Source organism: Clostridium sp. 'deep sea' (assembly GCF_014931565.1).
GTDB lineage: Bacteria > Bacillota > UBA994 > PWPR01 > PWPR01.
The window spans coordinates 1,960,828-2,191,513 of record NZ_CP063353.1 but is presented as its reverse complement, the minus strand read 5'-3'; the positions used below and the strand labels follow the sequence as shown (position 1 = coordinate 2,191,513).

Genomic DNA, 230,686 nt, shown 5'->3' with positions numbered 1-230,686 from the left:
GTTTATTAGACTATAACGAAGAGTGGCAGCAAGACCTTTGGGCTTCTATCGGTGGTACATTAACTGAAAAGGAATATAAAGCTAAATATAGTCCTAAAGAATTAAACTTTGTATTAAGCCTAGAGAAAGATGAATAATATAAAGAGCAGTAGATAATTTGGTTATTCTTATTTCATTGGGTAAAATTTAAGAATTAAACAAGAGTTATTTATAATATGAAAGTAATTATATAAAAGTAAAAAATATATGACTAGAGATATTAATATCCCTAGTCATATTAAACAAAGTTTAATCTTTAAGTATAAAAAGCTCTCTCTCCGCGGAATAAAATAATGGCAAACCTAAAATATCAAGTTCATTAATTTGATAATCTTCAGTTAAGCTAAATATTGTATCACTTCTCTTTTCATCAAAGCGTAGAGTATTATCATTAAAATAGAGAGAGTTATTGTTTGCCCATACAATGTTTTTAGGTTTTATATTACTTTTAAACTTGTATATTGTTTCTTTTGTAGTGGTGTCAATTATGATTGTTTCATTTTCATTCTCTATAATGATATTTTTCTTATTGGGTGATATACAATTATTTGCTCTTTTATCCTCGCTAATAAAAGAGCCTTTAATGAAATTCTTAATTTCTTTAGTACTTAAATCTAATATTTTTAGTTCTTTTTGTTTTGTTTCAAACAAAATTGTACTAGAATTAACAAAAACAAAGTCCACTGTAGCTAAATCATATTGATCTGTAGTTATATCAAATGGATAGCTTTCAAGTTCATAGCTGTTTAAAATGTCCATGTTATTGAGATCAAAAATATCAATGTTAGTTGTGTTTATTTTATCTTCTGGAAATTGCTTGACATATGAAATTGCTATACTATTTTCATTTGGTGAAAAATTGACGTTTCGAATATCGTGATTAAACGAGTAAAGCAAATTTCCATTGGAACTATATATTGAATTATTGTAAAAGAAATGAGTATTGCCACATAAAGCATACTTAGGTGAATTTATATCACAACTTTTTAATTCCTCTATATGTGTATATTTATCATTCTCAAGCGAGAATATATTTAAGAATGAATCAAAAGAAGAGTTATTTGGCACATCACCGTTATCTATTATTCTTCTCACATAGTCTGTGTAGACCAAATAATTACAATTACCTGATAAAGCTGCAGTATCGATTACTTTAGGTAAAAATATACTTTCTTCTTTTTTTTGAGTAGGATTATATTTTACTAAACACTTTTTATTTTTTAATAAAAAGTTATACCCATCATTATCATCTATATAACACCCATGTTTATCTTTTGCATTAATCAATGTAAAAACTACAATTGAGTTTTTTATATTTTCTTTATTTTTAAATTTTATTAGCAATGTTTTATCATTTATAAAGCTACAATATACAATAAACTCTTTATCATTAGAAAATTGTTTGGCTAACTCAGATATTACTGATTCCTTATCAACATTATTACTGAAAGTTATTTTAAAATTAGAGTTTGATGGTACATAAATATTCTCACTAGGCATTTGACAATAGTTAATAGACTCTCTATAAGAGGGTTCGGAAACTGTCGTCTCTAAAATTCTTGTTTGTTCTACTTTTTGTATGCTAAATCTTATATTATCTTCCTTAGTCTTTAGCTGAATATTGCATTTATCCCCAACATTCCAGTTTATTGGTTTGAGATGCCAAGTAAATGCATCTTGCTTTATAATATCAAAATTCAAATTAGGGCTTAAGATTATATTTGCTTTCAAAACATCTTTTTCATACTCTTTGTTAAAATTTATACAAATATAAAATTCATTATTAGTAAAATATATGTTTTCATTATCGCTAATTTTCTCAGTATTAATTTTATTGAATGTAAGACCAAACTCACAGATTGTGAAATTGGGACTTATAACTTTTACTGTTTTTATATCTTTCATGTCAATTTTATTAAAAGAAGTATCACAGGATAATAAAAATGTACACAGTAATACTAAAACTATAATTAATAAGGATTTTTTCATATTATAATCTGTAGCCCCTCTGTTATTATGGTATTGGAACTAAATACTGTAGCTTATATATATTATCATAGCCATTATAGAAATAATAGGTAAATGACCTTGAAAACTCAACGTTATCTCCAAGAGATGATTCGTTTTTGGTATATGGATCACATACTAAAAATTCTGAGCCAATCATTGTTTTAACACTATTTTTTTCTGGAATACTAAAGTTTGAAAAATCAGGTGCTTCTCCTTGAATTCCTACCTCATGAGGTTGAATAAACCTTTCTTGTAAGTTGTACTTTTCAACTACATTATCATTTTTGCTATTTGTTATAAACGGACCTTGTATTAACGACTTTGCAAAAACTAGCGTATGACGGTAATTGTTTTTCTTAGTTCTAATCATAACCCCTTCTGGGTGATCCCTAAGGTATGAATCAATAACATCAATTTTTTCTGCATTAGTCAAGTTTTCTAAATCAACTTCCTTTACTCTATAACCGAAATTTTTTGCTAAATGATCATGATATATGGATGTTGGTGCATACTTTCCTTTAAATCCTTTAACCTTTACAATATTATTTTCATGTACAATTGCTGGACTATAATTTGCATGCATATTAACCCAAACTACACTAAATGGATCTGGTTCCATGTAGTCTTCTATAACGTAATTCTTTCTTAAGTCAACATATTTTTTGACAGTCTGTGCTCCAAGATTTTTAAATAGCATTGCATATGAAGTAGTCCAGCAACCTGATCTATCAATGAAGCCTTTCACATTATCATTAACATTTGAATCATAAAACTTTGTGTTTTCTTGACCAGGTAGTTCTGTGCAATATGTTTTATCTAATTTATTTGAATTCCATGATATAGCAGAATCACTGTAAGTCGAGACACGCTGACTCCAGAACTGTGACGGGTGATTTAATGCAAATGTAGGGATAATTACCAAGCATAAAATAACAATTAAAACAATAAGTTTTCGCATTTTCTATATCTCCTTCTTATTAAATTGTATTCATATTCATATAAAATTAAGTTATTCATAGGTGTATATTACTGGTTTATGTAATTTTGTAAGGCAGACATTTAAGCATGCATTTTTAAATTATATATTTAAAATCAATGTATAATATTTGCATCATAAATATTACCAGAATGCTAATACAATAATAACATAAAATCCAGTATTATGTATATTATTTTTAAATTGTATATTTTAATATTATTTATCCACAATCTGTATGTAGCAAAAAAAAGAGACCTAAAGAGGTCTCAAATTAAGGAAAAAGGAGAAATGAAAAAAAGTGTAGTATGTAGTCAATTGCTTAGTATAATTTCAATATTAAAAAAATTATATCATAATTTGGTGTAAATTGTTTAATTATTTCATAATTGGTCAATTTGAAAGGCTATGTGGTAGTGGCATTGCTAAATAAACGCAGATTGGGGGTGGTATTATGCAATAGTTGTAAAAAAAGATACAAAAATAGGGCTATAATAGCCCTATGTGTTTAGCAATCATTTTATCTACTTCGCTCATATTAGTGCCCTTACTAAACTCGATCTCGAAGATTCCACCACATGTAAACAGATCTAGTTCAGCGTTTAACACACCAAATTCTTCAATTGTATAAGCAACAATAGACTTGTAAGGTATGCTAACTCGTTTTTTAGTTATTAGATTATTATCGTAGTATATTATTCTTTTATTTGTAAAGCATAGTTTATTGAGTACAGTTTTATAGGTTTTTTCTATTTGCTCATCTTGTGTAAGATACTTGCTAAAATTTTGAATATTTTCATATTGATTATTATCCTGTGTTCTGTTAAATAGCACCAGTCACCTCTCCTTAATATAATTTTAGTATTTCAATATCAATCTCTTAAGTAATCACATTTTATCATAATTGGATTTATTTTGCTTAAATTATTTTGGGTTTTACAAAGCACTAAAGACTAATCTGCTAATGCTAATAATTTTATGTTACATTATTTTACCTAAGTGTATATTCAATTTTATAGATTGGAAAGCTAAAAAGTGGGTAGAAAAAGTTAGCTATTAGCTTTTTGCTACTCATCTTATTGTAAGGAGAAATATATATGGCAAGTATTTATCATTATTGTAGATTAGAGACTTTCGATAAAATTATTCGTAATAAATGTATTCGTTTATCTGATTTAAATAAAACAAATGATTATATGGAAAAAAGATGGATATTTAATGTATTAGAGCAAGCTATGAATGAGGAACTAGCAGCTCAAGGGCTAAGTGATAATTTACTAAAAAGCTTTTTTAGTAACAAGAAAAAAACAAGCCACTTTAGCTATTTGCTTGATCTTTTAGAAGATTATTTAAACACTTCAACAATAACGCTTATTTCTTGCTTTTCTCAGTCAGGTGATTTACTAAGTCAATGGAGGGCCTATGCTGAAGATGGTTATGGGGTATCTATAGGTTTTAATTATGATTTAATTAAAAAGCTTAAGAATAAAAAAAAGAATGTTGATGTAGGTAAAGTAATTTATAATAAATTAAAACAAGTAGACAAACTTAGGGAGATAATTAAAAATTCTTTAGATTTTTTAAGAGCCTTAAAGCAAAAAAATGAGGGCATTGATAATAAGCCTTTTCATATGTATTTTATTAACAATTTTGATGTTTTCTGCGAACATTTTGCCAAAGGAATTGAGTATGCCAGCTGTTACATAAAAAACCCAGCCTTTAAAGAAGAAAAAGAGGTACGTATTGTATTTGAAGATGCATATGATTTAGATAAGTTACCAGATAAAGATAAACACCCTTTTAATGTTAATCAGGACATAGGGCAGTTTTGCATGGAAAAAATACAATACTATTTTAGAAATAATATGCTGGTTGCATATGCAGATATACATTTTGAAAAGTTAGTAGATTACAATATAATTCAAGAGATAGTACTAGGCCCTAAGTCTAAACTAACAAAGAGTGGTGTTAAGGCTTACCTGTTATCTAATGGATATGATATTAATCAAATCAATGTTAGAGAGTCAAGCGCTACCTTACAATAGCTATAAAGATAATGTTTTTTTTACTGAATTTGTATGTAGAAAAACTAATATTGTTATGAATGTTTTAGTAAAATCGTCTTGAGACTTAAACCATGTTTATAGACGATTTTTTATTAGTAATATTTTAATGAAAGTAATCTTTTATTTATATTTCAGTTTTTAATTTAAGGCGTTTTACTCATTGTTACCCCATATGAGTTTCATTAAAAATAATCTTCAACCACGTTTTAAAAACTCTGATAAAATTACTCTACCATAATCTAGTTATTTTCTTAATTATAACTTCTTTAAAGGCAGGATTTGGAATTGCAGTGTGTAATAGAGTGTAGAATAAATAAAGGTAGAGGAGATTTTAAGAAAATTAGCATTAAATACAAAAAATTACATGGAGATAAATTAATGAAAAAATTACTACTGTTATTAATAGGCCTTATTCCGTTACCGCTTGGTTATTATATGAATCATTTAATAATGACTGTTTATTTTGATAAAGCTCTTCCGTATGGCTTAATTGGGATTATTTATTTGCTTGTTTGGTTTGGCTTAGGATATCTTACATACTATTTTACAAACTCAGACAAAGAGGCCATGATTATAGTTCATTTTTTTGGATTTATAGATATAGTTTTAATTTTATTTCAAGTGGTTGTTATGAAGCATTATTGGTCTAATATAATAGGTATATCTACTCAGTTTTTCTTTTTGCCTTTACTAAATATTGCAGGTAAACTTACTTTCTTTGGTCACCGTTTTTATTGGGTCTATATTGTAGCGTTTGCACTTTTGTGTGCAGCGTTTTATTTAGGACGTTTGGCGCGAAAAAAACAAACAAACAGTATACAATTTTAATGTACAACAGCTTTAAAGTGTTTATAGCTGTGCTTTATGTTTTTTATTGTATATAACATTATATTTATTTTCTAAGATAATAGTTTATTACTATTAAAATTACAAAACATAAATAAAAAGCTCTAGTCGTTACACTGCATAAACTAGAGCTTTTTTCTATTGAAAAGTTAGGTAATAATAATACATATGAACAACGATGCATTATTTAAAACTGTTATAAGAAATTGTTATAGTGAATTTCATACAAATATACTACTGTACTATCTGTGTTCTTGTGTTTACAATCTTTGCTCTGATATTATAAACATGTAAATTTGTTCAGGTATGATTAAATACTGGTGTAAAATAATTGGCCTTATTATAGCTTATAATTTAAAAAGCTCGTTAAATTAAAGCTTTTTCATAGTTTTATTTTCTACCAGCTAGTAATGTTTGATAATTAAGAAATATAGTAGAGGTAAAATAATGAAATTTAGAAAGTTTAAAAAAGAAGATGTATTTCAAGCTGCAGAATTATTGGCAAAGAGGCATAAAAAGGAAAGAATTATTTTTCCATCATTAAAAAAGAAATTCGAAGATGCTAAGTGTACAGAAAAGATACTTAAGGAAAGAATAGAAAGAAATTATACTAAAGGAATATGTGCTTATAAAGATAATAAAATTTTAGGTTTTTTATTATCAAATATTAAGATAGATAATAGGTTTGGCAGATGTGCATGGATAGATTATGAGGGATTAGCAATAGCTGATTCAGAATCGCCAGAATTATATAGAAAACTCTATGCTCAATTAGTTAAAGTATGGGTTGAGAATGGAGTTTTATCTCATTATATAATAATCCCTGCTGGCGATAAGCAAGTAGTAGATTCATGGTTGAACTTAAGCTTTGCCTTTCAACAGGTTTATGGAATAACTAGCTTATCAAAATATGATGTTAAAATTCCAGATAATTTAACTATTAAACTAGCAGATGAAAACGATTCAGAGAATTTAAGAAATATATCTAATCTTATTTTTACTTATCAAGCTGGAGCACCAACTTACGCTGCTGGGTTACCCGAAGATATGGAAATAATAAGAGAGCGTTACGGAGAATTGCCTAATGATGACGAGTCAATTATATTACTTGCATATGCTGGTAGTGAATTATTAGGATTTCAGGGTGGTTATATCGAAGAAGATAACTCTCATATGATGATTCCAGAAAAAGCCATAGGAATGGAAATTGCCGGAACCGTAAAGAAAAGTAGAGGATCTGGTATTGGTAATATACTAACGAAGTTAATGTTTAACAAAGCTATAGAAGATGGATTAGAAAATGCCTATACAGACTGGCGAATTGCTAATTTATGTTCATCTAATTTTTGGCCAAAGAAAGGCTTTAAGCCAGTTGCATATCGCATGTATAGACGTATTGATGAAAGAATTTATTGGTCGGATGGTATTAAAGTATTAAATAAACACAGCATGAAATAGCATAAAAAGCTATGTTGTACTAGTTAAGTCGTTTCACATAAAGAGTAGTACGGATTCATTAGTAGGATATTGCTAATGAATCCTTTTTTATTAAAAAAGCTTATTTCTTACTTTTATTAGCTGATTCCACAGCCTTTAATATCATTCTAATATCCTCAGGACTAAAATCTCCTTCTTGTAACTCTCTTGCTAGTTTTAAATACTCTAAGTTGATTCCTTTAAATTCCACAGAAAGTTGAGATGTAGCAAATTCGTTTGAATTTCCTAAGAGATAGTCTATTGAAACTTTAAAATACTCTGATATTAACAACAGAGTCTTGAAGTCAGGTTCTCGTTAACCATTCTCCCATTGGCTTATAGTGCTTTGTCCTACCTGCATTATCTTTGCAAACTCTCTAATAAAGGTAGTTCTTTTATTTATTAACTGACTTAATTGCTTCAATCATTTTTCGTATTGTATTTGGTTTAATTTTAGCTTCTTGTATTTCCTGAGCTAACTTTATGTACTTTATGTCTAAGTTAAATTTATCAATTGGTTTTGGAGTATTAGTAGCTCCAAGTATATAGTCTGTAGATACATTAAAGTATCTGGATATTTTTAATAAAATGTCATAAGGCAATTTCCGTAATTCATTTTCATATCTTACGTAAGTTGGTCTTTCAAGCTTAAGTATATCTGCAAGCTGTTGTTGAGTTAATCCACTTGACTTCCTCAATTCTTTTAGTCTTTTTCCTATCATGTTATCACCTAAAATTATTGTACCAATCTGACACTTGCTTCTATACATCCAAAACGGTGTTATTTTGCATCAATTGTATTGACAATGTACCAATATGGTACTAGAATAAAAGTGGCAATGTGGAACTTAAGAAATAACGTAATGGGAGATTATTAAATGCACACAAAACTAAGATATCTACGTAAACAAAAAAGAGTAAGTACAGAGACTTTAGCTGAGTTATTAAGTTTAAAATCTATTGGAGCTTATTATAAAAAAGAAGTAGGAGATAGAAACTTAACATTGCAGGAGGCTAAGATATTATCAGATTATTTTGGTAGTAGTATAGAGCAGTTGTTTTTTGATAAACAAAGCTTTAAGGTAGCAGATTAGTATACATAAATTTATATAAGGAGAGTAACATATGCTACAACCAATGATAGTGGTAAGACCAACAGCAGAACAAGAACTTAGTTTTACCACAGGAATAATATCTGTTGAAAATAATAAGGATAGTAAGTGTTTTGTTTGTGGTTGGAAGAGTGCAACTCTACATATTTTAACAATTACCTGTTTAGATTCTATGGCTAGCACCAGAATACCCCTATGTAAAAGCTGTGCTTTAGAGATAGCAGAGGAGCTATTAACCGCAGTTAATGAAGATAACTAAAACGAAATATGAAAAATTAGGTAACATTTAAACTACTAAGAAAAACTTAGTGTTTATTTTGCTTAGTAGTTCAATTAAAACTTTTTGGCTGGCACAAGACCAGCCACTACGAAGTTGGTGTGAAAGTATGATTTATAAAGCAATAATTAAAGCAAAAGCATAATCCCTTTGTGTTCTTCGAGTTCTTTGTGGTAATACAAAAGAAGTAAGTTAATTAGTTTGAGTGACATTTTTTAAGCTCAACTTAAGTTCTAATCATAACATTCTTTTCAATCTACTCACTCTTTGTGGTTACAAAAAATTTCATTTTTAACCTACAAGTACATTATTTTACCTAGTTAGGAAACCCTAAAACTATAAGTTAGATAGAAAGGATAATGTACTATGCATACCATGTGGAAGGGTTCAATTAGCTTTGGACTTGTTAATATACCAGTTAAAATGTTTACTGCAACTGAAAACAAAGATATTAGGTTTAGAAGTTTACATAAAGAATGTAATTCACCTATTAAATACAAAAAATACTGCGAGAATTGTGGGCGTGAGGTTAAAGAAGATGAAATAGTTAAGGCCTTTGAGTATGAGAATGGTCATTTTGTAATTATGAAAGAAGAAGACTTTAAGACAGCTAAAGCAGAAGTTTTAGATAAATCTATAGAAATTATTGATTTTGTAAATTTAACAGAAATTGACCCTATTTACTTTGGTAAATCATATTATTTATCACCTTTTCAGGGTGGTAAAGCCTATAATTTGTTACGTACAGCAATGGGTGATACTAAAAAAATAGCCTTAGCTAAAATAACTATTCGTAACAAACAATCGTTGGCAGCTCTTAGAGTATATGAGGATACCCTATTACTCGAAACCTTGTTTTATCCCGATGAAATACGTGAGGTTAATCAAGTGCCCGATTTACCCCAAAACACCCAGGCCAACCCTAAAGAGTTGGAGATAGCTAAACAGCTAATAGATCAGTTAACAACTACCTTTGATCCTCAAAAATACCATGATGATTACCGTAACGCCCTGCAAGAAATTATAGAGAATAAAATACAAGGCAAATCTGTTGATGAGCATGTTAAGGTGCAGCCTAAAAATAATAATGTTGTAGACTTAATGTCGGCACTACAGGCCAGCCTAAAGAGTAGCAAACCAACTACTAAAAATACTCGCAAAACACGCAAAAAGAAGGGCGTTAGTTAGTGATTATTAAGCCTATGGAGCCTATAAGAACTACAAAAATACCTGAGGGAGAAAATTGGGCTCATGAAATTAAGTTTGATGGCATTAGGGGTTTGCTGTTTTATGAAAATGATTTATTTAAACTTTACACTAAAAGAGGTAAACAAATATTACACCAATTTCCCGAGATAAAAGGCTTCAAAAGTATTTTTAAGGGTAATAAGGCCACTATTGATGGGGAGCTCACTGTATGGTCAGAAAATAAACACTCATTTCATGACGTACTTGTTAAGTTTAAAAGTAGTCAGCAGTATAAAATAAAAGCTAATATAAACAGGCTACCATTAACCTATGTCATGTTTGATATTTTGCAGTTTAATGGAGATGATCTTACTAGTAAACCGTATATAGAGCGCAAAAAAATATTAAAGCAAAATACAACTCAAAATAATACGTTTATTTATAGTGATTATTTTGTAGATGGACATGTATTATATAACAAGGTAAAAGAGCTTGGTTATGAGGGTATTGTTTCTAAAGAAAAACATAGTACTTATATGGTAGGTAAAAAACATAGTGATTGGTACAAGATTAAGGTTAAAAAAAAGCTATTGGCTGTAATTGGTGGTCTGCATATAGAGGCTAATAAGATTAAGTCTTTATTATTAGGGTTTTACAGAAATAATATATTTTTATATATAGGTAAAGCCTCAATTGGTTTATCTCAAAAAGATTTAAGTTTATTAAAGCAAAACCTAAGTCAACTTAAAAGCGATAATAACCCTTTTATTAATTTAAGTGATAGTAAAAATATTCAATTTACCAAGCCTCTATTAACTTGTTGGGTAGAGTATTTAGAGTGGACCAATAGCGGGAGCCTAAGGCACCCCCAAATTATTGGTTTTAGTGATTTAGCTGCAATAAATGCAAATGGGGTGGAGTATACTCTATGAATAATTTTAAAATAAGTAACCCTAATAAGCTGTTATGGCCTAAGTTAGGTATTAAAAAAATAGATTATCTTAATTTAATGTATGAGCTGTCTCCTTATATTTTAAAATACGCTCAAAATCGCAAATTAACAGTTATACGGTATCCCGATGGAGTAGCTAAAAAGAGTTTTTATCAAAAAAATTTGCCAGATTATGCCCCTAGTTGGGTAGAGCAAAGTTTAAATAGTGCAGATATTTTATTATGGATGGCAAACCAAGCCGCTTTAGAGTTTCATACTTGTTTTAATACCTTAAATAATGCTAATAACCCCACTAGTTTAGTGTTTGATTTAGACCCTTCTAAAAATCAAACTTTTGAGCAGGTTATGGAGGTTGCTTTATTAATTTATGAAACCCTAACAAAATTAAACATAAAAAGTTATGTTAAAACCTCTGGCTCAACAGGTTTACAAATTTATATACCAGTTGGTTGTAAATATAGCTATGAAAATGCTCGTAAAATAAATGAGTTTTTTGCTAAGTATTTTGCGCAAAGTTATCCTACTAAAATATCTATAGAGCGATTAATAAAAAACAGGGGTAATAAGCTCTATTTTGATTATTTGCAAATGTGGAAAGGTAAAACCATTATCACCCCTTACTCTACTAGAGCAGTTGAAAATGCCCGTATTGCTACCCCTATTACATGGCAGGAGTTAAAGCAGGGCATAGATATTAATGATTTTAATTTTTTTAGCATAAAAGAAAGGCTTGCAAAAAAAGGAGATTTATTTAGCAATATGGAGAATGATGTTCAAGACTTAGACTTTATATTAAAAAAGCTTTAGTATAATTACTGCCAATGTTACAAGGTGCAATCAATCCCCTTTTAAAATAGCTTTACAGATATATTTAATTGCTTTATATTTAACAATATAATTATTAAATATAAAAACATTATAGCTAGGGGGAAAAGTAATGATAACACCAGAAGTTAGTAACTCCATTATTTATGTTGACCTTAAAAAGGTAAAAAGCAATATTGATAAAATTAGGGCACATATTGGGCCAAATGTAGAGTTAATGGTTACCTCAAAATCATTTGGTTATGGTCATGGTTTGGTTGAACCTTGTGTTTATATGTATAAAGAGTGTGGTGTTAAAAAGTTTGCTACAGCGGCACTTTCTGAGGCCTTAGAGTTACGGGCAGCTGGCATAAACTGTTTTATTATGACATTCGGAGGGGTTCGTAATACTGCTGTAAAAGCTTTAGTTGAAAATGATATTGTTGCCACTATTTATGATAAAAAACTTACATCTTTAATAGCTAATGAATCTGTTAGGCAAAACAAAGTTACAAAATGCCATATAAAAGTAGATACAGGAATGCGACGCATTGGAGTACATGTTGGAGAAGAGTTACAAGAGTTTATTGATTATGTAAAAACCTTGCCAGGTATTGAAATAGAAGGTGCCTTAACTCAGCTAGCTTCTCCCGATGAAGCAAGTAATGAGTTTAATTATAAGCAGGTTAAAGAGTTTAACTTAGCTGTTGAGCAAATGCGGGCAAATGGTTTAACTCTTAAGTATTTACATATGGCTAATTCGGGTGCAACAGTGAGAGTTCCGGAAACCCATTATAACCTTGTAAGACCTGCCGCTCTCATTTGGGGTTATGATACTTCTCCTGGTGAATATAATCGCCTTGCTTTAGAGCCGGCTGTTTCCTGGAAGGCCTTTGTTACAAACGTAAGAGATGTTGAAAAGGGTGGCTCAGCAAGTTATTCTAAGTTCTTTCAGCCTAAAAAACGTTCAAAGGTAGCTGTAATGAGTTTTGGTTTAGGATGTGGTTATCTTAAGCAAATAATTACTAAAAATGCTGAGAAAAATCCCTGTGTTATTATTAATGGAAAGAAGTGCCCCATTGTGGCCATAAATATGGATCAATCTTTTGCTGATATAACAAATGTTGAAAATGTTAATATTGGTGATGAGGTTTGGTTAATGGGTAAGCAAGGTGAGCAAGAGATTACTGTAATGGATATAGCTCAAAAATGTGGTGTATCAGTGAGTCATATTTTAGGAACAATGACCTCTACTAGACCTTGTCGAGTTTACTTAAAATAAATTAATAAAAAAGACTGATTGTTGTTACATCACATTAAGTGAAAATGTTTGTTAGTAGGCAATCACCTCTGTGTGATTCCGTTGTGGATATTTAAAAAAGTTTTTTACAAGTAGATAAAAAATTAATTTAAATTGCAATTTATGAGTTACCTAAAAAGTGTATAAAACAAAAAACCACAAACTTTAAGTTTTTGGTTTTTTTTAAATACTTTGTAACAATTTTTCCTTGTAAATCGTTTAATTTAAATAAAAGTTAATTAATAGTATTTTACTCGACTATTTTGTATTATGTTGGTAAGAATATAAAAGAGATACGCTTTATTATGCTCATTTAGTATTTACAGATAATTGAGTTTATATTTTATTAGTGATATTAAATGATAATATGATTTGCTATGCAAAAATATATTTTTTTATACTAAATATAAGAATATGCTTCATAGGAGTTAGATATTATCTGTTAAATGTTATTTTAGAGTATTAAATGGGAATAGTTACATGTTGTAGTATGAAAATACCTGGTCTATACTTGAGGCGTAGAAAATCTTTAAAAGGAGAATTATATCATGGCTAAAAATCCAAGAACAATGTTGAATGATTTTGTTGGAGGTTTACAAGAAGTAGGTAATACCAATGGTGAACAGGTAAATGCCTTTATGAATTTATTGGGTGCAGCATATGCCCCAGGCGCCATGGATGTTAAAACTAAAGAGCTTATAAGCGTAGCTATAGGAGCTTTTAGTCGTTGCGAATACTGCATAGTTTATCATGTATTTAAGGCTTTAGAGGCAGGAGCAACACCTGAAGAAATTATGGAAGCAGCAATGGTAGCTGTTGCATTTGGTGGTGGCCCTTCTATGGCATACACTGTAACATTACTTAAAGATTCTATTGCTGAATTTGCCCCTGATTTTCAGTAAGTATCAACAAAAAAGGCAGAGGAAACTCTGCCTTTTATATATATATAAAGGAGAAAAGCAAAAATGGTTGACATTAAACTAAATAAGTTACCCAATAATGTTAATGAAGCAAAGGTTATTAGGGTACACAAACATAAAGGTGATACTGTTAAGAAAGGCGACTTGCTTTTTGAATTAGAAGGAAAAAAAGCAAATACACCAATTAAGTCTGATTTTAATGGTAAAGTTGAAAAAGTGATGGTTAGTGAAGGGGATGTTGCTAAAGTTAATGCTGTTTTAGCAGTTATCTCTAAAGACCAAAATAAAAGTGATACTAATGAAAATAAAATAGTTGATATTAAGCTTAATAATATACCTAACAATGCCCCAGATGCTAAAATTGTTAGGGTTCGTAAAAAAGCTGGAGATACTGTTAAAGCAGGCGATGTACTATTTGATATAGAAGGAAAAAAAGGTAGCTCTCCTATCAAGGCACAATTTAGTGGTGTTTTGCAAGAGATATTAATTGAAGAAGCAGTGACTGCTAAAAAAGGTGAAAAACTAGCTACTTTAAGGGTTAGCAATAATCAGCCAGAGAAAAGTGCCCCAAAAATAAATATAGGTGGATATAACATATTAATTAAACCTAAGAAACAGCAAGATATTGAAAGCGATATCGCTATTATTGGTGGAGGCCCTGGAGGTTATGTGGCAGCCCTTCATGCTGCTAAATTAGGTGCCAAAGTAGTTTTGGTAGAAATGGATAAGGTTGGTGGAACATGTTTAAACAGAGGCTGTATTCCAACCAAAGCTTTAGTTCGTTCTGCGGAAGTATTAAATAACTTAAAAGAGGCAGAAGAGTTTGGCTGTTTTGCAGAAAATATTAACTTTGATATGAAAAAAGTCCTAACAAGAAAAAATAATATTGTAAATAAATTGGTGACTGGTATTCATTATTTATTACAGAAGAAAAAGGTAACTTTAGTAACTGGTGTGGGTACTATTAAGGATGCTAAAACTATAATCGTTAAAAATGGTAATTCCGAAACTATTATTAAAGCTAAACATATTATCATTTCCACTGGATCTAAAACAGCTGAACTTCCTGTGCCTTGTGCCAAAAGAGGTAATTTAATATTTAGTGAACAGGCATTAGAGCTAACAGACTTACCTCAAAAAATGACAATAATTGGTGGCGGCGTAATTGGCATGGAGTTTGCCTTTATCTTTAAGAGTTTTGGGGTAGATGTTACTGTTATTGAATATATGGACAATGTATTGTCTGTATTAGATGATGATATTTGCAAAGAAATAACTACTAGTGCCAAAGAAAAAGGTATTAATATTTTTACGGGTTCTAAAGTTGAGGAAATTATTAAAAGTGAAGATACTGGGTGTATTGTAAAGTTTGTTAAAGACGATGAATATAAATTTATTTCAGCCGATAAAGTGTTGATCTCTGTTGGCAGAAAGCCTTATATAGATGGTTTAGGCATAAATAAATTAGGAATAGAATTAAATGATAAAAAGCGTGGCATTAAGGTAAATGAAAAAATGCAAACTAATGTTGATAATATTTATGCTATTGGAGATGTAACCAATAAGCTTCAGCTAGCACATGTTGCCTCACATCAAGGAATTGTAGCAGTAAATAATATTATGGGTGTTAGCTCAACTATGGATTATGGCAGTGTACCTAGTGCAATCTTTACAATGCCTGAAATTGCTGTAGTTGGGGTAAGTGAAAAAACAGCAGCAGCAAGTAAAATAGAAATAGAAGTAGGAAAGTTTCCTTTTAATGCAAACGGTAAGGCCTTAACTTTAGGTGAAGCTAGAGGTTTTGTGAAAATAATTAAAGAAAAGTCTACAGGTAAAATTATTGGTAGCGCAATAATAGGTCCACATGCCACAGATTTAATTGCAGAGTTAACATTAGCTATAAAAAATGGATTAACAGCTAAACAAATTACAGAAACCATTCATGCGCACCCTACCACAGCCGAGGCAGTACATGAAGCCGCATTAGCTGTAGAGGGTGGTGCTCTACACTTTGCACAATAGTTTAATAAACTCTATGATAATTCGGTCACAGTCGTTTGACCCCTGGTATAACTTAGCATTAGAAGAGTTTTTATTAAAGCAGGTTAAGCATAATCAAATAATTCTATATTTATGGCAAAATGATAATACAATAGTAATCGGTAGAAATCAAAATCCCTGGAAAGAATGTAGCTGTAAACAATTTGAAAAAGAAGGCGGAAAACTGGCACGTAGATTATCTGGTGGCGGGGCTGTTTATCATGATAAAGGTAATTTAAACTTTACCTTTATTATGGATAAAAAATTATACAACCTTACAAAACAGCTGCAAGTTATTTTAGATGCAGTGCAAAGCTTAGCAGTAAAAGCAGAATTTTCGGGGAGAAATGATCTTATTGCTAATGGCAAAAAGTTTTCTGGCAATGCTTTTTATTTTGATGACAATGCAGCATATCATCATGGAACTCTTTTAATTAATACTAACTTTAGTAAAATGGTAAAGTATTTACAGGTGTCTAAAGAAAAAATAGCATCTAAGGGTATTGATTCAGTGAAGTCTAGGGTTGTAAACTTGGTAAGCTTAAATAATCAAATTAATATTGAAAATATGGCAGAGAGTTTGCTTAAGAGTTTTACTACAACCTATGGAGAAAGTGATGAGTACATTGCAGTGCAAACCTTTACTGATGATATGGATAAGCTTTATCAAAAATATTCATCTTGGCAATGGCGTTATGGTGAGAGTCCTAATTTTGATATAAGTTATTATAATAAGTTCCCTTGGGGTGAACTAAGTATTGGTTTTACCTTAGTAAATGGATATATAACAGAGTGTAAAGTGTATTCGGATGCTATGGATAGCAATTTAATTTTAACTATAGCTAATTCTTTTAAAACTGTGCTGTTTAAGAAAGAACAGCTAATTAAAACTTTAGAACAGATTAATGTTAATCAACAAGGCAGAGCTGTTATAGAGGATTTAAAGCAGTGGATAGGTTTAAAAGATATTTAAAGCTTAGTTAAAAATATTTGCTTAGGCTTAATTAAAAATGTATAATATTTTTAAACTAAAGGAGAATTATTATGTACACATTTTTTAGTAGTTTTTATCATTGCCATATCTAGAGACTTGTTCTGCTATGCAGGTACAGGTCTATTTCACAGGCTTGTATCTCTAGGTAAAATAAATGTGTGAAAACATAATTTATTAAACCATGTGGGGTATATGCCTACATGGTTTTTTGCATAAAAAATAGGTAAGGAGTGAATTACATGAGTAAAATTATTAAGCCTAGTATTTTAGCGGGTTTTATGGAGTTAATGCCTAATGAACAAGTTAAGTTTAATGATATTGTCAGTAAAATAGTTAATGTATATGAGAGTAATGGCTGTTTAGCTATTGATACCCCCATATTAGAGAAGTCAGAGGTTATATTGGCTAAAGAGGGCGGAGAAACCGAAAAACAGGTGTATAGGTTTACTAAAGGCAAAAACGACCTGTTAATGAGATTTGATTTAACGGTACCTTTTGCTAGATATGTAGCCCAATATATTGATAAACTCACTTTTCCTTTTAAGCGTTATCAAATAGGTAAGGTATATAGGGGGGAGCGGAATCAGCGTGGTCGGTATAGAGAGTTTTATCAGCTTGATGTTGATGTTATTGCTAAAAATAAATTAAATATCAATAATGATGCTTGGGTAATAAGTTTAGTGTCTAAGGCATTTAAGGCAATTGGCTTGCAAAACTATTGTTTTTTAGTTAGTAACAGAAAAATACTTAAAGGTTTATTTAAAGAGCTTAATATTACTAATATTGTCGAGGTAATGAGTTTAATAGATAAATACGATAAAATGGATAAAGCCAGTTTTAATGAGAAACTAATACAACTAATTGGCGTAGATAAAGTTAGTTTTATTAATAAAGTGTTAGAGATAAAGGGTTCTGCTATAGAGGTAATAACTAGTTTGCAGAATTTAGAGGTTAATAACGAAGAGTTTAAGACAGGAGTTAATGAGCTTAAACAAGTTGTTGTGGCTTTAGAATTATTTGCTGTAGATAATAGTGAGTATGAAATAAACCTAAAAATTATTAGGGGCTTAAACTACTATACTGGTACTGTTTTTGAAACCTCTCTTATAGGTAATGAACAATATGGCTCAGTTTGCTCAGGTGGCAGGTACGATAATTTAGCCCAAAATTACACAAAAAATGTGCTGCCAGGGGTGGGTATTTCCATTGGTTTAACACGCTTATTTTATGTATTAAAAGAAATAGGATTTATAGATAATTATTGTGTAGATAACAAAACTGAGTATTTAATTGTACCAATAGGAGATACATTTAAATATTCATGTCAAGTAATGTGCTTTTTGCAAAGTAAAGGTATTGCTACAACTATGTATTTTGAAGATGCCTCGCTAAAAAAGAAACTAAACTATGCAAATAAACTTAATATAGATAAGGTTTTGTTAATAGGAGAAGAAGAACAAAAAAATAACAGTGTGAAACTTAAAAACATGAAGTTAGGAAAAGAAACTGTGCTTAATTATAAGGAGCTTACCACAAATAGCTAATAACAGGCTGCTAAAAAGCAGCCTGTTATTATTTACTGGGAAATAAAAATACAATACTAAAGAAGTCCTAGCCAATCTCCAAGCAAAAACTTAATTCTACCCAATAAAAATGTCATTCGGCTAATGATTACATTGCTAAATAAACAGCCAAAAGCAAGCATTAAAATAATTTGACTAATTTTATTTGTTGTTTTTAAGGCTATAGGTGTTTTTCCTGTTTTGTCTCTTACAAAAAAGAAAAAAAGCAAAATACAGATTACGCCTATAAAAATTATAAAGCCAGAAACAGTATTTATATTTCTGTAGGTACTTTGTACCTGTTTTACTAATAAAGACGAAACTACTCCTTTTAGTGATAAGCCTAATCCTACACCAATAGTTATTGATATAGGAAATCTCATTAGCCACTGTTTACCTTTTAGATAACGTGCATATATTAATAATCCCACTAACATTGGTATTATTATATTGAATTTACCATTTTTTAGGGGGGTGATAATAACTGGGTTTATACGCGAAATTGCTAAAACAAAGGAGTAGGCTGTTGCTACTGCTAAAAAGGTGTATTCACAAAGCTTATGAAAGGGGTTTTCTTTAATAATAAAAGACATTAGTCCTATTGTTAAAACTGCTGCTACAGAATTTTCTACCATATTATTTCATATCCTTTGTTTTATTATTAATAAAGTATGATATATTACCAATAAATATTAAAACTATAATTAATATACTAGAAGTTGATAGTGGGTTCATGAATATATTTGCTGGACCCCAGCTATTAAGCAGGCTCTCATAACCTGCAGCACCTAAAATTCCATTTAATAATCCATCTATTTGTCCTGAGGCATAATATGGTAGCTGTTGTATGGTCCTAATTGATTGCATGCCACAAGCAAAATCAACGTTATAAACATCTGTTAAGTAAAAAATTAAGGCATCTGATCCAGCAAAGCCAAAGTTAATTACTAAATCAAAATCTGCACCACTTTTAATGTTGCTCATTATACTTAGGTTTTCTATAGGTGTTCCATAGTGATCTGTAGGAGCTGCTTTATGTATATTCTTTGAAAAATTAGCTATGGCATTGTCGTTTCCATATAAGTAACCCAAATTAGCAAAATCTTTTCCACTAACTTTTTGATACTCTGATTGGTATAAGTTCATATACTCTTCTAAGTAGATTAAGCCAGTTGGATCAATTGAAAATGTAACCATTTTTATGTCTTTCTTACTAAATAAATGTTTCATTACTGCATTAAATTGGCTTTTCATTTCTACCTCATCAGATGCTGAAAAGCTAACAACTACTAACACCCTGCTTTGAGGTTGCAAATTTTCTATTTTTTCATAAAAATCTTTAGTTTCATTAGTGGCATGAGCGGGTAGTTTAAACGGAAAAAGCAAGGGTATAGCTAATGATAAAATAACGAGTAAATAAATAGTTTTACGTTTAAGATTAAAGATTTTTTTCATTTTAAAAGTCTCCTTTCATTAATCTTGTTTTGTTGAAAAGGGTGATTCTATGCCTAGTAAAATTCTAAGTCCTAGAGCTATAGTTCCTATGGCAGTACTAATTAATATTGCTCTAGTTGCTATTGTTGTTGGTATAATACGTATATAGGTAGCTATTATAGAAAAAACAGGTGAGATAGCTGCTCCAAAGGTAGTGCTGCCTAGCAAAACAATTACCCCCGAAAGTAAAAGTACTAATGAATTAAACGACCTTAATCTAAATGCTTTATATGCTGCTGTAGCCATCCATAACCCCAATAAAGAGTAAATTGTGGTGGCTAATGGTGTGTAGATATTTTTAATAATAAAAGAAAAGGTAGCGCCATTGGGGTATTCAATAATTCCAATAAAGGTTACTACTAAAAACACAATTACAAAATAAGCCGAATAAAACCAGTTTTTTTTGCGCTGGATAATTCTTTTAGTGTGTATTTGCATTAAATTTATGACAGCTGTTGCTAAAGCCATTAATCCTATTACTACAACCCAGTTTACTAAATTGGCAGAGAGCATGGGGAATAGGGGTAGATCAAAAAAGCCATCTATTAATACAATAGCAGTACAAACAATTGTAATAAGTAAGAAAATAGTTTTTAATTTCATAAGTTATTCTCCTCATTTTAGTAGTTGTAAAAGTCCGCCTACTAATAAAAAAGCAATAATCACAATCTTGCTAAAATCTTGACCCACAATGCAGCCTTTTTTCAGTCGGTCGTTAGATACAATTGCACCTGCCGCAAATATTTCTTCACCTATAAGTACATAATCACAACTAGCAATAAAAAAAGGTATTTGGGTTAAATTATCGGTGCCAGCAATTTGAATAGTTCCAGCATAGTTTCCTGCCTCAGCAATCATGAGGGCTTCAGCATAAAAAGACCCAATCATTATATTAGCGGCTATCTCTCCGCTATCGAGAAGTGAGCGTATTGCTGTTGCATACGCAAATTGGTTATTAGATATAAACTGAACAGAATTATTACTATAACTTTTTTCTTTGTTAACGGCCTTATACGCAATTCTAATAGTTTCTTGGCTTATCTGAAGCATTAAAGCACTATTAACGCTAACTAGAATTTTGGATCCATAGTTAGCTACTTTTTTAGCTGTGTAGGTTAGTAATTGTAAACTAGATAATGTTGATGCTGATGAGCGGCCAACAATTCCACCTATGCCTGGTACGAAATGAACCTTTTTGCCCATTTCTGTTGCCCTGCCAATGGCCTCTTCTATGGCATTTAAGCCACTTATTTCACGTAAGTAAAAGTTTTTTTTCGTACCAATAAAAGTGAAAATTGTTGTAATAGTAGCTATAACTAGTAGAGTACAAAAATCAAAAAACAAGCCTGGTTTCATATAAATCACACCCCTAGTAGAATATTTATAAGGTTAGTAATATATATTTATAAGATTAATATGTATAAAAATATAAAATTACCTTATTTTACTTAATAATAGCATATATTCTATGTAAGTAGAAATATTTATTCGAAATAAATAAGATTATAGTACATAAAAAAGCTGATCTTAAAGATCAGCTTAGTGCTACAAATGTTATTTTAATTAACTACATTTATGGTTGTTGCAATTAACTTATTATTTTGTTTATAGTAGTTTACATCTATACTCATATCTTTTTTTAAGTAATCAACTTGTTTGGCAGGGCTTTTTGTATAATTACCTATGTAGTTTCGTTGTTTACAAGCAATACTAAAGTTTTATGATCATTGATAATTGTTACTTCAATGTAATCAATAGAGTTGTTTTCGATTTTTTGTATTTTACCATGAATATGTACGGTATCTTTAATAAATTCTTTTGTTGCGGGTTTTCCTAAAATGTGTTGTAATATGTTGTTGTGTGCCGAGGTAAATGTAATAGTAACAATAAATAATGTAGCTATAATTACACCTACCACCATTCTCTTTTTCATTTTGTTTTCCCCTTTTGTTTGTAATTTAATTATAAGGTTTTGGTAATTATTAGTCAAAACATCGCACTAACATGTTTATTTTTTTCAACATGATTGTTGTAGTTAAAATATTTTTAAGATGTTTTCTAAAATATGTCTTGCATTATTTATTTTTTGTGTTATTATATTTTTGTTATTATCAATCACATAATAACAGACACATAATAACAATGTGTTAATAAGAGAATGATGTTAACAATTTTTAATAGGGAGAGTATTATGGAAAAAAAACAAGTTAAGCAGGGCTTTTTTAAGCGTAAAAATATTGAATTTACTGTTCAGCGTTACTTAATAGATGCCCTTAGTTATATGGCTTTAGGTTTATTTTCATCATTAATTATTGGTAGTATCTTAAATGTAATAGGTGGCAAATTAGGCATTACTTTTTTAACAGATACTGTATGGCCTTTGGCTAAACAAATGACTGGTCCTGCTATTGCTGTAGCAGTAGCTTATGGCTTACAAGCACCACCTTTAGTTTTGTTTGCTTCAGCAATAACAGGTGCAGCTGGGGGTGCGGCTGGTGGACCTGTAGGGGCCTTTTTGGCAGGTGCCTTTGGTGCTGAGTTTGGTAAAATGGTTTCTAAGGAAACCAAAATTGATATTATAGTTACACCAGCAGTTACAATTATTGTGGGCTGTTTAGTAGGAACTTTAGTTGGTCCAGGGGTAGATGCCATAATGAGTGGCTTTGGAACTTTAATTATGAGAGCAACAGAAATGCATCCTATACCTATGGGCATTATTATTGCTGTTTTAATGGGTATGGCGTTAACCCTACCAATAAGTAGTGCTTCAATTGGCATTATGTTGAGTTTAAGTGGTATTGCCGCAGGAGCTGCTACCGTAGGTTGTGCGGCTCAAATGGTAGGTTTTGCAGTAATGAGCTTTAAAGAAAACGGCTGGGGGGGTTTATTTGCACAGGGGTTAGGTACCTCAATGCTTCAAATGCCAAATATCGTTAAAAACTGGAAGGTATGGATTCCACCAACTTTAGCGGGAGCAATTATAGGCCCATTGGCTACTACTGTTTTTAAAATGCAAAACATACCTATAGGCTCTGGTATGGGTACTAGTGGTTTAGTAGGCCAGTTTGGTACTGTTACAGCCATGGAGGCAGCAGGTTTAGGTGGAGTAAAAATGTATTTAGCCATAATTCTGCTACACTTTATTTTACCAGCAGTAATAACCTTGTTAATTGCAGGCTTTATGCGTAAAAAGAATATGATTAAAGAGAATGATTTAAAACTAGAGTTATAGTTGTTTTAACTAAAAAAAGTTCAATTTAATAGATATCTGTTTAAGAGCGACCTATGGGTTGTTCTTTTTTATAGTATGAAAACAACATAACAATATACCTAAAGATTAAGTAATATATGACAGCTTTATGTCTTATTAGCTATGTTACAATATTTGCATAATTATTAAAGGAGAGGATTATAATTTGTACTGTATTTAGGCATGTTAGAAAATATTATAGAGAGTGTAGATTAATAGGTAGAAGTACTGCTTGTACAAAAAATGGAGATGAACAAACAAAACTGTGGAAAACTTGTTTAAATGATGATACTTTTCAACAACTTGAGGATTTGCCGTTAATTTATAAACAGTATGTCGCATATGCTTATAATTTTAGGGAAGATGGTAGTTATGATTATCTAATAGGAATGCTGCATGAAGCTAATACTGCTGTACCTCAGGGTTATACATATATAGATATCATAAAAAAGAGAATGTATGGTATAAAGCTAAAAACTAGTTGTTATAGTATGGAGCAATTAAACAGTTATTTAAGCCAGGCCTTAAATGATAGCTGCTATAAGCTACACCCTAACTATAATTGTTCTTTGCAAATTTTTACTAAAAATAGCTTAATAAAGTATTACAATAATAATGGAAAAACCCTAAGTCTTGAGCACTATAAACCTTGTGTGAATAGAGTTGTTGATTACTACAAGCATAATAATGAAGATATGGTGTATGGCAAAATTATGGTTTTACATAATGCTCTTTTAAAACACAAAGTTGCAAAAAAAGATATGGATTATATATTACAAGGTGCTGGAAAACTTAAAAAAGCCCAAAAAAATCTAAAAAAGATAATTTATCTTATTTTATGAAACAAGCAATGGATAGAATGGATGAATTATTTAGCAAAGAAAAAAAGAAAGAAATTAGAGAGAGTTGTTCATGTTGTTTAGGTGGAAAAAGGCTGGCTTTGTCTCAAGCCATAGCTAAAGATTACATAACTTTAGATGAACGAATAGAGGCAGCAAATAATACCCCTGAGGTTTTTGCTTATAGTGTAAAAAAAGAAATAGATAATTCTATAACAGTTCAGTTTTTTCCTGACAACAGAGAAAAGTATTCATGCCCTTGTATCAATGTAATAGATGAGCCAATTTCTAAAACATATTGTATGTGTTGTGGTGGGCATATTAAACACCATTTGCAAATAGCCTTAGATAATAAACTAGATTGTACAATAGTAAGTTCACCTTTAATGTCAAAAGGTAAAGATCCCTGTAAAATGAGTTTTAAAATAATTGAGTAGCAAGGGCTGTGTCCATTAAAAATAATTATTTACCAATTTCGATCTAAAAACTAAAAAAACTATAATAGGATATCATTGCATTTATCACGATACTTTTAACAGTGTTAATAATAGTTTCACTAATGCGATACACGCACTTAATTTTAGGTAACTAGTAGCTATTATTCCTTGTATATAATCGTACTAAAGTAAATACTATTTACTAAATTAGTTTTCTTATTTTAGCTACTATGAGAGCCAAACCAGGTATTCCTACTTGAATAAAGGGAGCATATAGAGGATAAAATTCAGTGAATTTCACATTATCCATTACATTTTGAAATTGAAAATTTGCTATAAATAAGATAAATATTGCAACAGGTATTATTACATCTTGGTACTTATTCATGTTAAGCAATTCACTAAGTCCTTTACAGGAGCACCATAGAAGCACGGAGCATTTTATGAAGCCCATTGTTAACAGGTTGAAAAATATTATTACTTCAAGTCGAGTTATTACGTTACCTATATTAATAAGCCTTACCGCCTGTGCTGAAGGATATGTTGCTATTGTAGACCTAATGCCAAGTACTGCAATATTTCTTAAAACTGCTACTAGTATTATTAATCCACCATACATAACACCTTTTATAACAGAGCTGCGCACTTTTTTACTATTTTTAACAAGTGGAAAAATCATTAAAAAAACAACTGTTTCACCAAACGGAAAACTAGCAGCACCATGACTAGCTAATAATAAGTCTTTTAGTTTAACCTCAAAAAAGGGTTTAAAATACATTATTTTCATATCTTTATATAGTAAAATTACAGTAATAGCTACTGCTGTAAAAGTTAGGGGCACTAATACTTGACTATTGCGACCTATTACTCCAATGCCATATAAAGTAGCATATACTGTGGTAGCCAATACAGCAATACCAATAGCCATTATAGGTGTTGTTATCATCATAGTAGTGCTAATAAAATCCATAAAGTTTCTTAAAACTAAGGAACATAAATGAATACAGTACAATACGAATATTGAAAAAAATATGGTACCCAAAAATTTACCAAAAATTTTTTTTAAGATTTCAAAGTAACTTTTCATGTTAAATTTTTGAGATAAATTGGTAAATATTAGTATAAAAATTATACCTTCTAGCAGCCCTAAAATAATAGCCATCCAAGCTTTACTAGCTAAATCTCTACCTGGAGGTAAAACCAAACTACTACCAATAGTAAAACCAATTACAGTAAAGGTTAGCTGAGAATTAGAGATTTTTTCTTGTTTAAGCTTTATGAAAATCACTCCTCTTTATATTTAGTAGTAATTCGGCCATGACTTTTTATTTCAACTTTTACATCTATTTCATATTTCAGTTGTGAAAAAGTATGACTCCAATTTTTCTCAATTTTCTTCCATTGTTTTGGATAATTGGCGTGAATATATTCTCCAAATCCAAAAATATCTGCATTATAATAATTTGCTTTATTTATGGCTTTCATTGCTGTTTCTTTTATGTGTTCTTCTTGCATACGTATAAGCTCTTTTTCGGTTACATTTTTTGTGCTTTTTAAGTTATTACCTAAGTTAGTATGGGCTTCTAAAGATATTTCAACCACTATATCCTCTTTAAAGTTAAATTTTAACTTAGAATTTGTGTCGATTATCTCAAATGCTATTAATATATCTTTTTCTTTATCTTCAATATTAATAATGCCACTTTTAAGCTTGTTGGTTATCCACAAATAACCTCGAGTTTCTTCGGAATTAAGGTTACCCACATAGCGATTATTTTTTATTATAGCTGTATCAGATAAATATGAGTGACCAGCTTCATCTAGCTTAACAATAGGGGCTATGGGTGATGTTGTTTTAGATAACATGGCTAAGGTTATATCTGATATCCTAATAGGTACAACCTTGCCAGAGGGCTTAAAATTGCTTACCAAACTACCTAAATCCTGAGACTGAATACTATCAAGTCCACCCTTACTATGTAGTATTTCGGAGGCTGTATTTTCAGCAATTAATATGTAATCTAGGGTACGACTTTCGGTATCTCTTCTAAAGTTTTCTAATAGTCCCTTTGGGTTGCTTTGGGCTGCCTTTTTACCTAAAATAATTACTTGATTATGAGCAAAGTAGAGTTTTCTACTGGCGTGTAGCGAGGCATTACGGATAGCATCAAAAACTGTTTTACCACTTTCTTCTATAATAAACACTTTTTTATCTTCATTTGATTCACCTTGACTTGTAGAATTTTGAGGTTTTAACATTTGAAAAGTTAATATTATTTCATTATTTTCGTTAATATCAATACCAAAGCCCTTTACTAGTGTTATTTTATCTAGTTCGGTATAATCCCAGCAGCCAGTAGTACTTAAAAGCACAATTATACATAGTAATAAAATTAGTTTTTTAACTTTGAACATAATAAAACCTACCTTAATTTTCTTGTTTGTTAAACTGTTTAGTAGTCTCTACGGGTTTTATGGTTTTGGCTTTAGATGGTGCTTTACTTAAAATATCTCTGAATAAAGTATCATCTATATCAGTAGTTATTATAGGGGCAATAGGGGTTAAATAAGGCACCCCAAATGAGGTTAAGGTAGATAAGTAGGTTAGTATAAATAATACACCTACAGCAATGCCTAAAGCCCCTAAAACAGTTGCTAGTATTAAAAGCACAACTCTTAAAATGGTCATAGATTCTATAAGTTTAATTGCCGCATAGCTCGAAACAACCGATAAACCTACAATAATTACCTCAGGATCTCCTATTAATCCAGAGGCTACTGCTGCCTCACCTAGTACTAAAGCCCCCACAATACTAACAGCTTGACCAATTTGCCTTGGTAAGCCAACGCTTGCTTGGTTTAATATTTCAGCAATAAAAAGCATAATTAAGATTGATATTGGTGAAGGAAACGGGGTTCCTTCCATAGCTTGCTGAATAGTTTTTAGCAGAGGTGCTGGCAACATCTCCATATGATAAGAGGTAACCGCAACATAAATTGCCGGTAGAGTAGTGCTAATTAAAAAGCTAATAAACCTAATAGCCCTTAAAATACTGGTGTAATAGGATGGTCCAACATAGTAGTCAGCAGGGTGCTGAAAAGACTCTATAAATACCTTAGGGGCTGTTAATACTATAGGAGTACCGTCTATAATAATAGCCACTCTACCTTCCAGTAATTTAGAGGCTACAACATCGGGTCTTTCCGTATATGATATTGTTGAAAACATGGATAGAGGTGAATCACTTATTAACTCCTCAATGTAGCCTGATTCTAAAATTATATCTGCTTTTATTTCTTTTATTCTTTTTTTAACTTCATGCAAAATAGCAGGGTGAACATAACCCTTAAGGTAGGCTATAACAACATCCGTACGGGTTTGTTTGCCAATTATAAAGCTTTCAAAGGTTAGCTTTGTGTTTCTTATAGCCCTTCTTATTAGGGTTGTATTAATACGAAGGGTTTCGGTAAATCCTTGGTGGGGGCCTCTTATAGTAACATCTGTTTTTGTATCTTCAACACCCCTTGTTGGCCAGTCTTTACTACCAATAAAAAAGGATTTATTATAACCGTCTACTAACAAGATAGAGTCACCAGCTAACAAGGTATCTAGGCTATCATTTAACGACTCGAGTCTGGCTACTTGACTGTTTGTTAATACATAAGACTCAACAAAGCTATAATAGTCTTGCTGGGGATCTTTAGAGCTATAATTATATTCTATAATAGGCTTTATAACTGTTTGTTGTATGCGATCTTCGCTTACTAATCCTTCTATATAAATTAAAGCAAAATTAAGGCTATGCTCAATAGTAATATTGCATGAAAATTCTCTCACAATAACGTCATTACTATAGCTAAAGGATTTTGTTATAGTTTTAATGTTTTCTGCTAAATTAGTTGTTAATTGTTCATTTAAGTATTTGCTTTTTATTTCTGAACCATTTTGTTGAACTAATCTCCAAATATTTAAGGCTTTGCGTACCCACCTAAACATTGTTATCACCTCTCGCGTTTATAGTTCCCCTTTATGGTTTAGCTATACAGTTTATTTGAGTTTAGGCTTTAATAAAATGTAAAAATAATAGCTGTTTTTTTATAATAATAGTATATTTAAATAATTACTGTTGACAACAACTGTTAATAAGTATTAGAATGATAATATCAAAAAGATAATAACAAGGAAGTGGTTAAGTTGAACACTGTAAACAGTGTTAAGATTCAACAAAATACTCTTTCAATAGATCTTTTAGCTTTAACGGTGGCAGATGAAGAAAACACAAATTATCGCAAACTGCCCGAAAAAGTTATGCGTATTTTAATGGTTAAAAAGAAAGATAGCGATGAATGGAGACTGCCTGGTGATTTTGTTGGCTTTAATGAAGACTTAGAATCATTTGCGATAGAGCAGTTACATAACGAGGCCAATACTGACGATATTTACTTAGAGCAGTTGTATACATGGGGAGATGTATATCGAGAGCCTTATACTAGTACGGTTAGTTTATCGTACATGGCTTTAGTTAATAGTGAAAAAATAAACAACTCTCTAACTAGCAATGGGGAAATAAGAGCATGGTTTACTGTTAGCTTAAGATTAAAACAGGAGCAAAAGGATATTCATGAGCATAGTCATACCGAAAAATCTTTATATCAGTTAACCCTTTACAATAACAATACAAAGCTTAGTGCAATGTTAAAAATCAATAAAACTTTTCAAGGGAATATAACAAAATACCGTAGAGAAATTATTAACAGCGACGGTATTGCTTACGATCACGCCCGAATTATTGGTTATGGAATTGAACGCATTAGAAATAAAGTTATGTATACAGATATTGCTTTTAGCTTAATGTCGGAGTTATTTACTTTAACAGAATTACAAAAAGTGTATGAAGTAATTTTAGATACAGAGTTACTAAAGGCTAATTTTAGAAGAAAAATTGCTAATATGGTAATAGAAACTAATAGGCAAAGAAAAAGTGCAGGTCATCGACCTAGTAAATTGTATAAGTATAATTCTAAATGGCATGATAGCTTTGGGTAGAATGGAGGATATATGAAACTCATTAAAAAAGATTTGTTGCTTAAGTGTAGCCAAGAAAAGCTTGCTGAGATATACGATGTTTTTGAGAAAAAACCCTTATTAGATTTAGCCAGCCTTAATGCTAACGAAACAGCTTTAATTATTGTGGATTTAATAAATGGTTTTACCAAAGAGGGTGCCTTAAAAAGCCCAAGAGTAAAGTCCTTAATTCCTGCAATAAGAGACCTAAGCCAAAAGTGTATAAAAGAGGGAATACCTATACTTGCTTTTGCAGATAGCCATAGTGTGGACTCGCCTGAGTTTTTAAGTTACCCAGTTCATTGTTTGGCAGAAACGAGTGAAGCCCAGGTTGTAAATGAAATAAAAGAACTTGGTGAGTTTAAGGTAGTAACCAAAAATTCAACCAATGGTTTTTTAGAGCCTGTTTTTCAGCAATGGTTAAAGCAAAATGCTCAAATAAAAAACTTTATTGTAGTAGGAGATTGCACAGATATTTGCATAGAGCAGTTTTCGCTTACTTTAAAGTGTAACTTTAATAGACTGAACAGCCAATCAAGAATAATAGTGCCAATTAATCTGGTAGATACCTTTGATTTGGGTTTACACTATGCCGAACTAATGAATATTATGGCGTTGTTATTTATGCAAAATAGTGGAATTGAATTGGTAAGTGAAGTGGTGTAGTAATTTTACATGTAAAATTGCTAATGTATATTAAATGGTATACAATATACAAGATTTACTCTAAAGGATAATTAGATAGAAATGGGGACAAAATTATGGACAAAAAAAAGTTATCTTTATTATTAGATTTTTATGAGTTAACCATGGCAAATGGTTACTTAAAAAATGGTTATAAAGATAAGGTTGTTTACTTTGATATGTTTTTCCGCAAGGTGCCCGATGGTGGAGGATTTGCAATATTAGCTGGCATTGCTCAGGTTTTACAATACCTAAGTAATTTAAGATTTTCTATTGAGGATATTAATTATTTAGAGAAAAAAAATATTTTTAGCCCAGATTTTATTGAGTATTTACGTAACTTTAAGTTTACTTGTGATGTATGGGCAATTAAAGAGGGAACCCCTATATTTCCAAACGAGCCTTTAGTAACTGTAAGGGGTCCAATTATGCAAGCCCAATTAATCGAAACTATGATTTTATTATCTGTAAATCACCAAAGTTTAATTACTACAAAAGCAAACAGAATTGTAAGAGCAGCCAAAAAACGTACTGTAGTAGAGTTTGGTTCACGTCGAGCTCAGGGTTATGATGGGGCTATTTATGGTGCTAGAGCTGCCTATATTGGTGGCTGCAGTGGTACTTCTTGTACTGTTGCTGAAAAAGAGTTTGGAGTACCTGCATCAGGAACTATGGCTCATAGTTGGATTCAAGCTTTTCCAAATGAGTATGAGGCATTTAAAGCCTATGCTCAAACCTACCCCAATAACTGTACATTATTAATAGATACCTATAGTGTTTTAAACTCTGGCTTACCCAATGCTATTAAAGTATTTAAAGAGGTATTATTACCTTTAGGTATAAAACCAAAAGGGGTAAGGTTAGATAGTGGAGATTTAACCTATTTATCTAAAAAAGTAAGAGAGATTTTAGACCAAGAAGGATTTAAAGATTGTGCAATTGTTGCCTCTAATTCTTTAGATGAATATGTAATCAAAGATTTATTAATACAGGGTGCTAAAATTGATATGTTTGGGGTAGGTGAACGCCTAATTACCTCAAAATCTGAGCCTGTATTTGGGGGAGTTTATAAGCTAGCTGCCGTAGAAGAAAATGGCGTAATTGACCCTCGTATTAAGTTAAGTGAAAATGTGCAAAAAATAAATAACCCTGGCTTTAAGCAGGTTTGGAGACTATATAATAAAAGAAATGGCAAAGCAATTGCCGATGTTATAACTATGCATGATGAGGTCATTGATGATAACAAGCCTTACGAAATTTTTCACCCTCAGCATACCTGGAAACGCAAAGTAGTTAAAAACTTTGTAGCAAAAAAACTACTAGTAAAAGTATTTGAGCAAGGCATACAAGTTTATAAAAGTCCAAGCACCAAAGAAATCCGTGATTATTGCCTAGAGCAAATGAATACCCTGTGGGAAGAAGTAAAGCGTTTTGAGAATCCCCATAAATACTATGTAGATTTATCTCAAAAACTTTGGGACATGAAACATGATTTATTAGCTAAGTTGTCGAGTAAAAAAATAGATTAATAAAACCTTAACTAATCAAAAGAGCAGATTCTTTGTTAAAAGAATCTGCTCTTTATATATTTTATTTTAACCCTAAAAGGTATTTAAAATCATTAAAATTGCTATCTCCATTTAGCTCTAACTCTGTAATGTTTTTTAAACCTTTTAACACCTTTAAATTGCTTATATTCTTCCTTGTTAAGCTTAGCCTTTTAAGTTTAGGTAATTGACTTAATATAGCTATATCTTCTACGTTAGTATCCTCTAAATAAAGAGCTTCTAAATTAGTTAAATTGGTCAAAAAACTAAGGTCTTTTACTGCTGTTTTGTTTAAAGATAGCTCTTTTAAGCTAGTTAAATCGCTTAAAACATTAAAATTAGTTATGGGGGTATCATCTAGGTCTAAATAATTAAGTTTTTTTAAATCCTTAAGGCAGTTTATATCTGTTACTTCTGTGCCTGCTAAAGTAAGTCTTTCTAAAGTTGTTAACTTTGCTAATGGTTTTAGGTCGTTAACATTTGTATAACTTAAAACTAATAGCTCAAGCTTATTTAGGCTTGCTAAAGCTTCAATGTCATTTATATCATTAATATAGAGCCTTAATTCTCTTAGATTGTGTAGGTTTTGTACAGGTGTTATATCTGTAAACTTATTTTCACCCAAATCTAAATTCTCTAGGTTTTTCAACTCACCGATAAGTGTAAGGTCAGTTATATCACTATGTTCTAACCAGAGATGCTTTAAGTTTGTTAAATATTGAATACCATCTATATTTTCTATTCCTTCAAAAGGGTAATCTATTTTTTCAACCCTTTTTAAGTCCTCAAAACTTAAATCCTGTTTATAATTCTTTAGCGAAAATCTAATAACATCTTCTAATCTTGAATCAGAGAATTGATAACCACCTATTTTTTCAGTCATATCTCTGTTTTGCTTATCTATAACTAATGTCATGGGTTTGCTTAGCTTATTTAAGGCAGTGTAATCTATAATATTGTTTCCGTATAAAAAAATCTTATCTAATTTAGATAGGCTACTTAAATAACTAATGTCGGTTATATTGTTAAATCTTAAATCAAGTATTTCAAGGTTTTTTAAACGTTCAATACCCTTAATGCTATTTATGTTTTTATTGTCAAAATATAACTGAGTTATTTTTAAAAAATCTTCTTCTAAAAGCTTTTCATTTGGTTTACCCAGTTTTTTTCGTATTAATTGCTCAAAGTTTTCATCGTCAAAAAATGAGGGTTTAGCTGAATTACAGGCTGCTAAGCTAACAAGCAATATTATAAATAAAAATATAATAAGAGTTTTTTTCATTAATAATCCTCCTATGTATGTTTGAGCTATGTGAGGTAGCTTATTTCAACCCTAAGAGGTATTTAAAATCATTAAAATTGCTATCTCCATTTAGCTCTAACTCTGTAATGTTTTTTAAACCTTTTAACACCTTTAAATTGCTTATATTCTTTCTTGTTAAGCTTAGCCTTTTAAGTTTAGGTAATTGACTTAATATAGCTATATCTTCTACGTTAGTATCCTCTAAATAAAGAGCTTCTAAATTAGTTAAACTGGTCAAAAAACTAAGGTCTTTTACGGCTGTTTTGTTTAAAGAAAGCTCTTTTAAGCTAGTTAAGGTACTTAAACCGCTAAAATCTGTTATTAGTGTACCGTCTAGGTCTAAATATTTTAGTTTTCTTAAATCCTTAAGGCAGTTTATATCTGTTACTTCAGTACCTACTAAGGTAAGTGTTTCTAAAGCTGTTAAGTTTGCTAATGGCTTTAGGTCGCTCACATTTGTATAACTTAAAACTAAAAGCTTAAGCTTTTTAAGGGTTGATATAGCACTAATATCACTTATGTTGTTAATATAGAGCCTTAATTCTGTTAGGTTTTTCAAATTTTGTAAGGGCATTATATTTGTAAATTTACTCTCACCCAAGTCTAAATACTCTAGGTTCTTTAATTCTCCAATATGATTTAGTTCAGTTATATCACTGTATTCAAGACTAAGATACTTTAGGTTTGTTAGATACTGAATACCGTCTAGGTTTGCTATGCTTGAGTATTGTATATCTATTTTTTCAACCATCTTTAAGTCATCAAAAGTAAGCTTTTGACTATGTGGTATGTTTATTGAAGTTTTAATAGCCTCTTCTAAGGCAGAATCAGAAAACTGATAGCCACCTATTTCTTCAGATATAGCTCTATTTTTTTTATCGATAACTAAGATTATAAGCTTGTTCAAATTATTTAAAGGACTGTAATCCGTAATATTGTTACCATGTAATTTTAATCGGTCTAATTTATTTAAATTTCTTAAGAAGCTAATATCTGCAACATTATTATTACTCAAATCCAAAACTTCTAAATTTTTAAATAGTTCAATACCCTTTATGCTATTTATGTTTTTATTGTCTAAATATAATTGAGTTATTTTTAAAAAATCTTCTTCTAAAATTTCTTCAGTAGGCTTTCCTAATTTTTTTCGGATTAACATCTCAAAGTTTTCATCGTCAAAAAATGAGGGTTTGGCTGAATTACAGGCAGTTAAATTAATTAGAAGTGTTATAAATAAGAATATAATAAGAGTTTTTTTCATTAATAATCCTCCTATGTAGTTTGTTGACAAAAAAACGTTGTAACTATAATATAAATATAATACCATATATTATAAATTTAGTATACATGTGTGAATATCAAGAAATATAGGGTAATTAAAAATGGGGGATTATATTTTATGAAGAGGTTTTTTATTTTGATAGTGTTATTGTTTACAGTGCTATTGTGTCCTATTGCAAATGCTAATCAACATATTGATCAAACATTATTTTTAACTGATTTTAATAAATCAGCAAACTCAGATATTAAATATTGGGCTCAAAATTTTGATACGTCATATGGTAAAGTTGGTGTTGAATGGTCTGAAAATAACATAATAGATGAGTCCAAATTAATCAAAGATTATGGATGTGGTTTGGCAAGTGCTGCGATGGTGCTATACCCACAGAAAGGAGAGATCTTTGATAAAAGATTAGGGGTTACTGCTAGTGTTGTAGCAGATCCATACTCAATGTATGTTGCAAATGGAAATAGTACATATGTAAATTGGAGTTTTAAAAATTATGAAGATAAGTGGTTAAGAATAGATTTGGAGGGAATGTCTGAAGGTTTGAAAGCTAATGTAATAGCATATTATATTGAGAAAGGCCACAATCCAATTGGCTATTGGAATTATTATTGTAACTATGATAAAAAGCAAAGAATGCATTTTATTGTTTTTTTATCTCATAGAATTGATGTTAATCCACTTCCTCCGAATTTTTTGAGTTTAATACCTAAAAGTGCTTTTTCTATTGAAAATTCATCTGATTGCATAATGGATCAAATCAATATTTCTCCATATAATTATGAAACCAGAGGAATTATTGCACCAGTTCCAGATGGAACGTATGCAGATAAGTTTAAGATTCATGATCCTTATAATCTCTCTGATAGAGGTGGTCCAGACATATATTTTAAAGATAATGTTCATCATGCCATTTTTGATAGATTAAAATCAATAAGAATTCTTATTAAAGAATAAAACTATATCAAACCCCACTTAACCATAATTAAGTGGGGTAAATTATATGTTTTATTTACTTTTTACTTCAATCCATCTGCCACACCACATCTACGTGGGTCAACGGTTGTACATAGTTTACCATCTTTATCAAGATAACAGCATTGGAATGAACCCATGTGCCAGTCCCAAACGCTATTTAGGCGTACATTAACACCCATAGAGTAAAGCTTACTAATTACCTCATCTTTAATTCTATTTTCTATTACGAGGCTATTATCGTCGAATAAGGAATACATTCTAGGGGCACTTATTGCCTCATAAGGTTCCATGCCAAAGAATATTAAGTTACATAAAGCCTGGGCTTGAGTATGTGGTGGCGAACCAGGTGTACCTAGCTGTAAAATGGGTTTACCATCTTTTAATACCATAGTATTGCCCATAATTAAACGCTGACGAGCGTTTTTAACTAGTTTAATATCCATCATTTTAAAGCTATTGGTAGATGAATGGTTGCCTATCATGGGCACCCCACCAATAACCATTCCTGGAATACCTCCACCCTGGAGGGTATTCATCATTTGCACCCAATTACCGTTTTCATCAACTATACTAAGCTCACAGCTACCCGATTTTTCATTGTTTTTTAACTGATAATTAGGCAAACCAGCGGCATTAGCCATGCTACCTTTAGCAGTTAATTTCATATGCTCTGTTAAATCTATTTTAGGCATATTTGATTTTATAAGTTTGGCAATATACTCATGGTAAGTTGCATCGGTAAATACTGAACGGTCTGTATCGGCCACTACAGGGTCACTTATATATCCTGTCATAAGATTAGCAATTCTTAAGGTATGTGCCATAAAGTACAGGTGTTCTGCTGAGTAGGGTTCATACTCACTAATATTTAACTTATCTAAGACCCCAAGCACAAAGGCTATTTGTAAACCCTGTTGTTGAGGTGGAGCTAAAGCAACTATTTCGTAGTCTTTAATTTTAAATCTAATTGGTTCTATCCAACGTGGTTCATTTTTTTGCATATCTTCTAAATTAATTTTCCAGCCTAGCTCATTGGCTTTAGCTACAAACTCCTTAGCCCAATCACCTTTTATCATGTAATCTGGTCCTTCGGCAGCTACCTTTTTTAGGGTTTTTGCCAATTCAGGTTTTTTAAACTTTTCACCAACACGTGGAAAATAGCCGTTTTGATAAAAGTGATTACGACCCTCTTCAAAGTAGTTAAACATCATACGAGCAGGTAAGGTTGCCTCTAATTCAAACTGCGAAACATGATTACCTTCTTCTGCCCAATAAATAGCCTCTTCGCAAAGTTTACTCCAAGGCATAGAGCCAAACTTTTCATGGACAGCTTTTAATCCCTTCATAAAGCCTGGTATACAGGAATGAACTGGACCAGCAGCATAACCAGCCTGTTGATTAGGTATTGGCCTATGCAATGGCAAGTTTTCTGGATAAGTTCCAGCACTATCTAGCTGATAGTATTTACCAGTTTTGGATTCATAGTATAAAAAGGTTACTGCTCCGGCATGGTTTGTCATAAACGGTTCAATTGTTGCTTGTAATAAACAACCTGCAATTGCAGCGTCTACAGCATTTCCTCCTGCCTTTAATATATTTAATAACGAGTAAGTAACAACAGCATTGTCAGTACTAACAGCAGATTTAACATTTTTAACAGTTTGTTTAGGTCCTGGTTGCCATTTTAGCTCTGATAAATTTATCTCTCTTGGATTTAACATTTTTAAGCCTCCCCTAAATTAAAATTACTTCAATAATCTAAAAGTTCTGTACTCTAATTCATTATCCTTCTTTATTATTAATTATAATTACACAGTAATTGTGGTATTATATGTGGTGTATTAATTGAATTAAAATAGTGAGGATAAGTATGAAGCAAAAAGTATCATTAAGCATAAAACATATCATAGAGAAAAGTAGGGTAATGTTAGCACCTATGGCAGGCACTACTGATTTTAGTTATCGAGAATTAGTGCGAGAGATGAGTGAAGGTTTAATCTTTACGGAAATGATTAGTGCTAAAGCCCTTGTTTATGGTGACAAAAAAACCAGATCCCTTTTACGCTTTAATAATAATCAGCGACCAATAGGGGTTCAATTATTTGGATCAGAGCCAGATTTTATGGCTAAAGCCACTAAAATTGTAGCTGACGAGTTAAATCCCGACGTTATTGATATAAATATGGGCTGCCCAGTTCCTAAAATAGTTAATAATGGTGAAGGCAGTGCTTTAATGCGTAAGCCAACATTAGCTGCTGAAATAGTATCAGCCATGAGTGAAGCAGTTAGGATTCCTATAACTGTAAAAATGAGAGCAGGATTTAATCATAGAGAATTAAATGCTGCTTTATTAGCCCAAAAAGTAGTAAAAGCTGGAGCTAAAATGATAAGTGTTCATGGCCGAACAAGAGAGCAGTATTATAATGGTAAAGCTGATTGGAGTATTATAAAGCAAGTAAAAGAGGCAGTAAATGTACCTGTAGTGGGAAATGGAGATATATTTACACCCTATGATGCAGTTAACATGTTTAATGAAACTAATTGTGATGCTGTTATGATTGCCAGAGGAGCTCAGGGTAACCCTTGGCTATTTTCACAAGTAGAAAGCTACTTAAAAACAGGGAAATTTCACGAGCCTAGTACTCTCGATAAATTAACTATCATGAAAAAACATTTAAAATTAGCTGTTGAAGATAAAGGTGAGTATACAGCAGTTAGAGAAATGAGAAGTCATTTAGCTTGGTATGTTAAGGGAATGCCTCATTCGGCTTCATTTCGACAACGTTTGTTTCAAGAAACATGTTATGATGAAGTGTGCAAAATGTTAGATAATTTTGTTTTGAACTTTGTCCCTGATAATATCAATAATTAATTTAGGTAATATAACATAGTATTTACTAAGCAGTCAGTAGTTAAGGTAGCTTATTTATTAATTTAAGGTGTTTTAATACTTGAATTAGGGGGTAAATACTATGAGGATATATCTACAACTTAAAACATGGCAGGATGTAGAACAGTATTATCCAGTCCTAAAATATTTTCCAAATAAGATAAAAAAATTTGTCGCCAATAGGTGGCTAAAGCCTCTTAATATACCCTGGCAGAATGGCCCTAAGCTATTTGTATTACCAATTTGCAGAGACAGTAAATTTAAATATAATTTTAAAGATTGTATTGTTTTACCGCAAGATGAGGCAAATAGTGAAAATAGCTTGATTACAACACTTTTAATTGATATACTACCTCAGTTAGCTAAACAGACAAATTTACAATTTAAACAAGATGTATTATTAGTTAATGGTTTAGAGAGTGTGGCCGATGTTAGGTATTTAAAAAGGTTAGTTAAACCATGGAGATATATTATTATTAATGGTGATAATAAATTAAAGATTAAGTGGTGGCAACAGTTTTGCATTAGAGAGACAGGACAGGTACTGCTTGAAAACAATAATGATTATATTGCTTGTATATGTAGCAAAGAGTTTATGCCCCAGCTTAAGCAAGAATTAGCGCCAAAGTTAATAGTAGTAAGTGAAAAAAATGTTGTGGTAAAAATGAACAACATAGCAAGTGAGTTTAGGCTCAAGATTAACAAGAATTTTCCCAGTATTTTATATAAGCAGTATGGGGAGTACTTACCAACAGTACTGGTAAACGAGTGGTTAAAAGAGTTGGGTATTTACCACCAAAGCTTATCTAGTTGGTATGAGATTATTCGGTTACAGTTAGGTACTGTAGTGGTCACAAAGTGGGTAAATGACTTAGTTTTAATTGAAATTGTTAAAACAGATTAAAAAACATAAATAAATCCAATTAAGCAATTACTTAAAAGTATTTTGCAGGAATAAATATTAGTGTTTTTTTGTTATGATATTTACTAAGCTGCTTTTGTTGACTTTACAGTAATTGACAAGTATAATCCACATTAAGCCGAATAGTTTAAATTGGTTATAACAACAGTAATAATTACATTTTTTTGTTGTTAATTTTAATAATTTGGAGGGTGTTAATATATGAGCACCAAAGCAGTTTTATTAACCATTGAGGGTAAAGAAGCGTTAGAACAAGAATTAAAGAATTTAAAGTCAGTAAAACGTCAAGAAATTTCTGCTCGAATAAAGGAAGCCATTTCATTAGGTGACTTAAGTGAAAACTCAGAATACAATGAAGCAAAACTAGAGCAAGCAGCCTGTGAAATGCGTATTTCAGAATTAGAAGAAACATTAACCAGAGTTGAAATCATTCAAATGAATGAGAATAAAGATGTAGTGTCTTTAGGTACAAGAATTGTATTAAGAGATATAGAGTATAATGAAGATGAGGAGTATATAATTGTTGGATCAGCTGAAGCTAATCCACGTAAAGGTAGAATTTCAAACGAATCACCTGTTGGTCAAGCTGTAATAGGCAAGAAAAAAGGTGATATTATTGAAGTTAGTGTACCTGTAGGTACTATTAAATACGAAATAGTCGACATTAAATAGAAAAGTGGGGGAATCACCTTGCAGCAAGAAAATATTCAAAGTCAAAATGAATTATTACAAGTAAGAAGAGACAAGCTTAATAAGCTAAAAGAGATGGGATTTGACCCATTTGGTGAAACCAATGCTAAGTATGAGGTTGCAAATTCAGCAGCAGAAATTAATGATAATTTTGAGCAATATGAGGGCAAAGAAGTTTCTGTAGCTGGTAGATTAATGACAATGCGAGGTCAGGGTAAAGCTGGCTTCGCTAATATACAAGACTTAACCGGTAAAATTCAAATTTATGTGCGTAAAGATGTTGTTGGAGAAGAGCAGTTTGCCATTTTTAAACTGCTTGATATTGGTGACATAATAGGTGTTATTGGGGAAGTTTTTAAAACAAAAAAGGTGAAATTAGTTTAAGAGTAAAACAATTAACCCTTTTAACTAAGTCATTAAGACCATTGCCTGATAAATGGCATGGTTTAAAAGATGTAGATACTCGATATCGTAAACGTTACATTGACTTAATAACTAACCAAGATGTAATGAATACCTTTATAGCGCGTAGTAAAATTATTCAGGAAATTCGTAATTATTTAAATGAGCGTGGCTTTTTAGAAGTTGAAACACCATCTATGCATGCACATGCAACTGGTGCAACTGCTCGTCCATTTATTACTCACCATAATACTTTAGATATGCAAATGGTATTACGAGTTGAAACAGAGCTTTATTTAAAGCGATTAATTGTCGGTGGAATGGAAAAGGTTTATGAAATTGGTCGTATCTTTAGAAACGAAGGTATTTCTACCCGTCATAATCCTGAGTTTACAAGTATTGAACTCTATTGGGCATACCATGACTATCATGATATTATGAAGTTAACAGAAGATATGGTTGTTCATGTAGCTCAAAAAGTAAGTGGCTCAAGTAAACTAATGTGTGAAGGCAAAGAGTTAGATTTTACTGCTCCCTGGAATAGAATGACTATGGTAGAGGCTGTTAAAAAGTATGCTAACATAGACTTTAATTCTTTTAGTACTGATCAAGAAGCACGTGATGCAGCTAAATCTGTAAACGTTGTTATAAAAGATAATATGACATGGGGACAAGTATTAAATACAGTTTTTGAAGAAAAATGCGAAGAGCATTTAATTCAACCCGTATTTATTTATGATTATCCTGTAGAGGTTTCACCATTAGCAAAAAGAAAACTAAACGATAGTCGCTTAACAGCTAGATTTGAGGCATTTGCCAATGGACGTGAGTTGGGTAATGCATTTTCTGAGTTAAACGACCCCGATGATCAAAGACAAAGATTCATTGATCAGTTAAAAGAGCGTGAGCAAGAAGATAGACCAGAAAAACATGTGTTAGATACTGATTATGTAGAGGCGCTTGAAATAGGCTTGCCTCCAACTGGTGGTTTAGGAATTGGTATAGATAGATTAATAATGTTATTAACAGATTCTGCTTCTATAAGAGATGTTATTTTATTCCCTACTATGCGTCCACGTGAAGAGTAAATAAGTAATAAGTTTATACTATGTTTTAACAAAAATAAGAGTAAATTATTATGGGGCTCTCATAACAAGTGCCCCTATAATTTATTATATATTAAATAATTATAAAAAAGGGAGTTAGGATATGGTTAGTATATTGGCATTTTTGATTGGTGCTGTTATTATTTATGGTGTAACTGCAAAACCATCGTTTTTATGGAATAATTATAAAGTTGTAAGACTTAGAAAAACTGTTGGTGATAGTGCAGCGCAAAAAATACATATTGTAATAGGTGTTATATTTATTGTTATTGGAATTGTTAAGTTGTTTAGTTAAAGTGTTATTTAAGTTGGGAGTATAGCTTATGTTATTAGGAGTTTTTTTAGTTTTAGTAGGTTTATTTTGTTGGTTTGCAGCCCTAACTAAAGTAAGTTTTTTTTGGGAGTCTCGTAAAGCTAAAAATCTAAGAAAAATTATTGGTGATGCGGGAGCAAGAATTTTGTATTTGGTTTTAGGTTTAGTAATAATTGGTAGTGGAATCTTTTTAGGTGGTATGAAAGTTTATGAGTCTCGTGCTGACAAGCTTTATGATCAGGGAAGTTACCAAGAGGGATTAGATATCTATTATAAACTTCATAGTTACTTAAAAGATGATATTAATTATATGAACGGGATAGCTTTTGGAAATTTTATGTTAGAAAACTATGAAGAATCACAGAAATATGCAGAATTATCTGTTTCTAAAAATAAAAAAGAAAATCAAGATGCTAATGTTTTGTTAGCTTGGTCTTTGGCTCGTCAAAATAAGCTTGATGAGGCGATAGCTGCTTTAAAGCATTATTTACAAGAGCAGCCAGAGTCTGGATTTATTTATTCAGAGTTAGGCAACCTTTATTATATCAATAATCAGCTTGAAGAGTCTGCTGATAATTATAAAAAAGCAATTGAGTTTGATGCTGATAATGGTAAAAATTATTTAAATCTTGCTGAGGTTTATTATAAAGACAAAAAATATCAAGAAGAAATTGCTGTTTATAATAAAATGATAGAAAATAGTATTGAGGTTATTAATGTAGAGCATGATGATACCTACAAAACAGTTTATTATAATATAGGGGTTTCCTACTATAAGATTGAAAATTATGAAAAATCAGAAGAGAGCTTTAGTAAATCTTTAGAATTAGATAATGGTAATGCAGATTGTTGGTATTTTTTAGCTAGTAGTCAGGCAGTATTAAAGAAGAAACCGGCTGAGGTTTTAAAGTCTTTAGAAGAATGTTTTAAGTTGAATAAAGAGTATGTAGAAGTAGTAAAAACAGATGCAGACTTTTCAACTATGTTACAATACCCACAAATAATAGCCTTAATTGAGGAATATTCCAAAAAATAAATTTTCTATATAAAAGAGAATTATAGAGGGTGAAACACATAAAACTTGTGATTCACCTTCTTTTTTATATAAAATCTTATAGCTTACGTTTTAAAAGTTTTTTTGCTCTATCACTTTTACTAAGATAATTCATATTAACTAACATGTAATAAATGGTTGGTATTAAACCACCCTTGACAATTGGCTCTAAAATTGCATATTTATAACCCCAAAAATTATTATAAGCTATCAAAACACCCCATAAAACACACAATACAAATAAAAATCCTATAGATCCAATTATTCTATCGTGTAAGTAGGTTAAAGGATTTGAGTAATTAAACAATGGAAGTTTAAAAATATACTTACCTATAAAATCTCCTATAAAAAATATAGCAAATACTTGAAAAAGACAGTTTAAAATATAGGGTACTTTAATAACATTAGAAAATAGTAAAAAGACTAATTGACTACAAATAACTAAAATTACAAATAAAATACATGGTTTTGCTTTCATCAATTACACGCTCCAAACTTAATTTTATTAAGAATTTTATAACTGCTTACTAAAACAATATTCCTGTTATTAATATATTCAATTTAAATCGAATATATTATTCTATTAATATAATAATATTTATTTACGTCATAGTCAAATAAATATTAAAGTAAAAAATGGGCTTTCACTGTAGTGAAAGCCCATTTAAAAGTTATATTTCCATAATTATTGGTAAAATCATTGGTCTTCTTCCTGTTTGCTCATATAAATAGTTTTGTAATACCTGTCTCATTCTATTTTTTAGTGGCGCCCAATCAGTTATGCCCGAGGCTAGCTGATCTTCCAGAGCTAGACGCACCTTATGAGCTGCCTCATCAAGTAAATCTTCTGATTCTTTAACATATACAAACCCACGAGTAACTATTGTTGGACCACTTAAAATTTGTCGAGATTGTTTATTAATTGCAACTACAGATGTTAGTACTCCATATTGAGCTAACATATGGCGATCTCTTAATACAACTTTACCAACATCCCCAATGCCTCTTCCATCTATTAAAATTCTACCTGATTCAACAGTATCTGATACTAATGCTTCTTTTTCGTTCATTACTAATACATCGCCATTATTGAGCATAAAAATATTATTTGGATCAATACCTAAACTAGTTGCAATTAGTCTATAGGCATTTTTATGCTGATATTCGCCATGAAACGGTATTACATACTTGGGCTTTACCAAGTGTAACATCATTTTTAGCTCCTCAGCACTGGCGTGACCAGATACATGTACCTGAGCATCTCTTGTAGTAATAACGGTGGCTCCATTATATGTTAAAGCATTAATGATTCTATTAACTAGTTTTTCGTTGCCTGGAATAGGGCTGCTTGACATAATTACTGTGTCGTGAGTTCCAATTTTTATTTGAGCATGTCTATTAAAGGCCATTCTAGTAAGTGCCGCTAAAGGCTCACCTTGACTACCTGTTGAAATGATTAGTATTTTTTCTGGTGGATATAAATCTGTATCCTCAGTTTCAATATAGGTATTAGGGGGAATATCTAAGTAGCCTAATTCGTTTGATATCCTTACATTATTAACCATGCTTCTGCCAATAACAGCAACTTTACGATCGTGTTTATGAGCTAGTTGAAATATTTGCTGTATTCTATGAATATTAGAAGCAAAGGTAGCCATTATTATTCTATTTGTAGTATTTCTAATAATATTATCAAGAACATCACCCACTACTTTTTCGGATGGAGTATAACCAGAATGAATAGCGTTTGTTACATCACAAAACAAGGCCAATACTCCTGTGTCTCCATAGTCTGCTAGTCGATGATAGTCTGTAACATTGCCGTCTACAGGGGTTTGATCAAATTTAAAGTCACCTGTGTGTAGAATAATACCAGCAGGGGTATTTATGGCTAAGGCAGCACCATCTGGAATACTGTGATTAACACGAATAAACTCAATTGCAAAAGATCCTGCTCCAATAACATCGCCAATTTCAACAACATTTAAGGTATAGTTTGTAATATCGTAATCCTTTAGCTTACATTCAACTAAACCTAGGGTCAGTTTTGTTCCATAAACAGGAACATTAATTTCTTGTAATAAATAAGAAATAGCTCCTATATGATCTTCATGTCCATGGGTTAAAAATATGGCTTTCACTAAATTACGATTTTCTATTAAATACGTCATGTCGGGAATAACATAGTCTATTCCTAATAATTCATCGTCAGGAAACATGATACCCGCATCGATAACGATAATATCATCTTGATATCGAAGGGCATACATATTTTTTCCTATTTCATTTACTCCACCTAATGGAATAAATAAAATGTTATTTTTACTATTCATATATTTTCTCCTAATTCTTGTTAGGGTTGCTCTTTCTTCTTTAGCATAACCCTATTTCTAACTATTGATTAAAAAATTTAAAAGATATATTTTGGTAGACAAAAAATTGTCCATATCAAAAAAGCCGGTAAGTACTGCTTACCGGAAAATGAAATATAACCCGTATCCTTTAATACATTGCATACAGTATATCATAAGCAAGTATCTACGTACAGTACGAAGGAATTTACCACTTTGGCTAGAAGTATAGCTACTAAATTATATGAATAGGAGGCAATACAATGTTCTTATCAACTTTAAATATGCATAAATTTATTAAATTTCAAGAAACGGTCAATACCGTTATAATACCTATTGGTACCTTTGAGGCTCATGGACCACATTGTCCGTTAGGAACTGATTTTATAATACCTAATAAATTAGTTGAAAATATCAACAATGAATTAGATGATAAAATTTTTGTAGCACCTACAGTTAATTATGGTAGCTCTTGGGGTTTAGGTGTTTTTCCTGGTACTGTTAATATAAGTAATGAAACAATGGCTTGTTATATAGAGGAAATAGGAAATGGATTTTTAACATGGGGAATCGATAATATTGTACTATTAAACGGGCACGGTGGTAATGGTCCTGCATTAAGGATAGCTGCTCAACATATGGCAGACCATGGTGCAAACGTGCTTGTTGTTAATTGGTGGTCTGATTATATGTCGGATATATTAGAGATATGTGAAAGCCGTGGACATGCAGGTGAGGATGAGACATCTGTAATGTTAGCAATTACCCCAGAGTTTGTTGACATGCAATATGCGCCAACAAACAAAAATGAAACAATTGGTAAAATATACACTGCTGACTTGGCTTATAAAAGTATGGAGAATGCAATAACGGGGGATGCAACTAAAGCCAGTGCTGAAAAGGGACAAAAAATACTAGCTGTGGTAACTAAAAATATAATTGATTTATTACAAAGCTTTATGATAGGTAAATTTTTTAAAGAATAATTGTAAATTTTACAACTAAATTAAAATAACAAAAAAAGTAAAAATAAGTCGAACAAAATGTTAAGTGCCTAGGTCTAAGGGTTGCTTAACATTTTTTTTGATTGTTTTTGAGTTTATATATTAAAATTTGATAACAAAGCCTAAATTTTACTTGCTAAATTTGCTTTAAACCATTAAATTATAAGTAGACATATTTTGATAAAATATTACTAGATGTTCTATATTTCGCTAAGCAAATAATAAGCAAGTCAATTTAAGCTTTGATTTGTTTATTTGTGGTTTATCAATAACTGTTTTGTAAATTTTATTTTGCTTATTAAGAATAATGTTATCAACTAAGATTTAAGCCGGAGGGTTAAAAGTGCTTGTATTTAAAAATGTAGAGAAATCATATTCTAAAAATGTTAAAGCGATTGATGATCTTAGTATGAATATTAAAAAAGGAGATTTTGTATTTTTAGTTGGACCAAATGGTGCAGGTAAATCTACACTTCTTAGATTAATATCCTGTGAAGAGAGGCCTACTACTGGTTCTATTTATTTTAATGGTACCGATACCTCTCGCTTAAGATTAAGAAAAATTCCTTATATAAGAAGAAAAATGGGGATAGTGTTTCAGGATTTTAAACTGCTCCCTAACTTATCTGTGTTTGATAACATTGCCTATTCCTTACAGGTTATTGGGTTACCAAAAGATAAGGTAAATAAAAGGGTCGATGAGGTATTAAAGATAATTGAAATGACTCATCGAAAATCTGCTTATCCAAAACAGCTTTCTGGTGGTGAGCAACAGCGTACAGCTATTGGTAGAGCAATAGCCAACTGGCCTTTGCTAATTTTGGCTGATGAACCTACTGGAAATCTAGACCCAGATATGACTAGGTCTGTTATGAGCTTATTTTCACGCATAAATAATGCAGGAACAACAGTAGTGATGGCAACGCATGATAAAGATATTGTGAATAAAATGCAACGAAGAGTAATTATGATTAATAAAGGTCGACTTGTTAGAGATGATGCTAGAGGAGGATACAGCAGTGTTTTACAAAATGGGTAATCATCTTAAAACGGCATTTAGAAACCTAATTAGAAATAGCTGGATGTCGACGGCGGCTATTTCAACGGTAATGGTTTGTTTGCTAATTGCTGGTACAGTTGTGTTATTAATCTCTAATGTGAACTGCTTTGTGGATCAAGTAGAGTCTGAACTTGTGATAAAAATATTTTTAGAAGATGGAATAGCTTTAGATAGTAAGGCTTTGCTGGAAGAACGCATAAGAATACATCCAATGGTTAATGAAGTAATATATGTAGATAAAGATGCTGGGATTAATCTACTTAAACGGCAATTTGGTGATAATTCCGAGGTTTTAGATGGTTTAGATTTATATGAAATGATTCCGGATGTCTACGATATAACTGTTAAAGATTCAGCCCAAATATCTATAGTTGCAGAAGCGCTTAAAGAATTTAAAGGCATTAAAGATATCGTATACGGTAAAGAGTATATCGCAGATATAATCAATGTTACAAATGTAATAAGAATGATAGGTATAGGCTTAGCCATAGCTGTAGCTGTAGCTTCGACTTTTGTAATCTTTAATACAATAAGATTAACCGTATTAATGAGAAGTGATGAAATAACCATTATGCGATATGTTGGTGCTACAAATTGGTATATTAGATGGCCATTTATTTTAGAGGGCTGGCTCATTGGCTTGTTTGGCTCTTTAGTTGCAGGAGGCATCTTGGTTTATGCTTATAAGCAGTTTTCCTTGTGGTTTTCAGGGCTTATACAGTATGTTCAGGTTGTGCCAACAGCTACAATCAACACTCAACTTTGGGTATTTTTAGCAATTGGGGGATCATTCTTAGGTATCTTTGGTAGTACAATATCAATGAGAAAGTTTCTTAAACTTTAGTGACTAATAAAACGAAAGGAATAATAGAATGGGTAAACTAAAAAAGTTGTCAGTAATTTTAATAGTAGTATTATTAGTCATGCAAGTTACCATAACAGAGGCTAAAGATGCAGGGCAATTACAAAAGGAATTAATGGATGCAAAAAATGACTTATCAAGTCTTAAAGATAAAATTGATGCAAATGACAATAAACAAAAAGCAACTGCTTATCAGCTTAAAAAATTAAATAGTCAAATAACCGAAACTGAACGCAAAATAAATGTTTTAGAAGAAAAAATAGTTGAATTAGAAACTTCAATATCAAATAGCGAGCAAGCATTAGACCAAGAATTAGAGAATTTAAAAGAACGTGAAGATTTATTGGGTGGCCGTGTACAAGCAATTTATAAATATAGTTCTTTAAGTTATGTTTCAATATTGTTTAAATCAGAAAGTTTAGCTGACTTTTTAAGCAGATACACTATGATGCGTAAACTTATCACTGTAGATAGAGAGTTAATAAAAGAGATAAGCGATAAACGAGTGCAGCTAGAAGCAGAAAAAAAGAGTTTAGAAGAAGCTAAGCAGGCTATGGAATTACAAAGAGAAACAGTTGAGTGCCGTAGAACCGAGTATCAAACTCGTTCTGCTCAACGTAATGCCTTAATGAAGTCTTTAAAAGAAGATAAGAAAGAATTTGAAAAAGCTCTTAACGATTTAGAAGAGACCTCTAAAAAGTTAGAAAAAGAGCTACAAGCCATGGGAGAACCAAGCTCAGTTGGTACTGGTAAGTTTACTTGGCCAACTCCTGGTACAACATGGGTTACTTCGCCATTTGGTTACAGAAATCACCCTGTTACAGGTAAAAGAAGCTTCCACAGAGGTATTGATATTGGAATTGGCTATGGGAAAAATATTTATGCTTCTGATGGTGGCACAGTAGTTCACTCAGGTAGTTACGGAAACTACGGTTTAGCAGTAGTAATTAACCATGGTAATGGAAAATCTTCATTATACGCCCATAACAGCAAGCTCTTAGTTAAAAAAGGACAAGTTGTATCAAAGGGACAACTTATTTCTAAGTGTGGTATAACAGGTTTAAGTACTGGTCCACATTTACACTTTGAGATAAGAAACAATGGAACACCATCAAATCCTATGAATTATGTTAAAAAGAGATAATTCAAACTAGTAAAAATTAAGATTAACATAAACATATATAGCCTAAAATTTACAATAATGCTTGTGGATTTTAGGCTATTATTTTATTTAAAGTAATTTACCTAACTCTTTAAAGCTTAAAAATTTTACTATAAAACACATTGGATATAATACTTGACAGCAAACACTAGTTTGTGTATAGTCAAAAGACTATAGCATGTGAGGTTAAACATGTATTTGTGTAGCAGTAAAAGATTTTTGTAGTTTTTTGATATACTTAATATAGTAAATGGAGCAGGAGGGGATTATATGAGTGAGAATAAATTTAAGTTGGTTTCGCAGTATACACCTAAAGGAGATCAACCAAATGCCATTAATGAGTTAGCAAATGGCCTAAATGATGGTTTAAAACATCAGGTTTTATTGGGTGTAACAGGCTCAGGTAAAACTTATACTATAGCAAATGTAATAGAAAAAGTTCAGAGACCAACCTTGGTTTTAGCTCATAATAAAACCCTAGCCGCTCAACTATGTAGTGAATTTAAAGAGTTTTTTCCTAATAATGCGGTAGAGTATTTTGTTAGTTATTATGATTATTATCAGCCAGAGGCCTATGTTCCTAGCACTGATACCTATATTGAAAAAGATGCCTCAATTAACGATGAAATAGATAAACTTCGTCACTCAGCCACCTCTGCATTATCTGAGCGAAGAGATGTAATTATTGTAGCCTCAATATCATGCATTTACGGTCTTGGTTCCCCCGAGTACTATTATAAATTAGCCTTGTCTTTAAGGCCTGGTATGGTACGCAGTAGAGATGAAATATTGCGTCATTTGGTAGACATTCAATATACTAGAAACGATATGAATTTTCAGCGTGGTACCTTTAGAGTACGGGGCGATATTTTAGAGGTTTTTCCTGCTTCTAATAACGAAATAGCTATTAGAGTAGAGTTTTGGGGTGATGAAATAGAGCGTATAACCGAAATTAATAGCCTAACAGGTGAAATAATGGCAGACCGTAATCACGTTGCCATTTACCCTAAGTCTCACTTTGTAACCTCCGAAGAAAATATAGAGCGTGCTGCTATTGATATAGAGGCAGAATTAGAAGTGCAGCTTAAAAATATGAGAGATGCTGGCAAGTTGTTAGAGGCACAAAGACTCGAGCAAAGAACTCGCTATGATTTAGAGATGATAAGAGAGCTAGGTTTTTGCAAAGGTATAGAGAACTACTCACGCCATTTAGATGGTCGAAAAGAGGGTGATCCTTCTTATACACTTATAGACTATTTTCCTGATGATTTTTTAATGGTAGTTGATGAGTCTCATGTGTCTATGCCGCAAGCAAGGGGTATGTACTTTGGAGACAGATCACGTAAAATGACTCTAGTAGACCATGGCTTTAGGTTGCCAAGTGCTGTAGACAATAGGCCATTAAAATTTGAAGAGTTGGTGGAAAGACTAAAACAAGTCATTTATGTATCAGCCACACCGGGGCCTTATGAATTAGAGAAAAAGCAAAAACTTGTAGAGCAAATAATTAGACCAACAGGATTAATTGATCCTATGATAGAGGTTCGACCAATTGATGGTCAAATAGATGATTTATATAGTGAAATACTAAAAACTATTGCTAAAGAAGAACGGGTATTAGTCACAACTCTCACAAAACGAATGGCTGAAGATTTAACAGACTACTTTAAAGAGCAAGGTTTACGAGTGAAATATCTCCACCATGATATAGATGCTATTGAACGTATGGAGCTAATTAGAGACTTAAGAGTTGGTGCTTATGACATTTTAATTGGTATAAACCTCTTAAGAGAGGGGCTAGACATACCAGAGGTTTCTTTAGTAACAATATTAGATGCCGATAAAGAAGGCTTTTTAAGGTCGGAGACCTCCTTAGTGCAAACTATTGGTAGGGCAGCCCGAAACTCTAATGGTAAGGTTATAATGTATGCCGATCGAATGACTGGCTCAATGGAACGAGCAATTAATGAAACTAATCGTCGGCGTAATATTCAGGTTAACTACAATCAAGAGCATAATATCACTCCTCAAACAATTAAAAAGTCAGTAAGGGGTTTGTTAAAGGTTTCAAAAGTAGCAGAGGAGCAAGCTGATTACCTTTCTACTAAGAGCATAAAGCGCTTAAGTCGTTTGGATGCTAAACAGTTAATAATGAACTTAGAGCAAGAGATGTTACAGGCAGCTAAAGAACTAGAGTTTGAAAAAGCCTCGGAGCTTAGAGATTTAATTAGGGATATTAAGAAGAGAAAAAAACTCAGATAACAATAAGCACGATACGAGACTTCTGAAAAATAAGTAGTAGGATAAAAAGCCAAAACGGATCAACTGCAAATTGTTTTGGTACTAAGATATAAGGTGTTAGATAAAATCTAAAGTTGGAGGTTAATTATGAAAAAATGGTATAATGAGGAATACGAATGGGAAATTGAGGTGGTAGGATTTCTTCGTAGTGAACACACGGAGCGTTATTGTCGAAACGGCGAAGAAATCGGAGATAAATATACCTGTACCTATGGGTGTCCTGTAAATGCAGATGGGCAGGGTATCTGCTCCAAAGTAATGATGATGATGTACCCAATTATGGAGGCTGTTAGAAGTGGTGGAGATTTAGAGAACGTTGGCGGAAATAGTAAATACAGCAAGGATATTGTATGTCCAGATGGCTGTGTTAGGTTTAGACTAACAGCAAAAAACCTTGGTAATGAGAATTTTTATAAAGGTAAGTTTTTCGATTAAATTGATTTTTTTTATGTTCAGTTTATAAGGTGAAATACTAAAAGAAGAATCACAGTTTGAAGTGAGGGTACACATGAGTAATGATTTTATTAACTTAACAACAGATAACCTTTTTGATGAGCATTTATGTTGCATTATTCGCAGCAAAAAGTTTCATCAAGGTATTGACTCAAAGCGACAATGGCTTGCTGACCGACTAAATGAAGGACATGTCTTTAGAAAGTTAAATGCAAGAGCTACAGTTTTTATTGAATATGCTCCCCTAGAAACTGCTTGGGTTCCCATAACTGGTGATAACTATTATTATGTGTATTGTTTATGGGTTTCTGGTAGTTACAAAGGAAAAGGATATGCAAAATCACTGATGCAGTACTGTATAGCTGATGCCAAAGAAAAGGGTAAATCAGGCATTTGTATGTTAGGAGCAAAAAGGCAAAAATCATGGCTTTCTAACCAATCGTTTGCAAAAAAGTTTGCTTTTGAGGTTGTTGATACTACAGATTATGGATATGAGTTGCTGGCACTGTCTCTTGATGGATCAGAGCCAAGGTTTGCACAGAATGTTAAAAACCAAGAAATCGAAAGTGAAGAACTAACAATTTATTATGATATGCAATGCCCATATGTTTATCAAAATATCGAGATGATAAAACAGTATTGTGAAATAAATAACGTTCCTGTATCTTTAATTCAGGTGGATACGCTCCAAAAAGCAAAGCAGTTACCTTGTGTTTTTAATAACTGGGCTGTGTTTTATAAAGGTAAATTTGAGACAGTAAACTTGTTGTTAGATGTTAAAACTTTAAAGAGAATACTAAAAAAATAAAAATTTAGTATTTTGGGCTTTTACATAATTATTGAACTGTATTCAATAGCGGAAATAGGAATTAACAAATTAAGACATAAATAAAGGAACGCGTTAGCCGATTATGGTTACCCGCGTTCTTTTCCGTATGAGGTGTTGTTTTATAATCTGTTACTAATTTAAGGCTATACTATTTAAGCCTTGCATTTGTGCACTTTTACCTTGTTTGTTTGGTTTTAAACCCAACATATTTACGCAATGTTAAAATAATATTTTAAACAATGCTTGTCACATCTGTTTTTTTTATCTATAATAAGAATATTGCATAAAGCGAATGTATGTTCGATAAATTAACAAGTTAATTATAGATAATTTTATCATATCTAAAATTGATGTGGAGGTATGTTTAGTGGCTCAAAAAAAAATTGTAATAAGGGGTGCTCGTGAGCATAACTTAAAAAACATAGATGTTGAAATACCGCGTGATAACTTGGTTGTTATTACAGGATTAAGTGGCTCAGGTAAGAGCTCTTTGGCTTTTGATACTATTTACGCCGAGGGTCAAAGGCGTTATGTTGAGTCTTTATCTGCTTATGCTCGGCAGTTTTTAGGACAAATGAAAAAGCCAGATGTTGATTCTATTGAAGGATTGTCACCAGCCATATCAATTGATCAAAAAACAACCAGCAGAAACCCCAGATCTACAGTGGGAACTGTAACTGAAATTTACGATTATTTAAGACTTTTATATGCCCGTATTGGAGTTCCACATTGTCCTAATGGTCATGGACCAATAACTCAGCAAACAGTTCAACAAATAGTAGATAAAATATTAAAAATCCCCGAGCAAACTAGGTTTCAGGTGTTAGCGCCAGTAGTAAGAGGAAAAAAGGGACAGCACTTAAATCTGTTAGCTGATTTAAGGCGAGAGGGTTATGTAAGGGTACGTATAGATAAAAAGGTATACCAACTGGAAGAAGAAATAGTTTTAGAGAAAAACAAAAAACACAACATAGCAGTTATTGTTGACAGATTAGTTATTAAGGATGGCATAAAGCAGCGGTTAACAGACTCTCTTGAAACGGCCTTAAAACTAGGTAATGATTTAGTGATAATAGACGTAATAGATCAAGAAGAACAGCTTTATAGCACCAGATATGCATGCCCTCATTGTGGATTTAGCTTGGGTGAACTTGAGCCTCGGATGTTTTCATTTAACAGCCCCTTTGGAGCTTGTAGTGAGTGTAGCGGTTTAGGTTATAAAAGAGAGGTTGACCCTAATAAGGTTATTTTAGATGATAGTCTATCAATTAATGAGGGAGCTATAACCCCGTGGAACCTAAAGAATACAAATTATTATCCCCAACTACTGAAGGGTGTTAAAAAAACCTTTGGCATAGACTTAAATAAACCGTGGAAAGAGCTTAGCGAAAAAGATAAAGATTTAATGCTTTATGGTAATAATAAAGTGAAAATTAAAATGAAATATAAGTTTATTCACGGTGGAGTAAGAAACTACGAAACTTACTTTGAAGGAGTTATTAATTATTTAGAGCGTCGCTATGAAGAGGGCTCCGAGAATAGAGAGTCACTAGAGCAGTATATGAGCTTAACTCCTTGTGCCAAGTGTAAAGGAAAAAGATTACGTAATGAGAGTTTAGCTGTGTTAGTAGATAAATATAACATTGCAGATATAACTAATTTATCAATAAAAAAAGCTCTTAAAGCCTTTAATGAATTTAATTTGACTGAGAAACAAGAGTTTATCGGTAATCAAATTATTAAGGAGATTAAAGCACGGCTTAATTTTTTAAATAACGTTGGTTTAGATTATTTAACTCTAAGTAGAAAAGCAGGAACTTTATCTGGTGGTGAGGCTCAGCGAATTAGGCTAGCAACCCAAATAGGATCTGGCTTAACAGGAGTTGTATATATTTTAGACGAACCTAGTATTGGTTTACATCAACGAGATAATAGCCGGTTAATTCAAACCCTAAAAAGGCTAAAAAATCTTGGTAATACCTTAATAATAGTAGAGCATGACGAAGAAACCATGCAAGAAGCGGATTATATAATTGATATTGGTCCAAGAGCTGGTTTGCATGGTGGAGAGATTATTGCAGCAGGAACCCTTGATGAAATAAAAAAGATTGAGGGTTCAATAACTGGTCAGTATTTATCAGGAAAAATGCAAATTACCACACCTAGCGAGAGAAGACAACCTAATGGTAAATGGCTTACTGTTGTAGGTGCAAGTGAAAATAACCTTAAAGATATTGATGTTAGTATTCCTCTAGGATTATTCACCTGCGTAACTGGGGTATCTGGCTCAGGCAAATCGTCGTTAGTTAATCAAATACTGTATAAATCATTGTCTCGTAATTTAAACAGAAGCAAATTGTTTCCTGGCAAACATATTAGTATTGAGGGTTTAGAATATTTAGACAAGGTAATTGAAATAGATCAGTCTCCCATTGGCAGAACACCCAGAAGTAATCCTGCAACCTATACCAAAACATTTGATATAATTAGGGATCTTTATGCAGAAACCTCATTAGCTAAAATGAGGGGTTATAAAAAAGGTCGCTTTAGCTTTAATATAAAAGGTGGTCGCTGCGAGGCTTGTAAAGGTGATGGCATAATTAAAATTGAGATGCATTTTTTACCAGATGTATATGTACCTTGTGAGGTTTGTGGAGGAAAACGTTATAATAGAGAGGCTCTTCAAGTTTTATATAAAGATAAGTCAATAGCAGATGTGTTAGAAATGACCGTAGATCAAGCTTTAGAGTTCTTTAAAAATGTTCCTCGTATTGCTAAAAAGCTGCAAACATTACAGGATGTTGGCTTAGGCTATCTTCATTTAGGTCAACCTGCTACCCAATTGTCTGGTGGTGAGGCTCAGCGTATTAAACTAGCCACTGAACTAAGCAAACGAGCAACGGGAAAAACTATTTATATTTTGGACGAGCCAACAACTGGTTTGCATATGGATGATATATCTAAGTTATTGACTGTTTTACAAAGACTAGCTGATGGTGGTAATACAGTGGTAGTGATAGAGCATAATTTAGATGTTATTAAATGTGCAGATTATATTATAGATCTAGGCCCAGAGGGTGGAGAGAATGGTGGTTTAATTATAGCCACAGGTACACCTGAGCAGGTAGCTAATATAGAGCACTCTTATACCGGCCAATTTCTTAAAAAAATACTAAAGTAATAATATTTAGGGGGCGCTTATTTGAATGAGCTGTCCCCTTTATAATTAAAAGTGTTATAATTAAAATTGATATTACTAGAATAGCTAGGAGCTAAATAAATGAGTCAGCTAATTAGAGATAAACTAAAACTTTTACCAGACATGCCTGGTTCCTATATAATGAAAAATTGTGATGGCAAAATCATATATGTAGGTAAGGCCGTTAATCTTAAAAATAGAGTACGCTCCTATTTTAATTCTTTTCATAGCCATGACCCCAAAACTCAAGAGTTAGTATCTAATATATATGACTTTGAGTATATTGTTACAGATACCGAGATAGAGGCGTTGGTGCTTGAAAGTATTTTAATTCAAAAACATCAACCCAAATACAATATCCGTATACCTGATAATAAACACTTTTTATATATTAAAATTAATAAAAATCTGCTTTATCCTCGCTTAGAGTCAGCTTATAAAGTAAGTAAAGATAAATCAACTTATTTTGGGCCTTTTCCAAATTCATGGGCAGTTCGAAACTTAGTTGATGTGCTTAGTAAAGTATTTAAGCTAAGAACCTGTAAAAAGGTAATAACAACAGATAAAAAAGATAGAGCTTGTTTAAAATACCATATAAAATTATGTTTAGGTCCTTGTATTAAAGCCATAAATGTTGAGGATTATCATGCTAGGTTAGAGAAAGCTATAAGATATTTAAACGGTGAAGAGCGTGAAATAATAAATGAATTAACATCAGAAATGGATAATGCTGCCCAAAATTTGCAATTCGAAAAAGCGGCCAGAATTAGAGACAATATAAAAAGCCTGTCAAAAGTTTTAGAAAAACAGAAAATAGTATCGGGAAAAGGTGAAAATTCTGATATTATATCTTTAGCCAGAGGTGTAGAGGACGTATGCACTATAGTTATGTTTATGCGTGATGGTCATATTGTGGGTAGAGATATAAATGTTATAGAGGGTGGAGTAGAAAAGCGTTCTGAGGATATTTTAACTGCCTTTGTAAAACAGTACTATGTATTAGATACCTTTATACCCCGTAATATAATTGTTGACGGCGAAATATATGACCAACAATTGTTAGAAGAATGGCTTACAGATAAAAAGAAAAGCAAAGTATATATTCATATACCTCAACGAGGCGATAAAAAAAGACTAGCATTAATGGCTCGTAAAAATGCAATGCTTGCCGTTGAGGAGCGCTGGAAACAAAGGGGCAGTCATGATGATATTCGCCAAGGAACAATGAGTGAACTAGCTCACTTCTTAAAGTTGCCAACAACACCCAAAAGAATAGAATGTTACGATATATCTAATACTCAGGGTCAACAAAGTGTTGGTTCTATGGTAGTATTTATAGATGGACAGGCTGCAAAAAAACATTACAGAAGATTTAGAATAAAAACAGTAGAGGGTCCAGATGATTTTTCTAGTTTAAAAGAGGTTTTGGAGAGAAGATTAAAAAAACTCAACTCAAACGATTTATCTTTTGGTCAAACTCCCGATCTAATAATTATAGATGGTGGTATGGGGCAACTTAGCTCAGTAATGACTATTGTTCAAAAACTATCCGCTACCGATATAACTATAGTGAGTTTGGCGAAAAGAGAAGAGCTAATATATAGACCAGGTAGTAAAATACCCATAGAGTTGCCAAGGCAGTCTCGAAGCCTTTATTTGGTACAAAGAATAAGAGACGAGGCGCATAGATTTGCTATTGAGTATCATAGAAATCTTAGGTCTAAAAGGCAAAAAAGCAGTACGCTGCTTAAAATTCAAGGCATAAGTACTGTTAGGCAACGAAACTTAATGAAAGAGTTTGGCAGCATAAAATCAATCTCTAAAGCTAGTGTTAAACAGCTCTTAGAAGTTAAGTCAATGAACAAAGCTGCGGCAAACGCAGTTTATCAATATTTTAATGGTTCTAAAAAAGAGAGAGGTGAGTAGTATGGCTGATGGTTTTAAAATAAGAAGTGGTGTAAAAAGAGATAATGTAACCTGCATTCCTAACGAGATTTGGGATTTATATTTACCCCATATTGGAGGCATAGGTGTTTTAGTTTACACCTTTTTTTATAGATTAGTTAGTCAAAGAAATAAAGTAGATTTTGAGTACATGGCTAATGAATTACAGTTACATTACGAAGATGTGTTTAAAGCTATTGGATCCTTAGTAGAGATTGAGTTGATTGAGTTTACAGGTACTGCTAATACTACCTTAAAAATCAATGACCCCAAAGATAAAGATCAGTTTCACAGATATATGCAATCTCGTAAGGCAAGTAGGAGTACAAGAGCTGAAGACAATAAAAAGCGGGAAGAGCTTGAAATACAACATCGTAATGATAGTATTTATAATATTGCAGAAAAAGAATATGGCAGGCCTCTTCGTTCTTCTGAATTTAGAACTTTAGCTTCATTAGAAGATGATTTCTCACGAGATTTAATTGTAGAGGCAATAGCAAGGTCAGTTTTAAATCAAGCTTTTAATCTACAGTATGTTCAGAGTATTCTTCATAATTGGAAGCTAAAGGGTATAAAAACATTGAGTGATGTGCAATTTGATGATGAAAATTACAAAAAACGCAAAAGTAGTAAAAGCAATAAAAGTAATAAAAGTAAAAAAACAACTCCATTGGTTAAAAAAAGTTCGAATGATAAATCGTTATCCAGTATGTATGATGAAAGAATGAAAAAACAAGGCTTAAAAAAATAAAATTCAGGTGATTTAAATGATTATTCCTAGTGGAGAAAAAAAGACCCAAAACTATAATAAGGCATATGAACGAGCCCAGTTTTGGTATAACAAGTACCCCAAGCTTGAAAGGCTTGATACTCAAATTGCCGACACCTTGTTATCGTTTAGTAATAATAATTCAAATGAAGTTGTTACAAAACTAAAAACAATTCAGGCAGAACATCAAGATTTTTTGGCAAAACACAAAATTCCCAAAGACTATAAATCACCAAAGTTTGAGTGTGAGAAATGTCAGGATAGCGGATGGGTTGAGGAAGTAGATTATCGAGCTAGTAAACTATATGGTTATGAAATTAAGAGAGTTGTAAAATGCAATTGTTTAGTTAAAGCACAAAAGCAAATGCTTATAAATAATTATTTTAAGGCGTCATGTTTAACACCCATAATGAAAAAACAAACCTTTAATAGGTTTAGACTAGATGTATATAGTGATATAGAATTTGAACATGAACATTCCCATAGGCAATTAATGCATTCTAATTTATTGGTGGCTCAAGATTTTGTAAAAAAAATGTATAAGGTTTCTAATGGAGTATTAGGATTTGATGTTAAAGGCTTGTATCTAGAAGGTAATCCTGGGGTTGGAAAAACTTTTTTATGTTCAGCAATAGCTAATAGCTTACTTAAAAGAAACGTACCGGTATTGTATTTGCCATTTGTAGATTTTATGCAACAGCTTAGAGGAACTATCAGCGATAATCGCAAAAAAGTAGACGAGTATATTGAGGCAGCTAGAGAAGTAGATGTTCTGATACTTGACGATTTAGGAGCAGAAAGCATTACAGACTTTTCTCAAGAGGTTTTGTTTTCTATCATTAATTACCGAACTAGTTGTTTAAATAAACCCATAATAATTTCAAGCAATTATACAATAAAAGAATTAAGAAACAGTATATACCATGCTAGAATAGCCTCTCGAATTCAAAAACACTCGGATATTTTACACTGTGTCGGAGATGATTTACGGGAGATAATTAAATAGATTAGTGCAAAATTGGCTATGCTACAGTAGAAGAGACTGTAATAGCCTTTTTTATTACCTAAATAAAGATATTGTAAGTAAATATTGATATTTTAAATATTTAAATTAAAAATATGTTGACATTGTTTAAAAACATTAATATAATTAATGTAAAGATTAATATTATTAATAAAGATAATGAATGGTGGTGTTACTATGTATGATGCTCCTGGTAAGTGCCCAGTGTGTGATAATAATTTGAGTGTAGCAGTTTTGAAATGTAATAGGTGTAAAACTGAATTAAGTGGTAGTTTTAAGCTAAGTAAATTCTGCCAATTAGATGATGAAATGAAAGAATTTGTAGAGGTATTTATTAAGTGTAGAGGTAATATTAAAGAAGTTGAAAGAGAATTGGGTATATCTTACCCAACAGTACGTAGTCGTTTAGATAAAGCTATTGAGGCATTAGGTTATAAAGTAGAAGACGAATCTACTTCAGAAAAAATAAGTGAAGCTCGTCAAGATATACTTAAAAAACTAAGTGAAGGCAAAATATCAGCAGAAGAAGCTACAAAACTTATTAAACAATTAGGTTAAGTTTATGCCAAAGAAGTTTATAAAGAATTACTACATGTTATGTGATTTAACATTAAAGGATAAGGGGAAACACTTTGTTATACCGATACCATTATTTATGTTAGATGGTGTGTTTGATTGTTGGTGGTTAATTAAGCCGTTTATGAAGTATATACCCAATAAAAATATGCATAAGTGGACATTAAAGTGGTCAAACTCATGGGATTTTGACATACAGCAAGTAGCAAATATATCAATACAGTCTGTTCGCAAAATTTGGAATGCTTTTAGGCGATGTGGTCGATTAGATTTAGTTGATATAGAAACAAATGAAGTAAAGGTTAAATTAAAATTATTTTAGTGGGAGGGTTTAGGTAATGAATAAACAAGAAGAGCGTATGCAGATATTAAAAATGATTGAAACAAAACAAATTACTTCAGAAGAAGGAATGAAGTTATTAGATGCTTTATCTGCATCTACAACTAAAAATGAATTAAAACGGGTAAACACAAATGTAGATAGAGTTTTAAAGGTTAGAGTTATTGAGAATAATGAGAACATAAAAGTTAATGTTAATATACCAATAGCATTAATAGAAGTATTAGCTGATGTAGGACTTAAGTTTTTACCGGTAGATAGATATCCTGAACTAAAACATATTGATATAAAACAGTTATTAGAATTGATTCATTCTGGTATTAATGGTAAATTAGTAGATGTTCAAGCAGGAGATGGTACTGTAGTTGAAGTATATGTAGAGTAATATTATTTATTAGGAGGTATTTATGAAAAAAAATTTTTTTGGTAAAGTTGTTGTTAATGCTCTTGCGATTTTTTTAGTAGCACGTTATTTATCATCTGGCTTTTATATTAGTAGTGTAAGTGCTGCTGTTATTGCAGGTATAGTTTTAGGATTCGTTAATTCAATAATCAGACCATTATTAATTTTAGTATCACTACCTCTTAATATAATATCTTTAGGATTATTCACATTTGTTGTGAATGGACTAATGTTACAGGTTACAGATTTTTTTGTGCCTGGAATGCAATTAAACGGCTTTATTAATTCAATATGGATTTCTATTTTAATTAGCATAATAAGTCTTATAATAAACGGTTTATTATTTAAGGAAGACTAGAGTTAGAGGGATAAATAAATGACAGTTAAGCTATTAGCTTTAGACCTAGATCATACTCTCTTAAACGACAAAAGAGAAATTGATATTAGAGATGCAGAAGCTATTAGAGCGGCGAGAGATAAGGGAGTAGCAGTTACTATTGCTACTGGCCGAATGTTCTCTGCCGCTCATAATTTTGCAAGAGATTTAAACATTGATGTGCCTATAATAACTTATCAGGGTAGTATAATTCGTAAACTAATTTCTGAAGAAGATTTACTACATTTGCGTTTAACCAATGTTGTTGCTAAAAGAGCAATTGAAATAGCTAAAAAGGCTGATGTGCATATTAATGTATATGATGGCGATAGGCTCTTTGTAAGAAAACATAATGAGCTTGTAGAGAGGTACAAAAAAGTTAATGGTATAGAGGTTATTATTAACAAAGATTTTGTAGATGATTTAAAAATTGCACCTACTAAGCTAGTTTTTATAGATAATAACTATGATAAGCTAAATATACTGCAAAAAAATATTGAGCAAAAATTTCAAAATAATTGGGATATAACAAGATCATTTCCCCATTTATTAGAATTAGGTCATAGACAAGCAACAAAAAGCAAAGCCTTAGAGTTTTTATGCAAAGAATTGGATATAAAACATCATGATATTATGGCAATTGGTGACGGAACTAATGATATAGATATGTTAAAGTGGTCAGGTATAGGAGTAGCTATGGGTAATGCTCCCCTTGAAGTAAAAAGAATTGCCGACTGGGTAACAGCAGATAATAATAACAATGGAGTAGCAATTGCTATTGAAAAGTATATATTAAATAAAAGATAGGGTTTGCTAAGCAAACCCTATTTAATACTGTAAAAGAGAATTTAGCTATTCAGTTTTAGCAAAATTAAAATTAGGATCTATTTCGCCGTTTGATTTTAGCGAATAAATACTAAAACCATATGCCTCGCATGTTTCAGCATCATAGTAAGTTATTGCTTCTGCGTTCTTAATGAAGCCCTTAGATATTTTTACACCGTTAGGATAGCTAGTTACAATAACCCATATCATCCTATCCTTAGAGATTTGGGCGTTGTAATCAAAATACTCATATTCATTAATAAATGTTTCATATGTCATTAATTCTTTGCTTTTGTAGGTTGCACCGTTCTTAAGTTTACTCTCTTCAATATAACCCTGCATTGATTCAACAGGTTTTAGATTATCGGAGTTTTCATTTGCATTTCTTATCTCTTCAACTTTACTACTCAGTATTTTTGCTTCTTGTTTAGGTAGTCTAAACATATATTCATCGTTTTGCATTTTAAGTTTATTGAATCTTGACAGCTCTTTAGCTGTACTTGGTAAGGTACTAAAATAGATAACACAACATATAACCAAAATAGTAATAGCTATTAGCTTTTTTCTATTCATATTTATTCCTCCAATAAGTTTTTAATTAAAGGTAATTCTATTGGTACTGCTATCATAACTTGCAGATATATTACATGGAGCATCATGGGTTCTATTTGGAGATAAATTACTCCAAGGTATCCATATGCGTTCTGTTGTATTATTATCATTATCATAATCATTTGTATCTATAACATAATACTTAGGGTTGCTAATTTTTGTATCCCCTATTGATTGATTGCTCTGAGCATCACTTGTTACTTCAAATCCCATGTCATGTGTTCCACCACTGGCTGGACTAACATTATCTGCAAAACTTCCAAAATACTTTGTGCCAATATAGATATCATATATTTTTTTACCATAGTAATCTACGATTGTAAAAGTATAGGTTGTTCCTGTGTTGAAGCTTCTTATTAACTTATCACAAGTATATACACCATTTACTTTTTTTGATTTAAAGAAACCATCATGATAAATACTATTTGATGTACCATCTGCTAGATTGCCTTTTTTATATCCAATCTCAAACCAATCACTAGTACTATTAACTTGGAACCACTGTTCAAAATTAATTTTATTATAAGGGTGATCATTTTCATCGTAGTCTGGATCAACAACTGGTATTTTAAATTCTCCTTTTATGCCTAAGTGGCTATCATTATTAATGCTATATAACTCATATTCTGTACCAGCTAAACTTACTTTTGCATTAATCGAAAAAATAGCTAAACAGATTAGCAGTGACATTAGCAAGATTCTTTTTAATCTCATTAAACAATTACCTCCATAATTTATTTTAATTGTAATATATTGTAATACACTACAATTAAACTTTAAACTAAGATTGCTTTTTTGTCAAAGAATAAGTATTTTAATTATTAGATGTCTAAAATATTAATAATGTTCCATAATAAGGTTTTGATTAAACAGTACTATAACAATCGCCTTTATAGTACATTGACATATCTAAAACTAACAAATATAATCAAAGTATGCCAAGCAGTAAAGTGAAAACTGAGTTGTTTGGTAACCATTTTAATAACCTAACAGCCAAGACCCATAACTGGTCTTATCTGAAAGGAAGTTAGCCATAATTAATTGAATGCTATTTTAAATAGCGTATCAGTTTACTTTTGAATACTAACTTTCGTTTTAACGGAAGTTTTTTTAGTAGGAATAGAGGTAATCCTATTAATTGTTGTTATTCACTTGAGGCAAAGCTTCCACTTAACAAGGGGAGCTTTTTTAGATTAATGCAAAATAAACATCAAAGAATATTAAAGATTACTTGTATTTTAAGTAATTAAGGCAGATTAAAATTACATAACAGCAATAAAGGTTGTTAACTAACTTCTTGGAGGATAAAAATGAGCAAACGAATAGCTATTATTGGTGCGGTACTGGAGAATCCTAAAATCTCACAAGATCAATTTAATACAGTGGTGTCTAATTTTAAAGGAATAGTAAAAGGTCGCATGGGTTTGCCAATGCCTGAGGCTGGAGTATCGGTAATTTCAATTACTATTCTGGCAACTTTAGATGAAATAAACAATCTTACTGGACGTTTAGGCAACATTAAAGACGTTACTGTTAAAACATCAATATCTAAGAAAGAGATAGTAGTATGAAAGAACTAATAACTAAGCTTTATAAAGAAAATAGCTTATCTAAAAATGAGTTGCTGCAAGTAATAAATTACAGTTTAAAAGATCCAAGCTTATTATTTGAAAAGGCATGGCAAACTGCAAGAGAATCTTATGGCGATAGTGTTTTTATAAGAGCACTAATAGAGTTCTCGAATTATTGTAAACAAAACTGTAAATACTGTGGTATCAGAAAAGATAACAAAAAGGTAGATCGTTATCATTTAAGTAAAAACGAGATTTTACTTTGTATAGATAAAGCACAAACATTAGGTTTTCATTCTTTTGTATTACAAAGTGGAGAAGATTTTAGTTTTACAGCAGAATCTTTAGTAGACATTATCAAAGAGATTAAGCAGCGTGCCCCAAATAGTGCATTGGCTCTGTCAATAGGTGAAAGAGATTATGAAACATATAAAAGGCTTAGTGATGCAGGTGGAAATAGGTTTTTACTAAGGCATGAAACCTCTAATACTCAAATTTATGATAATATGCACCCAAATTTGAGTTTTGAAAGCAGAGTTGCATGTTTAAAAAATCTCAGAAAGGCTGGCTTTGATATAGGTGCAGGTTTTTTGGTAGGTTTACCAAATCAAACAATAGCTGATTTAGTAAATGACTTACTTTTCTTAAAAGAACTTAATCCTGAGATGGTAGGAATTGGGCCCTTTATACCTCATCCCGATACACCTTTAAAAGAGTGTGAATCTGGCTCATTACCAATCACTTATATTATGTTAGCGCTTGTTAGATTATTGTTACCTTATTCACTTATTCCAGCTGCAACAGCAGTATCTACCCTTAATAGCGATGGAAGAAGTATGGCTCTTAAAGCTGGTGCAAATGTAGTTATGCCTAATTTAAGTCCTCAAACTGTAAAAGAGAAGTATGAATTATATAAAAATAAAGCAGGAAGCACTGATAGTAGCAAAAATGAACTATTAAAATCAATAAAAGTCATTAAAGAAGTTGGCTTAGTCCCAGACATGGGTCGAGGAGATCCTATATTTAAAAAAAGTTAATTAAATAATTAAAACTAGGAGAGAAGACAATGTTTATAAATCATCAATATATATATAACCTTTTAGAAAATGCCAAAACTCTTACAGATCAAGAGCTTACCCAAATACTGCGTAAAGCAGAAAATAAAGAGCCCTTAACCCATCAAGAAATAGCTAATCTATTACAAATTGAAGATAAAAATATGTTAGCTAAAATTTATAAAACTGCTGGAAAAGTGAAAAGGCAAATTTACGGTAATAGAGTAGTTGTGTTTGCTCCATTGTATATTAGTAATTATTGTGTTAATAATTGCACATATTGTGGATATCGTAGAGATAACAATTTTAACAGATCAAGATTAACAACAGAGCAAATTGAGACAGAGGTTAAAATTCTTGAAAAAATGGGTCATAAAAGAATAGCACTTGAAGCAGGAGAAGATCCAGTAAACTGTGATATAGATTACGTTTTAGATAGTATAAGTACAATATATAATACTGAAAATATTAATGGTAGAATTCGCAGAATAAATGTTAATATAGCCGCTACAACAGTAGAAGACTATAAAAGGCTAAAAGCCAAAGAAATTGGTACTTATATCTTATTCCAAGAGACCTATCATAAACCAACATATTTAAATGCTCATAAAAAGAGTATAAAAGGCGATTATGAGTATCATTTAACAGCCTTTGACCGCGCTATGGAAGCCGGTATTGATGATGTTGGAGGTGGAGTTTTATTTGGTCTGGCAGACTATAAATTTGAGGTATTAGCTTTAATGCTACACAACGATCATTTAGAAGAAAAATTTGGAGTAGGGTTCCACACTGTTTCAGTGCCTAGACTTCAAAAAGCAGAGGGTATGGATTTAGAAATGTTTCCTCATTTAGTAGATGATGATCATTTTAAAAAATTGGTTGCTATTATTCGCTTAGCAATTCCTTTTACAGGAATGATTTTGTCTACTAGAGAAAGTGCATCCTTAAGACGTGAGCTACTAAACTATGGAATTTCTCAAATTAGCGCTGGCTCTTGCACAGGTGTAGGTGGCTATAAAGAGAGTGAAATGAAAAAATCAAAAAAACAATTTGAACTAGCCGATGATAGAAGCCCCCTCGAGATACTTAAAGAATTGGTTAGTGAAGGTTTTGTACCAAGTTATTGTACTGCTTGTTATCGTAATGGACGTACAGGTGATCGATTTATGCGTTTAGCTAAATCTGGTCAAATTCAAAATGTTTGTCATCCAAATGCCTTGATGACTTTAATGGAGTTCATGTTAGATTACGGTGATGAAGAGTTACTAAAAAAAGGTGAAATTTTTATTGATAAACAGGTTGAAACCATAGAACGTGAAAAAGTAAGAAAGCTTGTAAGAGGAAATTTAGCCAGACTAAAACAAGGTGAAAGAGATCTATATATCTAGGAGTTAAAATGAGAAAAACACCTAATTCAAATAGAATTCACATTGCTGTATTTGGTAAAAGAAACGCAGGTAAATCATCTATCATAAATGCCTTAACAGGCCAAAAAGTTTCGTTGGTATCAAATATAAAAGGTACTACAACTGACCCTGTATATAAAGCTATGGAGCTGATACCGCTAGGTCCAGTATTATTTATAGATACAGCAGGGTTAGACGATGAGGGTGATTTAGGTCAGCTTAGAGTGAAAAAAACAACAAGAGTTTATCAAAAAACCGATTTTGCTTTATATATAATGGATATAAATGACATTGACTATGAGGTTTATCAAGAAGCGCAAAGAAACTTTAAACGCTTTAACATAAAACATCTCTTAGTTATAAATAAAGCAGATACAGCTAATGACCAGCAAATACTAGAGATTAAAGAGAAATATGAAAATAGTATTTTTGTTTCCGCCTCTCAACTAGTAAATATTGATAATCTTCGTGAGTCAGTTGTAAATTGTTTAAGCACCGAGATTGAAGAAGATGTTATAGTGGGTGATTTGCTGCCATATGATAGTACTGTAGTTATGGTGGTGCCCATAGACTCTGAAGCACCAAAGGGTAGAATAATTTTACCTCAGGTGCAATTAATAAGAGATTGTTTAGATCACGGTATCAAGTCTTATGTGGTAAGAGATACCGAGTTAGAGGGTGCCCTAACAGATTTAAAAAAAGTAGATTTAGTAGTTACAGATTCACAGGCATTTAAAGAAGTAGATAAAATTGTACCAAATGATATTTTACTAACATCATTTTCGATACTATTTGCCAGACATAAAGGTGATTTTAATATCCTCTTACATGGAACTAAGGCAATAGATCAGCTAAAAGAAAATAGTAGAATATTAATAGTAGAAACCTGTAGTCATAACCAAACCCATGAGGATATAGGTAGAGTAAAAATACCAAAACTATTAAGAAAACGAACTGGCAAAACCTTAAACTTTGAATTTGCTATGGGTGTAGATTTACCAAGTGATTTAGGTTCTTACAACCTTGTTATCCACTGTGGAGCCTGTATGTCAAACAAAAAGACCATGCAAAGCCGCATGTTAATGTGTCAAGAAGCAGGTGTGCCAATTACTAATTACGGTATGACTTTAGCTATGATTAATGGAATATTAGAGAGGGCTACTGAAGTATTTAATTAGATTCGTTTTAGTATACTAAAACTCACGGTTTGGGTAATTGCAAGATTGCAATTACGGTGTGGGCTTACACTATGTGTAACGCGGGGTGGAGATTGCTTTGGCAATCTGGTGTGGGCACCCTGTGGGTTGCGGTTTTTTAAGCCCACTTTGTGTTACACTCTAGCTCGATAAAATAGGTAGGGTACGCATTTTATGCGTACCGAGTAGGTCATTACGTTAACCTAAACTCTCAAGAATGGGTCAGTTGGAAATTGAAAACATTTTCCGACTGACCCTTTTATTTTTTACGTAGAATTATTACTTAAAAATAAAATAAAACAATTACCCACCCCAAATATTAAAGTGAGTATATTCCGTTTTTCTGTGGTAAACTATAGTGTACAATTATGGAGGGAGGGGTTCTCCCTCCATAAGCACCAATTTTTTAATATACTATAGTGTAATGATGCCTAAAGGGGTGGCAATATGCAAATTCCAGCTTACATAAAATTGATAATGAAAGAACTTAAAAAACATAACTATGATTCCTGGGTAGTTGGTGGGGCTGTACGAGACAGCTTGAGAGGTAAGGTACAGAGTATTTTTCAAAAACTATTCCTACAGGTATTAAACATGGTACAGAGTATTTTTTCAAAAACTATTCCTACAGGTATTAAACATGGTACAGTTACTGTAATGATAAAAAATGAGCCTGTTGAGGTAACAACGTTACGCATTGATGGTGAGTATAGTGATAATCGCAGGCCCAATGACATAAGTTTTACTGCAGATATAGAGCAGGATTTAGCTCGTCGTGATTTTACGATAAATGCAATGGCATACAATGAAGCTGAAGGTCTAGTAGATCCTTTTAACGGTCAACAAGATTTACAACTAGGTTTAATTAGGTGTGTTGGCAATGCAACTGAAAGATTTAGTGAAGATGCTTTACGGTTGTTAAGGGCAGTTAGGTTTGCAACAGTTATTGAAGGTAGCATTGAAAATAACACCTTAGAGGCAATTAAAGAGCACAGTGACAATTTAGAAAATATTAGCAGAGAGCGCATTGCCACAGAGATGGTTAAAACTTTAACTGCGAATATTCCCTCTAAAGGAATTAGATTATTATTCGAAACAAATTTAATTAAAATAGTTTTACCTGAACTTGTTAAGGCGAAGGGCTTTAATCAGCAAAATCCACACCATGATAAAACAATTTTAGAACACACCTTAAGTGTTTTAGATTGCATAGATAATACTGTAGAGTTACGTTTGGCGGCACTGTTACATGATATTGCTAAAATAAAAACATTTACCATAGATAAAAAAGGCATTGGACACTTTTATGGTCATGAAAAACTATCGTCGGAGCTAGCAGAAGTTATTCTAAAGCGCTGGTGCCAGCCGAATAAAAGAATAGACCATGTATGTAAAATTATTAAAGGGCATATGCGAACTTATGGTAGTTATAAACCAACTAAAATAAAAAAGTTTATGACTGAAATTGGGGTAGAATATCTTGATGATTTATTTAAGCTTATGGTGGCAGACAAAATAGGCAAAAAACCACCCTACGACTTTACAAAAATATATAGGCTAAAATTTATGTGTGAATCAATATTAGCTAATAAAGAACCGCTTAAAATAGTTGACCTAGCCGTAAATGGCAATGATATGATGCAACTAGGCTTAAGCGGTAAACATATTGGCACTACTTTGCAAAGGTTGTTAAACAAAGTATTAGCAGATCCTAAAAGTAATCAAAAAGATGTTTTAATTAGTACAGTTAAAAAATGGCAACAAGGATAGAGGAATAATGATAAAACTAAAAAAACTGTTACTCATCTTATTTATTTGTATTTCCTTAACTTCCTGTACCCTAGAGACAATAAATAATAAAGAGCCTCAAGATAGCTTACAAGATATAAAAGCTGAATTTCATTTTTTAAATGTTGGACAAGGAGATTGTACCTTAATTAAATTAGGAGAATATATAGTTTTAGTTGATGCTGGCCCCGATACGGCTGAGAGTTACATTATTCAATATTTAAATGATATGAAAATTAAGGACATTGATTTATTAATAGTTACTCATCCCCATGATGATCATATTGCAGCATTAGCCTCGGTATTTAAAAGCTTTAACGTTAAAAGAATAATAGATAGTGGTTATTACCACCCCAATAAATACTATAAAGCATACGAAGCAGCATTAGCTCAAGAATTATTATTAGGGGCAAAATACAGCGAAGATAAAGACCTAAAAATTGAGGTAAGTGAGGATATGTATATAGAAATTTTTGAGAATGGTGATGACTGGCAAGAGGTTAATAATCAATCTGTAGTTAGTAAAATTACTTGTGGAGAAGTAGAGCTATTATTAACTGGAGATCTTGAAAAAGAGGGAGAAAAAGCGTTAATAGATAGTGCTGTAAATATAAATGCAGATATTTTTGTTGCTGGACATCATGGTTCTATTACAGCCAACACTAAAAAATTTGTACAGTCAGTAAACCCAAAATACACTGTAATAAGTGCTGGTTTTGACAATATCTATGGTTTGCCTCATGATGAAGTCTGCGATATGTTTGAAAATCAAGGTGTTAAGATGTTTGAAACAGCCTATTATGGAACTATAGTTTTAAAAACGGATGGTAAGATTATAAAAAGAGAAAGTCTTAATGATGATTATCGCTTAGAAATAACTAAAGTTGATAAAGTAAATGAAACTGTAACCATTAAAAATAATAGTAATAAATCTCTAGACCTAAGTGATTGGTATTTATTATCTTACGCTGGTAATCAAAAATATAGTTTTCCAGAGGGTTATATCCTAAAGCCAAGAGCACAAGTTAAAATAACATCTGGAAAAAATGCTTACGAGAATGGAACAACAAGTCTTAAATGGACTACTAAAAACATCTGGAGTAATAGTAAACGTGATCCAGCTTACTTATATAATAAAGATAAAGATATGATTATTATGAAAGAATAAATATCATAGGTAAATAAGTAATTTACATTAATCTGGTAATAAAGTGATATTGTAAAAAAAGATGATAAAAAATTAAAAAAAGTGTTATAATCTATATTTTTTGTGAAGGAAAATATAGTTTTATGTCGAATAACTACATCACTAGGGTAAACTCGACTTTTGGGGCGTATTATGCACCTGCAATTATATTTTTCATTTATTTTCATAACTCCTTCCCTTCACCAAAAGAGGGTTACCCAGCGGCTTTTAGCCGCTTTTTCTTTTTTTAATGGGTGTTTTTTTACGCACGCTGTCGAGAAAAAGTTATCTCTGCGGTGTACGTAAAATTTTTTCATACATATACCTAATACTATAATCAATGCCAAATTTTATACATGTGTAGTTCATGTATGATTTTTAAAGCTGTAATAAACGCTTATTTTAAAACTTTAAGTATTATTGGTATTGAAAATATAGATAAATTTACTGAGGTGTGCAGAGTGTAATAATATTATGAGAGAAAGTAAACAAGAAAAAGTATAAAAGGCAGTGGGGATTTATACTGTAGGGTTTACTAAAACAAAGTAATTAAAGCTTTAGCGAAAGCTTACAAAGGCGTTTCTCTTATCTAGTCAAAAAGTTTAAACTATTTATATAATGGGCATATAACAGTAACTATTATAACTAATTATTTATAATCAAGAATGGAGTTATGATGTGAACAAGTTAAAAGCTACAATAAAAATAAACTCATACAAGGTTCGTAAGTACGGGTTTTTAAGCTTTATGTTAATAGTAATAGCTATTGTTTTTTACCGCTTATATATTTTAAAGCCCCAGTTTTTTATTAAGGTTGCTAAAATAGCGATTGTTGCTGTAATAGTTGTTATAGTCTGCAAATTTTTTAAGAGAAATTTCTCAAAAAAATGCCCTTTATGTGGTTCAATTATGAGTGAGTAGGATATTAGACTTTTTGATGGAGCTGTAAATAACAAAAAGACTTATCCTGCTATTGGTAAAAGAGTAATAGCTTGCGATAATTGTAAAAATGAATTGCATTTGCTCTTCTATTATGAAGATAACGTTGCCTTAATAAAACAAGATCTAGAGGGGTTTTTAAAACACAGGGTGGTTGCTAAAAATGAGTTAGCTACAAACATCAATCTTTGTTTTAGTGAAATGACAGAAAAACAGTACAAACAACTTAAACAGTCTTTTATAGATAAAGTAAATAGTCATAATAGAAAAGCTGGGTTTAACAAGAATATTAAGCAAATTAAAAAAATAGGAAGGTAAGCTGTTTAAAAAGTTATCTTTAAAATTTCATAACATTAATTAAACAGGAGGTTTTTACAGTGTCAAATTCTAAACTTAATACACCTAAACAAGTTAACCCTGTTGTTGCCAAAATAGTGTTAATTGCAATAAGTGTGTTTATTGCTTATAGATTAGCAGTTTACTCACTAAAAGTGTTTTATTGGTTAGCAGTGTTTGTAATTTTAGCCATAGTATTTTTTAATCTTTATAGAATGCTTGCCAAAAAAGTATTTAAGAAATGTCCTAATTGTAGTGAGCCTCTTGAAGACTACTACCAAACAATAAAGTTTAAAGGGGCAAAGGACATAGATACAGGAGAAACATATGAAGCTATTGCTTTAGTTCGTTATGACTGCCCTAAATGTGATGTTAGTTATTTTCAGCTAAGAATGGCAAATACTAGTTATGGTGTGGGTAAATTAAGCCCTATAAATAAAATGCGTCCAGACTTAAACGAAAGCTTAGTAGCTAAAGTAAAAATAGAAAAGAAAATAAGCAAAGAAGAGTATCGAGGTATTGTAAATGAACTGACAGCAATGGTTAATAGAAACAACAATAATGCTGGATTTAGCAAAAGTGATAAAGATATTAATTTAACAAAAACTAAAAAATAATAGGGGGTTTATTTATGTTGGCATTTATAGCCTCATCTGGCTACATTATAGGGGCTGTTTTATTTGTTGCCTTATTTATTTATTTGTATGCAAAAATGTCTTCTTATAGATGTGCAAGTTGCCATAATAAAATGATATATAAAGGAGTAACAAAAATATTTGAAGGAGCTAAAGACATAGCTGAGGATATTACGTATCCTCCAATATGGGTTCACAAATATCAATGTAACTCCTGTGGTTCTCTATATTTAAAGAATTTCGCCCCAAATGCAGGAAGATCAATTGTTGATATTTATTCAGGTGAAAAAATTAAACAGTATATTCATATTAGTGATGAAGAGGTCATAGAAAGGTTTAAAAAAAGACTACAAACGAATGACTATATTTATAGACTGTATAATGATGAGGATTTTATTGCCTGTATAGATAATCCCAAAAACATGTTAGATGCCGAAGCTAATATAGCAATAGCTATTAGTAAAGAGGCTTTTAATGAAATACTTAAACTCTCAAATCAATACATTGAAAACAATAGTAGCAAATATTAAGAAATTATTAACACTTAGTTTTACTGTTTAATAGCTAATTTTACTGGGTAAATAACATTAATAAACTATAGGAGGTATTATTAATGTTGGAGTTTATGTTTGCTGCGTTTGTTAACTCTACAGCGAATTTAGCGGTTGCTGCTACAGGTGTTGCTGGACTAATTGCCATTAGCATTGGTTTATACAAATCGTTATCTACAGTGCAAAAAGCCGAAAAATGCCCTAGATGTGGCTGGCCTATGCATGACTGTGGTTGGGTAGAGATCTTTAGCGGAGCTGTAAATAAAAATACAAACAGAAAATACCAGCCTATTGCAGTAAGAGTGCATAAGTGTGCTAAATGCAAGATTGAAAAACATGAGAAAACTAAAAAACCTGAGATTAAAGTTGGTTTATATAGGTATGATCCTAAAATTATAAAATCTAGTGACTCAAAACACTTATTAGACTACGCTAAAATGCCTATTAACTTTAAAAGGTTACATGCTAAAGAGTATGATAATATTATTAAAACAGCCAATACTCTTATTAATAGAGTAAATGAAAACTATAATAAATATGCAGATAATAATAGTCAGCTAAAGTATTAAACAGTAAAAAAATAGAGATTATCTCTCTTTTTTTTTGCCTAACATGGTAAATAATTTACAAAAAATTTTTAAACTAAAAAATTTACCTTAAAATGCTTAATAATATAAAAATTTATATAAGGGAGAAGTTTAATGAAATATATTCAGCCTAAGCTTGGCAGGTTTATAAGAGCCTTTGTATTGATGCCTCTGCTAATATTTGTATTTGTAAGAATATGTATTATTGCTCCTCAGTTTTATCCTTATTTATTGTTTTTACTACTTTTAGTTGTTGTCTTTTACTTAGTAGGTAAATATCTGCACAGAATAACTGCATCTCAATGTGCTAGCTGTAGGGGTGCTTTGTCTAATATGGGTGTTCAAAAGGTTTATGCTGGTAGACTTAACCAAGATGGAGGTTATAATTTTAGCCCTATAGGTATAAGGGTATTAAGGTGTGTTGATTGCGAAAAAGAATACCATGAATTAGTTTATTATTCTGGTACTAGTGGAGAAGCTATAGATTATAAAAATATGTTTGATTTATTTTTTCCTTATATAAGAACAATGATGATTCTTAGAGGTGAGATGCCTAACTTAGTAAATAAGGATTTTAAATATAAATCAACTACTAAAGAGCAGTACATAACACTAAAAAGAAAATTGGCCAAAGAGGTTATTGAACATAACCGTAAAAATGGATACTTGAGTAATCCTATAAAAATTGATTTAGAGAGTGAGAGATAATTTTAAAATTAATTAATAGTACCAACATGCAAGTTATTTCTCAAATAGAAATGCTGTAATGAATAACATTTAATAATAACTAAATAATAATAATTAGATTACATTTAACAGTGTAATCTTTTTTTATGATGACTATACTTTTTATTAAATTAGATAAGTGGTAAGATTAGTTGAGTATCTAGTTTAAACTACCACGTAAATAACTACATTAAGGTGAGGTATAGATAATGAATAAAATAAAAGTTATGTCTGTGTTTGGGGTTCGCCCCGAGGCAATTAAAATGGCACCTGTTATAAAGGAGCTGGAAAAATACCCCAATGAAATAGAATCAATAGTTACGGTAACAGGACAACATAGGGAGATGTTACATCAAATACTAAACTTATTTAAAATAAAGCCTGATTATGACCTTAATATAATGAAGGAAAAACAAACCCTTACTGATATTATAGAACGTTCTTTAAGGGGACTAGAAAAAGTGTACCAAGAGGTAAAACCAAACCTTGTGTTAGTACATGGTGATCCCTCTACTAGTTTTATAGCAGCTTTAGCTGCTTTTTATCAAAAAATCCCTATAGGTCATGTAGAAGCAGGATTAAGAACTTATAATAAATACTTTCCGTTTCCAGAAGAAGTTAATAGAAGACTTACGGGAGTTTTAGCAGATTTACACTTTGCTCCTACTACTGACTCTAAGCAAAATTTGCTAAACGAAGGGGTACCAGAAGATAAAATTTTTGTTACCGGAAACACAGCAATTGATGCCTTAAACTACACTGTTAATGAAAAACATCAATTTCGAGATAAACAGCTTGCCAATAAACCATGGCAAGGTAAACGATTGATTGTTATGGAAATTCACAGACGCGAAAATTGGGGAGCACCAATACAGCAAATTTGTGAAGCCATTAAACAAATAGTTACTGAATTTAGTGAGGTTTATTTAGTAGCATCTGTTCACCTAAATCCAATTGTGCGAGATGATATTTTTAAAATTTTATCTGGAGTAGATCGGGTGTTATTAACTAACCCATTAGATGTAGATGACTACCAAAACCTCTTTAGCCAAGCTATTATGCTTTTGTCTGATTCTGGAGGAGTGCAGGAAGAAGCTCCAGCAATGGGTGTTCCTATGTTACTCACTCGAAATGTAACAGAGAGACCAGAGGCAATTAAAGCAGGAACAGTTATATTAGCGGGTAATACTAAAGAAGGTGTATACAATGCTGTTAAAGAGTTATTAATAAATGAGCAAAAGAGACAAGCTATGGCGAGGTCAGTGAATCCTTATGGTGATGGTCGTTCGTCTGAGAGAATTGTCAAAATAATACTCAATCACTTTGCTCATAAGGATATAGCTATAGATGAATGGAAATATCATGAACTATAAACACGTTTATATTTTCCTATTATGTAATTATGCTAAATAAAGCTATAATAATAATAAATATCTTAAAAAAAACTGAAAAATATCTTTCCCTTAGCAAGTATATAGTATACAATACTGTAGTAAACAGCAGTACCTTGAGAAGAGTTAGATACAACGAAAGACAAGAGTGAGGTAATGCTAATGATTTCTATTAAACAAATAGTTCATTATTTAGGTTTAGTTACCTACTTTGGTATCATGATTATTAGCTGTGTTTTAATTGGTTATTATATGGGTTTTTACTTAGATAAATGGCTTTCTACAGAAATAGTCTTTACTTTAATTGGGGTTTTGTTGGGATCAGTTGCAGGTTTGTATATGCTTTATCGTATAGCAACAAAAACTATTGATAAACATTAGTGAGGTGGAGGTTATGAATGATTCTCCCCATGAATTGCGAAAATCGATTGAAAAAACTGTATTAATGATAGTAGCTGTAATATCATTGCTATCTTTAATATCTGGGCAGAGCAGTTTTATGTGGGGCATAATTGTTGGTGGATTATGTTCCTTAATGCATTTTAGAACAATTTGTATGATTGCGGAGCGAGTTATTGACACCGACAAAAGAAAAGCCCGTTTAAGTACAGTAGTCGGCTACTCTGCAAGGTACATTGTAAATGCTGGTATCTTAGCATATAGCTACTTTCTTCCTACCCTAAGTTTTTTAGGTGTTATAATTGGTTTACTTTTGGTTAAAATTGTAATTATAACAAGAACCCTAAGAGACCAATGGAAAGATGTTTTGAGTAGCCAACTTAAAAATATTAAAAATAAATTTGAAAGGAGGGAATAAATTTGGAAAAAGCCCTTGCTGGACCGTCAGAAGTTTTTAATTTGTTTGGTATACCTATAACTGAAACAGTAGTTAGCACTTGGATAATAATGGCTGTTATCATTATTGGAGCCTTTTTACTTACAAGACGGTTTGAGCAATTACCACGTGGTGTGCAAAATATGGCAGAGGCATTAGTTGAAGGTATTAGTGATTTTACTGCTCAAACTATGGGTGAGCGTAATCGCTGGTTTGCTTCATATGCAGGAACTATACTAATTTTTATTTTTCTTGCAAATATCTCTGGATTATTTGCTTTGTGGCCACCAACTGCTGATGCTGCAACTACTATTGGTTTAGCTTTAATTACCTTTGTATTAATTGTTTATTCCAATATTAAATATAAAGGTTTATTTGGGTACCTAAAAAGTTTAATTTGGGAGCCTATTCCAATTATTTTTGCACCAATGAATATTATTAGTGAGTTAGCTACACCAGTATCATTGGCATTTAGATTGTATGGAAACATTTTGGCAGGTGTTGTAATCATGGGACTTGTTTATAGTGCTATGCCAATTTTAATACCCGTTCCATTACATTTCTACTTCGACTTATTTGCTGGAGTTCTTCAAAGTTTTATTTTTACTATGTTAACAATGGTATTTGTTTCTATGGCAATGGATACCGAATAATTTATTTAATACAGGAGGATTTATATTATGGGTTACACAGAAATGGCAGTTGCTGCATTTGCGGTTTTAGGTGCTGGTATTGCAATGGTTGCAGGTTTAGGACCTGGTATTGGTCAGGGTTATGCAGCTGGTAAAGGTGTTGAGGCAGTAGGTCGTCAACCAGAAGCGCGTGGTAGTATTATTACAACAATGATTTTAGGACAAGCTGTAGCTGAGACAACTGGTATTTATTCATTTGTAATTGCCTTTATTCTTATTGGTTTAGCTCGCGGTATTATTGGCTAAAAATTAACGTTTATGAAGTTCGGAATTAAATAATACCGAATAAGAGGAGAGTTGGCAGTATGGATATTAGTAAATACACAGTTGTTATTCAAATATGTAATACGCTAATTTTATTCCTAGTTTTACGTCATATTTTGTTTAAACCAGTAACAGAGTTTCTAAATAAAAGACAAGCTGCCATTAAAAATGCTATTGATAAGGCAGATGCAGACGTTAAAGAAGCGGCAAAGCTTAAAGCTGACTATGAGTTAAAGTTAAAAGAAGCTCGCGAAGAGGCTCGTGGCATTATTGAAAATGCAACAAAACAAGGACAAAAACGTCAGGATGAAATTGTGCGTGAAGCTCGCGTAGATGCTGAGCGGATTAAAGCAAGGGCTGAAGCTGATGTAGAGATGCAACAAGATCAGGCATTAACATATTTGCGTGATCAGGTTGCAGACATGGCGATTTCAGCTGCAAGTAAAGTAATTGATCAAGAATTCGACACTGAGAGTCAAAAGCGTTTAGTGAACCGTTTTATCGAAGGGATGGGCGGATCACATGAAGAATAGTCAAGTAGCTTCTCGCTACTCTAAAGCTATTTTTGAACTTGCAATTGAGAAAAAGCAAGTAGAAGAAATTAATAGTGATCTACAAGCTGTGGCAGATTTACTTAAAAGTGAACCAGAGTTGGCTATTATCTTTTTTCATCCTAGATTATCTAAGGAAGAAAAAACTGGCTTAGTAAATGAAGTGTTTAAATCTGTAGTAAATACAGACTATGTTATTAATTTTTTATACTTAACAATTGCCAAGAAACGAGAAAAAGATATTCCTGCAATTTGTATGGAATTTAATAGCTTATATGATTCATATAAGCGTCAGTTACCTGTAGAGATTATTTCTGCGTATGATATTGATAAAAAGCAATTAAATAGTATTTTAGCTAAGATTACCAAACGTACTGGTCGTGAGCCATTACCTACAGTAAAAATAGATAAAGAAATACTTGGTGGAATTATAATAAAGTATGAAGATAAAATTATTGACGGCAGTGTGCGCAAGCAATTGCAACAGTTAGCCGACAGCATTAAGGCCATACCTGTGGCTGGTTTGCGAGGTGAAGTGATTTGAAATTAAGACCAGAAGAAATTAGTGCGGTTATAAAAAAACAAATAGAATCTTTTCAACAGCATTTAGAAGTAGATGATGTGGGTACAGTATTGCAAACTGGTGATGGAATTGCTCATGTACATGGTTTGCAAAACGCTATGTCTGGAGAACTACTAGAATTTAAAAGTGGTGTTTATGGACTAGTACTAAACCTAGAAGAAGATAGTGTAGGTTGTGCCATTATGGGTCCAGTAAACTCTGTACGCGAAGGTGATACAGTTAAAAGAACTGGTAGAATCATTGAGGTTCCTGTAGGAGACAGCTTGATCGGACGAGTAGTTAATCCTTTAGGACAACCTATAGATGGTAAAGGACCAATAAAAACTGATAAAACAAGACCTGTTGAAGTTATTGCTCCGGGGGTAATGGCGCGTCAGCCAGTAGATACACCTCTGCAAACAGGTATTAAAGCAATAGACTCTATGACCCCTATTGGTCGTGGTCAGCGTGAATTAGTAATTGGTGACCGTGGTATTGGAAAAACAGCGGTTTGTATTGATACAATAATTAATCAAAAAGGCGAAGATGTAATTTGTATTTATGTCGCTATTGGTCAAAAAGCTTCAACAGTAGCCCGTGTTATTCGCACTTTAGAAGAACATGGCGCAATGGATTATTCTATTGTTGTAGCAGCTAATGCTAGTGAGTCTCCACCAATTAAATACCTTGCGCCTTTTGCAGGCTGTGCTATTGGTGAAGAGTTTATGTGGCAGGGCAAAGATGTATTAATTGTTTATGATGATTTAACTAAACATGCTACAGCTTATCGTGCAATGTCTTTATTATTACGTAGACCACCTGGACGCGAAGCGTACCCTGGTGATGTATTTTACTTACATTCACGTTTATTAGAGCGTGCTGCTCGTTTAAACGATGATTTAGGTGGTGGATCAATAACAGCATTACCTATTATTGAAACACAGGCTAACGATATATCTGCCTACATTCCTACGAATGTAATCTCTATTACGGATGGTCAAATTTATCTTGAAGCTGATTTATTTTATGCAGGTATCCGACCAGCTGTAAATGTAGGTTTATCGGTATCTCGTGTAGGAGGAGCAGCTCAGGTAAGATCTATGCGTAAAATTTCGGGTAGTTTGCGTTTGGATTTAGCTCAATTTAGAGAGCTACAGGCATTTGCTCAGTTTGGTGCTGATTTAGATGAAAGTACTCAAGCTCGTTTAACTCGTGGTGAGCGTTTAACACAGTTGTTAATTCAACCAGAGAATGCTCCACTACCAATAGGGCATCAGGTTATACAGATTTATGCTGGAACACAGGGTTATTTTGACCAATTCCCAGCTGAGGAATCAGTAAAAATAGCTAATGAGTTAGTTAAGTATGTAGAGCAAACAAACTCAGATTTATTTGTGAAACTTGCTACTGAAAAGAAGTTTACAAATGAAACCCGTGAAATGATGAACAAAGAAATTAGTGCTTTTATTAAGCAGTACGCTGGTTAATAGGTGGTGCATTAATAATGGCCAATCTTAAGGACATCAAACGACGTATCAAGAGTGTAAAGAATACTCAGCAAATTACTCGGGCGATGAAGATGGTGGCTGCTGCTAAACTACGCCGTGCCCAAACAGAACTACTACAGGCTCGTCCGTATTCCGATAAAATAGTAGAAATGTTAAATAGAGTTGGCGAGGTTACTGACTTAAATGAACATCAGCTACTTACAAATCGTAAAGGAAATAGGGTTCTTTATATTGTAGTAACATCCGATCGAGGTTTATGTGGAAGTTATAATGCTCAAATAAATCGCTTTGCTACCGAACTTATCAAAAAAAATGATCAAGCAAGTGTCATTGCTGTAGGTGGCAGAGGCAGAGATTTTTTTGCAAATAGAGACTTTAATGTAATTGGTGAGTATATAGATATAGGAGATAATGTTGATTATAGTAAGGCAAAAGAAATTGCTGATGCTGTAGTGACTTATTTTTTAGAAGATGTATTTGATCAAGTAAAAATTATCTACGCTCATTTTAAAAACACTATGAGTCGTAAAATAACAGTACATGATTTACTTCCTGTTGTACCACCTAAAAAAACTGAAGGTGTAAAGGTTGAATATATATTTGACCCAACACCAGCAGAGGTTTTAGATGATTTATTACCTCGCTATATTTCAGTAACTTTATTTAGAGCTATGCTTGAGAGCAAAGCTAGTGAGCAGGGAGCAAGAATGGCAGCAATGGATTCTGCTACTAAAAATGCTGAAGAGCTAATTAAAAAACTAATAATACTAAGAAACCGAGCCCGCCAAGCAGCGATTACAACGGAGATTTCCGAAATCGTTGGCGGTGCCGAAGCACTGAAGTAAGGGGGGCACCAAATGAAAAATGGACGCGTTATCCAAGTAATGGGGCCTGTTGTAGACGTTGCATTTGATGAGGGTCACTTGCCTGATATTTATACCGCATTAAAAGTTAAAATATCAGGAGAAGGCCTTGAAGATAGAGAATTAGTTGTAGAAGTAATGCAGCATTTAGGCGACAATATTGTACGTGGTGTTGCGATGTCTGCAACAGATGGTTTACAGCGTGGTGTTGAAGTAGTTAATACTGGTAAACCTATCTCTGTACCAGTTGGTAAGGGTGTTTTAGGGCGTATATTTAACGTTGTTGGTGAGCCAGTAGATGGTAAAGGTGCCGTTGATGCAGCTAAAGAATCACCAATTCACCGTGAGGCTCCTACACTTGAAGAGCAAGCTGGTGCTACTGAGATGTTTGAAACAGGAATTAAAGTAATTGATTTATTATGTCCTTACCCTCGTGGTGGTAAAATTGGTTTATTTGGGGGTGCTGGTGTAGGTAAAACAGTACTTATTCAAGAGCTAATTCGTGCTATAGCTGCTGAGCATGGTGGATACTCTGTATTTGCTGGTGTAGGTGAGCGTACCCGTGAAGGTAATGACTTATTTTTAGAGATGTCTGAATCGGGTGTAATTAATAGTACAGCTATGGTTTTTGGTCAAATGAACGAGCCACCAGGAGCACGTATGCGTGTAGGTTTAACAGGCTTAACAATGGCTGAATATTTCCGTGATGATTTAGGTCAGGATGTACTATTATTTGTTGATAACATTTTCCGATTTATTCAGGCTGGTTCAGAGGTATCTGCGTTGCTTGGCCGTATGCCTAGTGCGGTAGGATATCAGCCAACCTTGGCTTATGATGTAGGACAATTACAAGAGCGTATTACATCTACTAAAAAAGGTTCTATTACATCTATACAAGCTGTATATGTACCAGCGGATGACTATACTGACCCTGCTCCTGCTACTACATTTGCTCACTTAGATTCAACAACAAACTTAGATCGTAGAATTTCGGAGCTAGGTATTTATCCTGCGGTAGATCCTTTAAGCTCATCTTCTAAAATCTTAGAACCACGTATTGTTGGTCAAGAGCATTATGATGTTGCTCGTGAAGTACAGGCTGTATTACAGCGCTACAAAGAATTACAAGATATTATCGCTATTTTAGGAATGGATGAATTAAGTGATGAGGATAAAGCTATTGTTGCTAGAGCCCGTCGTTTAGAGCGATTTTTATCTCAACCATTTTATGTAGCAGAGCAATTCATTGGTATACCAGGTCGATTTGTTCCTATTAAAGATACTGTTCGTAGTTTCCGAGCCATTTTAGACGGAAAATATGACGATCTTCCAGAGGAAGCATTCCTCTTTGTAGGAACTATTGAAGAAGCAGTTGAAAAAGCTAAAGCTTTACGTGGTTAAGTAGGTGAGCGACTATGAGTTCAATAAAACTCGATATAGTTACACCACAGCGTACTGTATATAGTAAAGAAATTAATATGGTAATAGCAAAAGCAAAATCAGGTGAGCTGGGAATTATGCCAGGACATACACCGATTTTAGCCACTCTACAGGCCGGAGTGATGCGAGTTAAGGTGAATGATAGTAGTCATGATCTAATAGCTGTTTCAGGGGGCTTTTTGGAGGTTTCAACCGAGCAAATTACCGTATTAGCACGTACAGCTGAGTTGCAAAGTGAGATAGATATTAATCGTGCTAAAGAAGCAAAAGAACGCGCGGAAAAAAGATTAAAGGATACAAGTGATAAGATTGACCATACTAGGGCTAAGGCAGCTTTAGATAGAGCTATGGCTCGTCTTAAAACTAAAAACTTTAAATAATCAAAATGGGGTAATTCACTGATGTGAATTACCCCATTTTTGTAGTGTACTCGCTTAACATTATTGGCTTCGCTCCGTTATACTCCATAAAACATATTGTCGTCGTGTGGTGTGTATTTGCTTAGCAAATACGTGGTGTGCTCACTGTGCTCGCGTTGTGTGTATGCCTTTGGCATACGTGGTATTTTATGCTTGCTACGCTGCGAAAACTCGATTAAAATGAGTACATTTGTAATTATAAAATCGTTACCTTATAAAACAAGGTGAAACCTGTTATCTAATAAAAAAGAGTACACTACAGGTTAAATAGACCGTTTTAAAATTTTTAAAAAATTTTTGCAAAAATGCGATAAAATAAGTTAAGCTATACAATAATAATAGTACACCAAAAAAGCTTCGCACAAAACGCGTTAACATTGTGTACTATATATTAACTTAGATAAATTAAACATTATAATATTTAGGGAGATATCAAGATGGAAAAGAAGGATTTTAAAAAAAATCAAGGAGAAGATAAAAGTTTATTAGAGAATACTCTTTTACAAGCATACCATGGTGTACCTGAACTTAAAGTGGATGAAAAAAGGAAATATTTAGGAACATTCGCAGAACGGGTAATTAGCTATTTAACTGTAATAGAGCTAACAAAATCAAAAGAAATGAATCCCAAAATTACTGATGCTATGAACAATGAGCAAGCCTATGTAGTGCTAGTTAAAGGCAATTATATAAAGCAGCTTGGTGATTACATAGCGTATGCTCAAGATAAAAATCTTAAGTTTAAAGTAGTATCAAGGCCCGATTCAAATAAAGATATTATACTTGTAGTAGCCTCCAAAAAGGCCTTACAAAAAAAATAAAATTGCATAAATACCATTATTTATTATTGCTTGAAAACTGTATTTTAATTTTCATTATTTCTCATGAAAAAAAAGTGCCCAAAAACACAATAATAAGTAAAGAAGAGATATTTCATGTCCAGCGAAAAAAATTCTTTTTTCGTCATAAAGTTTTATAATCTACCTCTTTTAAAATATCATATGAAGGAGTAATTAAAAACAAAGTATAAATGTATTAAGACCTGTCAAAAATTACTAATATACATTTTATTTAATACTTAAAATGTAATATTAAAGTTAGTTTTATCAAATAGTTTTGAAGCAAATTGTTTTAATGACAATATTTTTGACTAGTCGTTTTATTTTACTTGATATAAGTAAAATAAACAAAGTACTTTAACTTATTTGGGGGAATTAAAGTGACCAAAAAAGTAGCTTTTATATTTTGTTTACTTACTCTAACTACGGTAGTAATATCAGCTAGTTTTGCAAACTCAACAGTAGATGCAAGCATTGAGGCAATTAAAAATGCTTGGATACAAAGTAATTGTAATACACTATCTAGTAATCTTAGTATTTATGCAAAAATGCAAAATCAAGTTTTAGACCAAGCCGACATGGAGCAGCAACTTAAAGATCTTATTGGTTCATTAAAATTAAGTAATTTATCTAATTTTACAAGTGTAAACCATGAAGGTTATCGGGAGGTAACAGTAACAGGTAAGCTAAATGATGGAGAACATATAACTTTATCTATGCAGACCTTTTACGACCAAAAAGAAGTTGCAGTAGATAGCAATATTTTAATAAATATTGATGGAAATGAAAATATAGATAGACTTTTGAGTTTTCACAAAATAATTAATACTGCCCTAGAGCAACTATCTGCGAAAGGACAAATTAATTGTTCAGTATTAGGCTTTGTTGATAGCAACACACCCGAAGAAGATGTTATATCATTAATAACTAAGCTTGTAAAATTAATGCAATGCGACATTACAGATTTTTTTGTGGATAACCAAGTTATAAGTTTATGTGGAAATAGTCCACTCTTAAACGAAAAACCTTACGGATGGTCTTTTAATATGCAAATCTCTGCAAGAAAGGATGATGAAGGTAGGTATTATTTGTGGCTGGGATATCCTGCTATTGCCTCAAGTTACTAGCAAGAAAGAAGGCGATGCTTTTTGAAGACTATAAAAATATATGGAGGACATCGCTTACACGGTGAGCTAACTGTAAGTGGATCAAAGAATGCCTGTTTACCAGCTTTAGCAGCAACAATTTTAGCACCTGGAATTAGTAGATTAGAGTCAGTACCAGATTTAGCGGATGTTCATACAATGATAGAGTTATTAAGTAGCTTAGGATGCAAAATAAGAAGAGAAGGAAACGCTGTAATAGTAGATGCACACAACATAACAAGCACAGAAACCCCTTATAATTTAGTAAGAAGAATGAGAGCTTCTGTATTAATTATGGGTGCTTTATTATCCCGAACTGGTCATGCAAAAGTAGCAATGCCCGGTGGATGTGCTATAGGTACAAGACCGATAGATTTACATTTGAAAGGATTTAAAGCTTTAGGTGTAAACATTACAGAAAACTACGGTTGTATAGAAGGCAAAATATCTGGTAAATTAAGAGGTGCAACAGTATATTTAGATTTTCCTAGCGTAGGAGCTACAGAGAACCTAATGATGTTAGCGGCTACAACTAGTGGAGTTACTATAATTGAAAATGCCGCAAGAGAGCCTGAAATAATTGATTTAGCTAACATGATTAATAGTATGGGTGCTCATATCAATGGTGCTGGAACACCTACTATAAGGATTACAGGGGTACAAAAACTACACCCCACTAATCATAGAATAATTCCAGATCGCATTGAAGCCGGTACCTATATGGTAGCTTCAGCTATTACCCAAGGAAATATTGTAATAAAAAATGTTTTACCTCATCATTTATGTCCTGTTATGGCTAAGCTGAGAGAGACAGGCGTTAGAATAAATGACTATGGTGAGGCGCTTCAAGTAATAGGACCTAGTGAGATTATATCAACAGATATCAATACACTACCATATCCGGGGTTTCCTACAGATATGCAGGCTCAAATGATGGCACTGATGACTTTAGGAAAAGGAGTAAGTGTAGTATCAGAAACGGTATTCGAAAACAGGTTCATGCATGTTAATGAACTGTGTAGAATGGGTGCTAAAATAAGGACTGATGGAAATAAGGCAGTAGTTAAAGGTGTTAAAAAACTCTATGGAGTAAAGGTTCAATCAAGCGATTTACGAGCAGGTGCTGCCTTGGTATTAGCTGGCTTAGTGGCAGAAGGTACGACCCAAGTTAGTGGAGTAAATCATATAGATAGAGGTTATGAGCACTTTGAGTCTAAATTAAGAAATGTAGGCGCAAATATAACCCGAACAGGAGCTGTAAAAAAACAGGTAATTGGCGAATAGACTGTTCTATTTATCTTCTCATTACCATATGCTTTAGCAAGACTTGAGAGGATGAGGAATAGTGCGTACTGTTTTTTTAACTGCTCTTTTTTTTGTAATAATTTTAGTTATTGTACCGTTGTTAATAGGAAGTTTTAAGATCACTTCACCAGTAGATTTAGATGTAAATGTTAGTTTAAATGTTTACTTAGCGTCTCAAAATAAGTATGTAAAAATGGAGTTAGGACATTACTTAGTAGGTGTAATTGCAGCAGAAATGCCTGCTAATTTTGAATACGAAGCATTAAGAGCACAAGCAGTTGCTGCCCGTACTTATGTCTATAGACGGCTTAAAATATATGGTGGAAGTGGTTGTCAAAGATATGAAGCAGATGTTTGTACTAGTTCATTATGTTGCCAAGCCTACAACACAATAGCTGAAATGAAAAGTAAATGGGGCAATAATTATAAAACGTACTATAATAAAATATGTAAAGCTGTTTCTAGTACCAAGGGATGGATTATAGTCTATAATAACACTCCTATTGATCCTTTATTTCACTCTACTTGCGGTGGTCACACAGAAAATTCTGGTGAGGTTTGGCAGAAAGATATCGAATATCTAACAGGGGTAAAATGTGAATATTGTGGTGATTCACCAAAATATTTTTCAACAAAAAAAATTACTATCAATCAGGCGTCATTAGCACTAGCTGAAAACAATAATATGGTTTTGCCAGTTGCAAACCTAAAATCTACATTACCAAGAATGAGCATAAATAAGTATACCGCAACTAATAGAGTAGCAGAACTAAAGATTGGGAACATTACATATGAAGCTGTAAACTTAAGGAAATCACTAGACCTTAACTCAACTTGGTTTAACTTTAAAGTTGTTGGAGATTGTTTAGAGTTTAATACTAGAGGATATGGTCATGGTGTAGGTATGTGTCAATATGGTGCTAATGGAATGGCTAAAAAAGGATTTAATTGTCAAGAAATATTAAAAAAGTATTATCAGGGAATAGAAATAAAAAAGATAAAGGCAAAATAATGTGTGATAGCAAATAAAAAGTTTTCTTTTCAACATAAATAAGTTAAAATAGAATAAACATATACAACAGTGTACCGGGGTGAGCTCAATGAGAAATTTTGCAGATGTATTGTACCAAAGACGTGCAAATTTAAAAAGTAACATAATGTTAACAATAGATACTAACTTTGAAAAATTACCTCCATGGTTAAAAAAAAGTAAAGTTAGTGAGTTTGGGCGAAACTGGGCTGCTGTTTCAGAATCGTTGGTTGTTTATGAAAAGTATATTATTGAAACAATCTCTCCTTATATATGCTGCATAATGCCCAGGCTTTCTTCCTACTTGCAATATGGTGCTTATGGATTAAGAGCATTAGAGTGTACCATTGTACAAGCTCTAAGGCACGAGTTACCAGTTATAGTAGATGCTAGGTTTGCAGAGTATAGTAATGATAACAATAATTTAGCTGGTAATGGAATAATTGGTAGAGTAATGGGATGGGATGGATTACAGCCCTCTAACCTTCACGCTCATGGTGTAAGTATAATACCTTATTATGGAAAAAAAATGATAGAAGATTATGTTAACTTGTGTGAGGAAATGAACAGAGGTTTAGTTGTTGTCTGTAACGAAAATACGGATTTTAATCTTTTATCTCAATATGCAAACATACTAACCGGTAATGAAACAGAAAATAGTGGACTAACTGTTATGATAGAAGAGCATAATTTACAGCTAATAAATAAAGTTGAGAATAGTAATTTATCATCAATAATAAAGTTTCCTGATATCTATGATACTATAGAGATGCAACAGCTATGGGATTCCTTAAACAGCAATCTTAAAAAAAGAACCTTTGTCTGTTTAGGAAGCGAAATTCATGATAGTGTGGATATTAGCGGTGAACCATTTATTAAAGATGAAGAGATTATAAAAAGCCATTTTATGGCCTGTATTGAGCAGGCTAAATTTTATCAAAAACTATTTTTTATTTAGTAAATAAAGTATAAAATCCCTCTATTAGTCAACAATGATTAATGGGGGGATTTTTATATGTCTTTCTTGAAAAAAAATTTTGAAATCATAAAAACAAAGATAGCTCGGTTAGCAAAACAACATGGAAAAAAAGTACTACTAACACTACTTGTATTTTTTGTTGTAGCAGTGTTTAGTGGAGGTGTATTGTGGTGGAGATTAAGGTCATTTAACAAGGAGTTTATATCTCTTCCACCTATAACTGATCCAGATGTAGTAGATCCTATAGAACCTAAAAATGACGACCTAGTTGATAGAGATATTTCTAAAAGTACAAAAATAGAAAGTAATGTAGAATTAAAGGACATCAGCAAAAACCAGACTTTAGAACAAGATATTCCTGTTGCAGTGAGCTTAGAAAAACCACAATGGCAATGGCCGAGTGAAAATAAAATATTAAAATCATACGGTGTGGTATTGTGGCCAACCTATGAAGATTGGCGAATGCATGATGGCATAGACATATTTGTAGAAAAAAGTGGATATATTAAAACAGCAGCCAGTGGCATAGTTAGTAGTATTACTTGGAATGAAAAATGGGGACATGTTATTGAAATTAAACATGGTGATAATTACACTACTGTTTATAAAGGTGAAGGTAAAGTTTTAGTAACTGTTACAGAATCATTAAAAGTAGGAGACAATATAATGATTATTGAAAAATCCAGCTTAGCAGAATCAGCTTTACCAAATCACATTCATTTTATGATAAAACATAATGGTGAAACAGTTGACCCTGAGAGTTTATTGCCCACATTATCCTAATAGAGTTGAGATAACTGCTAGAGTATTCTTCTTTATGTTAATGTTACAGAGACTACTTTAGCAGTGAACCTCATGAATCTTTTAATGATAAAGAGTCTAAAGATTTGCAACAATCAAATTATTTAAACAACTAAAATTATTATCATAAACATTTGAAAATGAATAATTATACATTGTATACAGTTTTTAAAACATTCTGAAAATTCAAAATAGCGACTAAAAATAGTCTCTAATATAGAGGCTATTTTAACGCTTTAAACTAGTAAAATAACCTAGTTTAAAAAATCTATTAGTATAATTAAGGTACTAAAGAATTTATAATAAAAAGTTTTGTTGAGCTTTTATCGGTTAAGACATTCTATTTATCGTATGTTGTACATATATTTTAGTAAATGTACAGCTACGGGGAGGTCTGCCAATGAATAAGCGTATATATAGGCGGGCATTAGATATTGGTAAATATATAGTTCGCACTAAGGCTACGGTACGCAAGGCCGCTAAAGTTTTTGGAGTCAGTAAAAGCACTGTTCATAAAGATGTTACAGAAAGATTAAGAAAAATAAATAGCGGTCTCTATGATGATGTTAAATCTGTTTTGCAATATAATAAGTCCATGAGGCATTTACGTGGAGGTGCAGCTACTAGAAGAAAATACGCTCGAGGAAGAAAAAAATAAAAAAATACTTGAGAGGTTCTCATTAATATTGTCGTATCCCCATTAAATAAGGTACAATAATGGAGGTAGGATAATGGAGGTGGGACTTTTGTTTTTTGAGCCGAAAGATATAGGCATTGATTTAGGGACTGCGAGTGTATTAGTTTTTGTAAAAGGTAAAGGAATTGTTCTTCACGAACCCTCAGTGGTTGCAATTAATAAAGATACTAAAGAAGTATTAGCTATTGGTGAAGAGGCACGACGTATGATTGGTCGTACGCCAGGTCATATAGTAGCAATTCGTCCTTTAAAAGAAGGAGTTATTGCTGATTACGATATAACTGCAAAAATGATTACACGTTTTATGCAGAAGGTTGGCGCTAAGGGATTATTATCACGCCCAAGAATGATGGTGTGTGTGCCCAGCGGAACAACAACTGTAGAAAAAAGAGCAGTAAAAGAGGCTGCAGCAGTAGCTGGAGCAAAATTTGTACGTACAATTGAAGAACCTTTAGCAGCAGCTTTAGGGGCAGGTGTTGATATTACAGAGCCAACTGGTAATATGGTTGTGGATATTGGTGGTGGAACTACTGATGTGGCAATTATTAGTTTAGGTGGTATTGTTAAAAGTGAATCTCTTCGTGTTGGTGGAGATAAATTTGACGAAGCTATTATTAGATACGTTAAAAAAGAGTTTAACTTAGCAATTGGAGAACGTACAGCTGAAGAAATTAAGATTAAAGTTGGTACAGTTTATCCAGGTGGTAGAGATGAAACCATGGAAGCACGTGGTCGTCACTTAGTTACAGGATTGCCATATACAATTACTATTACATCGCAACACGTTTATGAGGCTTTAAAAGACCCAATTGATTCGATGTTATCACTTGTTAGAAGGTTATTAGATATATGCCCACCCGAATTAGCATCAGACATAATAGATCGTGGTATATTACTTACTGGTGGTGGTGCATTACTACATGGTTTGGACAGGCTTATGGCTGAACATACTATGGTGCCAACCCATATTGCAGAAGAATGTGTGTCAGTAGTTGCTAAAGGAACTGGAAAAGCATTAGAATCGTTAGATATCTTAGGAGATAGCATAGATTAAAAAAAGGGCTAAAAGCCCTTTTTTTAATTATACCTAAAATATTATACACTACTAAATATAATTCTTATTAATATTTTTTAAAAACTACTAATCCAAGTATTAATAAATGGCAGAATTAATCCCAATATAGCACCTAATAATAAACCAAAACTTGTGATAGCTTTTAGTTGATTGTTCATTACACTTAATACAATCTCCTCTACTTGTAATAGTTCTAATTTATCTATTTGCTTTTCTACCATTGCTTTTACATCAAGAACCTCTAAAAAATCATTGCCGTATTTATCTATAAAGCTTAGAACAATTGTAGATAAAGCATTGGATAGATTTTTTATAGTATGGCTATCAATTTTTTGTGTTAACTGGCTTATAGGCATATCTAGTAAAAAGCTTACCATAGGTAAAATTAAATTTTTAATATTATCCTCGCTCTCTAAATAATTATTTACAGTACTAGATATTTGCTTAGAGAGTAAATCAGATATATTATAATTAAATTTTTCTCCTAACTCATTTAAAGTAAGCAGTCCGTTTTTTTCTAAAGAATTTTTTAAAGTTTTGTTTAGTAACGGTAAGGCTTCTTTAACAATAACTGTTGATATTTGAGGTATTGACATTGTAACATTTTCTGGAATAAGCTTAATAATTTCTTTGTTACTGACATTGTTAAAAATTAGGTCAAGCTTATTTTGCACAAAAATAAGCGTTTGAGGTGTAGCCAGCTTTTCTTTAAATTTATCACAAATCATATTACTTAGAGTAGCAGGAGGTAGAATTCCACCTAAAATACTGCCTAAAAAATTACCAGTAAATAAATCAGCGAGATATTTTTCTATTAATTTCTTAGTATCATCGGAGTCTAGTTGTTTAGACAACCAAGCCAACATGTTAGGAGCATTGTATTGGATTGAGTTTTTAAGTATCTCAAGGACCTCATCGGATAACAACTCTCTTAAAGATAGGTTATTGCTTTCAGCGTATTCTAACTTTTCTTTAAGAAATCTTTCTAAAAAAGCAGCCATTTTAGCTTCGTACTTATTTAAATCATTATCTTCAATATGGCTGGCAATATCTCCAACGGTTATGGAAGCCAATTTAGTAGTTAAGGGACTTATTGTTTGTTGTAAATTGCTACCTAGAGTCTCAAAATCAAGGTTCTCATGGATTATATGGGCTAGTTGAGTGCTTATAGTGTCACTATCTATTTTAAGCTCAGCTAAAACCATTTTAGGTGTTTTGTTACTTTGCCTTAAGTGATTAATTTGTTTTTTTACAAAGTTATGTAGCTTTGAGTTTACTGTATCATTTTCAAAGACTTCTTTTAAAGCCTCGTTAGTAAAAAGGTAATTATTCACGGTGCTGCCTATACTGCTACCTAAGGCCTTTCTTTGTTTTGGCACTACCCCTGGAGTAAAGGGTACTCTAACCCCAAAAATTCTTTTTTCTTCCAGTGGTCTAAATAGCATTTTAATTGCTACCCAGTTGGTAGAATAACCAATAATGCCACCAACAGATGCACTAGCTATAAGTGGTAATATGCTATTCATTAACTTTCCTCCTAAAAAAATAGCTTAAAATAAAACTTCCTTTAAAAAAAAGTAAGGCATTGATCTCAAAAAATCAAGCCCTTTCTTTATAAAAAGTAAGATTAATCTTAAAAAAAATAAGATTTACCTTAAATGTCTAAACATCTATTTGCAAATTTATTAAATTCTTCAAGTAAACTTTCGTTAATTGTACATTTTTCAAGTTGATGTTTAAAGTCTAGTACTTGCATTTGGAATTGGCGTAGTAAATCTTGTAGATGGCAATAGTTATTCAATAAACTATAATAACCTTCATTTAGTTTTGTAGATTCTGGTAACATTTCTAAAACAGAATCATTTGTTTGTGGCATAGGTTCAGATGTTACATTCATATCTACATCCAAGGTAGAGAAGCTTAGGCGACCATTTTCATCAATGCTTTCAACCTTAGCTTTAATTCTTTGACCGGGTTTAAACATTGTATTTAAGTCATCTATGTAATCATTACTAATTTTTGAAATATGTAAGAGACCTCTTAGTTCATTATCGAGTCTTATAAAAACCCCAAATGGTGCTATGTTTTCAATTGTTCCTTCAACAATAGATCCCTCTCGAGGAATCCCTAAACCGTCTGGATTATTATTGTTATTATTAGTTGTGTGAGAACTAGGTTGTGTTTGAAGCTCATACCTTGAGGTCATAGGACTAAGCGGCTTACGATAGTTGTAATCCATATCCCCTTCCTGTTTAATAAGTTCATTTAACTCATCTTCTCTAGGTTTTATTTCAGTATAATAGTGTTGAGCTATTGTTTGGGGTTTTCTACCAAATTCCTCTGATATTTGATCAAATAGTCTTGTTAACGGAATTTTTCTTCTTTTAGCTTCTTTACATAAAGTGAATAAATAAATATCATCATCTAAGGTCCAATTGTGATAAGATCTTTTACTGGCATCAGTAATCATATAAAAATACCTCCTAACTAAGTATATAAAATAAATTAAAAATAAAAAATTATATCTTCATTAATAATTTTTAGCAATTAAAGTTTAATTTATACATTTACATTATAAATTCCTCTACGTAAATATGAGATAAATATAAATAATATACGAAATTCGACATAGTTCTTCATTAAATTACAACTGGATATAAAAGCTTGTAAAAACTTATAATGGTAAGAAGGAATTATATCGACATCATCCGAAATAATCCGAACATAGCCATTAAGATAAAAGTAGTAGAAAGAGGGGTAGGGCATGGAAGACCAAATGTATGGCCGTTACTGTGAAATGCGGAAAACTATTGAGAGATTAAGAACCGAACTAAATAAGAGTTTAACTGAACATCCTTTAAACAAGGAGAAAATTATTGCCAGAAGTAAATTGCTAGATAAAATGATCATGAAATGTATGGAGTGTGATATCTCAGAGTGCCCCTATTGCCATTATGAATCAATGGCGGGGAATTGAAGGAAAAACGACAATTTATAAGAAGTGATTACAAAACATATTGATGGTAAAAAATGTTTATAAAGTTGCACTGCAATGATTATTTATGTATAATAAATAAGCCGGAGCAGTGCTATTTGCTGTTTATTTAACTTCTCTAATCCTTTAATAAATGGCAGATTTGCATAGCAAGCTAAAAGAGGTGCATCTCTTTTAGTTATAGGTAAGCTTTCATATTGTTAGGTTGGTAGATGCATATGCTGATTACAATAATTAATGAGAGCTATTTTTACTCTTAAGCTTGAGTTTTGCTAAAGAGAGAATTCACTAAATTCTTAGGAGGTGTCTCTGCTTATGAAGTCTGGAGTTTTGTTCCAATTTATTTCTCTAATCTTAATTTCTGGAGCAATCATCTTGTATATCCAAAAGGCTCGTGGTGGCGCAGTATTTAATATCAGAACAATCGCTGGTTTAGATGCAATTGAAGAGGCTGTAGGTCGTGCTACAGAAATGGGACGTATGGTTCACTTTAGTCCTGGTATCGCACCTTTATCTGGAGTTACTGCTGCTCAAACATTTGCTGGTTTAGAGACTTTAGGTTTAGTAGCTAAATTAGTAGCACGTTATGGTGCTAGATTGTTTGTATCTATTCGTCAGCCAATTGTTTTACCATTAGCCGAAGAAGTTGTGCGTCAAGCATATATGTCAGAGGGCAATATAGAGGCGTTTGACGAAGATAGCGTTCAGTATTTATCAAGTGAGCAGTTTGCTTATGCTGCTGCTGTAATGGGTGTTATTCAACGTGAAAAAGCTGCTGCAAGTATTTTATTAGGAGCTTTCTGGGCTGAGTCATTAATGATAGCTGAGGCTGGTTTCCATGCTGGAGCTATTCAGATTGCTGGTTCTGCCAATATTTCACAGGTGCCTTTCTTTGTTGCTGCATGTGACTATGTTTTAATCGGTGAAGAATTATATGCTGCAGGTGCTATAGCCTCAGGAAACCCAATTAAATTAGGAAGTATTGCAGGACAAGATATTGGTAAATTATACGTTATGGTGCTACTTGTTGCTGGTGTTTTAACCACAACATTTGGTGTTACTTCCCTAAAAGATTTATTGGGTAAATAGGAAGGGGAGCTAGATAATTATGAAATCACAAGGATTAATGATAGCGTTAACTTTTATTTTTGCACTTATTATTATAATAGACGGATTCTTCTCTATTGGATTCATGAGCAAAGCCTCAACTGAAATCCAAAACTGGGGAACAATTATTGCTTCTGTAGCTTTAGGTTTAGCTGCTGTTAACTTAATTCGTGTTCATATGCGTAGAATAATGCTTCGCAGAGGCGAATGGTATAACTCTTTAGCTTTACTATTAGTTATGATTGCCCAAACTATTATTGGTTTTGTTAATACTTCTTCTGGAGAACTCTATAATTTTGGTTTTGATAACATTATGACACCATTAGGAGCTACAATGTATGCTTTACTATCATTCTGGATTGCTTCAGCTGCATATCGTGCATTTACTGCTCGTTCTGTTGACTCAGCAATTTTGTTAGTAGCAGCTACAATTGTAATGTTAGGTAATGCCCCAATCGGTGAATCGATTTGGACTGGTTTTGCAACAGTTAAGTCTTGGATTATGGACGTACCAAACATGGCTGCTCAGCGTGGTATTATGATCGGTGCTGGTATAGGTGCTATTGCGTTAGGTCTTCGTATCCTTATGGGTATTGAGCGCGGTCACCTTGGCGGCGGCGAAGAGTAGAAGGAGGTCGTGACTAATGAAAATATTACAGAATGTCGATCGACGAATTATTTATTTACTCATATTTTTGGCATTAGCTATTCCATTGCTTAATCCTATTGGATTGCCATTTTCTATAAATGAAGCGTCTCAAAGATTCTATGATGAAGTAGAGGCTTTACAGCCTGGCGACGTAGTTTTATTATCATTTGATTACTCTCCAAGTGGATCTGCTCAGTTAGATCCTCAAGGTAGAGCGGTATTAAAACACGTATTTAGTAAACCTGGCGTTAAAGTTGTTACAGTAGCATTTTGGCCATCAGGACCGCTATTCTCAGATAAGTTTATTGCTGAGTTAGAAGGAACTCATGACAAAGTATACGGTGAAGACTATGTTAGTTTAGGATATATTGCTGGTGCTGAAACAGCTATTTCTGCAGTTGCTAAAAACTTTCACCAAGCTTTTTCTGTAGATCGTAGAAATAACAAAGTAAGCGATATTCCTATGATGAAAAACATTAAGAGCGCTGCTGATGTAAACTTAATGATTTCCTTTAGTTCAGGTTCACCTGGTATTCCAGAGCATATTCGCCAAATTGTTACTGTATATGGAACTAAATTTGTAGCTGGTATGAACTCAGTATCCGTGTCTGCTAATACACCTTATTATAATGCTGGACAACTTCAAGGTTACCTAAATGGACTACGCGGAGCGGCTGAATATGAAATGTTAAATAATGATCCAGGTCCAGCTACAGCATCTATGGATTCATTATCTTTCTCTCACTTAACAGTTATACTATTTATTCTTCTTGGTAATATAGCTTACTTCACAAATCCTGATAGGAAAAACAGATAGGGGGTAAGATTGAATGGAAACTTTAGGTACATGGGTTGCCGCTTTAGGTACACTTGGTTTAATGTCTTTTGCAATTAAAGAGAATCCATTTTATCGCTTTGTAGAGCATGTATATGTTGGTATTGGTGCTGCCCACTCAGTTGTACTGGGTTGGGAATCGCTAAAAACAACAGCGATTACTCCAATTGGAAACGGAGATTTAAAGAAAATTATTCCTTTAGTAGTTGGTTTAATGTTATATACTCGTTTTATTAAAGGTGCAATGTGGATGTCTCGTTACCCACTAGCTATGTTAGTAGGTATTGGTACTGGTTTAACAATTAAAGGTACAATTGGTGCTCAAATTATTGACCAGGTTAAAGCTACAATGGTTCCATTAACAAGTATAGATAATATTGTTATTGTATTTGGCGTATTATCTGTATTAATGTTCTTCTATTTTACTCGTAAAAATACCAATAAAGTATTTAATGCAAGTAGTAAAATTGGTCGTTACATTATGATGATTGCTTTTGGTGCTTTATTTGGAAACGCAGTTATGGGACGTATGAGTCTTATGATTGGTCGTGTTCAATTCTTACTAGGTGAATGGCTAGGTTTAATTTAACACTTTTATAACTAAATAATAACAAGAGGACTGCTTTGAAAAGAGCAGTTCTCTTTTTTTTAGATAAACTTTTCATTTGGGTGCTATGGTTATTAAATTCGCTCTCCTTTATAAAATTAATCTAAACTCAACCAATTTCATTAGAAAAGCATATAAATTGCTTAGAATCTAAATTTGCAATTCTTAGGAGCACATTATGCATTTCTTTCAATCATAATATTATTTCTTTGCAGTTTATATTTTTTTTGAGTTTAAATTCTATATATATCTAATTATATATTTGATTTAAATAAAATGTTATGATACTATGTAAATAGTAGTACATATTCTATTAATATAGTATAAGGGAGGGAGGTTTAGATAGTAGGTAGAGTAATACCAAAAACCAGTTATTAAATATTAGGAGGTGCGCTTAGAATGAAGTCTGGAATGATTTTTCAATTTGTATCAATGTTACTAATTTCAGCGGCTATTGTTTGGTGTATTCAAAGGGCAAGAAGGGGAGTGAATTACAGTATTAGATCTATAGCAGGTTTAGATGCAATTGAAGAGGCTGTAGGTAGAGCTACTGAAATGGGACGAATGATTCACTACACTCCAGGGCTTGCTGATTTATCAGGCGTGGCTGCAGCCCAAACTTTTGCAGGACTAGAAACATTAGGTTTAGTAGCAAGGTATGTTGCAAGATACGGAGCAAAATTATTTGTTTCAATTAGACAGCCAATTGTATTGCCTTTAGCTGAAGAGGTTGTGAAACAAGCATATATGGCTGAAGGAAATATTGAGGCTTTTGATGAAGACTGTGTTCAATACTTATCTAGTGAACAATTTGCATATGCAGCAGCAGTTATGGGAATCATTCAGCGAGAAAAAGCAGCCGCAAATATTATGTTGGGGGCTTTTTGGGCGGAATCATTAATGATTTCTGAGGCCGGCTTTCATGCTGGGGCAATTCAAATTGCTGGTTCAGCAAATATATCACAAGTACCCTTTTTCGTAGCTGCATGTGACTACGTATTAATTGGCGAAGAATTATATGCTGCAGGAGCTATAGCATCAGGTAATCCTGTAAAACTTGGTAGCATTGCTGGACAAGATTTGGGTAAGATGTTTGTCATGGCTTTAATTACTGTGGGTGTAATTGCAAGGTCATTTGGGAGTACTATTATCTCCGACTTAATAGCTAAATAGAAAGGGGGCAAATTGTTATGAAATCACAGGGTCTAATGATAGTGTTAACTTTTATTTTTGCATTATTAATAATTATAGATGGTTTTTTTGCAATTGACATTATTGGCGTAGTATCAACCGAGATACAAAACTGGGGTACAATTATTGCCTCACTAGCTCTAGGTTTAGCAGCTATAAATTTACTTAGAGTGCACTTACGTAGAATAATGCTAAGAAGGGGGGAGTGGTATAACTCCTTAGCCCTATTATTAGTAATGATTATTCAAATGGTGCTGGGTCTAGTTTACGGAACAGCAGGCAAGGCGTATAACTTTGGATTTGAGAATATATTTAACGCTTTAGGATCAACTATGTATGCTTTGTTAGCTTTTTGGATTGCGTCCGCTGCTTATCGAGCTTTTACAGCGCGTTCACTAGATTCAGCAATTTTATTAGTATCTGCAACTATAGTAATGTTAGGCAACGCACCAATAGGCGAATCTATTTGGGTTGGGCTTAAGGTTGCTAAAGAGTGGATTATGGACGTACCAAATATGGCAGCTAACCGGGGCATTATGATAGGTAGTGGTATAGGTGCTATAGCATTAGGATTACGTATATTAATGGGTATAGAACGTGGACACCTTGGTGGAAATGAATAATAGGAGGTAGAGCTAATGAAATTTTTACAAAATATAGATAGAAGAATTATATACTTACTTGTTCTTGTTGCTTTAGCATTTCCTCTTGTAAAGCCAATAGGGTTGCCTTTTTCAATCAATGATTCTTCTAATAAATTTTATGATCGAGTAGAGGCATTGCAACCGGGAGATGTTGTTGCCGTATCGTTTGATTATTCACCAAGTGGATCTGCGCAGCTTGACCCTCAGGCAAGAGCGGTAATAAAACACTTGTTTTCTAAGCCTGATATTAAAGTAGTAATAGTATCTTTTTGGGCCTCAGGTCCGTTATTTGCTGACAAGTTCTTAAGTGAAATTGAAGGAACACACGATAAACAATACGGAGAAGATTATGTAAGCTTAGGTTATGTGGCAGGTGCTGAGACAGCAATATCGTCCTTTGGTAAAAGTATTCATGCTACATTTTCTACGGATAGAAAGGGTAATAAATTATCAGATATACCTATGCTAAAAGAAATAAAGTCGGCTGCTGATTTTGATTTGCTAGTATCATTTTGTTCAGGTACACCAGGTGTTCCAGAACATGTTCGTCAAATTGTTACTGTATATGACACACCTTTTATAGTAGGTATGAACTCAGTGTCTGTGGCTAATAATATTCCTTATTACAATGCGGGTCAAATAAAGGGGTATTTAAACGGTTTACGTGGTGCAGCTGAGTATGAAATGTTACTAAAAGAGCCTGGCATAGCGGCTGCATCAATGGATTCTTTGTCATTTGCTCATTTAACAGTCATTCTCTTTATACTGCTAGGTAATGTAGCTTACTTTACTAATGCAAGTAGAAAGAAAAGATAGGGGGGTATATCTAAATGGAAACTTTAGGAACATGGATTGCCGCAATAGGTACTTTGGGTCTTATGTCATTTGCGATAAAGGAAAACCCATTATATAGATTTGTTGAGCACATTTATGTAGGTGTTGGCGCAGCTCATTCTATTGTTTTAGGCTGGGAATCATTACAAACAACAGCTATAACTCCTCTTATAGTGGACCATAAATTTTTTAAGCTAATACCGATTATTGTTGGATTGTTGCTATTCGCTCGTTTTTTTAAGGGAGCAATGTGGTTGTCACGTTATCCGCTTGCTGTTTTAGTTGGTATAGGAACAGGACTAACTATAAAAGGAACAATTGGTGCCAATATTATTGATCAGGTTAAGGCAACGTTGGTGCCCTTAAATAATATAAACAACATAATAATAGTATTGGGCGTTCTAACAGTGCTGATGTTCTTTTACTTTACGCGTAAAAATACCAATAAATTATTTAATGCAAGTAGTAAGATAGGGCGTTATGTAATGATGGTAGCTTTTGGTGCTCTATTTGGTAATGCTGTTATGGGAAGAATGAGCTTAATGATTGGAAGAGTTCAATTTTTATTAGGTGAATGGCTGCATATTTTAGGCTAATCAAAAATAATTTAATACCAATACTTTTAGAGAGCGACTTAAAAAGGTAAGTTGCTCTCTTTATAATTGAAGGAATTTTAACAATTTTTTTTAAATTTAATTTTATATTAAAAACATTATTAATTTAGTATAATATAGCCATGAAACTGGTAAAATAACATGATTAAGCCGCATTAATATTAAGTTCATTAATTGACAAATATTTCATCTCACATTATCATATACATAGAATATCAACCAATAGACATATTACATATATGGATAAAATTTCATTTAAATTAATTAAATACAAAAAATAATATAGAAATAAACCATATATTTGTGTATAATGCATATATATAACTGTAAAATATATTTAATTTATATTTTTTTTATGTACAATATGTAAAATAATTCTATAATTAGTTTAAACAATAAATTAATTATTAATATTGCTTAAATAAGCAATTAGTATAATTTAATAATTAATTTAATAATAGCAATATAGAAAGGGGGATTTTGGTTAAATAATACATAGCGTGAATATAGTATAAGGTACATAAAAAATTAGGAGGTGGAACCCCTATGAAGACAGGGGCAATTTTTCAGTTTATATCACTCATAATTATTATTGCTGGAGTTATTTATTTTATACAAAAGGCTAGAGGCGGAGCAACATACCATATAAGACAAATAGCTGGCCTTGAGGCGATTGAAGAGGCTATTGGTAGGGCTACAGAGATGGGTAGAATGGTTCATTTTTCACCTGGTATTACAGGACTAACAGATACAAGATCTGCACAAACCTTTGCAGGTATAGAGACTCTAGGTTATGTGGCTAGGTTAGTAGCTAGATATGGAGCTAAAATTTTTGTATCACTTTGTACCGTATTAGTATTTCCAATAGCTCAAGAGGTTGTTAAAACAGCCTATATGGCTGAAGGCAAAGTTGAGGCGTTTGATGACACATCTGTACAGTACTTAGCTGCTCACCAGTTCGCATATGCTGCTTCTGTAATGAGTATTTTGCAAAGAGAAAAAGCTGCGGCTAGTATTATGATTGGTTCGTTTTTTGCTGAGTCATTAATGATGGCTGAGGCTGGCTTCCATGCTGGTGCAATTCAAATTGCTGGTACAGCTAATATTTCTCAAATACCTTTCTTCGTAGCAGCCTGTGACTACGTATTAATTGGAGAAGAAATCTTTGCTGCTGGTGCAATTGCATCTGGTAACCCTATTAAGCTTGGCAGTATTATTGGCCAAGACTTTGGTAAAGTTTATGCAGTTGTCATTATTCTAATTGGTGCATTACTGTCAACATTTGGCGTTGATGCATTTACAAAGCTAATAACTAAGTAAAGGAGGTAAAGAAATGAATTCAAAATCAGTATTTTTAGTATTAACTATTGTATTTGCACTTATTATTGTTTTAAGCGGATTTATTGATTTACCATTACTTAAGACACTAGATGAAAATGTAACCAACTGGGGTACAGTAATGAGCACAGCTGCTTTTGCGGTTGCTGCTGTAAACCTAATTAGAATCCATGTACGTAGAATTGCTTTAAAAAGAAAGCAATGGTATTTTTCACTATATTTATTAATTGTTATGGCTGCCCAGTTCTCAATAGGTTTGATTTTTGGTTCAGAAAGTGAGCAGTATGCATTTGGACTAAATAGTGCTTATTATCCATTAAGTTCTACAATGTATGCATTATTAGGTCTATGGATTGCATCTGCTGCATATCGTGCTTTTACAGCTAGATCAATAGACTCTACAATTTTATTGCTTTCCGGAGCCATTGTAATGATTGGTGGTACATCATTTGGTGCTTCTTTATCACCAGCATTCGCTATAATATCTGGATATCTGCAAATGATACCTACTGCTGCAGCCTCTCGTGGAATAATGATAGGTGCTGGTGTTGGTGCTATTGCTCTAGGAGTTCGTATCTTAATGGGTATAGAGCGTGGTCACCTTGGCGGCAGCAGCGAATAGGGGGGATATACAATGAAATATTTAAAAAATTTGGATAGAAGAATAATCTACCTAATTATTATTGTAGCAATAGCAATTCCTGTTTTAAAGCCTATAAACTTACCTATTGGTACTACTCCTGAGGTAAAGAGCTGTTATGATAAAATTGAGGCACTACAGCCTGGTCAAGTAGTATTAGTATCTTTTGATTTTGGTGTAAGTGGTATAGCTCAAATTGGTCCACAAGCACAAATTATGTTAGAGCATTTATTTAGTAAAGATGGCGTAAAAATTATTGGAGTAAATTTCTGGCCAGATGGAAAGATATTTATGGATGAATATTTTAAACAATACGGCGATCAATTTAACCGTGTTTATGGCGAAGATTATGTTAAATTAGGCTATATTCTTGGTGGCGAAACAGCAATGAATCGCTTAGGACAAAATATTCATGCAACATTTCCACAAGATAGTGATGACAATAATATTGAAGATTTACCAATGATGAAAAATGTTAAGTCTGGTGATGATCTGGACTTAGTTATTGAGTTTAGTACAGGTAACCCTGGTCCTGCTGAGTTAGTGCGTCAAATAATTGATCCTTTTGAGCTAGACTATTTAGTTGGTATGAACTCAGTATCTGTGGTTAGTAATCTACCATTTTATTCTTCTGGACAAATGGATGGTTATTTAAACGGATCTGTTGGTGCAGCTGGTTATGAGGCTTTAATGAATGTTAGAGCTGAGGCTAGTATTAGTCAAGACCCATTATCATTATCTGTAATTATGGTTATCTTATTTATTATAATTGGTAACATTGGCTATTTTACTGACAAAGATCGCAAAGTTAAAGGAAGGAGTGGAAAATAATGTTAATTAATACATTGGCAGCAATTTGTACACTTGGCTTAATGTCATTTGCAATCAAAGAGAATCCCTTCTTTAGATTTGCTGAGACCACATTTGTAGGTGTTGCAACGGCTCACTCTTTAGTAATATCTATTGAGACTATTAAGCCTCAAATTTTTGTTCCTATTGCAGAACAAGGTAAATACCATTTAGTATTTGCAGTTATTTTAGGTTTACTAATGTACTCGCGCTTCATTAAAGGTAAATCATGGTTAATGAGTTATCCATTATCTATTTTTGTTGGTATTGGTGTTGGTTTAACACTTAAAGGTATAATTAAGTCTCAAATAGTAAACCAAATTATCGATACAGTAAAACCAGTACATAGTATTGAAGCACTCTTAATGCTAATTGGTGTAGTATCAGTATTATTATTCTTCTTCTTCTCTCGTAAAAAGGGTGGAAGTACTGGGGCAGTGTTAGGTGTAACCAGTAAAATTGGAAGACTATACATGATGATTGCCTTTGGTGCATTATTTGGAAACACAGTACTTGGTAGAATGACACTTCTAATTGGTAGAATAAAATTCATATTAATAGACTGGCTACATCTAGCTGGTTAATCATAGGAATTTCATAAATAAAAAAACAACTTGCTAAATAGCTGGTTGTTTTTTTATTTTTAAATGTAAATGTTAATTATTTACAAAAAAGTACATGATAAATCGGGTAATGGAATAAAAAACATTGTTATAACTATAAAAAAGTAAAAAAAATAAAGTTCTTTATTAGCAAAAAATATATCTTTATATTTAGAATATACTGAATTTTTTAAATAATTAAAATATTCTGATAATTTAGAAGGGAAATAAATATAAATTGTCGAAATACTAGCCTCAGTGAGTCTAAAGTGGGGGGTGGTTTATGTTAGGTTTAGTTGCTGATAAAGAGTATAGGATAAAAAATTAGGAGGTGGACTCATTTATGAAGTCTGAAGTATTGTTCCAATTTATATCACTTATCTTAATTTCTGGAGCAATTATTTATTGCATTCAAAGAGCTCATAGTGGTGCCCAATATAAGATTAGATTAATAGCAGGACTAGAAGCAATTGAAGAAGCAGTTGGTCGTGCTACAGAGATGGGACGAATGGTACATTTCACTCCAGGAATTGCTGGGGTTGACGGTGTAAATGCAGCTCAAACATTTGCAGGACTAGAGACCTTGGGAATGGTAGCTCGTTTAGTGGCCCGTTATGGTGCAAGATTATTTGTTTCTATAAGAATTCCTATTGTTTTACCATTGGCAGAGGAAATTGTTAAACAAGCATATATGTCTGAGGGTGCGGTTGAAGCCTATGATCAAGAATGTGTGCAATACTTATCAAGTGAACAGTTTGCTTATGCTGCTGCTGTAATGGGAATCATTCAGCGAGAAAAAGCAGCTGCCAGTATTTTATTAGGAGCTTTCTGGGCTGAATCGCTAATGATTGCGGAGGCTGGTTTCCATGCTGGTGCTATTCAAATTGCGGGTTCAGCAAACATTCATCAAATTCCTTTTTTTGTAGCAGCTTGTGATTATGTATTAATTGGTGAGGAATTATATGCTGCAGGTGCTATTGCGTCAGGCAACCCTGTTAAGCTTGGTAGTATTGCTGGTCAAGATCTTAGTAAACTTTATGTAATGATAATTTTGGTTGTGGGTGTGATTGCTATAACACTTGGCAGTGACTTCATGGTTGAAATAATGAATAAGTAGGGAGGGGGGCAGGTAAAATGAAATCACAGGGATTAATGATAGCATTAACTTTTATATTTGCATTAATAATTATTCTAGACGCTTTTTTTAACATTGGTATAATAAGCATTATTTCTACTGAAATTCAAACATGGGGTACTATAATTGCGTCAGTTGCGTTAGGCTTAGCAGCTGTAAATTTAATTAGAGTTCATACCCGCAGAATTATGCTCCGTAGAGGAGAATGGGTTAACTCTTTAATACTTCTATTAATATTAATAGTACAAACACTAATTGGTTTAATTGATAAAACAACTGGAGATGTTTACAAATTTGGTTTCGATAATGTAATGACTCCACTAGGAGCAACAATGTATGCATTATTATCTTTCTGGATTGCCTCTGCTGCTTACCGTGCTTTTACAGCACGTTCTATAGACTCCGCTATCTTATTAGTTGCTGCTACAGTTGTAATGTTAGGTAATGCCCCAATTGGAGAATCTATTTGGATGGGATTTAAAGACATAAAGACTTGGATAATGGATGTTCCAAATATGGCTGCAAACAGAGGTATTATGATTGGTGCCGGTATAGGTGCAATTGCGTTAGGTCTTCGAATACTTATGGGTATCGAACGCGGTCACCTAGGCGGCGGCGAAGAGTAGAGAGAGGTTAAACTAATGAAATTAATTCAAAATATCGATCGACGTATCATATATTTAGTTGTATTTTTAGCATTAGCTGTTCCTATGCTTAAGCCTGTAGGCCTACCATTTTCAATTAACCCTGAGTCTCAAAACTTTTATGATAAAATAGACGCTTTAAATTCTGGAGATATAGTTTTTGTTTTATGGAATTACTCTCCTAGTGGACAAGCTCAATTAGATCCCCAGGGTAGAGCTGTGTTAAAACACTTGTACTCTAAAGAAGGAGTAAAAATCGTAAATGTGTCCTTTTGGCCATCTGGACCTTTATTCAATGAAAAGTTTCAAAAAGAAATGCAAGGCTCTCATAACAAGGTTTATGGAGAAGACTATGTAAACTTAGGATATATAGCTGGTGGTGAAACAGCAATATCAGCATTCGCAAAAAATATTCACGAAGCTTTTTCAAATGATAGACAAGGCAATAATATAAGTGATATTCCTATGATGAATAATATAAAATCTGCATCGGATGCTAGTTTAATGATCCAGTTTGGTACAGGTACACCGGGTGTTCCTGAAGTTGTTCGCCAGATTGTATCTGTGTATGGAACAGAATTTGTTGCTGGAATGAACTCAGTATCGGTAGCTGGTAATATTCCTTACTACAATGCTGGTCAGGTAAAAGGATATTTAAACGGATTACGTGGTGCAGCAGAATATGAAATGATGTTAAATGAACCAGGAAAAGCTACCGCTTCTATGGATTCATTATCATTCTCGCACCTAACTATAATAATGTTTATTTTGATAGGTAACATTGCTTACTTTACAAATCCTGACAAGAAGAAGAGATAGGGAGGTAAGATAATGGTACAAACTATAGGTACATGGATTGCTGCTTTAGGAACGCTAGGATTGATGTCGTTCGCAATTAAAGAAAACCCCTTTTATCGGGTGGTTGAACATGTTTATGTAGGTGTTGCAGCGGCTCATTCATTGGTAATGGGTTGGGAATCACTTAATACAACAGCATTTACACCGATTACGCAAGGAGAGTTTTTAAAAATTATTCCTTTAGTAATTGGGGTTCTATTATTTGCCCGTTTCTTTAAAGGTCAAATGTGGTTATCTCGTTATCCGCTCGCCATTCTTGTAGGTATTGGTACCGGTTTAACTATAAAAGGTACTATTAGTGCTCAAATTATTGACCAAGTACAGGCATCTATTAAGCCATTAAACACACTTAATAATGTTATAATTTTTGTAGGTTTATTGTCAGTATTAATGTTTTTCTATTTCACTAGAAAAAATACAAATAAACTATTCAATGTAAGTAGTAAAATAGGGCGATATATTATGATGATTGCCTTTGGTGCTTTATTTGGAAACGCAGTTATGGGGCGTATGAGTCTCATGATTGGACGTGTTCAGTTTTTACTAGGTGAGTGGCTCGGCTTACTTGGCTAAATATAAAATTAATAAAAATATACTAAAAAAAGCCTTACCAATTATGGTTAGGCTTTTTTTTAATAAATATTAGTATATTACCATTTTTTTATTTTAATTATAATTTATTGTTAATTAAAAACATTCTAATTATAAAAAAAATTACCAATCTTTCTAATATTCATAATAAATTGAATTGTTTTAATACAAAAAATATTTAAAATTGCTATAATATTTAGAAAATTAAGCAGGAATCAAAAATAAATCGTCGAATTATAGTCATCAACATATTGAAAGGAAGGTGAGATGCAAAATTAGCTGTTAAAGAAAACTAAGTGTGTTGAGCTAAAAAATTTGGAGGTGGACTCGCTAATGAAACCTGATGTTATGTTTCAATTTTTTTCATTAATAATAATCTCTGGAGTTATTATTTACTGCATACAGAAGGCTAGAGGTGGTACAGCTTATAAAATCAGGGCAATTGCTGGCCTAGATGCAATTGAAGAAGCTGTTGGTCGTGCAACTGAGATGGGTCGCATGGTACATTTTACTCCTGGTATTGCAGCATTATCTGGTGTTACTGCTGCTCAAACATTTGCTGGTTTAGAGACATTAGGTATGGTAGCTAAATTAGTTGCTCGTTACGGGGCAAAGTTATTTGTTTCTATTCGTCAGCCAATTGTTTTACCATTAGCTGAAGAAGTAGTACGTCAAGCTTATATGGCAGAAGGTGCTATTGAAGCTTATGATGAAGACTGTGTTCAGTATTTATCAAGTCAACAGTTTGCTTATGCTGCGGCTGTTATGGGAATCATTCAACGTGAAAAAGCAGCTGCCAGTATATTATTGGGTGCTTTTTGGGCTGAATCTCTAATGATTTCTGAAGCAGGATTCCACGCTGGAGCTATTCAGATTGCTGGATCTGCTAACATTCACCAAATTCCTTTCTTTGTTGCTGCTTGTGACTATGTTTTAATTGGTGAAGAATTATATGCAGCTGGTGCTATTGCCTCTGGCAACCCAGTAAAATTAGGAAGTATCGCAGGACAAGATATTGCTAAGTTATATGTTATGTTGTTATTGTTAGTAGGTGTAGCTGGCGCTACAGTAGGCCAGAATTTCCTAAAAGACTTAATGAGTAAATAGGAAGGGAGGCCATAAATTATGAAATCACAAGGATTAATGATAGCGTTAACTTTTATTTTTGCACTTATAATTATTATAGATGGATTCTTTTCATTAGGATTTATAAATACTGCTTCAACAGAGATTCAAACTTGGGGTACAATTATAGCTTCTATAGCTTTAGGTCTTGCTGCTGTTAACTTAATTCGTATCCATGCACGTAGAATAATGTTACGTAGGGGTGAGTGGTACAATTCAGTTGCTTTACTATTAATTATGATAGTACAAACTGTTATTGGATTAGTCGACACATCTTCTGGAGAAATATATACTTTCGGTTTTGATAATATAATGACTCCATTAGGTGCGACAATGTATGCATTGTTATCATTCTGGATTGCTTCAGCTGCTTATCGTGCCTTTACTGCCCGTTCTATTGATTCAGCAATTTTACTAGTAGCTGCAACCATTGTTATGTTAGGTAATGCTCCAATTGGCGAATCTATTTGGATGGGATTCAAAGATATAAAATCATGGATTATGGATGTTCCAAATATGGCTGCTCAGCGTGGTATTATGATCGGTGCTGGTATAGGTGCTGTAGCGTTAGGTCTCCGTATTCTTATGGGAATTGAGCGCGGCCACCTTGGCGGCGGCGAAGAGTAGAGGGAGGTTTGACTAATGAAATTTTTACAGAATGTAGATCGAAGACTTATATATTTACTCGTTTTCTTAGCATTAGCTATTCCAATGCTTAAGCCTATTGGTTTACCATTTTCTATAAACCAATCATCTCAGGAATTTTACGATAAAGTTGAAGCATTACAGCCAGGTGATGTAGTATTTATGCTTTGGAATTACTCTCCAAGTGGATCTGCACAGTTGGACCCACAGGGTAGGGCTGTTATGAAGCACTTATATTCAAAACCTGGAGTGAAAATAGTAAACGTATCTTTCTGGCCATCAGGTCCTTTATTTAATGAAAAGTTTCAAAAAGAAATAGAAGGAACTCATGATAAAGTTTACGGTGAAGACTATGTTAACTTAGGATATATTGCTGGTGCTGAAACAGCTATCTCTGCTTTTGCTAAGAATATACACGAAGCATTTGCTGACGATAGACAGGGCAATAATGTTAGTAGTATACCTATGATGAAAAATATTAAGACAGCAGCTGATGCTGATTTAATGATTCAATTTGGTACAGGTACCCCTGGTGTTCCCGAGGTTGTTCGTCAAATTGTAACAGTTTATGGAACAGAATTTGTTGCTGGAATGAACTCAGTATCTGTAGCTGGTAACATTCCTTACTACAATGCTGGTCAGGTAAAAGGTTACCTAAACGGATTGCGCGGTGCTGCTGAGTATGAAATGATGATGAATGATCCAGGTTCGGCTACTGCCTCAATGGATTCGTTATCCTTTTCACATTTAACTGTAATAGTCTTTATTCTTCTTGGAAATGTTGCTTATTTCACGAATCCTGATAGGAAGAAGAGATAAGGGGGTAAGATTTAAATGGAAATGTTAGGTACATGGATTGCCGCTCTTGGCACTCTAGGTTTAATGTCTTTTGCAATTAAAGAAAATCCGTTTTACCGTTTTGTAGAGCACGTATATGTAGGTATTGGAGCTGCTCACTCAGTTGTATTAGGGTGGGAATCACTAAAAACAACTGCAATTACTCCAATCGCAAATGGAAACTTAATAAAAATTGTTCCCTTAATCATTGGGCTAATGTTATATACTCGTTTCGTTAAAGGAGCCATGTGGATGTCTCGTTATCCACTAGCTATGTTAGTAGGTATTGGTACTGGTTTAACAATTAAAGGTACAATAGGTGCTCAAATTATTGATCAGGTTAAAGCAACATTATTACCTCTAACAAGTATCGACAATATCATTATTGTATTCGGTTTATTATCAGTATTAATGTTCTTCTACTTTACTCGTAAAAATACCAACAAAATATTTAACGCAAGTAGTAGAGTAGGTCGTTACGTGATGATGATTGCCTTTGGTGCACTATTTGGAAACGCAGTTATGGGCCGTATGAGTCTCATGATCGGTCGTGTACAGTTCTTATTAGGTGAATGGCTTGGTCTACTCGGTTAATTGTTAAAATAAGTAATAAAATACCAAAAGCTTATCCATATATGGATAAGCTTTTTTGTTTATAAAAAAAATAGTAATATATAAAATAATTATTATAATTATAATTAATTATAAAAAAAATATAATTAATTAATCCATAATATTGTATTATATCCGTAATAATCAACTATTTGAAAAGCGAGATTAAAAAAAATATTTAAAATTGTTATAATATTTTGATTAGTTTGCAGGAGAAATGAAAATACCGTCGAATTTACATCAGCATCATAATAGAAAGGAGATGACAAAAAACCAAATACAGTATTTTATAGAAATATTGTAATAATTAATAATTAGGAGGAGGACCTATTCATGAAAACTGGAGTTTTGTTCCAACTTATTTCTCTAATCTTAATTTCTGGAGCAATCATATTTTACATTCAAAAGGCCCGTGGCGGCACAGTATTTAGTATTAGAACAATCGCTGGTTTAGATGCAATTGAAGAGGCTGTAGGTCGTGCTACAGAAATGGGACGTATGGTTCACTTTAGTCCTGGTATCGCACCTTTATCTGGAGTTACTGCTGCTCAAACATTTGCTGGTTTAGAGACTTTAGGTTTAGTAGCTAAATTAGTAGCACGTTATGGTGCTAGATTGTTTGTATCTATTCGTCAGCCAATTGTTTTACCATTAGCCGAAGAAGTTGTGCGTCAAGCATATATGTCAGAGGGTAATATTGAGGCATTTGACGAAGATAGCGTTCAGTATTTATCAAGTGAGCAGTTTGCTTATGCTGCTGCTGTAATGGGTGTTATTCAACGTGAAAAAGCTGCTGCAAGTATTTTATTAGGAGCTTTCTGGGCTGAGTCATTAATGATAGCTGAGGCTGGTTTCCATGCTGGAGCTATTCAGATTGCTGGTTCTGCTAATATTTCACAGGTGCCTTTCTTTGTTGCTGCATGTGACTATGTTTTAATCGGTGAAGAATTATATGCTGCAGGTGCTATAGCCTCAGGAAATCCAATTAAATTAGGAAGTATTGCAGGACAGGATATCGGCAAGCTTTACGTTATGGTGCTACTTGTTGCTGGTGTTTTAACCACAACATTTGGTGTTACTTCCCTAAAAGATTTATTGGGTAAATAGGAAGGGGAGCTAGATAATTATGAAATCACAAGGATTAATGATAGCGTTAACTTTTGTTTTTGCACTTATTATTATAATAGACGGATTCTTCTCTATTGGATTTATGAGCAAAGCCTCAACAGAAATCCAAAACTGGGGAACAATTATTGCTTCGATAGCTTTAGGTTTAGCTGCTGTTAACTTAATTCGTGTTCATATGCGTAGAATAATGCTTCGCAGAGGCGAATGGTATAACTCTTTAGCTTTACTTCTAGTTATGATAGTACAAACTATTATTGGTTTAATTAATACTTCTTCTGGAGAATTATATACTTTTGGTTTTGATAACATTATGACACCATTAGGAGCTACAATGTATGCTTTACTATCATTCTGGATTGCTTCAGCTGCATATCGTGCATTTACTGCTCGTTCAGTTGACTCAGCAATTTTATTAGTAGCAGCTACAATTGTAATGTTAGGTAACGCCCCAATCGGAGAATCGATTTGGTCTGGCTTTGCAACAGTTAAGTCTTGGATTATGGACGTACCAAACATGGCTGCTCAGCGTGGTATTATGATCGGTGCTGGTATAGGTGCTATTGCGTTAGGTCTTCGTATTCTTATGGGTATTGAGCGCGGTCACCTTGGCGGCGGCGAAGAGTAGAAGGAGGGTATAACTAATGAAATATTTACAGAATGTAGATCGACGAATTATTTATTTACTCGTATTCTTAGCATTAGCTATTCCATTGCTTAAGCCTATTGGATTGCCATTTTCTATAAACGATGCATCTCAGAGTTTCTATGACAAAGTTGAAGCTTTACAGCCTGGTGATGTTGTAGCAATGTCTTTTGACTACTCTCCAAGTGGATCTGCTCAGCTAGACCCACAAGCGAAAGCAGTTATGAAACATGTATTCTCAAAACCTGGTGTTAAAATAGTAAATGTGGCATTTTGGCCATCAGGTCCATTATTTGCTGAGAAGTTCCAAAAAGAACTTGAAGGAACTCATGACAAGGTTTATGGCGAAGATTACGTTAACTTAGGATATATTGCTGGTGCTGAAACAGCTATCTCTGCGTTTGCTAAAGATATCCATTCTGCTTTTTCAACAGATAGACAAGGCAATGCTATAAGTAGTATTCCTATGATGAAAAATATTAAGGATGCAAATGATTTTAAACTATTTGTGTGCTTTGGCTCAGGTACTCCTGGTGTTCCTGAACATGTACGCCAAGTTGTTACAGTATATGGTACAGAATTTGTAGCAGGAATGAACTCAGTATCAGTTGCTGGTAACGTTCCTTATTATAATGCTGGTCAGGTTAAAGGTTACTTAAACGGACTACGTGGTGCTGCTGAGTATGAAATGATGATGAATGATCCAGGTCCTGCTACAGCTTCTATGGACTCACTATCTTTCTCACACTTAACCGTAATAGTCTTTATTCTTCTTGGAAATATTGCTTATTTCACAAATCCTGATAGGAAGAAGAGATAAGGGGGTACGAATAAATGGAAATGTTAGGTACATGGGTTGCCGCTTTAGGCACTCTAGGATTAATGTCTTTTGCAATTAAAGAGAATCCGTTTTACCGTTTTGTAGAGCACGTTTACGTAGGTATTGGTGCTGCTCACTCAGTTGTACTGGGTTGGGAATCACTAAAAACAACAGCGATTACTCCAATCGGAAACGGAGATTTAAAGAAAATTATTCCTTTAGTAGTTGGTTTAATGTTATATACTCGTTTTATTAAAGGTGCAATGTGGATGTCTCGTTATCCACTAGCTATGTTAGTAGGTATTGGTACTGGTTTAACAATTAAAGGTACAATTGGTGCTCAAATTATTGACCAGGTTAAAGCTACAATGGTTCCATTAACAAGTTTAGATAATATTGTTATTGTATTTGGTGTATTATCTGTATTAATGTTCTTCTACTTTACTCGTAAAAATACCAATAAAGTGTTTAATGCGAGTAGTAAAGTTGGTCGTTACATTATGATGATTGCTTTTGGTGCTTTATTTGGAAACGCAGTTATGGGTCGTATGAGTCTTATGATTGGTCGTGTACAATTCTTATTAGGTGAATGGCTCGGATTAATTGGTTAGTTACCTGCTTATTGTGAACTTATAATATATATAAAAAAAACTGCTCGCTTTTAAGCGAGCAGTTTTTTATGTTATAGAGTAGAGTTAGATTAAATTGTTACAGCTTATTAATAACTAAAATTTTACCTCTTATAAAATTAAAATTTATCCTTAAGTATAATTTTCATTCCGTATTTTATTTCCGATTAATTTCCCATAATAATAAGCAAAATTAAAAAAAAATAGGAAAAATATGTAATGCAAAAATAGACTAAAGCTTGTTTATATCTAAAATTAACCCTATTTTCTTGCCTATTTGCATTATTATTTTACCAATTTAAGTGATTAGGAATTAATAGGCTAACTTTTGAATAGCATTATTGTAAACAAGTGTTTAAATGCTTTAAGTAAAAGAGTAAGGAGGTGAGCAAAAAAATACCACGTAGCCGTTTATAATATGTGGAGGTGAATATTTAAGTATGAAAACAGGTGTTGCTTTTCAATTAGTTTCATTAATAATACTGACTATAGGAATAATTTTTTATATTCAAAAGGCAAGAGGTGGAGTTGCGTTTAAGATTAGGTCAATTGCTGGTTTAGAAGCTATTGAGGAAGCTGTTGGTCGAGCTACAGAAATGGGCAGAATAATTCATTTTACACCTGGTATTGCTGGGGTAACTGGAAATACTGCTGCTCAAACCTTTGCAGGGTTAGAAACCCTTGGCATGGTTGCAAGGCTTGTTGCGAGATATGGAGCAAAGTTGTTTGTATCAATCAGAATCCCTATTGTACTACCTCTAGCAGAAGAAATAGTAAAACAAGCATATATGGCAGAGGGAGCTGTTGAGGCATATGATGAGGATTGTGTTCAGTATCTTTCAAGTGAGCAATTCGCATATGCTGCAGCTGTAATGGGTATTATTCAGCGCGAAAAAGCTGCTGCTAGTATTTTACTGGGAGCCTTTTGGGCAGAGTCACTAATGATAGCCGAAGCGGGGTTTCATGCTGGAGCTATTCAAATTGCTGGTTCGGCAAACATACATCAAATTCCATTTTTTGTAGCTGCATGTGATTATGTATTAATTGGAGAAGAGTTGTTTGCTGCTGGGGCAATAGCCTCTGGTAATACTGTTAAGTTAGGAAGTATTGCAGGTCAAGATTTTAGTAAGTTATACATTATGGCTCTTATTGTAATTGGTGTATTAGGAACAACTTTCGGTAGTAGTTTTCTTGCTGACTTAATGAATAAATAGGTAGGGGGGCAAGATAAATATGAAATCACAAGCTATACTTATTGTAATTACGTTTATTTTTGCATTAATCATAATAGTAGATGGATTCTTTAACATAGATTTCATTAGTACAGCTTCTACTGAGATACAAACATGGGGTACTATTATTGCATCTATAGCGCTAGGCTTAGCCGCAGTTAATCTAGTTAGAGTACATCTTCGTAGAATTATTCTTAAAAGAGGTGAGTGGTATAATTCACTGGTTCTTTTATTAGTTTTAGTTGTTCAAACAATAATAGGTCTTATTAATTCCTCAACAGGAAATACCTATAAATATCTTTTTGATAACATCTTTACTCCTTTAGGTGCTACCATGTATGCAATGTTAGCATTTTGGATTGCGTCAGCTGCTTATAGATCTTTTAGAGCACGCTCACTAGACTCGGCGATTTTACTTATTGCGGCTACAGTTGTAATGTTAGGCAATGCTCCAATTGGTGAAAGTATTTGGAGTGAGTTCGCTACTATAAAATCATGGATAATTGAGGTGCCAAACATGGCAGCTCAGCGTGGTATTATGATTGGCGGTGGTATTGGTGCAATAGCTTTGGGTATTAGGATATTAATGGGTATTGAACGTGGACACCTCGGTGGCGAGTAAAGGAGGTTGTAAGAAGTGAAATTAATACGTAATGTTGATAGGCGTATAATCTATTTACTAGTATTTTTAGCATTAGCTATTCCTATGCTTAAGCCAATTGGTTTGCCATTCTCAATAAATGAAGAGTCTGAAAAGCTATTCAACTTAATTGAAAACTTAAAACCAGGAGATATGGTAGTACTGTCGTTCGATTACTCTCCAAGTGGGCAGGCACAACTAGATCCACAAGCAAGATCAGTCATGAAACACGTATTTTCACGCCCAGGAGTGAAGATAGTTTGCATAGCATTTTGGGATACAGGACCCTTGTTTTCAGATAAATTTTTAGCTGAACTTGAAGGTACTCATGATAAATTATATGGCAAAGACTATGCAAATTTAGGATATATTGCAGGCGGTGAAACAGCTATATCTGCTTTTGCAAAAGACGTACATAAAGCTTACTCTAAAGACCGATTAGGGAATAAAATAACTGATATACCAGTAATGAAAAATTTAAAATCTGCTGCTGATATTGATTTAATGATTTCCTTTAGTACAGGAACACCCGGTACTGCAGAACATGTAAGACAAATAGTATCCGTATATGGTACCCCATTTGCAGTTTGCATGAACTCCGTATCTGTTGCTGGATCTATCCCATACTACCAAGCGGGTCAAGTTAAGGGATATTTAAATGGTTTAAGAGGCGCTGCAGAATACGAAATGATGATGCATTCACCTGGACCTGCTACAGCATCAATGGACTCATTATCGTTTTCACACTTAATAGTAATTATCTTTATTCTTCTCGGAAATATAGCATACTTCTCTGATCCCGAAAGAAAGAAAAGATAGGGGGGTAAAGGTTATGTTAGGTACATGGCTTGCTGCAATAGGCACTTTAGGACTCATGTCATTTGCAATAAAAGAGAACCCTTTTTATAGATTTGTAGAACATGTATATGTAGGTATAGGAGCTGCTCACTCATTGGTTATGGGTTGGGAATCACTAGATACTACTGCATTTACACCAATTAGTGATGGTCAATATTGGAAAATAATACCTATAGTTATTGGTATCTTACTTTTTACAAGGTTTATTAAAGGGCAAATGTGGTTATCTAGATACCCATTATCCATACTTGTTGGTTTGGGTGTAGGTCTCACAATTAGAGGAACTATAAGTGCTCAAATCATTGATCAAGTACAGGCTACTTTAGTATCATTGTCGACAATAAATAATATTATTATAGTTTTTGGTGTACTTTCAGTGTTAATGTTCTTCTATTTTACCAGAAGAAATGATAATAAAGTCTTTAATGTAAGTAGTAAAATAGGAAGATACATAATGATGATAGCATTTGGAGCGCTATTTGGTAATGCCGTTATGGGTCGTATGAGTTTAATGATAGGACGTGTTCAATTCTTGTTAGGAGAATGGTTAGGTATACTATAATAGCTGAAGGTCGCTTAATTGCTAAGCGACCTTTTTTCTTATTTTACTACATGAATTTTAAACACTAAATACTAATAAAATAAATTTCATAGCAAATAATATAAGTATAGTAAAAAGCAAACTTTGCTGTTTTAAGTTTAATAATCATCAACAAAAAACTAATAATAAATATTATATAGTATAAAAAGTTTGTTATTAGGAGGAGTTTCGACATATTGTGTTGAAATATACTATAAACCTTATGTTGTAAGAAGGGAATAGCTATGGATAAACATTTAATTGCACAGCTGTACAATGAAGAAGATATAATATCAAAAAGAATAATTATAGACAATATGTTACTTAGTAAATTGGGTTTTAAAAACTGCAGTTCTATTACTATTCCTAGAGATTTAACTAATGGACAAACCCTTGCTGAAGATATAAATAAACAATATGAAGAGAAAGTAGCCAATTATGAGTCAAAGTTCTCTTTAAAAAAATTGTCATTATCACCAAGCGGAATGGTTAAAAAAGCGGTAAGACATAAGCAGGATATTCTAAGAAAAATTTGTAATGAAAACATCAATAAAAATGAATCATACCACAGAGTAATCTCATGGGCCAAAATTATAGGTTTACTAGGCATTGAATTTGAAGTTAGACCAAGTATTAGAGAAATGTTATTCATACCAGAACCCAGTAAAAAGAAGGAAATTGAAAAATTAATGCATTTTCGTGCTATTTTAAAAAAAGATGCCAAAAAAACCTTCAATGAAAAAACTCCAGTTCAGGTTTTGCTTTATCCAGAAGAGTTAAATCCTAGGTATGTTGAAGAAATAGCAAAGGTAACAGGATATCCAGAGTGTTGTATTAGAGCGTTTATGGAGGATCGTAAAAAGGGCGATAATCCTCATATTAGAGGTGCATTAGATTATTATAAAGCATCCAAAAATAAAACACCTGAGGTTTGGGCCTATTATACAGGGGAGTTTGTACCCTGCAGAACAGACTGTCGAGCAGCTCAAAATCTTGGAAAAAAGGCATACGAAAAACTAACAGACATTGATAAAAATATAGCAGAAGACTATAAAAAAATGATGGGTGAAAATAGAGCAGTTTATGCTAAAAGTTCTAAAGCACTGCAAAGTGAAATAGTTAAAATGCAAAAAAGAAATGAAAAAAATATAAAAAAATAAACTAGAGGCTTTTCCCATTATCGGGTAAGCCTTTTATATTAATGCCAGCTTTTAAAATAAATATGTCTTAAAATACAATGTAATAAGTAAATATATATATAATAAATAAAATTTAATTACAATAATGTTAAAAGAATATAGTATACGTACAATTAAATAATAATTCAGGAGCGTTTATATGATACATGAAGTAAAAGTTAAAGGTTTATTACATAGAACAAAAGACCCTCAAAGTTGGTATGATGTTTACTATAACTTTAATATTTATCGTGGATGTAGTCATGCCTGTATATATTGTGACTCAAGAAGTAAGTGTTATGGAATTGAGAACTTTAATGATGTAGTTGTTAAAATAAACTCACCTCAGTTACTCAAGAAAAAACTAGTATCAATTAGTACAAAAAGAACTATAGGAACAGGTTCTATGAGTGATCCGTATGAACCAGCAGAAAAAAAATATAAGCTCACCCAAAGTTGTTTAAAACTTATAGCAAGGTATGGCTTTCCTTTAAACCTAATAACTAAAAGTGACTTAGTATTACGTGATATAGATATTCTTAGTGAAATAAATCGAGCTTTTTGTCAAGTTATATTTACTATAACAACAACAAATAGAAAGATGTCTTCTTTAATTGAGCCTTATGCACCAAACCCTCAACGTAGGCTTTTGGCTATTAAAGAGTTAAGTAAAAGAGGCATTAATGTAGGCGTGCATATTATGCCAATTCTACCTTTTATAAATGATACGGAGAGTAATATAAAAGATATAGTAACACAAAGTAAACAACATGGAGCAAATTTTATTATTGCTTCGTTTGGGCTTACATTAAGAGATAGACAAAGAGAATATTACTACAATCAGCTAGAAAAAATTAAGCTTGGATTATCAAAAATTTATCAAAAACAGTACGGAGATTTGTATTATTGTGAAAGTATTAAGGCTAGTAAGTTAAGGCAATACTTTAAAGAATTATGTAAAGAAAATCATTTAATTTATAATATGGCTGATGTTACAACATACGAAAAGCTTAAGCAAACACAGCTTAAGCTTTTTTAAAGTTTAAATAATAATTGTACGTCTACTAATTATTTTAGGCTTCGTAATCTAAATAAGCAAGTTATCGTCCGTGTTTAGCTTTTGCCTCTTTTAACTGTGTTAAAGAAACAGGATACTCATTCATTAAATAGCCTATTAATTTACTTATTCTATCGGTTGCTTTAAGATTGTTAAAATCTAAATTTTGGCTTACTGATGTATAAGCTTCATCCCATTCTTGCTTAGTCCAAAACATTTTTTCTTGTGAAATCCATTCTCTTTCGGCCATAAAATATCCCCTTAGTTATTTACTTTGAATAAGATTATTGTTTCATATAAAAAATTTTTTATTCGTAACTATTAAATTATATATTTACAATAGCTTTAAATTATATTTCTGCTATCTAACAATTTTTCTTAATATATGATATATTCAATATATAAATATAAAGTAAAGGGTGATATAGTGAAAATACTAGTTATTGGCGGTACAAGGTTTATTGGTAGGCATGTTATAAATCTATTGTTACAAGAGGGGCATGAGTTAACTTTATTTAATCGTGGAAAAACAGCAAATCCCTTTCAAGGCAAAGTAAAACTTATAAAGGGAGATCGTAAACTGTCTGGCGATATGCTTCAAAAAACAAAAACTCACAACTTTGATGCCGTGATAGATATAATAGCATATAATGAGAATGATGCTACAGAAGCAACAAGAACGTTTTTAGGAAAAGTTAATCATTATATTATGATTAGTACTCGCTCAGTATATCAGCAACCAATTTTATGTCCTATAAGAGAGAGTGATAAGTTAGAGAGTGATCCAAACTCAAGTTATGGATATAACAAAGTTTTAGCCGAAAATAAGTTTTTAGAAGCATACAAAAATAGTGTTTTTCCAATATCAATTTTACGTTTACCAGCAGTTTATGGTGAGTATGATTACCAAGCCAGGGAATGGTATTTTATTAAGAGACTTTTTGATAGTCAAAGAGAAATGTTGTTACCAAACTTTGGCTTAGGCATTAATCAAAGAGAGTATACCGGAAATATTGCAAATCAAATTAGTTGTATACTAAAAAATCCTCAAAAAACAATAGGAAAAGCGTTTAATTCAGGACATAAACACTATAATACCTACCAAGAGTTGGTGCAGATTGCAGCAAATCTTATGGGTAAAACAATTAAGTTTTATGGAATAAAAAACAAGGATATGCCCTACTATGTGCCTTTAGCTAGTGATGGTGTTAGAGTTTGTAGCACTGGAAAATTAGAGTCTATAGGGTATGTTGAAAAATACAGTGTTGTAGATGGCTTAACTAATATGATTAAATATTTTACAGATTACCCTATATCAGAATATTTATTTGCTAAAAGACAAAACGTAAACATGTTTGACTATACTTTTGAGCAGTCATTAATAAATAATAAGGCCATAGAACTTTAATAAAAGGAGTGAGCAGGATGGCTTTAGGTATTGATAATAAAAGGCTACAAGAACTAACTAGATATGCAACAAAACAAGCTGATTTGCTAATTACTGAGACTATTAATGTATGTGAGATAGCTGCGCCCTCATTTAAAGAGCAAAAAAGAGCAGCGTATGTTCTTCAGCGTATGTTGGAGTACGGTTTAGATACACATATAGATGAAACAGGTAATGTAATAGCTTTAAAAAAAGGGAATTGTAATTCAAAACCAAATATTATGTTTGTTGCTCATATGGACACTGTGTTTCCTGAGGGAACAAATGTAACAGTTAAAAGAAAAGGCTGCAAACTATATGCACCTGGTATAAGAGATAATTCTGCAGGAGTAGCTGGTATTATTCTGTTAGCAAAAGCCTTAAACGATGTTGAATTTTTGCATGGTGATATTTACCTTGTTGGTTCAGTTGGAGAAGAGGGATTAGGAGATCTAAGGGGAATTAAAGCAGCTTACCAAAGCCATAAAGGAAAAGTAGATATAGTAATAGGAGTTGATGGTGGATTAGGTGGCATGATTAGTGCTGGAATAGGCAGTAGGCGATTAAAAGTTACTGTTTCTACTGGTGGTGGTCATAGTTGGGCAGCATTTGGTTCTCCAAGTGCCATACATTCATTAGGTACAATGATTGGTGAAATTGCAAAGATTCAAGTACCAAAAAGTCCACGAACAACATATAATGTTGGGGTAATTAAAGGGGGAACTTCTATAAACTCAATTGCCAGTTTAGCAACTATGTTAATAGACTTACGTTCTGAGCAGAAACAACCTCTTATCGAAATTGAAACTAAAGTAAGATCTATTATTACTAATGTAGCAAAAAAACAACAGGTTAAGGTAAATATTGAGATAGTAGGAGATAGACCAGTGGGTAGATTAACAAAAGACCATAGGTTAGTGAAAACTACAGCTGCAATTTTGGATCATTTAAAACTTGCTAAACACACTGGAGCTAGTAGTACTGATTGTAATGTACCATTAAGTGATGGAAAACCCGCTATTTGTGTAGGAATTACAACAGGAAAAAATGCTCACCGCCTAGATGAAAGCCTAGATACTGGTCCAATGTCACTAGGGTTAAAACAATTAATGTTATTAATAGAACTATTATAGTTTATCTATAAATATACAATATAAAATGAGAGTGGCAGTTATTGCAACTCTCATTTTATATTGTGCTATAATATTTTGCATAAAATTAAAGTTAACTATATTTAAGTTTTGCTAAAATACAAATAATTAATTTTAACTGTCTTATATTTAAATTTTACTTAATTATTATCTTATAATTAAATATTATACAAAAAAATCCTAATTACAATATTATTTTAGATATAATTAATAATATTATGTTATAATATATATTATATTTATTTCACGAAAGGAGAGAATCCTAATGGATATAAAAGATAGAGTAAAACAGCTTTATCTAGAAGAGGGTTTTAATTGTGCGGAGGCTATGTGGCTTTGCTTAAATGAGCAGGATTTAAGCGAAGAAGAGCTTAGCTTTGGCATGAAACTAGCTGGAGTTTTTGGTGCTGGTTTAGGTTGCGGATCAACATGTGGGGTAGTTGGTGGCGCAGTATTAACTCTTGGTCGTTGGTTTGGCAGAGGTTTAGGTGAGCCTCGTAATCAAGATTTGCCTAAGTATGCCAAAGCTTTCTGTGAGTGGTTTAATGAGAAGTATAATAGTAAAGATTGTTGTGATTTAAAAGATAGTAATAATCATAAACCAATTTGTGCTAATATGTTAGCTGAAAGTGCTGAATTTGTTGAAAAATTATTAGACGAAGGTCTAGAACAAGAGTCCTGTTCACTCTGAGGTTAATACCATAACTCGCGGTGCGAGTAACATAAAATTGATAAAGGGTTTCGCAATCATAGCGATTCCCTTTGTAAATTTTGAGTATATAACTAATGTGTATTTACTAGCTTTGTATAAAGAAATTTAACTATAAAACTCAGTGGAACGAAAAGCGTCTAACCTCTTTTATGTTACAATTAATAAAAACTAAGGTGCAATATATGATATTTAATAATAGAGCAATTTTCATACTTATATACGGGCTATTTTTAGGTTTTGTTTTATCATTTTTGTATGCTGGACCTATTTTAAATTATGTTAACCTAAAAATAAGTAGTGACTTGCTTTTATTAATTATTTTCATGTCTGGAATACTATCTTGTATTTTTACATATCATCACAATATAAATATAACCCCTAAAATTCTAAGTATATCAATTATTGTTAATATTTCATTTAGTATACTTCTTTACCTTCTGTGTCAGTTTGCTAATAATAATATTGCATGTATGACCTCTTATATATCAGCAGGACTAGTTGGATTTAGTGCTATGTTTACCTCAAATAGTTTGCTTTCAATATCAAAAAATAATAATAAATTTAATGAGATATTTATAAATATGGGGCTCGTAATGCTCATAGCTAATGCTATTTCATATAGTGTGTATATATTGTTGTCATTTAAGTTAAAGAATACTGCATTTTTTTTGGCTCTCTTAAGTGTAGTAATTACAATACCATTATGTTTTAAAGTAAACTATAAGCAAGTAAAGAATAACTTGAATGTTATATTTTATAAAGGAAATATATTTTCATTTGCAATGTTAATTTTTCTAATAAAGATTAGTGAGGGCATAATATATAAAATTGTTGAGCATGAGTTCGCAATTCACCAAACTAATTACGAATATACTTATATAATTCCATATGTTTTAGCTTTATTTGTAGCAATTATATTTTTATATAAAACAAAACGACATTTATTTTCTTTACTATCTCTTTGTATAAGTTTAATAGGTATAGGTATGTTATTTATACTTTTTTCAGAAAAAGGTATATTTATATCTAATTTCTTGATGCATTTTGGACTAGGACTTTTAGATATAATAATTTGGGGTGGGCTAGTTTATTTAATACATGTTTATGATAATGGTTATAAAATTTCTTCGTTTATCATGTTTTTTCATATGTTAGGTGTTTTTATGGGTGGTTTTATATCAGAATTTTATTTATATGAAAGAGAGTTAATATATTTTGTAGCTATTATATCTATATTTTTATCTTTTATGATAACTGCTAAGGTATGTAGCATTACTAATGATGTAGAAAATAAGAAAAAACAGTTAGATCAAGATAAGGAAAAAAAAGCAAAGCTAAAATCTAAAGAAAAATATAAACTGCTAACTAAAAGAGAGCAGCAGGTAGTAAGTTTAATACTATTAGGTAAAATAAATAGAGTTATAGCTCAAGAACTTAATATTTCTGAGACGACTGTGAAAACTCATTGTAAAAATATTTATGTAAAATTAGGTATAAAAAGCAAAAAAGAAGTGAAACTAATCTTCAATGATAATTAATTTAGAACTATCTATATAAAATCCTACTTTTTTTTAGAAAAGTAGGATTTTTTTCTTAATCAGAGTTCTTTATTATTATTATGGAGGTGTATTTTATGTATAAAAAGATAATAAGCATAATTTTAATCGTGACAATTATGTTAACTACTACAGATTTAACAGGAATAAAAAAAGTTGAAGCTGCTACTAGTTCTACTAACAATTCTACAAGTTCTTCAACCTTTTTTGATTTTCAAAAGGTACAGGATTCTGTTAAAAGTACTTTAGATACAGATAACGATGGAGTATATGACGAGGTAGAAAGAATTATTGGTACTTCTGCAGAATATAAAGATACTGATGGTGACGGACTAGATGATTACTTTGAATTAAAAAATGGTCTTAGTCCTTTAAAAAGTGATACAAATGACGATGGTGTTGATGATCTTTATGAGATTACAAAGGGAGAAGATATAAAGCCAAATATAAACTTAGATACTGATAGAGATGGAGTAGCTAATATTTTAGATGATGATAACGATAATGATGGAGTTGTTGATTATATTGATATCTCTCCGTTTTCTGTAATAAATAAAGCTGATAGTAAAGTAATTGATATTGCTACTAGCGGGCATAGAACGTTTGTTACTGTTCAATTAAGGCCAGAAGATGTAGAAAATATTATTAAGTACAATAGAGCAATAACTTGGCCAGAAGACTATGTGGGTCAAATAAGAAATATTGATGCAGATTACGATAATATAAAAATCACTCCTTATTTAAAAATAAGATATGATTATTCTAGTTCATACCCAGACAAAAAAGAACTATTACAGTATGGGTATCTTAAAAAAGATAAGGACTTATATATTCCCCTACAAAAACTAGAATCTAATGGGCAATGTGTTGGTTATCAGGCAACAATTTATATACCAAAAAAAGGTGGAAACAAAATCTATGAAGGTTTTTATACGAATGTTATGACTTTAGAATTGTCATATATGATGACCATGAAGAACGATTATCTTAATCAGAACATTCATAAAAAGTCTTCTGTTTTAGGTATTTTAGAGAGCTCTAAGAGTACAAAAAAGGTTACAGTCACTGGATTTGATGAGTTAAGAGAGAAACAGTTTTTAAACACCTCTGTTGGTGATTTAAATAATAATGGAAGGCCTGACTTTGCCATATTTTATGTCTTGCATGATGATGTAAAAGAAGGAATAGTTAATATTACCTATGATGTATACTATGATTTAAACGAGAATATGAAATCTGGTTCATATGGAAAAACAGGTTTAAAATTTCCGATAGAAACTGGCTTTAAGTATACAAACAAAGATGATGAAGGCGTATATACCTATTTGTCTCGATTTGATATGCAAATTGTTAATGGTGAGATATGTGCATTTTACTATGATGGTAAAGAAAAAGCTACTGTTTATACAGCAGGTGGCTATGGAAATAAAAATACTGGTATTAAAATTGATAATGGTAGTAGAAACTATTTTAATACTAAGAAAAATAAGGAGTTCATAGGTAGCAAAATCTACGATACTGCTGGTTATTATGATAAAAAAACAGATACCTATTTTTATTTATATACTACTGAAAATAAAGAAACTAACTCTGATCATTGGGATAATACCTATTTAGCTATAAAACAGGGTAATCAAAAGCAAAAGGATATATTAGTAGATTTTAAATCAAATGTCCCTAAATTAAAACATGAAATTATTAATACATTGTTTGCAGATATGACAAGTAGCTGTGCTCTTGAGATATATGATGTAAACAGTGATGGTAAAGAAGATTTAGTTTTATTAACCTATAGATATAATACTGATGTAGATGGTAAATTTGACTCAGACCTATACTATATGTCAGATATTTATGGTCCTGGGCTTAAAAAATACTGGGAGAATATTAAAAAGCCCCCTATGGATTTTAATAGTAACAAGGTTTTTGCTCGTAGTATGGATTTATTTGATTTTAACCAAGACGGTTTAATGGATATGGTCTTTGTTGAAGCAAAAAAAGATATTGATTCAGTTAAGACAAAGAAAAAACCTACTGGTTATAACATGGATCTATCCTTTGATTTAAGTGTAAGCTATGGTATTGGTTCACGAGAAGAAATTTTTATGACAAATGAAGTTCCGTTTAAAATAACTGGATTACAAGTTGAAACTCAACATGAGATTAAAGCAAATATTTATTACAATTCGTCAAATGACGTAATGTTAGGTGTAACAGAGGCTATGGAATATGAGTTTGTAAATTCTAGTAAAGAAATTAATGATGCTATTAGTACAACCGTAAAAAACTTACAAGCTGATCACTTAGAATCATGTTTAAACAATAGTAGATTTTCAACTTATGATGAAGCAGTTATGGAGATAGGTCGCTTTTTTAATCTAAAAAAGAAGAAACATCAAAATTCGATTGGAGCCTATTTGCTGGCTTTGCAAAAGAAAACTCAATACTATAACTTAGATGAAATTAAGGTTAGCCCTAATCAGCGTGTAGTAGCAATGAATGTAAAGAAAGTACCTCTTTTAACGTTAAAAGAACTCTCACTTAAATGGCTTATAAATGGTGAGCTAGCTAGTCCGCAGGGTTTGACTAACATGATTGAATTAAATAAAAATAACATAAATTATTTTAATGAGTATAGAAATCATGCAAAAGATAATTTAAGCAGACTAAACATAGGTATTACAAGAATTACCCAAATAGCCGACAAAAAAATACAAGGTAATGATATAGAGTATGAAAAGGATGGGGGTAACCCTGTTTATTTGGGAACTAAGTATCCAGCTTCTGGGGTATCAGGTTATATCTTTGTATCGAAGCATACTAGCTTGGTTACTAAAACAAAAATTGTAGAACCAAGTATTATTAGTAATTCATATGGCAAATTTTTTAGTTCTTCTGCCGATAAAGCAATGGCTTCTAAATATGCTAAGTTTGCGAAAATAGGAAAAATAGCAACAGGAGTAGGGCTTTTTATAGATGTTGCATTTTCGGTTTACTCAGGAGTTTTATATGGACAAATGTTACAGGAAAAGGGCGCTAGTAAAGGTTTGAGAACTGGAGCTACCATAACATATATTAGTTTATACTCAGCTAAAGCAGTTTTATTAACCTGCTGTGTCTCAGGAGCATTGGGTCCTATAGGGTATGGTATTTTTGCTTTGGCTATGGTTGATATGCTTCTTGATTTCTTTATAGAAGACTACGATAGTCTTGTAGACAAGTGGTTAGAAGGAGCGGTTAAACACTTTTATGATATTAAACATCATGAGGGAACTTATGTTTCGGACCTAGATATAGTGGATAAAAGAATATTTAAAGACAGCTACTTTACTTGGGTAAACGACATATATAGAGAAGAAACAGATTACACTACTATGGTTAGTGCAGCTAGTAAAAAAACACCAGCTAATAAAAAAAGCAAGGTAGATAGCTGTTGGGTAAAAGTATACGATGTATTGGCTTGTGATAGTGCTTTAGTGGACAATGATAGATCATATAGTGAGCAAAAACTATTTAAAAAAGACGATATTTGGAATGTTAAACGTGAATTTTATTTTAATAACAAAATAGAGTTTAATAACCCTGGTAGAAATATATTAGTGAATAATGATGTCACTTATAAGTATAAGATAATAAAGTATGTGAAAGAAGAAAAAAAGATAGACCCTAAGTTTGAAAAGGGGCATCTCATAATTCGTGATAAAGAATACACGTACTATTATAGTAATGGTAATAAGATTCATGACTTAAATAATAGAGGGCTATATTTCGATGTGCTGCCTACTACTTTTGAGGCATTCTTTGATTATTTTGAATTAGTAGATGTTGATAAAATAATAAAAAATAACCAATTAGGATGTCGAGATATTGATGGAGATGGTTTACTAGTTAATGATAAAGGACAAGAAGTTAAAGCTGACGGTACGGTTTTAAAAAGTGACCCAAATAAGTATGATACAGATAATGATGGTTTATCTGATTATTTAGAAGCAGTTTATAACTCAGATCCAAATTCTGATGATACCGATAAAGATAAGCTAAAAGATTATGAAGAGTTTATACTAGGAACAAATCTTAATGATAAGGATACTGACAAAGATGGTCTTTCTGATTATATAGAAGTAACAAAACCAGTAACTTTTAAACTGTATGATTCAGTCATAGCAGAAGGATATTCAAATCCACTTTTTGCCGATACTGATGGGGATTATGTGAGTGATTTAGAAGAGAGTAAAAATAGAACCAATCCAGCTTCTAAATTTACTTATGGTGGTGATTTATACGATGGAAATAAGTATATACCACAGGTTACAACCCCATTTGAAGAGTACTACAGTTTAGTGAATGGTCAAGAGCTAATTATTGACCTTAATAATCATATTACAGATGAGGATGATAGTTCATTAGTATTCTTGACTAATTATGGAGCAGTAGATGAAAATGGAGTTCTAACTTATATCTATAATAAAGAAGAGCATGGAACTACATTTGAAATTACAATAATAGCAAGCGATAGTAAGTGCGGTATTTTGGAGAATAAAATTATAGTATGTGATGATACGGATAGTCCATTTTTAACAGGGGTTAGTTTAGATGGCGTAGTAAGCGATAGTATAGAAGCTATAAAAGAAAAGGCAAAATCAACAAGTAGCTTTGCAGTTGAATTTAATGAAAATGTGTTACTAGAATCAAAAGAAGCTATAAGTATAGTACCTATTTATAATGAACACTTTGATAAAAATGAGGCTGGTAAGAAATTATCAACTAATTGTGAAGTAACTATAATAGAAGAAACTCCAAATACTATTATAATAAGTAGAGAAAATCAATTAATAGAAAATAATATTACCTATGAGATAAATATAGCCAAAGAAGCATTAACTGATATTAATGGTAATATGCTTAAGGATGATTATAAAATTACTTTTAGCACAATTGATACTATTGCTCCTAAGCTGGTATCTGTAACAGATACTGTAGGAGTTGACTCTCCCTTGATTTTAGAATTTAATGAGCCAGTAATTCAAAAGTCTTCAAGGTGCAGTAGTGTATGTGTTCTAAACAATGGTGATTGTTATAAATTACATGGAAATACAATAAAAAACACCTATGTAGTTAATATTAAGCCTAATCAACTAAAGAGTAACGAGATATATGTACTAGATAACAATCTAAATATGCTTTGGGATCTTAACGATAATGTTTTTGAGGGTTTTGATAACATTGATATAAATGAAAAGTCATTTAAAACAACAGATGTAGAGGGCTTGCAATGTACTTTAGATCAATTTACATTAAACTCACCATTTGTGCAAAGCTATAATTATTGTTATGAAACCAATATTAAAAATGGTGAAATTGAAATAACATTTAATGAAGAGATTAAAGAGGGTGTTGATTTTAATAGTATTGCTTTAAGCTATGAAAATAACTTATACTTTTATGGGTGTGATACAGCGGCTACTTTTATAAAAGATACAGCGGCTGAGTTTACACTACCATATACAGCACGTATTGAAGGAAAGAGTTTATTTATTAAACCTGATAATTACGATGATAACATGAACTATTCTGTATTTATTGAGGAAAAATCCCTTACAGACTTAAGTGGTTCATACCTTAAGAATATGGTAGATGGATTGTATAGAGTAAGGGTTTTAGCAAGGTCAGGTGTGCCTTCAACTGTTAAAGCTGAAAAAACAGACATAGTTGCATTGGTTAGCCTTAGTCAGGATATGAGTGATGTAAACATTGTAGCTAAAGGTTTTAATGATACTGCCTATCCATCTCAAATTATCAACATTATGCTTAATGAAGAAGCAGAAAGTAGCGGCTCAATTTACACATTAAAACAAGCCATCACTATTAGGGATGAAGATAATAAAAAAATACCTATTTCATCTGTAAGTATTGATAAGGGAATAATGATGGTAAGGCTTATTAGCCCATTAATGCCTAATAGCAGTTATGTAATTAACATAAAAGCAGGAGCATTAAAAAGCGATAACAACGGTAAAAGCCAAGAAATTACCTTTAGCTTTAATGTAAATGATGAATTGAATCTTAGCTTTAATAATCTAAAAGAAATTTTAGCTAAAATAAACGAAAAGCTTGGTTTGGGTGATGAATTGACTAAAAATATACCTGATTTAGGTGATGTTAAAATTCCCGATTTTAACATAGGAGATTTAAGTAGGCAAGTTCCAGATAAAATACCTAATTCTGTACCGAGTGGGTTTTAAATAAATGAAAAACTGCAAATGAAATGGCTAAGTTGTTTCAATAGAACAGTTGATATACTCGTAAAATGAGTTTATCGACTGTTTTTACTCTTTAAATGTAGAACGGGATATATGTCTGGATTGATGATTTGCAATCGATGTATAATAACATCTATCGTCTGTTAAAGCTAGGGAGTGTTACATAAACTATGAAATACAACCAATTTCTCGTGGATTAAATACCATCCTGCCAAGAAAATTTGGTGGTATAGATTTATCTGGGGGTGAGTGGCAAAGGAAAGTACTATAATATGTTATTTGCACAATATAAAGTGATATAATGGATAACGTTATAATTAAAGCAATTTGTTATGGAATTGATTGGTATAGTGATATATAATCGAGTTTAAATATTCATTTTAAATTCAAATAAGCAGAAAAGGATTACAAAAATGCCACCAAAAAAGAAAAAAGAATTGCAAAAACTAAATGCTTATTTTTCACCACAGGGCTTTATCATTGAAGAGCCTGAGGCTGTTGTGGGAGACACCATAAAAATTTGGGCAGAAAAATTTAATACTAACAAATATAGGGCCTTATTTCACATAGGGTTTTTAGAAAAATGCGACTGGTTTTCAACAGCAATTGAATATCTCTATCAGATTGCTAGTTTAATTATAGAAAGGCTTAGTCAACAGCCTGATATTGAACTTGTTAGAGAGAATATTAAACTAGACCTAGGGGAAGATGAGTGTTATAAATTACTTAGAAGATTGCCTTTTGTAGTTGGCATGGAATATGTCAATAATGAATGGCTAACAAAATTATGGAATGAATTATTATTAATTTATAAATCTGAAATTTGTGAGTATGATGGTACGGTTGCTCGTTATTTTACAGAGTATAATACCAATATCAATGTTGTAGGTAGAGTATTTTTTCATTTAGTAGAAAATAAAAATGATCAATATCCTTTTGCCTTTATGGCAACATATTCAACTAAGCCACCTAAAAGTAAGAAAGCAATTCATACCCCTCTCAAAAATGCTTTATCTGAATTTGAAGGGGATGATAAAAAATTACTTACCCTTATTTCAACAGTAATTAAGGCTGCTGAAAGAAGTGATTTTATTTCAGGTTTAATGGAGAGTGGGCAGTTGTTTAAACCCCTTAAAATTACTGTTGAAGAAGCCTATACAATTTTAAAAGAGATTCCAATCTATGAGGAGGTAGGGATACGCTGCCGTGTTCCTGATTGGTGGCGCAAAAAACATAACTCATTGCGGGTTTCTATTGTAGTTGGAGAAAAGAAACCCTCTAAAGTTGGCTTAAATGCTATTATGGATTTTTCACCTATTGTATGTATTGGAGATGAAAGGCTTACTGGAAAAGATTTGTTATCATTTTTAGAGATGGCAAATGGTTTAGTTCAATATAAAGGAAATTGGGTAGAAATCAATAAAAGCAAGCTGGTGAAACTACTCAATGTTCTTGAAAAAGTTAAAGATCAAATCATAGATAAAGAATTGTCTTTGGGTGATGCCATGCGCCTAGAGCTTAATATAGATGAAGCCCTCAATATAGCTGATGATAGTATATCGGTGTCTGTTGACCATGGTCAGTGGTTTAGAGAAATGCGAGAAACCTTGAGTGATCTTTCAAATATAGAAAAGGTCGAAGTAGTTTCTTCTTTCAAGGCTAATCTTCGTAACTATCAGGAGAAGGGGTATCAGTGGATTAATCAAATGTCGAAGTTGGGATTTGGGGCTTGTTTAGCCGATGATATGGGACTTGGTAAAACTGTTCAAATGTTGGCTTATTTAGAGCATATAAGAGTTCACTCTGGTGGACAAGCGCTTTTAATATTACCTGCATCACTAATTGGAAACTGGCAGAAGGAAATTGAGAAGTTTGCTCCAGAAATGCCTTATCAAATTTTGCATAGAAGTAGTTTAAAGTCTTCAGAGCCTCTTAAAATAAATGACAAGGCATTTTTATATTTAACCACCTACGGTATGTCGGTTAGAATAGAGTCTTTGAAAGAACGAGAATGGGATTATCTTATTATAGATGAGGCACAGGCTATTAAAAATGCGAGCACTAAACAGAGTAGGGCTATTAAAGCTATTCCAGCTAAAATGCGAATTGCCATGACCGGAACCCCAATTGAAAATCATTTAGGAGACCTTTGGTCCTTGTTTGATTTTCTCAATGAAGGTTTACTGGGAACAACAAAAGAATTTAAAAAATTTACGAAAGAGTTATCAAATAATAGTCTTGGTTATGCCAAACTTCGTAAAATGATACAGCCGTTTATCCTAAGACGCCTAAAAACAGATAAGAGTATCATTGCAGATTTACCAGATAAAATTGAAATAAATAGCTACACAACTTTGTCTAAAAAACAAGTAATACTTTATAAACAATTGCTAAAACAGATTGAAGTAAAGTTAGGGCAAGCTGAAGGTATTGAGCGTAAAGGGGTTGTTTTATCGAGCATTATGAAGTTTAAGCAAATTTGTAATCACCCTGATCATTATTTAGGCAGAGAAGATTATAAAGTAAATTACAGTGGAAAATTTCAGCGACTTAAAGAGATTTGTGAGGTTATCTATGAAAAAAGAGAGAGAGTGCTTATTTTTACTCAGTTTAAGGAGATAACAGAACCGATTTCTGATTTTTTAGCAGAAATCTTTAAGAAAGAAGGGTTTGTACTACATGGAGGTACATCAATAAAAAAACGTAATGAAATGGTAGAGATGTTCAACGGGGAACACTATGTACCATACATGATTCTTTCTCTAAAAGCAGGTGGTGTTGGGTTGAATTTAACAGCCGCCAATCATGTTATTCACTTTGATAGATGGTGGAACCCGGCTGTTGAAAATCAAGCCACAGATCGTGTTTTTCGCATTGGTCAAACCAAAGAGGTTATGGTTCATAAATTTGTGACTAAAGGGACAATAGAAGAGAAAATTAGTACAATGATAGAAGAAAAACAGAAATTAGCTAGCGATATTCTAGGCTCATCAGGTGAAAAGTGGATTACTGAATATAGTAATGAAGACTTGATGAGAATATTTGCTTTAGGTGGTGATTTGTAATGAGTAGAGAAAAATTTCCAAAGTATGAATCAGTAGAGAGTATAAAGGCAAAAGCTAATACTGCCCTGAAAAAAGCTAGAAAGAAAAACTCAGCTATCGAGCCTGTCATTATAGAAGGTAGAAAGCTAGCTAAAAATTGGTGGGGAATAGCTTGGAATAAAAACTTAGAGAGCTATGCTGATTATAGTAATAGACTGCCTAGAGGTAGAAGATATGTACGCAATAATACTGTTTTAGACCTGAAAATTACCAAAGGAGAAGTACAAGCCAAAGTACAGGGTAGTAGGGTAAAACCCTATAGGGTTAATATTAAAATCGAGCCATTAACTGCTATTAAATGGAATAAAATGGTTGCTCTGTGTAATAATAAGGTGGAATCTTTAGAGCAACTAATTGAAGGTAAGTTTCCAAAACAGTTAGAGGAATTATTCACTGAGCGTCAATATGGCATGTTTCCTTCACCTAAAGAAATTCACTTTAATTGTAGTTGCCCAGATTGGGCGTATATGTGTAAGCACGTGGCCGCGACATTATACGGAGTAGGTGCAAGACTTGATCAAAATCCGATGTTGTTTTTTGAGTTACGTAATGTAGATGGTCAGCAATTAATTAAAAAATCAATGAATGTTAAAATAAAAAGCATGTTGAAAAATGCTGGTAAAAAAAGTGATAGAGAGATTGCTGAAAAAGATATTGGTGATTTGTTTGGACTATAAGTAACATAACTTTTACACTTCATTTACACAATCTTTTCGATAATTCATTGCTAGAGGGGATTTTACAGGATTATAGTGGTTATTTTGGGATATATTATATATGAACTTCACTTAACTTTGTTTATAATTATACTAAAATAATAATATTTTTTGTTAAATTTATATTATAATAATATAGATTGTTGATAGCTATAATAAAAAGTGAGAAATAACTTGCTATATAATAAGAATACTTTTTTTACTTTAGTTTTCTGTAGCTATAATAAATTGTATAATGCTACAAAAGGAGTATTATGAACAATAAGGCCTTTACTTTTTTTGAATTGCTTTTAGTATTAGCAATAATAGCAATAATTGCTATTATGTTTATACCAAAAATTAATAATACCTTAAAAATTTCTAGGATTAAAGCACTTAATAATGAAATAAAAATTGTATTATCAGCAGTCAGCACTTTTTGCCAAGTGCAAGAAAGCAATGAAGTTAATGACTGTTTAATTAATAGTATTATTGATTTGCAAAATAATAACCAAGTAAAACATGATTTTTTAATGAGGATAGTAAATAAAAAAAAATTAAACTATTTATCAGTAGCCATTAATACCGATATTAATCACTTTACAACTATAACTGGATACGGTTGCGTATTAGTCAGTTATCCCGCAATTAATAAAAATAATAGATATTATAAAAAAGGTATTAGAATTAACTCATTAAGTGAAAAGCTTTTTAATGAAAAAGACTTTAAAGAATATCTTAGTAAAGGAAATTTGGCAGATATTACATTTATATATGATGTAAATAATAACTCAAAAATAGATAATAATATGGATATCTTAATGTGTTGCAGTTTTTTCAAGCTTAATGACAGCCATAATCATTAATTAGTAACTGATTTAAGTAGTTTTTGAACTATCATAAATTAAATAATTGCAAATATAATTAAAGTAATAGGCAATTTGATTATATTGAATTGCTTTATAAACAGAAATAAAAAGTGTAAGGAGAAGGAATGAACAATACAAACATAGCAGTAGTAACGGATAGTTGTGCAGATATACCCGCGTCAGTAGCAGCCAAAATGAATATAGAGGTTATTCCACTTCAAGTTATTTTTGGTCATGATACCTATAGGGATGGAATTGATATTAAAAGCAAAGGTTTTTTTGACATGCTGAGTAAAGCAGAAAAACTACCAACAACCGCTCACCCCTCTCCAAAAGACTTTTCAAAGGTATATAAAAGGTTATTAGAAAAATTTGATCACGTATTATCTATACATCTATCAGAAAAGCTAAGTGGTACAATTAAGGCTGCTAAAATAGCGGCTCAAGAGTTTAAGGGTAGAGTATTTACATGGGATACTCATGCTATTAGTGTAGGAGTAGGATTACAAGTTTGTGCTGCCGCCCAAGCAGTTAAAGAAGGTAAACCCTTATCAGAAATAAGAGACCTGTTAAGTAAAATAAGAGAAACATCAACTGCATTATTCTCAGTAGATACTTTAGAGTACTTACAAAAAGGTGGCAGAATAGGAAAAGCGGCCTCTTTATTAGGAACTGTATTAAATATAAAACCAATAATAATTGTTAAAGAGGGATATTACCATGCCTTTGGCAAAGGTAGAAGCCGAAAAAAAGCTGTAAGGAAAATGCTAAACCATTTTATAAAAGTAGGTAGAAAAAATGGTGTAAAAAGAGTAACAGTAGGCCATGGTTTAGCCCCAGAAGAAGCCAAAATGTTAGCTGATGGATTATATGAAGAATTCGGTGTGAAACCAACATTTATTAGCGATATAGGACCAGTAATTGCCACCCATGTAGGTCCAGGAGCAGTAGGAGCAGTAATTAGCAGTTTTTAGTAGTCTGTTTTCGGAGAAAACAGATACCTTAAAAAACAAAAGTAAAGCTAGTCTGTTTTCGGAGAAAACAGATACCTTAAAAAACAAAAGTAAAGCTAGTCTGTTTTCGAAAGAAAACAGATACCTTAAAAAATAGAAGTATAATTAGTCTGTTTTCGAAAGAAAACAGATACCTTAAAAAAACAAAAGTACACCTAGTCTGTTTTCGAAAGAAAACAGATACCTTAAAAAAACAAAAGTACACCTAGTCTGTTTTCGAAAGAAAACAGATACCTTAAAAAACAAAAGTATAGCTAGTCTGTTTTCGAAAGAAAACAGATACCTTAAAAAAACAAAAGTACACCTAGTCTGTTTTCGAAAGAAAACAGATACCTTAAAAAACAAAAGTATAGCTAGTCTGTTTTCGGAGAAAACAGATACCTTAAAAAACAAAAGTAAACTTAGTCTGTTTTGGCAAGAAAATAAGGTACATTTAAAAAAGAAACTTAAAATAATCGTAGAAATAAAACATAAAACTGGGGTATTATGTTAGCCAAAATAAAAAAACTAATATGGCAGCCTTTGCAGTATTTAGGTGTTTTTTAAATAAAGGCACAGGGTTTCATTCTTAAACCACTTAATTAAATTGAACCTAAAACATCTTCGTGTGCTTTGTGTTCTTGGTGGTTTTAAACTAAAAACAATTAACTTTATGTAAGTCAAAATTGTTTTTTGCAGGTCTTTATTTTAAAGATTCAATTAAACAGCGCCATATATACACTGGTTTCGACTTTAAAAACGATATTTCCCGGGTAATAGACAAATTATGAGGCATACCTATAAATAAGCTTAATTATATGTTCAGTAATGAAATATATGATAAATATTAAGTGTATCTCAAACCAAAAAAGGTTGCCAATTGGCAACCTTTTTATATAATTTTGTTTCTCATTACATTCTTGTGGGAGCTGGCATATTAAGTAAATTTAAGCCAACTTTTATGGCAGTATTAGCAGCAAAACATAATAATGCTCTAGCTTTACATAACTCTTGATCTTCGGTAAGTATATGATTTGTATTATAAAATTTACTAAAATTACGAGCTATTCGCATAACTTGGCGTCCAATTAATGATGGCTCATAATCTTCAGCAGCTTTTAATATTTCTTGCGGAAATTTATAAATTGATTTTAGTAAATTAACCGATTCAACGTCACTTAATAATTCATAATTAATATCAGTACTAATTTCCACATTGCATTTTTCTAGTACTCGACATGAACGAGCATAAGCATATTGTAAATATGGTCCTGTTTCACCCTCAAAATTAAGAACTTCATCCCAATTAAATACAATATCGCTAATACGATTATTATATAAATCATTAAAAATTATAGAACCAACAGCCACTTGCTCAGCAACTTTTTCTTTATTAGGTAAGTCTGGATTACGCTCTTCTATTACTTGATTAGTTTTTGTTAAAGCTTCATTTAATAACTGTTCAAGCAATATTACATTTCCTTTACGGGTCTGCATGCGTCCAGAGGCCAAGCTAACTCTACCAAAAGAGGCATGTACTATATCCTTAGCAAAATCATAACCCATTAATTCTACAACCTTAATCCACTGTTTAAAGTGAAGATTTTGAGAGTAGTCAGTTAAATAAATAACCTTGTCAAAATCAAACGTTTTTTTACGATATAATACGGCTGCAATATCTCTCGAGGCATAAATAGTTGTACCATCTGCCTTCATAATCAAACAGGGGGGAATATCTTCACCTAACTCAACGACTTGAGCACCCTCACTAGTTGTTAATAAATTTTTCTGCTGTAATTCCGCTATAACTGCTGGAACTTTATCTATATAAAAACTTTCACCAGTGTTATAATCAAATTTAACACCTAGTTTTTTATAAAACATATTAAATTCTTTTAAACTTTCTTCACCTGTCCACTTCCAAATAGCAATGGCCTCTTCATCACCTTCTTCTAATTTTTTAAGCCAAGCCCTTGCCTCGTCTACAAGTTTAGGATTTTTATCCGCCTCATCATGAAACTTAACATATAGTTTCACAAACTCTTTAATAGGGTCTTTTTTAATTACTTCATCATTACCCCAAAGTTTATAAGCCAATATTTGTTTACCAAACTGGGTTCCCCAATCACCCAAGTGGTTTACCCCAATGCAGTCATACCCTAAATGGGTATATATATTATACAAAGACTGACCAAGAATAGTTGAACGTAAATGACCAACATGAAATGGCTTGGCAATATTAGGTGAAGAGTAATCTATTACTACAGTTTTATTATTATTAGATAATTTGGCGTAATCTGTGCCAGCTTCAAAAATAGTTTCTAATACATTTTTTGCAAAATGCGAATTATTAATATAGAAGTTTACATAAGGACCTTCTGCAGATACTCTTTGTAAGAAAGGGCGTAATTCAATGTTCTTTGCTAATTCTTCAGCAATTAATTTCGGTGATTTTCTTAATACCTTGGCAAGTTTAAAACATGGAAAAGCATAGTCTCCCATATCATCTTTAGGTGGAATCTCAATTAAACTTAAAATGGTATTTTTGTCGACATTTTGTAGTTGCTCAGTTAGCAACAAAGCTATTTGCTTTTGGTAATTTAACATTGTAAAAACCCTCTTCTTATAACGTTGTTTTTGGCAATGTAACACATTATTATCAAAAAAGCAAGGTAAATTAATGTTTTTTTTATTCAGACTTATTTAAATGTATGATATAATTCATTTCATAAAGGGGGCTGTTTTAATGATAAGAGAAAATAGAATCTCAGATGTAAGTAAAGTGGTACCATTTGGTCGCAGTTCCCAGTTTTATTTTAGCAGAGCAATGCGTGAATATGAACGAGGAAATTTACGTAGAGTATGTGAATTGCTTACATCAGCTATTAAATATAATCCAGAAGATATATGGAATTATTATAATTTAGCACTCACATACGAAGAGCTAGGGGAGTATAATACGGCTATTTCAATTTGGCATGACGAAGTATTAAAGAGAGATGAGAATTTTTCAGAAGCCTATTTTCATTTAGCAGTGTGTTATGCTGAAACAGAAGATATTGACTTAGTTTATAAATATATGGAAAAATATCTTGAACTAGAGCCTAATGGAGATTTAGAAACAGCTGCAAGGCATATATTAAAGTTATTAGAAGATAGTAGAACAAGTTCAAGCGATTCTAATAATATGAATAGCTCCCATTTAGTCATGTTAGAACTAGAAAAAAAACTGGCTGGTATGATTAATACTCATGCTTATGATGAGGCTCTTAAAATTTGTGAGAGTACTCTAACTACAGAGGGAGAAAGTCTTCCTTTACTAAATAGAACAACCCTAATTTGTTTTTTGGCTGGAGAAGAACAAAAGGGTTTAGACTATGTTCAAAGTGTATTAGCAAAAGATAAAAATAACGTTGGCGCTTATTGTAATCTAATATTTTATTACTACCAAAAAGGTGATGACCTAAGGGTTCAAGCAATTATTGAAAAAATGATTGAAATAGAATTTTCAGCCCTAAATGAGGTATTAAGATGGACCCAAACATTGGGTACTATAGGTAAACATAAACGAGCCTATGAGTGGCTAAGAGAGGTTTATTGGGGTGGAGAATATAATGCTGAAATGTTTTATCAATTGGGTGTCGCATCTATTAACTTAGGCAAAGAAAGAGACGCTAAATTTTACTGGAGACAAGCTGCCTTAATAGATGATATTCGCTCTCCTGCAGAACTGTATTATCAATTATTATTACAGATTAAAGACTTAGGCATAATTTCTTCTGTGTGTAGTTACAATTATGATTGGCCAATAATTAATATGATTCAATCTGGATACGATAGTGAGGTTACAAATTATTCAGAAGAAGAGCGTCAAGTTCTCTATTTATGTATGAAGTATTATATTAGGTATGGTACACCGGATATAGTAAATATGGTTCTTAATTGTATACCCGCACTAAATAAAGAAATGCAAAAAACAATTTTACAGGAATTAATGTTATCTGCTTATGACGACATGAAATATCATGTGTTAGAGCAATATGACCCTAGTTTAAAATATATATCTGTTATTAAATGTAGTAATAAAACCTATCACTTAGATAATAGTTATCAAGTGAAAGTTACAATGCCATTTATTGTAGCTGCACGTATGATTAAAGAAAATTTAGAGGCTTATCAAAGCCAAGTAATTGTTAATATGGGTATGAAACTCTGGTATAGATACTGCAATGTGTCTTATCCAAATCCAAGAAGAATTAGTAAGTCTACGGTTTGGGCAGCTGCTATGGAGTGCCATATACTTGAAATGTTTAACTTTGATTGTGACTTTCAAAAAATTGCAAAAAGATATGGAATTAAAGAAACATCGCTTAAACGTTCTCTGGAATGTATACGAGAAACAATTACCATAAAATAATGTTGAAAATTAGATTATAATAAAAGGGGCTGTAGTATTAACAAGAATTGTTGTTAATCTTAGCCCCTTTAATAAAATTTTAACTAAGAGCTAGTGGTAATTAGGATAGTAAAATGGAGGTTATAACTACAATGGTGGAGAATAAAGAACGTAAACTTATAGAACTACTAACAGCAAAAAAGAAAGTAATAATTGCTTTATCTGGTGGTGTTGATAGTACTCTACTATTATATATAGCTAGTAAAATACCTGTTATTAATGTATTAGCTGTTACTGCAAAATCTCCTTTACATATGAGTAGTGAGGTTGATTTTGCACAAAAATATACTAAGCAGCTAGGGGTAGAGCATAAAGTGTTTGATATTCCATTGCTTAACTTTAGTGATATAACAGAAAATAATAAAGATCGTTGTTACTATTGTAAAAAGAAGATTTTTAGCTTCATTATAGAAAAATGTCAAAAATATAAAAACTACTATATAGCTGATGGCACTAATATGAACGATTTTGATGACTATAGACCGGGTTTAAAAGCCTGCCAAGAATTGCTGGTATGGCATCCATTTGCAGAAGCCGAGATGTATAAGAGCGATATATACGAGTTATCTAAAAAATATGATTTACCTACAGCAAATAAACCATCGTTTGCTTGTTTAGCTTCAAGAATACCCTATGGCACTCAACTCACCAAAGAGAATCTCCATAAAATAGAGCAGGGCGAAATAATTTTGCAAAAACAGGGGTTTAAACAATACCGCTTAAGATACCACGGTGATATTGCCAGAATAGAGATTTTTGCAGAGGATTTTAAGAAACTACTGAATGATAAGCTAAGAAATGAAATTGTTAGTAGCATAAAAGCAATTGGCTTTAAATACATTACTCTTGATTTAACAGGTTATAAACAAGGAAGCTTGAACATATAGCGATACCATTGTGGCACAATTGAAATTTTAAATAAACATGTAAGATAAAAGTCCTGTCGCATAAAATTTAATGATATTGAAAAGCTAATACTATAAACTAAACCAGTTGTAATAAAAAGTAACGCATTTAGAAATAATTTAAGCAAGTTATGTATTCTTGTCCTTTTGTGGTTCAAAAAAACTCTTAAAATTATCGGGGTTTATTATTGAGTCACTTAACTATAAACTTATGTATTAAAGGGTGTTTTTATGGAAAATCGTTATCAAAGGCAACTTATCTTACCTCAAATAGGGGTAGTGGGTCAAATAAAACTAGGCAAAGCAAGGGTGGCTATTATTGGCTGCGGAGCTTTAGGCTCAGCGGTTGCTAATAACCTTGTGAGAGCAGGAGTTGGTTATATACGATTAATAGATGGAGATAAAGTTTCTATAACTAACTTACACCGTCAACAAATCTACACTGAAAAAGACGTAACTCAAGAAAAATACAAAGTACATGCAGCTAAAGAATTTTTACTATCGAGTAACTCCGAAACAAAAATAGATAGTTATACTGAATTTATAAGTAAGTATAATATAGGCAGTTTTTTAAGTGATATAGACTTAGTTATTGATGCTACGGATAATTTTAAGGCCCGTATGATAATTAATGATTATACTATTAGCAGTAACCTACCCTGGGTTCATGGTTCTGCTTTAGGTTTTGAAGGAAGAGTAGTATTATTTAAACCAAAACTTGGCTGTTATCGCTGTTTAGTGCCCGAAATTCCAAGTGAAGATCTAATACCAGCCACTGAGAGTTATGGTATTTTTGGACCTTTAACCTATATTATTGGTTCACTTCAAGCAACAGAGGCAATCAAATACTTATTAGACCCTAAAGCCTATATGAGTAATCTTTTATTTATAGATATTTGGCAACAGCAATGGCAGGTTATAAAACTGACTAAAAATGAGCAATGTAGTTACTGTAATAAGTAAATAACTCTTTGCTTGCAGAAGAGAAAATAGTATTGTATACTGTATACCAAGTAAGGGGGAGGCTAATGTTACAAACACTCTGGAATATATTTGTAGCTATGTTGCGTGTGGGTACTCTTGGTTTTGGTGGTGGGCAAGCATCAATTCCTTTATTAGAGATTGAAGCTGTACAAACATATCAGTGGATGACAGCTCAAGAGTTTGGTGACTTATATGCTATGGGTAACTGTTTGCCAGGACCAATAGCAACTAAAATGGCAGCATCAATAGGATTTGAACAAGCTGGTGTTTTAGGAGCTGTAGTAGGCTTATTAGGAATGATTTTGCCATCTACTATTGCCATAGTTTTAATGATATCCTTTTTCTTTAAGTTTAAAGATCAACCACAAGTACAAGGTTTGCTTAAAGGAATAAGACCTATTGTAATTGTATTGTTAATACTTATGACCTACAAAATGGGTATTAAGTCAATGGGCACACCTGTTTCTTTTATTATTGCAGGGGTTGCTTTTGTAGCATTGCATTTTTTGAAAATACATCCCGCCTTTGTTATTTTAAGTGGCATGTTATTTGGAGTCTTTTTCTTAGCAAAGTAAAATACAAAAGCTGTAGCTATTTAGCTGACAGCTTTTTTTGTTACAAATTTTATTATGCTCTTAAAACTTAAACTACTTAATTAAAATAATCAGCAAAAGTTAAAATTTAAACATTAACCTACTATATTGAACGTTTTTTTGTTAAACTATCTCAAATTATGATAGAATTATAGATAAGATAAAAGTTTAAAAAGGTAGGTGACCTATTAATGATAGATTTCATTAAAAAGTATAAACAAGAACTTAAAAGACCGGGTTTATACATAGTAATAGCAATTTTTATTTTTGCAGTTGCTTATAGAACTAACAATTTAAACTCTCCGCTGATGGTTATGTTTGGTGGCGGTACCTTGGTATTTGCTGTCAGAGATATTGTTGCTTTAGTTTTAAAAGAAAAAAACATTGATATATAATGGGTGTAATATTATGGAACAAATAATAGATAGTGTAAGAAAAAAACTAAAAGAAAATGATTTAAGACTAACTAGCCAACGGCAAGCTATTTTACAGACCTTATTAGAATATCGTCATTCGCATTTGAGCGTTGAGGAGTTATACAATATTACCCACGAACACTACCCAGATTTAGGAATAGCTACCGTGTATAGAACCCTAGATACTTTTGTAGAATTAGGCATAGTTCATAAAATGGAATTTGGAGATAAAGGAGCAAGATACGAATTAAAAATTAATGATGAGGAACATTATCACCACCATTTATTCTGTGTTAGTTGTGGTGCCATTATTGAATTTAATGATGATTTGCTTGAAAAGCTTGAAGACAGAATTATGAAAGAAAATAAATTCTTAATAAAAGACCATTCTTTGAGATTTTATGGATTATGTTATGACTGTCAACAGCAAGGTATAAAGTAGATAATTACTTAGGAGGATTATTATGACCACAGTGCGTACTAGGTTTGCACCAAGTCCAACAGGCTATATGCATATTGGTAATTTGCGAACCGCATTATATACTTATTTAATTGCTCGTGTTAACAAAGGAAAGTTTATTTTAAGAATTGAGGATACTGATCAAGGTCGTTATGTTGAGGATGCCCTAGATGTAATTTACGAGACCTTAGACATGATTGGGTTAGAGTATGATGAAGGACCCAAAGTGGGGGGCGATTATGGACCTTATGTTCAGAGTCAAAGAAAAGATACTTACTCAAAGTTTGCGCATCAGTTAGTAGAGTCTGGACATGCATATCCTTGTTTTTGTACTGTGGAAAGATTGAATGAGGCTCGAAAAGAGGCGGGTGGTGTTTGGCGTTATGATAGACACTGCCGAGATTTAAGTAAAGAAGATGCCCAAAAGAGAATAGATGCAGGCGAAGAATATGTCATAAGACAAAAAATGCCCGTGACGGGGTCTACAACTTTTAAGGATGCCGTTTTTGGCGAAATAACAGTACCAAATGAAGAGCTTGAGGATCAGGTCTTGCTAAAGGCAGATGGACTACCAACTTATAACTTTGCCAATGTTATTGATGATCATGCTATGAAAATTACCCATGTAGTTAGGGGTACAGAGTACTTATCTTCTTCACCAAAGTATAACCTGCTTTATGAGGCTTTTGGTTGGCAGGTGCCAACCTATGTACACTTAACCTCTATTATAAGAGAGGGTGGCAAAAAGCTAAGTAAACGTGATGGTGATGCAGCCTTTAGTGATTTTTATAAAAAAGGATACTTAATTGATGCCATAGTTAACTATATAGCCTTGTTGGGTTGGAGCTCAGGAACAGAGCAAGAAATATTTAGCTTAAATGAGCTTAAAGAGAAATTTAGTATTGCTGGCTTAAGTAAATCACCAGCTGTATTTGATATTAAAAAACTACGCTGGATGAATAGTGTATATATTAAAAACCTTAGCCCAGAGCAGTTTAATAAACAAGCTATGCCATATCTAAATAGTGTTTTTAAAGACACTAAAATAAATAAAGATCAGGTGGCTCAGCTACTGCATAACAGAGTAGAAGTTTTAGGTGAAATACCAGATATGGTTGATTTTTTAGTTAACTTGCCTGAGTTTGATGTTAATATGTTTAAACATGAAAAAACTAAAACTGGCTTAGCCGAAGCTTTAGAGAGTTTAAAAAGCTCTTATGAAGCCCTAAATAAACTAAGTGATTGGAATAAAGATAGTTTAAAAGCTACCCTCAAACAAACAACAAAAGAACTAGCAGTTAAAACTGGCAGAATATTATGGCCATTAAGAATAGCTGTATCTGGTTTAGAGTCAACCCCTGGTGGAGCCTATGATGTTTTAGAGTTATTAGGAAAAGAAGAGGCTCTTAATAGATTAAATAAAGGAATAAAAAAAGCCCAAGCTGCTTTAGCCTAATTCAATAATGAGTCATTTAAAAATAGACAATATAACAGTTGGTTATAACCAAACAGTACTAAAAAACTTTAGTTTAAATGTCAACTACGGTGAGAGTATTGGCATTATTGGACCAAATGGAGCAGGAAAATCTACGTTTTTAAAGGCTGTAACAAAACTACTGCCTTTAAAAACGGGCAGTATTACCATAGAAAACGCTGATATTACTAAGTTAAGTCATCTTGAAATGGCTCGTAAAGTAGCAGTTGTTAATCAAAGTACGAGCATAAGCTTTAACTATAAGGTCAGTGATATAGTTAAATTGGGTAGATATGCCCACCCTAATCAATCGTTAGAGGTGATTAAGGGCTTTATGCAACATACAAATATATGGGATTTAAGAGATAGAGGCTTTTATGAGCTTAGTGGTGGAGAAAAACAACGTGTGGTTATTAGCCAAGCACTGGCTCAAGAGGCTAAATTATTGCTAATGGATGAACCTACATCAGATTTAGATATTAGGCATCAGGTAGATGTTTTTAATGTGTTTGAGAGCCTAAACAAGCAGCGTGAGTTAACAATAATAGCTATTATGCATGACTTAAACTTAGCTGCTTTATACTGTGATCGGATTATAGCCCTTAAAAATGGTAAGATATTGGCAGATGGTACTGCTAAAGAGGTATTAACTCCGAGTAATATAAAAGAAATATATGGAGTAAATGTTACTATTACCAAACATGAGGAATATAATCAGCCATTTGTTATGTTGAAAAAAAATACAGACTAATAAAATTTAATAATATGATTTATGGTTTAATCTGAAAAGATAGTTGTACTATTTTTTCAGATTTTTATATTAGTAAAACTTTTAATTTCTAATACTAAGTATAGATGTGCACTTTGTACACATATAGTGAATAATAATCGCCTCATGCACAGTGCTAAGTATGATAAATTAAATAATAACAAAGGCTAATTTTAGAGGTGTTATTTATAATGCATAAATTTAAAATTGCTGTAATAAGAGTGGTTACTTTAAATGACAAAGAAAAGCTTAATCAGCATGGAAGGCTTATAGAAAGCTATTTCCCTAACTTACAAACTACCTCATATTGTATAGCTAATCAATATAATGGTGTGCATGATGACGCTAGCCATGCATTAGCTGAGTTGAAAATTGAAAAAATAGTAGAAGATATAAAGCATAAGTATCAGGGGATAGTAGTTAGCTGTGCAGGTGACCCTTGTGTAAATAAATTAAAAAATAAGATTGATATACCTATAGTAGGAGCAGGCCATTCCTCAGCTAGCTTTTGTTTTAACTATGGATTAAAAATTGGTATTATAGGTATTCGTGAGGATGCTCCCTGTTCAATTAAAAATATTTTAAGAAATAATATAATTAAATTTATTAAACCTCAAGGTGTAAAAAATACCAACGATTTATATACTAAAGAGGGACAGCTGGCTATCATAATCGCTGCAAAAGAGCTAAAACATTTAGGTGCAGAGGTTATTTTATTGGCTTGTACAGGTATGTCTACAGTAGGCATAACCTCAATTTTAGCAAAACAACTTAAATTACCCATAGTAGATCCTGTTTTTGCTGAGGCTTTTACAATAAATACATTATGTTTGCAAAAAGCGTATTTTAATTAACTATAGATAAAAAATAATAATGAGGTGAAAGTTTATGTTGAAGCAGGTATTAGAGATGTATGAGTTACTAGACAAAGCAACAGCTAGTGGCGAAGAGGTTGCCAACCTATTAAAAAGTAGAGGCGCAAAAGATGTAGATGTTCAAACTGTTTTTGGTGAAAGTGGAAGTACAGACGTTATCAAAATTACAATAGCAGGAAGCAATGGAAAAATTGCAGGAGGAGAGACAAAAACCCTAGGTATAACAGGTAGACTTGGTGGTATAGGTGCACGGCCTGAGGTAATTGGATTTGTTTCAGATGGAGATGGTGCTTTAACAGCTTTATCAGTGGCGTTAAAGTTAATAGATATGCAAAAAAATGGTGATGTGCTTAAAGGTGATGTTATTATAACAACCCATATTTGTCCAAATGCCCCTACCAGAGAGCATTTTCCTGTACCATTTATGGGGTCACCAATCGATTCACAAACATCTAATAAGTACGAAGTTACACCCGAAATGGATGCTATATTATCAATAGATACTACAAAAGGAAATAAAGTTATTAATACAAGAGGCTTTGCTGTATCTAATACAGTTAAAGAGGGTTATATTTTAAAAGTCAGTAATGATATATTAGAGATAATAATGAGAACAACTGGCAGAATGCCATACGTATTCCCCCTATCACAGCAAGATATTACACCATACGGAAATGGTTTATACCATTTAAATAGTATTCTTCAGCCAGCAGTAGCTACTAAAGCGCCAGTAATAGGGGTAGCAATTACCACTGAGGTGCCTGTTGCGGGTTGTGCTACTGGAGCAACTCATATTACTGATATAGAAATGACAGCCAGGTTTGCATTAGAGGTGGCCAAAGACTATGGTGAGTCAAAATGCGTATTTTATGATCATCAAGAATATGAGCTTATTCAAAAACTGTATGGAGATATGAAGAGGTTTCAAACAAAAGGCAACTAAGCCCTAGTATTAATAATTTTAACTATTAAGTGGTATTGCTATTTTAGTTTATAACTTAAACAAAATAGTAATACTACTCTTCTTTTTTTAAAAGAGAATATCGTTTATAATTGAGTTCAGATTACTAACTGGTGGTGATTATATGAAGGTCAAAGATGTATTTGAGTTAAACTCCAAAATGAGAAACATAAAGCTTTTGGCTGGAAAAAAGGGTTTAAATGAAGAGATTAAAGATATTGGTGTTTTAGAGGTGCCCGATGGTATACTTTGGTCTCGTAAAAATGACTTGATAATAACTACTGGTTATTTTATCTATAAAAAAGAAATTGAGTTAGTTGATGTAATCAAAATACTTAAACAAAAACAGGCAGTAGGTTTAGGTATAAAAACAGATAGGTTTTTAAAAAGTATTCCCAAAGAGGCAATTGAGTTAGCTAATAAACTTAATTTTCCATTTTTTGAAATACCTATTTTTTTGGGCTATAACGACTTTATTTGGCCAATTATTAGTAATATATTAGGTGGCGAAGACTATATAAATTACAGATTAATGAAGTATAATGAAGACATATTAAAGGTGAGTAAAAAAAATTACTACCTAAAAAATATTGTAGAATTGTTGTCAAAACATCTTAATGAATCTTTTATAGTAGTTTCGGAGCTTAAACACCAAGTATTAGCAAACTATAATCACAATTATGAAATAAATACAAAAGCCATTATAAATCAAATTATTAAACATAATAGCAAAATAATTGATAATAATGACTATTTTTTAACTAAAATCAATAATAAACAGACGTATATATTTCCTTTAAAAACTATAGTGGCTAATCTAGGATATTTATGTATCGTTTTAAACGATAAGTTAATAAGTGACTTAGAGCTGAAAATAATAAATCGCACTGTTCCCTACCTAACAATATCAATGGTGAATGATGTTTGTAAACCCAAAAAACAGTATGAAACTGTAGAGAGCTTTATCAAGGATTTACTAATAAATAATAAATTAGCTCAGTCTAAACTAATGGAACAAGCTGAGTATTTTAATATAAATATTAAACAAAAAAGATATCTTTGGGCACTAAAACTTACCCATAAAACAAATTTAGTAAAAAATATTGCAGACATAGCTAAATATTTAAAAGAAAAATTACCTCATAATTATATAATAACAAACTCATCAATGATAATTTGCATAGAAAACAATATCCATCTTCATAAAGAAAACAAAATAATATGTGACCTTATTTACAAGGATCTTAATTCGTTATATTCTAACTGTGACTTTATAATGGCTATTAGTGAGCAATTTAACAACCTGAGCAGTATAGCTGATGCTTATGACGAGGCAATGTTTTGTATAGAGTATGCTACTAAAATAGATAAAAATGCAGTTTATGAGTTTAAAAATTTAATAGTAGATAACTTACTTAATGAGTTAAAAGACAATAAACATTTAAATAAGGCATTTGTGGAGATAGTTGTTAAACTAAAGCACTATGATACTAAAAATAAATGTGAATATTTTAATACTTTAGTGCAATTTATTAATAGCGATTATAATGTTTTAAAGACCTCTCAAAATTTATTTATACACAGAAATACCCTCTATAAAAGATTAAAAAAAATCGAAGAAATTTTAAACATTAAGTTAAATAATCAAAACACTAAAATATTGCTGTACCTATGTTTAAAGTTTGCTAATGTAAAAGAATATTAATCAGCCTTTTTTGCTCATATCATGCTGCTTTAAATAATCATAACCAGCCTTATAACCAGCTGCAATTGCTTCATCTAACTTATTAAAGTCCAGAGTATTAATTTTTGCTACATTAGGTTGAATAATGTCCACCTTTATTTTTGTAGTCCAATCATTGCTTTCTTGCCCAATAATATCTAGCGCCCTTAAACCAATATGCATAAAATTATCGTGTTTTAGGGGAGGCATAGGAGGGCTGACATCTACCACTAAAGCACTTGTGGCACCAAGTTCTGCTGCTAAGTCTACAGGTAAATTTTCTTTTACTCCTCCATCTGTTAAAAGCCAAGGAGCAAATTCCATGGGCGAAAAAGCTACCGGTAAAGCCATTGAAGATCGCATAGCTTGCCATAGTTTTTTGTCTGTTAATAAAGGGGTTTCACGACTCAAAGAGCCCTCTTTGCAAAAGGTAACTACCTCACCAGTATGGAGGTCTACTGCAGGGAGTTACAAAATCATATTTTAGCTTATTAAAATCAGTGTTTCCTAAATGTTTTTTTAAAATTCTTTCAAATTTTTTTGTATTAATTAAACTATCAGTTGTAATATATGGCTCATGCTTTATAAACAACACACTTTTAAGAATATTTATTAATAAAGAAAACCATCTTATATTAAATATCTCCCAGTTTATTTCACTAGATATTTTAGCAATCTCAGTAGGTGTAAAACCTGCAGCATAAAAACCACCCACCAAAGAGCCTGCACTTGTTCCAGTAACAATATTAAATTCATAATTATTTTCACTTAGAGCCTGTAAAACTCCTATATGGGCAGCACCTCGAGCACCGCCGCCACCTAAAACTAAGGCCTTCATATGTATACACCTGCTTATAAAAGTATTCATAACATGTTATGAATAAAAAACTCACACTGGAACTAGCTTAATTTGATTTATAAAATAAACAAAAGTATAATATTAGTTAACTAATATAGGAGGTGATTTTTACTGTGATAAAAGTATTAAATGTGGCAGGTATGAGTTGAATATATTGCCAAAATGCAGAAAGAAATGCATTAAAAGCTGTGGCTTCAGTTTCATATGTGCGAGTTGATTTAAATACTAATAAAAATTACTGTAGAATGTGCGATCTCCTTAAAATTAGTGATGTTTTATAAGGATTTTAGCTACACAGTGATTTAAGAGTAGGCTTAAAGACTAAACTATTATATAGATTAGCAAAAGTCGACTTTTATTTATAATCATGGAGGATTGGATGAATGCAGAAATTACTACGTCAATTACCCAAGGTTGATGAGCTTTTACAGAATACAGATATTGCTCAGTGGGTAAATGAGTTGAGTCATAAAATAGTTGTTGATTCTGTTAGAGTTGCCATAGGACAAGTAAGAACAGATATTCTTAATGGCAAACAAGTTGAAGATGTTGAATTAACAGTAATAAGTACTTTTTTAAACTTAGTAAAAAGACAGCAGGTTAATTCACTACGTAGGGTTTTAAATGGTACAGGTATAGTGCTACATACTAACCTGGGGAGAGCCAAACTCTCGAATAGTGCAAGGCAACAGGTTGAGCAGGTTGCTTCATCATACTCAACACTAGAGTATAGCTTGGAAAAGCGCAGTAGAGGATCTAGGTATGATCATGTAGTTACGCTTCTAAAAGAAATAACTGGTGCAGAAGATGCCTTAGTAGTTAATAACAATGCAGCAGCAGTATTATTAGCCTTAAACACCATGGCTAAAGGAAAAGAAGCAATTGTATCAAGAGGTCAATTAATTGAAATTGGAGGTTCTTTTAGAATCCCAGCTGTTATGGAACAGAGTGGTTGTTTTTTACACGAAGTTGGTACTACCAACAAAACCCATTTAGTAGATTATGAGAGAGCTATTACTGAAAATACTGCCTTAATATTAAAGGTGCATACAAGTAACTATCGAATACTAGGATTCACTGAAGAAGTGCCCAATACCGAGTTAGTTAAACTCTCTAAAAAATATGATATACCTGTATTAGATGACTTAGGTAGTGGCATGTTTATAGATCCACGTAAAATTAACTTAAGTTATGAGCCAACTGTACCAGAGGTAGTTAGGGCTGGAGTAGATGTAGTTACCTTTAGTGGTGATAAACTCTTAGGAGGACCTCAAGCTGGTATTATAGTGGGTAAATCTAGGTATATAAAAGCAATGAAAGAAAACCACTTAAATCGAGCATTAAGAATAGACAAGCTTACTTTAGCTGCTTTAGAGGCAACCCTAAAATTATATTTAGACGAAGAAGTAGCAATAAATAAAATACCAACTCTTACAATGTTAAATTATAATCAAAATGAGCTAAAAGAAAGAGCTAATCAGCTTAAAGATAAAATTTTAGCTGAGGTAGCTGATTATGCCTTTGTACAGGTATGTGATACAGTTGGTCAGGTTGGTGGCGGAGCATTGCCACTAGAAGAGTTACCGTCTGCTGGTATTGTTGTAACACCACGCCGCATGAGTGTAAATAAATATGAAGAACGATTGAGGTTAGGATCAACTCCTTTAATAGCTCGTATTGAAAATGACGGTTTATTAGTAGATTTAAGAACCATTGCAACAGATGAAGAAGCTGATTTAATTGAAGTTCTAAAACAGGGACTAATGGAGGGGTAAACTTGAAACATGTTATTGTTGGTACAGCAGGTCATGTTGACCATGGTAAGTCAACTCTAATTAGATCTTTAACAGGTATTGACCCAGACCGTTTAAAAGAGGAAAAACAGAGAGGCTTAACCATTGATATTGGCTTTGCTTGGTTTGATTTACCGAGTGGAAAACGAGCAGGAATAGTAGATGTTCCTGGTCATGAAAAATTTATAAAAAACATGTTAGCAGGAGCTATTGGTTTTGATGTAGTTCTGTTAGTAGTAGCAGCTGATGAAGGTATTATGCCCCAAACAAAAGAGCATTTAAATATCCTAAGCCTCTTAAACATAAAAAGTGGTATGGTTGCTTTAACAAAAATCGATATGGTAGATGAAGAGTGGCGTGAGCTTGTTATTGAAGAAATTAGAGAACAGCTTAAAGATACATTTTTAGCAGAATCACCTATCGTTCAGGTGTCTGCACCACAGTCACTAGGCTTAGATGAACTTGTAAAGCAAATAGATATCCTAACCGAGCAGTCTATTGCCAGAGACACTGAGTGTGATTTTAGAATGCCCATAGATAGATCATTTCCAATAAAGGGTTTTGGCACAGTTGTTACCGGAACTTTAATGGAGGGCTCAATTAAAGTAGGAGACTCTGCAGAGCTACAACCATTATCCAAAAAAACTCGTATTAGAAATATTCAAATACATGGTAAAAAAGCCGAAGAGGCCTTTGCTGGTCAGCGAGTAGCCCTAAATTTAGCTGATGTTACAGTTGAAGAGTGTCAACGCGGACAGGTTTTAGCTCCTCAAAAGCTGCTAAGAGCCACTATGATGTTAGATGTAATGTTAAAGCTTTTACCTGATAATAGTAGACCTTTAAAGCACTGGGATAGAGTAAGATTTTACACTGGAACGTCAGAGGTATTGGGTAGAGTAGTACTTTTTGAAAGAGATGAAATGTGGCCAGGAGAAGAATTGCCTGTGCAAATAAGATTAGAGCAGACTCTAGTAACCATGCGAGATGATCGCTTTGTAATAAGATCATACTCTCCCCTAGAGACTATTGGTGGGGGATATATAATAGATGCCAATCCAACTAAAAAGCGGAGGTTTAGGTCAGGAGTTTTAGACGACCTTAATCTTAAGGCAACTGGTCAATCAGCAGATATTATAATTAATAGCTTGAAAAAAGAAAATCAACTTATTTTTGAGAGAGAGGCTGCTATAAGAAACACTGGTTTGAGAGATGCAGCTGAGGCTATAAATGAACTCATAGAAGCAGAGGAAATTATACCAATATCTATTGACTCAATTAATTACCTAGTATTAAGTACTAAATTAGATAGTGTAAGGGCAGAAATAATAAAATTTTTAAGCACTTATCATAAAAAATACCCACTAAGAGAGGGAGCAGCTAGAGCCGAGATAAGGTCACGTTTTTTAACTAAAGCTAGTGCTAAACTATACCAACAGCTAATAATACTTTTGTCGGAGACTGGAGAAATATACGACACAGGAGATTTTGTTAAACTTAATAATTTTAAAGTAGAGTACACAGGTAAATATTTAAGGTGGTATGAAAACGTTATAAAAAAACTACAAGAGGGTCAATTTGCACCACTTGGAGTTAATGAAATGTCGGAAGAACTGGCTGTAAAAGTAGATGAACTTAAAGAAATACTTAATAACATGTTAAGGAATAATCAAGCCATAAAACTGACTGAAAACATCTACTTGTTACAAACAAATTATGAAAAAGCTCTTAAAATATTAGTTGCATATTTTGAAGAACATGATAGTATAGACTTAGCAACATATAGAAATTTACTAAATACTAGTAGAAAATATGCCTTACCATTATTGGAAACATTTGATCAAAGTAGAATAACAAAACGTGAAGGTAATGTAAGAAAATTAATTAGATAAATAACAACATAACTGTGGGGGTTGATTTTGTGCATATAGTGAGAATAATCTTGTTTATTATTGTAGCAGTATACAGTGGTTATTTGCTTTATGATTCTATTAAAAATCATAATCGTGGCGACTTAATTATGGCTGTAATACTATTAACACTACTGATTTTAACAAGATTTGTAAGCATAGTTTATATATCAGGGCCATCAATGCAACCCAATTTCCATACAGGAGATTGTGTTTTAGTATTAAGAACTCAAAAAGTTGAGCGGTTTGATGTAGCAGTTGTAAAATGGCAGGATAAATGGCTAGTAAAGCGAGTTGTTGGTTTACCAAATGATAGCTTGGCATTATCTGATGGTTATACTTATATAAATGGTGAACAAGTAACTGAACCTTTTGAATACTTTTCTGGTAATAGAAATATCTCTGAAATTCAAATTCCACAAGAACACATCTTTATAATGGGTGACAATAGAGCAAATTCTCATGATTCTCGGGCATTTGGTCCTGTTGCTAAAACAGAGATATATGGAAAAATGGTAACAAAGCTTGGCTTTATATCTAAAATACCACTTTTGTCAAAATTAATAGAAATGATGGCAACAATTCAAACAGGATAAGGATAAAAACATGTTAAAAACACAGCTTATAAAGCGAGATTACAATACTTATCAAGATAATCCAGCTCATGTAAATGTAGAAATAAAAACATTAGTAGATAAAACAATTAGTAATAATATAAAAACAGCATTGGTTAAAGTATTAGAAAATGGTGAAATTAAACCCCATAGCCACGAAACATTAGAGATATTTCACATTCTAGAGGGCAATGGTATAGTGCTAATTAATGGTGACTACCAAAAATTTGAATGTGGAGACACTATTTATGCACCCGCTGGAGTAATACATGGCTTAAAAAATACTGAGAAAACACCCGTAATATTATTGGCAAATTTTCCGAACTATAAATCTTAACATATTCTATATTGTAATATAAAGGTAAGCTTTATATAATAATAATAGGTAGGCAGCTAATTCAAAGTGTTTACACACATGAAGTTGAGCAGTTTTTTGCTTAGCTGTAAAATAGGCGTATTTAGTTGAGTAGTCAATAAATCTAAGGAGAGTTTAAAATGGATAAACAAGTTGTATTGTACTCAATGGATGGTTGAGGTGCTTGTGTAGCGATTAAACAATTTTTCGCGGATAATCAGGTTGATTATTTATTAAAAGACATACGAAAAGACAGCGAAGCTCGAAAAGAGTTAGTTCAGGTTTATAAAAAGCGTAGTGTACCAGTAACAGTAATTGGTGACGAAGTTATTCATGGATTTATTGAGCCAGTTTTAAGAAAAGCATTAGGGCTATAAATAAAAGCCAATAACCTAAGGCAGGCACTTTAGTGTCTGCCTAAAAGTTATATTTAATTTTCTGTAATGATTAAACAAAGTAAAGAGGTATGAGAATGCCAAAAATCATTAAAAATATTGAGGGTAAAATATTAAATGCTGCTTCAGAGCTATTTATAGAGCAGGGTTATGAAAAAACTGATATACGTCAAATAGCCAGTAAAGCTCAAATTGCAGTAGGCACTCTTTATAATTACTATAAAAATAAAGATGTGTTGTTTTATGCAGTATTTGAGCATAAACTAACCACAACCGTAGCAAGCATAAAAAAAGCGATAGAAAAAACAGACGACCCAGAGCAGCGTGTGTATAATTTTTTACGTCTCATGCAAAAAGAGTTACATGGCAACTCAAAACAGGGATGGAAACACTTGTATAAAGTCTTTTCTCAGAAAAAAGAACTGTTAGTTTCTCACAAAGATGTAAATGAAGAAATAAAAAAATTATTTAAAAATATAGAGACAATGATCCAGAATATCTACGATGATTATAGTATTAAATTAACAGGCTCAAAAATACCTGAGTCAATAAGTATAAGAATGAAGCCCACTATAATGATGATGTTATTCTCATTAACAAATAAATTACCTAATGAGCCCGAAGAAAATATAAAATACCTTCATAACATTATCACCTGTATGTGCAGAATAGGAAGAGACTATGAATAAAAAAACAACAATAGGGATAGACATAGATGGAACACTAACTGCCCCAGATTTTTGGGTAGAAGAATTGAATAAGCAGTTTAATAAAAACTATAAATATGGTGAATCTGATATATATGATTGGCGTGATATTTATGAAATTGATAATGATCAGTTTATGAAATACTACTCAGTACATGGACCTCAACTACATGTTCAGGCAAAAATAAGGCCCGATGCAGCAACAGTAATTAATGATTGGCATGAGAATTATAACTTATGTTATATAACTGCTCGTCAACATTTTTTAACTGAAGCAACAGCTGTTTGGTTAAAAAAACATAAACTCCCTGGGGAATTTTATGTATTAGGATCCCATTATAAATTAAATAAAGCCAAAGAACTTAATTGTCAAATCTTTATTGAAGATAACTACGATGTTGCATGTCGATTGGCTGAAGGTGGAATTAATGTGCTGTTAATGGACTGTGTTTATAATCGTAAACCCTTACCCCAAGAGCGAGTAACTAGAGTTTTTAGTTGGCAAGAAGTGGCTAAACAGGTAGCTAAAATATCAACAAAATATCTAATCTAAAAAATCATTCTTAGGAATGATTTTTGCTTATAGACAGAACAAGACTAAATTAGATGTTTCGCCAAAATAATATAATTAATATATCTTATAAAAGGCACTAGCCATTAAACAACAGAGAGTTAATTCATTATTTTATTGCTACACTAATGTTATAAAAACTAAATAAAAATTAAAGCTTATACTTTTACTTGGGTCTTAAAAATGCTACCATTATTATTAGAGAGTTGTTTATTACTGGGGGAATAAATATGAAAACATGTTTTAATTGTGGTGTTTTGTTATTAGAGTCAGAAAAAACATGTCCATCATGTGGAGAATTACTTATAAAAGATAAACAAGTTCAAAAAGAAATAGCTACAACTAAAGTAGTTGAAGAAACATACAATGAGGTTAGAGCTATTGAAAATAAAACTGCAATTTCAAAAAAAATAATAATTTCCCCAGATCCTAGTTTAGTAAGTGATAAAAATAAGTATATTTTGCTAATAATAATAAGTATAATACCGATTTTAAACCTAGTATTGTTACCTGTTTATATATTTAACATGAAAAATGAATATGAGCTAAGAAACACTGCTAAAAAAATATTTGTAATTGTAACTATGTTAACTATATTAATATTTATTGTAATAACTCAATATAATTTAAAAACGGTATACCTAAAAACTAAGGATTTTTATAGAGTTATAGTAAAGAGCTTTTTGGGTAAATAATAACAATAAATATAGTAAAGGTGGTTTGTATGGATTTTTTACGTAATGTAACTAAAGATATTGGTAAAATGTCAGGCCAATTAGTTGAAACAACAAAACTTTCTGCAAAAATAAACAGTGAAGAGAATAAAATTCGTAAGATATATACTGAGTTAGGAGAACAAATGTATAAAGACTTTCAGCATGGAGAGTCGTTTAAAGAACCTTATATGGTAATGTTTTCAGACATTAGTATAATAAAAAGCAATATTGCCCAGCTAAGAAAAGAATTATTAGATGTTAAAGGAGTAGTACTTTGCAAGAACTGTGGGCAAGAAGTAAAAAGAGATGTAACATTTTGTGCCAAGTGTGGCTCACGTATGGATGAAACAGAAGTAAAACATAATATAAACCAAAAAAATTGTCACCAATGTGGAGCTGTAGTGGCAGAAGATAGCAAATATTGTCCAGAATGCGGAATCTTAATAAAAGACTAGCTAATTTTTTAACTAAAAAATTTTTATAATAGTAGCATCTGCTGTACAATAATAGCAGGATGCTACTATTAATATTATGGGGGATAACGCGTGTATAAACCAACAAATCCACTTGTTGTACAGAGTGATAGAACAATCTTACTAGAAGTTAAACATCAGCTATTTACTGAAGCTAGAGATTTTTTAAGTAGCTTTGCAGAGCTTGTTAAAAGTCCAGAGTATATTCATAGCTACAGAATAACACCTTTGTCTGTTTGGAATGCGGTAGCTGCAGGAATGAGTGGTAAAGAAATAATTGAAGGTCTAAACCAATATGTTAAATTTGATATACCCCAAAACATAATTTTTGAGATATTAAGCTATGCAAAAAGATATGGACAAATTAAACTTATAAAAAAAAATAATGACTATCTATTAAAAATAGAAGACGCAACTGTAATAGCAGAAATTAGTAGTCATCAATCTGTGGTAAGTTATTTGGCTGAACGTGTTTCAAGTACTGAAATAAAGATACAAGAAAACTCAAGAGGAAGACTAAAACAAGCCTTAATTAAAATTAAATATCCTGTAGAAGATTTAGCAGGATACTCTTACGGAGAACCTTTAGATATATGTATTCGCCAAAAGACCCTTAATGGCAAGGACATGCAGTTGCGAGAGTACCAAAAACAAAGCATTGCAGCATTTTATCTTAATGGAACTGCCAGAGGTGGCAACGGAGTTGTAGTACTACCTTGTGGGGCTGGCAAAACAGTTGTTGGTATGGGAGTTATGGCCCAAACTAAAACATATACCTTAATAATAACAACTGGAATAGTGGCCGTGAGACAATGGATAAATGAATTGCTAGATAAAACGAACCTAACAATTGATGAAATAGGAGAATATACTGGAGAAAAAAAAGAAATAAAACCAGTAACAATAACCACATATCAAATATTAACCTGGCGCAGTCAAAAAGATAAAAAATTTAAACATATGCAGTTATTTGATGAACATGACTGGGGCCTAATAATATATGATGAGGTGCATTTATTACCGGCACCAGTTTTTAGAGCAACTACAGAGTTACAGTCTAGGAGAAGACTGGGTCTAACAGCTACGTTAGTGCGTGAAGATGGCTGTGAAGACGATGTTTATAGTTTAATAGGTCCTAAAAGATATGATGCACCATGGAGCGATTTAGAGCGCCAAGGATATATAGCTACTGCAAGGTGTTATGAAATAAGAATATCTATGGATGATGAACTCAAACTAAAATATGCAGTTGCTGATAAAAGAAAAAAGTTTAGAATTGCAGCTGAAAACTATGCTAAAATACCTATAATAAAAAGACTAATAGCTAAACATAGCAGTGAGAGAATACTAGTAATTGGACAATATATTAGTCAGCTAAAACAAATTTCAAAAGAGCTTGAGGCAGTACTTATAACTGGTAAAACACCTAATTGGCAAAGAGAAGAATACTACCAGAAGTTTAGAGTTGGAGAAATAACTGTATTAGTTGTATCAAAAGTGGCTAACTTTGCCATAGATTTACCAGAAGCCTCTGTGGCAATACAGGTCTCTGGTTCATATGGATCAAGACAAGAAGAAGCCCAGCGACTGGGTCGACTTTTAAGACCAAATGAAGAAGAGATTCAAGCCTCTTTTTATACCTTAGTAAGCCGTGATAGCACTGAGCAGGATTTTGCCATGAATAGACAACTATTTTTAACTGAGCAGGGCTATAAATACTATATCTTAGAACCCAAAGACTTAGCGGTAGTTTTAAATAATGATTAAAGAAGGTAGTAAAATGAAACTCACAGAGGCGTTGCAAGACGCTGGAATAACTCACTGGCGTAGAATGGCAAAATACTATCAGCTAGAGCATTTAGAGTTTGCTGGTAACAGATTATATCAGGGTTTATATAATTGCCTAAGAGACCCTCAAAAAGTGAATAAAATAATTATTAATCTACCTCAATTGGAGAGTAGCTTATTAAAGGCAATAGCTTTAACTCAAAACATTGAGTATTACTTTGATTACCGCCACTGGAGAAGTTACCTTAATTATTATTTTGACTTTAAGTTAGAAATACTAGTTAACTTACAAAGCAGAGGGTTAATATATATAAACAGAAAACATCAATACTATATACCTAGTGAAATTCAAGATATACTTATTAAAATAGTTAAAGACAACAACCTAAGCTTAACAAATGAAGGCGAGCACTATTTGTTTACTGGAGGAGAAATACTACTTAAAGATATACTAAGGTTTTTGGATAGCCTTAATAAAACCAAAATAAGAATAACAAATAACAATAGTTTTTATAAAACTGATCTTCATAAATTAAACAATCAATTACAAGTAAATGAAACCAAAAATGAATTTAATATAGGAAGCAAAGTAGATTTTATTTATAAATATGTAATTAATAGTGAACTAGCAATTGTTAATAAGGGTGAGGTTAAATTAACTGAAAAGGGACTTAACTGGCATGAACAAAACCCTGTATCAGCATGGCAACATATCTTAAAATATTGGATACTTAAATACCCCGTTAATGCTTCAACTAGGGTAGCTAATGCTGTGCTTTTAGCACTACTTAATACCGTACCTAATTATACCTTAACATTAGAACAGTTAAGAAACATCTATCAAGAAAATGGTGGCATAAACCCTGTAAATAGTAAAGAAAATGAATGGCTCGTAAAGGCTATAAACGAACTAAGTTATTTAGGAATATTGTATACTGATATAAACACAAATTTAATAAAGGTAAATCACCAATTTCTTAAAAACCTAAACAGTAATAATCTAAATTGGTTTGCAGAAACTAGCTTTATAACACAGCCTAATTTAGAGATACTAATATCTTTGCATGCTGATTTTAAAGTTCATTGGCAATTAGCATGTTTTTGTGAAGACTCTGGTGGTAAAGAAATGTATCACTATAAAATTACCAAAGATTCAGTTTATAATGCATTATTAAGAGGCCATAAACTCAAGAATATAATGCAATTTTTAAAAAAATATAGTGTAACAGAAATCCCTCATAATCTAATACAAGTATTAAAGGATTGGGGTAATAAATTTGGTAAAGTTTATATATTAGATACCCTTTTAATTTGTTGTAAAGATAAAAACATTGCCAAACAGCTGATGTACACACCTGAGTTAGCTACTTATATTCACGGTTTAATAAATGAAAATACAATTGTAATTAATCGGAAAGACCATGATAAGTTGATAAATAAACTTGAAAAACTAGGCTATATGCCCTATCAGCAAATATTTACAAGTGATAGTATTCCCTTTAGTACAATGATAGAGGAGGAGTAATAGAAATGTATTTTAAAGAGCCTGGCAAACTAAATACCCAAAAAACCTGTGAACTAGCTTTAAAAAAAGCTCAAGAGACTGGAATAAAACATATAGTGGTATCATCAAACACGGGCTATACATTAAAATATTTAATAGATAGCAAACTTAATCTCGTTTGTGTTACTCACCAAGTAGGCTTTAGAGAACCTGGCTGTGATGAAATGGGTGAGCAAAAGAGAATAGAACTAAAAAAGGCTGGAGTAAAACTACTGACAACTACTCATTTAATGGGGGGAATTGAAAGAGCGGCCTTAAGAAAATTTGGGGGCAATGGTATTCAGAGCATAACTGCCTACACATTAAGAATGTTTGGTCAAGGAACAAAAGTATGTGCAGAAATAGCAACAATGGCACTTGATGCTGGCTTAATACCTTTTGGGGAAGATATAATTGTTATAGGTGGCTCTGGTAGGGGAGCAGATACAGCTTGGATTATTAGACCAGCCCATTCTCAGCAATACTATGACACTGAAATGAAAGAACTAATATGTAAGCCAACTAAAATAAAAAAATAAAAGGTGAAATTATGAGTGAAAAAAAAGAGCTAAAATTTGTGAAATATCAAGGCTTAGGAAACGATTTTATCTTTTTTGAGCAAGAGCAAGTGTTAAACTTAAATTACAATGAACTGGCTCAAAAAGTATGTAATCGTAACTTTGGCATTGGTGCAGATGGCATGGCTGTTTTGTCAAAAGCTAGTGATATAAAAATGGAGTTCTTTAATGCCGATGGTGGAGAGGCTCCGATGTGCGGCAATGCCAGTAGATGTATTGCACACTATGTAACAGAGCAACAAATCATTAATAAAAAAACATTTACTTTACAAACAGCAGGCGGTGACCTGCATATGAACATTAATAAAAATAATTCTATTACAGCCAACTTAGGGCAGCCTTTACTGAGCCCTAAACAAATACCTGCTTTGTCAGATAAACAAGATTTATTAAATATACCTCTACAACTAAATGATACAAAGCTAAATATCTCTGTACTAAATACAATGACCCCACACACAGTAATATTTGTAGAGAGCTTAGCTAACATCAATATAGCAAAAATAGGCAGCCAGATCGAAAATCATAATATGTTCCCTCAAAAAATAAATGCTAACTTTGTTGAAATAATTAATAAAAATGAAGTAAAACAAATAACATGGGAGCGTGGGGTTGGTCAAACACTAGCCTGTGGAACTGGAGCTTGTGCCAGTGTAGTAGCTGGTGTACTAACAGGTAAACTAAATAACGAAGTATTAGTTACCATGCATGGGGGCTTGCTAACAATACAATATTCAAAAGAAAAAGGAATCTTAATGACAGGAGCAGTAAATAAAATAGCTAGTGGCATATATTACTATTAAATAAGCCTACTTTATAAAGTTAAACAAACAGATATAACGTATGGATTATTTAGGTAGGGTACGCATTGTATGCATATCGCTGTATTAAGCTAAATTAAGTTTTAACCTAATTCTATCTGTCGGTGTCATTTATAAAACTATAATTAAAACCCTTTGTGTTCTGAGTCTTTTGTGACAATAAAAAAAGAAACAAGTATATTATGTATGTGTCATAATAAAAGCTGTTGAGTATATAACATTAAACAAACAAGTATAACGTATGGATTATTCAGGTAGGGTACGCATTGCATGCGTACCGCTATATTAAGCTAAATTATGTTTTAACCTAATTCTATCTGTAGGTGTCATTTATAAAACTATAATTAAAACCCTTTGTGTTCTGAGTCTTTGTGGCAATAAAAAAAGAAACAAGTATATTATAAGTACCATTTTAAACATTACAGTTTACTTTTTACCCACAGCTTATAAAAAATATTGAAATCTTCAAATATTATTACTCTCGTTCTTAGTCTTTTAACTATTACCAAAATAAAGCTTATCTAATAACTGTTTTAAACTCTCTGGAGAATCAATGGGTTGATAACACTGTGTATCAGAGCAAACATAAGCAACTGGTTTTGCTCCAACAGCATAGTCCTTTAAGTAGGGTAATTCACTCTCCAGATTAAGATCTCCGCGGTGTTTTACAACAGATAAAAATGGGTAATAATTACCATCTACTACCCTGTCTAACTCAGCAGCATCAACAGCAGACATACTTGAAATTACCACATGAATAGGTTGTTTCTCAAAAAGCATAATTGCATTAAGCCAAGAGCTGTGACTTAAAGGATTATTTTTTAGCTCATTTGCAAAGGTTTTAATGCTTTTTGTCGCTATGTCTTTATAATATGGCTCTCTTTTAATATTACTTAAGGTAAGTAAATTTTGAACCATTATTGAGTTTCCCGAAGGTAATGCTCCATCGTAGCTCTCTTTGGGGCGTAAAACCAACTGCTCACTATCGGTACCATAAAAATAAAAGCCACCCTCATCACTATCACCAAATAACATAAAAACATTCTCTGTTAGGTGCCTGGCATCTTTAAGTAACTGAGCATTTCCTGTGGAGGCAAAAAGCTCTAGTAAGCCATGTATTAAATAGGCATAATCGTCTAAAACAGCTAAAGAACCTAGTTTGCCATTACAATATGAGCCAAATAGTCTCCCGTCGGGACACATATTTTTTTTAATAAACTCATAACACTTGTTAGCCTTAGCATAGTAATCTGGTCTATCAAAAATTCTACCAGCAATAGCTAAAGCTGCAATTAACAAACCATTCCACCCTGCAAGTAACTTTTCATCACGATGTGGTCTTGGTCTATTACCACGATATCTTCTTACCTTAACCTTTAGCTCACTAATTAGCTGTCCATGTTCGGTGTTTGTACTTAATAAAACCTTATTATTTATTAAATTAGCAATACTCTTACCTTCAAAATTACCCTTGTCAGTAATATTAAAGTGTTTACAAAATAATAAAGCCTCTTCTTTAGGTAGGTTAGCAAACAATTCATCTTTAGTAAAAACATAAAATAAACCTTCACTTCCCTCACTATCAGCATCTTCAGCAGTATAAAAAGCTCCTTCAGGTGAGAGCATGTCTCTTAATAAATAATTGATAGTCTCTTTGGCCACCTCAGCAAAATAAAACTTATTAGTGATATTAAACATTAGTGAATACAATGGAACTAATAAAGCATTGTCATATAACATCTTTTCAAAATGAGGAACTAACCATTTATTATCTGTAGAATAACGGGAAAAACCTCCTGCAACATGGTCATAAATACCACCTCTATACATACACTCCAGCGTTTTATCCACCATTTTTAAAACACTTTTATCATTTAGTAGCGAGTAATTTATTAAATAGCCTAAACTATGAGGCATTGGAAACTTAGGTGCACTACTAAAGCCACCATAATCATTATCATAATTACGGACAAAAATTGGAATAGATTCATTAATAACATTTAGTGGTATAGTTGTTTGTTTACGTTGTGGTATTACTCTTTTTATAGCATTTATAAACTCTTCACTTCTAGTTAATAAAAGCTGACGATCGTTATGCCATATCCTATTTATTTCAGTCAATAAATCTATAAATCCAGGGTAATTACCACGAGAAATTAACGGAAAATAAGTACCAGCATAAAAAGGCTTTTGATCTGCGGTCATAAAAATAGTTAAAGGCCAGCCCCCACCACCAGTCATAGCTTGGCAAAAAGTCATATAAATATTATCAATATCAGGGCGCTCTTCTCGGTCTACTTTTATTGCCACAAAATGCTTATTTAAAACATCTGCAACATCCCTATTCTCAAAAGACTCATGAGCCATAACGTGACACCAATGGCAAGTACTATAACCGGAACTAAGCAAAACAGGCTTATCTTCCGCTAATGCCTTAGCAAAAGCCTGCTCACCCCAAGGGTACCAGTCAACAGGATTATTAGCATGCTGTAAAAGATAAGGCGAACTTTCATTTATTAACCTATTCGCCTTCTGCTTCATATCCATTGCATACCCTCCTTTTTGTCATTTTAGTATAGTTTACCACTGTAAAAGTATGACTATGCATCACACCTGTTTAATAACAAAAAGTTATTAACAAATGGGGTCAGGCTTTAAAAATCAACTAACCATATAAAAAAACTCTATGTAAATTTGTTGAGAAAATAGATTAATCAATCTTTACTAACCTTATTTTATAACTCTTTTACACGCAATATATTATTAAGAATAACAAAAATTATATTATAAAATCACTCACTATATTAGCAACTTTTTAAGTAAGTAAATGGGGTCAGGCTTTAAAAATCAACTAACTCTATAATTAATATGTAAAAAGCAAAATATTAAAAACTCTATGTAAGTTTGCTATACATTAATTTTTACTTTATCTTATTTTTTAACTCTTTTACACGCTCTTTACTGTTTAGCATTACTGAAATCGATGCTACAGAAACATTAACAAACTCGGCAATCTCTTTTCTAGTTAAATAGGTATATTCGCTTAGCATATAAACCAGTAGTTTACGTGCATCAACAATTTTTTGCCTTCTATTTTTTTCTCTAATCTCAGATAACTTAACACCAGTAACATCTCTTATTTTTAGTACAATACTCTCTGGACTATAATAAATGGATTTTGTTTGAGTATTAAACAAAGAGCGATACTCAAGTGGAGCTAATTCATTTTCAGAAATCTTTTCAAAAGTTTCATTAGTTACATTCATAAATTTAAGATATTTGCTTATTTGCTTATTTTTATACTGAGAAAACATTTTTAAAGGATAGTTGAAGTCAACAAATGAACTACTATCACTTTTTAAATAGTCAGTATGGCTGCACCAAGCATAATTTAGACCATCTTCATAACCAGCCTTAACGGGGTTATTATGAACATATCTTATGAGTTGTAATAAATAAGCTTGTTTATCTATTAAAATAGCTTTGTATCGTTGTTGAAAAACATGTCCAACATGGTCATATCGATAGTTATATCTTTGAGTATATACTTGCTGTATTCCTTGCATAATTTTAGCCAAAGGGGCTTCGTCTATCTCTATAACTAAGTGTGCATGGTTATCCATAATGCAGTAGCTATAGAGCTTAAAATTGTAGCGTTCTTTATAACGAATAATCTGTAATATGTAATCCTGTTTATCGGTTTCAGTTGCAAAAATTGATTCTCTATTATTCCCTCTACAAATCACATGATATAAAGCTCCTTTGTAATGAATGCGAGGTTTTCTTGCCATTTTGTCACCTTCTTCAATAAAATTTTAGCATTAGTTTTTAAATTATTAAAGCCTGACCCCTTTTCATTAATTAACTAATAATTCTGAAGATATGATGTAAGTATAAAATATGGTAAGTTAAGTATTTATTACGGGAGAATAAACACAAAATAATACTAAAATTTATAAATAATAGCTACATTAATTAAGTATATAAGAGTATCTTGTTATAATTTTGGGATAATTTAGATTTTAGATAAGTTGTACAGCATAAAATTTAATTGTTAGCGTAAACTAATTATTAAGTAGCAAAAATTCCCTTTTTTGTGGTAAAATATTGATGTTTATTTGAGGTATAGGGGGAGAATATTTCATGACAATTAAAGACATAAGTCAATTTGCTCCACAGTTGATTAGTCAGCTTAGTAACGGTGGAGCATTTATGACTGTATCTGAAAAAGACGTTAAGAACACTATGACAATTGGATGGGGCACTATAGGGGTTGTATGGGGAAAACCAATTCTTATGGTTGCTGTTAGGTATTCTAGACATACTTATGATTTGATTGAGAAAGCACAAACATTTACTGTAAGCGTTCCTAAGGCGGGTAAGTTAAAGGGAGCTTTAGGTTTTTGTGGTTCTAAATCTGGTCGTGATTATGATAAGTTTGCAGAATGTAAACTTGCTATTCAGCAGGGAAAAAAAGTTGATGTGCCTATTATAGTTGATTGTGATTTGCATTTTGAGTGCAAGGTTGTATACCAGCAAACTATGGAGCCTAAATGTGTAGGCAAGGAAGTTAAAGATAAGTTCTATGCAAATGGCAATTATCATGTAATGTATTACGGGGAGATTGTAGACTGTTATAATACTAAAAAGTAGAATTATAAACTGGGTGGCACAAACGCTACCCAGTATTTTATATAAGCTAGTTATTAGTATTTAAAAGGTAATAGTAAAAGGTAATGCTATATTTACCTTAAAAGCAGGAGAAAAGAGTTTTATAACGAATATTATTTTGCAACATAAGTGAAGAATAAGTACAGCAATATAATCTATGTTATTATAATAGTGTTTCTCTATTTATAATAGAGGTATTGTAATTTGTTTGATTGTGTTAAAATGTAGTTAAAGAAATTACTGAAGAACATTACTTAATATTGTTAATTACTTTTTAGATGTTTAGCTATATCAATAAAGATAAAAAATGTATATTAGCTGCATTATAAAAATTATTGATTTATTGATTAAATCTCAATAATTTTAGGAGTGAGAAAGATGACCAGAAGGGGAGCAGGGCATATATTATTACTTATAATACTCCTTATGGCAATAGGAGTAGCTGTATTTAATAGTTCTTGGCACAGCAATTCGGCTGAGGATATTTTAGATACGGCTAGTTTGTATCCCATAGTAATAGTTATTGTATTCATACCAGTTTTATTAGCCTTTTTATCTAATAGCACCCCTGAACAACCCGTAAACGGTGTAATAAATGCTTGTTATAGGTATGAGAGAAATAAAAAATTTGAAGTAATTAGACCCTATTTAAGCAAGAACTTTTTACGCAGCCCAAAGGTATTAATACTAGTTCAGTGGAGTCCAGAAGAAACAGTTAAAGTTAATGCTGAAATTAGTGGTAAAAGTAAAAGGATGTATGTAAGAGTTATTTTAATTAACGATGAATATTATACTTTTACGGTTGTAAGGCGTCAAAAATATATTGATCCAGTTGGAACAACCGATTGGGTTATAGATAATATTGAAGGTCCAGGTTTCTAATCACTAAGATATTTAACAGTATTAAGTTAAATACGGAACAATATGCCATCAGCAAATTTGTTGATGGCTATTTTAATAAAAGGAGTGAAACTAATGTCATTACAGTTATTGAAAAAATTATGTGAAACACCTGGTACTCCAGGGAGAGAAGAACGTGTTAGAGAGTTAGTTAAACAAGAGATGGCCCCCCTAGTAGATGAAATGTTTGTAGATACTATTGGTAATGTTATTGGAATTAAAAAAGGTAAAGGCAATAAAAAAATAATGGTAGCTGGTCATATGGATGAGATTGGTTTTATGGTTAGTTACATAGATGATAAAGGTTTTATCAGAATCCAGCCTATGGGTGGTTTTGATCCCAGAAACCTTATTGCTCAACGTGTTGTAGTACACGGTAGAAAAGACCTAAACGGTGTTTTAATGCCTGGTATTAAACCCACCCATATCTCTAGTGGAGAAAAGAAAACTCCAACACTCGGAGAGTTTTTTATTGACCTAGGGTTAAACAAGGAAGAAGTTGAAAAGTTTGTTAGAATTGGTGATTTTGTTACCCTAGACCGTGGTTTTATGGAGATGGGTAATTTATTATGCTCTAAGGCTTTAGATGATCGTGCTGGTGTTTACATTATGTTAGAAGCCTTAAGAAATGTAAAAAATAATGAAGCAGATATTTATGCTGTAGCAACAGTGCAAGAAGAGGTTGGTTTACGCGGCGCAGTAGCAAGTGCTTTTTTAAACAAACCTGATATTGGTGTTGCTTTAGATGTAACTTTAGCTGTAGATATACCTGGAACTCCTGATCATTCCAGAATTACAGCTTTAGGTGAGGGTGCAGCAATTAAACTTCGTGATTCTGCTTCAATTTCTAACTACAAATTAGTTGATTTCATGCGTGATTTAGCTGAAAAAGAAGATATTAAATATCAAATGGAAATCTTACCCCGTGGTGGTACCGATGCTGGAGCTATAGAAAAAGCTCAGTCTGGTTGCCCCGTAATCACTATTTCTTTGCCAACACGTTATGTACATACCGTAAATGAAACAGCCGACAAAAAAGACTTAGAAAATTGCATAAAACTTTTAACTAAGTTTTTAGAAACAGCTCATAATGGTGATTTTACACTATAGTTTAAAAGGGAGTTGTGAGAGTGAAAAATAAAAAGGCAATTATTAATGGTAATTTATTTACTATAACTAATGGAGTTATTGAAAACGGAACAGTATTAATAAAAAACGGTAAAATTGCTGCTTTTGGTACTAATGTAGAGATTCCTAAAGATGCTGAAATAATTGATGTTAAAGGTATGATTGTAACCCCAGGCATTATTGATGCCCATGCTCATGTAGAGATTTGGGAAGAGGGTTTAGGCATGGAGGGTATGGATTGTAATGAAATGACCAACCCTGTAACAGCCCACGTAAGAGCTGTAGATGCCATTAACCCCGAGGGTATAGGTATGCGTGATGCCTTAACTGGTGGTATAACCACAATTTGGGATGCCCCTGGTAGTGCTAACGTAATAGGTGGACACGGTGTTACCTTGAAAACCTCTGGTAATATAATAGATGAAATGATCATGCTAGAGCCAAGTGGGCTTAAAGCCGCTACTGGTGAAAACCCTAAAGGTTGTTATGGTCAGGAGAAAGAAAGCATGCCCATGACTCGTATGGGTGTGGCAGCAGTTATGCGTGAGGCATTAATAAAAGCCCAAGAGTATTTAAAAAAGATTGAAAAAGCTGGCGATGATGAAGATAAAATGCCAGATCGCGATTTAGGTTTAGAGACTATTGGCAAGGTATTAAACAGAGAAATCCCTTTACGTGTTCACTGTCATCGTCATGATGATATTGTAACAGTAGTGCGTATTAGTAAAGAGTTTAATATAAAGGTTAGCATAGAACATGCAACCGAAGCCCATAAAATAGCGGATTTTTTAGCTGAAAATCAAATACCAATTGTTGTGGGTCCTTCTATTACCACTCGCTCTAAGGTTGAGCTTACTGATCGTTCATTAAAAACAGCAGGTATATGTGCAAGTAAAGGTGTTCCTGTTAGCTTGATGACAGACCACCCCATTATACCAGTTCATCACCTTCATTTATGTGCCGCTTTTTGTGTTAAACATGGCATGACTGAAGAGCAAGCTTTAAGAGCTATTACTATTAATCCAGCTCAGCTTTGTGGCGTAGGTGATAGAGTTGGTAGTATTGATATTGGTAAGGATGCTGACTTAGCAGTGTGGACCCATCACCCCTTTGATATTATGTCTAAAGTTAAATACACATTTATTGATGGTGAAATTGTATATAGCCAAGACTCTGGCTGCTGCAAGGGAGGTATTAACTAATGTTAGTAATTAAAAATGGAAAACTTCTTACAATCACCAATGGTGTAATTGAAAATGGTGCTATTTTAATAGAAAACGGTAAAATTAAAGAAATTGGTAAAAATGTAACTATCCCTAAAAATGCAAAAGTTATTGATGCCTCCGGAAAATATGTATTACCAGGCTTAATAGATGCTCATACAAATATTGGTCTAAAAGAAGGCGGAATACGCTGGGAGGGAGCCGATCACATAGAGCAAACTGAGGCCGTTGTTCCACAGCTTCGCCCTGTAGATGGTTTTAACCCCCTTGATGTTGCCTTAAAAGAGGCCAGAGAGGCTGGTGTTACTGTTTCAAATGTAACTCCAGGTGATGTAAATGTATTTGGTGGGATTGGCAGTGCATTTAAACTAGCGGGGTATCTTGCTGATGAAATGTATATAACAGATACCTGTGTAAAAGTTGCCTTAGGAGAAAATGCTAAGAATATTTTTGGTGGTAAAAAAATTCCTTCAACTCGTATGGGTACTGCGGCTTTGCTTCGTGAAAACCTACTTAAAGCTTCTAATTATCTTAAAAAGCTAAAAAAGGGTAAAGAAGACGACAGCAAAATGCCTAAGCGAGATTTAAAAATGGAAGCTTTAGTGAGAGTAATTAAAAAAGAAGTTCCATTACATATACATGCCCATAGAGCAGATGATATTATGACAGCTATTCGCATAACAAACGAATTTAATGTTAATATGGTTTTAGTTCATGCCTATGAGGCCTATAAAGTAGCAAAATATCTAAAAAAATATAAAATTTCAGTTGTCTTTGGATCTATATGGAGTGCTCGCTGGCAGGTTGAAACAGCTAATCTTAATATGGCTACCCCTAAAATATTAGTTGATGAGGGGGTTAAAATAGCGCTAACTACAACCCATCCAAATCAACCAATTTACTTATTACCTATGTGTGCAGCTTTAGCAGTGCGTGAGGGCTTAAGCATGCAAGAGGCTCTAAAATCAATTACTATCAATGCTGCTGAAATAATGGGTTTAAGCAATAGAATTGGTAGTTTAGAGACTGGTAAAGATGCAGATATAGTAATTATGGATAACCACCCATTACAATTAATGAGTAAGGTAGAGTACACCCTTATTAATGGAGAAATTGTTTATAAATCATAAATAAAATAAATATAAATGCTGTCTGCATAATGCAGGCAGCATTTTGTTAACAAGGCTTTTATTATATTAAATAATTAAATGTTAAGTGATTGTTAATAATTTACCCTATTCGTAAACAAAGCCATGTAGTTGTAACTTTAATTTAGCACTGACTTATTCAAAAAACAGCTATTTATTTACTAACTACCTGCTATTTAATCAAACTCTTGATTTGCAATAAATACTGTGATATTGTCGTTATACTAGTAATAATTCAATAAAGAGGTGTTACGATGCATCCACAAAGAATTGCCCCTATTGGCATTAATTATTTATTGATTGAATATGAAAACAAAATTGACCCTGTTATAAATGAAGCTGTAACTCAACTATGGCAAACTATAAAATCAAAAAAGTGGCAGGGAATCATTGCCATGACCCCAACCTATCGCTCACTGCTCGTACATTTTGACCCAGAAGTATGGACCACAAGTAAGTTAACCGAAAATATTAAACAAGTACTTCCTAATACTCAAAGTAAATCAACTGAGAATAGTAGGTTAGTTATTATACCAGTTTTATATGGTGGAGAACATGGTCCAGATTTAGAGGATGTTGCCAAAATCAACAAATTAACAGTTTCACAAGTAGTAGATATTCATGAAAATGGAGAATACAGAGTATATATGTTAGGTTTTAATCCTGGCTACCCCTATATGGGAGGTTTAGACTCACGTTTAGCAACTGCTCGTTTAGAGCAGCCTCGTACTAAAGTACCAGCAGGTTCAGTGGCAATTGGTGGTGAACAAACAGGCATTTATTCCACAACTAGTCCTGGAGGGTGGCGAATTATTGGGCACACCCCAGTGCCTCTTTTTGATTCAAAACTTACAAATCCTGTTCTTTTACAGTCTGGAGACAATATAAAATTTAAAAGCATCAACCAACAGCAATATAATAACATAGTAAAAGAAGTTGCTAATGGTGATTATCAAATTCAAATAGTTGCAGGTGAGATTAAATGAAAAAAATTATAATAAAGTCACCAGGACTCTTAACAACAGTTCAAGATAATGGTCGTTCACAGCTTCAGCATTTGGGTATTCCGGCATGTGGTGTTATGGATTATAAAGCGTTTCAGGTTGCCAATGTTTTAGTAGGCAATAATTTAGACCTTGCAGTACTTGAGTGTACTTGGAGTGGACCAATTTTAGAGTTTACCTCAAATACGTTAGTAGCTATTACAGGAGCCGAGGTTGATGCTAAACTAAATGGATATAAAGTACCTACTTACACCACTATTGTAATAAAAGCTGGAGACGTTCTTGACTTAACAACAATAACATTTGGTGTTAGAGCCTACGTGGCTGTAGCAGGAGGTATTAATGTACCCAAAATACTTGAAAGCAGATCAACTTATTTACCAATTCAATTTGGAGATAGTGATCATAAATTAAAGGTAAATGATGAGCTTCCTTTAACATGTAGTATTTACCCTATTAAAACACTAAAAGTTCCAGAGAGTAGTGTTTTAAAATACACTAATAATGATCCAAAAAATAATATAATAAATATTGTTGAAGGACCTCAAATTAATTACTTCAGTGAGGATACTCAGCAAAGTTTAACAAATAGTAGCTATACATTAAGCGCAAAAAGTGATAGAATGGGACTTCGCTTTGAGGGTGTAAAGTTAGAGCTTTTAAATAGTAAACCTATGATTTCAGATGGAATACCTTATGGAGCCATGCAAATAACCAGAGGTGGACTACCAATTGTAATGATGGCAGATCGTCAGCCCACTGGAGGCTATCCTAAAATTGCAAAAGTTGCCCACTCAGACTTGCCAAAATTGGCTCAGCTAAAGCCTGGCAATACCGTTGAGTTTAACTGGATAACTTTAGATCAAGCACGAGATAACTATTTTGTGTTACAAAAACATTTAAAACAACTTATAGAGCATAGAGCCAGTTTACCAGAGGCCAACAAAGCCTATAGAATGTATATTAATAACGTTATATACCAAACTACTCTCTTTGATAAAGATGAACCAACTAAATAAATTTATAAGATATTGTCGACAAATGGTTTTCCCAAGACCTCGTAGCTGTTTAATCTGTAATGAAAAACACCAAAAAAGTGGTTTATATATTTGTGAAAAATGTTATGATAAAGTAAAGAGGGTATACCCCCCTCTTTGTAGTAATTGTGGCAGACCTTTAGCTAGTAACACTTATTGTACTCATTGCAAAAATAGAGAGTACCAGTTTTCGCAGGTACTAAGTTTTGGAATCTATGAAGCTCATTTACGAACATTAATTCACCTGTTTAAATACAAAAAGTATTCTGGTATTGCGTATGAAATAGCAAAAATAATGATGAGTGAAATGGATTTAGTAAATGCTATAGGTAATGATATATTAGTTCCTGTTCCACTGCATCCTAATAAAGTTAAGACCAGAGGTTATAATCAATCTCAAGTATTATGCGAAGCACTAAGTAAAAACTCACAACTAAGTTGGGCAGACCTTTTAATACGCAAAAACAATTCACCTGCGCAATCTACTTATAACCTCAAAAAACGTTTAAACGCAGTAAAAGGACAATTTACTGCAAGCAAAAATATATTTACTGCTCTTAACAACAAAAACATTGTTTTAGTTGACGATGTAATTACTACCGGAAGTACGCTTAATGAATGTGCTGTGGTACTTAAAAAATGTGGTGTTAAGAGGGTTAGAGCATTAACTATAGCTACTACATTACTTAAGTAAAGCAGGTCTCAAAATGATTTCAGAAAAGAATGAAAATAAAATAGTACTGCAAAATGTAAAATATCATTTATTAAAAATCGATGCTTTATATGCTGCATTAATTAACGAGAGTTTGAATATAATTAGTAAGTTTAAAGAACAGGAAACAGTAAAATCTTTAAAATTATTTTCTCATCAGCATGTTTATTTTGAGCAAATTGCGGCACACAGAGTAATGATAATTTCTTTGGTAGAGCGGTTACCTGTAAAAAAATTTAATTATTACCAACTTCAAACCGTTTTTATACAGGGTGATTTAGTGGCAATAAACACCTTAATGAGATGTATAAGTGAAAAAATAGGTTTTATGATAGGGGTAGGCAGTAAAAGCAATGAGATTTTCAGCCGTATAAATATTAAATCCAAATGGCACTATAAATTATTATTAGAGCATAAAAGAGAACAAGATAATTATTTTAGAAAACCATTGTGGCAGTTTTTTTAAACTTATTTTTGAAATTGCTATATATACTGTTTAGCTAACTGGGTTTTTGGGTAAATAGTATTATAGATATATATAAAGGAGCTGGTATCATGAAAATGCATGTTACAGGACGCCAAATTGAGATTACAAATGCTCTCCGCGACGCTTTGCACAAGAAACTAGGTAAGCTAGATAAATACTTTCAGCAGAGTGAGCCAGAGGCAAATGTAACTTTAGAGGTACAGCGAGGTTATCATATTGTAGAGGTAACATTATTTATAGGCGGCATGATTTTACGAAGCGAAGATAAAACAACAGATATGTATTCAACAATAGATTCTGTTGTTGATAAACTAGCAAGACAAATCCACAAATATAAAACCCGCCTTAATAGGAAAATGAGAGAGCAAGGCAACGCGCCATTATTTGTTTCAGATGATGGCAATGATGATGCAGAAGAATTAAAGGTTGTAAGAACAAAAAGATTTTCAGTTAAACCAATGAACGTAGAAGAAGCTATTCTTCAAATGGAATTACTCGGCCACAATTTCTTTGTATTTAGGCACAGTGAAACAGATGAAGTAAATGTGTTATACAAAAGAAAAGATGGAAACTTTGGTTTAATAGAGCCCCAATAATAAGTAAAAAACTTATTTTAATGAGTTAAATATAAAAAAGGACCTCTTTAGAGGTTCTTTTTACATTATATAAATATAATTTGCCTTCTATTAGTCTTTGTACAAGGTACAGTAAATTTTCTCATAATAAAAAATTCCATAAAGTTAAATAAGGCTGTTAGTTAAAATTATTATGATTTTATAATTATTTGCAAGCAATTATTAGTTTTAAATCAATTTATGGTACAATAAAAGATAAGATATTTACGTAGGTGGTGCGGTAATGATAGATAAAAAAGTAACCGCTGTAATTTTTGAGGGTGGAAAACCAAGTAGCGAGATTGAGCATGATTTAGTAAAGTTAAGACAAGCTATGGTACTAGATAATGTAGAGCGTTTTTTGCAGGTTGATGAAATAGATAAAGTAATTGTAGCTACAAATTATCCAGAGCTTAAAAAGGCTTTACAAGATAAAAATGTAGTAGTTGATTTTGACTTTGGAGTGTATCATTTTGGTACTCGACTTAAAAACATAATAAATAAATATAATTTAACGAGCGTGTTTTATATAGGAGGGGCTGCAGGACCATTATTAACAGTAAAGGAAATGTCTGATTTTTCAAAACAAGTGTTAGAAAACCCAGGCATGGTTTTAACAAATAATGTTCAATCAGCTGATTTAATGGTGTTTTCTCCTGCTGATATAATAAACAAATTACCACACTTACCCCAAAGTGATAACCCTTTAGCAAATATGCTAAGAAACGTAGGTTTAAATAAGGTTTTGATGCCTCATTCAACAGGTATACACTTTGATATAGATACCCCTACAGATATGTTGGTTTTGTCTATTCACCCAGCACTAGGTAAACATACAAAGCAGGCATTTAAACATATTCAGTATGATTCATCACATTTAATTAAAGCTAAATATACTTTAGCTGTACCCTATACAGATGTATTAATGAGTGGACGTATTGGTTCGCCTGTTATTACTCAATTAAATACCAATGTACGTTGTCGGTTACGCGTTTATTCTGAAGAACGTGGTATGAAGTCTTTAGGTAGAATGCAAAAGAATATGGTTACTTCTTTACTAGGGCATCTTATGGAGCTAAAGGGAGAGCAAGAGTTCTTTAACTACTTAGCTAGTTTAGCAAAGGTAGCATTTATAGATACCCGAGTTTTGTTTGCCCATAAAAAAATGCATTTATCGGATAACGATAGATTTTATGCAGATTTACTAATGCCAGAAAAAATAGAAAATGAGTGGGCAAGGCAATTTACAATGGCAGTAAAAAATGCCCCAATTCCCATTGTTGTTGGTGGTCATTCATTGGTAGCAGGAGGAATGTGGGCAATTATTGACACATTGCTTTATGAAGATAAGCTAAGATACAGCAAAAATAAGCTGTATTCAATAATAATTCCTAATAGCCTAAAAAACAAAGAGTTTGCAGCAATTCTTAAAACAATGCCAGCTAAAACGCAAGTTTACGGACTAACAAGAAATTCAACCCCAGAGCATAGAGCATTTACTTTTTTAAATCCACGCCCTAATCAAATTGTAGAAGAGGGTTGGAAAATGCATGTTGCAGCTCCAATTAACACTATTAAGAAAATGGAAAATAATGGATGGCAATTAGAGTTTACAAAATAAAATAAAAGAGGAGCAGTAAATGAAGAAGTTTATTAGTAAGTTTATTGATTTTAATGCAAAAGAGCTTAAAAAATTACAAAAAATAGTTGATAAAGTTAATGACTTTGCAGAGGAAATGAAGTCACTAAGTGATGATGAGTTAAAAGCAAAAACACCTTACTTTAAAAACAAATTAAGTCAAGGTGAGAGCTTAGATGATATTTTACCAGAGGCCTTTGCTGTTATTAGAGAAGCCGATAAAAGAGTAGTAGGCATGTACCCCTATGATGTACAGGTTTTAGGTGGTATTGCATTACATCAAGGTAGAGTAACAGAGATGCGTACTGGCGAAGGTAAAACCGTAACTGCAACTATGCCTGTATACTTAAATGCCTTACAAGGAAAAGGGGTTCATGTTGTAACAGTTAATGATTATCTTGCCAAACGTGATAGCGAATGGGTAGGTAATGTTTATAGATTTTTAGGTTTAAGTGTTGGTTTAGTTATTGCTGAAGTAAGAGATTCAGCCAGCAGAAGACAAGCCTATAATAGCGATATAACTTTTGGTACTAACAATGAGTATGGCTTTGATTATTTAAGAGATAACATGGCTGTTCATCTAGAAGATTTAGTTCAAAGAGATTTACATTTTGCCTTAATTGATGAGGTAGATAGTATTTTAATTGATGAAGCCCGTACCCCATTAATTATTTCAGGGCCTCAAGAAGCACCTGTATCTGAGTACCGAAAGTTTACACAGATTGCTAGAGTTTTAAAAATAGACAGAGACTATGAAGTTGATGAAAAAGCCCGTTCTGTTACCTTAACAGAGGTAGGAATTGCTTTAGCAGAGCGTAAGCTTGGGGTAGATAACCTATATGAGCAGCAGCATATGGAACTCAGCCATAAGTTAAATAACGCTTTGAGAGCTAAAGAGCTCATGAAACGTGATCGTGATTATATTGTTAAAGATAACGAAATCATTATAGTAGATGATTTTACAGGACGTTTAATGATAGGTAGAAGATACAGCGATGGATTACATCAAGCCATTGAGGCTAAAGAGGGAGTAAAGGTTGAAAAAGAGAGCCGTACTTTGGCAACTATAACTCTCCAAAACTATTTTAGAATGTATGAAAAGCTAGCTGGTATGACAGGTACAGCAAAAACTGAAGAAGATGAAATTGCAAAAATATATGGTATGGATGTAGTAGTTATACCAACCAATAAACCAATGATTCGTGATGATATGCAAGATCAAATATATCGTAATGAACAGACAAAATTTAATGCTGTTATTAGAGATATAATAGAAAGAAACAAGCTTGGACAACCAGTACTAGTAGGTACTGTTTCAATTGAAAAATCCGAATTACTAGGTAGTATGCTCAAAAAAAAGGGTGTTAAACACAAGGTACTAAATGCCAAATACCATGAGCAAGAGGCAGAAATAGTAAAAGACGCAGGACAAAAAAATACAGTAACTATAGCCACAAACATGGCTGGTAGAGGAACAGATATAGAACTAGGCGAGGGTGTAAAAGAGGTAGGAGGTCTTCATGTTATTGGAACAGAACGACATGAATCTCGCCGTATAGATAACCAGTTAAGGGGACGATCAGGGCGCCAAGGTGACCCAGGTTCTTCGCAATTCTATACATCTCTAGAAGACGATTTAATGCGATTATTTGCTTCTGATACCGTAGCAGGTTTAATAGATAAATTGGGTATGGATGAGGATGTAGCCCTTGAGCATAAGTTTTTAGATAGAGCTATAGAGCGAGCTCAAGAGCGAGTTGAGGGCAGAAACTATGGTATTCGTAAGAGTGTTTTAGAGTACGACAACATAATGAATAAACAGCGTGAAGTTATTTATGCTGAGCGTCGTAAGGTGCTTGAAAACGAGAATCTTAAAGAGCAAATATTAGCTATGATTAGTGATATAGTAGTTGAAGCTATTAATACCTACTGCAGCGATATTAATGCAGCTAAAGATGAAGACTTTAATTATTTACAAAAAAGACTAAATGAATACTTCCCCACATTTCCTAACATGATAGAGCAGTTTAAAAAAATGAGCAAACAAGAGCTTCAGGAAACTGTAATAGCTAAAACTGAAGAGCTTTATAATGAACGAGAGCAAGAGTTTGGTTCTGAGATAATGCGGAGAGTTGAAAGCATTGTTATGTTACGGGTTGTGGATAGAAAATGGATGGATCATATAGATGCCATGACAAGATTACGTCAGGGTATATCATTAAGAGCTTATGGTGGTAAAGATCCTTTAATGGAGTATCAAAGCGAGAGCTATAATATGTTTCAAAATTTAATATCAGAAATTAAGGATGACACAGTTAAAAATATTTTCCATGTACAAGTTCAAAATAAACCACGTGTACAAAGACATATAACAAATGATCAAACAAATGCCCCAAAGAAGCCTGTAAAAACTGGAAAGAAAATTGGCAGAAATGATCCATGTCCATGTGGCAGTGGTAAAAAATATAAAAAGTGTTGTGGTAAATAAATTAAAGATGTAATAAAGAGGTGATTACATGATTGAAACATCGCTAGTTATAAAACAGCTAGAAGGGTTTGAATCAAAGTTATTAGAAATTGGTGAGTTACTTTGACTTTCCTTCTTTAGTAGCTAATCTAAAAAAGTTGGAAGAGCAAATGAGTCAAGTAGGTTTTTGGGATAAACAAGAACAGGCTCTTAAAACAACTCAAGCAGTGAGCAATACTAAAGCTAATATTGCTATTTACAGAGATCTTGAAACCAAAATTAATGATGCCAAGGAATACTTGCAGTTTTATATAGATGAGCCCGAGGAAGAAATAGAACATACTTTAACAGCTTTGTTAAATTCCATAGAAGTAGACTTAAATAAAGCTGAGTTAGCTGTTTTATTAACCGAGCCGTATGATCATAACAATGCGATTCTTAGCCTGCATCCTGGTGCAGGTGGCACTGAATCTCAGGATTGGGCGGCAATGTTATTAAGAATGTATACCAGATGGGCTGAAGAGCAAGGCTTCAAAGTAGAATTTTGGGATTATCAACCAGATCCAGAGGCCGGCATAAAAGATGCCACGTTACTTATTAAAGGAAATAATGCCTATGGCTATTTAAAAGCTGAACGTGGAGTTCATCGCTTAGTTAGATTATCACCTTTTGATTCCTCAGGTAGAAGACATACTTCATTTGCTTCAGTAGAGGTTATGCCTGAACTAGATGATGATATAAACATAGAAATAAAAACAGAAGATTTAAGAATTGAAACCTATCGGGCTAGTGGAGCAGGTGGGCAACATGTTAATAAAACAGAGTCAGCTATTAGAATAACCCACCTACCTTCGGGTATTGTAGTGCAGTGCCAAAATGAAAGATCACAGCATTCTAACAAAAATACAGCTATGAGATTTTTAAAGTCAAAGCTATATGAAAAAGAGCTACAAGAGCAGGAAATGGCTTTAGCAAAAATGCGCGGAGAGGTGAGCGATATTGCTTGGGGTAATCAAATTAGATCTTATGTATTTCACCCCTATGCAATGGTAAAAGACCATAGAACCAATATAGAAACTGGTAACACAGATGCTGTGATGGATGGAGATGTATCACAGTTTATAGCTGGTTACCTAAAATGGAAAACACAAAATAAAACAAAGCCTAATTAATAAAGTAGGAGGCCATAAAATGAATGATAGTGTTAAACAAGTAGCAGAGCCAAAACTAAATAAAAAGAGTAAAGCCACTACTTGGATATTATGTTCTGTAGTTGCAGTAATAGTACTAATATGGTTTGTGCCACCTATTGCAGCAGAGATGTATTTGTCTAAAAACATAAATAAATTTATTAATGCTGATACTACTAATAACGTAGATTTAAAAGCCAATACTTTTCAATTATTAGCTGGTAAATTCAATAGTTTTGAAATTAATGGCTCAAATTTAATGGTTGGAAATTTAACGGTCAAAAGCTACTCTTTAAAAGCAGACAAAGGGCAAATAGATATATTTAAAACCCTCAAACAGCACAAAATAGAGCTAAAAGATAGCCCTGTTATAACCCTTGATATGAATGTAGCTATAAGCGATATGGCTAAATTATTGCAGGGTCTATATAAAAGCCTTAATGAAATGACAGTTCAGGGTAGAGACGGCTATTTGCAGATTTCTGGGGTATCAGGCACTCAAAAAGAGTTAAATCTACCAATTAAGTTTAAACTAAAATTAACTAACAAAGATTGGTCATCACTGCAGGCTTCTGCTTATGATTTTGAAATAGCAACAGATAAACAGATACCAGAAGAGGTAATAAATCAATTAGAGGTAATGTATACAAAAACAATACTATTTAATAATACTAATCCTCCTATTTACATAAATAGTGTAGTAGTGAAAGAAGATGGAATAAATATTACTTCTAATTCAGCATTAAACTAAGAGAATAAGGTGAACTAAAAATGAAATCACTTAAAAAATATTACTTGCGGGGGTTATATTAGGTCTGATAGCGGCTTTAGTATTAACCTCACAAGATTATGTGCAACAGGTTAAGGATAAAAATTTACTTGCAGTCTTAGATTATGACTCATTGGTAGATTACAGTAATAGTACTGGTAATGCCCTTGAGGATATCTTAATTGCAGCCAAAGACAGCAATATTAACTTTGTAGCTATCACTGAGTTGCCATTATATAACGACAAAAAAGATGGCTTACAAGGATTCTTTAGTGAAGACGAACAGGTTTCAGCACATTTGGGTTTTGATTTATTAAAGCAAATTAACCTAAATCTAAACAATAATGCTTTTACACAATATTTAACTAAGTCCAATATTATTGAAGAAAACATCTACTTGTTAGTTGCCTCTGAGCAAAGAGCTAAAGAGTTGTATACTGCAGGGTTAAATAAATATGGAGATAAAAGGGTTACCAAACATGATATAGATAATAACAAAGCTATTATTGAAATAAAAAACTCTAAAGCTTTACCTATTAATGGGTTAGGATTTGACCCCAAAACAATAAAAACACTTAAAGCTAACAGCTTCAATATTGTACCCCGGCCCTTTAATGCTGCCTATAGTAAAGAAGATAAACAAGCATTTATAAATTACTTTGAATACATGAAAACTGAATTTAGTGCTAAAACAATAATTTTTGCTGGTAAAGAAGGAATATTGGGAATGCCTGTTGGCAGTGGCGAAGGATTTTTATCTCTCACAGCAGAGCAACTACAAACAAAAGACAGTGATAAAAACAGTTTTCCTCTGTATGGTCATGTTGAAATGGCAACAATTAAAGGAGATAAAAAACTAGCTACCTACCTTAAATACAATTTAGCAAGGGTTCATAGCATTAGTAACGATGAATGGAAAGAGCGATATAATAGCGTAGCTAACGATGCAGTTATGCATAATGTAGTTGAAAGATATCGGCTTGCTTATAATGATCGCAACGTTCATATCTTTTATATAAGACCTTTTTCTAAATCAATAGAATTTAATAAAGAGTACTTTAGTAAACTTACAGCTATTTCAAAAAGTAATAGTTCTATTTCAGCTGTACCAGGTAGATTAACTTTACCTAAATGGGTGCTTGCTTTAATAAGTATAGGCGTAGGTTGTGCCTTTTTGCTATTATTTTTACAGGTATTTAAAAATGCCCAAAAACTTACATTTATATTATTAATTATAGGCATTGTTGGAGTTTTAGGTGCAAGCTTTGTCTTAACATCTTACCATCTCCTAATGCAAAAAATAGTTGCCTTAACAGCTGCTATTGTTTTTCCTACTTTAGCAATTGTAGTAGGATTTTTGTGGATGAACAATGTGCAAAGTAAACTAGGGTTAATTAAAAAACTCTTAGTGGTATTTGGCATAACCCTAATGGGTGGAATATATGTACATGGTTCTCTAGCAACCTTAAGATTTATGACATCAATTGATGTATTCCCCATGGTTAAAATAGCATTACTTATGCCTATACCCTTAACATTCTTAATATTAGTACTCGATAATGATACAAAAAACAATATAGCAAATTTGCTAAACATGAATATAAAAATGTACCATGCTCTTTTAGCTGGCATTGCTGTAATTGCTTTAGGTTTGTTAGTAATAAGATCTGGCAATAATCCCTCGGTTGGAGTTTCTGGAATAGAGCTTAAAATTAGAGCAGTGTTGCAGAGAATACTAGTTGCCAGACCTAGGTTTAAAGAATTTGCATTAGGAATTCCCATGATAGTTCTAGCTGCTTGGTTACAGATGAAAAAGAAACATATTTTAATACCATTAACTATTGGTTCAATAGGTTTAGCGTCTATGGTTAATACCTTTGCCCACCTGCATAAACCTTTATGGATGGCTTTGTTAACAAGCTTTAATGGTATTTGGGTTGGTATTATTGTAAGTGCTATTTTTATTATTATTTATGAATTAATATCAAAAACAGGTATTTTCGAGGCTATTGAATAAGTTATTGAGGTGATTAATCTGACTAAAATATTACTATCAGGTTATTATGGATTTAATAATGCTGGAGATGAAGCTATTTTGTGTTCAATAATAGATGGTTTAAAACAAACTATTCCTAATGTTGACTTGGTGGTTTTATCGGGCAATCCAGAAGAGACAAGAAAACTGTATAATGTTAGAGCACTTAGTCGGGTAAACTATACTCGCTTAATGTTTGAGTTAAATAAAGCAGATTTATTAATAAGTGGTGGAGGCAGCCTGTTGCAAGACGCAACTGGCTCTTTAACCATTCCATATTATTTAAGTATAATAAAAATGGCAAAGCTAATGAAAGTTCCTATTATGTTCTTTTCTCAAGGAGTAGGGCCTGTTAATAGCAAAATGCTTGCGAATATGATTAAAAGAACATTAACTGGGGTAAATAGTATTACTGTAAGAGATCAGCAATCTGCGGACCTCTTACATGAAATTGGTTTATCTAATGTTAGACTAACAGCTGACCCTGTGTTTTTTTTACAGCCTGTAGCAAAACAACGGGTTAAAGAGATATTAATAGAAGAGCATATACCATTTAATGAAAATGGACCATGGATTGGAGTGTCTGTAAGGCCTTGGCAAGGCCAAGAACACTATGTTAAAGAAATTGCCAAGGCACTAGATGAAATAATTAAAAAATATAATGCCCAAATAATATTTTTACCGTTTGAACATAGCAGAGATTATGAGGTTGTTTTGCAAGTAAGTAATTTAATGAATGAGTATAGCCATGTTTATATTTTGCAGAACCAATATCGCGCAGATGAGTTACTAGGAATTTGTCAGCAACTAGATGTAATGATAGGCATGAGATTACATTCATTAATATTTGCTGCCCGCCAAGGAGTAAACATCATAGGTATAAGTTATGACCCTAAAATTGACGCCTTTTTAGAGAGGCTTGCTAAAACAGCAATAGGAACTACTAAAGATTTAAAAGCAAGTAAAATTGTTGAGAATTTGGGTAAAATACTTAATGATGTTGAGGGTAATAAACAACAAGTTATTGAGAAAGCAACACAACTACAGCAAGAGGCATGGCAGGCAATTCAAATTGCAACAAGTTTAGCGTTGGGGGATTGTAATGATTAAAGACGTATGTATAATTAGTGATATTCCAATTTATAAGAGCACGCTGAAGAATACAGCACAATTAATCAACTCTTGGATAAATGAGGGCAAAATGCGCCAGCATATAGTTACAGCCAATAGTGAAGTACTATATAAAACCAAGAGCGATTTAAAACTAAAGCGAATTTTACAAAAGGCTTCCCTAGTTACTGCTGACGGTATAGGAGTAGTGTGGGCCTCTAAAATACTGGGAGACTCGCTACCTGAGCGAGTTACTGGTTATGATTTAATGCATGAGTTATTTAGCTTAATGAACAATACTGAAAAATCAGTATATCTATTAGGAGCCAAGCCAGAGGTAGTGTCAGCGGCTACCTTTGAAATAAAAAGATTGTATCCGGGTGTAGTTATTAAAGGTTATTCTGATGGTTATTTTGATAAAGAATTAGAAGTTGAAATAATTAATGATATAAAAGCCTTAGAGCCAGATTTACTATTAGTGTGTTTAGGTTGTCCAACTCAAGAGTATTGGATAAATGAAAACTTAGCTAAGTTACCAGTAAAGGTTGCTATTGGATTAGGTGGAAGCTTTGATCATTTAGCAGGTGTATTAAAAAGAGCCCCAGAGCGTTGGCAGAAAATGGGCATGGAATGGGCTTATAGATTGGTAACAGACCCTAAAAGAATAGGTAGGGCAACTGCTTTGCCTAAGTTTGGATTATCCATAATTAAAGATAAGTTTTTTGGAAATCATTGAAGAACTTAAGTAAGTATGTTAACTTATATACGTAAAAATAAACTAATGGAGGGATGTTCAATGAGTTATCAAAACGAAAAGCTTATGGATATAGCCCAAGAGATGCGTCGTAATATAGTATCAATGATTGGCGAAGCAGGGTCAGGTCATCCTGGTGGTTCATTATCTTCAGCAGATATAGTTACAGCGCTCTATTTTAAGTTAATGAATATTAAACCTCAAGAACCAGAGTGGGCAGAGCGAGATCGGTTTGTATTAAGCAAGGGACACGCAGCACCAGTATTGTATTCAGCTTTGGCTATGCGTGAATACTTTGATATTAAGGAACTTAAAACCTTAAGAAAACTAGGTAGCCCATTACAGGGACATCCAGATATGAAGAAACTTGCAGGTGTAGAGATGTCTACTGGCTCATTAGGTCAAGGCTTATCTACTGCTGTAGGAATGGCATTAGCAGGCAAAATTGATAACAAAGAATATTATACATATTCTATTCTTGGAGATGGAGAAGTTCAAGAGGGTCAAATTTGGGAAGCTGCAATGTTTGCTTCACATAATAAATTAGGTAAATTAATAGTATTTTTAGATTTTAACGGTTTGCAAATTGATGGCAAAGTTCAGGATGTTATGGGAATAGACCCATTACCAGAAAAATGGAGCTCATTTGGTTGGCATGTTTTAGAAATAAATGGACATGATTTTGAGCAGATTTGTAATGCTGTTAATCAAGCAAAATTAGTAGAAGATAAACCATCTATCATTATTGCAAGCACCATTAAAGGTAAGGGTGTTAGCTTTATGGAGAATGAAGCTGGTTGGCATGGTAATGCACCATCTACTGAACAAGTTACACAGGCTTTAAACGAATTAGGGGGTAAAAAACATGAGTAAAATGGCTACCAGAGAAGCATATGGTAAGGCCCTAGTTGAGCTTGGTAAAAACCATGAGAATATAATTGTTCTAGATGCGGATTTATCTAAATCAACTAAAACAGCCTTATTTAAAAAAGAGTTTCCTAATCGTTTTTTTAGTACAGGAATTGCTGAAGCTAATATGATTGGTGTTGCTGCAGGTTTAGCGGCAGCAGGTAAAGTGCCTTTTGTTAGTTCTTTTGCATTATTTGCAACAGGTAGAGCCTTTGAGCAAATTAGGAACTCAGTATGTTACCCAAATTTAAATGTAAAAATCGCAGCTACTCATTCAGGTGTAACTGTAGGTCCTGATGGAGGTTCGCATCAGTCTGTAGAAGATATCGCTATTATGCGAGCTATTCCTAATATGACAGTATTGGTTCCTGCAGACGGAGTATCAACTAAAAAAATGATTAAATTAGCTTATGAATTTGATGGTCCTGTTTATATTAGATTAGGTAGACCAAGTGTTGAAACAATATATAATGATGATGAATTTTTTGCAATTGGTCAGGCCAAACAATTAGCTAATGGACATGACGCTACTATTATTGCTTGTGGTTTAATGGTTCAGCAAGCAGTAGAGGCTAGTAAACAGTTAGCTAAAACAGGAATTAAAGTAAGAGTACTAGATATGACCACTGTTAAACCCCTAGATATAGGCGCTGTAATAAAAGCAGCAGAGGAAACAGGAGCAATTGTAACTGCTGAAGAGCATAGTGTTATAGGTGGCTTAGGTAGTGCCGTAGCAACACTTCTAGCAGAGCAAAAACCAGTACCAGTACAAATGGTTGGTGTTAGAGATAGATTTGGTCAGTCAGGTAGTCCCAATGAGCTACTAGTTGAATATAATTTAATGGCAACAGATATCATTGAGGCAGTTAAAAAAGTAATAAACAGAAAATAACAGCAAAAAGAGAGGGGTTTAAATGAATAAGCGCCTTTATAAGTCTAATAACGATAAAGTTATCGCTGGTGTTTGTGGCGGGGTAGCGGAGTATTTTGGAATAGATAGCGCTATAGTAAGACTAGGATTTGTTTTTGCAGCATTTGCATTAGGAACAGGTCTGGTGTTCTATATCTTGGCGGCAGTAATTGTGCCAGATAAACCTAGGGGAGCACGTCAAGGAGATATTACCAAGAAAAGAACTATCATAGAAGAAAATAAAACCGAAAATAGATATAGCTATGATCAAACTAGATACAGTTATTACGATACCCAAGAAAAGAACGATCATGAATATAATGAATATAACAGTGATAACAATGGTTATAACTATAACCCAGATAAAAAACTATATAGATCCAACAAAAATAAAGTAGTAGCGGGTGTATGTGGTGGTTTGGGAGAATATTTTAAAGTTGATCCCACAATAATAAGGATTGTAGCTTTATTGTTAATACTGGCGTATGGATCAGGATTTATTGTTTATATAATAGCTTGGCTTGTAATGCCAGAAAGAATACACTAACTAAAAGGATATTGCATAAATGCAATATCCTTTTTTGCTACTCAGATAGTCCTTTTAAACTTTAAGTACGCTAAAAAATTAATAATTATATAATAATTAGCTAAAAAAAGCAAAAGCATCTTAGCTAATTTTAGTATTAACTGAATAAGCATTTTGTAATTAGCTAAATTAATTATTATAATTAATCCAAAAAAAGTAGTTTATATTAAATCTAAATATAAATAGCAAAAAAAATAATAATATCTTATGTAAAAATAAAGGAGAAAATTACAACAAAAACGTATATTACTTATGGGCCATTTAAAAACAAACACAATGGAGGACTAAAATGAAAAAATCATACCTAACAATTGAAGAGGTTATATCTTTACCAACTTTACTTACATCAGCCGTTAGCAATAATGGTGAAAATATTGCTTACATAAAAAACACCACAGATTGGGATCAAAACCAATACAATAAAGAACTATGGCTTTATCAAAAAAGTCTTAAAAAATCAGTAAAAATATTTTGCGAACCAGTTTCTGGAGGCATTACTTGGTCTCCAAATAGTCAGTTTTTGGCTTTTTTAGCTTCAAAAGGTGAAAAAGATAAGAAAAAAACACAAATTTTCATATTTAATACCGAGGACTTTAGCTGTTATCAATTAACAAAATCACATGAAAGTGTTTCTAATGTTAAGTGGTCACCTACAGGAGATAAATTATACTTTTTAGCAGACAATAAAAAAGCAAAAGAAATTGAAGAACGAAATAAAACCTATGGTGAATTTTTATACATCAATGAAGAGCATACTTTTAATAGCCTTTATGTAGTAGATTTTAAACCAAATAACTTTAATAAATCTCCTAAAAAAGTTAAGCAAAATGAGGAGAAAGAAGAGTGTGAGTATCAAAAAATAGTTAGTGGAGAGTTTTACATAAGAGAATTTGTAATAGCGAATAATAACAACTTAATTGCTTATACTAAAACACCTACTCCACTTGTAGAAGAGTATTTAAACTTTCAAATAGTAATTAAGAACCTAAAAACAGAAGAGAGTAAAGAGTTAAAGTTAAATAATATAGTTGGAACTACATTGCTCTTTTCTCCAGATAGTGAACAGTTGCTCTTGAGATTATCTGTAAAAGAAAAAGAATACTATAATAATAATATTGATGAGTACAATTTATGTATCTACAACTTAAAAACTGAACAGCTAATACAACCCTTAAAAAATTCTGATTTAAACATTTATCCAATATCATGGAATGAAAAGAGCATATTAATAAAGTACCAATACAAGGCCAACTACATATTAGCTAAAATGAACGAACAAGGTGAAATTCAAAACCTTTATGGAGATGATGATTTATATGTAAGAGATGCTTCATCATCTAAGTGTGGTAATTATATTTGTTATATCAAAGCCAACTCAACTCAAGCCTTTGAACTTTACTTAAATGACGAAAAATTAAGTAATTTCTCACAGGTGTTTACAGGTCGTAAAATGTGTATTAAAAAGCATATTAGTTGGCAAAACTCCGAGGGCATTGAAATAGGAGGAGTTTTAACTCTGCCTGAAGACTTTGATAGCAATAAAATATATCCCTTATTGTTAAATATCCATGGAGGACCAAGGTGGGCATCATTTAAAGTACAGGCAATTAATAGACTTTATCCAATAGAGCAATTTATTGAAAAAGGATTTATAGTTTTAGAGCCCAATTATCGTGGAAGTACTAGCTACGGAAAGCAGTTTGAAACTGCTAACTTTCGTAAATTAGGTTTTGGAGATTATGATGATATTATCTCTGGAGTAGATTACTTAATAGAGCAAGGCTATGCAGATAAAGACAGAGTTGGGGTAATGGGTTGGAGTCAAGGTGGATACATATCAGCCTTTTGCTCAACGTATAGCAATAGATTTAAAGCCATTTCAGTTGGTGCTGGTGTAAGTGATTGGAAAACCTATTATGTTCAAACAGACATTCCTCTATTCACAAGAAGCTACTTAGGCTTTAATCCATGGCTAGATAAAGAAATATATCAGAAAACTGCTCCCATGACTTATCTTAAAACTGCTTGTACTGCTACTTTAATACAGCATGGTGACTCAGATCACAGAGTACCCGTTGCTAATGCCTATGAGTTATATCGTGGTTTGCAAGATATGAAGGTAGAGAGTAAGTTAATAGTATTTAAGGATATGGCTCATGGTCCAAATAAGCCAGGGTTAAATAGAGCTATAATGCATCAAAATTTAATTTGGTTTAGTCATTATATATTGGGTGAAAATTTAGAAAATTTAAAAAAACTATAAATACAAACTAAATTTAAAGTATCTTTTCATAAAATATATAAAAAATTAGCAAAAAAAGTTACAATATTAAAAAAAATACTTCAACTTACATGTAGTAATGGTGTATAATTCTTTAATGGCAAGGTTGTTTAAAATTGTTCTTTTAAACTTTTGTTAAAGAATAATATCTTAAATAAAAGTATTAAAATTATACATTAATTTATGTAAGTTGATAGTTTTTTTTCTATTAAACAGGGATAATCCTGAGAGGAGTCAAAAAGAAAGTGAAAAAAGTTGGGATGATTACTATAGGTCAGTCTCCAAGACCAGATGTTACATCTGAAATTTTCAGTAAATGCAAACAAAAGTTTGTACATATGGAAAGAGGAGTACTTGACCCTTTTACCTACGAGGAAGTAATAACAAAGTTTTCTCCTAATGAAAATAGTTTTACCCTAGTAACTAAAATGAAAGATGGTAGACAAATACGAGTATGTAGAGATAAAATACATAGTTTAATTCAAAGCTGTATAACTGAACTCGAGCAAAATGGTTGTGATGCTATAATTCTTTTATGTACAGGTATATTTCCGCATTATGAACACAGTGTTCCATTGTTTAAACCTTGTACTTTGTTAAGAAGCATAACCAGTGAGTTAATTGAAAATGGCCCCATTGGTGTAATTGTATCTGAACAGAGTCAAATTAATCTATGTAAAGACCAATGGATAAATCGCAAAATTCAAACAGTTATTGTGGCTGCGTCTCCATACGGTGATTTAACAGATATTGAAAAAGCTTCACAAATATTAGTAGAGACAAATGTGTCAATAATAATACTAGATAGCATTGGTTTTTCACAGGATATGAAACAACATGTAAGAAAAATCACTGGACGCCCAGTCTTATGTTCACGTACAATGGTAGGTAGGATTTTAGAAGATTTATAATACCAACGAATAGGAGATTAGGTATGGAGAAAATTAGAATTGGAGCTATTACTATTGGCCAAACACCACGAGTAGATATTACAGGGGATATAAGCAGTATATTAAACCCGCATATCGAAATAGTTGAATGTGGAGCAGTAGACAATTATTCATATGATGAAATTACTGAAAAATTTGCGCCAACTAAACATTGTAAGGTATTGGTTTCACGCATGCGTGATGGTAAATCGGTAACATTATCGGAGCAAAAAATACTTCCACTTGTCCAAAATTGTATAAATAAATTGCAAAATAATAATTGCAAAGCGATTCTAATGTTATGCACTAATGATTTTCCAGAATTTAAACATGATATACCCCTTATTGATCCTTCTAAAATATTAAATAGTATAGTATATGATTTAGTAGGTAAAGGAACTATAGGAAATATCTTGCCTTCTAAAAATCAAATAGAAAAAAACAACAAAGTCTGGAAAGCTTTAGGCATAACTGCAATATCAGTAGCTGCTTCTCCTTATGATTCAGAGAGTGATTTAGCAAAAGCTGTAACAGTTTTTAAGGATAACGAGATTAACTTAATTTATTTAAACTGCTTAGGTTACTCAGTTGAAATGAAAAATATGGTGAAAAAAATCACTAATAAACCTGTTATTTTGCCAAGAACAATTTTAGCCAGGATTTTAAATGAAATGTATCAATAAAAGAATAATCATAATAAAACTAAAGGGTTAACTAGAAAATTCTAGGCAACCTTTTTTGTTTTAATCTAGCAAAAAACTATTACTATACATAATTTTAGGCTATAATATAAAAATAATAAATATAAAAGCTTACGGTAAATATGCATTATATTTAAAAAATTAAGCAGGTAAAAAAATGAAAAAATCAATATTTATAGACTGTGACGATACCCTTATAGTACACGACAAAAACAAAAGTTATATACCAACTAGCTCTTATGAAGCCATAACCCAATTACATAAAAATGGTCACCGTATCACTTTGTCTAGTGGGCGATCACATTTTCAGGTTGAAAAATTAATGAAAGAACTGAAAATTAGTAATGCTGTATGTTTTAATGGGCACATGGTAATAGCTGAAAACAAAGTAATATATGATGACCCCATTAACTCAAATGAGCTACAACCAATTATAGATAATTTATTAAAGCAAAATAAATCCTTATATGGCTTAGATACTGATTATATCTATAGCAATGATCCTACTGGAGAAATAAGATTGTTTATACGAGATAAAATGAGGCCAGGACATGCTAACAGTGTTGATAGTTTTGAAAAGTACATTGTTCAGTTAGATAATCAGATGCGTTCATACTACTTTTTTATGATTTTTGGCTGTGAACTAAATAAAATCATTAGCGTTAATAAAAATAGTAAAATAAGCATTAAACATTGGAGCGATCAAATATTTGAGATACTCAACAAAGATATCTCTAAGTTTAGTGGTATAAAACAGGTAATTAACTACTTTAATGAAGACATAAATCAAACAATAGCTTTTGGAGATAGTTACAACGATCTAGAGATGGTAACTGGTACAGCATGTGGAGTAGCAATGGGTAATAGTCCAGATGCACTAAAAGAGGTAGCCGATTTAGTAACAGATACAATACAAAATGATGGATTTTATAAAGCTTGCAAAAAACTAAAACTAATATAAAAGGGTCGCTATGCGGCTCTTTTAACTTTTAAACTGCTTTTGAGATAACTTAGAGATAGTAAAAAAAATATAATAATATAAAATTTTTTTTTAAAAAGCGTTAATCCTCGCTTATAAAAGGGTAAATATACTACGCAGCATAATAATAATTATTATCATTAACAATAATTTGCCAAGCTATCGCATATTAATAAAGGAAAAGAAAAAAATGTGTTTAATTATTAATTATCTATAATTGGTAATTGATGTAGATTGATATTTTACTATATGTCAAACGCAAATAAAACTTACATCGATTGACATAAAAAAATAGTAAGAGTAGAATATACAATGCATATTGTCAAAGGGCATTTTCCACTATAAATTAGGTATATTGTGAGTTATTTGGGAGGTGTAGGGATGTCAATTTGGAATTCAGTTATTCTAGCTAGTACGGTATATAGTGTTATTCCCTCATTTTGGGACCGAGTACTATCTAAAAGAGTTATTCGTAAAATACCAAACACAAAGCAAATTGCTTTAACATTTGATGATGGACCAGACGAAAAATACACATATCAACTTCTTGAAACATTAGCAGAACAAGATGTTAAGGCAACCTTTTTTGTGGTTGGTGAAAAGGCCGCTAAAAATCCAAGTATAGTTAAAATGAGTCAAGCCTGTGGTCACGAAATTGGGTTACATTCTTATAGTCATAAATGCCATTGGCTAATGACTCCTAAAGCTACTAAAAAAGACTTTGAGCGAAGCCTAAAAACTTTGCAGGATATAGGGGTAGACCCTAAGTTCTTTAGACCACCTTGGGGATTATTTAATATGTTTACTGGTTATTATCTTAAAAAGTATGGTTTAAACGCCGTTTATTGGTCTAAACATGCTTTTGATTGGAGTAAATATGTTTCGGTAAAAGATATAAGAGAGTTATTAACAAACACAATAAAAGGTGGAGATATAGTTTTATTACATGACAGTAGTAAAGCCAAAGAAGCTCCGTTACGCACAATACAATCTGTTAAACAAGTCATTACCGAGCTTAAAGACAAAGGACTAGAATTTGTTACCTTAAGAGAGAGTGTTGGTTATGAGTAAAAAAATTTTTAGAGCACTACTTGTTCCATTTGAGTATGTGTTCTCTTTGTTTAATAATTGGAAACCGATACCTAACTCAGAGCAAAAAGTATTTTTAATTGATATTCATAACTATAAAGGAAAAGAGTACTTATTAAAGGATAATACAGTTATAAAAAAAGGTGATTTAGTGGCTGAGTTGCATGTGAATAATACCCATGTTATAGATTTAGATAACTCTATGGCAAATCTCTATAACCTTATCGACTATGAATTAAAACTAATAGCCAAAGCCCTAAATAAAGAGTATAAAGACATAAAAGCCTTTTATTGTGAAACAGTTTTGTATGCATTAATAAGCAGAAAAGGTTTTCAAACATTTAAATTAACTAATAGCCCTATAACTAAACTAAAAGGCTTTTGGTATAGAACCCTTAAAGACACGTTTTCTAGTAGTAAAAAGCCTGGTAAAAAACGATTACCAAGAAAATGTTTTATATCTGCTGAAAAGTTAAAGCAAATGTATGATAAATAAACAAATTAGTGTACATTAGCTTTAATGTGCAATTGACACAATTGCAATTGCAGTTTACAATATTATATGCTAATTAAATAACGTGCAACTTAAAAAAATAGAGTAACACTGTTTAAGTAGCTATATAGGATGTTGTTAGGGTGTTTAAAACCGTGGTCACATCTTAAAATAAAATATGTTTCCGTAGCTCAGCAGGATAGAGCGACTGCCTCCTAAGCAGTAGGTCGTGGGTTCGAATCCCGCCGGGAACGCCAACTAACGGGGCTGTCATTCGACAGCCCCATTGTGTATTCACTATTATTATGGTTTGGTAAAGTTATTCCTGTTGAGGCCAGATCCCACCGTGAGGAAAGCCAGACGCTTATAGTTAGAATATATATAGATACATTGAGGTTTGTTTGTAGTGAACGACCTCTGTGTCGTTCAAGTAAACAGCAATCGCACCAAAAAACCTCCAATTAAAAACACCCAGCAGACCTGCCATAAGGGACATTTCTTGATGGACTATTATTAAGTAACTTTATAGCTTATATCTCAATGTCTATTTGCATCGTGGTGGAAGGCTGTACGCGAATGATGTGTCCCGTATTAACAACTGGCTATTGTAATCCGTTTCTTACATAAAAACTAGCAAGCCGAAGGCTTGTGAAATCGATTATCTATATGCTCTGTGAAAAGCAAACACCTTTATAACAAGCCGTTTGTATAACTTTAGTCTTTAATTACAACAGGTGTCAGGCCTCTAGCTTATATCAAGTTATCCTATGTAAATTTAGGTAATAGATATTATTAAGTTCAAGCTAGTGTAAATGAGGCCAGACCCCACCGTGAGGTAAACTAGAGATTTTTAGGTTTTGCTTGTTAATAACCTTGTATATTTTTGATCATGTTACATAGTAACACTTCATGCCGATAGGCACTTCATTTTGTGAAGCAAAACTTCATACCGCAGGTACTTCATGTCACAACGTGACACTCTTCTGGACCCCACCAGCAGGTTAGCGATACAGCTTTTAGTTAAAATATATATAGATACATTGAGGTTTGTTTGTAGTGAACGACCTCTGTGTCGTTCAAGTAAACAGCAATCGCACCAAAAAACCTCCAATTAAAAACACCCAGCAGACCTGCCATAAGAGACATTTCTTGATGGACTATTATTAAGTAATTTTATATCTTAACTAGGTCTTTAATTACAACAGGTGTCAGGCCTCTAGCTTATATCAAGTTTTCCTATGTAAATTTAGGTAATAGATATTATCAAGTTTAAGTTAGTGTAAATGAGGCCAGACCCCACTGTGAGGTAAACTAGAGATTTTTAGGTTTTGCTTGTTAAGATAGGCACTTCATTTTGTGAAGCAAAACTTCATACCGCAGGTACTTCATGTCACAACGTGACACTCTTCTGGACCCCACCAGCAGGTTAGCCAGACGCTTTTAGTTAGTGTTTATTTAGATACATATATGTTTGTTTGTAGTGAACGACCTCTGTGTCGTTCAAGTACTCACCTAAAAAATTAAATTTTTCAATATAAAGAATGAAAACGTTATTTTATGTCGAATAAGTAAGTCCAGATTTTTACTTAGGAGCTATTATGACTAAAAAAGACCTTAAAAACCTAAAAACCCTGTTTTCTCAGGCTAATGTTAAACCAATATTCTTTATATTATTAATAATACTTGGGGTGGTTTCTTCACTGGTATCAGTTATACCTACTCAGTTTATTGGTCAATTGACTAATTTTATAGCTGGTTCAAAGCTCCAAAACCCAGGTTTGTTAATAAATTTAATAACCTATATAAGTAACATCTTTCAAAATATTAATTTACCAATCATTTGTTTAATTCTTTATATTTTAGTTTCTGTGCTTTCATCTATAATAAGAAACTTATATTGTTATTTAGCAATGTTTTTTGCTAATAAAATCATTAACAAAATACGTAAAAGTATGTTTAATAAGTTACTTTTATTAGACTATAGCTATTTTGAGAATCATAAACGAAGCAGTATTTTATATAACATACTTAATAATGTCAGCAAATTAGATTATATTTTTAGTCACTCGTTATTCTCTTTAGGGACTGATTTATTTGACCTACTTTGGATTTCCGTATTTATATGTTTAATAAATTATAAAATTTTTTTAATTTTACTTGCACTTACTCCTATGCTATTTTTATTCAGCATTAAAACTGGTAAAATGCAAAGATCTTACTCCCAACAGGCTATAAATCAGGAGCATAAAATGGGTAGATTTATTGACCAAGCTGTTAGTGGTATAGATATAATAAAGGTTTTTAAAGGTGAATCATACGAAAAAAAGCTATTTAAAACTGCTAACGATAAGCTTTTTGAGTTTAGTAATAAATCTAACAAAACCCTTTGTTTATATTTTGTAATAGAAAGCTTACTAAAAGTAACGGGTGTATCATTAGCATTAATTTACTGTGTAACACTAATTAGTAGAGGGGAGATACCCCTTGGTTCATTCCCTATTATAGTGCTATATGGTAAAAGGTTTTATGCCCCTATTAACAACCTTACAAAGTATTATCAAGTAATACAGCGTAGCCTTGTTTCGGCTAATGAGGTTTGTACCTTGCTTAATGAACATGAGGCAAAAAAGTATAAAGTAATTAGTGATAAACAAACATTTGACGAAGTAATAAACATTAACAACGCTGAGTTAGTGGTAAACAATACAAGCTTATTTAAAGATTTTAACTTAAGTATAGCTAATAATGAATTTGTAATAATTAAAGGTGAAAGTGGCAAGGGTAAATCTAGTTTACTTAAAGTAATTTTAGGTCTTAAAAACATCCATAATGGCAGTATCAAAGTGAATTCAACCAAACCTACTGTTTTTACCTATGCCAATCAGGGCAGTTTTTTGCATGATTTAAGCCTAATAGAAAATGTTTTATACCCAGAAACTAAGCAACTGGTTGCTGCTGAAAAACGTAATTTAGCTGTAAATACGTTAATACAGTTGGGTTTTAGTGAAGATATATTACAAAAACCTGTTGGTGAAGCAGGTAAGTATCTCTCAGGTGGAGAAAGGCAAAGAGTTAGTTTAGCAAGAGCTATAGTACAGGATGCTGACGTACTAGTACTCGATGAAATTACATCAAGTGTAGATAGTTCCACAGAAGGCAAAATAATTAAATTACTTGGTGGTATAAAAGGCACTAAAACCATTATATTAGTAAGCCATAGTAGCAATGAGAGGTTACTAAGTTTAGCCGACAGAATTATTGCGTTGTAATAACACTGGAATTTGCAACCGGTATCTTATTAAAAACTAGCAGGCCTAAGGCTCTGCGGAATAACTTTTCAATAAGATCTACATTAATCAAACACGAGTTGTAATACTTTGTTAATTAATTAAGAGGTTTATGGTGCTTTTATTACCAAAATAATTATAGTATAATTATTGATATAATCTTATAAATGTGGTGAACTATGCTGTGTTAATTGGCAAAGAGCAAATAAAGTATCATGAAAAATATATGCGTGAGGCCTTAATAGAGGCTCAAAAAGCCGCTGATATAGGTGAAGTGCCTGTGGGTGCTATAGCTGTTTATAATGATAAAATAATAGCTCGTGGGCATAATTTAAGAGAGACTAAGGCAGATCCTACAGCCCATGCTGAAATGATTGTTATACGTAAAGCCGCAGCGTTTATAAAAGGCTGGAGATTGACAGATATTACACTCTATGTTACACTTGAACCCTGTATTATGTGTGCTGGAGCAGTTGTACAATCTCGTTTAGGTAAGTTAGTGTATGGTGCTAAAGACCCTAAAGCAGGGGTAGTTGGCTCAATAGCAGATGTAATAAGAACACCTCATTTACCCAATAACACTGAGGTTTTAAGTGGAATACTAGCTACTGAGTGTAGTGATTTATTAAAAATATTCTTTAGTAATAAGCGTAATGATTAAAAAAATAATTCACAGATAAACTTTAAATGTAATTAAATGATACGGAGAGATGGCCGAGAGGTCGAAGGCGCTCGTTTGGAAGGCGAGTGAACGTATCCACGTTCCGTGGGTTCGAATCCCACTCTCTCCGCCATAAAAAATAAAGTTTGTCGTGCTAGGTGGGGAGTTAGCGGTGCCCTGAACCTGCAATCCGCTATAGCAGGGCTGAATGCTTATACTGAGGCTTATGTTTGTGGGGCTTGACCCTAGCAAGTAGTGTTGACAGTTGGGTCCGACGCAACAAGAATTTGTGAACCCCGTCAGGTCCGGAAGGAAGCAGCGGTAAGCGAACCCTCTTGTGTGCCGTTGGGTAGCCTGACTCGAGCTAACTACTAGGGTAACACTTGGAAGCATATTGTCGAATATAAGGCACGGCATTAAATTTTAAGAAACTTGCTCTTTTTGAGCAAGTTTTTTCATACCATAGAACTAAATAAAAATGTGGTGTATACTAAAGGTGTACTATATTTGCTAAAACAAAGAAATTATTTAGTCTAAAATTACAAGAACTTAGCTTAATAATAATTTATGAGGTGAAGTATAATGATAAAAAAAATATTGCTTAGTTTACTAATAGTGGCACTATTATTGCTAACAATATTGCCAGCACTTAGGGCATTTGCATTTAGCGATATTGAAAAAGATCAGGAAGATACATATTTAATTTGGAACCAACTTGGTATAGTACAAGGTTATCAAGATAACACTTTAAGACTTAATGAAAAGATTACAAAGGCAGAGTTTATAACCATGATTAACAGAGCTTTAGAATTAAAAGGCTCTGCCTTTATTACTTTTACAGACGTAGCAGAGACAGACTGGTTTTATCAAGAAGTTAAAACAGCTGTTGCAAATAAATACTTGTATAATGAAGAAAAACTAAATGGCAATGAAGCGCTTACTTACCTTACAATAACACCTATGCTGTATAAGCTTTATGGTTTTAAACCCGCCAATAAAGATTATTTAGCAAATATAAAAGATTTACCAAATATCAATGAGCAGTTAAGGAGTCAGCTAAATACCTTAGTAAAAGAAAATATCCTGTGGGAGGCATATATCAAGGAAGATAAGCCCATTACAAGGTTAATGGCTCTTACTTTTATACAAGATTTAGTTAGAGAAAAGTTTATTGGATCAATGTTAAATATGTATCAAAATGATACCAGTAAAGATATATTTAAACTACTTAAACTTAATGTCCAAAAGTACTATTATTATGATTCAACAAATTCATCAGACCTAATTCTTGGGAGAACCCCTTCTAATTTAGGCAACCCCGATTTAGGTAAATGTATAGTCAAACGTATTGAGGATTGTGCAGATAAAAACATGCAGAACAAGGATAGACCTATGCCACCCAATATTTGGATTGATAGGCAAACAACTCATATATACTATGGTATGTTAAACTTAAATCAAGACTATGTTGTATATAAAAGCAGAATCTACAAAGAAGATAATAGTTTGGTGGTAGCAAATATAGAGCAGGTTTTATATTATGATAGATCTAAGGAAATAGCTAAGCTAAAACAAGAAAAGCAGAAGCAAAAACAATTAGAGCTTACAGAACAACTAAAGGCCTATATGCCCATGGCCAATGAATTACACCTTAATTTTAATACCTACAATGTATATGCACCCGACCACTTAAATGATTTACTCACTAAAAACGCAGAACCTTTAAAGCAGTATAACAGCGATGAATATTGTTCAATAAAGGACAATTTAGTAGAACTACAATACCAATATTATAATGCAGGTGATAAACCCTTTGCCTACTGGATAGCTAAAGATAAAAGCTGTATATATGCTATTAATATAAAAAACAATGGATATTATCAAGTGTTAAAAATCCAAAAAGATATTGATAATAAATGGAAAATTAAAGAAATAAAAACAGAACTTAAATCTGCGAGTAGCAAATTTAACATCTTTGGCAATAACATTAGTGAAATATTTAAGCAGCTTAAAATAGATGAAAATAATTATTTATATGCTCCATTGGATTTTACAAAATCTCAATTACCAGCTCTAGTAGTTAATCCATCAAAAATAATGAGTTTAGAGATGACAAAAATGAACCTTTCGAAAAGGGGAGGAGTGGGTAGCTTTTATCCATCCTATTTTATTCATAAAAATTCATCTGAAGCTTATGGGGTAACTACCCAAAATGATAACCCCAATAAGTTAATAGTTATAAAGTATACGTATTCAGAAGATAGTGATAAGTGGATTTCTAAAATGGTTTATCCAGAATATAAACAGCAAGTAGCTAAAATACCCTACGAAGATCAAAGTATAATTGATGATTTAAAAATAAATAGCTCAGATTATGTGTACTATCCTTATGAAAAAAGTTCTGTATTTGCTTACAATCAGGCAGGCCCATTAGTTAATGAAACCTGGGATTTAGGTGAAAAATTGCTTAAAGCAGTAGATAGAGCTTATGATATTCAGGATAAATATGATGATAATTACCCTAGTGTATTAATAAAAAAAGATGGCAGTAAAGCATACGCAATTTGCAAATTAATCAATGGCAAAAAAACAGCATACTTGTTTAATAAAGAAATGTATATGTATGAAAGCAAAAATAGCACTAAAGTTTTTCCCGTATGGAGTATTCAGCAGCTACTTCCACAACAAGAGTACGAGATATTTGCTGCTCCCAAACAGTACACAAATGTTATGGTTAAGGAACTTAAGCTTGATATAAATGATTATATTTACTACCCAAGTCAGGAGCAAAGTAAGCTCTCACAAAGATATCCTAGCTTATTTAAAGACTCTTGTATTGCGGGATCTTTAGCATTTCATAAAGGCAGTCAACTATTAAGAGAGCAAATATCTAGTATAACAGATGGAGAAATTGGCTGTTTTATTCATTTAAAAGGAGACAGTGTTTACATAATTCAGCAAAAAAGTAATGGCATAATATATATTTATAAACTAGTGTTAGACAAAACTGCAGAGGGCTATGTAGAATGGAATGATGTAAACGACTGGATGATAAAGGCTGACTAATATCTTAGGGATATTTTAGTGCTTTATTGAACTTCATGTATTAATACTTAAGGTACCATGATAATTGTATCATAGTACCTTTTTTTGTCGTCTATTTTTAGTTTATCACTATAATTGCGACCTCTTTTTAACTATTGAAGTAAACAGTATCTCTCATATATTTTTTTATCGCAATAATATTTGCATAAGCTATTTTTAGCGTAATAACACATTAAACGACGAACTCTAATGTTAGGAGCTGTTCTTGCTAAAATTTTATATTTTTTATATAATTCTAGCTCCATCAAGCCTGCTTCTCTAATATATTTACAAAAAGTATTCACAGCTATCCCTCCTTTGGTGCCTTAAATAAGACATACCTACTGTATAATATGTACAAACCCTCATTTGGTGAATTGTATTAAATAACTTCTATAAAATATATTTGCTATAACACAGAATAATATAGAAACCCATTCCACATAATTTAATAATAGTTTTAAACTAGCCTTTTATTTCTTACCTTACAAAAACTTCAAAATAATAAGTTTAACTGCCAACATATAAATAACTTTTCTTTCTCAATTTATTTTTTAGTTGTTACCTACTCAATTTAATAGTTTTCTACATATTTAGCTTTTTAACTAGCAAAATGGAAGATATTTAATTTGTTAGTTCTATTAGTAATTCTCAAGTATATATATAAATAGGCAAACAATGGTGATAACAAAATTATATTCAACTTTTGTAGATTAGAGAATATAAACATTGCTAAACATAAGGAGTGCAAAAAATCATGAAAATACCTAATTTTTATAAAGGTTTATTTAAGTATCAAGCAAAGAAGCCACTCGAAAACAGCAACTATAATATAACTGCCTTAAATAATCTTGTTGATGTGGTAGTAGACAAACTAGTTAAAATGAACGGTTATAGAGTACTAACTGAAATAAAAAAAGGCAATAAAAATGTAAACAATCTGCTTAGTATCTTAGCCGATTGGTCAAATTATCTTAATAACAACAACAGAATTATTACATTTATAGGAACTAGGTTAACTACAGATTGCAATTTAATGGGTAAAGATAGATGTGTTTATTGTGACCAAAAGTATATATCCGAAAAAGCAAGTTTAGAAGATTATAAAAAATTTATGGATGATCTTTATAAAAATACAGTGTTAAATAATTTTTACTATTCTATTAGTGGTGGGGAGCCAATGCTTTGGGCAAAAAAATTGTATGGTAAAAATGGTTTAATAGCTTACCTTAATAGTAAGGGCACTTACATAAACATAAATTCAAACTTACATTTATTAAATACTGATAATGTTGTTGATCTTATAAATAGTGGAATAAATTCTATCAGAGTATCTTTTGATGTATCGGATGAACTTAAATTTGATGATATTGTAACTGAAGGGGCTTTTACCAGAACATTATTCAGTATTTACCTGTTAATTAGGTATAAACAATTATTAAATAGCAATAGTCCAAGAATATTTTATAATGTTGTTGCAACAAGTATTAATGTAAATGGTTTTGGAGACTTAATAGATTTTTTAATTAATTTTTTAAATGATCATCAAGAAATTATGAGTGAGGAATCTATAAGAAATTTAATGAGTGTACATTTAATACCTTTAGGGGGAGAAAAGAATAGATATTTAATGCCTACTAATGAAGATTGGAGTACTTTTATTAATAAAACAATACCCTACTGTGAAAATAAGTGGAAAGAGTTTTTAAATAAAAATAATCTTGATTTTTTTGATTTTGACTCATTTGGTAACCCTCTTAATCAAAACATGTATAAAAAACCTGTAAACGAGATAATTGAAAACTTTGTAAATGAACAATATAATAAAAATGTAAAAATGAGTAAGTGTCACTGCTCTCCAACCCAAATATACATTTTACCCAACGGCAATGTTTACCCATGTAGTTGTCATGCAGAACGATTATCTAAATGTTTAGGTAATATAAAAACGGATAACTACAATGATATTTTAGAAAGAAATCTTGAGTATCTTAACTCGTTACCTAATGAATATTGCACTAAATGTCCTATAAGCGTTGTTAAAATGAATGTTAGAGTAGAGGAGAAATTAATTGAATATATAAAATCTAATTTAGCTTAAACTTTAATATAGATTATTATAGTTGAGGAGACTAACATAATGTTTAACAAAAGCTTGTATAATAATATACTAAAATTTATAAAACCTTATAAACGTAAAATATCCTTAATAATTATATTAAAGCTAATAGTTTTGACATGTGTAGTATCAGTTCCATATTTATTAGGTAGAGTTATTACATCTTTAGAAAACAATAGTACAAATTTAACATTTTTAATGAGATATTTATTGATATTAATTACTATATATTTGGTTTGGAACATTACATCAGTTTTACTAGAGGTGTTATTTGAAAAGGTCAATAAATCTATCGAAAATGATATAAGAACATACTGCTATGAAACAATTATTAATTCTAAAATGATTAAAATACAAGACAAAGAGGATGGTGAAATTATCTCTAAAGTCATTAGAGATACAGAAAGAATAGAAAAAATATTTTCAAGTATGATTACATTTATAGATTTATTGCTACACACCATAGTAACTATTGTAGTAATGTTATTGATTAACTTACAGTTATCATTAATAGTTTTATCAATTTTTATTTTAATTGGCATTTTTCAACGAATAATGTCAAAGCCTTTAAAAAAATACTATAAGCTATATAAAAATTCCGAAGAAAATTTACTAAAGGAGATAAAAAATTATCTTGCTAACTTCTTTACAGTAAAAGTATTGTCTCTAGAGAGTAGATCAGTCTCAATTCTTAAAAACAAAAATCAAGAAAATCTAAAAAATCACATGAAAATAAAAATTGTCTCTAGTATTATTAAAAATATTAGCTTTTTTTTATCTTCATTATTTAGGATATCATCATTAATAGTTGGAGGTATCTTACATATATATAATAGAATTAGTATTGGATCTATTTTTTCGTTATATAGCTATTCAATTCAGCTATCTAATAGACTTATGCGACTTATTGAAATAGATATATTACTAAAAGACATAGAGACCTCATTCTCCCGTATTTCTGATTTTCTTAATCATTTTGAAACTAACTTAAATAGTAGTAGTTTAAGTGATATAGATAAAATTAAAAAAATAGAGTTTAAAAATGTTACATTTATAAGACAAAAAAAAAGATTACTTAATAATATCTCTTTTGTAGCAAAGAGTGGAGATGTTATAGGTATAAGAGGTGGCAATGGAACAGGTAAAACTACCTTAACATACTTAATATGTGGATTTTTTAAAGTAGACAATGTTTTTATGAATGACGCCAATATTAACAAATTTAGTGAAGCTGGTATCTTAAATAGAATATCTTATGTTTTACAAGATGTGAAATTGTTTAAGGGATCTATTATAGACAATTTAACATGTTTTGGAAGGGTCGAAAAAAAAGAAGCCTATCAAGTATCTAAGGCAATAGGATTACATAAAAAAGTTATAAAACTTAAACATAGTTATGAAACAATTGTTAACGAAAAAAACTTAAATTTATCTGGTGGTGAAAAACAACTTATATCTCTAGCTCAATCAATACTTAAGGATAGTGACGTTCTTATATTAGATGAAATGAATAGTGCCCTAGATTCTAAAACTGAGGAAACACTATTAAGTAATATAAAACAGTATTATCATAATAAAATTGTATTTATTATATCTCATAAAAACAAAGTATTTGATATGTGTGATGTTATTATAGATTTAGATAAACAGCAAGTAATAAGTAAGTCTAAAACTAATAATAACAGTTTTTGTGCAGCAGATAAGCTATAATATATTCACAGTAAGGGTATAGCCAGCAAATAAATTTTTTTTATTTGCTGGCTATTTTTTATATAGTGCATTAACAATAAACTGTAACCATAAGGCAAGATACCTTGTGCAGTTAATTAACCATTCTATTAGCTTAAATCATGAATGCCTTAACTTGGTTTTGATAACTTTTTTATTTTTCCACTGTGCCTTTCGCAATAATAAATTTATGTTATAACAATGGGTTTCTTTTGTAAGATAATAGTAAAAATTAAAACATAATATAATATAAATAAAATTACAATAAACAAGTCATATAAGGTGTAAATATAATAAATAATTATGTAAAGCAATAATGCCTTTAAAATATAAATGAAATCTTTAATTACTAAATTAAATTTCTATGTAAAAAAAAGGTTGAGTTTTCAGTAAAATTCATATACAATTAACATATTATTTATTGTATAAAGGTAAAAATAATAAAAATGTATAAATTTATAATGTCTATTTTAGTATATTTTAATTTTAGGAGATGGTTTAGTGAAATTAGTTATTGCAGACTGTGATGCTGAATATTCATCAAGATTAAGCTCAAAAATTGTTCAAAGTACTAATAGTAAATTTACCATAAAAGTAATTACTGATCTTAATTTATTAGTAAACTATCTCAGTGAAAATAATATAGATATACTATTGCTTTGTGAAGAATTTTATACAGAAAAACTAAACATTAATAATATTAAACTAGTTGCTTTATTATCACATAATAGTGAGATATTAAATTCCGAAATAGCACAAAACATAAATTTAATTAATAAATATCAGCGTGTTTCAAATATAATTAAACAAATATATAGCCTTTATTCGGAGGTTAATCCAAATAACCTACATATAAACAATAACAAGAGCCAAATTATTTGTGTTTACTCTGCCTCTGGAGGGGTTGGAAAATCGACAATAGCAATCTCTTTAGCAAGAAAGTTTACTTTACTTGGCAAAAAAGCTTTTTATTTAAACTTAGAAAACTATCCATCTACAGGTGTTTATTTAAATACTAATCAAAGTGGGGGTTTAAGTGAGCTTTTTATGGTTTTAAAAAACAATAAAAATGCAGCTTTAAAAGCAGAGGCTTTAAAAAGAAAAGATCCTAATACTGGTATTTATTATATAAATGATGTAGATAGCTTGCTCGATTTAGAGGCCTTAACAACAGAGGACTTGCTACAGTTAATAAACATATTAGCTACTACAATGGTCTGTGACTACCTAATTATTGATTGCTCTAGTTATATAAATCAAAACTACCTTAGTATTTTTGATATAGCTAACCAAATTGTAGTTGTTAATGAAAATAATCATGTATCGGATACCAAGTTTAAAATATTTAAAAATAGTGGCTTTATCTATGAGCAATATAAACACAAGCTTAGGTTAGTTTATAACAAAAGTTTACAAGATAATATTCCGCAATTTTATGATATTCCTATTATAGCTACTGTTTCTAAAGTGCATTTTAATAACCCCTTAGAGTTAATAGAACATATTGCCAATAATATAACAATTAACATTAATAGCTAGGTTAAATAAATGATTAAATCAAAATTTATTACAAGAGTAGCTAAGATACTACAGGATCGTTCTTATGTATTAGCCATGAGTGAAGAAGAGCTTAAACACGAAATTATAACTGAAATGATTGCCCAAAAAAAACAAGCTAAAGCAAATAACATAGAGCTATTTATCTATTTATCTAAATTAAACTTTGTAGAAAGAAGTTCAATAGAAACAGACATTTATAACTCAATTAGAGGTTTAAGTTTAATAGATAAACTAATTGCAGATAGTGATATAACAGAAATAATGATAAACGGTTATCAAAATATTTTTATTGAAAAAAAGGGAGTATTAACAAGGTATCCAGAGACCTTCGAAAGCACTGAAAAACTCTTAAATGTTATAACTAAATTTGTTTCTAAGGCAGGTCGCTCGGTTAATACTAGTAACCCTATAGTAGATGCTAGGCTTAGTGATGGATCGCGAGTTAATGTGGTTTTACCACCAGTAGCTATAAATGGTCCTATAGTCACTATTAGAAAATTTCCGGACAAACCTATTGCTATTAAACAATTAATAAAATATGGATCAATTACAGAGCAAGCCGCTCAGTTTTTAGAGTTATTAGTAAAGGCTAAATATAATATTTTTATTTGTGGTGGTACAGGCAGTGGTAAAACTACTTTTTTGAACGCTTTATCTAATTTTATACCTACAAACGAACGTATTATTACCATAGAAGATTCTGCTGAATTACAAATAAGGTCTATTGAAAATCTTGTTAAACTCGAGGTAAGGAGCAATAATGCCGGTAATGTAACTCAAATATCTATTAAAGACTTAATAAAAACATCGTTAAGGATGAGGCCCGAAAGAATAATTGTAGGTGAGGTAAGGGGAGAAGAAGCCTTAGATATGTTACAGGCTATGAACACTGGCCATGATGGCTCATTATCTACAGGACATTCAAACTCAGCAATAGATATGTTTAGCAGGTTAGAAACCATGGTATTAAGTGGCGCTGCCAATTTACCTCTAACTGCAATTAGACAGCAAATGGTTTCAGCTATTGATATTATTGTTTTTTTGTCTCGCTTTAGAGATCACTCACGAAAGGTAGTTGAAATAAGCGAAGTGGTTGGTTTAAAAAATAACAATATAGAATTATTACCTCTGTATAGATATGTAGAGAATATAGAACTTTCTAGTAATGACAAAGTAGTAGGTAGTTTATGTAAAACTAAAAATAAGCTTGTACACACTAACAAGCTAAAAAAAGTAGGTTTATATAATGAAGTTAATTAATAAAATAAAGAATATCCCCAAAAGACTAGCTAAAGTCTTAACTAAAAGGCAATCAAACATACATAAAGCTATTAATTACGAGATTAGCTCTTTAACTATATATGAAAAACTACTCTACTTAGTTTTTTATTACTTTGTTAGCTTTATTATTTTATACATATTCTATAAAAGCTTTGCCTTTAGTTTAATAATGTCATTGTTAGTAGCCTCTTTATTAATGCCTTTTAAACAAAAAAATGAGTTGCTTAAACGTAAAAAGAATCTAAGAGTTCAATTTCAAGACTTATTATCTGCCCTAGATGTGGCAATGAGATCAGGAGAAAATATCAATACAGCATTTAAATCAGCTTTAGATTCTTTGTTACTTATATATAATGAAAAAGCAGATATTATTATAGAAGTAAAGCAAATATTAAGCTGGCTATCAAATAATATACCGCTTAAAGATGCTTTAGCAAACTTTGCAGAAAGAAGTAATATTGTTGAAATAACAAACTTTTCTGCTGTAATAAATGTAATAGAAGGTAAAAGTGATAAAAGTGGAGATGTTATAAAGCAAACACAGCGCTTAATTTCGGAAACCATAGAGGTGGAGCTCGAAATTGATACCATAATTTCTGATAAAAAAAATGAGCAAACGATAATGTTAATATTGCCTGTAATAATTGTAGCAACCATGAACTTTTTAGGCAATGGCTTTATGGATGCCTTGCATACAACAATTATTGGTAGAGTAGTGGCTACCTTAGCTTTAATTATTTTTGCCTGTGCCTATATTATATCTACAAAAATAACAAATATAAGGGTATAAAGGAGCGATAAAAATAATTACTATAACAAGCATATGTTTAATGTTATCATCAACAATATTAGCAGCTCTGTATATTTATTTGCTAAAATCATCAAAACAAGATTTTATAATTATGGCTTCGGCCGCCAAAATATTAAGGTTAAAAGATACAATCAATAATATCCAAAATAAAGTATTAGTATTAGAAAATAACTCTTATTTAAATAAATCTAAAATTAACAAGCTAAAGAGAAAACTTACTAAACTACAAAAAACGTATAGCAGTATAAAGCTTAATAAATACGCTAGTAAAAATCCAATAATTCCAGCAGGGTTTACTCTATTAGAGCGTTTTAACATAAATACAACAAATAAGTATTATCGAAAACTACATAGATCAGTAAATGAGCTTTATGGCAAAGCAAATTCAACAGTGATTACTCAAACAATTTTAGCGCAGTCTATAGCATATTTAATAGTTGGCTTATGTATAGTTTTAAGTTTATCGGTAATAGTTATGGAAACACTTACTCCCCTTAAAGCATTTGTAATAACTGTAGCAGGTATAGCAGTTGTGTTTTTGGCAGTATACACTATTTTAGATGATATTTTATATAGGGTAAAAAAAAGAAAAGAGAATCTTCTGTATGAGTTTCCTCAGGTTATTAACAAATTAGCTTTACTAGTTAACGCTGGCATTGAGATTACAGATGCTTGGCGACAAACTGCCTACAGTAGCTATGGGGATTTATACCTAGAGATGCAGAGGGTTTGTAGAGCTCTAGATAATGGTATTACTCTAAAGCATGCCTATAAAGAGTTTATTGATAGATGTAATGTTAAAGAAGTCTCTAAGCTTGGGGTAGCCATAGAGCAGGCTCATATTAAAGGCAATAGTGAAATAGCCCAGGCCTTACTAGATATAGCTGTTTTGGTTTGGGAAGAACGTAAACATAAGGCAAAAAGAGCTGGTGAATTAGCAAATAGTAAGCTGTTGTTGCCTATTATAATGGTGTTTTGTGCAATTATGATGATGGTTATTGTACCTATTATATCAAATTTGGGAATTTAAAAGGAGAACAATCATGCTAAAAAAATTAAGCCTTACTTGCTTAAATGTAAAGAGAGAACTTAGAAGTTTAAAGAGTAAATTTATGAATGATGAACGAGGGGTTTCACCTGTTGTAGCTACTGTTTTAATTATATTAATAACAGTAATTTTAGCATTATTTCTTTCTAAAGAGCTACAAAATTGGATATCTGACTTAATAGGTAGATTTACAAGCAGAACAAAAAACTTATAATGCAAAGTCATAATGAGCTCTAAGAAAAAACATTTCAAAGGATCTGTTGTAGTGGAGTCTGCTATTTATTTACCATTTGTGTTTATATCTATGTTAGTAATTTTTATGTATGCAAGTATGTTATATCAACAGGTTGTATTGCAAAGTGTATCTCAGCAGGTTGCTAATTTTTGCTCAATGCAACTAAGAGATCCTGGCTTTAAAAGTCTATTAGAGAATAACGAATACAGCGATATTACTATTTTAGATTACAGTAGAAACCACCCCTATAGATATCTGTTTAAAAATGATTTAAACGAAAAAGCATTAGTTAATATAGCAAAACAGCTTGTTGATAAATCTGTTATAGGAAACACAAGCAACTTAAAAATTAAAATAAAACAAAGTAATTGTTTTATAACTAATAGTTACTCAGTTTTAATTAGCCAACAGTTTAACTCTCCTATTGATTTAAGCTTATTAGGCTTGCCTAAAAATTTTGAATTAAAAGAGCAAACAATAATAAGAGTAGTAGACCAAGCTGAGTTTATTCGTAACTCCGATTTAGCCTTTGAGCTTGTTAAAAAAATAGATAATAAATTAAAAGTAACAGATACAATAAATAAAATGATAAAAGCAGCAAAGGGTTTTTTAGCTAACGAAAAGTGAGGGTAGTTTTTATGAATATATTCTACAATAATAAAGGTGCCATCACGGTTTTTTTAGTATTATTATTAGTTCCCTCAATTGTAATTGTAGGTGCATTTATAGACTTTAGCAGATACCATACTGCCCAGCAGATAGTAAACGGGGCTGGTGAGCTAGCTTTAGACTCAGTGCTTGCCAACTATAATAGCACGTTAAAAAAGTACTATGGTTTGTTTGCTATTTCTAATAAAGAGTATTTTGAAGGCACTATAAATGAATATTTTATTGAAAACCTAACTGTAAAAGCTAATGAGTTTTATAGTCCATTTAATTTAACACCATACTCGTATGAAATTTTAAATATTGATAATGCTAATTTAGCAAATCCATTAGCACTAAAAAAACAAATTGTAGAGCATAGTAAGTACAAAGCCCCTTTAGAGTATGGTAAGGATTTTTTAAACACCCTAAATACGCTTAAAGATTTACCTACTGAAGTAACTATTTATAATAATGAGTTAGAGCTAAATGAGAAACTAGCATCTTTAAGTTTAAAGTATCAAACTCTCTATGCGCTCATGAAAGTAAATGATTCTTTTAAAATAGCTAGCATTAATGATTTTATTAATGAAATTAATGATGAGTTCAAAACTATTGCAGCTAAAATAAATACAGTTAATTATTTGCAAACTAAACTAAAAAAGATAGATTTTGAACAAGAGAATGCCTTAGAATTGCAAGAAACTTATCAAAATAGAATAACTGAACATCTTATAGATATAAAAAGCTTGGCTTCTAAGCTTATAACAAAAAGAGAAAAACTACAAGAATATTATTTAAACTACCAACGATATTTAGATGAAATAAGTACTATTTGTGAGCAAATAACAAGGGATTATGAAAATATAAAGATATATGTTGAGGTACTAAAAAATGAGATTCAACAGCTATCTCAAAACTGTGAAAAACAAACTAAAATAGAGCTGCATAAACTTGAGCGAAGAGTTACCCGCAATTTTGGATCTCTAATTAATAAACAGTTTAACTTTAAGATAGTAAGCGATTATATAAAACCTAATCAAACAATTTTAACTACCTATAAATCTAAACTGCAAGCAATAAGGTTTGATACTTTTTATAATGATAAACAGCTTACTTATAGCTTAGAGTATTTAAAAAAACTAGGTATAAATGCCAATACAACTATCTACAGTGATTCTAAATACAACAGCATTAGTACAGTAGCTAAAACTCAATACTATAAATATTACTCAGCTAGCAAAACAGAGGTAAAAGAGTTATATGATAAATTACATTCTATGTATAAAGATGTGGCAGAAAAAAACGAAGAAAGAGCCCTTAAAAAGGCACAAGAGTTATTTAAAAAGGCCATTAAAGAAAAGTTATGTAACAGCCCCAAAGGAGCCAAAGAAATACCTCAGGGAATATTTAACTCTTTTAGCTCTAATACAAATATAAGTAATTATCAAACCAAGTATAATAACGAGATAGATTTTAGCAAAAGTATTTTTGGCAGTATTAGTAGTTTGTTTCAAGATATATCTTATAACCTTAGAGATAATTTGTATGTTAACAATTATATTAAAACCATGTTTACCTGTGCTACAAGTAAAATAGGTGAAAGTTGTTTAAACTATAGCTTATCGCCTAAAACAAACTATTTGTTTGGCAGTGAACAAGAATACCTTTTATTTGGTAATCGAAATGCTATGAGCAATGTATTATTAAGTAAATCATTAATCTATAGCTTTAGATTTGTTTTAAATTATAAATATGCTCTTTCTAACAACAATCTATTAAAATTAGTTAAAGAAATAGCTACAGTCTCTGCTGCCTTTATACCATTTTCTTTGCCTTTAATAGAGACTACCATTTTAACTGCTATTGTAGCTACCGAAACAGCATTAGATTTAGAAGATTTAATGAGTGGAAAAGAGGTAGTTGTATTTAAAACTGATCAAACTTGGAGACTTAGCATTAATGCTATTAAAAGGTTTTTTGAAGGAAAAAGTAAAGTGTTAAATGGAAAAAAAATAAATACATCAGACTTAAAAATGAGTTATCAAGATTATTTAAGCCTGTTATTACTAGTTTCACACAGTGATAAACAAGTTACTAGAATAAGTAATTTAATAGAACTTAATATAAGCAATATTTTAAGCAAACCTCAAAAACCACAAGACCTAAAAGAGTTAAGCTTTAAAACAATAAACGCTAAAACAGCCATAAAGCTAAAGGCTGAGGTTATATTAAACTTAATATTTTTACCAATACCTTTTGTTTCAAACTATGTTAATAGCCCTAATATTAAGGGATTAAAAATAAAGTATAACAGCTATAGAGGCTACTAAAATGAATATTAAAAATAAAGGCTCCATATCAATAGAGGTTTGTTTGTCATTCATTATTTTTATCTCTATGTTATTAGTTTTAACAACATTTATAAAGATAAATATAGTATACCAACGTATGCAGTATGGTGTGAATCAGGTAACAAAAGAAATAGCTAGTTACAGTTATTTATATGCTGCTAGTGGAATTATGCAGTTAAATGATGATTTACAATCACAAATTGTTAAGCAAACTGAAACCTTAGATAATACTGCTGAGGCTGTGCTAAATATATATAATAATTTTAGTGAAATAAATAACAATCATAAAGAAGACCCCAAAAAAGTTGTAAATGATCTTAAAAATATAGGCACCGATGCCAGCACAATTTTTGATAACATTAAACAGCTAGCTAGAGAACCTCAAAAACTAATTACTAGCCTTATTTATTTAGGTTTAGAAGATAAGCTTGTGCAAATTAAATCTCAAATATTTGCCTCTATAGCAGAGTCATTACTGCCAAAGTACCTAAACAATAAAGGACAAAATACTCCTAAAATGTTAAGGAGCAATTTAGATTTTTCTGGAACAAGGTTTTTAGAAGACGATGAGAGTGTATACATAGAGGTTAAATATCAATACCATGAGAACCTACCTATATTTGGAGATATAACATTCAACTTATGCCAATCAGCAAAGGCACGAGTTTGGCTTTTAGGTGACGCTGATATTGCTAAAAATTATCAGCCAGGTGGTAATCAAGAGCTTAATTCTGTATGGCAAAGCTCAAACTTTGTAAGAGGCAAAAAAATTATAAGTAACGAGCAAAAGAAGTTAAAATATAAAGTAATAAATGTTTCTGGTATTCATGCTGTAAAAATAAATGGTAAAAATCTAGAGATATACCGGTTTGTAACTTACGACAGTAACAAACCAACTAATAAATTAAAGCAGTTTGAAAAGCTATTAACAAAGCATATTAACACTTTATCAAATAAAGTAAATAATTTAAATCAACTTAGTATTCAAAACATAAAAACTCAAAAAAGAAAAGTTATAGCTATTGGTAGTAATTATGAAATAACAAAAATAGTATATGTTGTTGTTCCTGAAGATATAGACCAAGATGAATTAAATGAAATGGCCAAAAAAGCCACTGAATTAGCTGCTGAAACTAAATCAATAAAGGTAATTATTGAAAAGGGTTATGGCAACTCAAAACACATCAAGGAGTAAACTAATGATATTAAAAATTGTATCAGGCCTTATTATTACCTACGTTTTGAACGCTCTTTTAACGCAAATAATTAATAACTTAAATATAAAGCACAAAATTAATAAAAAAATTTTTGCACTTATGTATTTGTTAGTTCCGTTATTAATAATAGTGGTATTTAAAAAAAATACTTTATACCCTTTTAATTATCAACTACTGGCATCTGTTTTTTTTGTTGTTTTATTAGCTTATATAGCAATAGTTGATTTATATATTAAGCTTATTCCTAACATATTACTAAAGATCCAACTTATTATGGTGATTTTATTTACTTGTTTAGATATATTAAGCCAAGCTAATTTTTCTGCACAATTTCTAAAAGCAAAACTAATAACCCTGCTTTTAACTGGAGGTAGCTTTTTTATAGTTTACTTAATTACCAAAGGTGCTCTTGGTGCAGGTGATGTGAGATTGATGACAATTTTAGGGATAACTTTTAATCAAAATGTGGCTCTAGCTGCACTATTTTATTCCTTAATTAGCTGTGCTGTAATTAGTATAGCTTTAATGATATTAAGAAAACTTAACTCAAAAGACAATGTACCTTTTGCTCCTTTTATTTTAGTGGGTACAATCTTATCAATATTACAGTTAACATAAGAGGTCAAAAATATGGCTAAAATTGCTTTAAACAGAATAATTATTTGTACTTTTTTAATAGCCTTAATATGCTTTGGCTGGACAATAGCTTTAACAAGTAATCTTAGAACAAATTTAAAACAAACTAAACTAATTACACAGGCTAAGGATTTAATTCAGCAAGAAATATATCAAAAAGGCATATCAAATTTAAAAGAAGCATTAACCTATAAAACTAAAAAAAATGAAGAGATATACATGATGTTAGCTAACACCTATAAAGAGATAGGTTATGAGAGACAATATGCCGCTAACTTAAACAAAGTAATAGAACTCAACACTACAAACGAAGAGGTTTATTATAGCTTGGCAACCTACTATTATGATAACTATAAGTATCATGATTCATTAAATACGCTTAAAAAAGGTATAACAAATTTAAAATCACAAAAGCTTAAAGACTTTTATGAACAAATAAGATATAAAACCTATTACCTGTTTTGTTATGAAGATGAGGTTTTACCGTTCAGTGAGGGTTATGCTGCAGTAAAAAAGAACAATAAATGGGGTTATATAGACAACAAAGGAAACTTAGTTATAGACTATAAATTTGATAAAGCAACGAGCTTTAATAATTCTATGGCGTTAGTAGTTAAAAATAATATAACCTCAATAATTGATAAAAATGGCTTTAATACTAAAGTAACTGATTTTAAAGTAATAGATATTACTGGCTTTAATGAAAATGGCGCTGCCATTAAAACTAATAATAAATGGAAAATTATTAATGACGAGTTTGACATAACTACAGAAACTTGGCAAGACATTGGAGTTTATTTTAATGGATTTATAGCTGTTAAAAATAATAACCTTTGGGCAGTAAGACAAAAGGGTGGTAAGTTGCTTTTAGATTATAAATACCAAAACATTAGTTTAAATGAACACCGTAAATGCTTTTTAAACAATACTTGTTTTGCCTTAATAAATAATAAATATCAGCTAATAGACCTTAATGGAACAATCATAAGTAAAACTGGCTGGCAAGAAGCTAAAGAATTTAATGAAAAAAATAGTTATGCAGCGATAAAAAAAGATAATAAATGGGGATTTATTAACAGTTTGGGAGAAGAAGTACTAGCTAATACTTGGCAGAATGCTAAGTCTTTTAGCAATGGTTTAGCAGCGGTAAAAATTAATAATAAATGGGGCTATATTAATGAGTCGGGAAGGCTAGTTATTGGAGCCATTTATGATGATGTGCAAAGCTTTTATAATGGTTTAGCAGCGGTCAAAAAAGACAATGTTTGGCGATTTATTGGTTTAGAGCAATATAGATATAAAAGCAATTTATTAAGCGATAGCTTAGGTGGAATAATAAATGAATAACATAGATTTAACACTCGACAGTTCTTCTGGTAAAAAAACAATTAAATTAACATTAAATATAGATAATGTAGATTTTATAGCCTTAAAGACGTTAGTAAATGATTGCCCTAAACAATTAATTCCGCTAACTTATTACGAATTAAATAATAAAATAATAATTGAGTATGATTGTTTAAATCTACTAGACTTTAAATATCTATCTAAAAAACTAGCTTTAGATGTATATATAACAATTCTTAAAGACCTAATACTGTTTTCACACGAATGTGCTGATTGGTTTTTAAACAATAATCTAATTAACTATAATGTAAATTATATTTTTTATAGTAAAGAAGATGTTCAGCTTAAATATATCTATGTGCCAATAAAAAAAGCTGAAGAGCAAGTAGATTCTTTAAAAGACTTAATAACCCATTTTATTAAAGACTTTAGAGTAGAAAACGGTGAAAAATTACAATATGAATTGCTGAGAAAAATTATTGAACCCAGCTTTATAATAGATGATATTTCAGAAATTATTAGCAATTTCTATCAAGAAAAACACAATAGCACCTTGAATGAAGAGACCATTTTAAAACCAGCAAAAAAAGAAATACCATCTACACAGCAAAACATAATTATAGATGTGGCTAAACAAGAAGATGAATTAGTAATTACACAAAACAATACTATTAATACAGATAATTTATTCGAAGTACTTAAAAATAATACCGGTGAAGATATAACCAATAAGAAAGTTAAAGCAAAACATAAAAAAGGTTTTTTTAAAAGTCTCTTTCACATAAGTAAAAATAAAAAAGTAAAAAAACAAGAGATTAATGTAGGGCAAGAGCAAATAGAAATAAATAACTTTAAAAATACAATGATTGAGACTGAACAGTTTATAAATAATAACAATAAAACTGTAATTATTAATCAAGATCACAATAGTACAAAATACTTTTTAAAACTAGAAGGTTTTCATGAAAATAATGTACCATATGAAATAAATATTAGCACAGCTAACGCATTTACTATAGGTAGAGAGGATAATCAAAGTATTGCTTCTGGTTATTTGTTTAGTTCTGATATAAAAAGTATTAGTCGTATTCATGCCCAATTTGAGCTGATAAACAAACAATTACAAATAGTAGATTTACAATCGGCAAATGGAACTTACGTGAATAACGTTAAAATAACTGCAAATATACCGCATAAAATAAATAAAGATGACATTATTAAGTTCTCCAATAAAATTGCTTATAGAGTATGTTTACGAAAGTAATGGGGTAAATCATGATTAAAACAGGAACTGTGCTTTTAAACAAATATTTAATTAAAGGTATGATTAATACTGGTGGCACAAGCATTATTTACAAAGCTTATCATAATAGCTTAAATATCACTGTTGCTTTAAAAAGAATTGATAGCTTAACACTACATAATACTAACTATCGTAGAGAGGTAGATATACTTAAACATTTACAGCACAAAATGTTACCAAGATTATATGACATAGTTAAGTATGGTGAAGAAACATTTATAGTTATTGATTATATCGACGGATTAAATTTGCAACAAATAATTGAAAATAAAGGTGCCTTTACAGAACTAGAGGTATTACGTATAAGTAAAGACTTGATAAATGTTTTAGGCTATATTCATCAAAACAATATTATTCATAGTGATATAAAACCAGCTAATATTATGATAAATAAAGACGGAGAACTAAAGCTCAAAGCCCTTGGTATATCTGCTATTAATAATAAAACAAAAGCCCTTGGTAAAACTAAGGGCTTTTCAGCACCTGAACAAAGTAATTGTGAGACTATAAATAATAAAACAGATATCTATAGCTTTGGGGCAACAATCTACTATTTACTAACTAAAAAAGTATATCAAAACAATAAAAGTTTAAATGAACTGCCTAAGCAGTTTTCATGTATATTAAAAAAGTGTCTACAGTTAAATCCCACAAAAAGATATAACAATATGTTTGAAATAAAAGAGCAATTCAACAAGCTAAGTAAGGCTAAAAAAATTAAACTAAAGCATGTCAATAAAAAAAGTATTATAACAATGGTTAGTATAGCTGTTTTTCTTACTTTATTAGCTTGTTTACATATTAATAAGCAAAAAAACAACAATAATTATCAACAGTATATTATAAAAGGTGAAAATTATTTACAAGCTAACAAACTACAACAAGCTGAGCAAAGCTTTTATAGAGCAATTGACTTAAATAAAAGCAAAACTATAGCATATTTAAACTTAGCAGAGATATATTTTAAACAAAAAAAATATCAGCAATGTATTGGTTTAAATAAAGGTGAGCAAAAACTTAATAAAGATATAAATTATAGTAGATATTTAGAGTTCATTGCAGATAGTTATAAGCTGCTTACAGAAAAAGAAAGTGCGTATAATTATTACAAACAAGCACTTAAATACAACAAAAGAGATATAGATCTTTATCATAAATTTGCGGGTCTTGCCTGCGAAATAAATAAAAATAGTGAGGCTAAAGAGGCTTTAAATAAGGCGCTAAAGTTAGTTAAAGATAATGCTATTAGCTACATGTTAATGGGTGAAGTTGAGTTCCTAAATAATAACTATAAAATAGCAAAAGACTATTTAACTAAAGCTACAAGTCTATTACATGACAGTAAAAAATTATGTAAGTGTAATGTATTATTAGCAGAAATATATAAATGTAATGAATTAAGTATTGATTTAGAGATACAGGCTCTGAATAATGCTAAACAACACGCCACTATTTATAGTAGTCAGCTTATTATTGAAAAATTAGCAAATAGTTATTATCGAAAAGCCCTAATAAGCCAAAGCGATGAATACTTGTTAGAGTCCGCTGAATGTTACCATCAGTTACTCTTTTGCAATATCAATGATATTCATATTTACAAAAACCTTATTGCTTTATACCTACAATTAAATGACTTAAATAAAGCCAATAAAACATTAGGTCAAATGAAAAAATACTATAATAGCTATCAAGTTACAAAGAGTGAGTGTTTTATTAAAATAGCTGAACTTAAGCAGAGTAAAAATAAGTTAACTGACTTGCAAACAATAAATAAACTGTTAGAGAAACTTAAAAACTATAGTACTGACTCAGAGATAGCTTTGCTTGAAATTAAAGTTACTGAACTGAATTTAAATCTAAAAGCAGACTAAGAGGTTAAACCTATAATGAAAATATTAAGAAATATGTTAATCACGCTAATATTATTAATACCTGGTTTAGCTTGCATTGAAGTAAATAGCTTAGCTATACCAAAATACCAAATAAACAACATCCCATTTACAATAGAAAAAAACAAAGTAGTTAAGTTTAATAATGCTTTGTTAGAGCAAGTTGTGAGAGAAACAGTCGGTAAGGAAAAAACACTGTTATTACAAAGCGATTTATTAGCCATAAATAAACTAAGTTTAGCTAAAAATAGCTTAACGCTTAACAATAATCAATTTGCCATAAAAGACCTACAGTTAACAGATATTCAAAACTTTATCTATCTAAAACACTTACGTGTTAATGAGCTAGATATTTATCAGCAATTTTTAGATAGTTTTTTGTATTTAGAGTTTTTAGAGCTAACAGATTCTACAATAAACTGTGAAATAAATAAGCCAATGTTAAAGAAGTTAGCTTTAATAAACTGCAATATAACTTGCTTAAAGCCAATAATTAAGTCTAAAAATATTGAGCAACTATATCTTAATAATAATAATTTAGTAGAGATTAATGAAATAAAAAAACTAACAAAGCTTAACAAACTTAGTTTTTACAATAATAAAATTATAGATATAACATCTGTTAGCAAACTAAAAAAATTAAAACAATTAAACCTAGCCAATAATCAAATAACAAACACAACACCCTTAAATCAGTTACTAGATTTAGAGGTCTTAAACCTAAGTAATAACAAAGTAAAAGCACTTAATATAGATAACTGTCTTAAATTAAAAGAGCTTGATATTTCTTATAACAGTATTAAAAATATTAGCCCTATAAAAAACTTAAGTAATCTTGAATGGTTAAACTTAATTAATAACAATATTTGTGATATAGATTGCCTAAGGAATTTGCAGAAACTTAAATATTTAGGTTTAGAGGGTAATAATCTTACGCATAAATAAGCATAATTTATTAAAAATATGAAAAGCCCTTGCGTAAGTTCTTTTATAGTGCTATAATGCAGAAAACTTAATATTAATATCTTCCTTATCAAGAGTGGTGGAGGGACTGGCCCTGTGAAACCCGGCAACCTACATTTAGAGTGTGGTGCTAAATCCTGCATTTCGTTAGAAATGAAAGATAAGTTATTTCAGGTTATAACCACTTTCGTTTCAGCAAACGAAAGTGGTTTTTTTGTTTTTAATGAACTAAAAGTGATAATGGTTGCAACTGTTATTTAGTGGTAAACAAAAATAGTTATTTATGAGAGTGACGATTCTCATAACAACTGCTTAGGATTTTATTATATTAAGTAATTATTATCATAAAGCTCATTAAGTTATTAAAGTTAAGAGAAAACCTTCTCAACATTAATTTTCTTAGCTAATGAAAAAGTTATTACTACAAATAATTGCTAGCATTTTAGTAGCTAATAATTCTTAAAATATTTGTTGTTTTGCAATTTCCCTAAAATTAAAACAACAGTAACTTAATGAGCTCTGGTAATTAAAATTAATACTACTGTGGGTTAGTTACCAATGACACGAAGACATGTACCTTAAGTAATCACCTTAATTATTTTTGCTTGATATACTCTGAGTGATTTAATGCTATGTGGTAAAAAATTAAAAACACTTAGCTTAATTAAAAAATTTCGTTCAAACCATTAAAATTATGCTTATAAAAAAAATTATATAATTCTACAGTTATTTGATTTATTTATTTTTTTTAATTTATATAAGTAAAATATTGAAAAAGGAGAATTAATATGGTAAAAAGTTATGCTGAAATAAATTCTAAAATTGCTGCAGGAGAGGCAGTTATAGTAACCGCAGATGAAGTCCTAGATATAGTTAATAATGTTGGCGTTAAAAAAGCAACTGAGCTTGTTGATGTGGTAACTACTGCAACCTTTGGCCCAATGTGCTCGAGTGGGGCGTTTCTTAACTTTGGGCATAGTGATCCTCCTATCCGTATGACAAAAACATTTTTAAATAATGTAGAGGCATATGCTGGCATAGCTGCTGTAGATAGCTATATAGGAGCTACTCAACTTAGTGAAAGTAATTCTGCTTATGGGGGAGCACATGTTATTTGTGATTTAATTGATGGCAAAGAGGTTCACTTAAAAGCCTCTTCACCAGGAACAGATTGTTACCCCACTAAAAAGCTTAATAGCACAATAAAATTAAATGATTTAAACGAAGCTTATTTATTTAACCCCAGAAATGCTTATCAGAACTATAATGCAGCAATCAACACTAGCAATAAAGATCTATATACCTATATGGGTAAACTTGGTGCCAATATGAACAATATAAATTACAGTACCTCGGGGCAATTAAGTCCACTATTGAATGACCCTTATTATAAAACAATAGGAGTCGGTACGCGTATATTTTTAGCTGGAGCAGAGGGTTATGTGGCTTGGCATGGCACTCAATTTAACTCAGATACACAGCGTCAGGATAACGGTATTCCTAAAAGTCCTGCTGCCACTTTAGCTACAATTGGTAATTTAAAAGATATGAACACACGATATATACGACCAGCATCTTTTAAAAACTATGGAGTATCTTTATTTGTAGGTATTGGTATACCTATACCCGTGTTAAATGAAGAGATTATGAGCTATTTATCCTTAAAAGATAGCGATATTTATACCTCAATTGTTGACTATAGTGTATGCAAAGGTGGTCACCCTGTAATAAAAAAAGTTAGTTATCAACAACTTAAATCGGGTTTTGTAGAGATAAATAATAAGCAAATAAAAACCCATTCACTAACAGATATTAAAAAGTCACAGGAGATATCAGAGTTATTAAAACAATGGATACTAAATAAACAGTTTTTCTTACAGCAGCCAATAAAAATGTTTTCTAAAAACAATAAAGTTAAGCCTATGGTTAACTATAAGTTAGGTTAATATAAAAAATGTATGAGCCACGTTATTATCGTAAAAAAATGAAAGCAATCGATTTACTGCCATTTTCAGTTTGTACCGCAGAAACCGATCTTAAGATATTTGCAGAACAAGAATTAATGCATCAGGCTTTATTTTCAGTAACAAAGTATAGGCAACAACTAGTAAATTATATAGCTAAAAGACCAAGTTTTTTAAAAAGCTTAAAACCCTTGGAACAAGACTTTTCAGCTCCTGTTATAGTTCAACATATGATAGAGGTCACTCAAAAAGTAAACGTAGGGCCTATGGCAGCAGTTGCAGGAGCCATAGCACAGTATTTGGGTAAAGATTTACTAAAGTATTCTTCAGAAATAATAATTGAGAATGGTGGCGACATTTTTATGCACAGTAGTAAAACACGTTATATGGCTGTGCACTCTAAAAACCAACAAGTAGATCCTGTTTTAGAAATAGAGCCAGTAACCGGAGGACAAGGTATTTGTACATCTGCTGGCACATTGGGCCATTCACTAAGTTATGGTAACGCCGATGCTGTGGTAGTAAGAGCCAACGACACACTTTTGGCGGATGCTACAGCAACCTCAATTGGTAATATGGTAAAAACCCATAAGGATATAAATTTAGCTTTAAGTTATGCAAAGTCGGTTACTGGAATAACTGGTATATTAATAACTATAAATAAACACCTAGGAGCATGGGGTAATATAAAGTTTAAGGAATGATATTATGTTTATAAAAAATATGTTTGCACAAAAAAAGCCGGTTGTATCTTTTGAAATATTTCCACCGAACAAACAATCTAAAATAAATACAATTTATAATACTATTGAAAACCTTGCAGTACTTCAACCCGATTATATGAGTGTAACCTATGGAGCAACAGGTATAAGTGAGGGCAAAGACCTAACTGTTAAACTGGCATCATTTATAAAAAACGAAATTAATATAGAGCCTTTAGCACACTTAACTTGTATAGGCTCTACTCAACAACAGGTTTATCAGCAACTAGCTACTATGAAGCAAGTAGGCATAGATAATGTATTGGCTTTAAGAGGAGATAAACCTATTGATTATTTGCAAAATAATAGTAGCTACTTTAATTATGCAAGTGATTTAATCACTGAAATTAAAAATAATTTTCAATTCTCTATTGGTGCTGCTTGTCACCCCGAAGGGCATATAGAGGCTAAAAGTAAAATAACAGATTTAATCAATCTTAAAAATAAAGTAGATTGTGGAGCAGATTTTTTAGTTAGCCAACTCTTTTTTAATAATCAAGATTTTTACGCATTTCTTAATGAGGTTAGGTTATTAGGTATAAATATACCTGTAGTTGCTGGTATAATGCCAGTAGTGAACACTAAACAAATAGAACGAATTGTTAGTTTATGTGGGGCAAATGTACCCCAAAAATTTAAAAAAATAATGGTAAAATATCAGTATAATAAAGAGGCGCTAATTGATGCAGGAATAGCCTACGCCTCCGAGCAAATCATTGACTTATTATCTTCAGGCATAGATGGAGTTCACTTATATGTTATGAATAGACCCTATATAGCCAAAAGACTAATAAATAATATTAGCTCAGTTGTTAAAGTACTAAATACAAAGGAAGAAGAACATGTCTCTTAAAAGTGATTGCCTTCACTACTTAGGTTACAAAGGACAAAAAATTAGTGCTCAACTAAGCCTTATTATAGATGAGTGTTTGCTTGAGTGCCAAGAATTAGCAAGTCCTAGGCATATTTATGACAAGTTTTGCTTACACAAACATAATAATTGTGTTTATCTAAATAAAACAGTGCAGCTAAGTGGCAGTTCTATAAATAATCACCTTAAAAACTGTGATGAGTGTTATGTAATGGCTGTAACTTTAGGAGAACGTTTAAACAAAAAAATAGCCTATTATCAGTATCATAACCTTACTAAGGCAACGGTTTTAGATGCCTGTGCCTCTGCCTATATAGAGCTAATTTGTGATGACATAACCGAAGAAATAGCCCAACAGCAGTGCCAAAAAAATAAGTTCATAACAAGTAGATTTAGCCCTGGTTATGGAGATTTACCACTAACAATTCAACAGAGTTTAATAGATCTTTTACAGGCAGATATTAAAATAGGATTATTTGTTAATAATTATAATCTGCTTTTCCCTCGTAAATCTGTTACAGCAGTTATTGGGGTAAGTAATACTACTTCAAATGATGAAAATTTAAAATGCAAAAATTGTAGTTTAGTTAACTGCCAATATCGTAAGGAGTGTTAGTATGCTAAAGTTACCTAAAGATAAAATACTATTATTCGATGGAGCCATGGGCACAGCCTTAGTTCAGCAAAACCTAGCTTTAACTAGTTTGCCACCATTTCTTAATATAACTAACCCCCAAGCCATTTATGATTTACATTTAGCTTACTTAAATAATGGAGCGAACTTTATTACTGCTAACACGTTTAGTATAAATAGCTTAAAGTTAAAAAACTACCAATACAGCTGTGAGCAAATTATAACAGCAGCCGTAAAGCTAGCTAAAAAGGCAGTTAAAGATAGTAAAAAAAAGGCCTTAGTTGCGTTAGATATCGGACCACTTGGAGCGTTACTTGCTCCATCAGGAACGCTAAGTTTTGAGAAGGCCTATGAGTTATTTAAAGAGCAGGTAATAGTAGGCGTAAATGCTGGTTGCGATTTAATTTTAATTGAAACCATAAGTGATATATATGAAGCCAAAGCTGCAATACTGGCCGCCAAAGAGCATAGTGATTTGCCTATAATCTGTACCATGACCTTTAGCAATAGTAGAACGTTTTCAGGAACAGATATAGAAACAATGGTTACAGTATTAGAAGGTTTAGGGGTAGATATTTTAGGATTTAATTGCTCTACTGGACCTCAGCAAATGCTTAGCTTAGTAAAAGAGGCAAGACAGTATAGTTCTATACCAATTTTAGTTCAGCCTAATGCTGGCTTACCCTGCATAAATAATGGAAAAACGGAATATAGTCTTGCCGCAAAGCAATTTGCTCAGTATGCAAAACAACTAGTTTTAGCAGGAGCAAGCCTAATAGGCGGGTGTTGTGGAACAACTCCAGAGTATCTTAAAGAGTGTCACAAAGCTTTAGTAGATATTACTGCACTACCCATAACCAAAAAAAATGAAACAAAAGTAGCATCTTATGCTAAAACTATCACAATTGGGAATGCTGTAACTGTAATTGGTGAGAGGATTAATCCAACAGGTAAAAAGTATCTTAAGCAGGCTTTGCGTTCTGGGGATATCTCTTATGTTATTAAAGAATCAATTAGCCAGCAAGAAGAGGGAGCAAATATTTTAGATATTAACCTGGGATTACCGGAAATAAATCAAGTTGAATACATGAAAAAAGTAATAACTGAAATACAGGCAATACAGAGCATACCACTGCAAATAGATAGTACAAGTGCTAAGGTAATTGAACAAGCAGTACGAATTTATAATGGTAAACCCCTTATAAATTCGGTTAGTGGTAAACAGAGCAGCATGGATAAAATATTTCCAATAGCCAAAAAATACGGTGCCTGTGTATTGGGTTTAACCCTTGATGACTCCGGAATACCCAGTACGGCAGAAGAACGGTTTTTTATAGCTAAAAAAATTATAGATACTGCTCATAGTTATGGAATAGCAAAGAAGAATATTCTAATTGATTGTTTAACATTAACAGCCTCTGCCCAGCAAGCTGAGGTTTTAGAAACCCTTAAGGCGGTAACCATGGTTAAAAAAAGGTTAGGCGTAAAAACTGTTTTAGGGGTAAGTAATGTATCTTTCGGTTTACCTCATAGAGATTTACTAAATAAAACCTTTTTAGCAATGGCTTTACAGGCAGGCTTAGATGCCCCTATTTTAAATACTGGTAGTAGAGAAATGATGAACATTATTTCAGCCTTTAATGTGTTAAATAATCAAGATAAACAGGCAAAAACATATATAAATAAACTAGCTAGTGTTAAAGTTAATACAATTAATAAAAGCAATAACTATAGCTTAGCTGAGCTTATTAAAAGAGGTCTAAAAGATGAAATAGTTAATAAAACAACAGTGGCTTTAAAATCAAAACCTGCTATGACTATTATTAATGAAGTTCTTATTCCAGCATTAGATGAGGTGGGCATTTTATATGAAAAAGCAGAGATTTTTTTACCTCAACTAATTCAATCAGCTGAGGTTGCCAAACAAGCATTTACGGAGCTACGTAAACATTTGCCAAAAAGTGATAACACAACAAAACAACATAAAATTGTTTTGGCAACTGTTCAAGGAGATATTCATGATATCGGTAAAAACATAGTTAAAGTTATACTCGAAAACTATGGTTATAAAATAGTAGATTTAGGTAAAGATGTAGCCCCTGATACAATACTAAACACTGTGATAAATGAAAAGATAGAGTTAGTTGGTTTAAGTGCCTTAATGACAACTACTGTAAAAAGCATGAAACAAACAATAGAATTACTAAAAGAAAAGGCACCCTACTGTAAAGTTATGGTGGGTGGCGCTGTGCTTAATAGTGAATATGCTAGTATGATAAAAGCAGATTTTTATGCCAAAGATGCCCGTGAGGGAGTAGAGATTGCCCGTAAGGTTTTTACTATAAACAACTAAATAATGACCACCTGTCAAACGGGTAACTGCAATAAAGTAGTAGTAACAGATTCTTCTATCAATAGCTTAGCAGTTGGCTATATTGTCAGCTGCTATCGCTAAGTATATCTTTTCTTAATTGTTGCGTTCTTTGTTTAACTACTCTTTTATTATACAAGTACACGAAGAAATATGTTTTACGAAATAAAATGGAGTAAAATCATTACCTTAAAAATATACTGTATGAAAAGAAAGTATTATTGCTGACCGTCAATTCCATGCCTCAGCACCTTCATCAATAGTCCATTCATGTTTTTAAAAAGTGTATAAGGGAAATAGATTACTGATATATTACCTTAGGTTTACTCTGTTTATTTATATTATATTTTTTCCTTCACAATTAGGGGTAAGTTCTATACTTTTGTATAACTTCCGTTTCAGCACCCGCATAGCGGGTGGTTTATCGTTTTGCATGTTTCTCAAGCTTGACTGGCTAAACAAAAACCATCATTGAGGTGGTTTTTATTAGTTATTATGGTCTTTAGTTAGCCTTATTTTTTACTCCATTTTATTTCGTAAAACATATGATTATAATAAAACTTTAATTGCAGTTTTTATTAGCACCTTTTGTTTTTGCTTTATTATATAACTTATAAAAGCGAGAAAAAGTGACAATTCCTGCTAAAATTATAGGAAAAGCAATAATATTTGGTTGACCATCAATTAAATCATATGCTCCTACTAAAATAATAACAACTGCCAAAGCCAAATACAGTACTAAGGCTACTAATAAAATTGATACTCTTTCTTTATTAAAAGTATTACTAGTAATTGCTTTATGAAAATAGTAAACAGATAACGCTATAAAAACACCTAATAACCCTAAATATGGTATGTAACTCTCTGGGAACCACATATAATCACCTCACCTATAGTATATGAAATTAATGGATACAAGTAAAGTATCTTACAAACAGTAAGGGTAAGTGATGAAGCTTAAAAAAAGAAATAACACCATGAAAATTTATAGTGTTATCTCTTTTTTTGATTATTTTTCTATGGATATAGCTGAATTTTCTTTAAAGCTATATTTTACTGTTATATTTTTAGTAATGCCTTCTTTAGTATGTTTATAAACAAACTTGCTAGTATTCACTTCGCTTAAGCTGTAATCTACCAATTGCTCACTAGCTACTATAATTTCCTTTTTTTCCACACAATCATATATTGCAATTGCTTCAGTTCTTGGACTCATAAAATAGCAATCTTTATTATATATAATATACCGATCATTTAACCATTTATAATTATTAACACCGTATAGCTCTGTATATAGTTCCGAAAAATCACTATTATATAATCTCATTCTACATGCAGGTGTAAATGCAATGTAAATATGATTACCATTGGGTGACATACTATTTTCAGAGCCTGATATAATATTATTGCTTTCAATATTAGTTTTACTAATTTCTTCTGTAGTTAAAAATCTCTCTTTTATATCATTTAAGCCAATTACTCTGGCCTTTTCATGCTCAAAAACAAAGTCTTTATTTAAGCTAAAACAAACTCCCCATTTTTCACAGCTGTATAAGTCCTCTTCATTAATAATAGGTATGTTTTTAGGAATTAATAATTTTTCATCTAACTCATTAAAAAAGTTTCCATATATATTCAACTTATATAGCGACTTTGTATTATTCATTTCATCAGGAGACAAATATTCTACAACTTTTAATCCTTTGCTTTTATATACTATATAATCAAGGCTAGATTCACCTGATGCATAGTCATAATCTTGCCATAGCTTAAATGTATTAGATTCACTAAGTGCTGTTAAGGCACTAATTAAGATGTTTTTGTCATAATCCTGTTTTGGGTAGATAGACATTTGCTCAACTTTTTCACTGCCTCTAAAGAAAATATAAAAGTCTGTGAACTTATATCCTATTATGTTTAATTCATTATCATTAAAGTGAGGCTCACCTAAGCTACTCTTAACTTCACTCATGGCAGTAGCTATATCTATATTATCTATTAGCTGTGAGTTATATTTGTTTAATGTGAAGCTTTTATCAATTAAAATACAATCAATTTGCTTAATATTAGCTTTATACATGATTCCTATGCTTTTGCAGAGATAATAATTATAATAACTATCATAACCTCCAGCTACTAAATCGGTATTCTCAAAAATAGTTTCTGTGCTTTTACCAAAGGTACTAGTTATATATTCTTTACTCCAATCATTATTAATTAGATCTTTTAGTAGTGTGTTTTTTAGTTCTATTTCTTTGGCTTCTATGTATTCATCATTGTTAATTTTAGTAATATTGTAAACATTTTTTTCTTGTTCTGTACAACCAACGCATACCAGCATTATCATGATAAATAATAGTATAATATTTCTTTTCATAAATCAACTTCCTTTTTTAGTATTGTAAATATTAGACTGAAACAATAGATATTTGTTTCCTTTTATATGATTCTATTATTATAGTATTTTAACTTAAAGTTTTAAACAAAATTATAAAAAACATTTTATTTTTCACTAGAGACAATATGTATATAAGTGTAAGTTAATAATTAAATTATAGCTACTCAATAACATTGCAATGGTGTAAATAGATAGTTAGATTAAGTAACCCTGTAACTAAAATAAAAGCATAACCTCTATTATTAATAGAAATCATGCTATGGCACTAATTTTGGAGTAATTAGCATACTATTTTTGCTTACAAGTTTAAATTCTTTAGTGCAAGCCTAGTCTCTTGCATTAATTCTTTTAAAAGTTCGGGTACAGTTGTCATTTTTTTTAATTTGTAAGCATTACTGCCAACAAAAATTAAACCTTTGTCTATATCACCTTTAACAGCATTAATTAAAGCTTTAGAGATACAATACGGAGCTTTTAAGGGGTTACAGCCTTGCAAACACTGGCTACATTTCGAAATTAAGTCTCCCTCTATAGCAATCTTTTTAATAAAGCTATTGTTTAAGGCTCTACCTGGCAAACCAACGGGGCTTTTTATAATTTTAATATCCTCTTTATTAGCAGATAAATAAGCATCTTTATAGGCTTGGTCTGCATCACATTCCTCTGTTACAACAAATCTAGTAGCCATTTGTACTCCACTTGCACCAGCCTGTAGTTGTTTAGCAATATCCTCACCAGTAAATACCCCCCCAGCTGCAATAACTGGTATTTTAGTATTGTATTTTTGCTCAAAGGGTTTTAGGGTAGTTATTACCTGCTTAACAATTTCAGTTAAATTAGGTTTAACTTC

218 protein-coding genes, 2 tRNA genes, 1 other RNA gene, 1 pseudogene and 1 riboswitch (2 of these 223 running past the window's edge) are annotated in these 230,686 nt (G+C 31.9%); of the genes and pseudogenes, 189 read left to right on the top strand and 33 right to left on the bottom strand.

Annotated features, from left to right (window positions below):
* Nucleotides 1-137: the 3' end of a hypothetical protein gene (locus tag IMX26_RS10130; RefSeq protein ID WP_195158273.1), read on the top strand. It extends 475 nt beyond the left edge of the window; only the last 137 of its 612 coding nucleotides appear in the window; the start codon falls outside the window, past its left edge; it ends in the stop codon at nt 135-137.
* 151 nt (nt 138-288) lie between these two features.
* On the opposite strand, the gene IMX26_RS10125 is transcribed toward IMX26_RS10130, so the two are convergent.
* From IMX26_RS10125 to IMX26_RS10115, 3 genes are all read right to left on the bottom strand, one after another.
* On the bottom strand, nt 289-2,028 hold the full coding sequence (locus tag IMX26_RS10125; protein ID WP_195158272.1) for a hypothetical protein: 1,740 nt from the start codon (nt 2,026-2,028) through the stop codon (nt 289-291).
* A gap of 25 nt (nt 2,029-2,053) precedes the next feature.
* Entirely contained in the window at nt 2,054-3,007 is a 954-nt protein-coding gene (locus IMX26_RS10120) for a hypothetical protein (protein ID WP_195158271.1), read from the bottom strand.
* A 507-nt stretch (nt 3,008-3,514) separates the two neighbouring features.
* Nucleotides 3,515-3,859, bottom strand: coding sequence for a PH domain-containing protein (locus IMX26_RS10115; protein WP_195158270.1), 345 nt, complete (start codon nt 3,857-3,859; stop codon nt 3,515-3,517).
* A gap of 263 nt (nt 3,860-4,122) precedes the next feature.
* Between IMX26_RS10115 and IMX26_RS10110 the strand changes: the two genes are divergently transcribed.
* The 3 genes from IMX26_RS10110 (at nt 4,123) to IMX26_RS10100 (ending at nt 7,395) form a co-directional block, all read left to right on the top strand.
* Nucleotides 4,123-5,070, top strand: coding sequence for a DUF2971 domain-containing protein (locus IMX26_RS10110; RefSeq protein ID WP_195158269.1), 948 nt, complete (start codon nt 4,123-4,125; stop codon nt 5,068-5,070).
* Between the two features lie 399 nt (nt 5,071-5,469).
* Nucleotides 5,470-5,919 carry a hypothetical protein gene (locus tag IMX26_RS10105; RefSeq protein WP_195158268.1) on the top strand — a complete coding sequence of 150 codons (450 nt, stop codon included), beginning with the start codon at nt 5,470-5,472 and terminating at the stop codon, nt 5,917-5,919.
* A gap of 465 nt (nt 5,920-6,384) precedes the next feature.
* Nucleotides 6,385-7,395 (top strand): hypothetical protein, encoded by a 1,011-nt coding sequence (locus tag IMX26_RS10100; RefSeq protein WP_195158267.1) that lies wholly within the window; start codon nt 6,385-6,387, stop codon nt 7,393-7,395.
* Nucleotides 7,396-7,495: 100 nt separating this feature from the next.
* Here IMX26_RS10100 and IMX26_RS10095 read toward each other — a convergent pair whose 3' ends face one another.
* The 3 genes from IMX26_RS10095 to IMX26_RS10090 are packed head-to-tail and all read right to left on the bottom strand — an operon-like array spanning nt 7,496 to nt 8,183.
* Nucleotides 7,496-7,705: a hypothetical protein gene (locus IMX26_RS10095; protein ID WP_243259090.1), complete on the bottom strand. Its 210-nt coding sequence runs from the start codon at nt 7,703-7,705 to the stop codon at nt 7,496-7,498.
* Between the two features lie 24 nt (nt 7,706-7,729).
* Nucleotides 7,730-7,837 carry a helix-turn-helix domain-containing protein gene (locus IMX26_RS18125; RefSeq protein ID WP_279324853.1) on the bottom strand — a complete coding sequence of 36 codons (108 nt, stop codon included), beginning with the start codon at nt 7,835-7,837 and terminating at the stop codon, nt 7,730-7,732.
* Nucleotides 7,809-8,183, bottom strand: a complete 375-nt coding sequence (locus IMX26_RS10090; protein ID WP_243259079.1) for a helix-turn-helix transcriptional regulator — start codon at nt 8,181-8,183, stop codon at nt 7,809-7,811. Before IMX26_RS10090 ends, IMX26_RS18125 begins: the two co-directional genes overlap by 29 nt.
* 108 nt (nt 8,184-8,291) lie before the next feature.
* Here IMX26_RS10090 and IMX26_RS10085 point away from each other — a divergent pair, with 108 nt between their 5' ends.
* The 10 genes from IMX26_RS10085 (at nt 8,292) to hisS (ending at nt 18,544) form a co-directional block, all read left to right on the top strand.
* Complete coding sequence (locus tag IMX26_RS10085) at nt 8,292-8,507, top strand: helix-turn-helix transcriptional regulator (protein ID WP_195158266.1); 216 nt, start codon at nt 8,292-8,294, stop codon at nt 8,505-8,507.
* A gap of 31 nt (nt 8,508-8,538) precedes the next feature.
* Complete coding sequence (locus tag IMX26_RS10080) at nt 8,539-8,784, top strand: hypothetical protein (RefSeq protein WP_195158265.1); 246 nt, start codon at nt 8,539-8,541, stop codon at nt 8,782-8,784.
* Nucleotides 8,785-9,177: 393 nt separating this feature from the next.
* Entirely contained in the window at nt 9,178-9,990 is an 813-nt protein-coding gene (locus IMX26_RS10075; RefSeq protein ID WP_243259076.1) for a Ku protein, read from the top strand.
* Nucleotides 9,990-10,922 (top strand): ATP-dependent DNA ligase, encoded by a 933-nt coding sequence (locus IMX26_RS10070; protein WP_195158263.1) that lies wholly within the window; start codon nt 9,990-9,992, stop codon nt 10,920-10,922. The genes IMX26_RS10075 and IMX26_RS10070 overlap by 1 nt, the downstream gene beginning before the upstream one ends.
* A complete protein-coding gene (gene ligD / locus IMX26_RS10065) occupies nt 10,919-11,749 on the top strand; it encodes a non-homologous end-joining DNA ligase (protein WP_195158262.1) in 831 nt (276 codons plus the stop codon). Before IMX26_RS10070 ends, ligD begins: the two co-directional genes overlap by 4 nt.
* 130 nt (nt 11,750-11,879) lie before the next feature.
* Complete coding sequence (gene alr / locus IMX26_RS10060) at nt 11,880-13,028, top strand: alanine racemase (RefSeq protein ID WP_195158261.1); 1,149 nt, start codon at nt 11,880-11,882, stop codon at nt 13,026-13,028.
* 566 nt (nt 13,029-13,594) lie between these two features.
* Nucleotides 13,595-13,948, top strand: a complete 354-nt coding sequence (locus IMX26_RS10055) for a carboxymuconolactone decarboxylase family protein (RefSeq protein WP_195158260.1) — start codon at nt 13,595-13,597, stop codon at nt 13,946-13,948.
* Between the two features lie 63 nt (nt 13,949-14,011).
* On the top strand, nt 14,012-15,988 hold the full coding sequence (gene lpdA / locus IMX26_RS10050; protein WP_243259066.1) for a dihydrolipoyl dehydrogenase: 1,977 nt from the start codon (nt 14,012-14,014) through the stop codon (nt 15,986-15,988).
* The gene (locus IMX26_RS10045; RefSeq protein WP_347707858.1) at nt 15,978-16,979 is read left to right on the top strand and encodes a lipoate--protein ligase; all 1,002 of its coding nucleotides are present in this window, start codon (nt 15,978-15,980) and stop codon (nt 16,977-16,979) included. The genes lpdA and IMX26_RS10045 overlap by 11 nt, the downstream gene beginning before the upstream one ends.
* Nucleotides 16,980-17,239: 260 nt before the next feature.
* Complete coding sequence (hisS, locus tag IMX26_RS10040) at nt 17,240-18,544, top strand: histidine--tRNA ligase (RefSeq protein ID WP_195158259.1); 1,305 nt, start codon at nt 17,240-17,242, stop codon at nt 18,542-18,544.
* A gap of 56 nt (nt 18,545-18,600) precedes the next feature.
* Here the strand turns inward: hisS and IMX26_RS10035 are convergent, their stop codons facing one another.
* From IMX26_RS10035 to IMX26_RS10015, 5 genes are all read right to left on the bottom strand, one after another.
* Nucleotides 18,601-19,197 (bottom strand): hypothetical protein, encoded by a 597-nt coding sequence (locus IMX26_RS10035; protein WP_195158258.1) that lies wholly within the window; start codon nt 19,195-19,197, stop codon nt 18,601-18,603.
* A 1-nt stretch (nt 19,198) separates the two neighbouring features.
* Nucleotides 19,199-20,017: a hypothetical protein gene (locus IMX26_RS10030; RefSeq protein ID WP_195158257.1), complete on the bottom strand. Its 819-nt coding sequence runs from the start codon at nt 20,015-20,017 to the stop codon at nt 19,199-19,201.
* A gap of 18 nt (nt 20,018-20,035) precedes the next feature.
* A complete protein-coding gene (locus IMX26_RS10025) occupies nt 20,036-20,659 on the bottom strand; it encodes a hypothetical protein (RefSeq protein ID WP_195158256.1) in 624 nt (207 codons plus the stop codon).
* Nucleotides 20,660-20,671: 12 nt separating this feature from the next.
* The gene (locus IMX26_RS10020; protein ID WP_195158255.1) at nt 20,672-21,412 is read right to left on the bottom strand and encodes a DUF6754 domain-containing protein; all 741 of its coding nucleotides are present in this window, start codon (nt 21,410-21,412) and stop codon (nt 20,672-20,674) included.
* Nucleotides 21,413-21,737: 325 nt separating this feature from the next.
* Entirely contained in the window at nt 21,738-21,989 is a 252-nt protein-coding gene (locus IMX26_RS10015; protein WP_195158254.1) for a hypothetical protein, read from the bottom strand.
* Between the two features lie 258 nt (nt 21,990-22,247).
* Between IMX26_RS10015 and IMX26_RS10010 the strand changes: the two genes are divergently transcribed.
* From IMX26_RS10010 to IMX26_RS10000, 3 genes are all read left to right on the top strand, one after another.
* Entirely contained in the window at nt 22,248-23,288 is a 1,041-nt protein-coding gene (locus IMX26_RS10010) for a PTS sugar transporter subunit IIC (RefSeq protein WP_195158253.1), read from the top strand.
* A gap of 407 nt (nt 23,289-23,695) precedes the next feature.
* Nucleotides 23,696-24,148 carry a hypothetical protein gene (locus tag IMX26_RS10005; protein ID WP_195158252.1) on the top strand — a complete coding sequence of 151 codons (453 nt, stop codon included), beginning with the start codon at nt 23,696-23,698 and terminating at the stop codon, nt 24,146-24,148.
* Nucleotides 24,145-24,582, top strand: a complete 438-nt coding sequence (locus IMX26_RS10000) for a DUF6144 family protein (protein WP_195158251.1) — start codon at nt 24,145-24,147, stop codon at nt 24,580-24,582. Before IMX26_RS10005 ends, IMX26_RS10000 begins: the two co-directional genes overlap by 4 nt.
* Before the next feature lie 202 nt (nt 24,583-24,784).
* Here IMX26_RS10000 and IMX26_RS09995 read toward each other — a convergent pair whose 3' ends face one another.
* The 3 genes from IMX26_RS09995 to IMX26_RS09985 are packed head-to-tail and all read right to left on the bottom strand — an operon-like array spanning nt 24,785 to nt 28,579.
* Nucleotides 24,785-25,870, bottom strand: a complete 1,086-nt coding sequence (locus IMX26_RS09995) for an endospore germination permease (protein ID WP_195158250.1) — start codon at nt 25,868-25,870, stop codon at nt 24,785-24,787.
* A complete protein-coding gene (locus tag IMX26_RS09990; protein WP_195158249.1) occupies nt 25,867-26,997 on the bottom strand; it encodes a Ger(x)C family spore germination protein in 1,131 nt (376 codons plus the stop codon). The genes IMX26_RS09995 and IMX26_RS09990 overlap by 4 nt, the downstream gene beginning before the upstream one ends.
* A gap of 13 nt (nt 26,998-27,010) precedes the next feature.
* Nucleotides 27,011-28,579, bottom strand: a complete 1,569-nt coding sequence (locus IMX26_RS09985) for a spore germination protein (RefSeq protein ID WP_195158248.1) — start codon at nt 28,577-28,579, stop codon at nt 27,011-27,013.
* A 198-nt stretch (nt 28,580-28,777) separates the two neighbouring features.
* On the opposite strand from IMX26_RS09985, the gene IMX26_RS09980 reads away from it, so the two are divergent.
* The 3 genes from IMX26_RS09980 to IMX26_RS09970 all read left to right on the top strand — a co-directional run bounded on the left by IMX26_RS09980 (nt 28,778) and on the right by IMX26_RS09970 (nt 31,860).
* Nucleotides 28,778-29,629: an ADP-ribose pyrophosphatase gene (locus tag IMX26_RS09980; protein WP_243259063.1), complete on the top strand. Its 852-nt coding sequence runs from the start codon at nt 28,778-28,780 to the stop codon at nt 29,627-29,629.
* 12 nt (nt 29,630-29,641) lie between these two features.
* Entirely contained in the window at nt 29,642-30,313 is a 672-nt protein-coding gene (locus tag IMX26_RS09975; RefSeq protein ID WP_195158246.1) for an isochorismatase family cysteine hydrolase, read from the top strand.
* A 95-nt stretch (nt 30,314-30,408) separates the two neighbouring features.
* On the top strand, nt 30,409-31,860 hold the full coding sequence (locus IMX26_RS09970; protein WP_195158245.1) for a nicotinate phosphoribosyltransferase: 1,452 nt from the start codon (nt 30,409-30,411) through the stop codon (nt 31,858-31,860).
* Nucleotides 31,861-31,921: 61 nt separating this feature from the next.
* Here the strand turns inward: IMX26_RS09970 and IMX26_RS09965 are convergent, their stop codons facing one another.
* Both IMX26_RS09965 and IMX26_RS09960 read right to left on the bottom strand, forming a co-directional pair.
* Nucleotides 31,922-33,160, bottom strand: a complete 1,239-nt coding sequence (locus IMX26_RS09965) for a leucine-rich repeat domain-containing protein (protein WP_195158244.1) — start codon at nt 33,158-33,160, stop codon at nt 31,922-31,924.
* 40 nt (nt 33,161-33,200) lie between these two features.
* Entirely contained in the window at nt 33,201-34,442 is a 1,242-nt protein-coding gene (locus tag IMX26_RS09960) for a leucine-rich repeat domain-containing protein (protein ID WP_195158243.1), read from the bottom strand.
* Nucleotides 34,443-34,580: 138 nt separating this feature from the next.
* Here IMX26_RS09960 and IMX26_RS09955 point away from each other — a divergent pair, with 138 nt between their 5' ends.
* Nucleotides 34,581-35,426 carry a hypothetical protein gene (locus IMX26_RS09955; protein WP_195158242.1) on the top strand — a complete coding sequence of 282 codons (846 nt, stop codon included), beginning with the start codon at nt 34,581-34,583 and terminating at the stop codon, nt 35,424-35,426.
* Nucleotides 35,427-35,488: 62 nt separating this feature from the next.
* Here the strand turns inward: IMX26_RS09955 and IMX26_RS09950 are convergent, their stop codons facing one another.
* Nucleotides 35,489-37,168 (bottom strand): gamma-glutamyltransferase, encoded by a 1,680-nt coding sequence (locus tag IMX26_RS09950; protein WP_195158241.1) that lies wholly within the window; start codon nt 37,166-37,168, stop codon nt 35,489-35,491.
* Nucleotides 37,169-37,317: 149 nt separating this feature from the next.
* Here IMX26_RS09950 and dusB point away from each other — a divergent pair, with 149 nt between their 5' ends.
* From dusB to IMX26_RS09920, 6 genes and pseudogenes are all read left to right on the top strand, one after another.
* The gene (gene dusB / locus IMX26_RS09945; RefSeq protein WP_195158240.1) at nt 37,318-38,319 is read left to right on the top strand and encodes a tRNA dihydrouridine synthase DusB; all 1,002 of its coding nucleotides are present in this window, start codon (nt 37,318-37,320) and stop codon (nt 38,317-38,319) included.
* Between the two features lie 100 nt (nt 38,320-38,419).
* Entirely contained in the window at nt 38,420-39,241 is an 822-nt protein-coding gene (locus tag IMX26_RS09940; RefSeq protein WP_195158239.1) for a hypothetical protein, read from the top strand.
* A 219-nt stretch (nt 39,242-39,460) separates the two neighbouring features.
* Entirely contained in the window at nt 39,461-39,931 is a 471-nt protein-coding gene (gene greA / locus IMX26_RS09935; protein WP_195158238.1) for a transcription elongation factor GreA, read from the top strand.
* Nucleotides 39,932-39,943: 12 nt separating this feature from the next.
* Nucleotides 39,944-41,439, top strand: a pseudogene (gene lysS / locus IMX26_RS09930) (lysine--tRNA ligase).
* A gap of 121 nt (nt 41,440-41,560) precedes the next feature.
* Nucleotides 41,561-41,752 (top strand): hypothetical protein, encoded by a 192-nt coding sequence (locus IMX26_RS09925; RefSeq protein WP_195158237.1) that lies wholly within the window; start codon nt 41,561-41,563, stop codon nt 41,750-41,752.
* 28 nt (nt 41,753-41,780) lie between these two features.
* A complete protein-coding gene (locus IMX26_RS09920; RefSeq protein ID WP_195158236.1) occupies nt 41,781-42,806 on the top strand; it encodes a tetratricopeptide repeat protein in 1,026 nt (341 codons plus the stop codon).
* Nucleotides 42,807-42,882: 76 nt separating this feature from the next.
* Here the strand turns inward: IMX26_RS09920 and IMX26_RS09915 are convergent, their stop codons facing one another.
* Both IMX26_RS09915 and IMX26_RS09910 read right to left on the bottom strand, forming a co-directional pair.
* Nucleotides 42,883-43,305 (bottom strand): hypothetical protein, encoded by a 423-nt coding sequence (locus IMX26_RS09915; protein WP_207729275.1) that lies wholly within the window; start codon nt 43,303-43,305, stop codon nt 42,883-42,885.
* Nucleotides 43,306-43,495: 190 nt separating this feature from the next.
* Nucleotides 43,496-45,157, bottom strand: coding sequence for a ribonuclease J (locus IMX26_RS09910; protein ID WP_195158234.1), 1,662 nt, complete (start codon nt 45,155-45,157; stop codon nt 43,496-43,498).
* A gap of 281 nt (nt 45,158-45,438) precedes the next feature.
* On the opposite strand from IMX26_RS09910, the gene IMX26_RS09905 reads away from it, so the two are divergent.
* From IMX26_RS09905 to IMX26_RS09830, 16 genes are all read left to right on the top strand, one after another.
* Nucleotides 45,439-46,161: a creatininase family protein gene (locus IMX26_RS09905; protein ID WP_195158233.1), complete on the top strand. Its 723-nt coding sequence runs from the start codon at nt 45,439-45,441 to the stop codon at nt 46,159-46,161.
* A 361-nt stretch (nt 46,162-46,522) separates the two neighbouring features.
* Nucleotides 46,523-47,218 carry a cell division ATP-binding protein FtsE gene (gene ftsE / locus IMX26_RS09900; RefSeq protein ID WP_195158232.1) on the top strand — a complete coding sequence of 232 codons (696 nt, stop codon included), beginning with the start codon at nt 46,523-46,525 and terminating at the stop codon, nt 47,216-47,218.
* Nucleotides 47,199-48,083: a permease-like cell division protein FtsX gene (gene ftsX, locus IMX26_RS09895; protein WP_195158231.1), complete on the top strand. Its 885-nt coding sequence runs from the start codon at nt 47,199-47,201 to the stop codon at nt 48,081-48,083. Before ftsE ends, ftsX begins: the two co-directional genes overlap by 20 nt.
* A gap of 28 nt (nt 48,084-48,111) precedes the next feature.
* On the top strand, nt 48,112-49,245 hold the full coding sequence (locus tag IMX26_RS09890) for a peptidoglycan DD-metalloendopeptidase family protein (protein WP_195158230.1): 1,134 nt from the start codon (nt 48,112-48,114) through the stop codon (nt 49,243-49,245).
* A 288-nt stretch (nt 49,246-49,533) separates the two neighbouring features.
* Entirely contained in the window at nt 49,534-51,525 is a 1,992-nt protein-coding gene (gene uvrB / locus IMX26_RS09885) for an excinuclease ABC subunit UvrB (protein WP_195158229.1), read from the top strand.
* A 126-nt stretch (nt 51,526-51,651) separates the two neighbouring features.
* Nucleotides 51,652-51,999, top strand: a complete 348-nt coding sequence (locus tag IMX26_RS09880) for a TIGR04076 family protein (RefSeq protein WP_195158228.1) — start codon at nt 51,652-51,654, stop codon at nt 51,997-51,999.
* Nucleotides 52,000-52,072: 73 nt separating this feature from the next.
* The gene (locus IMX26_RS09875; RefSeq protein ID WP_195158227.1) at nt 52,073-52,825 is read left to right on the top strand and encodes an N-acetyltransferase; all 753 of its coding nucleotides are present in this window, start codon (nt 52,073-52,075) and stop codon (nt 52,823-52,825) included.
* A 388-nt stretch (nt 52,826-53,213) separates the two neighbouring features.
* Nucleotides 53,214-56,027 carry an excinuclease ABC subunit UvrA gene (gene uvrA, locus IMX26_RS09870; protein WP_195158226.1) on the top strand — a complete coding sequence of 938 codons (2,814 nt, stop codon included), beginning with the start codon at nt 53,214-53,216 and terminating at the stop codon, nt 56,025-56,027.
* A gap of 99 nt (nt 56,028-56,126) precedes the next feature.
* Nucleotides 56,127-57,971 (top strand): excinuclease ABC subunit UvrC, encoded by a 1,845-nt coding sequence (gene uvrC / locus IMX26_RS09865; RefSeq protein WP_195158225.1) that lies wholly within the window; start codon nt 56,127-56,129, stop codon nt 57,969-57,971.
* Between the two features lies 1 nt (nt 57,972).
* Nucleotides 57,973-58,740, top strand: coding sequence for a DnaD domain protein (locus IMX26_RS09860; RefSeq protein ID WP_195158224.1), 768 nt, complete (start codon nt 57,973-57,975; stop codon nt 58,738-58,740).
* Between the two features lie 16 nt (nt 58,741-58,756).
* Entirely contained in the window at nt 58,757-59,764 is a 1,008-nt protein-coding gene (locus IMX26_RS09855; RefSeq protein ID WP_195158223.1) for an ATP-binding protein, read from the top strand.
* Between the two features lie 195 nt (nt 59,765-59,959).
* Nucleotides 59,960-60,340: a DUF2089 domain-containing protein gene (locus tag IMX26_RS09850; protein WP_195158222.1), complete on the top strand. Its 381-nt coding sequence runs from the start codon at nt 59,960-59,962 to the stop codon at nt 60,338-60,340.
* Nucleotides 60,341-60,344: 4 nt separating this feature from the next.
* Nucleotides 60,345-60,680: a hypothetical protein gene (locus IMX26_RS09845; RefSeq protein WP_195158221.1), complete on the top strand. Its 336-nt coding sequence runs from the start codon at nt 60,345-60,347 to the stop codon at nt 60,678-60,680.
* Nucleotides 60,681-60,696: 16 nt separating this feature from the next.
* Nucleotides 60,697-61,083: a hypothetical protein gene (locus tag IMX26_RS09840; protein WP_195158220.1), complete on the top strand. Its 387-nt coding sequence runs from the start codon at nt 60,697-60,699 to the stop codon at nt 61,081-61,083.
* 22 nt (nt 61,084-61,105) lie between these two features.
* The gene (locus IMX26_RS09835; RefSeq protein WP_195158219.1) at nt 61,106-61,459 is read left to right on the top strand and encodes a phage holin family protein; all 354 of its coding nucleotides are present in this window, start codon (nt 61,106-61,108) and stop codon (nt 61,457-61,459) included.
* Nucleotides 61,460-61,477: 18 nt separating this feature from the next.
* Nucleotides 61,478-62,284, top strand: a complete 807-nt coding sequence (locus tag IMX26_RS09830) for a Cof-type HAD-IIB family hydrolase (RefSeq protein WP_195158218.1) — start codon at nt 61,478-61,480, stop codon at nt 62,282-62,284.
* Nucleotides 62,285-62,329: 45 nt separating this feature from the next.
* Here the strand turns inward: IMX26_RS09830 and IMX26_RS09825 are convergent, their stop codons facing one another.
* On the bottom strand, nt 62,330-62,875 hold the full coding sequence (locus IMX26_RS09825) for a hypothetical protein (RefSeq protein ID WP_195158217.1): 546 nt from the start codon (nt 62,873-62,875) through the stop codon (nt 62,330-62,332).
* A gap of 21 nt (nt 62,876-62,896) precedes the next feature.
* Complete coding sequence (locus IMX26_RS09820) at nt 62,897-63,628, bottom strand: hypothetical protein (RefSeq protein WP_195158216.1); 732 nt, start codon at nt 63,626-63,628, stop codon at nt 62,897-62,899.
* A 596-nt stretch (nt 63,629-64,224) separates the two neighbouring features.
* Between IMX26_RS09820 and IMX26_RS09815 the strand changes: the two genes are divergently transcribed.
* From IMX26_RS09815 to mreB, 31 genes are all read left to right on the top strand, one after another.
* A complete protein-coding gene (locus IMX26_RS09815; RefSeq protein WP_195158215.1) occupies nt 64,225-64,485 on the top strand; it encodes a TM1266 family iron-only hydrogenase system putative regulator in 261 nt (86 codons plus the stop codon).
* Nucleotides 64,482-65,522: a [FeFe] hydrogenase H-cluster radical SAM maturase HydE gene (gene hydE, locus IMX26_RS09810; RefSeq protein WP_195158214.1), complete on the top strand. Its 1,041-nt coding sequence runs from the start codon at nt 64,482-64,484 to the stop codon at nt 65,520-65,522. Before IMX26_RS09815 ends, hydE begins: the two co-directional genes overlap by 4 nt.
* A 29-nt stretch (nt 65,523-65,551) precedes the next feature.
* Entirely contained in the window at nt 65,552-66,928 is a 1,377-nt protein-coding gene (gene hydG, locus IMX26_RS09805) for a [FeFe] hydrogenase H-cluster radical SAM maturase HydG (RefSeq protein WP_195158213.1), read from the top strand.
* A gap of 8 nt (nt 66,929-66,936) precedes the next feature.
* Nucleotides 66,937-68,124 carry a [FeFe] hydrogenase H-cluster maturation GTPase HydF gene (gene hydF, locus IMX26_RS09800; protein ID WP_195158212.1) on the top strand — a complete coding sequence of 396 codons (1,188 nt, stop codon included), beginning with the start codon at nt 66,937-66,939 and terminating at the stop codon, nt 68,122-68,124.
* Nucleotides 68,125-68,619: 495 nt separating this feature from the next.
* A complete protein-coding gene (locus IMX26_RS09795; RefSeq protein WP_243259060.1) occupies nt 68,620-69,912 on the top strand; it encodes an HD domain-containing protein in 1,293 nt (430 codons plus the stop codon).
* Nucleotides 69,913-69,919: 7 nt separating this feature from the next.
* Nucleotides 69,920-71,098: an MBL fold metallo-hydrolase gene (locus IMX26_RS09790; RefSeq protein WP_195158210.1), complete on the top strand. Its 1,179-nt coding sequence runs from the start codon at nt 69,920-69,922 to the stop codon at nt 71,096-71,098.
* Nucleotides 71,099-71,794: 696 nt separating this feature from the next.
* Nucleotides 71,795-72,037, top strand: a complete 243-nt coding sequence (locus IMX26_RS09785; protein WP_195158209.1) for a hypothetical protein — start codon at nt 71,795-71,797, stop codon at nt 72,035-72,037.
* A gap of 99 nt (nt 72,038-72,136) precedes the next feature.
* Nucleotides 72,137-72,373: a hypothetical protein gene (locus tag IMX26_RS09780; RefSeq protein WP_207729274.1), complete on the top strand. Its 237-nt coding sequence runs from the start codon at nt 72,137-72,139 to the stop codon at nt 72,371-72,373.
* 59 nt (nt 72,374-72,432) lie between these two features.
* Nucleotides 72,433-73,008, top strand: coding sequence for a hypothetical protein (locus IMX26_RS09775; RefSeq protein WP_195158207.1), 576 nt, complete (start codon nt 72,433-72,435; stop codon nt 73,006-73,008).
* Between the two features lie 14 nt (nt 73,009-73,022).
* Nucleotides 73,023-73,556: a hypothetical protein gene (locus IMX26_RS09770; protein WP_195158206.1), complete on the top strand. Its 534-nt coding sequence runs from the start codon at nt 73,023-73,025 to the stop codon at nt 73,554-73,556.
* Nucleotides 73,557-73,639: 83 nt separating this feature from the next.
* Nucleotides 73,640-74,146 (top strand): hypothetical protein, encoded by a 507-nt coding sequence (locus tag IMX26_RS09765; protein WP_195158205.1) that lies wholly within the window; start codon nt 73,640-73,642, stop codon nt 74,144-74,146.
* A 132-nt stretch (nt 74,147-74,278) separates the two neighbouring features.
* Complete coding sequence (locus IMX26_RS09760; protein WP_195158204.1) at nt 74,279-74,872, top strand: hypothetical protein; 594 nt, start codon at nt 74,279-74,281, stop codon at nt 74,870-74,872.
* Between the two features lie 227 nt (nt 74,873-75,099).
* The gene (wecB, locus tag IMX26_RS09755) at nt 75,100-76,263 is read left to right on the top strand and encodes a UDP-N-acetylglucosamine 2-epimerase (non-hydrolyzing) (protein WP_195158203.1); all 1,164 of its coding nucleotides are present in this window, start codon (nt 75,100-75,102) and stop codon (nt 76,261-76,263) included.
* Between the two features lie 180 nt (nt 76,264-76,443).
* Nucleotides 76,444-76,662 carry an AtpZ/AtpI family protein gene (locus tag IMX26_RS09750; protein WP_195158202.1) on the top strand — a complete coding sequence of 73 codons (219 nt, stop codon included), beginning with the start codon at nt 76,444-76,446 and terminating at the stop codon, nt 76,660-76,662.
* A 13-nt stretch (nt 76,663-76,675) separates the two neighbouring features.
* The gene (locus IMX26_RS09745) at nt 76,676-77,098 is read left to right on the top strand and encodes an ATP synthase subunit I (protein ID WP_195158201.1); all 423 of its coding nucleotides are present in this window, start codon (nt 76,676-76,678) and stop codon (nt 77,096-77,098) included.
* Nucleotides 77,099-77,100: 2 nt separating this feature from the next.
* Nucleotides 77,101-77,769, top strand: coding sequence for a FoF1 ATP synthase subunit a (locus IMX26_RS09740; protein WP_243259058.1), 669 nt, complete (start codon nt 77,101-77,103; stop codon nt 77,767-77,769).
* Between the two features lie 27 nt (nt 77,770-77,796).
* Entirely contained in the window at nt 77,797-78,054 is a 258-nt protein-coding gene (gene atpE, locus IMX26_RS09735; RefSeq protein WP_195158200.1) for an ATP synthase F0 subunit C, read from the top strand.
* Nucleotides 78,055-78,113: 59 nt separating this feature from the next.
* Nucleotides 78,114-78,605, top strand: a complete 492-nt coding sequence (gene atpF / locus IMX26_RS09730) for a F0F1 ATP synthase subunit B (protein WP_195158199.1) — start codon at nt 78,114-78,116, stop codon at nt 78,603-78,605.
* On the top strand, nt 78,595-79,167 hold the full coding sequence (gene atpH / locus IMX26_RS09725) for an ATP synthase F1 subunit delta (RefSeq protein WP_195158198.1): 573 nt from the start codon (nt 78,595-78,597) through the stop codon (nt 79,165-79,167). Before atpF ends, atpH begins: the two co-directional genes overlap by 11 nt.
* Entirely contained in the window at nt 79,164-80,672 is a 1,509-nt protein-coding gene (gene atpA / locus IMX26_RS09720) for a F0F1 ATP synthase subunit alpha (RefSeq protein ID WP_195158197.1), read from the top strand. Before atpH ends, atpA begins: the two co-directional genes overlap by 4 nt.
* A 17-nt stretch (nt 80,673-80,689) precedes the next feature.
* Nucleotides 80,690-81,538 (top strand): ATP synthase F1 subunit gamma, encoded by an 849-nt coding sequence (gene atpG, locus IMX26_RS09715; RefSeq protein ID WP_195158196.1) that lies wholly within the window; start codon nt 80,690-80,692, stop codon nt 81,536-81,538.
* 12 nt (nt 81,539-81,550) lie between these two features.
* Complete coding sequence (atpD, locus tag IMX26_RS09710; RefSeq protein WP_195158195.1) at nt 81,551-82,957, top strand: F0F1 ATP synthase subunit beta; 1,407 nt, start codon at nt 81,551-81,553, stop codon at nt 82,955-82,957.
* A gap of 14 nt (nt 82,958-82,971) precedes the next feature.
* Nucleotides 82,972-83,376 carry a F0F1 ATP synthase subunit epsilon gene (locus IMX26_RS09705; RefSeq protein WP_195158194.1) on the top strand — a complete coding sequence of 135 codons (405 nt, stop codon included), beginning with the start codon at nt 82,972-82,974 and terminating at the stop codon, nt 83,374-83,376.
* A gap of 476 nt (nt 83,377-83,852) precedes the next feature.
* On the top strand, nt 83,853-84,236 hold the full coding sequence (locus IMX26_RS09700; protein WP_195158193.1) for a DUF1694 domain-containing protein: 384 nt from the start codon (nt 83,853-83,855) through the stop codon (nt 84,234-84,236).
* A gap of 398 nt (nt 84,237-84,634) precedes the next feature.
* Nucleotides 84,635-85,381: a YwmB family TATA-box binding protein gene (locus IMX26_RS09695; RefSeq protein ID WP_195158192.1), complete on the top strand. Its 747-nt coding sequence runs from the start codon at nt 84,635-84,637 to the stop codon at nt 85,379-85,381.
* Between the two features lie 21 nt (nt 85,382-85,402).
* A complete protein-coding gene (gene murA / locus IMX26_RS09690; RefSeq protein WP_195158191.1) occupies nt 85,403-86,683 on the top strand; it encodes a UDP-N-acetylglucosamine 1-carboxyvinyltransferase in 1,281 nt (426 codons plus the stop codon).
* A gap of 61 nt (nt 86,684-86,744) precedes the next feature.
* Entirely contained in the window at nt 86,745-87,716 is a 972-nt protein-coding gene (gene spoIID, locus IMX26_RS09685) for a stage II sporulation protein D (protein WP_195158190.1), read from the top strand.
* A gap of 88 nt (nt 87,717-87,804) precedes the next feature.
* Nucleotides 87,805-88,692, top strand: a complete 888-nt coding sequence (locus IMX26_RS09680; RefSeq protein ID WP_195158189.1) for a hypothetical protein — start codon at nt 87,805-87,807, stop codon at nt 88,690-88,692.
* A gap of 57 nt (nt 88,693-88,749) precedes the next feature.
* Nucleotides 88,750-89,496: a M23 family metallopeptidase gene (locus IMX26_RS09675; RefSeq protein WP_195158188.1), complete on the top strand. Its 747-nt coding sequence runs from the start codon at nt 88,750-88,752 to the stop codon at nt 89,494-89,496.
* Nucleotides 89,497-89,914: 418 nt separating this feature from the next.
* Nucleotides 89,915-90,172, top strand: a complete 258-nt coding sequence (spoIIID, locus tag IMX26_RS09670; protein WP_195158187.1) for a sporulation transcriptional regulator SpoIIID — start codon at nt 89,915-89,917, stop codon at nt 90,170-90,172.
* 73 nt (nt 90,173-90,245) lie between these two features.
* Nucleotides 90,246-91,265 (top strand): rod shape-determining protein MreB, encoded by a 1,020-nt coding sequence (gene mreB, locus IMX26_RS09665; protein ID WP_195158186.1) that lies wholly within the window; start codon nt 90,246-90,248, stop codon nt 91,263-91,265.
* Nucleotides 91,266-91,342: 77 nt separating this feature from the next.
* Here mreB and IMX26_RS09660 read toward each other — a convergent pair whose 3' ends face one another.
* Both IMX26_RS09660 and IMX26_RS09655 read right to left on the bottom strand, forming a co-directional pair.
* Nucleotides 91,343-92,812, bottom strand: a complete 1,470-nt coding sequence (locus tag IMX26_RS09660; protein ID WP_195158185.1) for a DUF445 family protein — start codon at nt 92,810-92,812, stop codon at nt 91,343-91,345.
* A 128-nt stretch (nt 92,813-92,940) separates the two neighbouring features.
* Nucleotides 92,941-93,756 carry a S1 RNA-binding domain-containing protein gene (locus IMX26_RS09655; protein ID WP_195158184.1) on the bottom strand — a complete coding sequence of 272 codons (816 nt, stop codon included), beginning with the start codon at nt 93,754-93,756 and terminating at the stop codon, nt 92,941-92,943.
* Between the two features lie 294 nt (nt 93,757-94,050).
* On the opposite strand from IMX26_RS09655, the gene IMX26_RS09650 reads away from it, so the two are divergent.
* The 31 genes from IMX26_RS09650 (at nt 94,051) to IMX26_RS09500 (ending at nt 119,385) form a co-directional block, all read left to right on the top strand.
* On the top strand, nt 94,051-94,263 hold the full coding sequence (locus IMX26_RS09650; protein WP_195158183.1) for an aspartyl-phosphate phosphatase Spo0E family protein: 213 nt from the start codon (nt 94,051-94,053) through the stop codon (nt 94,261-94,263).
* A 333-nt stretch (nt 94,264-94,596) separates the two neighbouring features.
* Nucleotides 94,597-95,370, top strand: a complete 774-nt coding sequence (locus IMX26_RS09645; protein WP_195158182.1) for a DUF6754 domain-containing protein — start codon at nt 94,597-94,599, stop codon at nt 95,368-95,370.
* Between the two features lie 19 nt (nt 95,371-95,389).
* On the top strand, nt 95,390-96,016 hold the full coding sequence (locus IMX26_RS09640; RefSeq protein WP_195158181.1) for a hypothetical protein: 627 nt from the start codon (nt 95,390-95,392) through the stop codon (nt 96,014-96,016).
* Between the two features lie 16 nt (nt 96,017-96,032).
* Nucleotides 96,033-96,854, top strand: a complete 822-nt coding sequence (locus tag IMX26_RS09635; protein WP_195158180.1) for a hypothetical protein — start codon at nt 96,033-96,035, stop codon at nt 96,852-96,854.
* Nucleotides 96,855-96,867: 13 nt separating this feature from the next.
* A complete protein-coding gene (locus IMX26_RS09630; protein WP_195158179.1) occupies nt 96,868-97,461 on the top strand; it encodes a hypothetical protein in 594 nt (197 codons plus the stop codon).
* Nucleotides 97,462-97,878: 417 nt separating this feature from the next.
* Entirely contained in the window at nt 97,879-98,652 is a 774-nt protein-coding gene (locus tag IMX26_RS09625) for a DUF6754 domain-containing protein (protein ID WP_195158178.1), read from the top strand.
* Nucleotides 98,653-98,669: 17 nt separating this feature from the next.
* Complete coding sequence (locus IMX26_RS09620) at nt 98,670-99,293, top strand: hypothetical protein (protein ID WP_195158177.1); 624 nt, start codon at nt 98,670-98,672, stop codon at nt 99,291-99,293.
* A 15-nt stretch (nt 99,294-99,308) separates the two neighbouring features.
* Nucleotides 99,309-100,130, top strand: a complete 822-nt coding sequence (locus tag IMX26_RS09615) for a hypothetical protein (protein ID WP_195158176.1) — start codon at nt 99,309-99,311, stop codon at nt 100,128-100,130.
* Between the two features lie 14 nt (nt 100,131-100,144).
* Entirely contained in the window at nt 100,145-100,744 is a 600-nt protein-coding gene (locus IMX26_RS09610; RefSeq protein ID WP_195158175.1) for a hypothetical protein, read from the top strand.
* Between the two features lie 564 nt (nt 100,745-101,308).
* Nucleotides 101,309-102,082, top strand: coding sequence for a DUF6754 domain-containing protein (locus IMX26_RS09605; protein ID WP_195158174.1), 774 nt, complete (start codon nt 101,309-101,311; stop codon nt 102,080-102,082).
* Nucleotides 102,083-102,095: 13 nt separating this feature from the next.
* Entirely contained in the window at nt 102,096-102,722 is a 627-nt protein-coding gene (locus IMX26_RS09600) for a hypothetical protein (protein ID WP_195158173.1), read from the top strand.
* Between the two features lie 12 nt (nt 102,723-102,734).
* A complete protein-coding gene (locus IMX26_RS09595) occupies nt 102,735-103,571 on the top strand; it encodes a hypothetical protein (protein WP_195158172.1) in 837 nt (278 codons plus the stop codon).
* A complete protein-coding gene (locus IMX26_RS09590) occupies nt 103,571-104,173 on the top strand; it encodes a hypothetical protein (RefSeq protein ID WP_195158171.1) in 603 nt (200 codons plus the stop codon). The genes IMX26_RS09595 and IMX26_RS09590 overlap by 1 nt, the downstream gene beginning before the upstream one ends.
* Nucleotides 104,174-104,534: 361 nt before the next feature.
* Entirely contained in the window at nt 104,535-105,308 is a 774-nt protein-coding gene (locus tag IMX26_RS09585) for a DUF6754 domain-containing protein (RefSeq protein WP_195158170.1), read from the top strand.
* A 17-nt stretch (nt 105,309-105,325) separates the two neighbouring features.
* Entirely contained in the window at nt 105,326-105,952 is a 627-nt protein-coding gene (locus IMX26_RS09580; protein WP_195158169.1) for a hypothetical protein, read from the top strand.
* A 15-nt stretch (nt 105,953-105,967) separates the two neighbouring features.
* A complete protein-coding gene (locus IMX26_RS09575) occupies nt 105,968-106,789 on the top strand; it encodes a hypothetical protein (protein WP_195158168.1) in 822 nt (273 codons plus the stop codon).
* 12 nt (nt 106,790-106,801) lie between these two features.
* Nucleotides 106,802-107,401, top strand: coding sequence for a hypothetical protein (locus IMX26_RS09570; RefSeq protein WP_195158167.1), 600 nt, complete (start codon nt 106,802-106,804; stop codon nt 107,399-107,401).
* A gap of 351 nt (nt 107,402-107,752) precedes the next feature.
* Entirely contained in the window at nt 107,753-108,526 is a 774-nt protein-coding gene (locus IMX26_RS09565) for a DUF6754 domain-containing protein (RefSeq protein WP_195158166.1), read from the top strand.
* Nucleotides 108,527-108,544: 18 nt separating this feature from the next.
* Entirely contained in the window at nt 108,545-109,171 is a 627-nt protein-coding gene (locus tag IMX26_RS09560; RefSeq protein ID WP_195158165.1) for a hypothetical protein, read from the top strand.
* Between the two features lie 15 nt (nt 109,172-109,186).
* Nucleotides 109,187-110,008 (top strand): hypothetical protein, encoded by an 822-nt coding sequence (locus IMX26_RS09555; protein ID WP_195158164.1) that lies wholly within the window; start codon nt 109,187-109,189, stop codon nt 110,006-110,008.
* Between the two features lie 15 nt (nt 110,009-110,023).
* Complete coding sequence (locus tag IMX26_RS09550; protein ID WP_195158163.1) at nt 110,024-110,620, top strand: hypothetical protein; 597 nt, start codon at nt 110,024-110,026, stop codon at nt 110,618-110,620.
* A gap of 351 nt (nt 110,621-110,971) precedes the next feature.
* On the top strand, nt 110,972-111,745 hold the full coding sequence (locus tag IMX26_RS09545) for a DUF6754 domain-containing protein (protein WP_195158162.1): 774 nt from the start codon (nt 110,972-110,974) through the stop codon (nt 111,743-111,745).
* Between the two features lie 19 nt (nt 111,746-111,764).
* On the top strand, nt 111,765-112,391 hold the full coding sequence (locus tag IMX26_RS09540) for a hypothetical protein (RefSeq protein WP_195158161.1): 627 nt from the start codon (nt 111,765-111,767) through the stop codon (nt 112,389-112,391).
* Nucleotides 112,392-112,407: 16 nt separating this feature from the next.
* Entirely contained in the window at nt 112,408-113,229 is an 822-nt protein-coding gene (locus IMX26_RS09535; RefSeq protein WP_195158160.1) for a hypothetical protein, read from the top strand.
* A 14-nt stretch (nt 113,230-113,243) separates the two neighbouring features.
* Nucleotides 113,244-113,840, top strand: coding sequence for a hypothetical protein (locus IMX26_RS09530; protein WP_195158159.1), 597 nt, complete (start codon nt 113,244-113,246; stop codon nt 113,838-113,840).
* Between the two features lie 458 nt (nt 113,841-114,298).
* Nucleotides 114,299-115,072 carry a DUF6754 domain-containing protein gene (locus tag IMX26_RS09525; protein ID WP_195158158.1) on the top strand — a complete coding sequence of 258 codons (774 nt, stop codon included), beginning with the start codon at nt 114,299-114,301 and terminating at the stop codon, nt 115,070-115,072.
* 19 nt (nt 115,073-115,091) lie between these two features.
* On the top strand, nt 115,092-115,712 hold the full coding sequence (locus IMX26_RS09520) for a hypothetical protein (RefSeq protein WP_195158157.1): 621 nt from the start codon (nt 115,092-115,094) through the stop codon (nt 115,710-115,712).
* 15 nt (nt 115,713-115,727) lie between these two features.
* A complete protein-coding gene (locus IMX26_RS09515) occupies nt 115,728-116,549 on the top strand; it encodes a hypothetical protein (protein WP_195158156.1) in 822 nt (273 codons plus the stop codon).
* 13 nt (nt 116,550-116,562) lie between these two features.
* Complete coding sequence (locus tag IMX26_RS09510) at nt 116,563-117,150, top strand: hypothetical protein (RefSeq protein WP_195158155.1); 588 nt, start codon at nt 116,563-116,565, stop codon at nt 117,148-117,150.
* A 263-nt stretch (nt 117,151-117,413) separates the two neighbouring features.
* A complete protein-coding gene (locus IMX26_RS09505; protein ID WP_195158154.1) occupies nt 117,414-118,328 on the top strand; it encodes a DUF483 domain-containing protein in 915 nt (304 codons plus the stop codon).
* A gap of 178 nt (nt 118,329-118,506) precedes the next feature.
* A complete protein-coding gene (locus tag IMX26_RS09500) occupies nt 118,507-119,385 on the top strand; it encodes a radical SAM protein (RefSeq protein WP_195158153.1) in 879 nt (292 codons plus the stop codon).
* 61 nt (nt 119,386-119,446) lie between these two features.
* On the opposite strand, the gene IMX26_RS09495 is transcribed toward IMX26_RS09500, so the two are convergent.
* A complete protein-coding gene (locus IMX26_RS09495) occupies nt 119,447-119,653 on the bottom strand; it encodes a hypothetical protein (protein WP_195158152.1) in 207 nt (68 codons plus the stop codon).
* 177 nt (nt 119,654-119,830) lie between these two features.
* Here IMX26_RS09495 and IMX26_RS09490 point away from each other — a divergent pair, with 177 nt between their 5' ends.
* From IMX26_RS09490 to IMX26_RS09450, 9 genes are all read left to right on the top strand, one after another.
* Nucleotides 119,831-120,811: an NAD-dependent epimerase/dehydratase family protein gene (locus IMX26_RS09490; RefSeq protein WP_195158151.1), complete on the top strand. Its 981-nt coding sequence runs from the start codon at nt 119,831-119,833 to the stop codon at nt 120,809-120,811.
* A gap of 17 nt (nt 120,812-120,828) precedes the next feature.
* Nucleotides 120,829-121,962: a M20/M25/M40 family metallo-hydrolase gene (locus tag IMX26_RS09485; RefSeq protein ID WP_195158150.1), complete on the top strand. Its 1,134-nt coding sequence runs from the start codon at nt 120,829-120,831 to the stop codon at nt 121,960-121,962.
* A 283-nt stretch (nt 121,963-122,245) separates the two neighbouring features.
* A complete protein-coding gene (locus IMX26_RS09480; RefSeq protein WP_195158149.1) occupies nt 122,246-122,671 on the top strand; it encodes a C-GCAxxG-C-C family protein in 426 nt (141 codons plus the stop codon).
* Nucleotides 122,672-122,874: 203 nt separating this feature from the next.
* Nucleotides 122,875-124,230 (top strand): helix-turn-helix transcriptional regulator, encoded by a 1,356-nt coding sequence (locus IMX26_RS09475; protein WP_195158148.1) that lies wholly within the window; start codon nt 122,875-122,877, stop codon nt 124,228-124,230.
* 95 nt (nt 124,231-124,325) lie between these two features.
* Nucleotides 124,326-130,490 carry a thrombospondin type 3 repeat-containing protein gene (locus tag IMX26_RS09470; protein ID WP_195158147.1) on the top strand — a complete coding sequence of 2,055 codons (6,165 nt, stop codon included), beginning with the start codon at nt 124,326-124,328 and terminating at the stop codon, nt 130,488-130,490.
* A 431-nt stretch (nt 130,491-130,921) separates the two neighbouring features.
* The gene (locus tag IMX26_RS09465) at nt 130,922-133,573 is read left to right on the top strand and encodes a DEAD/DEAH box helicase (protein ID WP_195158146.1); all 2,652 of its coding nucleotides are present in this window, start codon (nt 130,922-130,924) and stop codon (nt 133,571-133,573) included.
* Nucleotides 133,573-134,289: a hypothetical protein gene (locus IMX26_RS09460; protein WP_195158145.1), complete on the top strand. Its 717-nt coding sequence runs from the start codon at nt 133,573-133,575 to the stop codon at nt 134,287-134,289. Before IMX26_RS09465 ends, IMX26_RS09460 begins: the two co-directional genes overlap by 1 nt.
* 293 nt (nt 134,290-134,582) lie before the next feature.
* On the top strand, nt 134,583-135,173 hold the full coding sequence (locus IMX26_RS09455) for a prepilin-type N-terminal cleavage/methylation domain-containing protein (protein ID WP_195158144.1): 591 nt from the start codon (nt 134,583-134,585) through the stop codon (nt 135,171-135,173).
* 128 nt (nt 135,174-135,301) lie between these two features.
* On the top strand, nt 135,302-136,150 hold the full coding sequence (locus tag IMX26_RS09450; protein ID WP_195158143.1) for a DegV family protein: 849 nt from the start codon (nt 135,302-135,304) through the stop codon (nt 136,148-136,150).
* 930 nt (nt 136,151-137,080) lie between these two features.
* On the opposite strand, the gene argS is transcribed toward IMX26_RS09450, so the two are convergent.
* Nucleotides 137,081-138,775: an arginine--tRNA ligase gene (gene argS, locus IMX26_RS09445; RefSeq protein ID WP_195158142.1), complete on the bottom strand. Its 1,695-nt coding sequence runs from the start codon at nt 138,773-138,775 to the stop codon at nt 137,081-137,083.
* A 139-nt stretch (nt 138,776-138,914) separates the two neighbouring features.
* Between argS and IMX26_RS09440 the strand changes: the two genes are divergently transcribed.
* The 11 genes from IMX26_RS09440 (at nt 138,915) to IMX26_RS09390 (ending at nt 149,766) form a co-directional block, all read left to right on the top strand.
* Entirely contained in the window at nt 138,915-140,585 is a 1,671-nt protein-coding gene (locus IMX26_RS09440; protein ID WP_195158141.1) for a tetratricopeptide repeat protein, read from the top strand.
* A gap of 113 nt (nt 140,586-140,698) precedes the next feature.
* Complete coding sequence (gene larE, locus IMX26_RS09435) at nt 140,699-141,511, top strand: ATP-dependent sacrificial sulfur transferase LarE (RefSeq protein WP_195158140.1); 813 nt, start codon at nt 140,699-140,701, stop codon at nt 141,509-141,511.
* 249 nt (nt 141,512-141,760) lie between these two features.
* Nucleotides 141,761-142,492 carry a HesA/MoeB/ThiF family protein gene (locus IMX26_RS09430; protein WP_195158139.1) on the top strand — a complete coding sequence of 244 codons (732 nt, stop codon included), beginning with the start codon at nt 141,761-141,763 and terminating at the stop codon, nt 142,490-142,492.
* A gap of 65 nt (nt 142,493-142,557) precedes the next feature.
* Nucleotides 142,558-143,088 (top strand): chromate transporter, encoded by a 531-nt coding sequence (locus IMX26_RS09425; protein WP_195158138.1) that lies wholly within the window; start codon nt 142,558-142,560, stop codon nt 143,086-143,088.
* Between the two features lie 209 nt (nt 143,089-143,297).
* Nucleotides 143,298-143,501: a hypothetical protein gene (locus IMX26_RS09420; protein ID WP_195158137.1), complete on the top strand. Its 204-nt coding sequence runs from the start codon at nt 143,298-143,300 to the stop codon at nt 143,499-143,501.
* A 13-nt stretch (nt 143,502-143,514) separates the two neighbouring features.
* Complete coding sequence (locus IMX26_RS09415; protein WP_195158136.1) at nt 143,515-143,964, top strand: Fur family transcriptional regulator; 450 nt, start codon at nt 143,515-143,517, stop codon at nt 143,962-143,964.
* A gap of 22 nt (nt 143,965-143,986) precedes the next feature.
* Nucleotides 143,987-145,438, top strand: a complete 1,452-nt coding sequence (gltX, locus tag IMX26_RS09410) for a glutamate--tRNA ligase (protein WP_195158135.1) — start codon at nt 143,987-143,989, stop codon at nt 145,436-145,438.
* Between the two features lie 7 nt (nt 145,439-145,445).
* Nucleotides 145,446-146,207, top strand: coding sequence for an ABC transporter ATP-binding protein (locus tag IMX26_RS09405; RefSeq protein WP_195158134.1), 762 nt, complete (start codon nt 145,446-145,448; stop codon nt 146,205-146,207).
* Between the two features lie 209 nt (nt 146,208-146,416).
* On the top strand, nt 146,417-147,079 hold the full coding sequence (locus IMX26_RS09400; protein ID WP_195158133.1) for an aspartate/glutamate racemase family protein: 663 nt from the start codon (nt 146,417-146,419) through the stop codon (nt 147,077-147,079).
* A 34-nt stretch (nt 147,080-147,113) separates the two neighbouring features.
* A complete protein-coding gene (locus IMX26_RS09395; RefSeq protein ID WP_195158132.1) occupies nt 147,114-148,043 on the top strand; it encodes a DUF1177 domain-containing protein in 930 nt (309 codons plus the stop codon).
* Nucleotides 148,044-148,185: 142 nt separating this feature from the next.
* Complete coding sequence (locus IMX26_RS09390) at nt 148,186-149,766, top strand: PucR family transcriptional regulator (protein ID WP_195158131.1); 1,581 nt, start codon at nt 148,186-148,188, stop codon at nt 149,764-149,766.
* Here IMX26_RS09390 and IMX26_RS18120 read toward each other — a convergent pair whose 3' ends face one another.
* Both IMX26_RS18120 and IMX26_RS18115 read right to left on the bottom strand, forming a co-directional pair.
* Nucleotides 149,767-150,195, bottom strand: a complete 429-nt coding sequence (locus tag IMX26_RS18120) for a patatin-like phospholipase family protein (protein ID WP_195158130.1) — start codon at nt 150,193-150,195, stop codon at nt 149,767-149,769. It lies immediately after the preceding gene.
* Between the two features lie 28 nt (nt 150,196-150,223).
* The gene (locus IMX26_RS18115; RefSeq protein WP_195158129.1) at nt 150,224-150,622 is read right to left on the bottom strand and encodes a patatin-like phospholipase family protein; all 399 of its coding nucleotides are present in this window, start codon (nt 150,620-150,622) and stop codon (nt 150,224-150,226) included.
* A gap of 404 nt (nt 150,623-151,026) precedes the next feature.
* Here IMX26_RS18115 and selA point away from each other — a divergent pair, with 404 nt between their 5' ends.
* The 12 genes from selA to dapF all read left to right on the top strand — a co-directional run bounded on the left by selA (nt 151,027) and on the right by dapF (nt 162,886).
* A complete protein-coding gene (selA, locus tag IMX26_RS09375; protein ID WP_195158128.1) occupies nt 151,027-152,418 on the top strand; it encodes an L-seryl-tRNA(Sec) selenium transferase in 1,392 nt (463 codons plus the stop codon).
* Between the two features lie 2 nt (nt 152,419-152,420).
* Nucleotides 152,421-154,325 (top strand): selenocysteine-specific translation elongation factor, encoded by a 1,905-nt coding sequence (gene selB / locus IMX26_RS09370; RefSeq protein WP_195158127.1) that lies wholly within the window; start codon nt 152,421-152,423, stop codon nt 154,323-154,325.
* Between the two features lie 29 nt (nt 154,326-154,354).
* Nucleotides 154,355-154,939 (top strand): signal peptidase I, encoded by a 585-nt coding sequence (gene lepB, locus IMX26_RS09365; protein WP_195158126.1) that lies wholly within the window; start codon nt 154,355-154,357, stop codon nt 154,937-154,939.
* A 10-nt stretch (nt 154,940-154,949) separates the two neighbouring features.
* Nucleotides 154,950-155,294, top strand: a complete 345-nt coding sequence (locus tag IMX26_RS09360; RefSeq protein WP_195158125.1) for a cupin domain-containing protein — start codon at nt 154,950-154,952, stop codon at nt 155,292-155,294.
* Nucleotides 155,295-155,784: 490 nt separating this feature from the next.
* Nucleotides 155,785-156,396: a TetR/AcrR family transcriptional regulator gene (locus tag IMX26_RS09350; RefSeq protein ID WP_195158124.1), complete on the top strand. Its 612-nt coding sequence runs from the start codon at nt 155,785-155,787 to the stop codon at nt 156,394-156,396.
* Nucleotides 156,389-156,967, top strand: coding sequence for a hypothetical protein (locus IMX26_RS09345; protein ID WP_195158123.1), 579 nt, complete (start codon nt 156,389-156,391; stop codon nt 156,965-156,967). The genes IMX26_RS09350 and IMX26_RS09345 overlap by 8 nt, the downstream gene beginning before the upstream one ends.
* Before the next feature lie 248 nt (nt 156,968-157,215).
* Entirely contained in the window at nt 157,216-157,680 is a 465-nt protein-coding gene (locus IMX26_RS09340; protein WP_195158122.1) for a hypothetical protein, read from the top strand.
* A gap of 29 nt (nt 157,681-157,709) precedes the next feature.
* Nucleotides 157,710-158,156 (top strand): zinc ribbon domain-containing protein, encoded by a 447-nt coding sequence (locus tag IMX26_RS09335; RefSeq protein WP_195158121.1) that lies wholly within the window; start codon nt 157,710-157,712, stop codon nt 158,154-158,156.
* A 90-nt stretch (nt 158,157-158,246) separates the two neighbouring features.
* Complete coding sequence (locus IMX26_RS09330; protein ID WP_195158120.1) at nt 158,247-159,941, top strand: DNA repair helicase XPB; 1,695 nt, start codon at nt 158,247-158,249, stop codon at nt 159,939-159,941.
* Complete coding sequence (locus tag IMX26_RS09325) at nt 159,934-161,487, top strand: helicase-associated domain-containing protein (RefSeq protein ID WP_195158119.1); 1,554 nt, start codon at nt 159,934-159,936, stop codon at nt 161,485-161,487. The genes IMX26_RS09330 and IMX26_RS09325 overlap by 8 nt, the downstream gene beginning before the upstream one ends.
* A gap of 5 nt (nt 161,488-161,492) precedes the next feature.
* A complete protein-coding gene (locus IMX26_RS09320; RefSeq protein ID WP_195158118.1) occupies nt 161,493-162,044 on the top strand; it encodes a pyruvate kinase alpha/beta domain-containing protein in 552 nt (183 codons plus the stop codon).
* 11 nt (nt 162,045-162,055) lie between these two features.
* Complete coding sequence (dapF, locus tag IMX26_RS09315; RefSeq protein WP_195158117.1) at nt 162,056-162,886, top strand: diaminopimelate epimerase; 831 nt, start codon at nt 162,056-162,058, stop codon at nt 162,884-162,886.
* A 513-nt stretch (nt 162,887-163,399) separates the two neighbouring features.
* On the opposite strand, the gene IMX26_RS09310 is transcribed toward dapF, so the two are convergent.
* Together IMX26_RS09310 and IMX26_RS09305 are read right to left on the bottom strand one after the other, a co-directional pair.
* The gene (locus IMX26_RS09310) at nt 163,400-165,451 is read right to left on the bottom strand and encodes a thioredoxin domain-containing protein (protein ID WP_195158116.1); all 2,052 of its coding nucleotides are present in this window, start codon (nt 165,449-165,451) and stop codon (nt 163,400-163,402) included.
* A gap of 374 nt (nt 165,452-165,825) precedes the next feature.
* The gene (locus IMX26_RS09305; RefSeq protein ID WP_195158115.1) at nt 165,826-166,695 is read right to left on the bottom strand and encodes a transposase; all 870 of its coding nucleotides are present in this window, start codon (nt 166,693-166,695) and stop codon (nt 165,826-165,828) included.
* A 352-nt stretch (nt 166,696-167,047) separates the two neighbouring features.
* Between IMX26_RS09305 and IMX26_RS09300 the strand changes: the two genes are divergently transcribed.
* The 32 genes from IMX26_RS09300 (at nt 167,048) to IMX26_RS09140 (ending at nt 201,683) form a co-directional block, all read left to right on the top strand.
* Complete coding sequence (locus IMX26_RS09300) at nt 167,048-167,557, top strand: flavin reductase family protein (protein ID WP_195158114.1); 510 nt, start codon at nt 167,048-167,050, stop codon at nt 167,555-167,557.
* Between the two features lie 396 nt (nt 167,558-167,953).
* Nucleotides 167,954-168,457: a hypothetical protein gene (locus tag IMX26_RS09295; RefSeq protein WP_195158113.1), complete on the top strand. Its 504-nt coding sequence runs from the start codon at nt 167,954-167,956 to the stop codon at nt 168,455-168,457.
* Nucleotides 168,458-168,550: 93 nt separating this feature from the next.
* Nucleotides 168,551-169,585, top strand: a complete 1,035-nt coding sequence (locus IMX26_RS09290) for a M42 family metallopeptidase (RefSeq protein ID WP_195158112.1) — start codon at nt 168,551-168,553, stop codon at nt 169,583-169,585.
* A 20-nt stretch (nt 169,586-169,605) separates the two neighbouring features.
* Nucleotides 169,606-170,805, top strand: a complete 1,200-nt coding sequence (locus IMX26_RS09285) for an amidohydrolase (RefSeq protein ID WP_243259056.1) — start codon at nt 169,606-169,608, stop codon at nt 170,803-170,805.
* Nucleotides 170,805-171,956: an amidohydrolase gene (locus IMX26_RS09280; protein WP_195158111.1), complete on the top strand. Its 1,152-nt coding sequence runs from the start codon at nt 170,805-170,807 to the stop codon at nt 171,954-171,956. Before IMX26_RS09285 ends, IMX26_RS09280 begins: the two co-directional genes overlap by 1 nt.
* A gap of 272 nt (nt 171,957-172,228) precedes the next feature.
* Nucleotides 172,229-172,960 (top strand): 5-oxoprolinase subunit PxpB, encoded by a 732-nt coding sequence (pxpB, locus tag IMX26_RS09275; RefSeq protein ID WP_195158110.1) that lies wholly within the window; start codon nt 172,229-172,231, stop codon nt 172,958-172,960.
* A complete protein-coding gene (locus IMX26_RS09270; RefSeq protein WP_195158109.1) occupies nt 172,957-173,997 on the top strand; it encodes a biotin-dependent carboxyltransferase family protein in 1,041 nt (346 codons plus the stop codon). The genes pxpB and IMX26_RS09270 overlap by 4 nt, the downstream gene beginning before the upstream one ends.
* A complete protein-coding gene (locus IMX26_RS09265; RefSeq protein WP_195158108.1) occupies nt 173,981-174,709 on the top strand; it encodes a ComF family protein in 729 nt (242 codons plus the stop codon). The genes IMX26_RS09270 and IMX26_RS09265 overlap by 17 nt, the downstream gene beginning before the upstream one ends.
* Before the next feature lie 13 nt (nt 174,710-174,722).
* Nucleotides 174,723-175,193 (top strand): hypothetical protein, encoded by a 471-nt coding sequence (locus IMX26_RS09260; RefSeq protein WP_195158107.1) that lies wholly within the window; start codon nt 174,723-174,725, stop codon nt 175,191-175,193.
* 89 nt (nt 175,194-175,282) lie between these two features.
* Nucleotides 175,283-175,810, top strand: a complete 528-nt coding sequence (gene raiA / locus IMX26_RS09255; RefSeq protein ID WP_195158106.1) for a ribosome-associated translation inhibitor RaiA — start codon at nt 175,283-175,285, stop codon at nt 175,808-175,810.
* A gap of 262 nt (nt 175,811-176,072) precedes the next feature.
* Entirely contained in the window at nt 176,073-177,449 is a 1,377-nt protein-coding gene (locus IMX26_RS09250; protein ID WP_195158105.1) for a hypothetical protein, read from the top strand.
* 19 nt (nt 177,450-177,468) lie between these two features.
* On the top strand, nt 177,469-179,955 hold the full coding sequence (gene secA, locus IMX26_RS09245; protein WP_195158104.1) for a preprotein translocase subunit SecA: 2,487 nt from the start codon (nt 177,469-177,471) through the stop codon (nt 179,953-179,955).
* Between the two features lie 28 nt (nt 179,956-179,983).
* Nucleotides 179,984-181,106, top strand: a protein-coding gene (gene prfB / locus IMX26_RS09240) for a peptide chain release factor 2 (protein ID WP_347707857.1) whose coding sequence is annotated in 2 segments (ribosomal slippage) — nt 179,984-180,058 and nt 180,060-181,106 — 1,122 coding nt in all. Because the reading frame shifts where the segments join, the coding sequence is not laid out codon by codon here.
* 19 nt (nt 181,107-181,125) lie between these two features.
* Complete coding sequence (locus IMX26_RS09235) at nt 181,126-181,875, top strand: LmeA family phospholipid-binding protein (RefSeq protein ID WP_195158102.1); 750 nt, start codon at nt 181,126-181,128, stop codon at nt 181,873-181,875.
* 100 nt (nt 181,876-181,975) lie between these two features.
* A complete protein-coding gene (locus tag IMX26_RS09230; protein WP_195158101.1) occupies nt 181,976-183,910 on the top strand; it encodes a DUF5693 family protein in 1,935 nt (644 codons plus the stop codon).
* A 9-nt stretch (nt 183,911-183,919) separates the two neighbouring features.
* Nucleotides 183,920-185,038: a polysaccharide pyruvyl transferase CsaB gene (gene csaB, locus IMX26_RS09225; RefSeq protein WP_195158100.1), complete on the top strand. Its 1,119-nt coding sequence runs from the start codon at nt 183,920-183,922 to the stop codon at nt 185,036-185,038.
* A complete protein-coding gene (locus IMX26_RS09220) occupies nt 185,031-185,774 on the top strand; it encodes a WecB/TagA/CpsF family glycosyltransferase (protein ID WP_195158099.1) in 744 nt (247 codons plus the stop codon). Before csaB ends, IMX26_RS09220 begins: the two co-directional genes overlap by 8 nt.
* Nucleotides 185,775-185,834: 60 nt before the next feature.
* Nucleotides 185,835-186,665, top strand: coding sequence for a transketolase (locus IMX26_RS09215; protein WP_195158098.1), 831 nt, complete (start codon nt 185,835-185,837; stop codon nt 186,663-186,665).
* The gene (locus IMX26_RS09210; protein WP_195158097.1) at nt 186,658-187,593 is read left to right on the top strand and encodes a transketolase family protein; all 936 of its coding nucleotides are present in this window, start codon (nt 186,658-186,660) and stop codon (nt 187,591-187,593) included. The genes IMX26_RS09215 and IMX26_RS09210 overlap by 8 nt, the downstream gene beginning before the upstream one ends.
* Before the next feature lie 22 nt (nt 187,594-187,615).
* Nucleotides 187,616-188,158 (top strand): PspC domain-containing protein, encoded by a 543-nt coding sequence (locus IMX26_RS18290; RefSeq protein WP_347707856.1) that lies wholly within the window; start codon nt 187,616-187,618, stop codon nt 188,156-188,158.
* A 328-nt stretch (nt 188,159-188,486) separates the two neighbouring features.
* Nucleotides 188,487-190,460, top strand: coding sequence for a S9 family peptidase (locus IMX26_RS09195; RefSeq protein WP_195158096.1), 1,974 nt, complete (start codon nt 188,487-188,489; stop codon nt 190,458-190,460).
* A 263-nt stretch (nt 190,461-190,723) separates the two neighbouring features.
* Nucleotides 190,724-191,389, top strand: a complete 666-nt coding sequence (locus IMX26_RS09190) for an AroM family protein (protein ID WP_195158095.1) — start codon at nt 190,724-190,726, stop codon at nt 191,387-191,389.
* 23 nt (nt 191,390-191,412) lie between these two features.
* Nucleotides 191,413-192,090: an AroM family protein gene (locus IMX26_RS09185; protein ID WP_195158094.1), complete on the top strand. Its 678-nt coding sequence runs from the start codon at nt 191,413-191,415 to the stop codon at nt 192,088-192,090.
* Between the two features lie 175 nt (nt 192,091-192,265).
* Complete coding sequence (locus IMX26_RS09180; RefSeq protein ID WP_195158093.1) at nt 192,266-193,069, top strand: HAD family hydrolase; 804 nt, start codon at nt 192,266-192,268, stop codon at nt 193,067-193,069.
* Nucleotides 193,070-193,468: 399 nt separating this feature from the next.
* The gene (locus IMX26_RS09175; protein WP_195158092.1) at nt 193,469-194,158 is read left to right on the top strand and encodes a polysaccharide deacetylase family protein; all 690 of its coding nucleotides are present in this window, start codon (nt 193,469-193,471) and stop codon (nt 194,156-194,158) included.
* Nucleotides 194,151-194,672 (top strand): hypothetical protein, encoded by a 522-nt coding sequence (locus tag IMX26_RS09170; protein WP_195158091.1) that lies wholly within the window; start codon nt 194,151-194,153, stop codon nt 194,670-194,672. The genes IMX26_RS09175 and IMX26_RS09170 overlap by 8 nt, the downstream gene beginning before the upstream one ends.
* Nucleotides 194,673-194,849: 177 nt before the next feature.
* Nucleotides 194,850-194,926, top strand: a tRNA-Arg gene (locus IMX26_RS09165).
* Between the two features lie 1,341 nt (nt 194,927-196,267).
* Complete coding sequence (locus tag IMX26_RS09160) at nt 196,268-197,938, top strand: ABC transporter ATP-binding protein (RefSeq protein WP_195158090.1); 1,671 nt, start codon at nt 196,268-196,270, stop codon at nt 197,936-197,938.
* 202 nt (nt 197,939-198,140) lie between these two features.
* Entirely contained in the window at nt 198,141-198,617 is a 477-nt protein-coding gene (tadA, locus tag IMX26_RS09155) for a tRNA adenosine(34) deaminase TadA (RefSeq protein ID WP_279324851.1), read from the top strand.
* Nucleotides 198,618-198,660: 43 nt separating this feature from the next.
* Nucleotides 198,661-198,750 (top strand) — tRNA-Ser (locus IMX26_RS09150).
* 16 nt (nt 198,751-198,766) lie between these two features.
* Nucleotides 198,767-199,031, top strand: an RNA gene (ffs, locus tag IMX26_RS09145) — signal recognition particle sRNA large type.
* Between the two features lie 168 nt (nt 199,032-199,199).
* On the top strand, nt 199,200-201,683 hold the full coding sequence (locus tag IMX26_RS09140; RefSeq protein WP_195158089.1) for an S-layer homology domain-containing protein: 2,484 nt from the start codon (nt 199,200-199,202) through the stop codon (nt 201,681-201,683).
* A gap of 131 nt (nt 201,684-201,814) precedes the next feature.
* Here the strand turns inward: IMX26_RS09140 and IMX26_RS09135 are convergent, their stop codons facing one another.
* Nucleotides 201,815-202,006 (bottom strand): hypothetical protein, encoded by a 192-nt coding sequence (locus IMX26_RS09135; protein WP_195158088.1) that lies wholly within the window; start codon nt 202,004-202,006, stop codon nt 201,815-201,817.
* Between the two features lie 452 nt (nt 202,007-202,458).
* Here IMX26_RS09135 and IMX26_RS09130 point away from each other — a divergent pair, with 452 nt between their 5' ends.
* The 20 genes from IMX26_RS09130 to IMX26_RS09035 all read left to right on the top strand — a co-directional run bounded on the left by IMX26_RS09130 (nt 202,459) and on the right by IMX26_RS09035 (nt 227,420).
* Nucleotides 202,459-203,802, top strand: a complete 1,344-nt coding sequence (locus tag IMX26_RS09130; protein ID WP_195158087.1) for an SPASM domain-containing protein — start codon at nt 202,459-202,461, stop codon at nt 203,800-203,802.
* Between the two features lie 39 nt (nt 203,803-203,841).
* A complete protein-coding gene (locus tag IMX26_RS09125; RefSeq protein WP_195158086.1) occupies nt 203,842-205,530 on the top strand; it encodes an ABC transporter ATP-binding protein in 1,689 nt (562 codons plus the stop codon).
* Nucleotides 205,531-206,049: 519 nt separating this feature from the next.
* A complete protein-coding gene (locus IMX26_RS09120) occupies nt 206,050-207,087 on the top strand; it encodes an AAA family ATPase (RefSeq protein WP_195158085.1) in 1,038 nt (345 codons plus the stop codon).
* A gap of 9 nt (nt 207,088-207,096) precedes the next feature.
* Nucleotides 207,097-208,368: a CpaF family protein gene (locus IMX26_RS09115; protein ID WP_347707855.1), complete on the top strand. Its 1,272-nt coding sequence runs from the start codon at nt 207,097-207,099 to the stop codon at nt 208,366-208,368.
* The gene (locus IMX26_RS09110; protein ID WP_195158084.1) at nt 208,355-209,179 is read left to right on the top strand and encodes a hypothetical protein; all 825 of its coding nucleotides are present in this window, start codon (nt 208,355-208,357) and stop codon (nt 209,177-209,179) included. Before IMX26_RS09115 ends, IMX26_RS09110 begins: the two co-directional genes overlap by 14 nt.
* A gap of 40 nt (nt 209,180-209,219) precedes the next feature.
* Nucleotides 209,220-210,230 carry a type II secretion system F family protein gene (locus IMX26_RS09105; protein WP_195158083.1) on the top strand — a complete coding sequence of 337 codons (1,011 nt, stop codon included), beginning with the start codon at nt 209,220-209,222 and terminating at the stop codon, nt 210,228-210,230.
* A 13-nt stretch (nt 210,231-210,243) separates the two neighbouring features.
* Entirely contained in the window at nt 210,244-210,462 is a 219-nt protein-coding gene (locus tag IMX26_RS09100) for a Flp1 family type IVb pilin (protein WP_195158082.1), read from the top strand.
* A gap of 12 nt (nt 210,463-210,474) precedes the next feature.
* Nucleotides 210,475-211,110: a TadE family protein gene (locus tag IMX26_RS09095; protein ID WP_195158081.1), complete on the top strand. Its 636-nt coding sequence runs from the start codon at nt 210,475-210,477 to the stop codon at nt 211,108-211,110.
* Nucleotides 211,111-211,121: 11 nt separating this feature from the next.
* Entirely contained in the window at nt 211,122-213,461 is a 2,340-nt protein-coding gene (locus tag IMX26_RS09090) for a DUF5702 domain-containing protein (RefSeq protein WP_195158080.1), read from the top strand.
* A 1-nt stretch (nt 213,462) separates the two neighbouring features.
* Nucleotides 213,463-214,677, top strand: a complete 1,215-nt coding sequence (locus tag IMX26_RS09085) for a hypothetical protein (protein ID WP_195158079.1) — start codon at nt 213,463-213,465, stop codon at nt 214,675-214,677.
* A gap of 4 nt (nt 214,678-214,681) precedes the next feature.
* The gene (locus IMX26_RS09080) at nt 214,682-215,317 is read left to right on the top strand and encodes a prepilin peptidase (protein WP_195158078.1); all 636 of its coding nucleotides are present in this window, start codon (nt 214,682-214,684) and stop codon (nt 215,315-215,317) included.
* Nucleotides 215,318-215,329: 12 nt separating this feature from the next.
* Nucleotides 215,330-216,682, top strand: coding sequence for a WG repeat-containing protein (locus tag IMX26_RS09075; protein ID WP_195158077.1), 1,353 nt, complete (start codon nt 215,330-215,332; stop codon nt 216,680-216,682).
* The gene (locus IMX26_RS09070) at nt 216,675-217,946 is read left to right on the top strand and encodes an FHA domain-containing protein (RefSeq protein ID WP_195158076.1); all 1,272 of its coding nucleotides are present in this window, start codon (nt 216,675-216,677) and stop codon (nt 217,944-217,946) included. Before IMX26_RS09075 ends, IMX26_RS09070 begins: the two co-directional genes overlap by 8 nt.
* Nucleotides 217,947-217,957: 11 nt before the next feature.
* Nucleotides 217,958-219,856, top strand: coding sequence for a serine/threonine-protein kinase (locus IMX26_RS09065; protein WP_195158075.1), 1,899 nt, complete (start codon nt 217,958-217,960; stop codon nt 219,854-219,856).
* A gap of 15 nt (nt 219,857-219,871) precedes the next feature.
* Nucleotides 219,872-220,819 (top strand): leucine-rich repeat domain-containing protein, encoded by a 948-nt coding sequence (locus tag IMX26_RS09060; RefSeq protein WP_195158074.1) that lies wholly within the window; start codon nt 219,872-219,874, stop codon nt 220,817-220,819.
* Nucleotides 220,820-220,901: 82 nt separating this feature from the next.
* A riboswitch (SAM riboswitch) is annotated at nt 220,902-221,004 on the top strand.
* Between the two features lie 621 nt (nt 221,005-221,625).
* On the top strand, nt 221,626-222,783 hold the full coding sequence (locus tag IMX26_RS09055; protein ID WP_195158073.1) for a homocysteine biosynthesis protein: 1,158 nt from the start codon (nt 221,626-221,628) through the stop codon (nt 222,781-222,783).
* Between the two features lie 38 nt (nt 222,784-222,821).
* A complete protein-coding gene (locus tag IMX26_RS09050) occupies nt 222,822-223,505 on the top strand; it encodes a UPF0280 family protein (protein WP_195158072.1) in 684 nt (227 codons plus the stop codon).
* A 4-nt stretch (nt 223,506-223,509) separates the two neighbouring features.
* The gene (metF, locus tag IMX26_RS09045; RefSeq protein ID WP_195158071.1) at nt 223,510-224,415 is read left to right on the top strand and encodes a methylenetetrahydrofolate reductase [NAD(P)H]; all 906 of its coding nucleotides are present in this window, start codon (nt 223,510-223,512) and stop codon (nt 224,413-224,415) included.
* Nucleotides 224,405-225,049 carry a vitamin B12 dependent-methionine synthase activation domain-containing protein gene (locus IMX26_RS09040; RefSeq protein WP_195158070.1) on the top strand — a complete coding sequence of 215 codons (645 nt, stop codon included), beginning with the start codon at nt 224,405-224,407 and terminating at the stop codon, nt 225,047-225,049. Before metF ends, IMX26_RS09040 begins: the two co-directional genes overlap by 11 nt.
* Nucleotide 225,050: 1 nt before the next feature.
* On the top strand, nt 225,051-227,420 hold the full coding sequence (locus tag IMX26_RS09035; protein WP_195158069.1) for a homocysteine S-methyltransferase family protein: 2,370 nt from the start codon (nt 225,051-225,053) through the stop codon (nt 227,418-227,420).
* A gap of 580 nt (nt 227,421-228,000) precedes the next feature.
* Here IMX26_RS09035 and IMX26_RS09030 read toward each other — a convergent pair.
* From IMX26_RS09030 to IMX26_RS09020, 3 genes are all read right to left on the bottom strand, one after another.
* Nucleotides 228,001-228,315 carry a hypothetical protein gene (locus IMX26_RS09030; protein ID WP_195158068.1) on the bottom strand — a complete coding sequence of 105 codons (315 nt, stop codon included), beginning with the start codon at nt 228,313-228,315 and terminating at the stop codon, nt 228,001-228,003.
* A gap of 132 nt (nt 228,316-228,447) precedes the next feature.
* The gene (locus tag IMX26_RS09025; RefSeq protein ID WP_195158067.1) at nt 228,448-229,815 is read right to left on the bottom strand and encodes a hypothetical protein; all 1,368 of its coding nucleotides are present in this window, start codon (nt 229,813-229,815) and stop codon (nt 228,448-228,450) included.
* A gap of 319 nt (nt 229,816-230,134) precedes the next feature.
* Nucleotides 230,135-230,686 carry the 3' portion of a nitronate monooxygenase gene (locus tag IMX26_RS09020; RefSeq protein WP_195158066.1) on the bottom strand. It continues 537 nt past the right edge of the window, so 552 of the gene's 1,089 nt are visible here — the last part of the coding sequence; the start codon falls outside the window, past its right edge; the stop codon is at nt 230,135-230,137.

Bases quoted from the DNA above. Each gene is read 5' to 3' on its own strand.
- IMX26_RS09680 (WP_195158189.1), top strand. From the start codon at position 87,805: ATGAGAAATTTTGCAGATGTATTGTACCAAAGACGTGCAAATTTAAAA.
- IMX26_RS09110 (WP_195158084.1), top strand. From the start codon at position 208,355: ATGAAGTTAATTAATAAAATAAAGAATATCCCCAAAAGACTAGCTAAA.
- selA (WP_195158128.1), top strand. From the start codon at position 151,027: ATGCAGAAATTACTACGTCAATTACCCAAGGTTGATGAGCTTTTACAG.
- IMX26_RS10030 (WP_195158257.1), bottom strand. From the start codon at position 20,017: ATGAAAAAAATCTTTAATCTTAAACGTAAAACTATTTATTTACTCGTT.
- IMX26_RS09080 (WP_195158078.1), top strand. From the start codon at position 214,682: ATGATATTAAAAATTGTATCAGGCCTTATTATTACCTACGTTTTGAAC.
- IMX26_RS09970 (WP_195158245.1), top strand. From the start codon at position 30,409: ATGGACAAAAAAAAGTTATCTTTATTATTAGATTTTTATGAGTTAACC.
- IMX26_RS09880 (WP_195158228.1), top strand. From the start codon at position 51,652: ATGAAAAAATGGTATAATGAGGAATACGAATGGGAAATTGAGGTGGTA.
- IMX26_RS09790 (WP_195158210.1), top strand. From the start codon at position 69,920: ATGATAAAACTAAAAAAACTGTTACTCATCTTATTTATTTGTATTTCC.
- IMX26_RS10020 (WP_195158255.1), bottom strand. From the start codon at position 21,412: ATGAAACCAGGCTTGTTTTTTGATTTTTGTACTCTACTAGTTATAGCT.
- IMX26_RS09130 (WP_195158087.1), top strand. From the start codon at position 202,459: ATGAAAATACCTAATTTTTATAAAGGTTTATTTAAGTATCAAGCAAAG.
- IMX26_RS09280 (WP_195158111.1), top strand. From the start codon at position 170,805: ATGTTAGTAATTAAAAATGGAAAACTTCTTACAATCACCAATGGTGTA.
- IMX26_RS09270 (WP_195158109.1), top strand. From the start codon at position 172,957: ATGAAAAAAATTATAATAAAGTCACCAGGACTCTTAACAACAGTTCAA.
- IMX26_RS09700 (WP_195158193.1), top strand. From the start codon at position 83,853: ATGGAAAAGAAGGATTTTAAAAAAAATCAAGGAGAAGATAAAAGTTTA.
- IMX26_RS10035 (WP_195158258.1), bottom strand. From the start codon at position 19,197: ATGGTAGAAAATTCTGTAGCAGCAGTTTTAACAATAGGACTAATGTCT.
- IMX26_RS09430 (WP_195158139.1), top strand. From the start codon at position 141,761: ATGGAAAATCGTTATCAAAGGCAACTTATCTTACCTCAAATAGGGGTA.
- IMX26_RS09990 (WP_195158249.1), bottom strand. From the start codon at position 26,997: ATGTTCAAAGTTAAAAAACTAATTTTATTACTATGTATAATTGTGCTT.
- IMX26_RS09965 (WP_195158244.1), bottom strand. From the start codon at position 33,160: ATGAAAAAAACTCTTATTATATTTTTATTTATAATATTGCTTGTTAGC.
- IMX26_RS09415 (WP_195158136.1), top strand. From the start codon at position 143,515: ATGGAACAAATAATAGATAGTGTAAGAAAAAAACTAAAAGAAAATGAT.
- mreB (WP_195158186.1), top strand. From the start codon at position 90,246: ATGGAGGTGGGACTTTTGTTTTTTGAGCCGAAAGATATAGGCATTGAT.
- IMX26_RS09825 (WP_195158217.1), bottom strand. From the start codon at position 62,875: ATGAATAGAAAAAAGCTAATAGCTATTACTATTTTGGTTATATGTTGT.
- IMX26_RS09875 (WP_195158227.1), top strand. From the start codon at position 52,073: ATGAGTAATGATTTTATTAACTTAACAACAGATAACCTTTTTGATGAG.
- atpE (WP_195158200.1), top strand. From the start codon at position 77,797: ATGGGTTACACAGAAATGGCAGTTGCTGCATTTGCGGTTTTAGGTGCT.
- atpG (WP_195158196.1), top strand. From the start codon at position 80,690: ATGGCCAATCTTAAGGACATCAAACGACGTATCAAGAGTGTAAAGAAT.
- IMX26_RS09580 (WP_195158169.1), top strand. From the start codon at position 105,326: ATGAAATCACAGGGATTAATGATAGCATTAACTTTTATATTTGCATTA.
- IMX26_RS09495 (WP_195158152.1), bottom strand. From the start codon at position 119,653: ATGGCCGAAAGAGAATGGATTTCACAAGAAAAAATGTTTTGGACTAAG.
- IMX26_RS09910 (WP_195158234.1), bottom strand. From the start codon at position 45,157: ATGAATAGTAAAAATAACATTTTATTTATTCCATTAGGTGGAGTAAAT.
- IMX26_RS09840 (WP_195158220.1), top strand. From the start codon at position 60,697: ATGAATAAACAAGAAGAGCGTATGCAGATATTAAAAATGATTGAAACA.
- IMX26_RS09550 (WP_195158163.1), top strand. From the start codon at position 110,024: ATGGAAATGTTAGGTACATGGATTGCCGCTCTTGGCACTCTAGGTTTA.
- IMX26_RS09530 (WP_195158159.1), top strand. From the start codon at position 113,244: ATGGAAATGTTAGGTACATGGGTTGCCGCTTTAGGCACTCTAGGATTA.
- IMX26_RS09265 (WP_195158108.1), top strand. From the start codon at position 173,981: ATGAACCAACTAAATAAATTTATAAGATATTGTCGACAAATGGTTTTC.
- IMX26_RS09635 (WP_195158180.1), top strand. From the start codon at position 96,033: ATGAAAATATTACAGAATGTCGATCGACGAATTATTTATTTACTCATA.
- IMX26_RS10105 (WP_195158268.1), top strand. From the start codon at position 5,470: ATGAAAAAATTACTACTGTTATTAATAGGCCTTATTCCGTTACCGCTT.
- IMX26_RS09220 (WP_195158099.1), top strand. From the start codon at position 185,031: ATGATTAAAGACGTATGTATAATTAGTGATATTCCAATTTATAAGAGC.
- IMX26_RS09660 (WP_195158185.1), bottom strand. From the start codon at position 92,812: ATGAATAGCATATTACCACTTATAGCTAGTGCATCTGTTGGTGGCATT.
- IMX26_RS09845 (WP_195158221.1), top strand. From the start codon at position 60,345: ATGCCAAAGAAGTTTATAAAGAATTACTACATGTTATGTGATTTAACA.
- IMX26_RS09350 (WP_195158124.1), top strand. From the start codon at position 155,785: ATGCCAAAAATCATTAAAAATATTGAGGGTAAAATATTAAATGCTGCT.
- IMX26_RS09565 (WP_195158166.1), top strand. From the start codon at position 107,753: ATGAAACCTGATGTTATGTTTCAATTTTTTTCATTAATAATAATCTCT.
- IMX26_RS09185 (WP_195158094.1), top strand. From the start codon at position 191,413: ATGGAGAAAATTAGAATTGGAGCTATTACTATTGGCCAAACACCACGA.
- IMX26_RS09260 (WP_195158107.1), top strand. From the start codon at position 174,723: ATGATTTCAGAAAAGAATGAAAATAAAATAGTACTGCAAAATGTAAAA.
- ligD (WP_195158262.1), top strand. From the start codon at position 10,919: ATGAATAATTTTAAAATAAGTAACCCTAATAAGCTGTTATGGCCTAAG.
- atpF (WP_195158199.1), top strand. From the start codon at position 78,114: ATGGATATTAGTAAATACACAGTTGTTATTCAAATATGTAATACGCTA.
- IMX26_RS09570 (WP_195158167.1), top strand. From the start codon at position 106,802: ATGGTACAAACTATAGGTACATGGATTGCTGCTTTAGGAACGCTAGGA.
- uvrC (WP_195158225.1), top strand. From the start codon at position 56,127: ATGAGTCAGCTAATTAGAGATAAACTAAAACTTTTACCAGACATGCCT.
- alr (WP_195158261.1), top strand. From the start codon at position 11,880: ATGATAACACCAGAAGTTAGTAACTCCATTATTTATGTTGACCTTAAA.
- IMX26_RS09460 (WP_195158145.1), top strand. From the start codon at position 133,573: ATGAGTAGAGAAAAATTTCCAAAGTATGAATCAGTAGAGAGTATAAAG.
- IMX26_RS09035 (WP_195158069.1), top strand. From the start codon at position 225,051: ATGCTAAAGTTACCTAAAGATAAAATACTATTATTCGATGGAGCCATG.
- IMX26_RS09320 (WP_195158118.1), top strand. From the start codon at position 161,493: ATGTATTTTAAAGAGCCTGGCAAACTAAATACCCAAAAAACCTGTGAA.
- IMX26_RS09085 (WP_195158079.1), top strand. From the start codon at position 213,463: ATGAATATTAAAAATAAAGGCTCCATATCAATAGAGGTTTGTTTGTCA.
- larE (WP_195158140.1), top strand. From the start codon at position 140,699: ATGGAGGTTATAACTACAATGGTGGAGAATAAAGAACGTAAACTTATA.
- IMX26_RS09160 (WP_195158090.1), top strand. From the start codon at position 196,268: ATGACTAAAAAAGACCTTAAAAACCTAAAAACCCTGTTTTCTCAGGCT.
- IMX26_RS09440 (WP_195158141.1), top strand. From the start codon at position 138,915: ATGATAAGAGAAAATAGAATCTCAGATGTAAGTAAAGTGGTACCATTT.
- IMX26_RS09115 (WP_347707855.1), top strand. From the start codon at position 207,097: ATGATTAAATCAAAATTTATTACAAGAGTAGCTAAGATACTACAGGAT.
- IMX26_RS09390 (WP_195158131.1), top strand. From the start codon at position 148,186: ATGAAGGTCAAAGATGTATTTGAGTTAAACTCCAAAATGAGAAACATA.
- IMX26_RS09505 (WP_195158154.1), top strand. From the start codon at position 117,414: ATGGATAAACATTTAATTGCACAGCTGTACAATGAAGAAGATATAATA.
- hisS (WP_195158259.1), top strand. From the start codon at position 17,240: ATGAGTAAAATTATTAAGCCTAGTATTTTAGCGGGTTTTATGGAGTTA.
- spoIIID (WP_195158187.1), top strand. From the start codon at position 89,915: ATGAATAAGCGTATATATAGGCGGGCATTAGATATTGGTAAATATATA.
- IMX26_RS09050 (WP_195158072.1), top strand. From the start codon at position 222,822: ATGAAAGCAATCGATTTACTGCCATTTTCAGTTTGTACCGCAGAAACC.
- IMX26_RS09850 (WP_195158222.1), top strand. From the start codon at position 59,960: ATGTATGATGCTCCTGGTAAGTGCCCAGTGTGTGATAATAATTTGAGT.
- IMX26_RS09620 (WP_195158177.1), top strand. From the start codon at position 98,670: ATGAAATCACAGGGTCTAATGATAGTGTTAACTTTTATTTTTGCATTA.
- IMX26_RS09300 (WP_195158114.1), top strand. From the start codon at position 167,048: ATGACAATTAAAGACATAAGTCAATTTGCTCCACAGTTGATTAGTCAG.
- IMX26_RS09060 (WP_195158074.1), top strand. From the start codon at position 219,872: ATGAAAATATTAAGAAATATGTTAATCACGCTAATATTATTAATACCT.
- IMX26_RS09480 (WP_195158149.1), top strand. From the start codon at position 122,246: ATGGATATAAAAGATAGAGTAAAACAGCTTTATCTAGAAGAGGGTTTT.
- IMX26_RS09560 (WP_195158165.1), top strand. From the start codon at position 108,545: ATGAAATCACAAGGATTAATGATAGCGTTAACTTTTATTTTTGCACTT.
- IMX26_RS09360 (WP_195158125.1), top strand. From the start codon at position 154,950: ATGTTAAAAACACAGCTTATAAAGCGAGATTACAATACTTATCAAGAT.
- IMX26_RS09250 (WP_195158105.1), top strand. From the start codon at position 176,073: ATGATAGATAAAAAAGTAACCGCTGTAATTTTTGAGGGTGGAAAACCA.
- IMX26_RS09070 (WP_195158076.1), top strand. From the start codon at position 216,675: ATGAATAACATAGATTTAACACTCGACAGTTCTTCTGGTAAAAAAACA.
- IMX26_RS09645 (WP_195158182.1), top strand. From the start codon at position 94,597: ATGAAGTCTGGAGTTTTGTTCCAATTTATTTCTCTAATCTTAATTTCT.
- IMX26_RS09105 (WP_195158083.1), top strand. From the start codon at position 209,220: ATGTTATCATCAACAATATTAGCAGCTCTGTATATTTATTTGCTAAAA.
- IMX26_RS09820 (WP_195158216.1), bottom strand. From the start codon at position 63,628: ATGAGATTAAAAAGAATCTTGCTAATGTCACTGCTAATCTGTTTAGCT.
- IMX26_RS09545 (WP_195158162.1), top strand. From the start codon at position 110,972: ATGAAAACTGGAGTTTTGTTCCAACTTATTTCTCTAATCTTAATTTCT.
- IMX26_RS09210 (WP_195158097.1), top strand. From the start codon at position 186,658: ATGAGTAAAATGGCTACCAGAGAAGCATATGGTAAGGCCCTAGTTGAG.
- IMX26_RS09770 (WP_195158206.1), top strand. From the start codon at position 73,023: ATGTTGGCATTTATAGCCTCATCTGGCTACATTATAGGGGCTGTTTTA.
- IMX26_RS09340 (WP_195158122.1), top strand. From the start codon at position 157,216: ATGAAAACATGTTTTAATTGTGGTGTTTTGTTATTAGAGTCAGAAAAA.
- IMX26_RS09420 (WP_195158137.1), top strand. From the start codon at position 143,298: ATGATAGATTTCATTAAAAAGTATAAACAAGAACTTAAAAGACCGGGT.
- IMX26_RS09170 (WP_195158091.1), top strand. From the start codon at position 194,151: ATGAGTAAAAAAATTTTTAGAGCACTACTTGTTCCATTTGAGTATGTG.
- IMX26_RS09640 (WP_195158181.1), top strand. From the start codon at position 95,390: ATGAAATCACAAGGATTAATGATAGCGTTAACTTTTATTTTTGCACTT.
- IMX26_RS09395 (WP_195158132.1), top strand. From the start codon at position 147,114: ATGTTGAAGCAGGTATTAGAGATGTATGAGTTACTAGACAAAGCAACA.
- IMX26_RS09555 (WP_195158164.1), top strand. From the start codon at position 109,187: ATGAAATTTTTACAGAATGTAGATCGAAGACTTATATATTTACTCGTT.
- IMX26_RS09470 (WP_195158147.1), top strand. From the start codon at position 124,326: ATGTATAAAAAGATAATAAGCATAATTTTAATCGTGACAATTATGTTA.
- IMX26_RS09520 (WP_195158157.1), top strand. From the start codon at position 115,092: ATGAAATCACAAGCTATACTTATTGTAATTACGTTTATTTTTGCATTA.
- argS (WP_195158142.1), bottom strand. From the start codon at position 138,775: ATGTTAAATTACCAAAAGCAAATAGCTTTGTTGCTAACTGAGCAACTA.
- IMX26_RS09765 (WP_195158205.1), top strand. From the start codon at position 73,640: ATGTTGGAGTTTATGTTTGCTGCGTTTGTTAACTCTACAGCGAATTTA.
- IMX26_RS09030 (WP_195158068.1), bottom strand. From the start codon at position 228,315: ATGTGGTTCCCAGAGAGTTACATACCATATTTAGGGTTATTAGGTGTT.
- IMX26_RS09075 (WP_195158077.1), top strand. From the start codon at position 215,330: ATGGCTAAAATTGCTTTAAACAGAATAATTATTTGTACTTTTTTAATA.
- IMX26_RS10075 (WP_243259076.1), top strand. From the start codon at position 9,178: ATGTGGAAGGGTTCAATTAGCTTTGGACTTGTTAATATACCAGTTAAA.
- atpH (WP_195158198.1), top strand. From the start codon at position 78,595: ATGAAGAATAGTCAAGTAGCTTCTCGCTACTCTAAAGCTATTTTTGAA.
- IMX26_RS09675 (WP_195158188.1), top strand. From the start codon at position 88,750: ATGTCTTTCTTGAAAAAAAATTTTGAAATCATAAAAACAAAGATAGCT.
- IMX26_RS09815 (WP_195158215.1), top strand. From the start codon at position 64,225: ATGAGCAAACGAATAGCTATTATTGGTGCGGTACTGGAGAATCCTAAA.
- IMX26_RS09855 (WP_195158223.1), top strand. From the start codon at position 58,757: ATGATTATTCCTAGTGGAGAAAAAAAGACCCAAAACTATAATAAGGCA.
- IMX26_RS09920 (WP_195158236.1), top strand. From the start codon at position 41,781: ATGTTATTAGGAGTTTTTTTAGTTTTAGTAGGTTTATTTTGTTGGTTT.
- IMX26_RS09905 (WP_195158233.1), top strand. From the start codon at position 45,439: ATGTTCTTATCAACTTTAAATATGCATAAATTTATTAAATTTCAAGAA.
- IMX26_RS09100 (WP_195158082.1), top strand. From the start codon at position 210,244: ATGCTAAAAAAATTAAGCCTTACTTGCTTAAATGTAAAGAGAGAACTT.
- IMX26_RS09305 (WP_195158115.1), bottom strand. From the start codon at position 166,695: ATGGCAAGAAAACCTCGCATTCATTACAAAGGAGCTTTATATCATGTG.
- IMX26_RS10055 (WP_195158260.1), top strand. From the start codon at position 13,595: ATGGCTAAAAATCCAAGAACAATGTTGAATGATTTTGTTGGAGGTTTA.
- IMX26_RS18290 (WP_347707856.1), top strand. From the start codon at position 187,616: ATGAATAAGCGCCTTTATAAGTCTAATAACGATAAAGTTATCGCTGGT.
- IMX26_RS09125 (WP_195158086.1), top strand. From the start codon at position 203,842: ATGTTTAACAAAAGCTTGTATAATAATATACTAAAATTTATAAAACCT.
- IMX26_RS09830 (WP_195158218.1), top strand. From the start codon at position 61,478: ATGACAGTTAAGCTATTAGCTTTAGACCTAGATCATACTCTCTTAAAC.
- IMX26_RS09585 (WP_195158170.1), top strand. From the start codon at position 104,535: ATGAAGTCTGAAGTATTGTTCCAATTTATATCACTTATCTTAATTTCT.
- IMX26_RS10085 (WP_195158266.1), top strand. From the start codon at position 8,292: ATGCACACAAAACTAAGATATCTACGTAAACAAAAAAGAGTAAGTACA.
- IMX26_RS09625 (WP_195158178.1), top strand. From the start codon at position 97,879: ATGAAGTCTGGAATGATTTTTCAATTTGTATCAATGTTACTAATTTCA.
- IMX26_RS09235 (WP_195158102.1), top strand. From the start codon at position 181,126: ATGAATGATAGTGTTAAACAAGTAGCAGAGCCAAAACTAAATAAAAAG.
- IMX26_RS09985 (WP_195158248.1), bottom strand. From the start codon at position 28,579: ATGTTTAGGTGGGTACGCAAAGCCTTAAATATTTGGAGATTAGTTCAA.
- IMX26_RS09925 (WP_195158237.1), top strand. From the start codon at position 41,561: ATGGTTAGTATATTGGCATTTTTGATTGGTGCTGTTATTATTTATGGT.
- IMX26_RS09615 (WP_195158176.1), top strand. From the start codon at position 99,309: ATGAAATTTTTACAAAATATAGATAGAAGAATTATATACTTACTTGTT.
- IMX26_RS09455 (WP_195158144.1), top strand. From the start codon at position 134,583: ATGAACAATAAGGCCTTTACTTTTTTTGAATTGCTTTTAGTATTAGCA.
- IMX26_RS09475 (WP_195158148.1), top strand. From the start codon at position 122,875: ATGATATTTAATAATAGAGCAATTTTCATACTTATATACGGGCTATTT.
- IMX26_RS09705 (WP_195158194.1), top strand. From the start codon at position 82,972: ATGAGTTCAATAAAACTCGATATAGTTACACCACAGCGTACTGTATAT.
- IMX26_RS09600 (WP_195158173.1), top strand. From the start codon at position 102,096: ATGAATTCAAAATCAGTATTTTTAGTATTAACTATTGTATTTGCACTT.
- IMX26_RS09405 (WP_195158134.1), top strand. From the start codon at position 145,446: ATGAGTCATTTAAAAATAGACAATATAACAGTTGGTTATAACCAAACA.
- IMX26_RS10010 (WP_195158253.1), top strand. From the start codon at position 22,248: ATGGAAAAAAAACAAGTTAAGCAGGGCTTTTTTAAGCGTAAAAATATT.
- IMX26_RS09860 (WP_195158224.1), top strand. From the start codon at position 57,973: ATGGCTGATGGTTTTAAAATAAGAAGTGGTGTAAAAAGAGATAATGTA.
- wecB (WP_195158203.1), top strand. From the start codon at position 75,100: ATGAATAAAATAAAAGTTATGTCTGTGTTTGGGGTTCGCCCCGAGGCA.
- IMX26_RS09960 (WP_195158243.1), bottom strand. From the start codon at position 34,442: ATGAAAAAAACTCTTATTATATTCTTATTTATAACACTTCTAATTAAT.
- IMX26_RS09140 (WP_195158089.1), top strand. From the start codon at position 199,200: ATGATAAAAAAAATATTGCTTAGTTTACTAATAGTGGCACTATTATTG.
- IMX26_RS09510 (WP_195158155.1), top strand. From the start codon at position 116,563: ATGTTAGGTACATGGCTTGCTGCAATAGGCACTTTAGGACTCATGTCA.
- IMX26_RS10110 (WP_195158269.1), top strand. From the start codon at position 4,123: ATGGCAAGTATTTATCATTATTGTAGATTAGAGACTTTCGATAAAATT.
- IMX26_RS09345 (WP_195158123.1), top strand. From the start codon at position 156,389: ATGAATAAAAAAACAACAATAGGGATAGACATAGATGGAACACTAACT.
- IMX26_RS10125 (WP_195158272.1), bottom strand. From the start codon at position 2,028: ATGAAAAAATCCTTATTAATTATAGTTTTAGTATTACTGTGTACATTT.
- IMX26_RS09450 (WP_195158143.1), top strand. From the start codon at position 135,302: ATGAACAATACAAACATAGCAGTAGTAACGGATAGTTGTGCAGATATA.
- IMX26_RS09890 (WP_195158230.1), top strand. From the start codon at position 48,112: ATGGGTAAACTAAAAAAGTTGTCAGTAATTTTAATAGTAGTATTATTA.
- dusB (WP_195158240.1), top strand. From the start codon at position 37,318: ATGAAGCAAAAAGTATCATTAAGCATAAAACATATCATAGAGAAAAGT.
- lpdA (WP_243259066.1), top strand. From the start codon at position 14,012: ATGGTTGACATTAAACTAAATAAGTTACCCAATAATGTTAATGAAGCA.
- IMX26_RS09630 (WP_195158179.1), top strand. From the start codon at position 96,868: ATGGAAACTTTAGGTACATGGGTTGCCGCTTTAGGTACACTTGGTTTA.
- IMX26_RS09295 (WP_195158113.1), top strand. From the start codon at position 167,954: ATGACCAGAAGGGGAGCAGGGCATATATTATTACTTATAATACTCCTT.
- IMX26_RS10000 (WP_195158251.1), top strand. From the start codon at position 24,145: ATGAAACAAGCAATGGATAGAATGGATGAATTATTTAGCAAAGAAAAA.
- IMX26_RS09655 (WP_195158184.1), bottom strand. From the start codon at position 93,756: ATGATTACTGATGCCAGTAAAAGATCTTATCACAATTGGACCTTAGAT.
- IMX26_RS18115 (WP_195158129.1), bottom strand. From the start codon at position 150,622: ATGAAGGCCTTAGTTTTAGGTGGCGGCGGTGCTCGAGGTGCTGCCCAT.
- hydF (WP_195158212.1), top strand. From the start codon at position 66,937: ATGAGAAAAACACCTAATTCAAATAGAATTCACATTGCTGTATTTGGT.
- IMX26_RS09650 (WP_195158183.1), top strand. From the start codon at position 94,051: ATGGAAGACCAAATGTATGGCCGTTACTGTGAAATGCGGAAAACTATT.
- IMX26_RS09290 (WP_195158112.1), top strand. From the start codon at position 168,551: ATGTCATTACAGTTATTGAAAAAATTATGTGAAACACCTGGTACTCCA.
- IMX26_RS09335 (WP_195158121.1), top strand. From the start codon at position 157,710: ATGGATTTTTTACGTAATGTAACTAAAGATATTGGTAAAATGTCAGGC.
- IMX26_RS09535 (WP_195158160.1), top strand. From the start codon at position 112,408: ATGAAATATTTACAGAATGTAGATCGACGAATTATTTATTTACTCGTA.
- IMX26_RS09975 (WP_195158246.1), top strand. From the start codon at position 29,642: ATGAAACTCATTAAAAAAGATTTGTTGCTTAAGTGTAGCCAAGAAAAG.
- dapF (WP_195158117.1), top strand. From the start codon at position 162,056: ATGAGTGAAAAAAAAGAGCTAAAATTTGTGAAATATCAAGGCTTAGGA.
- IMX26_RS09090 (WP_195158080.1), top strand. From the start codon at position 211,122: ATGAATATATTCTACAATAATAAAGGTGCCATCACGGTTTTTTTAGTA.
- IMX26_RS10090 (WP_243259079.1), bottom strand. From the start codon at position 8,183: ATGTATAGAAGCAAGTGTCAGATTGGTACAATAATTTTAGGTGATAAC.
- IMX26_RS09040 (WP_195158070.1), top strand. From the start codon at position 224,405: ATGTCTCTTAAAAGTGATTGCCTTCACTACTTAGGTTACAAAGGACAA.
- IMX26_RS10025 (WP_195158256.1), bottom strand. From the start codon at position 20,659: ATGAAATTAAAAACTATTTTCTTACTTATTACAATTGTTTGTACTGCT.
- IMX26_RS09835 (WP_195158219.1), top strand. From the start codon at position 61,106: ATGAAAAAAAATTTTTTTGGTAAAGTTGTTGTTAATGCTCTTGCGATT.
- IMX26_RS09750 (WP_195158202.1), top strand. From the start codon at position 76,444: ATGATTTCTATTAAACAAATAGTTCATTATTTAGGTTTAGTTACCTAC.
- IMX26_RS09175 (WP_195158092.1), top strand. From the start codon at position 193,469: ATGTCAATTTGGAATTCAGTTATTCTAGCTAGTACGGTATATAGTGTT.
- IMX26_RS09425 (WP_195158138.1), top strand. From the start codon at position 142,558: ATGTTACAAACACTCTGGAATATATTTGTAGCTATGTTGCGTGTGGGT.
- IMX26_RS09025 (WP_195158067.1), bottom strand. From the start codon at position 229,815: ATGAAAAGAAATATTATACTATTATTTATCATGATAATGCTGGTATGC.
- IMX26_RS09590 (WP_195158171.1), top strand. From the start codon at position 103,571: ATGTTAATTAATACATTGGCAGCAATTTGTACACTTGGCTTAATGTCA.
- IMX26_RS09180 (WP_195158093.1), top strand. From the start codon at position 192,266: ATGAAAAAATCAATATTTATAGACTGTGACGATACCCTTATAGTACAC.
- IMX26_RS09215 (WP_195158098.1), top strand. From the start codon at position 185,835: ATGAGTTATCAAAACGAAAAGCTTATGGATATAGCCCAAGAGATGCGT.
- IMX26_RS09955 (WP_195158242.1), top strand. From the start codon at position 34,581: ATGAAGAGGTTTTTTATTTTGATAGTGTTATTGTTTACAGTGCTATTG.
- hydG (WP_195158213.1), top strand. From the start codon at position 65,552: ATGTTTATAAATCATCAATATATATATAACCTTTTAGAAAATGCCAAA.
- IMX26_RS09095 (WP_195158081.1), top strand. From the start codon at position 210,475: ATGAGCTCTAAGAAAAAACATTTCAAAGGATCTGTTGTAGTGGAGTCT.
- IMX26_RS10015 (WP_195158254.1), bottom strand. From the start codon at position 21,989: ATGAAAAAGAGAATGGTGGTAGGTGTAATTATAGCTACATTATTTATT.
- IMX26_RS09760 (WP_195158204.1), top strand. From the start codon at position 74,279: ATGAAATATATTCAGCCTAAGCTTGGCAGGTTTATAAGAGCCTTTGTA.
- IMX26_RS09610 (WP_195158175.1), top strand. From the start codon at position 100,145: ATGGAAACTTTAGGAACATGGATTGCCGCAATAGGTACTTTGGGTCTT.
- pxpB (WP_195158110.1), top strand. From the start codon at position 172,229: ATGCATCCACAAAGAATTGCCCCTATTGGCATTAATTATTTATTGATT.
- IMX26_RS09310 (WP_195158116.1), bottom strand. From the start codon at position 165,451: ATGGATATGAAGCAGAAGGCGAATAGGTTAATAAATGAAAGTTCGCCT.
- IMX26_RS09795 (WP_243259060.1), top strand. From the start codon at position 68,620: ATGAAAGAACTTAAAAAACATAACTATGATTCCTGGGTAGTTGGTGGG.
- atpD (WP_195158195.1), top strand. From the start codon at position 81,551: ATGAAAAATGGACGCGTTATCCAAGTAATGGGGCCTGTTGTAGACGTT.
- metF (WP_195158071.1), top strand. From the start codon at position 223,510: ATGTTTATAAAAAATATGTTTGCACAAAAAAAGCCGGTTGTATCTTTT.
- secA (WP_195158104.1), top strand. From the start codon at position 177,469: ATGAAGAAGTTTATTAGTAAGTTTATTGATTTTAATGCAAAAGAGCTT.
- IMX26_RS09485 (WP_195158150.1), top strand. From the start codon at position 120,829: ATGGCTTTAGGTATTGATAATAAAAGGCTACAAGAACTAACTAGATAT.
- IMX26_RS09195 (WP_195158096.1), top strand. From the start codon at position 188,487: ATGAAAAAATCATACCTAACAATTGAAGAGGTTATATCTTTACCAACT.
- gltX (WP_195158135.1), top strand. From the start codon at position 143,987: ATGACCACAGTGCGTACTAGGTTTGCACCAAGTCCAACAGGCTATATG.
- IMX26_RS10100 (WP_195158267.1), top strand. From the start codon at position 6,385: ATGAAATTTAGAAAGTTTAAAAAAGAAGATGTATTTCAAGCTGCAGAA.
- IMX26_RS09745 (WP_195158201.1), top strand. From the start codon at position 76,676: ATGAATGATTCTCCCCATGAATTGCGAAAATCGATTGAAAAAACTGTA.
- IMX26_RS09605 (WP_195158174.1), top strand. From the start codon at position 101,309: ATGAAGACAGGGGCAATTTTTCAGTTTATATCACTCATAATTATTATT.
- IMX26_RS09500 (WP_195158153.1), top strand. From the start codon at position 118,507: ATGATACATGAAGTAAAAGTTAAAGGTTTATTACATAGAACAAAAGAC.
- IMX26_RS09465 (WP_195158146.1), top strand. From the start codon at position 130,922: ATGCCACCAAAAAAGAAAAAAGAATTGCAAAAACTAAATGCTTATTTT.
- IMX26_RS09540 (WP_195158161.1), top strand. From the start codon at position 111,765: ATGAAATCACAAGGATTAATGATAGCGTTAACTTTTGTTTTTGCACTT.
- IMX26_RS09595 (WP_195158172.1), top strand. From the start codon at position 102,735: ATGAAATATTTAAAAAATTTGGATAGAAGAATAATCTACCTAATTATT.
- IMX26_RS09065 (WP_195158075.1), top strand. From the start codon at position 217,958: ATGATTAAAACAGGAACTGTGCTTTTAAACAAATATTTAATTAAAGGT.
- IMX26_RS10080 (WP_195158265.1), top strand. From the start codon at position 8,539: ATGCTACAACCAATGATAGTGGTAAGACCAACAGCAGAACAAGAACTT.
- raiA (WP_195158106.1), top strand. From the start codon at position 175,283: ATGAAAATGCATGTTACAGGACGCCAAATTGAGATTACAAATGCTCTC.
- IMX26_RS09940 (WP_195158239.1), top strand. From the start codon at position 38,420: ATGAGGATATATCTACAACTTAAAACATGGCAGGATGTAGAACAGTAT.
- IMX26_RS09950 (WP_195158241.1), bottom strand. From the start codon at position 37,168: ATGTTAAATCCAAGAGAGATAAATTTATCAGAGCTAAAATGGCAACCA.
- IMX26_RS09525 (WP_195158158.1), top strand. From the start codon at position 114,299: ATGAAAACAGGTGTTGCTTTTCAATTAGTTTCATTAATAATACTGACT.
- uvrB (WP_195158229.1), top strand. From the start codon at position 49,534: ATGAGTGAGAATAAATTTAAGTTGGTTTCGCAGTATACACCTAAAGGA.
- IMX26_RS10005 (WP_195158252.1), top strand. From the start codon at position 23,696: ATGCTGCATGAAGCTAATACTGCTGTACCTCAGGGTTATACATATATA.
- IMX26_RS09055 (WP_195158073.1), top strand. From the start codon at position 221,626: ATGGTAAAAAGTTATGCTGAAATAAATTCTAAAATTGCTGCAGGAGAG.
- hydE (WP_195158214.1), top strand. From the start codon at position 64,482: ATGAAAGAACTAATAACTAAGCTTTATAAAGAAAATAGCTTATCTAAA.
- IMX26_RS10120 (WP_195158271.1), bottom strand. From the start codon at position 3,007: ATGCGAAAACTTATTGTTTTAATTGTTATTTTATGCTTGGTAATTATC.
- IMX26_RS09575 (WP_195158168.1), top strand. From the start codon at position 105,968: ATGAAATTAATTCAAAATATCGATCGACGTATCATATATTTAGTTGTA.
- greA (WP_195158238.1), top strand. From the start codon at position 39,461: ATGAGCACCAAAGCAGTTTTATTAACCATTGAGGGTAAAGAAGCGTTA.
- IMX26_RS09325 (WP_195158119.1), top strand. From the start codon at position 159,934: ATGATTAAAGAAGGTAGTAAAATGAAACTCACAGAGGCGTTGCAAGAC.
- IMX26_RS09400 (WP_195158133.1), top strand. From the start codon at position 146,417: ATGCATAAATTTAAAATTGCTGTAATAAGAGTGGTTACTTTAAATGAC.